We start from the raw sequence: 201,940 nt of genomic DNA on the forward strand, positions 1-201,940 counted from the left end.
TCAGCGTGTCGATGTCGAGCACGAGCACCAGGCCGATGATCACGAGCAGCAGTTGGGTCATGAAGTCGACCACCGCGAGCGCGATGTTCAGCCCGGCCGACTCCTTCACGCCTCGGACGTTGATCGCGGCGAGGATCGCGATGATCGCGGCACCCGCGATGATGTCGCCGGGAGCCGAGCGCAGCGGCTCCCAGAACAGCCCGCCGATGTAGTGCGGCACGAAGAACGCCGAGATGGCGACCGTGATGACGTAGTTGAGCATCTGGCCCCACGCGGCGAAGAAGGACCAGAACTCGTTGAACGCGTGGCGGGCGAACGACGACGATCCGCCGGCCTCGGGGTACATCGTCGTGGCCTCGGCGTAGGTCGCCGCCGTCCAGAAGAAGATGACCCCGGTGATGATGAAGACGATCGGGGTGAGCCCGAGCGCGAGCGCCGCGACGAGCCCGAGCGCGTAGTAGATCGATGAGCCGACGTTCCCGTAGGCCGTCGCGACCAGCGCGTTGACCCCCAGGACACGCTGCAGGCCCTGGAGCCGGCGTTGCGCCATAACCGCGGCGGGAGTCTACGCCGAGGTCGGTGTCGGGCTGGTCAGGACCGTGCGGGCGCCGTCAGGCCTCGAGCGCGAACTCGAGCGTGGCCTCGATCGTCACTTCGTTGGACAGCGTCAGGCCGCCGTCCGGCAGCTGCTCCTGCCAGTCCAGGCCGAAGTCGCGGCGGTCGAGCGTGACCGCCAGCTCGATCGTGACCTGCTCGTTGCCGGTCAGCAGATGCGAGCCGGGGACGCCGAGCCGGCCGGTCGCCTCTGCCGGCTGTACGTGCCCGTGGAGCGTGAGCTCGCCCGACACGGTGATGTCGCGCGAGCCGTCCGCGCCGCGCACCTCGCTGCCCACGAAGAGCACATCGGGGTACGTGGCCGCGTCGAGGAACTCCGCCGACAGCATCCGCTCGCGGATCTCAGGCTGGTTGAGGTCAAGGCTGTCGAGCGGCACGGAGATCTCGAGCGTCCCGGCGCCGACGTCGAGCGAGCCGTCGATCTCACGAAAGCCCGCGCGGTAGTCGCGTATGCCCAGATGGCGCACGCTGAACGTGACCGACGAGAAGCCACCGTCGACGTGCCATACACCGGAGCCCAGCTGTTCCTCGAGGAAGCTCATTCACCGAACCTAGACCAGGCCGTCACAAGACGGCTGAGCGAGGCCTCAGGCGTTATGCAACCAACGGGATGATGAGAATTGCCACGATGTTGGCGACCTTGATCATGGGATTGATCGCCGGGCCGGCGGTGTCCTTGTAAGGATCGCCCACGGTATCGCCGGTGACGCTGGCCTTGTGCGCCTCGCTGTGCTTGCCGCCGTGATGGCCTTCCTCGATGTATTTCTTGGCGTTGTCCCAGGCGCCGCCGCTGGAGGTCATGGAAATTCCGAGGAAAAGTCCGGTGACGATGCTGCCGACGAGGACGCCGCCGAGAATGGTCGGGCCGCCGTTGTGAATCATGGCCACGAGGATCACGACGAGGATCGGAAGCAGCGCGGGGACGATCATTTCCTTGAGCGCGGCCTTCGTGACGATATCAACGCAAGTCCCGTAGTCGGGGATGTCCTGACCTGTGAGGATGCCGGGCTTGGCTTTAATCTGGCGGCGAACTTCAGAGACCACGGCTCCGGCGGCGCGACCGACGGCGCTCATGCTAAATGCGGCGAAAAGATACGGCAGCAAGCCACCGATGAAGAGGCCGATGATAACTTTCGGGTCTTTTAGAGAGAACGCGAGAGCGGTGTCGAGCGCAGTTCCAGTGATATGGCGGACGGTTTCGAGGTGGTGTTTCAGGTCCACGTAATAGCTGCCGAAAAGAACGACCGCTGCCAGACCGGCGCTGGCGATGGCGTAGCCTTTGGTGACGGCCTTCATGGTGTTGCCGACGGCGTCGAGTTCATCGGTGACAACTCGCACAGAGGCGGGCATTTCGCTCATTGTGGCGACCCCGCCTGCGTTGTCCGTGATCGGCCCAAACGCGTCGAGTGAGATAATAATGCCAGCCATCGAGAGCATCGACATGACGGCGATGGCGATTCCGTAAAGTCCGCCGCAGGAATAGCTGAGCCAGATGGAAGTGCAAATCGCGAGCACAGGCAGCGCCGTGGCGTGCTGGCCCATGGCGAGACCTTCAATGATGTTCGTGGCGTGGCCCGTTTCCGAGGATTTGGCGATTTTCCGGACCGGGCTGTATTCGGTCGAGGTGTAGTAATTAGTGATCGCGACCGCGACGACGGTCATGGCGAGGCCGACGAGCGAGGCGAGATAAAGCTGGTTTGCGGAATAAAAAATCTGACCGCCGCCGAGGATGTCGTTGACGGTGAGGCCGTTGCGGAAGAGCGCGTGGGTTGTCGGATAAAACGCAGCCGCGCAGAGGACGCCGCTGAAGGCCACGCCGCCCATGAGGGCGCCGGCAGGTTTGAGCGAGGTCTTGTTCACGAAAAGAATCCCGAGAATCGAGGCGACGATCGCGATGCCGCCGAGCAGGAACGGGAACGCGACGGCTTCCACGCTTCCGGTGCCAGCCGAGGTGAGCGAGCCGACCAGAATCGCGCCGATCAGGCTCACCGCATATGTCTCAAATACGTCCGCCGCCATGCCTGCGCAATCACCGACGTTGTCGCCGACGTTGTCCGCGATGGTCGCCGGATTGCGAGGATCGTCTTCATCCAGATTCTGCTCGACCTTGCCTACGAGATCCGCGCCGACATCGGCAGCCTTCGTATAAATGCCGCCGCCGAGACGTGCGAAAACAGAAATCAACGACGCGCCCAAAGCCACGCCGACGAGGCTGGAAACGGCTTGTTCCGGGTGCCAGGCGTGCATCACCATCCAAAAACCGCCGACCGATAGCAATGCAAGTCCGACCACGAGCAGTCCGGTGACCGCGCCGCCGTTAAAGGCCACGCGCAGGGCGTTTTTCGAGCCGATCGTCGCCGCCTGCGCGGTGCGGACGTTGGAAATAACGGCGACTCGCATTCCGATGAAACCCGCCACCAGCGAGCAGCCCGCTCCGAGGATGAAACCGACAGCGGTGGGCAGGTCTTTCTTATAGGCGACGAGCAAAACGATGAGCACCGCGATGACCAGAATGGACCGCACCTGGCGTCCCAGATACGCCTTGGCTCCCTCTTCGATGGCTCCGGCGATCTGCCGCATCCGCTCGTTGCCAGGAGAGGCCCGAATAATGGTTTTGATTAAAAACAAAGCCACGAGCAGGCCAAAAATCGAACAAAGAATGGCAAACCAAACACTGACGCCAGCTAGAGAGACTGCAATTATGGGGGAAAACATAGATGAAATTTGGAGTGAGGAGGACGCACAGGTTATTCAACCTGACTCATCTGGCAACGGAAAAGACAATCGCTCCCATCCCGTCTCGAATCGGGTTACACCCCGGCCTGAAGCCCGGCGCATTCCCATCGTTCCGCGTTATCACCCAAAGCCACGGCGGTAAATCCACTCCATCTCCGCAGCATTCGGAGATAGACGCTCCAGTGGCGGTCTCTATACTGCCCATTTTTGAAGCATGGAGACGGATTACAAAGTTAAGCTCGAAGTATTTGAAGGTCCGCTCGACCTCCTGCTTTACCTCGTGAAACAGGATGAGATCGATATTTACGAGATCTCCATCGAGCGGATCACGAAGCAATATCTGACCTATCTCGACGCCTTCAAAATGCTCGATCTCGACGTGGCCGGGGAATTTCTCGTGATGGCGGCGAACCTGATTTACCTGAAAAGCCGCAGTCTCCTACCGGTCGCCGTGCAGCCGCCGGAGGACGATGCCGACGAGGAGGACCCGCGCTGGGATCTCATCCGCCAGCTCATCGAATACAAGAAATTCAAGGACGCCGCGACGCATCTCCAGCAGCGCGAGTTGTATCAGGAAAACCTCATCGCCCGCAGCCCGGAGACGCCGGATTTTGAAAAAGAATCCCCGCTCCTGACCAGCGAAGTCGGGATTTTCGATCTCATCAACGCCTTCCAGAAAATCCTCAAGCGGCTCGATAAACAGGAAGACCTGCGGGAGATTTTCGAGGAAAATTTCAGCGTTTCCGACAAGATCGGCCACATCCAGCGTGTTCTTTCACGGGGGAGTTCCATTCGATTCACCGAGCTGTTTGCCAATGCGGCGTCGCGCACCGAGGTGGTCGTCACCTTCCTCGCGTTGCTGGAGTTGATCCGCATGAAACGCCTGCGCGTTGTCCAGATCGATCCCTTTTCCGAGATCGAGATCCACGGAATTTCCTAGACGACCGCCGCCGGGAGCAAGGTCGCAATCTCGGCGATGACCGTGGCGTGATCGCGCACATCGTAATGGAACCCGCGAAAGCCGACTTCGCGCGCCGATTTGATGTTGGAAAGCAGGTCGTCGATGAAGCCTGTGTGCTCCGGGACGACGTTGAAACGCTTCGCCGCAAGCTGGAAAATCTCCGGGTCGGGCTTGGCCATGCCGACCTCGTGCGAATACACGCCATCCTCAAAATAATGGAAGATCGGATACGTCTCCAAGACGTGGTCGAGGTGAATCGCGCTGGTGTTCGAGAGCAGATAGAGCGGGAGCTTGCCGTGGAGCGACTCAACAAAATCCACCATCGGCTGGTTGATGGTAAAAATGTCTTCCCAGATGTCTGAAAAATCCTTGGGCGTGCCCCGGAAGCGAAGAGTTTTCACCACGCCCGTTTCAAAGGCCTCGCGGCTGATCGCGCCGGTTTCGCAGAGGTTTTTCAGCCGTTCCACCTCGGCCATGGCGGCCACGTCAAAGCCGTCGCTGAGGCTGTCCAGCTTCTCGTAAGCGACACGAAAGTCGAATTCGAGCAGCACGTTTCCAATATCAAAAATCAGGGCTTGGAGCATTACCAGTGATCGTGTAACGAAAGACCTCGCGTCTGTCGAGAGTTAGATGAAACCCAATTCACGCAGGCGCGGTTCGGCCAGCAAAATCGCCAGCGCCGCCGGTGCCGTGCGAAATCCGCCCTGTCGCGCCAGCCGGACCGCCTCGGCGGCAGAGACGAGTTCGATTTCGATCTTCTCCATCGGCTCGGGCTCTTTTTTCTTCTCCAACCGAACGCCGCGAGCCAGAAAATAATGGCACTCTTCGTCGCCCAGCGAGGGATTGGTGAAGGCCGCTCCGAGGGGCTCTAGTGCGGTGAAGGTCCCGCCTATTTCCTCGCTCAGTTCCTTGGCCGCCACTTCCTCCAGACTCAGCTCCGGCACATCGCTCGTCTTGCCGGCAGGCACCTCCTGACAATGCGCATCCACCGGGTAGCGATACTGGCGAATGGTCACGATCTGTCCGTCGTCGGTTAACGGGACGATCATCACCGCTGTGCCTTGCTCGACGTAGGCAAAAGTCTGCGACTCCGCCCCCGGGACTTGCAATCGATCTTCCCGCAGACGCAAAACTTCGTTTGCAAAAGGATACCGCGATTCCACCAGTTTCCAGCCGAGCTGGAGGCCTTGCGGATGCTCGTTTTTGGAAATGTCGGACGCGTCATTCATCTGCCTGTGAATCGCATCTGACTCGCCCCGCGGCGGTCGGTTTTAATCCCGGTCGAGCTGAGCCCGCACCACCTGGGCGAGCGCGGCGGAAAGATAGGGCTTCGGCAGGAAATTCACGCCCTCCTCGACGGGTTCGTCGGCGTCGAGCGTTTCCTTGTTGAAACCGCTTGTGTAGATGATTTTCAAGCCCGGTTTCTCCTTGCGGAAATGACGTGCCAGATCGCTGCCGCCGATGCCGCTTGGCATGACGACGTCGGTCAAAAGCAGGTCGATCTCCCCCTCGACAGACTTCCATTTCTCCATCGCTTCCTCGCCCGACTCGGCGGTGATGATCTCGTAGCCGTAACTTTCCAGAACGTTGCTGGCGAGCGCGAGCAGCGCGGGCTCGTCCTCGACGATGAGAATCTTCTCCGGGCCACCGGAAACTTTCGCCGTTTCCACGGGAGTTTCAGTCGGTTCATCGAGCCATTCCTGAGGCGTCGCAGGCAGGAAAATCCGGAAGGTAGCCCCCTGTCTCGGCTGGCTGGAGACTTCGATCCAGCCCCGATGTTGTTTGACCGCGCCCTGGACTTCGGCCAGACCGAGGCCGCGTTCCTTGCCGCCGCCTTTCGTGGAAAAGAACGGCTCGAAAATGCGGTTCGCGATCTCGGGTTCGATCCCGGTTCCCGTATCGGCCACGCTCAGGCAGACGAATTTGCCTTTGCGTCCGCCCGGATGTGCCGACAGCGTCTTCTCGTCGATCTCCAGCAAACGAGTGGAAATGACGAGTTGCCCGCCGGTTGGCATGGCGTCGGAGGCGTTCGCGGCGAGATTGGTAATGATCGACTCGACCATCGCCGGGTCGATCTGCACCGGCGGCAAACCGGGCGCGTAAGTCGTCTGCAAAGTGACCGTGTTTCCGACGATTCCCTGGACGAGTTTGGTCTGACTCGTGAGCACTTCGTTGAGGTCGAGCGTCTTCGGCTGCATGACCTGCTTCCGCGAAAACGTGAGCAGGTTCTGGGTCAAATCGGCCGCGCGCTCGGTGGCGGTGACGATTCGTTGCAAGTGCTCAGTCTCCTCTTTTTTGCCCTGAACGCGCAATTCGAGGAGCCCGGTGTAGCCCATGATGATGTTGAGCAGATTGTTCAGATCGTGCGCGATGCCGCCCGCGAGTTGGCCGACGGATTCCATGCGCTGGGCCTGGCGGAGCTGGTTTTCGAGGGTCAGGCGCTGTGTGATTTCAGTCGCATAGCAATGGACGACCTGCGCCTCTTTTACCGGGAAGAACGACCAGGAAATGGTGCGGCCGCGCAGGTTGATCTCGTGCTGCAAGGTGGTCTGGCCGGAGGCAATGCAGTTCTTGATAATCTCCTGCATATCGAGCGGGAGAATGGCTAGATCGCCCTCGCTGCCGAGGGAGCGGGCCAGTTCGCGGGCGGCTTCGTTGAAATAAATCAGGTTCGCCGACGAGGTGAACGACATGATGGGAAACGGGCAAAACTTCGGCAGCGTGGTCAGCTTGCGATTCTCCGTTTCCAGCGCGCGCGCCTCCGAGACGTCCTGCACGATCAGCATCAGCCCGGTCTGACTTCCATCGCTCTCAAAGTCGGGAAAACTGCGCACTTCCACGAGACGTTTGCGTCCGCTGGTGGCCACGATTTCGGCGTCCGCAATGCGCGGGACCGGCTCGGTCGGGGTAAAAAATTCGAGTCGCAGTCGATTCAGCGAGTCGGGCGTGAAAAACGAGTGATAGGTGTAACCCGCGAGATCGTCCGGGCGATCCATTTCGAGCAGTCGGCACATTTCGTGGTTGATCGTCGTCGTGTAACCGCCGGGACCGAGTTTCCAGACGCCGACGGGGATTTCGGCGATGATTTGGTTGCGCTGCTGCGCTTCCACATCGGGATTCACCGCCTGAGAAAACGACGTCGGCTGGCCTGTGTCCACCACGATGCAAGTCGCAAAAAGCACGATCAGCAGCACGACGAGCAGCAGGCCGAAGAGAAAAATGTCGCCGTCCGCGCTGCCGAAAGAACCTTTCAACAGCCAGCCGATGAACGCGCTCAGAATGCCGACGGCCAGGCAGCCGATGACAATGGGAATTTTTCTACCGCCGCGCAGTTTGCTCGTTCCAAAAAGCGGGAAGGCGAGTCCGAGAAACAGGCAAAAGCTGGCAAATGCCGGGAAAAGGTAGGGAAAAGAGGTCGGAGCCGCCAGAAGCCACATGCGTTTTGGTGTTTGGGAAAGCTGTTTATGGGCAAGAACCAGCGGCAGGTCAAATTTGTTTTCTCTGCGGGAAGTTTCCGACTCAAAATGTGCCGATGAAAAAAGTGGCAATCATCGGTGCCGGGCTCGCCGGCTTGAGCGCGGCGCAGCGGCTGCAAGCGAGCGGCTGCGAGGTGGTCGTGCTGGAGAAATCGCGCAGCCTCGGAGGACGCTGCGCCTCGCGTCTCTGGGAGGGAAATGTGGTCGATCACGGCGCGCAATATTTTACCATGCGAGTTCCATCGTTCTCAGAGGAAATGCATCGGCTCTGCGGCGACTCCATTCAAAGAATCGAAGCCCCGATAACGCTGGAACTCGGCTCCGTTTTGCCGGAACGCAGCCCGCGCTATTATCATGTGAAGGGGAATAATCACCTCGGACGCGCCCTCGGCGAGGGGCTCACCATTCGCAAGGAAACGACCGTCGAAGTCCTCGAAGCGGCGGGTGGAAAATGGCTCGTCGCCGGGGACGTTTACGATGCCGTGCTCGTCACCGCCCCGTGGCCGCAAGCGGCAAAATTACTCGGGACTTCCATTCCAATGGACACGTTTGCCCCGTGCCTAACCGCCCTTTTTTCCTACGCCATGCCGTGGACGGGCCGAAGCCCGGAAATCTACGCGCACTCGTGGGCGGGCGACGACCTCGCCTGGTCCGCCTGCGAAAACCACAAGTCGGGTCGCATTCAACCGGGGCAGGTCGTCTTCGTCGCTCAGGCGGGGCGCAGTTTCAGTGAAATCTGGCTGGAGGCCGATCCCGCCGAATGGGCCGCGACTCTGCGCAATGCCTTGGAACTCCGCTGGGGCCTCGATCCGGCGGCGTTTTCGGGGCAATTCACTCATCGCTGGCGATATGCGCGCTCCCTCGGGAAAATCGCCCAACCCGACTTGCCGCGTGGACTTTACGTGAGTGGCGACGCGTTTTCCGACTCAAGGGTGGAATCCGCCTGGCTGGCCGGAGCCAAGGTCGCTGATCGGATGCTCGCCTAACGGGAGCGTTCGCAAAGCCAGTCGAGGAGTTCGCCGGAGGTAGTAAATTCCCCCAGCTTGGCGCTCGATTTCTCATCGCGGAAGACCCTGGCAAGGGCGCCGACCAGCCGCAGATAATCTGCCGCCATCGAGGCGGGCACAGCCACGGCGATGATGTAGCGGACCTCGTTGCCCTGCACCTCCACCGGCGTGCGCAGACGGACAAAGGACATCTGGAGCTGGCTCACGAAATTGCCCCGCCCATGCGGCAGCATCAATCCCCCACCCACGCTGGTGCCGTTCTTTTTTTCGCGTTCCTCGACCGCCTCCGCAAAGGCCGTCCAGTCGAGCATCTGCGGGTCGTTCTTCAGCAACCCGACCGCTTTTTCCACCGCAGCGGCGGCGTCGGTCGCGTCCACATCGAGCGCGATATTCCGGGTGGTGAGAGCCTCTTCCAGGGTGATCATATTAATTTATACGTTGCTGCCGCTCCACTTCAGCTTCTGCCGCAGCACTTCGGAAAATGGCAGCTCGGGCAGCATGACCAGCGGGAGCGTGGCCACGGATTTGGTGATCGAGAGGCAGTCGCCCACCTCGACCGTAAACGCCTCATCGCCATCTACGCTCAGGCTTAGCCCCAAGTCGGGTTGCGTGGGTCTCACGGTGATCTGGCTGCGATTGGACACGACCACGGAGCGATTCGTGAGGACGTGCGGTGAAATGGGCGTGATCACAAACACGTCGCTCTGCGGCATGATGATCGGCCCGCCGGCGGCCAGCGAATAGGCGGTGGAGCCTGTGGGCGTGGCGACGATAAGGCCGTCGGCGTTATATTCGGTGAGGACTTCGGCGTCGATGGTCACGGAGACTTTCACCAGCTTGGACGAGACACCGCGACTGACGACGACATCGTTGAGGGCACGTTTGCAGAGGACTTCGACTCCGTTGCGCTCAACCGCCACGGCCAGCAAGGACCGGGGACTGATGACATACGTTTCCTCGACGAGGCTCTGGATGGCCCGGTCGTAGCCGCCCGCGCTCACGCAAGTGAGGAAACCGAGCGAGCCGAAATTGATCCCGAGCAGTGGCTTGAGGGTCGCCCCCATCGTCTTGCGCAGCGCCCGCAGAATGCTCCCGTCGCCGCCCAGCACCATGAAGATCTCGCTGCGTTCCATCAGCTCGGGGATATCCAAGCCGTCGTGCTGGTCGAGCAGGGCCGCAGTGTCTTTCTCCAGCAAATAGGGTAGCTTGTGCCGGGCAAACTCCGCCAGCACCGCCTCGACGAGCTGGCGCGCGCCGGGTTTCCCCACGTAAGCGGTCAGTCCAATCAGAGGGCAAGCCATGCGAGAAACTCCTGGTTGCCTGTCATGCCGGTGATCGGCGACGGGATGACGCCCCGCCATTGCAGCCGTCCGGCGCTCTCGACGAAGGTCTTGATGCGACTCACGGCCCGCTCGTGCAGCCGCGCATCGCGGACCACGCCGCCCGCGCCAATGTCATTCTTCTGCAACTCGAATTGCGGTTTGATGAGGGCGACGACCATGCCCGCAGGAGACAGCAAGTCCACGACGGCAGGCAAGATCAAAGTCAGCGAGATAAACGACACGTCGATGACGGCGAGCTGCATCTTCTCGGGGAAATCGGTCACCTCGGCCCGGCGCGCATTGTATTTCTCGTGGACGACGACACGCGGATCGGAGCGGATTTTCCAGTCGAGCTGGTCGTGACCCGAGTCGACGGCGTAGACCTTCGAGGCACCGCGCTGGAGCAGGCAATCGGTGAATCCGCCGGTGGACGCCCCCACATCGATGCAGACCCAGCCCGCCGGATTGATTTTAAAATGATCGAGCGCGCCCTCGAGTTTGAGTCCGCCGCGACCGACATATTTCTCGGCGGCCTGGACCTGGAGCGGACTGTCGCAGGCGATTTGCTCGCCGGGCTTGGAGAAAACGCGATCCCCGCTTCGCACCGCGCCCGCCATGATGGCCCGCTGGGCTTTTTCCCGCGAGGGGAAGAGCGCCCGCTCGACGAGGAGGAGGTCGAGCCGTTGCTTGGGGATTTTCATGCGGGCGCCAGTCTGACTAACCCCGCCAAAAGGGAAAACCAAATTCTCGGAGGGTCAATCGTCGTCGCGGACCATGATGACGATGATCAACTGGCCGTTTCCATAGAGCGGGCCGCGAATGAAGAGCGGGCTGCGCGGGCCGAGTTTGGCGACGGTCTGGACGAGTTCTTTTTTACCCTGATACAACTGCAACTCTACCCGGAAGTTGGAGTCGCTGGTGGGCTGGACGACGGAGCGGACGGAGAAGGTTTTCCCGGGAATGAGCCATTGCTCGGTGTCGTCGGAGATTTCGTGGGAGCTTTTCCCGAGAATCTCAAAGGAGTCGTAGCCGAAGACGTCGCCGAGGCGTTTCTGGTAGGGCACGAGGGCTTTCGGGAGGTCTTGAGGAGCGGTGCCGTTGCGTCCGAGGAGAACCGCGCCCCAGAGACGGAAGTCTCTGGCCTGGACCAGCGGACTGAGGAGCAGGAGGGCGAATAGGATGCAACTCCAATGGGACAGCCCGAATGGGGAGCGCACGCGTCTCGCCGGCAAGCCGACTGAGGGAAAAATGTCCGAGCTGGAGCTTGCCGTAGATCGAGCACCGGCAAGAAGGCCACGGCCACCGGGCGGGACGCCCGCTGGATGCACGCGAGACGCGTGCGCTCCCGGAGAATCGTCCTTGGGCGAGATGTTCGCCGTTGGGGACGTTTGCGAGTTGTCGTCAAATGGGATGTTACTGCGCATTTTCGGGGACGTAGTCGAGGCCGTCGAGCCAGACGACGGTCATGTCATCGGGTTGGGCGGCGTCGGTTTGGAAGGCGGTGGCGGAGATGTTCGGGTCGGCGCTGCGGGCGCTGATGACTTGTGCGATGTAGGCCGACTGACTGTGCGTTTCCGATTTCTTCGGGATGATGGCGACGAAGAGGACGAGTGCCGTGGCCAAGGACAGCCCGCCGAACCACGCGAGCCGGGGGAAGCTCCAGCCAGGACGGGCGGCGGGCTTTTTGTCGGCGGCCTTGAGTTTTTCCATGAGGCTGTGATTGAAGAAATCCGGGCTCTCCAAAGCGGGCGTGGGCAGGTGAACGCGGAAGAAGGTCTGAAAGAGTGCGGTGTCTTTCTTGGCGTCGAGGGTTTCGCCATGTTCGGCGAGTTCGCGCTCGAAGGCGGTCAGGTCATCGCCGGTGAGGCCATCATCGAGCCAGGCGGTGTAGCGTTCTTCAAAAGTTTTCATAGAGGTCCTTCAGTTGGCTCTGCATCTTTTTGCGGGCGTAAAAGAGGCGCGACATGACGGTGCCGATCTCGCAGCCGACGGCTTCGGCGATCTCGTGGTATTGCAGGCCCTCGATTTCTTTCATGACGAGGACGGCGCGGTGTTCGGCGGAAAGTTTCTCCATGGCCTGCTGGATGCGGACTCCGATTTCTTTCTGGCGGATGTTCTCATCGGGCGACGAGGTGCCGCCGGGAACGGTGCGGGCGCGAACGTCGATGCCCTGGAGTCCGGCCAGCGAGTCGTCGAACTCCGTCTCGACGCGGCCCTGTTTCTTGCGAATGGAGTCGATGGTGACGTTGCTAACGATCCGGTAAATCCAGGTGTAAAATGAGGAGTCGCCCCGGAAGCGATGGATGGATTTCCAGGCGCGCAGGAATGCATCCTGGGCGAGATCCCAGGCGTCTTGTTCGTTGCGGGTCATGTGGTAGGCCATGGCGTAAATGCGTTGTCGGTAGCGGGTGACGAGCTCGTTAAACGCAGATTGATCCCCGGCTTGGGAACGGCGCACCAGCTCGGGGTCATTGTTCGCCTCACTGGCGGCTGCGTCGGCTGAACCAGTCAACTCCGGTTTCGACGGGGCGGGTTCCGGTTTATTCACAGTGCGGGGAGAGAAAAAGAAAAAAGGAAGCGAAATGGGGCAGCGTGCCTCATGCCTCGTAGCGACGACGCCATTCGCGACGGATTTCGCCCATCTTGGAAATGATTCCGTCGCGCACCTGGAAGACGCGCTGGGCGAGAATCTGGCCGCGATGATCGTCGATCAGGGCGTGCTTTTGCAACTCCAGCAGCGCGTCGAGTGAGATCGTAATGGCGCGGAGGGCGCGCTTCAGGTAGGCGAGAGTCATGCCGATCTCGTCGAGGTCGTCGTCGTTCAGCGCGGCGGCGAGCTTGGCGCTGCCGATGGCGGAATGCGTGGCCATCTTGATGGCAACGGGGTGGTTTTGCAGCGCGGGGTTTTCGTCGAGCGCGATGCCAAGTTCGCCGCTCAGCTCGACGCAGGAGCGGTAAAGAGGGTCGCTCTCGAAGTTGCTGAAAGCCTCGGCATCGTTCTCAGACTCGGCTTCCTCTTCGCCGATGGTTTCCGCATCGAGAAAGAGTTCTGCCTCCTCGGTCCAGTCCTTGCCGTCCTCGTCCGTGAGATGGGTCCAGCCCATTTCCTTGGCGATGATCTGGTCGCGATTCGGGTCGTCGAGATACTTCTCGAGCAACTCCATGTAATGCTCGGTCTTGCGATCCTGATCCTGCATGAATCGCTCCCAATCATATTCATCCCAGATCTTTTCGGGGTCGTTGGGCTCGTCTGCGGGCATGGGAAAGTCTTATTTCAGATGGAGCGAAATGGCAAGATGACACTCCAACTCGGCTCAGGCCGGTTGCAAATCGCGTTCGTGCCGAAGTCGGAGTTGCCCGCAGGCGGCGTCGATGTCGTGCCCCTTTTCGCGTCGGATGGTGGCCTGGATTTTCCGAGCCTTCAGGATGTCGAGGAAAACGTCTTGCCGCTGCTCCGATGGGCGCACCCAAGGGAGGCCTTCGACGGTGTTATAGGGGATGAGATTCACCTTGGCGCTGAGACGTTTGGCGTGCTCGGCCAGGGCGTGCGCCTGGGCGTGGGTGTCGTTCAGCCGATCAATCAGGATGTATTCGAAGGTGATGAATTGTTTCTTTCTCGACTGCCAGTAGGCGCAGGCTTCGAGGAGTTCTTCGAGCGGGTATTTGCGGTTCACCGGCATAATCTGGGCGCGCACTTCGTCGGTCGCGCCGTGCAGGGAAATGGCGAGCCGGATTTGCAGCGGCAATTCGGCCAGAAGTCGAATCTGCGGGACGAGCCCACTCGTGGAAACGGTGATGTGCCGCGCGCCGAGTTCGATCCCCCAAGGGGCGTTGATGATTTCGAGGGCGCGAATGAGGTTGTCGAAGTTGGCGAGCGGTTCGCCCATGCCCATGAAGACAATGTTCTGAATGCGCTCCCCGCAGAGTTTCTCGGCTTGCAGGATCTGGTCCACGATCTCACTGGCATCCAAATGGCGGGTCCAGCCGTCGAGGCCGCTGGCGCAAAATTTGCAGCCGTAAGCGCAGCCAACCTGGCTGGAAACACAGAGTGTGCGGCGCGAGGACGTTTCGCCAAACTCGGCAGGCGTCGCTGGAATGAGGACGGACTCGATGAAGCGGCCGTCGTGCAGCCGGTAGAGGATTTTTTGTGTCGTGTCGTGCGAGCCAGTCTTGCGGGCGATGGGCAGTGCATCGTAGCGGAAGCTGGCGGCGAGTCGTTCGCGGAGGTTCACGGAAAGATTCAGCATGTCCGAGATGCTGGGAACACGCTTCGTATAGACCCAATCAAGGATTTGTTTGGCGCGAAAGGATGGTTCGCCGACGGAGGCCAGCCATTCCTGGAGCGTGCCCAAGGTCTGGGCTTTGAGATGAGGCAAAAGGGCGTTCATACGAAAAAGAGCGGAGTTAGAGCGAAATGAATATTCCTCAAAAAGACAACAGGCGCACCGACTTTCGCCGATGCGCCTGTTGAAAAGTTATCCGTAGGTTGGATTAGCGACGATCACGTCCGCCACCACCACCGCCGCTGCCGCCGCGATAGCCACCACCACCGCCACCGCCGCGGGATTCGTAGCCACCACCGCCGCCGCTGCCGCCGCTGCCGCCACGGTATCCACCGCCGCCGCCACTACCACCGCCGCTGCCGCCGCGGAATCCACCACCACCGCCGCCGCCGCCGAAGCTACGACCGCCGCCGCCAGCGCCGCCTTCAGTGCGGGGACGAGCTTCGTTTACGGTGAGGGCGCGTCCGTCGAGGGAGTAGCCGTTAAATTTTTCAGTTGCCGCTTCGGCTTCTGCGTCGGTTTCCATCGTGACGAAGGCAAAACCGCGGGATTTACCCGTGAACTTGTCCTGCATGAGGATGGCTTCCTTGACGTTGCCGGCTCCGGCAAACAGATCTTGCAGATCGACTTCGGTGGTATTGAAGGAAAGATTTCCTACAAAGAGTTTAGTACCCATATTCTTAATTTCTATTTACATGCAAACGCTCTGCTTCTTTCGTTCCCGACTATCGGGTTTCAAACCGTTCCTGGCTGAACCAGCGGACGTATTTACCAACTGCACTATCGCTTGACTGAACTCATCTATTCGTTCACCGAACAGTTAATTCAAGCTCTTTTTCACATCCGCCGCTTTTTGTTTGGAAAAACGACTTGACCATACCCGCGACCTACCCGATTAATCCTGCCCTTTCAAATCTTACCCACACGACTTTATGCCTAGAACTTGCAGCATCACAGGAGCCACCAGCGCACGCGGAAGCATCATTCACCGTCGCGGTATGGCCAAGAAAAAAGGCGGCGTCGGTCGTCACGTTACTAAAAACGTCGCCCGCACCTTTTACCCCAATCTTCAAAACAAGCGCGTCTGGGTTCCCGAGCTGAATAAATTCGTGCCTGTCCGCGTTTCGGCTCGTGGCTTGAAGACCATCACCAAGAACGGCGCCTTTGCCACTTTGAAAAAAGCCGGCCTGATTTAACTCCGCCTCGATTCCATTTTCTGGCGGCAACAGCGTGTAAGCGCAGTTGCCGCCTTTTTCTTTTCATTTAACTTCCATCCCACTCATGTCCGAAAAAATCATCCCTGTCACCATTCTCACCGGCTTCCTCGGCGCAGGCAAAACCACCCTGCTCAACTACATTCTGAAGGGCCAGAACGACTACAAATTTGCCATCATCGTCAACGAGATCGGCAAGATCGGCATCGATGGTCAGCTCGTGGAAAACCAAAAAGACGAGCTCCTCGAAATGAGCAACGGCTGCGTCTGCTGCACCGTCCGCAAAGACCTCGTTAAAGGCATCCAGAAGCTCCTCAAAAAAGGCGGGTTCGATTACATTCTCATCGAGACGACCGGCATCGCGGACCCGGGTCCGGTCGCGCAAACATTCACGAACATCCCCGCGTTGCAAAAATTTGTCCGCCTCGACTCGATCATCACCGTTGTGGACGCCGAGCAGATTTTCACTCAGATGAAAAACGAGGCCACGGCCCGCGAGCAAATCATCATGGCGGATTATCTTCTCCTCAACAAAGTCGATCTCGTCGATGAAGCCCAACTCGCCAAGGTTGAGGCCGAGTTTACCAAGCTCAATCCCGAGGCGCGCATCTTCCGCACCGACCATTCGCAGGTGAATCTCAAGGAACTCCTCGACATGCACGTCTTCGATCTCGACCAAAAACTGGCGATCGATCCGAAGTTTCAGGACGAACTTGAGACGCGCCACCATCACGACATCCATTCGCATTCGTTCGCCTTCGACCAGCCCTTCAACGTCGATCGGCTCCAGCAATGGATCGAAGACCTCTCCAAAACCGAGAAAGTTTATCGCTCCAAAGGCTTCCTCAGCCTCGCCGGGCATCCGAGGCGCGCTATTTTTCACGGGGTGAACAACCGCTTCAGCATCTTCTGGGACCGCCTCTGGGAAGCCAGCGAGAAACGCCAAAGCCAGCTCGTTTTCATCGGCCGTGATTTGGATGAAACTCGGATCAAAACCGGACTCGAAAAGTGCTTGGGATAAATTACGCGTTTCCTCTTGCGCCAGTGTGCGCCACAGTCCGTTTCATGAGATTTCTGAGTATTTTCTGCCTCCTCCTTCGGATTTGCAGCGCCCAAAGCTACGACTGGACCGGCGATGCTCTTCCCGGCGTTAAAATCAATACCGTTGCTTACAAGGGATGGATTCCAGCAAGCTCGGCGCCTCTCCACGGCACTTTGATTCTTATTCCGGGACGACACGGCGATGGTCGAGGGATGGCGACAGATCCCCGCTGGCAGGCTTTGGGAACGGCGACGGGTTTCGCCATTATTGGCTGCCAGTTTGCCAACGGCGAGCCGTTCCCCTACCAGAGCGATATCGGTGGAGAAGTCTCGCGCGCCATCAATATCGCCGTCCAACGCCTCGCCACCGACAGCCAGCATCCCGAGCTGGCGAATGGTCCCCTCGCCTTCTGGGGCACGTCGGCTGGGTCGAATGTTTCCGCGAATTATTGCGCCAAGTTTCCTGAGCGCGTGGCCGCTTTTGCGAGTTCCAAAGGCACTTTCGGCCCTGGTGGCAATCTTTCCGCTGCCACTCGCGAGATTCCGATGTTTTTCGCCTTGGGAGCCGGGGATAAATCGGAATGGACCACTCCCTCGCGTGCTAATATCGAAGCCGGCACCAAACTCCACGCTCCCTGGGCTCTCGCCTTTCACCAGAAGGAAGGGCATGAAGTCGGAAAAAGTCTGGACGTCGCCATTCCCTTTCTTCAAGCCGCCATCGAACAACGCCTGAATCCGCCCGCCGCAGCCTCTGTTTCTACCGCAGCCCAGCCTGTGTTTAAATCGCAACTCCCCAGTTTTTCCAAGCCAGCCGCAGCCCCTGCGTCAGCCACACAGAAGATCAAACTCTTCAAAATCAATCCACAAAACGGCTGGCTGGGCAACTTGGAGACGATGGATATTGCGCTCGCCAAAGATTTCAAGGGCAGCCGAGCCAGTGCTTTTTGGCTGCCAGATGAGGCCACCGCTCACGCCTGGCAGCAATATCTCCAGAGCGGCAAATAGTTTTATCTCGGAATGGTGGAAATGTTCGCTGCCTTGGCCTTGCCGTTCACCCAGGCTTTCACGTCGCGTTCCATGATGTCGAGGGGGACAGCTCCCATTTTCATGAGGAGATCGTGGTATTCCCGGAGGTCAAATTGGGGTCCCAGTGCCAGTGCGGCTTCGTCGCGGAGTTGGGTGATTTTTAGCTGGCCAATTTTGTAGGCGAGCGCCTGGCCGGGCATGGAAAGGTAGCGATCGACTTCGTTGGTGATGTCGAGTTCGCTGCGCGGGGTGTTGGCTTTGAAGTAGTCGATGGCTTTCTGGCGGTCCCACCCGAGGGCGTGCAGGCCGGTGTCGGTGACGAGCCGGACGGCGCGCCACATTTCGTAGCTGAGCTGCCCCATTTTATCATAGGGACTTTGATACAAATCCAAGTCGTATCCGAGCGTTTCGGCGTAGAGTCCCCAGCCTTCGACGAACGCCGTGTAACCGCCATAACGCCGGAAATTTGGCAGATCGGTCTGCTCCATGGCGAGTGAGATTTGAATGTGGTGGCCGGGGACGGCTTCGTGGAGGGTGAGCGGGATCATTTCCCAAGTGGCGCGGGTCTCGGGTTTGTAGAGGTTGACGAAGAATGTGCCCGCGCGGCTGCCGTCGGCGCTGCCCTCTCGATAATAGGCGGCGGTGGTGTCGGGCGCGGCAATGTCGGGGATGGGCTCGACTCCGTAAGGCAGGCGCGGGAGGGTGTGGAAGAGCTTGGGCAGCAGCGGGTCGATGCGTTTGGCGGTGGCGCGGTAGCGTTGGAGGAGTTCGTCGCCGGACTTGCAGAAGAATTGCGGGTCGGTGCGGAGGAATTTAAAGAATTCGTCGAGCGTGCCCTGGAAGCCGGCCTCGGTTTTCACTTTTTCCATTTCCGCGCGAATGCGGGCAACTTCGCCCAAGCCGAGTTCGTGGATTTTCTCAGGCGCCAAATCGGTGGTGGTCTCGCGGCGGACGAGGAAGGCGTAGATTTCCTTGCCGTTCTTGAGGTTGGCGAAGCCGGTTTTCTCCGGGCAGGCGGGAAGATATTCGTCCTGATAGAATTTTTTGAATTTCTTGAAGGCTGGAATCACCGACGCGCTGATCGCGTCCTCGGCGGCCCCGGCGAGCCGGGCTCGGTCGATGGGGGCGATGGCGTCGGGAAATTTGCGGAACGGCTGGTAAAACGGGCTGTCCTTGGGCGAGTCGGTGATCTGTTTGTCGATCTGCGGTCCGACCCGTTTCATGAGGATTTTAGGGAACAAAATGTTGCGTTGCATGCCGTCGCGCAGGAGGGCGGTGACCTGGGCGGCGTGCTCCGGGAAGGCCTGGAGCCGGGCAATCCAGGCTTCGTAGTCAGCGACGGTGGCGAAGGTCAGCGCGTCGGCGAGTTCGTTGTCGGTCTGGAGTCCGCCGCGCGGAGTGATCTGGAGGCATTGCAAACCGAGGAGAGATTCCTCGATGGCGAGGGACATTTCCTTATCGAAGAGGTCGAAGTTCAGCTTCTCGTTGGGCGGAAGTTTCTCGCGGTCGATGTCGGTGAGTTTTTTGAGGTAACTTTGATACTTCTCACGCCGGGCGTCGAAGTCGGCGAGGGCGAGTTTGTCCCATTCGGAAGCGTGGCGGCGGTCGCCGAGATAGGAGGCTTCGACGGGCGATTGCTCCATGCGAAAAGCCCAGGCTTCGTCGAAGAGCGCGTGCAAACTGTCGGTCGGAGTTGCATTCGATTGTGCGGAAACGGGCAGCAGCCAGCAGCCGGTGAGAAGCGCGAAACGGAGAAGAAAACGAGCGTTGAACACAGCGGAATGCTGGCCAGTTCAGAAAAAAGCGCAACTTTTCTAATGTAAAACTTGACACCGATACGGGAAATCCCCTACAAGCCCTGTCGCATGACCAAAGGGGACTCGCAGGGCACACTCGGTAATCACTATGGGCGCAGCCGGAATAACTGGCTCTCCACTCGACGAAAGATGTCTCCCAAGTGGTCGCGACCGGCTTTGAGTGCATTTAGTCTGGCCGTTTTTGCGGCCTTGCATCCGACTTTTTCCCAAGCCGCCGAGGAAGCCTGGCCAGAAACCACGCCGATGCCCACCGCGCGTCCAATCGAGGCTGCCGCACCGCTCGCGCCAGATGCCATCAACAATGCAGCCGCAGCCATCGACGTCGAGGAGCCGCCCGCGCCCGGCGAAGGTCCAGCAGCCACGAGTGAGATCGACACCATTGCCATCGGCAGCGGAGGCGCCCCGAATTTTTGGAAGCCGGAGATTCATGCGGGTGTGACGGCGAGCGTGGTCTTCGATGACAATATTTTCATCACCCACGAGAATGAGGTCTCGGATACGATTTTTGTGACTTCCGCCCGGATGACGCTGGCCTTTGGCAATGTGGAATCCTGGGCGTCGCGCTTCATCGACACCACAGCCCGCGCACTGGATGCAGAGGATGAGGGAACGGAAAATCTGATCGCGCTGACCTATGCGCCGACAGCCAGTTTCTTTGCGGACAATAATACCCTGAATTCCGTTGATCACGATGTGGCTGGCACGGTGCGCTGGACTTTCAATAAACTCAGAGTCGCCTTCGACGGCCGGTTTCAGACTCTGTCCGATCCCGATGAGGATTTGGGCCGCCGCGCGGATCGTCAGGTCACCAACCTTCATCTGACTGGCATCTATGATTGGAGCGAAAAAACGCGCGTCCAGTTGGAAGGCACCTGGGTCAACCGCGATTACAACGTGGGCAACGACTCCTCGCAGGCGGAGGCGAACGGTTATTTCCTCTTCGACGTGACACCGAAAACTACGATTGGCTTTGGCTTTGGTGCGGGCGAGCTGGAGCAGGATCAAAATCCGAACCAGACATACGAACGAGCCGTGGCCAGATTCCGCTATAACTCCTATTCCAAGCTGACGCTCAGTCTGGTGGGTGGTGTGGAGTTGCGGCAAACTGACGGCGGTGACGACGTCTCCACCGGGGTGTTTCAAGTGGACATTGGTTATACTCCGACGGACAGCACCGGATTTTTTCTGACAGCGTCGCGGCGCATCGAACCTTCTGCCAATGTCCTCACACAAGGTATCGAGCGGACTACGTTTGGGTTGATTTACAATCAGAGATTGCTGCAGAAACTCAGTCTGAGCACGAACTTGGAATACACGCTGGCCGATTATACGACCTCCGGTGCGGTTGCCAACGAAAGCCGCAGCGACGATCTCTGGAGATTTTCAATGACTCTCACCTTTGAGGTGACTCAGAACGGATTCGTCCGCCTCGGCTACGCCTATCGGGAAAATGATTCTTCTCGTGAGGTAGTTAGCTATAAGTCAAATCAAGTAATCTTGTCTGCCACAGTCCTTTTCTAAGGGGCAATGATTGTGTTCAATAAACACCAACCTGTAATCTCCTTCGATTTGACTGCTTTTTTTTTACCAGTCATTAACGGTGTGTGAGCCTTCTTTGGAGTTATTTTAGAGAATGATTACCGTCATTGACGGATTGGTCTAAATATTGCTGAGTGGTAGCGCTTGCAGCTACCTGCTCTTCTGAGAGTTTCCCCCCGGAAATAAGATTGCCGACAAACTTATATTCCATACCCATCGCTTATGCATCGTCCACTACCCAAACTTTTTAGCCGCCTCGTGGTGCTTGGCGCGTCACTCCTCATATTTCTGAGTCAGGCAGACGCCCAGACTGCGAAGAGTTCCACATCCGACTCCAAGTCCCCCGGGCTTTCCACGCCGCTCTCGCCGGAAGACATCATCCAAGTCGATGTTTTTCAAGAAGCCGATCTGCAAACCAAGGCCCGCATTTCTCAAGCTGGCACGATCACGTTTCCCTTGATCGGTGAGGTGAAGATCGCCGGGATGAGCCCCGAAAATGCGGCTCTACTGATTCGCAACCAACTAGCCAAGGATTACATCGTCAATCCACAGGTTACCGTCACCGTCACCGAATACGCCAAGCGCCGTTTCACCGTTCTAGGACAGGTGCAGAAGCCCGGCGCCTACGAAATGCCCGACCGCGACCAAGTGAGCCTGCTGCAAGCCATCGGCACAGCGGGTGGTTATACGCGCATCGCAGACGCAGGCGACATCCGGGTGAAGCGCACCATCGACGGCAAGGACACCATTTATAAATTGAACGCCAAAAACATCGCCAGCGGCAAGGATCCCAATGGATTCATCATTCAGAGCGGCGACATCATCACAGTGGGGGAAAGTGTATTTTAATTATGAGATCTGACGATTCCAACAACTTCGAAGATAGCAACGACGATTCTTCAGCCATCGACCTCTCGGGTCTGCTCCACACCCTGCGCCGCAAGTGGTGGATGATCTTGGGCAGCGTGCTCATCACTGTCGGCTTGGGCTGTCTTTACATCATTCGCACCCCCAAGACTTACGAGTCGGCGACCATAGTCCAGATCGAGCAATCCTCCACCAAGGTGATGAACAACATCCAGGATCTCAATGCGGAGGATTTGAAAACACAGGAAGTCCTCAAAACAATCGAGCAAAACTTGGTGGGCACCCAAGTTTTAATCAATCTGATCGACCGCTTGAAGCTGACTCCCGAGCAAATCGGGATGAAACCCCAGGCTGATGAACCTATCTCGCAACCCGAGTTTCTTGGAGCCCTCCAGAACGCTGTCAATGCAAAGCTGGTCCGAGGAACGCGGCTCATTACTGTCACAGCTCAAAACACCGACCCGCTGCTCGCCCAAAAGATGGCCGACGCACTGGTCGCCGAGTATATCCGGACGGACGCCGCGCAAAAGCTCGGTGTAGCTGGCGAGGCCAACAGCTTTTTGCTCGAGGAATCCGGACGCCTCAAGCAAGCTCTAACCGAGGCGGAGGAAGCCGCGCAAAATTTCAAAGACAGCCACCCCGGCGTGGCTTTGGACGACAGCCAAACCTTTATTGACTCGAAACTTCTCGCGCTCACACAAAGGGTCAACGACACACGCTCCCAGCGCATTGACTTAGAGTCTGATGCCACTCAGATCAAAAAGTTTAAGGACACCATGTCCGGCGAGGATCTCTATTATGCCTTGCTCGGTGTGAAAAGCATCAAGAACTCGCCCGCCGTCTTGCAGCTTCAACAGGCCATCGCCGAGGAAGAAGCCACCTTCGCCACCGTCAAACAGCGTTATTTGCCCAAGCATCCGAAGTATCTGGAAGGCCAGGGCCGCCTGGAAAAACTTCGCAGTTCCTTAAACCAAGCCATTTTGCAGGCGACTGACGCTCAAGCCACCGCCGTGGAGTCCGCCAGAGAATCGGAAAAAGCCTCGCTCCAGATCATGGAAGAGCAGAACAAAGTGAAGCTGGCCAACGACCGGCTCATGATTCCCTACAACAGCCTGTATCGGGAAGTCATGCGCAACCAAAACCTCTACGACGCAGTCCAGCAGCGGCTCAAGGAAACCGCCCTCACCACCGGTATGGACGATAATAAATTGCGCATCGTCACGCCGGCCTCCCTGCCCTACCAGCCAGTCAAACCAAAGTCCGCCCTGGTTATCGCCGGTGCCATCTTCGGAGGATTCCTCCTCGGCTTGTGCTTCTGCTTCGCCTTCTCCTTGGCTGACACCTCGCTGAAAACTCTTGATCAAGCGGAGACGGCGCTCGGCATCAATGCCGTGGGAGCCATTCCGCTCGGCAGCAAAGCTGAGGCAGAAAAACGAGGGCTCTCGGTGACGCTAACTCCCAACAGCGCGTTGGCAGAAGCGTTCCGAACCTTGCGAACTGCGATTAGCTTGCTGGGGTCGGAAAAGGATCTACGCAGCTTTCTTTTCACCAGCGGCGTGCCCGGCGAGGGAAAAAGTTTTTGTTCGGTAAACTATGCCATTTCTCTCGCTCAACTGGGTCGGAAAACCCTCCTTGTCGATGCCGATTTGCGACTGCCCGTTATCGAACCGCTCTTCTTTGAGGAAGCCAAGGAAAAAGGTTTGTCCGGCCTCCTCGAAGGCATCTACAAGCTGGAAGACTGCACTTATGCCACCAACATCCCCAACCTCTATGTTCTGCCCTCCGGGAAACGCGCCCAAAACCCGGCCGAGTTGCTGGCTAACAGCAGCGTCCCCGCTCTAGTCAAAAAAATCCTCGGGCAGTTTGATCGCGTGGTTTTTGACAGTGCTCCTGTGCATGCCGTAAGCGACACCCTTCTCATAGCCCAGCACGTCAACGTAGTCTGTCTCGTGGTCCATTCGGGTAAGACTCCGCTCAAAGTCGTGCAGCGCGCCATTCAGAAACTGTCTGATGCCAACGCTCGTCCGGCGGGATTCATCCTTAACCGCCTGCCTCAAAACAGCGGTGGCTACTACTATCATTATTCTGGCGGCACCTATGGCGACAAAGTCTATGGCGGCCCCGATGCCTACGCCTCCACTCCGACGGCTCGTCCAGAAACACCACGAAAGAAATCATCTGTAAAAAATACTCCGGCCCCCGCTGAGACTGCTCCCGTTGTCCCGGTTCCAGCACCCGTAGTCGATAACCCGGTGGCAGTCCATGCGGCCCCTGAAGAAATTCCATCCTCTGTTGAATCCTCCACACCGGAATCCGCATTTGTCGCCATCGAAGACTCGGAAGCTAATAACGCAAAGCCAGTTTCATCCAGTTCGCAGGAAACCTGAGCAGTTTTAGTTGTCACATCTACATACAATGAAAACTGCCCTTATTACCGGTATCACAGGCCAGGATGGTTCCTACCTCGCCGAGCAACTACTAGCCAAAGGCTACGAAGTTCACGGCATGATTCGTCGTTCCAGCAGCTTCAATACGGGCCGCATCGACCATCTCTATCGCGATCCAGAAATCATGGATCAGAAACTTTTTCTGCACCACGGCGACCTGACCGACTCCAGTAACCTCAACCGACTCCTGGAAAAAATCGGCCCCGATGAAATCTACAATCTTGGCGCACAAAGCCACGTTAAAGTCTCCTTCGATGTCCCTGAATACACTGGCGAAGTGGACGGCATGGGCACCTTGCGCTTTCTCGATGCCATCAAAGAAGTCGGCCTGAAAGACAAAGTTCGCTTTTATCAGGCGTCCACGAGTGAGCTTTACGGCTTGGTCCAGGAAGTTCCGCAGACGGAAAAAACTCCCTTCTACCCACGTTCTCCTTACGCTGTCGCCAAACTTTACGGCTACTGGATCATCGTTAATTACCGCGAAGCCTACGGCATCCACGCGTCCAACGGGATCCTCTTTAACCACGAGTCCCCGAGACGCGGAGAAACCTTCGTCACCCGCAAAATCACCCGCGCCGCTGGCCGGATTAAGGAAGGTTTGGAAGATTGCCTTGTTATGGGCAATATCGACTCCAAACGCGACTGGGGTTTTGCCCCCGAATACACGGACGCCATGTGGCGCATCCTCCAGCAGGAATCGCCAGACGACTATGTCTGCGCCACCAACGAAACCCATACCGTCCGCGAATTTATCGACCTCACTTTCAAACACCTCGGCATGGAACTTGAATTCAAAGGCTCCGGAGTGGAGGAAGTTGGCGTTGAGAAAGCCACTGGCAAAATCCGCCTCAAGATCGATCCCCGCTACTTCCGTCCAACTGAGGTGGAGTTGCTGATTGGCGATTACTCAAAATCCTACAAAGCCTTTGGCTGGGAGCCAACCACGAGGTTTGCCAAACTGGTGGAAATCATGGCCGACGCCGATTGGAAACTGGCTCAGCATGAGAAAGCCAGCAGACTGCCCTAACTCCACCACCGGGGCTGAGAGGAAGCGGGGACACATCACTATTTTTCCAAAATAAATGTTCACACTTCAGAGCCCCGGCGGCAGTGATTTATCCAAACTGATCCATCGTATCCGCCATCTGACCGCCCGTCATGGTGCGGGCTCCCTGGAGCAAATCTTGGTGGCGGTTTTGAACTTTGGCATTGTCATTGTCACCGGTCGTCTGCTCGCTCCTTCCTCGTTCGCGATTTTCGTCGTTATCATGTCCTCCCTAAGCTTGGCGTTTGGGTTGGTCAGCGCTGTCGTGAGCGCGCCGGTTTTGGTTCTTTACCGTAAACGCTATCACTCCGCCAAACGAAGTTACCTTGGCAAACTGGAACTCTTGAATGTGGGCGTGAGCGTGGCCGTGGGACTGGTTTGCTTGGCCATAGCATTTTGGGTGGAGCGACGTATTTCCAGCAGCGATCTGGTTTACTCCCTGCTCATGCTGACGGCTTGGTCCTCCTATGAATTGCGCCGGAAGATTGCCTACGCTTTGGGCGAGGCACCGGTATTGCTTCTTTGTTCCGCCCTTGTCCTGCTGTCAGCTGTGATCTCGCTGGGTGTCACAGTGTTTCTCGGCGTCGCTTCGGAAGGTGCAGTGCTTCTCTGTCTGGCACTCTCCTACCTTCTGGGAATTCTCTTTTTTAAATTGCTGACCCCGCGTTCCGATACGACATCCAAAGTTCCCTTCCAAGTTTTGCTGCGTGATCACTGGCGTTTCTCCCACTCCCTTTTCAGTGGGCTGCTGCTCTACTGGGTAGCTTCGCAGGGATATTTTCTGGTTGCTGCCCGGCTCTTGCCCGACGCAACGTTGGGTGGGGTGAGGACCGCTCAGAATATGGCGGGGCTGATAACCACAGCCTTGTTGATGTTTGAAAACCAAGCCACTCCCATGGCGGCAACGCTGGCCCACGAGGGCGGCGACGAAGCCGTGCGGTCTTGGGTTCGCCAGCTTTTCGACAAAGGAACCTGGCCTTTTCTGGCATTCGTCATCCTCGCTTCGTTGGGAGCATTTGGCCTGCACCACTTTCTCTATCTCAAAACCTATTCCCAGTTTTCCTGGCTCGCCTTTATTTTTGCCTTTCACCAGTTTCTGCTCGGCCTGAACCGGCCATATGCCGTGGGCTTGAAAGCCATCGAAAAAACGACTCCCATTTTTTGGGGACATTGTGCCGGTGCCGCGCTCATGGTGCTGGGCAGTTGGATTTTGATCACATATCTAGGGGCCCTCGGAGTGGCGATTGGCTTTGTGCTGTCCGCCTCCGCCCTGCTGCTGGTCCTGCATCTTAACTTTTGGAGGCTGACTCAATGAACCGCCCGTTGCGCATTACTATCGTCAACGCCTACTCCGTGCAAAACCGGGGCGATGCCGCCATCGTTTATGCGATGGTGCGTTTTGTCCGCAACTTGGCTCCAAACTGCCAGATCAGCATTCTCTCCTCGTTTGCGGAGGAAAATCGAGAATACTATCAAGCCTGCGGAGCAGAGTCACTGCCTGCCATTTTCGATATCGGAGGCAAGGGATCGCCCATCAAGAAATACTTGCGCTTCATGGGAGTTGCATTGCAATCGCTCCTGCAACCGCAGGGGAAAAAATTTGCACCAATCCGAGAGGCAGACTGGATCCTTGCAGCGGGCGGAGGCTACCTTTATTCGTCGCGCCGTGGGCCACTGGGTCTGGGCTTGCTGGGGAATTGCTTTCACATCTGGCTAGGCACTCGGTTTAAGAAACTCACCGTTTTATTTCCCCAGAGCGTGGGACCGCTTTTGCATGGGGCCGACCGGTGGCTGTGCAGGATCGCTTTGCGACGGCTAGCGCTGGTCTGTTGCCGGGAACGAGTCAGCTTGGAGCAGGCTTTGGAAATGAAAATCGGGAATGCCCGGCTCGTTCCGGACATCGCATTCCTGCTGGCGGATCACCAAGTGAGGAAGGCAACCTCGTTTTCCCCGAAAAAAATCGGTATTTCTGTGCTGGACTGGCGCTTCGCAAACCGGGCTGCTGATGAAGAAGCCATTGAATATTATCTCGAGAAAATCAAGCAAGTGGTCTGCGATTTTCATGCGGCAGACCCCGATGTGCAGGTCGAGATTTTTCCCCAAGTCACAGTTGGCAAAGGCTTGGGCGACCAATCTGTGTCGGCACGGCTCTGCGAGTTGATTGGCGCACCTTGGGCTCGTGTGACCAATCTGGATGACTGCGCCTACCCGGAAGCCATTATGGCCGAATATGCGCGCATGGACGTTTTCATTGGAAGCAGAATGCACTCGGCCATTCTGGCGATGTGCGCCGGCACCCCCACCGTTGCATTGGCCTATCAACCGAAAACACAGGGCACTTTCGAGGCGATTGGTCTGGGGCAGTTTAGTCTCGACATCACAGATTTTACCACACAGAGCCTCGCGGACGCGGTCAAATCAGCCGCCGGGCAAGGCGAGGAAATCCGAGGTGCCGTCCAAGCCGCCCAGCTGGAGATCAGTGAGAAACTGCGCGCACTCTTTCAAGAAAAAGTGATCGCATGATAGCACGCAGCCTTCTCATCATAACGGTTCTGGCCCTCGCGTCATTTGGACTGGCTCTCGCCTCGGTGTTTCAGTTGGGCGACCCTGCGTTTGAGGCAGTTCTGGCCATTTTCTTCTTCATTATCGCAGCTGTCATCTCAGTCTTCAGCTTGGAAACACGCCGAAATCGCGGCGATTTGTTTCACCCCTGCTATATCTTGCTGGGAGCGTCGTTTTTCCACTTTGTTGGGCCATCGATTTACAATTATCGCCAGGATTTTTATCCCACGCAGACCCTTGGCCCGTATTTGCTGGCTCACTTCGTGGTCATGCTGGGGTTGTTTTGTATTCTGGCCGGTTTTTTTCTCACACCCGTTCCCAAACGCTGGTCGGTCATTAGTTCAAACCGTTTCAAGTCGCCTGCTACTCGCCTTGTCTCCATGGTCGGTGTCGTTGCACTGCTCGCGGCGAGTCTGGGAGCCTCCCTGTATCTCATCAAGCAAGAAGGAGGGCTTGGTAATTACATGAGTCGTTTGGGGCTTCGGATGGAACTCTTCGAAGGTCAGGGTTTCTTGCTTTCCGTCACCTTGATCTCGATCAGCGCCGCGATTCTGTCCTATGTCCAGCTTTGCATCACTCCGACGCTCGTAATCCGGGTCTTGTTTGCCATCTCGCTGGTGGCGTCGGGATTTACGGCCATCCTCTCTGGAAGCCGGGCTAATCTGGTGGTCTTGATCTTGATTTTGCTGATCATCCGGCACCGGGTCGTCAAGCCCATCAAACTGCTGACAGGTGGCATCATCTTCGTCCTCCTCATCGTGGTGGTTTTCGGTTACATCGCATTGATTCGCCAAAAGACCGTCCAGTCTGATCTGGAGGACTCCGAGGGTGCGCGGGGAAAATTGTCCTTTGTCTATAACACCCTTTTTGGCAAAGGCACATTTGTGGAGTTGAACAGCGTGGCTAGAACTCTCGAAGGTGTGCCGGATGATCTGCCCTACCAGATGGGTGCCAGCTATCTCTCGGTGTTAACATTTCCTATTCCGAGGGCCATTCTTCCAGGAAAACTGGCCGGCACGAGCGAACTCTACACGCGCGTGTTGCGACCGGAAATTTGGGCGGCGGGTCGGGGTGACCGGGTGACTTTTTTTGGTGAGACAATCATTAACTTTGGGATTCTCGGGGTGGTCTTTGGCAGCACCCTTTTGGGGGCTCTCGCCCGGCAGGTATATGTCAGGTGCAACCGGCAGATCGACAATCCTTACCATTCGGCCTTTTACGCTTATTTCGTTCTCTGGTTGATGATCGTGATCCGAGGCGATACCGCCATCGCCACGTGGTCTGTCCTCCGCATCTCGCTTCCGGCACTTCTCCTTTACCAGATCATCGTCCGCCTCTCCGGGCGAAGCACTGGGGGCCAGGGCAAACTCAGGGAAACACAAACTGCACGGACATGAAAAGCGTGCTTTTTGTCGCATCTTTTCCACCTCCATTCACAGGGGAGGCGGTCTGCACCCGGCTTTATTATGCCCTGGCTGGGCGGCAATCCAAGGTGGATGCCGTGAATATCTCGCACGGTTCCGGGGTGCCACGCAAGACGGGCAGCTTTGCATGGAGCCGCTTTCGACAAATCTTTGGGAGTCATAGCGAGGTGCGAAAAAAAATCGCCGCGCAGCCCTACGACATCCTGTATTTCGTGCCTGGCGCGACGCCACTCGGGCAGATCAAGGACTGGCTGCTCCTTCTCCCGCTCTCGAAAAATCGCATCGGCGAAATCGTGGCACACATTCATAATGGCAACTTCGCGAAAGTTCTTCGCAGACCTTTGCTCGGCATGATTTCCCGACTGATCTTTCGCAGGATCGATCGCTTCATCCTCCTCAACCAGGCGGCAAGCCGGGAATTGTCTCCCTCTCTTCCCGGCCACAAACTTCATGTGGTTCCCAACACTATCGACGAGGCGATGCTTTTCACAGAGGAGGCTGTGGCATCCCGCATCGAAGAGCGGCTGGGCCGATCCGTCTGGCAGATTTATTACATCAGTAACATGATCCGGGAAAAAGGTTACCCGGAGCTTGCGGAGGCGGCTGCCATATTGGCCCGGACGCCGACCTTTTCTTTTCACCTCCATTACATTGGCGGATGGCCGGCTCATGCCAGCATCGAGGAATTCCGGCAAAAACTTCAGGAGCTAAAGCTTGAGAGCCACGTCACCATTCATGGTCCGATTCAGGATCGGGATATTTTGCGGACTCATCTGGAGAAGGCCGACATTCTGGCCCTGCCCACCTACTATCCGCGGGAGGCGCAGCCCATGTGCTTGCTGGAAGCAGCCAATGCGGGGGTTCCGCTCGTTAGCACCCGCCACGCGGGGATTCCAGAGATCGTCGAGGAAGGTTACAACGGATTTCTCGTCCAGCCGCGTGATCCCGCCTCTCTTGCGGAAGCCATCCGCAAAGTCTGTTCAGAGGGTGCCTGGCGCACCTTGGCTGAGAATTCCCGCCGGCTGTTTCTTGAGCGTTATTCTCCTGCCACCAATGCCGCTGCTTTTAGGAAGGGGCTTTATGGATTGGACTAGCTATGCTCTCCCCATCATCTCCGCGCCCTGTTTGGCGTGTTTTTTTTGCAGTCCCCTGTTAGCGGCAGGAGAAATAGTGGCACCGGCAGAATCGTCTAGTTTCATCATTCGTGTCGGACCCGAGGGGAGTGATCGCGCCGATGGGAGTACCGCCGACCCACTCCTCACCTTGGAGGCGGCGAAAGAAAAAATCCGCTCCCTTTTGTCCAGCGAACATCCTCCAGCACGGATAACGGTCAAACTCGAGCCTGGCGAATATCGATTGCAGACGCCTTTTATTTTGGAGGCCGACGTTTTGGGATCTGCCACACATTCCATCGAATGGATCGGGGATGAAACCCATCGCCCAGTCCTCACCGGCGGAGTTAGATTACAGGAATGGACGGCGGCGTCCGATGGCTACTGGCACTGCTCGGTACCTGGAGGGCTCCCCGTCCGGCAGCTCTATCAGCAGGATTGTTCACTCCCAAGAGCGGGTTACGCAAAACTTTCCAAAGCGCAATTATCCTGGAAAAAATTTCCTCTCCAGGAGACGGACACAGGCGAAATTCTGGTAAAAAACGTGTCCTTGGAAGGCGTGCGCCCCGAGGATCGCCTGGAACTGCTCTGGATGGACGACTTTCGCGCCCACTGGATACCTGTTGCCGTCATGCCCGGTGGGACCGGCCTTTTTCCTCAGCCGGGTCCAATCTCCATCGCCATTGGAAATAACAAAAGAAAAGCCGGACGGTTCAGCGCTGGCTCCCGACTGGAAAATGCCCTCGGCATGATCAGCCCTGGGGAATGGTATTTCTCCCCGGCACAGGCAGCCATTATTTATGCCCCCAAACCTGGGGAAAAAATCGAAACCTTCCGCCCCGAGATTCCTGTTTCAGCAGCGCTCCTCATCATTCAGGGCAATGGAACCCCGGCTCATCTCCGCATTTCCGGCATTCATTGGCGACTGGCGTCATGGGACGATCCGCAGCAGAGAGCGTTTGTTAGCAACCAATCCGGCGTGAGCTGGATCGCCTCCAATCGCCAGGCTCGGGATTATGACGCCTCGCACTCGGCACGGTATCTCCAGATCATTCCAGCGGCCATCCGCATCGAAAAAACCTCCGGCGTTCACTTTGAAAATAATGTCATTGATTGCGTCGGCGGGGTTGGCCTCTCCATCGGTGCCGGATGTTCCGACGCCCACATCGAGGGAAACGCTTTTCTCAATACCGGGGCCGATGCCATCACCGTCGGCTCACCCATCCATCCCGAGACCGACCCCTCCATGCCTCCATGCCGAGACATCCACATTTCGGATAATCTGATCCGCCGCACCGGCCATACTTTTCCCTCCACCGCGGCGATCACAGCTTATTACATGCAACAAAGCGTGATCGAACACAATGATCTGGCCGACCTGCCCTACACGGGCATTTCCATCGGCTGGGGCTGGAATCATCGGCCTGAATACAGTGGTTCTGGAGCCAATCGGGTCACAGGAAACCGTGTTGCCCGCTATATGTCGCAGGCGCGGGACGGAGGCGCCATCTACACCTTGGGGCCGCAGCCAGGATCGGTTTGCCAAGGCAACTACCTGCTCGATGGCCTGTCCACCGGAGTTTTCGGAGCCATCTACCACGACATGGGGAGCAGTGGCTGGCGGACGACTGAAAATGTCATTGAGAAAACCCATTCCTGGCTCGATCTGCACGAGGCTCGCCATATCATTGCCACGGGCAACTTCTCCGACCAGCCCCGCTGGGTGGATCATGGCATCGAGTGCGACGTTCGGGGCAATCTGCTGGAAGCCCGTTCCCAATGGCCTGCCCGTGCACGGGAAATAGTGGCAAACGCCGGTATCCGCCCGGAAAGAAAAACTTCCGCTCATATTTTTGCCAGTGATTCCTCCCCGACTCGATTCCAGTCCAACTAACAACTCACTTACACATCACATGCAAAACACTCATCCCAACATAGCCCTGGTCTGCGGATTCTGGGGCCAAAACATTGGCAACGCCTTTTTTAACATCGGAGGTAAATGGATTCTCGAACAGGTCTTTCCAGACAAACGGGTCGAATACATTCTCGACCAGCCGGGCTACCGCACTTTTCACAAGCAGCATACTGGCAACCCAAAAAATGATTTCGGTCTGCTGAAGCATCTCGATGTCGAATACATTGTCCTCCAAGGGCCGATGCTGACCACGAGTTTTCCGGCTCTTTGGGAGGAAACCTTCGCCGCTCTTACCGCGCGCGGAACCAAAATCATCCTACTGGGTGCCGCCATGTTTCGTTACAACGAGGAGGAAAAAGCCGTCAATCTGGCCTTCCTGAAAAAGTATCGTCCTGCCATCATCAGCACGCGCGACCACGAAACATGGGAAGTCTTTAAAGATTCTGCGGACTTTACACACTCCGGCATCGACAGCGCTTTCTTCATGACGGATTCCTATCAGCCGTTTAAGATCGCGGGGACGAGTTACATCACCATGAACTTCGATCGCTGGCCGGAGCCGAATGTCGTTTTGGACAAGCCCGATCCCTCCGCCGATCACAATTTCGATGCCCTCTCGCATCATTGGTCCCTCACCTTTCCCAAATTTCAATACAACATGGCCAGCAAGGACAAAATCAAGGCCTACCTCGGCGCCATGCTCGACTTTCGCAAGCTGCCCGCCACCCTCGCCGGTTACGACGTCGTCCGCCCCGAGCACCGCTTCAACCCGCACATCACCTGGAAGGTTTATCGCCAGCCCAACGCCGTCGCCTCCGACGAGCCGTGGACCTATTTCACGGTTTACGCGAATACCAACCTCACCATCAGTGACCGCGTCCATGCCTGTGTTGCCACCCTGGCCTATGGAAAACCGGCCATGCTATTCACCCCGTCTCCACGCTCCAACTTGTTCGCACGTCTGGGCCTCACGGACATTAAGAAAAAACCAGTCACGCTCGACCCGGAACTACTCCGCAAAAACAAGACCGAGGAACTGGATTTCCTGAAAAACGCCGCACGTCAACTCGGTTAAATAAGACGGATTCCCTTGGATGGGCCCACATGAAAATCCATCTCATCACCAACCTGTTTCATCCAGACGAACTGGCCGGAGCCTCGCTCTTTACCGACCTGGCCGTTTATCTGCATGCGCAGGGGCATGATGTTCGCGTCACCACCACCTTCCCCTACTATCCAGCCTGGAAACTGCGTCCGGAGGATGTCGGGGTAAGACTTCGCGAGGAAACTTTCCGGGGTTTTCCCCTGCGGCGGGTGCAGATGTTTGTGCCGGCTAAACCTACGGGCGGCAGTCGGGTTAAATCGGACTTGAGCTTTTTTTTCAGCCTGCTCCAGCGGGCCAGATTTCCAGGGTGGACACCTGAGGTCGTGCTCACCGCCTCTCCGATGTTTTCACAATGCCTCGTGCAGAACTTCCTCTACCCTGGAAAAAATATTCCCAAGCTCATCGTCGTGCAGGATTTCGTGGTGGATGCCGCGCTTGAACTGAAGATGCTCAATCTTCCCGGCTTGCCGTGGTTTCTCCTTGGCCTGGAAAACTGGGCCTTCAAATCCGCGCAAACCTTGTTCACGATCAGCCAGCCAATGCTGGAAAAACTCCAGGGCAAACTCAAGGGCAGCCGACGGTGCCTCCTGGTGCCGAATTGGATTCACCGCAGCTTGGAAGACGAAATCCAGCGTCAGCACCCGACTCCGGTGGTCCGCGAAAAAGCCACTCTTTTTTACTCTGGCAACCTCGGGATCAAGCAAGGGCTGCCATTTTTTATCGACTCCTTTAAAGACTGCTCCGGCCCTTGGAATCTGAAGGTGCATGGCGGCGGGGCCGAGTTGGAAACTCTGCTCACTCAGGTTGACGGGGTGGACTCCGTCACCCTCGGAGGAGTGCTGGATGAAGTGGACTACGTGCATTCCCTGCGCACTGCCACCGCCTGCCTCATCACCCAAAAACCCGGAGTGGGTGCCAATTTTCTCCCTAGCAAACTGCTACCCGCGCTGGCCACCGGCACTCCTATCTTGGCCGTCTGCGAAGCCGACAGCCCTCTCGGCAGGGAAGTCATCGAGGGGCAGTTTGGGGAGGTCATCAACCCGGCGGACACACCGGCTCTGGAGCAAACTCTCCGGCGCTGGCAGTCCGAGCCAGATCTCCTGGCCGCGATGGGGGCGAAAAGTCTCGCCCGCGGAAAGCTCTACAGCCGCGAGACAATCCTTCCGCAATACGAAAGCGAACTCCGCCGATTGGTGGAAAAAAACCGATAGCTGCCCCGATGGAAAGTATACGCACACAAGCCGCGAAAGGAGCGGGCTGGTCCGCAGCGGAAGGCATCGCCGGACAGGTTATCTCGTTCCTGCTTTTTCTGGCGCTGGCACGTCTTCTAACCCCGTCAGATTTTGGCGTGGTGGCGGTGGCCAACCTGTGCGTGATGATTATCCAGGCCTTTATTTACCAAGGACTCGGGCAGGCCATCATTCAGTTTGCCGATCTGGATGACCAATATCTGGACACTGTTTTTTGCATCAACCTCGCAGCAGGCATTTTCTTCTTTCTGCTGACCCTGCTGATGGCGCCGTGGGTCGGACATTGGTTTCAAACTCCCGGTCTGGCAGGGGTACTCTGCTGGCTTTCGCCCGTTTTTCTCATTTCGGGACTCACTGATGTGCAAAACAATTTGCTGGCCCGGAAAATGAATTTTCAAGCCCTCGCCCGGCGCACTTTGTTTTCCTATTTCGCGGGCGGCATCGTGGGCGTGGCCATGGCCCTGCGCGGTGGCGGAGTCTGGAGTCTGGTGGGGCAACAGCTAACCATAGCCGTAGTTAATCTCATCGTTCTCTGGACGGCCAGTGACTGGCGTCCGGGTTTTCAGTTCTGTCCCCGACGCGCCCGGCGCCTGCTCATTTTCGGTGTGAAGATCTTCTGGGTGGACCTGCTTGGTTTGATTAACAGGCGCTCGGACCAGCTTTTTATCGGCAAATTTTTTGGCCCGCTGACCACTGGTTTCTACGCTGTCGGATCGCGCGTCTCGATGCTTCTCTCTGAGATTCTCGCAAAATCCATCGCGAGAGTTAGTCTGAGCGCCTTGTCACGTCTGCAAAATCAGACGGCCCGGTTTGCCGATGCCTTGTGCGAAATCGTGGAAATGCAGGGCGTGCTCGTCTTTCCCATTGCCATCGGTCTGGCGGTGGTAGCGCCCGAAGTCATGCACATCTGCTTTGGTGCCAAATGGGCCGCCTCTGTCCCGATAATGCAGGCCCTGCTTCTGGCATGTCCGTTCGATGCCCTTTCCGGTGCCCACCATTCCGCGCTCGTCGCCCAAGGCAGACCCGGCTGGTCCTCCCTGCTTACCACTGCACATGCAGTACTTAATCTGATCTTCTTCGCAGTAGCCATCCACTGGGGCGCGGTGGCGGTGGCGCTGGCCTTTTCATTGCGTGCCATTCTCCTGTACCCCGTGGAATTGCTGGCCCTCCGCCATACCTTGCATTTCCCCATTCTTCGCTTTGGGAAACTAGTTTTTTTCCCCATCACGGCGACCTGTCTGATGGCTGGCTCGCTCATTCTGCTCCGCAAAGACCTGCTCTCCGCATGGCCGCCCGCGATCAATCTTCTGGTGTCCGTATGTCTGGGAGCCGCGATTTACATTTTTCTGATCATCGGTCTCAACCGGACACTCTTTCAGAAAATCCGTCAGCTTCTGCTTCGCCCCGTGGTCTTGGTATAGCCCTCTAGCCATGAAAATTTTGATCATCTCCAATATGTTTCCACCCCACATCATGGGTGGTGCGGAGATGGCGGCGCATTCCCTCGCCCTCTGGCTGGCAGAGCAGGGACATCGGATCCATGTGCTAACCTCCGCGCACGAGCGGAACCTAACTGGACTGCAAAATCTCTCCGAAAACCTGACCGTCGAGCGGCATTATTTTCCCAGCGTTTACCAAATCTACCGCGCCAGCGAACGCAACCCTCTGATGAAAGTCGTCTGGCATGCGCACGACCATTATCATCTCGCCTCCGAGCGCATCACCGCCGGGGTGATTGAGCGTTTTCAGCCCGACCTCATCAACACTCACAGCTTGCAAGGCATCGGCTACAACCTCCTGCGCTCCATCGCCAAAAGCGGGCTGCCCTGTGTCCAGACGCTCCACGATTTCGCGTTTCTCTGCATCAACGTGAACCGCTTCAAACACGGGCGCGAGTGCGACCGGCATCATCTTCCCTGCCAACTTTCCACCCTGCTCAAGCGCGCCTATCTCGAAAAAATCGAACGCCTCGCCTTCTGGTCTCCATCGCAGGCTTTGCTGGGTCCGCATCGTCCTCATTTGCCGGCACACGCGGAAGCGACCGCCATTCCATTGCCACTCCAGTTTGAGCAACCCGCCCTGCAGCCGCGCTCCACTTCCGGCCCGATCCGGCTGTTATACGTTGGCCAAGTCACTCCATGGAAAGGCGTGGGTTTTCTCCTCGAAGTCGTCAGCCAGCTCCCCAGCCAGATTCCATTTCAACTCGAAATCATCGGCGGAGGCAGCGACCTAACTCCGCTCATGGAAAAATACGGCAGCGATCCACGCATCCACTTTCGCGGCAAACTTCCCCCGGAAAAAGTCGGCGCCCACATGGCCCGCGCCGACCTCCTGCTTACTCCTTCGCTCTGGTTTGAAAATGCGCCGCTGGTCATTTCCCAGGCGATTCAGATCGGACTCCCCGTTTTCGCCAGCCGCATTGGCGGACTTCCTGAACTCGTCGAGGATGGCATCAGCGGAAGACTTCTAGCTGCCGGCGACTCCACCGCCTGGAGCGCCGCCTTGAGCGAAGTCCTGACTCATCCCGATCTGCTGGATCGCTGGCGGGCGGGGGCGATCACGTTGCAACCGCGCTTTTCGCAGAATGCCCTGGGCGAGCGCGTGCTCGAACTTTTTCGCCGGACGATTTCTCCGGTCGGTCAACCCGCTCTAGCCGCATGTTGAAGTCCACACCAGAATCCATGGCGCGCCTGCTCATTTTCAGCGGCTGGGCGGTGCTGCTCTTCTATTTCCCAAGCGGCTTGCTGCACTCCTGGATGGGTGCTTACGTTTATCTGCGCGACCTTTTGCTAGTCCTCCATCTCTTTGGATCGCTGGTTTATCTCGGAAAAAATGGGCAGCTTCATTCACTCCTTTCCAAGAGCTGGCTGCTCGGGCTCGTCCCTCTTTTTCTGCTCCCAGCGCTTTTCATCCCGGACATTCGGGTCGAGATGGGCGGTTACATTAAGTGGTCCTTCATCTGGCTGGATTGCATCGTCATCGGCCGACTGATCTCGCAGCATTTCTCTTGGAATCGCGCCGCGAAAATTCTCACCATCCTCACCGCGGTGACATTGCTGGCAGACTTGGGCACCGGTTTTTACGAATGGAAAAATAACGTGTTTGCCATCCCCATGCGCGGCCAGCTTTCCCCGATGGGCGTCGAGATGGGCAAGGATAGCACACTGAAAAATTTCAAGCGCATCAAAGGCTTGCAGCGCGACGTTTTCTCCTTTGCCAACCTCATGGGTATGGCCATCGTCGGCGGGATTTGCCTCTTGATCAGCGTGCCAAATGGCAATGTTAGAATCGCCGCTGGCATCTGGCTCTGCCTCTTTTCCTTCATGCTCTACAACTCCGGCGGGCGCTCCGCGTTCTTCGGCGTGGGCGCGGCAGGACTCGTCGGTGGCGGACTCCTTTTTTCTCCGGAAATCGTGCGCCGGCATCTCTCGAAAATCGCCCTCGTCTGGCTGGTCATCGGCCTGCTCATGAGTTTCATCGGTATCGGCGAATTCACCGAATGGTTTTCCTCGCACCTGATGAAAGGCTCCCACATCGGCGATCCCACCAGCGCCCACATGCGCGACGATAACTGGCAGGGCGTGCGCAGTGCCATCGCCAGCGTGCCCATTGTTCTCTTCACCGGCAGCCCGCTTGGCTCGATGATCGACTCCCAAGTCCAGCCCGTTTTTCATTGGGCCGACAACAACTACCTCTGGCTCCTCTACCATGGGAGTTTCATTAGTCTCGCCGGGCTCATCCTCTATTTTCGCAACGCCCTCGCGCGTCCCCTGCCCTCCAGCCGACTCTGGAGCAAGGACTGCCTCCTGCTCTTTCTCCTCTACGTCATGGGCGAGGCCATCGCGCGGGAGTCGCTCTCTTTTCTCGGCTGCATCCCGCTCTTCGTCGCCAGCGGTTACACCAATGGCATACGCGCCGTGAGTTCTCCGCGACTGGATAACACCGAGACTCTCACCTCGTCGCACCTTACTTCGCTGGTAGTCAATCGCCCCAGTCCAGTTTCATCGAAATCACGCCGCAAACGCTCCGACTCCGACTCCTTTGCGGACCGCGTCGCACGCCAATCCAAGCAAACTCCACCGCCCGACGCATGAGCCGATCCACGCGCCTCGACGACGACATCTGGCTGCCTCGGCTCATCATTTTGGGTTGGATCGTTATCTTTCTCAACCTGCCCAGCGGCCTGATGCATCACGTTCTCGGCGGCATGGTCTATCTGCGGGAAATCGTTTTCGCACTGCACCTCGGCCTGTCGCTCTGGTGGCTCGCCAAGCGCGGACAGCTCCAATGGATGCTGCAACATTCCTGGGTCATTCTCATTGTTCCCATCATGTTAGCACCGGCGGTGATGGACCCCGACTACCGCTTCGAGGCCTTGCGCACCTGCAAATGGTCCATCTACTGGATCGACTGGATCATCCTCGGCCACTTCTTGCGCCTGAACAAAAACTGGGGCACCTGGCTCCGGGTTTTTCTAGCACTCACTGCGTTTGAACTAGTAGTCGAGCTAGTAGCCGGACTCTGGGAATGGCACGTCGGCGACTACCTTTTCAAAAACGAATGGGGCGAGCGCACGGCTCTCGGCGTCTTCAAAGGCAACGACCAGGTCTTGGATAATCAAATGCGCATCCACGGGTTGCAGCGCGATGTATTTTCCTTTGCCAACCTCATGGCCATGTCGGCAGTTGGCGGCCTTGCGCTTTTCTCTCTCGCAAAAAATGCCATCCAGCGCATCGGCACTCTTCTCTGGACGCTCGCCTTCGGGAGTTTGGTTTTTATCTCCGGCGGACGCTCGGCGCTCTTCGGAGTCGCAGCGGCTGCGGCCTATACAGTCTTCTGCCTGATCCGTCCCACGCTGGCTAGGAAATATGCCGTGAGTTTCGTCGGCTTCTGCGTGATCGTGGCCTGTGTCCTCAGCATGACGGGCGTGGGCGGATTCACCGACATGGTGAGCGACAATGTGCTCGGCGGCTCACACGTGGGCGACTCCACCAGCGCTCACATGCGCGATGCCTTTTGGGTGCAAATGTGGGCCAGCTTCGCGCACAATCCCTTCATTCTTTTTCTCGGCGGACCATTCACCTCCATGTTAGATCGCAGCGTCGCCGTCATGTTTCACTGGGCAGACAACCAATTCCTCTGGAACCTCTATCACACCGGCATCGCGGGATTTGCCGGCGTGCTGCTCTACTTCTACAAAGTCATCGCGCCGGCTCCTAACAAAGACGATTGGATGGCGCGCCGTGCGCTCGTTTTCTTTCTAGCCTTTGTCATCGGCGAGGGAATCGCGCGCGAATCCATGACCTTCATCGGCTGCCTCCCGCTCTTCCTCCTCTGCGGCTATTACAACGGCAGTCAATGGTTGCAAAGTCACCCGCCGGCCTCCCGCTCGCGCTCCATGCGGCCATCCATCCTCGACCGCGTAAAACATTCCGCATGAAAGTGTTGCTCCGAATCCGTGGCGACGTGGACCAGTTTCCGGGCGGCGATTATGTCCAGCTTCTGGAAACCAAAGCTGCCCTCGAAAAACTAGGCGTCCACTGCACCGTCGCTCCTGGCTTGGAAAAAATCGCGGGCGAGTTCGATGTTGTTCACTTATTCAACACGACACGCGTCCACGAGACCTGGCTACAATTCCTCGCCGCTAAAGAGCAAAACCAACGCATAGTGCTTAGTCCGATCTGGCATTCGCTGGAAGACATGCGCCGCTTCTACCGTCACCTTTATCGGGTGCCGATGTTTCCGATTGTTAGCTATCTCGCGGCCAAGGAATTTTTCTACGCGCGCCGCTCCGGACTTCCCATTCACCCTGCTGCCACACTGCGCTTCGCCTCCATGCAGCGGCGACTCATCCAGGAATGCGACGCCATTCTTCCTAACTCGGAGACCGAACTCGAAGTCCTAACACGCGAATCTGGAGTCCAGCCCAAGGCGAGTTTCATTTCACCGCTGGGATTGAAACCGCGCACAGTGAAACCTAACTCGAATCGTCGCGACCTGATTTGCGCGGGCCGCATCGAACCCCGCAAGAACCAACTGAGCGTCGTCCGCGCTTTCAAAAAATTGCGCCGCGATGGACGCAAACTCCGCCTCTACGGCCAGCGCAACGAGTCGCACGCGAAGTATGTTAGACAAGTCCTCAACGAATGCGTCGAAGGCTGGGTCGAATACGGCGGGAGCATCCCGCAAGAGAATTTGCTCGCTGCCTGTGAGTCGAGTCAGGTCGCTATCTTGATGAGTTTCTTCGAGACATTTGGCCTCGCCGCCCTCGAAGGACTCTCCGCTGGCGCCATACTTTGCCTGAGCGACACCGCCTACAATCGCGGCATTTACGGCGACCGCGCGATTTACTCCGATCCCTATTCCGTGGATTCCATCGCCGAAGGTCTGGCCAAGGCCATTGATTTACCGTTGACCGATCATTCGTCCTTCCTCAAAACTTACACTTGGGAAAATGCCGCCAGAACCACTCTGCAAGCCTACCAGCATGTCGTCAGCCACTAACATCCTGTCGGTGCTGATCGTCACCTATCAGTCGCTCAACGAAATCGTTGGCTGTCTGGAATCCATCCCCTCCACGCTGAGCCAGGGCGCGGTGGAAGTCATATTAGTCGATAACGATTCCGGTGATGGCACTGCCGAGTTAGTCGAACAAAAATTCCGGCACGTCACCCTTATTCGCGCTGGTGGAAATCTCGGCTTCAGCCGTTCTAACAATCTTGCCTTTGCCCGCTCCACGGGCCAGGTGATCCTCTATCTAAACCCCGACACAATTGTTAACCCCGACGCTCTGGAGTCGTGTCTAACCCGGGTCATCAACGAGCCTAACCTCGGCATCATTTCTCCCAAACTCGTCCAGGGCGACGGCACGCTCGATCTCGCCTGCCGCCGCTCCATTCCCTCAATCTGGGACGGCTTCACCCGGGCGACTGGACTTGCGAAATTTTTTCCGAAAGTCCGGCTCTTCGCTGGATATAATCTCACCTACCTCCCCGACAACGAGACCTATCCCGTCGGTTGCGTGAACGGCGCCTTCATGATGGTTAGGAGAAACGTCCTCGATCAGATCGGTCTGCTCGACGAGCAGTTTTTCATGTATGGCGAGGACCTCGACCTCTGCTACCGCTGTCAGCAGGCAGGTTTCCAAGTGATCTACGATGGACGACACACCATCGTACATCTCAAGGGCCAGAGTTCCGCGAAGAATTACCGCGCCGCATCGCGTCAGATTTTCATAGCGACGGAGCAGTTCTACCAAAAGAACTTCAACCCGCGTAATTCGTATCTAACTCGACTGAAATATCGCAGCCTTTTTTTCCTCTGGCGCGCGCTGGCCAAGACGATCGCCGTCCTCATTGGCTATAAACGTTCCCGACCCTTATAGTCGGCTAACATCGGAGTTGCGGTCTAATGAAAAAGCCGCGCTTGGATTTTCCTAACAATCTCCACAAAGATTCCACCGCGTTTCCGCCAGGCGAGTTTGCGCTGTTTGTCCGCTGTTGTCTTCTCCTCGTTCCATGGAAACTCCGGCGAAAGCTTGGGATTTCCCTTGGGAGGAACCGCGAAGCCGAGAATGTAAGCCCGACGTGGATGGGTGGAATGATTCCACGTCGAATGATGCAGGGTGCGGCAGTGATGAATCGTGCATCCGCCTGCAGGCAACGGGCACGCAACCGCGGCGGCTTCGTCAAATTCACCCACACATTCCAGCGCGTGAACCGACGGATCATTGCCCGGCGAGCCATGTTTCAAGACCGGTTTGCGATGCGAGCCAGGGAGATATTCGAGGCAGCCGCTCGACTGATCCACGTCCTGCAGCGGCATCCAGATACTGATTTCCTGATAACCCGGCGGGTGGTTTCGGCGAAATGCCTCGTCCTGATGCCACGGGGTCGGCGCGCCGATCCTGGGCGGCTTCAAGATGGCGTGCTCGAACATGTATTTCGCGTCAGGCCCGAGTAACTGTTTGGCAATTTCCAGCGCGTTGGCCCGGAACTGAGTCTCCTTTAACTCGGGCGCAAAATACACGGGGTTGATGATTTGCGGGGATACCGGCGTCTGGTCGTCCTTGTCCTGACCAACCATGTCGAAATGTGCGCCTTGTTCCCGTCCGGCTTTTTCCGAGAAAAGGCGGTCGTAGATTCCAATCAGACTCGCTACTTCTTCCGGCGGACTGATTTGATCGAGGCAGAGATAACCGTTCTCTTGGAAGAAACGAATCTGCTCCTCCGTCAATAAGCCATGGTTAACATCTAACATCGCCTGAGAACTAGAGGATCGTCCCTCGGAAAGCAACCACATTTCTCCGGTTGGACTCGAGTCGGGTTTGAGCCGGTTGATCGCATCAGGTGCCTTGAAACCTGCCCCTAACCTCTTACACTTGTCCCATGTCCAACCGCCTCGCCTCCGAGCAGTCTCCCTACCTTCTCCAACACGCCAACAATCCCGTGGACTGGTTTCCCTGGGGACCGGAGGCTTTTGAGAAGGCCAGGGCGGAGAACAAACCCATCTTTCTCTCCATCGGCTACTCGACGTGTCACTGGTGTCATGTGATGGAACACGAGTCGTTTGAAAATGAGGCAACCGCGCGTTATCTCAACGAGCATTTTGTTAGCATCAAAGTGGACCGCGAGGAACGTCCCGATGTGGATCGCATCTACATGACCTTCGTTCAGTCAACCACCGGCAGCGGCGGCTGGCCGATGAGCGTCTGGCTTACACCGGAGTTAAAACCCTTTGTCGGCGGCACTTATTTTCCGCCGCAGGACAACTACGGACGCGCCGGTTTTTCCACCGTACTAGCTCGCATCGTCGAGGCATGGGAAACTAACCATGAGGCTGTGGTCGAGCAATCGCGGCAGATGACAGAAGCGATTCGAGGCGATGCGCAGAAAACCACGTCCACCGATCTAACCATGGAGCCCATTCGCAAAATCTATGACTACGCCGTGCGGATGTTTGACAAGGACTGGGGAGGCTTCGGCGGGGCACCCAAGTTTCCGCGCCCGGCGATGTTTAATATTCTCATCCGAATCTCTGCCAGCCAGCTTTTTACTAACATCGAGCAGACGATCACTCTGCGCATGATCCGCGAGACGCTTCGAGCCATGGCTCGCGGCGGGATGCACGATCACCTCGGAGGCGGGTTCCATCGTTATTCCGTGGACCGCTTCTGGCACGTGCCGCATTTTGAGAAAATGCTCTATGATCAGGCGCAGCTAGTCATCGCCTATCTGGAAAACTGGCAGCGCTCCAGCGGCGGGGAAAAAACATCCCGCGAGATCGCGACTAACATCCTGGAATATGTCCTGCACGATCTGCTCTCGCCGGAAGGCGGCTTCTACTCCGCCGAAGACGCCGACAGTCTGCCATCGGCTGGCAGCCCCAAGAAAATCGAGGGCGCGTTTTACGTTTGGAAAAAGAGCGAGATCGAAGCTTTGCTCGACGATGACGCGGAAATTTTCTCGCAGTTTTACGATGTATCCCCCGCTGGCAATGCCCGCGAAGGCAGCGATCCGCACGGGGAATTTGCAGGCGAGAATATTCTCTATCAAAAGAAGGGGCTGACCAGCATCGCCAAGGCGACCGGTCTGAATAAATCCGAGTTGGAGCAGCGTCTGGAACGCTCGCGCAAGCGTCTGCTGGAAGTCCGCAACCGCCGTCCACGACCGCATCGCGATGAGAAAGTTCTAACCTCGTGGAATGGGTTGATGATTTCCGCCTTTGCCCGCTGCGGCGCGGCGTTCGGCGAGCGGAGATATATTTCTGCCGCCACCACAGCCGCAGATTTCATTCTAACTCGAGTGCTAACCACTGACGGAAAACTGGCCCGCAGTTTCTGCAAAACCTCGTCCTTCATTCCGGCTTTCACTGATGATTACGCCTTCCTCATTCAAGGCTTGCTCGATCTCTACGAGGCAACTTTCGATTCACGATGGTTAGAACAGGCAGCGCAACTTCAGAGCGAGCAGGACGCCTTGTTCTATGACCAGGAAAACGGCGGCTATTTTTCCACTCGTGAAAGTGCCTCCGACATTATCGCCCGGCTGAAGGATGATTACGATGGAGCCGAACCCTCCGCGAATGCCATCGCCGCGACAAATTTGCTGCGCCTCGCCACGATCAAAAATGACGACACTTTGCGCAAGCAGGCCCTACTAACACTCCAGAGTCTCGCCCCTGCCATGACTCGCATGCCGCAGGCGGTGCCTCAGATATTAGTCGCACTCGAATCGGCGCTGATTCCTCCACAACAGTTAGTACTCGCGGGAAAACCAGGCACAAGGGATTTCGAGGCGCTGACACGGGAAATCTCCCGACGTTTTCTGCCGCATCTCTCGCTGGTTTTAGCGAAAGACTGTCCGCTGCCCATGCCGATGATCGACGGAAAAGCGACGGCTTTTCTTTGCGAAAACTTCGTCTGCCAGTTGCCAGTTATATCGCCCGCAGATCTAGCCCAGATGTTAGACGCGTGAGTTCGCCAGCGATTTCCAAAGCGTGACAAGCAGCATCATGGAAAGCGTGATGATCGCTCCAACGACTAACAATAGAATCGCCACCAAACCGATGACGAAAAGCCAGTCTGTTTTGGCTGCATTAGTGGTTACACCGGCGTGTTTCTGGTAAAGAGCGTAGTTGAGCTGGTTCGACTTAAACCAGACGGAGAAGACATCGCCCAGCACGGGAATTGTGCCGCCGACGGTGTTGATCAGGACGTTGAGCGCCATGCGAGTTAGAACGATACGTGGAAGTCCCGCCCGGGCTCCGCGCACAATCAGCAGCGCTGAAATGAGCGCGCCTGAAGTATCGCCCAAGCCGGGGATGAGCCCGATAATGGGGTCGAGTCCGAATCGGATGTTAGTCCCTGGGACGAGAAAGAAATTATCCATCAACTTCGCGATCAGCGCGAACAAGGGATCACCATTTCCCGACGGAACCTGGCTCGTTTTCTTTCCGCCGCGTGAGACGACTTCCACCTCGATGTAGTCAGGATCAGGCGGCATGTTAGCAGACTAACTCGCGACTGGGATTTCCTTCAGCATCTGTGAGTTCGTGGGGAACTTGCGCAGAAAACTGAGCAGACGCTCGACGGCCTCACCGGGACGATGACCCGCCAGACCGCGGCGAATGGTATTGATCTTCTCCAAGTCGTGCGGTGTTAGGAGCAATTCCTCGCGGCGTGTGCCGGATTTGAAAATATCCACGGCGGGATAGATGCGCTGCTCAGAAATTTTGCGGTCGAGTACTAGTTCCATGTTACCCGTTCCCTTGAATTCCTGGAAAATGACCTCATCCATCAGGCTGCCCGTTTCCACCAGGGCGGTGGCGACGATGGTGAGAGATCCGGCCTGCTCCGTGTTGCGGGCGGCGGCAAAAAGGCGGCGTGGAATTTCCATCGCGCGGGTGTCGAGTCCACCGCTGCCGGTGCGTCCGCCGCCGCTGGTAGCGTTGTTGAAGGCGCGCGCGACACGCGTGATGGAATCTAGCAAAATGAAGACGTCTTCCTCGGCCTCGACGAGCCGCTTGGCGCGCTCGATGGCGAGCTGACAGATGCGGGTGTGGCTCTTCAAATCACTGTCATTCGAGCTGGCCATGATCTCTGCGGTGGGAAAAGTGCGCCGCATTTCGGTGACTTCCTCCGGCCGCTCATCGACTAACAATATGATGAGTTTCATCGACGGATGATTCTTCAAAACGCCATCCGCAATGTGCTGGAGCAGGGTCGTTTTTCCCGTGCGCGGCGGGGCGACGATCAACCCGCGCTGGCCCTTGCCAATCGGCGAAATGAGGTCGATGACACGAGTCGTATAACGATCGGGCACGGTCTCCAGCTTAATGCGCTGGTCGGGGTTGATCGATGTTAGTTCCTCGAAAAGAGGGATGTCGATATAGCGTTCCGGGTCTTCGCCGTTGATCTCGGTGAGCTTGAAAAGTTGCGGCCCACGGCTGCCCCGGCGCGTTTCTCCTTTAATGAATTGACCGTCGCGCAAGAGGTAGCGGCGGATGACTTCAGGCGTGACAAAGATGTCGCTCGGCGACTGGACGTAGTTCTTGGAAGCCTCGCGGAGAAAGCCAAATCCCTTGGGAGATACTTCCACCAGACCCTCGGCGAAAACGGGCTCGTAAGGCCCGACCTGAACCTGCGCGGCTGAGTCGTCGTAGTTTTCGTAATCCTGATTCTCAGCACTTTGGCTCGAGTCGCTGGGGGTTAGATTGTTATGGGAGTCGCGGTTGTCCCGATTCTCCCGTGGCTCGCGGTTGTTGTTGTTCTGCTGGCGGTCGTGGCGTCCGCGTTGATTGCGCTGATCGCGATTGTCACGCTGGTCGCGGCGATTATTGAAACGTCCGTCGCGCTGGTTGCCCGACTGCTGCGGCTGGTTGGAATGTCCCCCGCCCTGCTGGCGATTTTGCTGGCCCCCACCATTCCCGGGATAAGGAGGATAAGAGGACTGCGTGCTAACATTTGGAGCCGGAGCGGCGTCGTTGTTGGGAGCCGAATAACGCTGGTAAGGAGGATAATGCGAAACGCGGATCACACCCTCGCCGCGGCCTTTTTCGACAATGGCGTCGGGTGGATTTTGCAACGCGGCCACGACGTTCGGTGCGGGAGCCGGGGTGATTTCTTTAACCGGTGCGGGAAGCGCTTGCGCCAAAGGCTCCGCAGTCGCGGCTGGCGAGGGGAGTTCCGGCTGCTCCGAAATTTTTGGAGCCTTCGCGGGTGATTTGCGGAGACGGGGCACTTTTGCGGGAGCCGCTTCCGGGGCGGGCATTTCGGCAGGCGAATCAACGGCAGCGCTGGCTTTGCGGCGAACCACTTTTTTCACCACGGGCGCGGCTCCTTCCGTCTCAGCAGTGGACTTGGTGACTCTTTTTTTCCGAGGTGCGGGCTCGGGCTGCAATCCGGGAAGGACGGGATCGTTGGTTTTGGGCATAGGTTATGAAAATGGGCGCGGGGCCAGCAGGCTTCCTGGGACCAGAGGGGCTGGCCGGGCAAATTGAGGATGTAGGGTGACTGGCACGCGTGGGCGTATGAAATGGATCCGGATGCGCTGCGCTGGTGTTAGGAGCGTGAATGCCTGCCTTCCGAGTGGAAGCAGTGGAAAATATCCAACCGACAACCGGACTTTGAGACACGCCGACGGGTTTGTCAACGGTCTGACTTAGATTTTGCTTAAAAAAACTCGTCTTCCAGCATCAAGCTGAGGCAGTGATAGATCGGCAGATGCAGTTCCTGGATCAGGTAAACGTCCTGCGCCGGAGCGATGATGGAGATTTCTGCCAAACCCGCGATTTTTCCACCGGTGCCCCCGGTGAGGGCGAGCGTTTTGAGTCCCATGGCCGTGGCGGTGGTCATGGCGTGGCAGACGTTGGCCGCATTTCCCGAGGTGCTGATGCCGACCAGGATGTCGCCGGGTTTCCCCAGGCCGAAAACGAGCTGGGCATAGCTGTAGGAATCATCGCAGTCGTTCGCAAAAGCCGTTCGCAACGCCGAAAAACCCGTGAGTGGAATCACCGGGAGCGAACCTTGCAGATTGCTGGCTAACTCGACTCCGAGCTTTTTCTGCCAGTCGTGGTCGAGCGGACGTTTGCTGAGAAACCCCTTGAGCAATTCCCCGGCCCAATGCTCGGCGTCGGAGGCGCTGCCGCCGTTTCCACAGATGAGGACTTTTCCACCAGATCGAAAGCAATCCCGCAGCAGGCAAAAAGCCGTCAGAATGGACGATTCGCAGGTCTTCAACGTCGGGGCGCGCAGAAACAAACTGGCCAGGTGCGGGCTCGTCGAAGGGTGATCGGACACAGGTGGAAGCATGGAGAAATCCCTCGGGGCGGCAAGAATTTTTCTTTGGCAAAGAGATGTGTTGTCGCGGGTGCTTTTTGTTAACGTCGCCCGGAAATGAATTGGGAAGCCCTCTTTTTAACCGCCAGACTGGCCGCCTGCACGGCAGTCTTGCTCGTGGTCATCGGACTGCCGCTGGCGTGGTGGCTAGCGCGAACTCGCTGGAGCGGACGCATTTATCTGGAAGCCGTGGTGGCCCTGCCGCTGGTCCTGCCGCCGACGGTGCTGGGTTTTTACATGCTGCTTTTTTTCGGTCCGCAAGGCGCGCCGGGACGTTGGATCGGAACCGTCTTTGGAACGCATCTGCCATTCACTTTTGCGGGATTGTTAGTCGCCTCGATCATCTACAGTCTGCCCTTTGCGGTGCAGCCATTTATTGCCGCGTTTCGCTTTGTGGATCAGGAACTTATCGATGCCGCCAGAGTGGATGGAGCCACTTCCTGGCAGGCGTTCTGGCGCATTACGATCCCGCTCGCATGGCCGGGATTGCTGGCCGGGTTCGTCCTCAGCTTTTCCCACACGGTCGGGGAATTTGGAGTGGCTTTAATGATTGGCGGAAACATCGCAGGGAAAACACGGACGATCTCGATGGCGATCTACGATCAAGTGCAGTCGCTCGATTATGGAAACGCCGCGCGCACCTCGCTGGCGCTGCTGGCGTTTTCTTTCATCGTGCTAACCATTACCTACGCGTTGCAACGCAACTCGGGCTGGCAGTTTTTCGCCAGACCCGGCAGACGTTAATTACTTGACCGTACTAGCCGTTCTCGGAGCCTTCGAAAGATTCACCAAGTCGTTGAGAATATTCAAAGTCTCGCTACGAACAGCATCCACGGTTGGTTCGCTCACATCGGCATCCTCGTCCTCGTCGATTTCGCCGTCTTTTTTCTTGGCCTTGTCCGTCTTGGTGGAGGCGAGATCGAGCACTGGCTTGTCCACATCGTCCAAGGTTAGTTCGTAAACTTTATCTGAGGCGGCTGGCATTTTCGCGCGAATTTCCGCACGGGTTTTCTTGCGAGCCTCGTCCTCAGCAATCAAGGCGCGTCGCGCTTTCTCATTCAGGGAAAGTTCGTTTTTCTGAATCTGCGAGCGAACACGAGTGATGTCTTCCGTGGCAAACTTGAACTCCTGATCGTGCACCACGCGATCACCGCTGCGATGCTTCAATTCATCGATAAACAAGTCGCGTTTGTTGTTGGCGAGATCGAGTTTCTTGGCGGGGATTTCGTCGTAGGGAAGTGGATTTTCCAAGGCGACTTCGCCGGCCTTCGGAGTGTCGTAAATCGACGGAAGCTGGATGTCGGAACTAACACCGCGCAACTGGGTCGAACCACCGGAGACACGGTAGAATTTCTGAATAGTGAGCTTGAGTGCGCCCGCGCCATCACCTTGCGAAAGCAGGGGCATGAAGTCGTTTAGATCTAACATGGTTTGCACCGTGCCTTTTCCAAAAGTGGAAGAATCGCCCACGATCACGGCGCGTCCATAATCCTGCAAGGCGGCCGCAAAAATCTCACTGGCCGATGCACTAAATTTGTTAGTTAGAACAATCAGCGGCCCTCCGTAAGAGACCTCGGGGTCCTTGTCTTCGAGAACGAATTTTCCGCCGTTCACCGTCTGATATTGCACGACTGGCCCCTCGGTAATGAAGAGCCCGGTGAGGTTCACCGCCTCTTCCAGCGAGCCGCCGCCATCCTTGCGCAAGTCTACCACGAGCCCGTCTATGTTTTCTTTTTGCAGACGCTTGATCAGCGCGGAAATATCGCGCGTTGTGCTGCGCGACGTCTTCGATTTTTTCGTCATGTCGGCGTAAAACGACGGGAGTGTGATCCAACCCAGGCGCTCCATTTTCCCGTTCGCATCAGGACGCTCCACGATCTCGGCTTTGGCAAATTTTTCCTTGAGCTGCACTTCGTCGCGCACGATTTCGATCATCTTGCGCTGCCCACTTTCATTGTTAGCAGGAATGATTTGTAGTCGAACCGTAGTCCCCTTTTTACCGCGAATTTTCTCCACAACCTTGTCGAGTTTCATATCGACGATATCGACGAGGGGATCCTTGTCCTGACCGACGGCCGAAATGCGGTCGCCAACCTTCAATCGTCCATCTTTATCCGCCGGTCCTCCCACGACTAACTCGGAAACTTTGGTGTAGCCTTCATCAGACTTCAACACCGCCCCGATGCCGACCAGGCTGAGTTTCATTTGAATGTTAAAGCTGTCCTGCTGCGACTTTCCGAAATACTCCGAGTGCGGGTCGTAGCTGGTCGCGAGCGAATTGAGAAACAACTCCGTCTGATCGTTGCGATCGCGCTCGTTGATGTTGCGCAGGATCTGGTCGTAGCGCCGGGTTACGGCCTTGACCGGCGGATTCACCGCGTCCTTGTTTAGCTTTTCGGAGAGCAACTCGTTTTCAATCCTCTTGTGCCAGAGCGCATCGGCCTCTTCCAGCGACTTCGGCCGCGGTAGTTCCTTGCGGTCCAGAGCCACGGTTTCGGCGCTCGTAAAATCAAACTTCTCATCCAGCGTTTTCTTCACCCAAGCCACGCGGTCAGCGACTCGCTTCTTGTATAGATCGTAAATCTCAAAGGCCGGCTCCACGTTTCCGAGGAGAATATCGTCGTCCAGTTGAGTTGCATATTTCTTGCGGAAATTGGCGACGTCGTCCTCGGTAAAAAAGAGTTTCGCGTAATCCAGATCCTCGATATAGCGGTCAAGCACCTTCGACGACATCGCGTCATCCAGCTTCGTTTGGGTGTATTGGCCTTGCTCGAGCAACTTGGCGACCGTCAGGGCGATCTGGCCGTTGTCGGGCTCGGAAGCGGCCTGGATGGTGGAAAGTGTGACCCCGCAAATGGCGGCAATCGTGGCGTATTTTGTAGCGGCTCGGAGTGAGATCATTGCTAATTTGGATCGTGACAGGTTTATCTAAGAATGCAATTGGCTATGCCGGTGCCTGAGGAGTCGTTCCGTGGGTAACCTGATACCAGCCTTTTTTTCTTATGCCAGACTTTGACTCATTTACCGGTGGAGTGTTCGATACGAATTGTTTTTATCTCGCGGCCCCCGAGGGAAATATCCTCATCGACGCCCCGGCGGGTGCGCTCGACTGGCTCCAGCGCAAGGGCTACCGCATCGATCTGCTCCTGCTCACGCACGGCCATGTGGACCACATTTTGGACACGGAGAAAATCCAGCGCACCTTCCAATGTCCAGTCGGCTATCATCGCGATGGCGAGGAAATGCTGAAAGACCCCACGTTTTTCAAGCGCTTCGGGTTCGGCCTCGAAGTGGAGCCGCTCACCGCCGGTGGATTTTTCATTAAGGAATCCGCGCCCGGCACTACCGAGAATTACCTCGGACGCCACTTTCAAGTCCTGCTCGTGCCGGGACATTGCCCGGGCAGCCTGTGTTTTTTTGAGCCGAGTTCCAATCAACTCTACGGTGGCGACGTCCTCTTTGCCGGAGCCGTTGGACGCTGGGACTTGCCCGGCGGCGACCGCGATTTGCTCCTGCGCGGCATTCAGGAAAAAATCCTCCCGCTCGGCGACAACGTGAAAGTATTCCCCGGTCACGGCCCGGTCACGACAGTCGGCCACGAGCGGAAAACGAATCCCTACATCTCGTAGCGCGCATCTGCTTCGGGAGCGCACGCGTTTGCCTCGGTGAGAAATACTGGCGAGGCGATCTGGCGGTTCTTCTCCTCGTTCCCAAGCTCCAGCTTGGGAACGCGATTGTCTTGGAAGCTCTTGCTTCCTGACTGTCAGCAGCGCAGTGGCTTCTAGATCAGACGAAGCAAGAGCTTCGAGAACAAGTGCGTTACCAAGCAAGAGCTTGGAAACGAGGGAATCCCTACGTGGCCTGATTAGCCCAGCGCCGCGCGGACTTTCGCCGCATTCAGCCCCTGCCCTACCATCGCCACGCCGATTTTTGCCGGATTCAACACCTGCGCCGCAGTCGCCCGCAACTCCTCCGCCGTCACCGCAGCGAGCCGCTGTTGCACCTCGCTCGGATCGATCGCGCGTCCGTAGGCGAGAATCGTTTCCCCCAGCCACATCATCTGGTGCGTCGTGCTTTCGAGGCACAATTCCGTGTGGCCGATGCTGTAATCCTTCGCTTGGCGCAGCTCGCGGGCGGAAATCTTTTTGTCCGCCAGCTTACGAAATTCCCGGCTCATCAGGCGCACGGCCTTGTCCACTTTTTCGGCGTCAAGCCCCACGCTGATGTTCAGCAATCCAGTGTCCTCCAGGCACATCGTTTCCGACTGAATGGAGTAGCACAGGCCGTGAGTTTCGCGCAGTTGCTGGAAGAGCCGGCTGCTCATGTTTTCGCCGAGGATCACGCTCAGGAGTTTGGTCGCGAAACGGCCCGGATCGCGGCGGCTGACGGAATGCGCGCCGAGAGCCAGATGCGATTGCTCGGTGTCGTCCTCGATGGCGCGAATCTCCGGCTTCCATTTGAGTCCCATCCATTTCTGGAAAGTGGGCAGCGGACCGGCTTTCAGCTTGGAAACGAGCGGTTGCAACGCCGCCAGCGCCTCGCCGTGGGTCACGTTTCCAGCGACGGCGATCAAAATCGTGGAGGCGTTATACATTTGCCGGACGAAGTTTTGCACCTTGCGCCGGCTGAAAGTCGCCAGCGTTTCCACCGAGCCAGTGAGCGGACGGCCCAGCGGATGTTTTGGCCACATCAGGTCGGTCAGCACCTCCTCGGCGTGCTGCGACGGCTGGTCTTTATACATCAAAATTTCCTCGCGAATGACCTCGCGCTCCCGCTCGATCTCATCGGACTCAAACCGCGAATTCAGCACCATATCCAGAAGTACATCCCCCAGCAGCGGCAAATATCTCGCCCCGGCCTTGGCGTAATAACAGGTGTGATCCTCGGTCGTAAAAGCGTTTACAAAACCGCCCACGCCCTCGACGGCCTCGGTGATTTGCCGCGCGCTGCGCTCCTTCGTTCCCTTAAAAAGCATGTGCTCGACGAAATGCGAAATGCCGCAATCCTCCGCAGCCTCATGACGCCCCCCCACGGCCACCCAGACGCCGACGGTGACCGATTTCATGTGCGGCATCGCGGCGGTAGCGATGCGGGCTCCGTTGGGCAGGGTTGTGACTTGGTAAATACCCTCGAGGACGGTCGGGGCGGGGGCTAACTTTCGACCTTTTCGTCCAACGAGAGGGAGGTGAGAGCCAGACGGGCCAGAGCGATGTCGCATGAATAAGTGATCTTGAAATTAGGGTCCTGCGCGGGAACTAACTTGACGCGATCTCCCTGTTTTGCAACCGCCGATACTTCGTCGGTAACGATGTCTCCAACAGCGAGGATCTTCTGGTAAGCGGCCCGAAGGCGTTCGGCCTGAAAGACTTGCGGCGTCTGCATCGCCCAAAGATGCGTGCGATCCACGGGCTCCTGGACGAAACCGTCGGCGTCGGTGCGCTTTAAGGTGTCGGTTACAGGAGTCGCCAGACTGGCGGCTCCGTGGGTTCGTGCGGCGGCGAGCACGGCCAGCAGATCGCGCGGTGACAGGAGCGGACGCGCGGCATCGTGGACTGCAATAAAATGGAACTCGGCTGCAACTTTTTCCAATCCGGCGGCGACGGAGAAATGACGCTCGGTGCCTCCCGGCAAAACGTGGGTCAGCTTCGGAAACTGAGTCGTTTCGGACTGGAACTCAGCGAGGTTTTTCTGCGAGGCAACGAGGACGATCTGGCCGATCTCCGGGCAGTCCTGCAACGTCCGCAAGCTGTGCCGATAGACCGGACTTCCATTCAAATCGGCGCGCAGTTTGTCGAAGCCCATCCGCTGGCTGCTTCCGCCGGCAACGACGATGGCGGCGGCGCTGGCCATGCGTTTAAGCGAGCGCTTTTTGCACCGCCTGGCTGAGCGTTTTGCCGTCCACGCGACCAGCGGCTTTGGCGGTGGCGACTTTCATCACGATGCCCATTTGCGTCTTGTTCGTCGCGCCCGTCTCGGCAATGGCATCGGCCACAATCGCATTCAACTCGCTCTCCGACAGCGCCTTGGGCAGATACGTGTTGAGGATTTCCATCTCGGCTTTTTCCTTCGCGGCAAGCTCGGGACGTCCGCCTTTTTCAAAACCCTCGACAGAGTCCTGGCGCTGTTTGACTTGCTTGCGAATCACCGCCATCGACTCGGGATCGTCGAGCTTGGCGTCGGCTCCGCCTTTTTCGATGGATGCATTTTTCAGCGCGGCCTTGAGCAGGCGGAGCACGGAAAGTTTGTCCGCCGCCTTGGCTCGCATGGCGTCTTTGATGTCGGAATCGATCTGGTCTTGGATGAGTATCATGGGAGTCGTTTGGGGAAATTATTGGGCCGCCGCCGTCTGCTGGCGAATGCGTTCTTTCTTGGTCTCGGCGTTCTCGCGAATGCGGGTGATTTCGTGATTCAACTGCCGTTGCAAACTGTCCACCTCGGCGAAGTTTCCACTGGCTTTTTCCTTCACGATCTCGCCTTGCAGGAAAAGCTCCTTCTCCGCCACTTTGGCCATCGCCTCGGACTCGATTTCGGCAATCGCGGATTTCTGCTCCTCAGTCAGGGTAACGGTCGGCGCGCTTTTTTGCAGACGCTCCATGGCAAGTTCGTAGGCGGATTTCATAAAATTAGGGGATGCTCGTGGCGGAGGGGGTGGGATTCGAACCCACGGAGCCTTGCGGCTCTCCAGTTTTCAAGACTGGCGCAATCGACCACTCTACCACCCCTCCTTTTCGGCAGCCGCAGACTAACGCACTTTCCATAAACGACAAGCCGCAAAACGGCGCGATTGCCCCAGCCACCAGGCGGTAATCAGCCCAAACCACGCACCGAAACAGACGTCGGAAAGGTGGTGCGCGTCGATCATCATCCGGCTCGCGGCCATGATCACCGGCGGCACGAGCCAGAGAAAGGAACCGGGCTTCCGGCGAAAGGCGAGCACTGTGAAAAAACCGAACGCCGTCGCCGTATGACCACTCGGAAACGAGCTGTATTTGTTCTGCCCAAGGAGCCATTTGCCATCGTGACGCAGCCCATACCAGCCGGGCTCGACTTTGATATTATTCGGCCGCGTCCGACCCGTGGTGAGTCGCAGCGTATTGGTAACCGCCCCAGCGATGCTCGAGGCGACGATCATCGTGACGACGAGCCGCAGCAGGCCGGACCGCTTTTTCCACCAGGCCCAGACGAGAAAGGGCAGCACGTAAAGCATCAGCCACGGCCAGTCGCCGTAGTCGGAGATGAGGCCCGCGAGGTTTTTCAGCGGCTTCGTCCGATGCTCCGCGATGAAACGAATCACGGCGTCATCGAGGAAAAAACTCACGCCGCATAGCACGCCAAAGAGCCCGAGAAACAGCACCTGCAACCGGCGGCGCTTCCGCAAACGCGCGGCCTGGTTTTGCATTTGAGTTTGATTCAAATGGGAATCCTCGGTAGGGCTGGACATTCCGCTTCTGTAGCAGAAAACCCCGAAACCGCCACGCATGACCTTACCGACCACCCCGAGCCTGCGGCATTACGCGTGGCTCTTTCTGACCGTGGCGCTCTTCCATTTTGCGGGCACGTGGAGCTTGCCGCTAATCGACCGCGACGAGCCGCGTTTCGCCGAGGCTTCGCGGGAAATGCTCCAGCGCCGGGACTACGTGGTGCCGTATTTTAACAACCAATATCGCTTCGACAAACCGCCGCTAACCTACTGGCTGCAGATCTCCGCCTACCGCCTTTTCGGCGACAACGAAGCCGCCGCGCGACTTCCATCGGTTTTGGCAGCGGCGGGAGTGGCCGTCATCTTGCTCGCGTGGGGAAGTCGAATGAAAGACGCCGCGCTGGGCTGGCGGGCGGCGATTATTTTCACCCTCAGCCTGCAAGTCGCGCTCCATGCCAGGGCCGCCGTGGCGGACATGCTGTTGGTCTTTTTCGTCACGCTCGCCGCCTGGGCCGGATGGGAAATGCGCAATGCGCTCAAAGTCCGCTGGTGGCTGATCGCTTTCGGCGCGCTGGCGCTGGGTTTCCTCGCCAAAGGCCCCATCGCCTGGCTCCCGCTCATCCCCATCGGAATGCAACTCCGCTCTAAAAAAGACGGGCTCGCGTTTGCCGCCGGGGTCGTCGCGATGCTCGGCCTCGTCGCGCTCTGGGGAATCCCCGCGCTGGAGCGAACCAACGGGCAATTTTTCAACGTCGGCATCGGCAAACACGTCGTGGGCCGTTCCGTCGCTACGATGGAAGGTCACGGCGCGAAAGGTCTGCTCGGCTATCTCGGGACGCTGCCGTTTTATTTCCTGACGGTCTTCGCGTCGTTCGCACCGTGGTCGTGGTTTCTGCCGCGCTTGGTCGGAAAATGGAGAACGCTTTGGGAGTCGGAGCATTATCTGGTGCTGCTGGTTGTGCTCTATTTCGGCGTCTTCACCTTGGTAAAAACCAAGCTCCCTCACTACACGTTGCCCGCGTTTCCCATCCTCGCCCTGCTCGTCGCCAGTCTGCTGACCACCCTGCAAGTCCGCAAGTTCGCCATTGGCATGGGCGCGTTTGTGCTCCTGCTCTCGCTGGTCGTTTTCCCATGGGCTGCGCGGCTTTTTCCGGCTCCCGCCTTCGCCGCCCAGAGCGCCGCTGTTCTTAAGCCGGAAATGGAGTTTGCCAGCATCGAATTTGTCGAGCCGAGTCTGGTCTGGTCCTTCCGCAAAACCGTCCGCGGCTTCCACTCGAAGGTTGATTCCCGCAAAGCCGCCCGCTGGATGTCGCAGCCCGGCGCGCGCTTTTACATTGGTCCCACGAATGAAGTCGCCGCCGCCTTTCCCGCTCCCGATCCCGGCTGGAAAATTTTCCATCACACCGGACGCAATTTCGCGAAGGGCGACCGCACCGATCTGACCATGCTCTTGAAGACGGATTGAGCCAGATTTGCCTCTAACTCCGCCCATTTTCCCGCTTCCCAAGGCGAGTCCGAGGTGTATCGTAAATCCATGCTCTCCAGCCGCATCCTCGCTGTTCTCCTCCTCACTTCCACCCTGCTCCGCGCCGATCTGGTCATCGTTCAAGACGTCGATGCCATGGGCCAGCAGGTTTCCATGACCCTGAAAACCAAGGGCACGATGATGCGCGTCGATCTTAATCCAAAGATGAGCATCCTCATCGACGGCGCGACCGGCGACATGAAAACCCTCATGCACGACCAGAAAATGTTCATGTCGATGAACATGGACGCCATGAAAGGCATGATGCCCGCCCCGAAGCCCGGCGCGACCGCCAAGCCCACTTTGAAGGCTCTCGGCAACAAGCAAAAAATCAGTGGCTACGACACCGAGGAATATCTCTACACCCAGGGCGACACCGTTTCCCACCTCTGGATTGCCAAGGATTACCCGCACTACGACGCCTTCGTCAAAGTCATGGAAACCCTCCGCAAAGGCCCCATCGGACAGATGAGCCCGCAGATGCAGATGGACATGACCCAACTTCCCGGGATGCCGCTGAAAACCATCGTGGACATGGGCGGCAAATCGGGCACCAGCGTCGTCAAATCGGTCGAGGAGAAAGATCTCGACCCATCGGATTTCGTCGCTCCAGCCGACTACAAATCGTTTGCCATGCCGACGATTCCCCCACCCAATCAATAACCCGCCTCATTGCCCATGAACACGCCGGAAGCTTCTCCCCCCGAGCCGCCTCCCTATAGCGATGTTCTGCCCATGGACCTGGTGCTGGCGTCCACTTCGCCGCGCCGGATCGAGTTGCTCTCGCACCTCGGCCACACCTTCCGCATCGTCCCGCCCGGAGTCGAGGAAAGCTCCGCTGGCCACCTCACGCCGCGCGAACTTTCCCTGCTCAACGCCAAGCGCAAGTCGCACGCCGTCGCCGCTTTTGAGCCGACTTCCATCGTTATCGGAGCCGACACCGTTGTCGCCATCGCAGGCGAAACCCTCGGCAAACCGGCCGACCTCGACGAGGCGCGCTCCATGATTCACAAACTCAGCGGACGCACCCATCAAGTCGTCACCAGCGTCTGGATCACACGCCTGCATCCGTTTCACATGGTCGCCTTCACCGAAGTCAGCGAAGTCACTTTCCGCTCACTCGACTCGCATTCGATTCTGGCTTACTTGGAAAAAATCGATCCGCTCGACAAAGCCGGTGCCTACGCCGCTCAGGAATATCGCGACGAAATCATCGAAAGCATCCAAGGCTCGCTCGACAACGTCATCGGACTCCCCGTCGAATCCGTCGCGCTGGCCCTTACGGAATTCTAAATGCCCAGCGTCCTGATCGTCGGCTGCGGCTACCTCGGGCGCGAAGTTGCGCGGCGTTTCTTCAAGTTGGGTTGGAACGTCACCGCCTGGACCAGCGCCCCGGAATCGGCCCAACGCGAGGGCGCGGCGGGTTTCCGCGTGTCGCCGGTGGACATCCGCGAATTGGACTGGATTCGGCGCATCGGCCAGCGCGACGGCCCCTACGATTGGGTCATCAACTGCGTCAGCTCCGGCGGCGGCGACTCGGAGCGTTATCGCGAAATCTACCTCAACGGCACCGCCAATCTCATTCGCGGACTTATCTTTGACCGCCTCCTTTTCACCAGCAGCACGTCGGTTTACGGCCAGACCGATGGAACTCCCGTCTCCGAGGATTCGCCCACGGCAATGACCACCGCCACCGGCCAGATCCTGCGCGACACCGAGGACATCGTCCTCGCTCGCGGCGGCATCGTCGCCCGGCTCGCGGGCATTTACGGACCCGATCGCGGCGCGATGTTACGCCGGTTTCTGGAAGGAAAATCCACCCTCGACGGCGACGGCAGCCGCTGGCTGAACACCATCCATCGCGACGACGCCGTGAGTGCATTGGAACTCCTCATCACCACGAACGCCGACTCCGGCCTCTACAACGTCGCCGACGATGGCGGCCTGACCCAGCTCGCCGCCTTCCAATTTCTCGCCGAAAAACTCCAGCGTCCCCTCCCTCCATCCGCCCCGCCCAATCTGGAGCGCAAACGCGGCTTCTCCAACAAACAAGTCCTCAACACCCACCTCCGCGCCCTCGGCTGGAGTCCGATGTTCCCCAGTTTTCTCGATGGACTCGAAGCTGACTTGAGCGAGCTCGTTATTTAGCCACTGCGGGAGCCATCGCGGCCTCGGCGGCGGGGAAATCGCGCAGGCTCACGGCCTCGGCAGTCGGGAAATCCTTCGGCACGGTCTCATCGACCGGACGCTTCGCCAGCCATTGCAAGGCCCGCACGAGGAGCGTCTGAAAGTCCGCCGCGCGCAGATCCACCGGGTCCGCCTCGTCGTGCCAGATATGACCGTAAGTCGAATTGAACACCCGGCCCTCGCCGTAGTTTACCACCCACTCGATGGGCCAGCGCTCGCCCGTTTTCGGATCCTCCGCCCACGAGAGAACCGTCAGATTTTCGGCCGGTCCACGGACATAGGTATAGACCTCGATGAGCGGCGTCTTCCATTGCGCTGGAAGTCCGGCGTGAATCGGATGCGTGCCGAGCTGATGTATCACCCGGTCCGTGCGCGCCCCGTGGCTGGTGCCATTTCCCTGGCCCGGCGGGATGCGCTCGATCGTGCCGTCGACCTGCACGCGGAGGGCGGTGCCGACTTCTTTTCCGCGCCAGCCGAGGCCAATCATCGAGTTGTAAGCGGGCCAGGTGGCGAAGGCGTTGTTGGCGGAATGGAGAATGAACAACCCGCCGCCGTCGTGCACGAAATGCTCCAGACCCTCACGAGCCGGGGCGGGCCACATCGGGCCGCGACCCCCGAGGTCGTTGCAGGTCTGGATGACGACATCATAGTTCTGAAAGGTCGGACACCACGCCGCCGTCGCCGCCGCCGGATCGAGCGGCACGGTGGACACAGTGAGCTCAAACCCGCCCGCGTTTTTAAGGACATCCGCCGTCAAGCGCGTGGTGCGCTGCCAGTCGTGATTCCCATATCCATCGACCAGCAGAACGCGGATCGGCGCCGCCGCTGCCGCCGTGGTGAATAGGATGGAACTCAAAAGCCAGACGCTTAGGAAATAGGGGAACACCCAGCGAAAGTAGCTAGGTCCGACTATGATTCAAGCATCTGCTCTGACCTTGAGTATCACGGCGTTGACATTGCCAGGGCAACCTCCTATTCCCTGCGGAACCCATGAGTCTCTCCCCAACATTTTCGAGTCCAGGTGGAATGCGGAGACGGTCCAGATGGAAGTGGAGTTTCGTGGTGCTATTGCTGTTGTCTCTGCTGGCTCAAAGCTCCCTCAAGGCGAGCCTCGTCTATGGCCCCGGCAGCTTCATTTTAAATGATGGCGACGTGTATTCCAACACTGGCAACTACATTGGCTCCTCATCGGGCTCCTATAATTACTCCAGTGGTAGTGTAACCGCGACTAACACAGTAATTAATCCAGGGTGGCTTGGTTTCCAAGGCACTTGGTCGAATCAGCCGCACACGCTTACTGTCTCTGGAGTCAATGGCACCGTCACGAAGTCGCCTGATCTCGCTATCTATGAATATAACACGACGGTGACGCTCACAGCGGTGTCCGATCCAGGTTACGCGTTCATCCGGTGGACGCAGGGTCCCGCTCATCTCACCTACACCTCCACCGGGGTGGGACCGAATGGCGTTTCGACCGTCGCTCACGACTATTGGACCGTCGGCGGGAACGTCGTGGGCACCTCCCCCACTCTGACGGTGACGACATGGGCGGATTTCGATCTCAGGGCCGAGTTTGCGCCGATCAGCCGGATCATTTCCCTCGACGGCAACGGGTTGGTCTGGGACCAGCAGGTGATCGGTGAATCGAGCCAGAAGATATTTAACATCAAGAACACTGGCAACTCGCCACTCACGATTACGGACATCGTTTACCCTGCGGGATTCAGCGGTGCCTGGTCCGGTTCGATTGCTCCCGGGGCGAGTCAGACCGTGACCGTCACCTTTGCGCCGACGGCAGCGGGCACCTATTCGGGCGACATCGAGATCCACTCCGATGCCACCAGCGGCAATAATACCCTCGCCATTACCGCCATCGGCGAAGTGGCCTACAAGCTCACCGGAAACAGCTCCTTTAGGGGTTTATGGGGGTTCACTTCTCTCGTTCAGTACACAGCGCCTACGGAGTGCCTGTATTGGACTGGCTCGGTTGTAAACGTGCAGGCTCTGCCGGTGACGGGCTATGTCTTTCACGATTGGACGGAGAATGGACATGTCGTGAGCACGTCGCCAACGTTTGCCCTCACGATTCAGGCCGCGCACACGATCCGGGCCAATTATGTTCACGCTTACTCCGGGATCCGGCTAACCGGCTCAAGGAGCTTCGGTAACCGGAAACTCCGTTCCGTGTCCGGGCACTCTTTGACTCTCTCCAACTCTGGTAACACTCCCATCCAGAGTACGGGCTTGCGCATCGCTAATCAAAGGGGAGCTACCCGGCAGATTTTCCAAGGCGATTGGTCGGGCTTGCTGCAACCCGGCGAATCTCACCGGATTGTCATTCGATTCCAGCCCAGCCGACGCATTGGTTATTTCTATCGCATTACCCCGCTGACGCCCGACACTGCGGCTTCTGTGGACGGATTGAGCATCACCGGCTCGGGGATTTAAGCCGAACGCGAGTCGAGTTAGACTCGGTTCAGGGCGCTGAGGATGGCTTGGATGCTGGCTAGTTCGATGTTGGTGTTTTCACCGGCACCCCATTTGGTCTGGCCGTTTTCCAGTTTGATCTGGATGTAGGCGATGGCGCTGCTGTCGCTGCCGCTGCTGAGGGCGTGCTCTTTGTAGTAGGCGACGGAGAAGGAGGGAACTCCGATCTTTTCCAGGGCATCGACGAAGGCGGCAATGGGGCCGTTGCCCTGGCCGACCAAGGAAACGAGGCCGCCGTCGCGCAGGACGCTGGCCCGGCATTGGTAGATGCCGCTGCTGCCGTCGGCGTGAAAGTGCTGCAACTCCCATGGGGTTTTGCGCTCGATGTATTCTTTCCAGAACATGCCGCGCAACTCGGCGGCGGTGACTTCGCGGCCGAGGGCATCCACGGCGTCGTTGGCGATGGGGCCGAACTCGCGCTGCATGTCTTTGGGGATTTCGATGCCGTATTCGGCCTCCAATAAGTATGCAACTCCGCCCTTGCCGCTCTGGCTGTTGACGCGGATGACTTCGCGGTATTCGCGCCCGATGTCGGCGGGGTCGATGGTCAAATACGGGACGTCCCAATGTTCCCGAGTCTCCGTTTCGCGCTCAGCGAGTCCCTTTTTAATGGCGTCTTGATGCGACCCGGAGAAGGCGGTGAAAACCAGCTCGCCGCCATACGGGTGACGCGGCGGAACGGTCATCCCGGTGGTGCGTTCGTAAACGGAGGTGAGCGCGGCCATGTCCGAGAAATCGAGTCCGGGATGGATGCCGTGCATGTAGAGATTCAGCGCGACGGTGACGATGTCGAGGTTGCCGGTGCGTTCGCCGTTGCCGAAAAGCGTGCCCTCGACGCGTTCGGCGCCGGCCAGCAAGGCGAGTTCGGTCGCAGCCACGCCGGTGCCCCGGTCGTTATGCGTGTGCAGGCTCAGCGTGACGGAATCGCGTCGGTGAATGTGGCGCGACATCCATTCGATCTGGTCGGCGTGAACGTTCGGCATGGCGACTTCGACCGTGTTCGGCAGGTTCAGGATCATCTTCTTTTCCGGCGTGGGCTGCCAGAGATCGATGACGGCGTTGGAGATTTCCAAGGCGAAATCGGGTTCTGTGAGCGAGAAAGACTCGGGCGAATATTGCAGGCGCACGCGAGTTCCAGTCAAACGTGGGAGGCGGTCGAGAATCCATTGCGCGCCTTGCAAGGCGATGGCTTTGATTTCCTCGCGAGATTTCCCAAAGACGACACGTCGCTGGGCGGGCGAGGTCGAGTTGTAGAGGTGAATGATGACGCTTTTCGCGCCGATCAACGACTCAACGGTGCGTTCGATGAGGTCTTCGCGGGCCTGCACAAGGCATTGAATGGTGACTTCGTCGGGGATGCGATTTTCCTCGATGAGGCGGCGGTTGAAGGCGAATTCGGTGTTCGATGCGCTGGGAAAGCCGACTTCGATTTCTTTGAAGCCGCATTTTACGAGGGCGTCAAAAAGCTCGAGCTTCTGGGAGACGTTCATCGGCACGGCGAGCGCCTGGTTGCCGTCGCGTAGATCGACGCTGCACCAGATCGGCGGCTGGGTAAGGGTGCGATCGGGCCATTGCCGGTCGGGCAAATGGACGGGCGGGTAAGGTCGGTATTGAGTGGACGGATCGGAGATCATAAGGACGGTGTGTTTTCTGCGAATGCTGGCAGGGCGTTCTCACAGGGAAACGCAGGATAAGAAAAACGACCGGACACCTCCAGCTAAAGTCCTCGGGCCGTCTGAGTTAAAGACGAATGGCTCCACCTAACTCGACTTTCATCGAGCTGTGGAGCTGGCTAAGGAGGAGCAGGAGTGCGGACACGAGGAGAGGATTGGCCGGGAGCTGCGAAGTGTCAAGGCGCGGGTTGCGTTTCGGCGATGCGATGGTAGTTTGGGTTCTCCAGAAATGGGGGCGTACTGGTCTCGACTTTTGATAGACGAGGTAAGTTGCATGCAGAGGATGATTCGTTGGCCTCTTAAAAAATCGAGTCAAAACAAATAAACGCAGAATCTAACGATCTCGCTCTCGCGGCCTAAAGTGCCGTGACGTTGGCCACACGACACCTGCTAGTGGGGCCAGCGACGACAGCAGGGTAGCTTGGGAACGGATTGACCGCGTTTCCCGGTGAAATATTTCGTGGTCGACCGCGTTAGGCAATGTGTCCGTTCATAGCCGAAGCGTCAGATTTTTGACGGAAGAAGCATGTGGTGATTTGCAGCGTTCGTTTTAAGGACAGGGGTTCGACTCCCCTCGCCTCCACCATTCTGATTATCAACGACTTACGATGAATTCCGTCGCAAGTAGGAACATAAGTGGGAACAAGTCCGCCGCCTTCCGTGTAAATCCGTGTGGGGGGCTATCTCGTTTCCTTTTCAACTAATTGCAATCTGTGGCATGAGTTTTCCCCACGGGCAGGAAAGTGCCTGCTGGATTCTAAACGCCGTAGTGATCAAGACGTTGATTTTCCCCGCCTCGATTTTTTGCACAGTGCGGATGTTCAAATCGGCAAGTTCCGCGAGCCGCTCTTGTGTAATCTTCCGCGCAGTTCGCTCGCGTCGCACGTTTGCGCCGAATTCCGAAATTTGGGCTGCAATATCGCGTTTAGGGAGCACGCCCCATTAAGCCGGGTAAAAAGGCATTGACGGGAACGGCGCAACAGGCCGTAAGATTGCACCTATGAAATGTTGCGCCCCTCGTGCCTTTGCCCTGCTTTTAGCGTATTTGGTTCCGCTTACTGCTGACGACATTACCACCCTTGCCGGCAAAGAATATAAGGGCGTCCGAATTAGTCGGACCGAACCCGATGGGATTGTCGTCGTCACGGATTCTGGAATTGAAAAATTACAGTTTGGATTACTCCCAGCGGACGTTCAGAAAAAATACGGTTATGATCCCGCAAAGGCAGCCAAATACCAAAAAGCAGTTTATGACGCCTACATCCAGCGCACGAGATTGGAAAACGAAGGGCCGTATGCGGGGACAAATCCTACAACGCAGAAAATAGAAGCGTCTTCATTAACGACTTCACAGGTCGAGGAGGCAAAAACGCGTCCAATTCTAAACGCTAAGGTATTGATGGGAGCTTACGACGAAAACGAACTCAATGCGGACGCGATTGTCAAAGGTAAAGTCGGGCGAATACGTGGCACCATTACCGACATAAGCCGCGATTTATTAGGAATTCCATACATCATGCTAGATGATTGCGTGCGTTGCGCTTTTGAAAAAGCCGACACTGAGAGATTGTCGAGTTTGAGCAAGGGGCAAAACGTTATCGTCATCGGTCAAATCGACGGAAAATCGCTGGGAATTGTCTCCGTTCGCAAATCCTTCATCGGACCATAGCGGCCCGGCCCGAATCTTTCGGACCATCTGACTAGCGGGCGCGTTCCCTTCAGAACCTGCTACTTGCATTGTCACTCAAAGGACCCTGTGAAATGAAAAGACACGACAATAAGTTTTTGGCTGTCTGACTAGCGAGCGCGTTCCCTTCAGAACCTGCTATGCGAAAAAAGACCCGAAAGGACCCAACGATTGCGAAGCTCAAATTGGAATATCATTATCGTCCTCTACGCAGTCTTCCGCGCATAGGCCTGTCCCGGTCACGCAATCCCTCAACACGCGAGTAAGGCTCTTCGTTAATGAAGTCCGGCGCGTCTTTTCTTTTTTAACAACCCACAGGAACAGTTGCCGGCATTCATCTGCGGAGTCGTAGGTGTCAATGGATTCAGCACATTCCCGCGTCCATATAGTGACAGGTAAAAATCCCAAGCCGGATCGCACTGCCACGTCATCCCACACTTCGATGATTAAGCGTTGCTTGTCTGTGTATTTATAAAGAGCCGCATTTTCCGGCAAATGATCGTGTAATCTTTTTTCTGTTTCTTCTTCCTGTTCTTTAAGAGGTTGCGACTCGACGGTGTTTTTCCGTGACGCATTCATAGATGCGCCATCGTGTCGTATCTGTAAGAGTGTGTAAGTCGATCTCATCTTGCGCCACCCGTCTTGAGTTGGACGGGAGTTTTTTTTAACATGGACCAGCCCCAATTCTTCTAGGCTACGAATGCACCGCTGTAATGTCCGAGGTGAAATCCCCGACAATTCTGCAAGCGCATCTTGAGTGATCTGAAAAGTTTCCGAACCCGAATCGCTTGCGGCCTCAGAAAGTCCGTCATAAAGGCTCAAAGTTGAAAGGTGATGTTTTTTTTCCACCTCGCTACGAATTCTCCTTCGTGCAAACTTATCTTGCCAACAAAAATGCCCGTCGCTGATCTTGCGGGGTCGCGCTAAATGGCTAGAATTCATCATCATTCGATAATTCCGGTGTCCCTTGCCGTCGAAGTTGGGGATGCCGGAGTTTTTATTTTCCCGTCAACGGGTAGGAATGGGATTTAGCGAAAACCTCATTGCTGGTTTCCGCAGTTTCGTTTGAATGGCTTCTCTGCCCCGCATAGTTCGGGGGTCCATTACTTGGCATCTCTCTCCATAGCGGCAGCCCGCTCACAATATGAGGACAAGCTGTCGAAACTAATGATACGGATTCCGCGCAGTGCGCCCCGCTTTTTCAGCGATGTGCTTTTGATTTCGCCGGACGAAATGAGTTCGTAAATCGAGCTTCGACAGATTCCGAACATGCGCACGGCTTCCGGCACGCGCATCCATTCGATTTTATTAGCTTGATGATTAGCCTCGTGACTGACGGCCCCGGTAGATGGTGGATTAACTTGCATATACCGGGACGTTCATCTGATTCGCCTGAATCAAACAGGAAGTCAGAAAAAACGTTACTTCCGATTTATCGGCTTCCTCCCACGGATGCCTTTACTAATTGGTAAATCCAGACGTTCGATGATGTCTGTTACACCTCGTATGCTAGGGATCAAATTTGCCGCGATGTCAGATTTCATCTTGCTATAGATGTCTGGCACTGTCGGGAGTTTCCCATGTTCGGTGCAAAAGCTCTCATAAGCCCTTAAAACGTTCACTTGATTAGGCGAATGAACCTCATCGGCTTTAAGATTTTTTAGAGCTTTATCTATCGCTGGCAATTCACCGGAAAGTGCCGCGTCTATCAGGTCGTTCCCGATAGCGGCTTTGTCTATTGCAAGCTGTTCCCGCCAATTTTCACCCATGCAAAATGCATATGCACTGTCAGACGACTGTTTTGCGTTACGCTCCCAGCCTAAGATGCGTCTTGCCAGCCTGAAAATTCGAGTATCACCGTTGTTCCCGTGATGCGCAGTAATCCAACGATGAACAAGTCTCGTTCGTAGTTCTCCTATGATCATGAATTCTTCGCGAGACTTTTCTTTCGGCATGAGCTTATTGGAGTTCCGGCAACGAATTAGCCGCCTTTTGTAAAGCCTCTCTACCGACATGCGTATAATGTGCGCTCATTTGCTCGCTGTCGTGCCCTACAAGCTCCATAACCGCCGCCTCAGGTATTCCGGCGTCTTTCATTAAAGAAACGGCTGTGTGTCGAATGCAATGAAAGCTCAGTCCCCCCGTGCTACTCCCACGACCCCTGCCTTCACCCTCGCCGGCAACTTTCCGGTGTGCTTTCTTTTCCCGCAGTCCCGCCTGTGCCAATAAATCGGCGAATTGATTCGATAGATGACCCGTTTTTCCCTGTTCCTTTACGATTGAAAATGCTTTGGGGTGCAAGGGTTCCGCCGGATCATCGGAAACGGAAACATTCTCAAGACGCTTCCGCAATGGCAGTGCAATCGGGAGAATCAGACTTTTCCCCGTCTTGCGTGTGATGACGCGAATCTCATCCCGCTGTAAATCGACATTCTGCCAAGTCAAACAAGCCAAGTCTCCCAGCCGTTGCCCGGTGTAGAGTCCGAAGAGAATCATGCTCTGCCATTCTTCGCCTGCCACTGATAACACCGCTTTCAACTCAGGAATGGTGAAAGGGCGTCTGCGAATAGTTGCCGCCTTTTTGGTCAGGCTTATAAACTCGCAAGGATCGTCTGAAATGAGTTTATCTCGACGTGCCGCCCGAAACACCATCTTGAGTCCCTTCAAGTCATGGTTGACCGTTTTTGGTGCAAGCGTTTTGGCTTGGAAGTTACGGAACCCCACCACGTCATCTGTAACGATTTCGGAAAGTTCTAAATCGGCTCTGCTTCCTAAGAAATTGATAAATTTGGAAATTGCCCCGCTGTAAAATGTCAGAGTGCCGGGAGAGACTTCCGGTTTTTTCCGTTCCAGCCATGAAGCTGAAAACTCCCGAAATGAAATGGAGGGCAAATCCTCACCCGTAATTTCTTTGTGAAGGGAGGTGATGACATCCCGCACCTTGCGAGATGTGCGTTTGTTATTTGCCGCTTCCTCAAATTCATCTGCCAGTTTTTGGGCGAGCTTGCGATTTGTTGTAGCTGTAGAGCGTTTCAGCCGTCTGCCTGTTCGATCCGTGAAGCAGGCAACAAAGTATTTGGAGGTGTTTCGCAGGGTGAGGCTCGCCACGTAGGAACAATAGTAGGAACATCCCGCAACGTCCAAGTAAATCCGTCTTTATGTATCTCACTGGCAAATAAACACTTATGAACGTCCTAAAACGCCATTTTGCAAAACAGGGGTTCGACTCCCCTCGCCTCCACCATTTCTTTCCCGCCTTACGCTTAGTGGCAATGCGAAACAGCTCTGAAAGGGAGGCTGTGTCGTTTACTTGACCTACCACGAACCAAAAATCTGGAGCCAGGTAATATTAGGCCGCTATGCAAGGTGGCATCTTATAGCGGAGCAGAGAATGCGTTGGGTTTCTTCGCTTCGGAAACAGTTTCTCGTGATTCCCACTGCCATCTGTAACGATGGATCCGCGAATCCCACCGAACCTCCGTAGCCATCGTGCCCAAAAGCTGAGGAATCTGGACCATAAATGGACCCCTCAAAGCCCAGTTGATAACCCATTCCCCAACTTTTCGGGTAATCTTCTGTCTCAGGATGTTGAAGGCGCTGCGGCCTCGTGGCTATCTTCACTCGTTCTGAGGACAAAAGCTCGACTCCATCGACTCCGCCAGGAAGTAACGCAGCATAATGCCGTGCTATCGAAAGGGCGTTCAATATTCCATTTGAAGCCGGTATGCATGCTTGCTGGACTTCTTTTCGGTTCATCATTGCGTGCAAGGGGCCAATCCAATCAGGAACTGCCTGGTAAAGTGTAGGAATCGAACTAACAGGCGTAGTGTCATCAGCCTCAAGACGAGCGACGCTGCGGGCGAGGCTTTCGGGTATGCCAACAAACATAGTCTCGATCCCCAGGGGAGCACAGATCTCATCATGGACCATTTGCGAGAATGGTCTCCCGTCCACGCGTCTCGCCACTTCGCCAAGTATCCAACCAAATGTCATCGCGTGATACTCGATTCTTGTGCCAGCTTTCCAGAGCGGTTCCAGTCGTGCGATCTCTGAACACATACGCTCCCACTGAACCAACTCTTCATAACCAATGCCAGCGGGCATCTGGGGAATCCCGGACGCATGGAACAAGACATCGCGAACCGTGATCTCGGCTTTACCATTTTGTGAAAATTCCGGCCAGACATCTGCAATGGGAGCGTCGTAGGAGAGCTGACCGCGTTCAGCCAGAAGATTAATGATCGTGGCAACAAGCCCTTTGGTTGTCGAGAAGACGGGAAACAATGTGTCAGCTGTGACAAGCTCACGAGTTTTGTCATTCGCTATCCCTGCCCATGCATTGACTACGAGTTCACCAGCCACATACACTGCCACCTGGATGCCCTTTTCTTTCTCCTCCGCAACAAACTGGTTGATAAGCTCCTGGATATTGGCCTGAAGAGAATACATGCGCTACCCATGTTAGTTACTCTTCAGATAAGCAACCCAAATGTTCACATGAAGCAATTCTATAAAGTGAATTACACGTGAACTGACACCGCCCATTCCTTCCGCCACAATTCACTTTATGCCCCCTCCGCGTAGCAGTAAACGTCTGCTCACATTATTCTTATTTTTCCCCGTTCTAGCCTCCTTACTTACCGCCTATTCGCAATGTGCGGAAGATACCACCTCCCAGCCCAATATTGCCATGGCAACAACCCGTATCCTTAAATGGAGAGATGACAAAAAAGCTGTCTTCCTCCTATGTTTTGATGATAGTGCCCCCAGTGCCGTCAAGCTTGTTGTCCCTGAACTAAAGAAGAGGAAGATTACAGGCACATTCTACATCAATCCGGGAAACGGCCCCTATAAAAGCCTAAAAAGCGATTGGGAAACCACGGTGCCCGGTCCCGGTATCGAATACGCCAACCATACCTTTACCCATGTCGGGGCAACAAGTGCCGTGCAACTCGACCAAGAACTCGCGCCCTGCAATGATGAAATCAACAAGTGCTATCCTGACCGGAATCCAAAGAGATTGATCTCATTCGGAAGGCCCGGCGGAGTGCCTTGGACAGTATCTCCCGCAGAAACCGAAGCTGCGCTAAAAAAATATTCCTTGATCGAACGCCCTCCATTCATCGGCTATCCATTTCAGATCAAGACACAGGAGCAAATGCTCTCTTATGTGGACAAAACACTCGCCAGCGGAGAAATGGAGCAACTCGTTTTTCATGGAGTAGGCGGCGATTGGTTGGTGACGCCGTTTGAAATGTTTACAAGTTTACTCGACAAATTAGAGGAACATAGTTCTGAACTGTGGCTAACCGATCCAATCTCGTGGCATCAATATCTGACTGAAAGAAAGTTGTCCGAAATCAAAATCCTCGGCTCAACTAGCAGCCAGATAAAGCTGCAACTCGTATCTGATTTCGACACAAATCTCTACGATCTGCCACTTAGTCTGTCCACGGCAGTTCCGAAGGCGTGGAAAAGCTGCTCGATCCAGCAAGGTTCACTCAAAGCGACTTATCCAGTGATAGATGGCCAAGTCTTTTACCAAGCGACACCGGGCAAAGGCGAAATTATAATCGAACCCGCTGGAGCTTGATAGCGGTGTCGAATCATAGACTCGATAAAAGTGAGATAGGCGATCTAGTCAACCGGCTAGAAGCTAACATTTATTTACCGGTAGCTGAATTCGAGATCACCGCCTGGAGAACCAAAGAGCCCGTATCTTTTCGGGAAAGGCAATTCGGAAAAGAATTAAGCCTGAAGCCTGGAGATTCATGGGGAAAAGAAATTTTCGATTGTGCGTGGTTCCGCTTCGTCGCCAAAATACCCCGCAGTTGTACCCGGCCGCTGGTCGCTCGCATCGATATCAATGGAGAATTATGCATTGTTGATGCCTGTGGCGTGCCCGTTAGAGGACTGACATGCGTCAAGTCAACTTTTGATCCCACTCTCGGATGTCCCGGGAAAACGATATTCAACATTCCCGAAGAATGGATTTCTGAAGATCGCATTGAACTCTGGGCGGAGGCGGGTTGGAATGACCTTTTCGGGGTATTAGTCGGTGAAGGCAGAATCGAGTTCGCAGAAGTTAGCTTTTGCCATCAAGACATTCGCTCCCTTTTCTATGACTTTCAGGTCATCGCTGATTTCATGGACGGCATCGATGTTGCGCATCCATTTTTCGAATTGTTTCATAGCACCATAGCTACGGCTGCCGCACAGCTTACTTCGATAAACACTGATTCGATCGCCCAAGCGGCCGATACTTTGCGCCCCCTTTTCCGACAGATTTCTCACAGCCCGCCACTCGAAATATCGGCAATCGGTCATTCCCATTTGGATTTAGCTTGGCTATGGCCAATACGCGAAACAATCCGCAAAGGAGCACGAACGTTTGCAACGGCACTATACAATATCCAACAAAGACCGGATTTCATCTTCGGATGCAGTCAGCCTCAGCTCTTTTTTTGGATGAAGGAGTATTATCCAGTGCTCTATGCCCAGATTAAAACGGCAGTCCAGTTAGGTAGAATAGAGCCACTTGGGACATTTTGGGTTGAGCCTGATTGTAATATTCCCAATGGCGAATCACTCGTCAGGCAAATTTTGTTAGGATCAAAGTTCTTCATGGATGAATTTGGCTTTGTACCCCGACATTGCTGGGAGCCAGATGTATTTGGCTATAATGGACAACTTCCACAGATTCTTAAAAAGAGCGGGCACGACTATTTCGTTACCCAGAAACTTTCATGGAATATAGTTAACCGTTTTCCGCACCATTCCTTTCAGTGGGTCGGCATAGATGGTACCAGCATCTTGGCGCATATGCTGCCGGAGGAAACCTATAACAGCCCTGCCGCTCCCAAATCATTGCGGAAGATCGCCACGGAATACGCACAAAAAGAAGTATCTAGACACGCGCTGATGGTTTATGGCATTGGAGACGGCGGAGGCGGACCAGATGCAGAACATTTTGAGCGACTCGATCGGGAAAGGCACTTGGCTGATCTTCCGAATGTCGTTCACCGGTCAGCCGCAGATTTCTTGTTGCTTTGGGCCAAGGATGCCAAAGAATTTCCTGTCTGGAATGGCGAACTGTATCTGGAGCGCCATCAGGGGACTTTCACTACTCAAGCTCTAACCAAGCGTAACAACCGTTTATGCGAAACAGCCCTACGCGAAGCTGAATTTGCCGCGACTCTGGGAGAAATTTATGTCGGACTACCCTATCCATCTGAGAGACTGGACGTAATCTGGAAAGAGGTATTACTCTATCAATTTCATGACATTCTCCCCGGCTCCTCTATTAGCCGCGTCTATCTGGAATCCAACGCTCGTTACAAAATACTATTGCAGGAACTAGAGGTAATTATTGAGAACCGATATGGGAGATTGGTCAATACCGGTGATAATTCTGGGAGTCCCATCGCATTCAATTCTCTATCTTGGGAACGCAAGGAATGGGTTAAATATAATCAAAACTGGTATTGGGCAGATGTTCCAGCGATGGGGTGGGCGAAACTTTCACAACCCGAAGCATTTCCGCCCACATCATTTTCGGAAAACACGATTGAGAATGATCATTTAAAAATCGCGTTCGCTGAAGACGGGTGCATTTGTTCCATATATTCAAAGTCGCTCGAATGGGAAGCTCTGGCCAAGAATGAAACTGGCAATCAATTCGTCGTGTTTAAAGATGACGGCGACGCCTGGGATTTCCCCATCAACTATGGAGAAAAGGATGTCTGCCTCTACCTGAAGCAGCCGCCCAGAAAATTGAGTTTGGTTAGATACCGCTCCTTTGTGGATGGTCCAAAAGTCATCATGGAGCAAGTCTATGTGTTCGGCGAGTCTCGACTCACCCAACAAATCTCCCTAACGCACGGCCGAGCGCAAGTGGACTTTGATACCGCCGTAGATTGGCAGAGCTCAAAATCGATGTTGAGAGTTCGCTTCCCACTTGCTGTAACAGCGGCAGAGGCGCGATTCGAGATTCCGTTCGGATCTATTTCCAGATCGACTCTTGAGGCCGACTCTATTGAGAAAGCGCAATTGGAAGTACCTGCACAACAATGGATCGGCCTTTCTTCAGAAGATTACGGCGCAGCACTGATTAACGACTGCAAATATGGCTTTCGAGTGAAAGGTCACACATTGGATATGAATCTTCTTCGCAGCGTTCCACATCCAGGAAAAGCACTTGTCGGTAAAGAGGGTTCTTCAGATCACGGAAATGTATATACGGACTTGGGCGCGCATGAATTTCGCTATTCATTTTTCCCTCATCGCGGCGTGGCAAGCGAGACTACGCTGACGGAGGCTGCACGAAAGCTGAATGTCCCGATAAGAATTGTCGCGAGCGGAAACACTCAATTTTCAAAAGCTACCAACCTCTTGCAATTGTCTAACCCCGCGATAGAAGTAATCAGTGTAAAGCGCGCGGAGCGTGGCGATGCTTGGGTTGTTCGCCTTATCAATGTAACTCCAATAATTCAAGACTTCTCCCTGTTTTCCAACACGTTCGCCAAAGAGATCGTGGAAACAGATCTGGTCGAAAATCCAATCTTTTACAACAGCGATGCCTCCAAGGATCTATTTCGGAAAATGCTTCCGTTTGAGATACGCACCTTTAGATATTCCAATGCCTGATGAGGTCTCAAGATGTCGGTAACTTGATTCGATAATGTGAATAATTCGGCGAGATACCAGTAGCATTCGTCCCTCACCTGCATAACAATCCAGTGATGAACTTATCCCCCGCTCATTCTCTTTTGAAATATTTGTCTCTTATAGCCGGCGTCGTGGCAATTGCGGTAACAGTGGCTAACGCTAAAGAGCTTCTTAAGGAGACTTTTGAAAATGCATCTGGCGGAGAAGAACTGGCACGTTCCTTAGATGCTTCGACCACCTGGATCTGTCGTGGATCGCGAGAAGGTATAGCGGTAACGACCGATCCCTCGGGTTTAAACCATGGGAAAGCAATGAACATAAAAAATGTGCTTTGCTATACAGATATTCCTGAGGCCGAGTTGCAAGTTGGGGATAGCCTGCATCTCACTTTCCGTTTCCGCTATCGCGGGACCGGCCAGGAAAATGCCTTTCCCCTCCGAGTGGGATTTGTTGGCAATGGATCGGGACAGGTCATGGACGGAAATTCTCCCGGTTACTGGTATCTTACGAATCCTAATGCAGCAAAAGGGAATGCCATGATTGCTTTTGAAGAGGGCACTGATGGCGCATTAGGCGGCGGGAGTGACATCGCCGCCTTAGGAAAGGTTGAGGAGGCGAGCCATTGCGGAACTCAAGTATCGAATTTTTCAATGACCGTATCGCGTGGACCGGAAGGTATCACCATTGAGTGCAAAGAAGGTGACGCGGAGTCTTTCTCTCGAGTGGATGCAGCGTCTAAAGTGACTCTATTCAATATACTGGCAATCAGTGTTATTGGATCAGAAGGTGACTTTGTAGTAGATGATATCGATCTAACACTCAAAAAGGCCGACAAGTAACAGAAAAGGACTGTGATATTGATCGCGGCCGAATCATTTTTTAATGATTATGGGCAAAGCTTTTTCTTTCTGAAGAGCCTCTTTCCAGGCAAAGAATTCGGGGAAGTATGGACAGAGGTTACGGGGACCATTTCCGTGGTTTTGCCCGTAATGATCTGAGGTAGGCATGATAATCAATTTTTTAGCCGTATTCATACTGTTGTAGGCGGCGATCACTCCTGCCGGTCGAGCTGCAATATCCAAAAGTGCTACTGCTACCAAGGCGGGACAGTGAATGCGGGATGCAAAATTGATTCCGTCGAAATAGCCAGCCGTCTCCTGGACTTTGGCAAAATCTTTTCCTTGTTGCGCATATTTGGCCATCCAGTATGGCCAAGCGACGCCGCGCGGAGGATTTGCCAATGGTGCGTAATTATCGCATCCAGCCGGAACCATTACCATAGCAACGCTGATCTTGGGAAAAAGACCCGCTACAGCCAGTGACTGCAGCCCACCTTGAGAAGTGCCCGTAACGATTAATGTTTTACCATCCCAATCGGCACGGGAAGCCAGGTATTCCGCTCCCCGGACACACCCAAGAAACATCCCGAGAAAATAGGACGTCTCACGATCCTCATTTCCGATGGCATAATAATTTTTCAAGCTCGTCTCTTTGAGATTTTTGTAGAAGCCTTCTGCTTCATCCACTGGCAAGTCGTGTGCACTAACATTGAGCACTATCCAGCCTGGTTTCGCCTGCGCGATAACCGAAGCTTTGTCCAAACCAAATACGCCCGCCGAATTAACCATTAACATGGCAGGATATTTTCCTGCTTTCGCCGGTTTTGCCAAAATGCCCCTTACGTGAGTTGATCGGATATTGTCCAAGGTCACCTTAAAACACTCCACCCCTTCTGCGTTTTTAATGTTATCCACCGCAACTGCCTCCAGAATCGGGTTTGCAGCCACTGCGTCTAATTCTTTTAACTTTGCCTTCCAGAAAATATCGAAATCATCGGGAGCTGACTTAGCGGGCTGGATTTCATCTGGAGCAATCACGGCTCCGCCCATTGCAATCGGCAGGAGCTTCGAAGAATCCATCGCATATATCTCTGTTAGTAGAGCACCAGGCTCCTCGCGGGATGCCGATATGACTGCGGGTCCACTGGATAAATCAATCGTTCCGCTTAGAACAATGCCAGCAGCATCTTTTTTGACCTTGTATGGTAATGCAGTTAATCCAGATCGATCCCCTTTCACATCAAATGTCCACGTCACTTTCTCATTCCGTGCATAAACACCGTCAGAGTGATCCTGCGAAACTGTAATTTCCGGATCGGCAGCTTGTAAAAAGCTACTGAACAAAATAGACGCGATCAGTAATACTCTGGATTTCATAGATGCTTTACGTCGCTCATGACAGGAAAAGTCGAAAACATAACTTCGTCTTCCGGTTCGACTCGCCAGTTACAGTTTATAAGTTCGAGTTTTGTCACACCAACGGACCAGAGCGGAGCAGTGCCTCCCTCAAATATCCCCATTGAAGCTCTAGCTGTCGGTCTAAGGTCGAGATTGCCTCCCCAAGATTCGAATAACTCGCCCTTGCGCAATAAGTAATCCACTCGGATTAATTTCACGTTGTCTATACCCCCTTCTTTCTCTGAGTATAATGTAAGAGCGTTCTCTCCGACTGCTTCAATGTCTTCAATCAAGATATCTCGTATCAAAAATCCCCCCTCCTCGCTCACATAGCTAACATTGGAAATATGAATTGGCTCGCCTCGTCCCCACCAGTTTCCATGAAACAGATGCGTTGATATTTTGCAGTTTTTTACAACGACGTCTTCCACGTTTGCCTGTCGCGCATAGATACCAATACCACGATTGCTCTGAGTGATTATTAAGTTCTCCAAAACGACATTCCGGACAGGATTCTCGCCGTATCCTACTCTCACAGCAGAGGAACGGCTGCGAAGATTGCAGTTCCGAACATGGATGTTTTCTGTCGTTCCTACTAATCCAGAAAGACCTAGTGCAATCTCCTTCTCGCCGCTGGCATTGCGAAAGCCTGTTATCGCGATGGCGTCGTCACCACAAATTATATCGCAGTTTTCGATAACGGAGTTTTTGCAAGTCGTCAGGTGAATGCCATCATTGTTAGGATGAGTTTCGTCATTATGAATTTTTAAATTGTCGACGACAACGCCATCACAATCCGCACAATGTATTGTCCAGTAAGCGGAGCCGGTAATCGTCAAATTCTCAATTCTTAAATTTTTGCAACGCCCAAAAACCAACATGTTTCCGGGACGGCTTTTAGGACTCATTGGACCTTGAGTAATATCACTCGATCCGTACTCGAGTCCGCGCTTTCCCTGTCTGGTCTCCGATAACAGAAAGTCTGAGGAAAATGGAATGCGCTTATCAGTGTGAAAGAAGGGGCCCGCATTTCCATCCAATTTCCCCTCGCCGGTGAGGAGAATATCATCAGCGTCCAGTGCATAGATCAAACCGTCGATGCATGAACCGACGATTCGATCTTCGAGGTTAGGGCTTCCAATCAGGCAGGCGCCTTTTTGAATATGTAATGTCGTGCTTCCGAATATTTGGAAAACACCTGTTAAAAAGCGCCCCTTGGGCACAAGAATGGTGCCTCCTCCGTTTCGAGCGCACTCTACCGCTGCTGCTTGAAGGGCAGCGGTGTTCATTGTAATCCCGTCACCTCTGGCGCCGAATGATGTAATATCAAATATCATAATCCCACCGGCACTGTGGCCTTGGATTGGGATGCAATATGTTCCAAGGTTTTGGCTTTTATACGCGCCCAGATTTCTGGTCCCAGATCATGACCGAAGTTGGGAAAGTTTTTTATGTCCTTGGGGCATTTCAAATTATTGTAATCTACATAGCTGCAGGTTGGCGGACAAATGACATCGATAAAACCTACTTCAAAATAGATGGGCGTTTTGACGCGCGTGGCAAAATTGGCAGAATCGAAATATCGCAGTGTTTCAATCACTTTAGGATCGGGTTTTCCATCAGGTAGAATAGGTGCCACTTTCGGCCATCCAGCAATTCTACCAAGCAAACCGCCCGAATGATCGCTCAGTCCAGGAACAGCTATAAAAGAGAATGTAACTCGCGGATCCAAGGCAGAAGCCATTAATCCCAAACCGCCTCCCTGACTTACTCCATTGATGATAAGGGTTTTTCCATCCCACTCTGGCTGGGATGTGAGATAATCGATCGCCCGTAACACTCTTAAATACACACCTAGGAAATAATAGGTTTCGCGTGAGTCACGTCCGCGAGTCCGATAATCTTTAAGCTCTCCTGAATCCAATCCGCCATAAAAGGCAGAGGGTTGTCCGTTTAGAATACCATGCGCGTTCATTTCGGCGACTAAAATCCCGTTCTTTGACCATCCGGCTACTCCGTCCAGATTGGCACTTCGCACTCCGGCTCCCGGGACGAAAAGAAGAGCAGGTAGACTCTTGGGCTTTGCTCCAATCGGCTTGCCAATATAGCCAGTGGAAGGCGCACCGATACAATCTGCACTAAACTCGAAGACCTCGACACCATCGCGGTGCGGTGGTAGCGGAACTGGTGTTGTTGTCGCTTTTAAGGGAACAGATGCTAGTTTTTTCTTTTGGTCAGCCCAAAATGAATCGAAGTCAGCGGGGACAGGCAGGCTCGGTTTGATTTCAGTAAGATCGAAACCTGCGGCAGCTAGAGCGGAGACAACCGTCTTCCCATTCTTGTAAGTAACTTTACATTGTAGGAAGCCGGGCTCTTCCAATGTCCCAGTAATGGATGCTTTTCCATTTTTTAGAGGAATCTGCCCCTGTTGACCGAGTGGTAAACCATCTTTTGTCAGCACCCAATCAACGACATCTTCGTTTGCAGGAAGTGAATTATGCTGGAGATCAATATTGAACGTAACTTGTTCCTTTTGATGATAGAGAGCCTCCGGGCGATCGGTATAAACTGAAATGATGTATTCAACTGGAACTTTTCCGTCCGACGAAGTCGCTGCGTGCAACGGAATGACCGCGGTGACAAAAAATAACCCAACAAGAAATCGTTTGATGGCTAGCATAAGAAAACGATTCAAAGCACTGGAGTTATCCTCATTGTTATCGTAGCTAATGCGGTCACGCTCTTAAGATCGATTCCCAGTCTTCTAACCTTTCCGGCCCGGGCCTGATCCTTTAGAATCTCATTTGTAACGGTGAAGGGTGCCCCGCCTGCTTCTATTTCTACTCTGGCCTTTTTGCCATTTTGAGAAACTATCCAGACCCCTGGCTTTTCTTCGGAAACTTCACCGTATGTGATGAGTGCAGTGCCAAATAGCTGGGGACTGCTAAATTTCCCCTGATCTGTGACTGAGACAGTCCCATTTCCTTCTCGTCCATAGACATAATGGCGGGTAAGCTGCGTCAACGACGGCACATTATAGGCCTTGGTTAGATCCAGAACTACGGAGTCCTCGACATCAGAGAAACTTTTCTTCGCAACGGTCGCATAGTATTGGGCGCCTTCTTTTTGAGTTTGTCCTGCAACCTTTGGAACTGAGTGTCCATAGGAATTAATCACCTGATTCTCATATCGGTGTGGTCCGAAAGTATTTCCGTTGTATGGGGTGCTACCTGGATCTACTAGCAATGGCTGCCCCGAGACCGTCACGACAAAGCTGCCAAGATCGTTGTGGCCGTGACTTGTGCCATTGTTTCCGCCTTTGAATGAAAAGCCCAAGCCCTCACGTCCTTCCGGCAACCTGCCTACCAGCACCTGACTTTCCTCGAACCAGTCACGAATGCGATGACCTTTCTCAGCAGGTGTTCCGTCGTTAACGAGAGAAGCTGCTGAGGAATCAAATGCCATGTTGATTCCGTACGCATAGAGAAATGCGCTGAAAGTTCCGTCCAAAGCCAAACTTTTAGGTGCCTGATCCCCCAGGCCATAACGGTGATCGATAATGTGGAAGAGCCACGTACTGGGTTCCTCCATAAAGATCGCATCCGAATACGCAGGATAGACGGCTGGAGCCATGGCAAACCGTCTAGGAAACTGGGCAATTAATTTAATGTTTTCTTTATCGTAAAGATTTACATGTCCCTTCGTTGCGGCCAGAACTGTTTCCGACAACATAATGTAGTGGCCGAACCCGTACTTCCAGTAGCCCATGCCCTCCGTGGAATATCCATCTGACGGAAAGCCTTTAATATAGAAGTCGGTGTATTTTTCGGCGTTGGCAATAATCTCAGCACGCTCTTCGACAGAATCGTCCAGAACCAGCGCAGCCCCCACTATTCCGCTATGAACCACAGCGTTCCAATTGTTGGGATTGTTTCGCCAGAACTCTGGAGGTGAAGTCTTGCCGCGCACTTGATCCAAAAATGGTTCTATGACGCGCTTCCTGACTTCTGCCACAACCTTCTCTCGTGTTCCGCTGGAGAGGCGTTCTCCCAGCATCGAGACCGCTGTTGATAGGTTCCACGCCGTCATGGCCGTGCCAAGATCATTCCATTTGATGAATTTAACGTGGCCGGAAAGAATCCAACTTGGCTCGGAGCAGATCGCATTGATCTCATTTTCTATCGGAGTAAGAAAGCGTCCTTTGTTTTCAATTCCTTCAGCCAACACAAAGTTAGCTAGCCGAAATCGTCGGCGAGTCACCATTTCATCAATCTTACGATCGCCTGTACTACCGGAAAGTGCGTAAGCTTCCTTGCTTACTTCAGGAATTGGTTCACCGAAAAATTTTTCAGCACGACTGATGAGTTGATCTTTTAATTTAACTTCTGCTCCAAGCGCATCCCAAGCTGCGCGATCGTTCAATGATGGCCCTACTCCCTTGGGAATGGGGTCGAGAAATGAGGCTATCTCTTTAACTCTCGCCGGATCAGCCGGTGGAAGGGTCACTGCCGCCAAAATAGAAGCGACTGATGGAATTGAAGAAGAGATGGTCGAGGCGATGGGAGTTACAGTGAAATCGTCAAAATCTGCTTCACAGACCCGCTTTGAATATGCATGAACGGCTAAAGTAAAACTGGCTGCTCCTGCAGGCGAGGTCGTCTCCTTGCTATACTGCGTCCAATCTTTGGCATCTTGCTTAACCTGAATGGCAAGTTCTGGAACCACCGGAATATTTTTTCCCTGAGCATCAAAAAACTGGATCCAAACACCGATTCCACTGGTGGTTAGACAGCGTGACCAGAAGCTAAATCGATAGGATTTTTCTGCCTCAATCGGGTTCTTTCCACTTTGAAACCATGAGCCAGGACCTTCAGTATCTTGCTTTACCCTCAGTCCATTACTTCCTTCATGAGCCGCCTCTTGTGAGACGACACTCAGGGAAGCGGCGGCATCCAGGGGCGAAGCGGTCCAACCTTCAGTCCCCTCCTCGAAGCTACCATTTTTGACGCTGACTTCTGTTTCTGCAGACGCTGTATTTAGTGAAAAGCAAACTGCTGTTAGCAGCGCTGATAATAAAAGGCTATATAGCCGCTTGGGGAGGTACATCCCCAAACCCTAGAGATGAACTCTTACCTAACAAATAATTTTCAGGTCTACTTATAGTATTGCCCGATTGATTATTTTATATTTGAACCGGGCCAACTACCTTGTTTCGCAAGGTCTCGCCCTCAACCCATGAGCCTTCAATTAGAATTTGAAAGCGTTGTGCGGGAACACCCCTCTGGTTGCCGTGGATCATATCCACCAGATAGTTGACTGCAGCGCGACCTAGTAGAGGGTAGTTTTGATAAATTCCAGCGATCGAACCGTCTGGCGTCACTAAATCGAGTGACGCGTATCCACATTCATTTAGATCAATTTCCAACTTCTTCATAAATTGCAAAACTGGCGCATGATGTGAAAGAATAACTTCTGGCAAGCACTCGTGATACCATTTCTCGAAGTCAGCCAATTCGTTTTGGGTATTTCCCTCTAGTGTCAGCATCCTAATGCGCTCTTCCGGCTTGAAGCGACGTTGTTCCGACCAGAACCCTGAAGAAAAGTTTCTATCTGTGCGCTCATCCGTGGAATGAGTTGTCACAAAGCCTATGCGACGATAACCATGCGCACGCAAAGCACGTACCGCCATGCACGCTGACCGATATTGGGCATTGGTAATGAGATGAAGTTTGGGCCGAGCCAGTGAAAAGCCGAAACACACCGCCGAAAAGCTATCCCATTCAAAGTTGATGTGCGACCGGTTAAAGGATTGCGGCGGAATCAACAATCCCTGGATATTCCGAACTCGCAGAATGCTGGCGAGTCTTGATTTTCCCAATCGACCAAGAGAAAAATCCTCCAATTCATAACCTATTTCAGCGCAGCGTGCTTCGGCTCCTTTGCGATATTCGAGGTTATTGGGGCTGACCTGCCCTTTTTTGACCACGGGACACATCCACGCAATTACCCCTTGATGGCGTGTGCGCTTCAATCGCTCACGATAAACTGTCAACGCAGACAACATGGGATCGGGGCAATAGCCCATTTCTGCGGCCATGGTTTGAATCCGCTCCCGAGTTGCTGGAGGCAGTCGCCGACTATCGCGAAGGGCCAATGAGACTGTGGTAATATGCACACCTGCGCGGTTGGCAATATCCTGTTGAGTAACGCGTCCAGAGGAGATCATGATTCTATATATAGCACGACTTTTGGAAAGATCAGTTCCTTTTCAACAACCGTCCTTCCAAAATTGGAGTAGAATCCGAAATGGATATTAGCAATTTCAGAGAGGAAATAACCCATCAACTGACTACTTTTAACATTGCGGAAAAATCCAAGACAATCCCTCTCAAGGCTGGGCAAACTGCCTCCCTTCCCACGGTCTTTGGACAAGGGCGCATCACCCAGTTGTGGATTACATTTCCCGGTTGGTTTTGGGAACATTGGGATCGAACTCGCCTCACTTCTCAATCTCTTTTGAAAACCCTCATCCTGCGAATTTATTGGGATGGTGAAGATGTGGCTGCGGTGGAGTGTCCGGTGGGTGATTTCTTTGGGAATGGACTCTGCGAAATTTCGAACTTCACCTCGCGCTATTTTGGTATGTCGAGTGGGGGCTTCTATTGCAAATTTCCGATGCCTTTTCGAAAAAGTTTTCGGATCGAGTTTGAAAACAAAGATGAACGGATCGACACCGACATTTTCGCAAATGTGCTTTATCAGATCACGCCGGAAGTCGTACCGGATGTCGGTTATTTTCACACGCAATTTCGAACCGGGAAAAATGCAGGACCTGATCCGGTTGAGATCTTTGAGATAACGGGGCGAGGACATTTTGTCGGATGCGTCCTTTCGGCTCAGGCAGAAGAAAAGCACTACCTAAGTTTTTTGGAAGCGCCGGAATACATTTCGATCGATGACGATTGGGATGTGCCGCGAATTATTGGGACAGGTCTGGAAGATTATTTTCTCGGTGGATGGTATTTTCGCGAAGGCATCTTTGCCGGAGAATTGCATGGCGTCACCTCCAAGGACGCTTTGAATTCGAGCGTCGCCATGTATCGAGCTCATGAAGACGATGCCATCCACTTTCAGAAACGTCTTCGTTTCCAGTTTGTGAATCCTTGGAATCCAGAGCGGCTCAAACCTTTCGCTTTTTCGGCTGCGGCATTTTGTTATCTCGATTCACCAGCCGGAAAAGGGCCAGAAATTCCTCACGTCACCGACTTGTTGTGTTGGTATCGAATCCGGGATACGGATCGATTGAGTGTGCCTTAGCGATTATCGTCGCAGAGGTTCGTTCTATCGTTAGGAATACCAATTGATTGACTTGCTTGTGGGTTGGTGAATTCTGGGCCGAACCTTTCTCCTTTCTGGTTCTCCCCCTAAAATGTCTCGAATCCCCTCCTCGATTCCTTTGCCTCCAGCAGAACCGCCTTCTCCTGCACAGCCGAAGGCTCCAAAAACTTGGAATGTTGGCACGCTTACCTACACCATGGCCGGTCTGGTTGCGGTGTTCGGCTGGCTTCTGTGCGGAGATTTTGCCTGGTCGATGCGGGATCGCTCAGTGGCACCGATGGCGCAATGGTATCTCAGTAACTTAAAAGTGCCGAATGTAGTCTTCGGCCTCTTACTAACCTCGTTTCCAGCTCTACTAGGCTTGATTCTTGGTCCGATCATCGCCGTGAAATCGGATCGGCACCGAGGGAAATTTGGCCGGCGAATTCCTTTCTTGTTAGTAACGACGCCATTTGCGGCTTTCGGCATGATCGGACTGGGCCTCACGCCTCTACTGGCGAATTGGTTGCACGGTTTGGGGGCGGCGGGAAGCCCGGTTGGCGGGTGGTTGCATCGTGCTATTGGCGACTCGACATCCGGCCTCTGGTTACTCTCGATGCTGGAGAACAAGATGGTCATATCAGTCGTGTGTTTTACCGTTTTTTGGACTGCATTTGAATTGGCAACGATCATCGGGCAATCGGTCTTTGGCGGCTTGATTAATGACGTGGTTCCGCCGGAATTGTTAGGCCGATTTTATGGATTGTTTCGCGCTGTGAATCTGCTTGATGGTGTCATTTTTAATTGGTGGATCATGGGAAAAGTGCCCACGCATTTTACCCTGATTTTGGTAATCATCGGAGTGTTCTACGGGACTGCGTTCATGTGGGTTTGCCTGAAAGTAAAAGAAGGCTCGTATCCTCCCCCAGAGCAACCTAAAACAATTTCTCGTGGACGGGCTGGCGAAGTCGCGGCGTATTTCAAAGAGAGCTTCAGCCAGCCCTATTACTTGTTTGTCTTCGTGATGTTAATGATGGGAACGCTGGCGTTTGTGCCCGTCAACGCTTTTGCCATCCCCTATGCGGGCAGCCTAGGTATGGACATGACGGCCTACGGTCACTGCCTCGCGGTGACTTTCGCGATCTCGTTTTCCCTGGCCTATCCCCTCGGGTGGCTGGCCGACCGGTTTCACCCTATGCGAGTTAGCATGGCCTCACTTGCGGGTTATTTCGTGGTGGCAGTGGCCGCAACCATTTGGGTGAAAACCCCGACGAGCTTTGCCATCGCTCTGGTAGCACATGGTGTTCTTTCTGGATGTTATTTCACCAGCTTCGCTTCGCTGGGACAACGCCTCTTTCCCCGGTCCAAGTTTGGGCAGTTCAGCTCGGCGGCAGGTTTATGCGCTTCCATGAGCATGATGGCCATCGGGCCGGCGATGGGTGCGGTGGTGGACCTGACCGGAAGAAACTATCGCTATACTTTTGTCTTTGGTGGCCTGCTGGCACTGGTGGCGTTGCTCGCCGCGTGGCAAGTCTATGTCCGTTTCTTACGTTTGGGTGGGCCACGAAACTACGTTGCGCCCGTCTGAGTCGCCTATCCTTCAATGTCAATACGCGTCACTTGTGGATCGCTCTATTGTTCACTATAAAATCCCTTGGAAAAACGAACTGCGCTTTTTGATCGATTAGAAAATCCACCATCATTCGGAACTGCTCGAAATTGTCATCCTTCCAACCGCCTGGGTGGCCTTGCATGACAAAATAATCCGTCCCGCGATTGTGGGCATAGGCCTCGAGAAATGCCTCGAAATCCGGCCTGGCTCGCGTCTCAATCGTGACCACTCCATTTCCTAGAACAATCTTGCCTGCGGGATTTTTCGGATCTCCGTAAAGCCAGACCGTGATGGTTGGTTCTTCCGTGAGCATCCGAACGGTGGCAGCATCAGTGATATTGAAAGGAGCCCCGAAGCTCGTGAATGCGAAACCCAGCTTTTTGCGGGCGATTTCGTTGGCACGGGAAAAATGATCCTTCTGACGCTCGTATGGTTGGCCCGAGAATTCGCGAATCATCTTTTCCCCGGCGGCGTGGTCCCATCCGTGGTTCCAGAACTCGATTCGTTTGGCAGCATTCTCTTCCTGAATCCATTGGATGAAGGCCGGTGAATCCGGTTCCAGCCCTTCCGCGATGATCCCTACGGAAATTTTTATGTTCTTTTCCTTCGCGAAATCCGCTACCCGGAGCCATTGCTGGCTGACAGTTCCGCCACTGGCAGGTTTCAGGTCGTCCAGTTTGAGCACGATTTTCGGCGGGGTCTTTCCGCGAGTGGGATCGCGCTGGATCTCCGCCTTTAACTCCTGAATGCGGGGCGAGTCCACGGGCAACGGGGAGACTGGACTAGAAGCCGGCATCTCGTCGATGGTTAGGTCGTCGAAATCCACCGCACTCCCGGGCGGGCCCGACATCGGCTTGATCCGCACGCCCAGGGTGTGGGCGTTTTCGGGAGCGACCGCAGCCAATTCACCCGGATTCCAATTCGCTCCACCGGTGGCCGCGGTGCGTGCTTTCTTACCAGCGGGCGCAACTGGCGGGGGAAGCGCGTTCCCGTGTTCGTCAAAGAAAACCATCTCGATGGAGGCGTTGGCGGGTTGTGCCCCCCCACCGCCGCTCCAATATTTCGCCAAATAGGATTTACCGGCAGCTACTTCAATTTTGGGGCTAATAATTTCGCCAGATGTCGGCTGGGAGGCGATTTTCAGCCGCAATCCGAATTCGCCCATCGAAGCAGCTTCTTTCAATACCTCAGCGGAGGCTGCCGGGATCACGTTTACGCCCCATCCCTCCAGGCCTTTTTCCAATCCTCCGTTCTCCATCGCCTGCGCCGACAGGCACATACCAACGAACAACATGGCAACTACTCGTGTGGGCAAAAAACGGATCATGGCTGATATGCGATCAAGCTATTTTGGAGTCTTTACCAACTCGACTTTAATGTCATCAAACAGCACGCAGCTCTTCGGCGTGTTTGCGACGCGCATGGCGATCAGATTAAACTTCGTGACTGACGATTTCGAGTCCGTCCGAACGATCTCCGCATCATCGTCAAACTGGAGATGAATTTCGATCGCAGCCTCAGTAGGCCGCATAACCTTTATCACGAGTCGATGAGGTTTCAGCCAATCATAACCGGGGACAAATGCTCCCCCGATGCCAACGCCATCATTGCCTCCACCGATGGCCGAGTCCGAATTCAATTCCAAGGAGATGCTGGATTTCCTATCCGCACCCGGTCCCGTGCTTAACCAGTATCCGGCCGTATCGCCTTTATCTGGGCTATCGTCCTTATTCTCGCAGATCCCTATTCGTAGAGGGGCGGGATAGAGTATTTCCTCGTCACGAGATCTAAAGCGCATCGAGAAAACGATGGAACTACCCACTTCCAGTGCTGTTTCGGGAATACGGGCAAACGCGAGACCATTTCCTACGGAGAGAACCTTCCCGCTGTTCAGTCCAGTGGGATCGGTGACGGTGCCGAGCAAGCTTCTGTTATCTGACGTCTCCCAGAATGTCTTCGATTCAATCGTCGATGTGTTTTGAGATTCGGCCGCCTTCTCGAAATCATCGCTGACGATGACTTGTCCCTGCGAGGAAACCATCGACGCAAAGATGCTGGATATCGCTAGTACCGCCACGCGAAAAAGAGGAAGTTTACCAAGATTGGTGGCGTTGTATTTCAGAGGATGGATGTTCATGGTTTATGTAGTTCGGTTGTGAAAGAGAAAATGGTGTGTTCTGTGGGTGCCACGACAAGTCGATCAATGAGCTTGGCCCTGAGCTTTTTTCTGTTGCTCAGCCACCGTATTATAGATCATATCCCCGATCATCGGCCAAAAATTGGGAGCCTCTCCCCCATGGCCATATTCAGGCGCGGTGATAAGTTTTTTCGGAGCTTTGATAGCGTTGTAAGCCGCAAACTGGCTGGTCGGCGGCGTTATAATATCATTGAACCCGATCCAGTATATCGTCTGAGCTTTGATGCGCGGTGCGAAGTTTACGCAGTCGAAATACCGGGCTACCCCCAGAACAATCGGATCTGGTTTGCCGGCAGCATCCAACGGAACGAGTTTGGGCCACCCGGCGATCCGGCCCGCCACCATGCCAGTGTGATCGCACATGCCGGGGATCATGGCCACCAAGAGGGAGACCCGTGGATCGAGCGCCGCTCCGGCAATAGCCTGTCCCCCACCCTGGCTGCCACCGTTTAGGACGAGAATTTTTCCATCCCACTCGGGCTGTGAGGTTAGAAAATCGAGTGCTCTCTTTACGCGAAGATACATGCCGAGGAAATAGCAGGTGTCGCGGGAGCTGCTGCCTTCTTTCCGGTAGTTTTTGAGTTCGCCGAGATCCAGCGCGGTGTAAAATTCTGCTGGTTGCCCGTTCGGAATGCCGTGCGCATTGATCGCCAGCGCAATCAGTCCCCGACCAGCCGGGCGGATGGCGGCGAGTTTATCGCTATTGCGAACACCGGCGCCGTCCACGTAGAGCATCGCTGGACAACTTCCCGGTTTGGCACCAATAGGCCGTGCGTAATAACCGGAGACAGGTTTGCCCAGGCAATCGACCTGCAAGTCAAATGTCTCCACTCCGGGACGGTCAGCAGGCGTTTCGACCGAAGTCATCTTAGGATTGAGCGGAATGGCGGCCAGTTCGGCTTTTTTCGCATTCCAGAATGCATCGAAATCGGCTGGCTCCGGCATACTAGGTTTGATTTCCGTAGGGTCGATGCCGGCAGATGCGGTGGCTTTCAAATCCTGTTTGCCATCGTTGAAGGAGACGTCACAGGTTAGAAAGCCGGGTTCGTCAAGGTTTGCCGTGACGATTGCTTTTCCAAATTTCAGCTTGGTCTTCCCCTCTTTGATTGGCGGCACGCCATCTTTGGTAATCTTCCAGGTGACTTCGCGCTCATCAGTGGGTTCTTTTCCTAACACTAGAATCTGAAATTCCACCTGCTCCCCGCGTTTATAAATCGCCGCCTCCCGATCTGGATAAACCGAAAGCGTGTAGTCGGAGACGATTTTCGGATTGGAAGCCGTGGTAGTGGCATGTGTCATCCCGCCCGGTAGAAGCGTGATGACCGCAACGGCAAATAGGGATAGAAGTGATGAGGGATATTTCATGGAAGCGAAGTGATAGTAGTGATGACGGTGGCTTGAGCGACGGGGTCCTTAAGATTGATCCCGATGCGATTCACTGTTCCAGCGCGGGTCTTGTCTTTGAGGAGCTCGGGAGTGACGGTAAAATCAGCGCCGCCAGCGTCTATTTTAGCACGTAGAGACTGGCCTTCTTGCGTGATGATCCAGACGCCGGGAGATTCTTCCCTAGCCACGCCATAAGTAATCAATGCCGTGCCGAAAGTAATTGGCCGGTCGGCGGTCATTTTATCGGTGATGGTGATCGAGCCAGCCTGACGATCGAAGTCCAGTTTGCGGGTGAGTTCGTTGAGAGCGAAGACGTTATAAGCGCCGCGAAGATTCAATGTGACGCTGTCCATGTTATCAGTGAAGGACGTGGCGACGACATGCGACGAAAAGGCGGGGCCGTTGCCCTGGATTTTGCCGTTGATGAGAGGCACTGAATGGCCATAGGAATTGATGGCCTTGTTCTCGTAACGCTGCGCGCCCATCGTTGATGCGTTGTAATCGGTAACGCCCGGATCAGCCAAGACTAGCTTGCCATTCACAGTGACGACAAATTGTCCAAGATCGGTATGGGAATGTGGGACGCCATTGTTGCCGCCCTTCATCGAAACACCTAGTGCAGGTGAAACGCCCGGAGCGGATCGAGAGACCAAGACCTGACTTTGATCAAACCACTCGTGGAGAGGGCGCTTTACAGGCGTAGCTGGCGAGGTCGGGCCGGCCTCGAAGCTCAGATTAACTCCCCAAGCATAGAGAAAATTAAAGAACGTGCTCTCCAGCGTAAGCGTGCGCGAGTTGCTCTGACCAATGCCAAAACGAGTGCTTAGTATTTCGTAGAGCCAGCTGATCGGAGGCTCGTAAAGTTGGCAGTCTCCGTAGGCCGGGTAGATGCCGGGGGCGACTTCGAAGCGCTGCGGAAATTCTGCAATTTTTCGAGCCACCGGATCTTTCAAAAAATCGAGCTTTCCACCGGTAGCAGCGCGGACTGTCTCAACCAGCAAAATGTAATGTCCGAACCCGTATTTCCAATAGCCCATCCCCTCGTGAGAATATCCGTCCGTCGGAAAACCAGCTAGATAGAACGGTAGTTCCTTCTCGCTTGCCGCAAGCACCTCCGCTCTTTCACGGGAAGAATCCACTACCGTGAGAGCCGAGCCGACGATCCCTGCATGGACGACGGCGTTCCAGTTGTTAGGATTCGTCCTCCACCAGTCGGCCTTCTTCGAGGGATCCCGCACTTGGGCCAGATACGGCATAATGACGCGAGCAATGATCTGTTCCTTCACCACCTTGCGCTGCGCTTCTGGCATTCGCTCTCCAAGCATGGAAAGGGCCGTGGAAACGCTCCAGGATGTCATCGCAGAACCCAGATCATTCTCACCAGTGAAACTTTGATGAGCGGGCATAATCCACGACCGTTCGCTACAGATCGTTTCGATTTCCTTGAGAATGGCGGGAATGAACTGACCTTTATTCTCCATCCCTTCCGCCAGCACAAATGTGGCTAACCTATTGCGCCGAATATCGAGAACGTTGTCTATTTTCCGGTCACGAGTTTTGATAGCCTCATCCCACTGCGCATCTGTTACCACAGGACTTGTCTGAGTTAACATCCAAACAGCCTTCTTGACTGTGGCGATCCGAAATTCTTCCTCTGCGGCAAGTTTGTCCCAAACAGCTCGATTATCGAACGATGGCGCGAAGCTTTTAGCTTCGCCAGGAAGCATCGCAGCTATCTCGTCCACCCGAGTTGACGGCTCGGCAGCGTTAGCTAATACAGCACCCAGCGCAAACATAGAGAAGAGGAGCCTCCGAACTTTTTTAAACGTGGGCAGATAAAAGATGGAAAACATAATGGTTAGCAGGGCCGCAAATCAGATTGGATGTTCCAGCGACGCTTGATAGACTCTCTCTTACTATCGATAAGCTAGATCAGAGCTAGAATGCAAAAGGTTGCTTTTTCAGTGGAAACTCGTCCGTTCGAAAGGGTGCGGCAGGCAAAGTGGCGGCGTTATAGAGATTTCCGATGGGGCTGTCGGCCCATAAATAACGTGCGGCAACTGGTTTGCTAATGTTAGTGGAGGAGACAATGACGGCCTCTCCATCAATTTTCGCATCTGCCGGAATCCACTTGTGATCATCTCCACAAATCACGAATCCTTCCAATTCGCTGTTTGGGCTGAGTCGAACGAGTGGCTTTGTTTCAGGTGACACGGAATTAGGTTTGTATGTTGCAGGAAGTGGTTTTGCCATCAGTCCTCCATTCACTTCGCTGAATTTCAGACGCAGCTTGTCACCTTCGACTATAAGAGAGTCGTAATGCGGACCGGAAAAAGCTATTGGCTTTCCATAGTCTTTGGCCAGGGCGATTCGGCCCAATCTTTCACCAGGATCTTTCTTGTTACGTGGGTGCAGATTCGCCTCCTCGCCGACGTCGATCAGCACCGCCATGCCTGTTTTTGGCAAAGCCAAGGCGCTAGTTTGTGCATCCCTTAAATCCGCCCAACAGCCTTTGGATGGATCACTGTCGCGTGGCTGGAAGTTCGGCAATTGACAGAAATAAAAAGGCAGTTCAGCTCCCCATTTTTCGCGATAATCTTCAATCATTGCCGTGATGCTAACGCGATAGTCATCCGGGCGATTCACGTTCGACTCGCCTTGATACCAAATGATGCCTTTAATGGTATCATGCAGCAACGGCGCAATCATCGCGTTGTAGTTGTAACAAGCCAGGGCAGGATTAGGCACGCCCGGTGGCTTTGGTAGTGTGGCCAGAGCTTCAGGAGAAAGCGCTGGCAGAGAATTTTCTACTTTGGCAAGCCAATCACCCTCCAATCGAACAGCCTGCCCAACACCATTGAACGAACAAGAAAGACCGTTCTCGCATCCGTTTTGATCGGACACTCCGGAAATTCGCAAAGCGATTACATTCTCCCCCTCTTTGATGACCTCGCCAGGAACGATAAATTTGTAGATTCCCAGCGCGGGCGGGTTCGCAGGACTAGTCTTAGCTATCTCAACGCCATTCCAATAAATGGTAACAAAATCGCGGACTGTTCCGAACGTAATATTGCCCGGCTTGCCAGCGCCAACAGCGGGAACATTGACGGTTTTCCTGGCCCAGATGGCCCCGGACGCGGAGAATCCGGACGCAGCCACCTTCCCGGGCAGTGCGAGCTTCTTCCAATCGTCTGTTGCCACTCCAGGTGCGGCGAATAATGCTGGATCGACGGCCTGATCCTCGCGTGAATACTTTGCGACCCAAGCCTGAAAGGCAGCGACATAGGCAGCCAATTTACCGGGATATTCGTTGAATGTTGCAAGGCGCCTCACTCGTCCGGCGTCCATCGCAGGGCGTTTCGCAAAAGCTTCGGAACTCATCCAGACTTCGATCGCACTACCCGGAATTGAGGAATGAATTAGACCTACGGGAACGGTGAGTTCCGTTTGAAGTTTCTTTCCAAAATAATAACCCACACCAGTGAAGTCACCTACTGTGGCAGGCGTCGCCAGTATCCAACTTCCCTTACAATCGTCCAATGGCGTAGGTGCACTGGCGATCTCAACCTTGAACTGCCGTAGAAATGAGTTGGTTAGCTTTATCTCCACAGGTGCATTGATATCTCCGCGAAGAGCATATTGCATGTTGGACTGCCCCGAACAAAGCCAGACCTCGCCGACAACGACATCAGGCACAACGATCTTGTTTTTCCCCTCAACGACAAGGTCAAAGGGACCTTGCGGAGATTGCGTCAGATCAACCTGCGTTTGCCAACGGCCACTGGCATCCGCAGTTGTCTCTGCTTTGATCTTCCCTAAGACAACATGAACAGCCTCGTTAGGAGCAGCCATCCCCCAAATGCGTGTTGCAGCGGATTTTTGTAAAACAGCATGCGCGGAAAGCAGTGAAGGTAAACTAACATCGGCTCGAAGCGGGAAAACCACAAATCCACCAATTAGTAACAATATTCCTACTAATGGACACTTCGCTAAAATATCAAACATGGCAAAGAATTTCAGATTTCAAAAGAATTTTCTGGCAATATTCACAGAACAGAAATCACCGGTTTAATTTAATGTCCTTAGAAAGCTGATCGCGGTAACCAACCTCTCTACGTATTTTTTGTAATGCCGTTTGAAGACGTTCAGGTAACACCAAAGTTTTGGGCGTCGCGTCTGGAAATGCATAAGCATAAACTGAATTACCTTCGCGAAAGGCAAGTGGTCGGTTAGTACTTACTTCCACCCAAGCCTCCCTTTTCACCCCTCCCTCCTTATCAAACAAATAGTGATAACTTGGACGCCCATCAAAATCGACCACGCCAATATAGTTTTCCTTTTTCAACCACTGGAAACCTGTAAATCCGGTAGGAACAGTCAGGTTAAATCTGTTCCAATCCGGTTCGACCATGGTAGCAATTAACTGCCCGTCATCGGCTTGGTTCATTAGAATTGTCCCCTCCACATACCAATACTGAGTCGTGTGTTTATCCGAAAAAGTAACCTCCTCTAATTTTAACCGGCCGGTTTGGGTGGTGCGAACTTTGATAATCATATTAGAACTGCCAACTATCCTAGGCTTCCCTTTTTTGAGCGCAGGCGTCTGAAGTTTAAATGACCATGTTGCATTGTCAGGCGTCAAAGCAACTAGCGGTGCCTTTGGCAAAGGCACGACTACTGACTCCGGCATCGGTTTAGTAAACGCATTAACTGTCACTAACAACAATACGAACAGAGTTGTTTTCATCTTCAATGCCTCTTTCTAAGATCATTCTCCACCTGTTTTCGGTAAGCGCTGTCCTTCTCACAAATATCCAGTGTTTTTTGGTAAGGAAGGGGCAGGATCAATGGTTCTACTGGTGGTTCATTGAATGTGTAACGATAAGGTGTGTTAGAAAATTTATACGCCAACGGCAGCTTGGTTTCCACGTCAATCCAAGCCTCGGTATTTCCATGCACGTAATGATAGTAAGGTCGTTTTTCTACTAAAACCACCTTGTCGTAATATTCGAGTTTTATCCATCCTGTGCCTGGAAAACCACGCGGAACACTGGGGCTGGGATCTTCGGTATCCAAGGGAATGCCACTTAAATCACTTGCTGCCACTTCTCCGTCATTTGATGGCCAAAGAAGTAATGTATCTGCATACCAATTTTCCACGGTCGTTCCGTCAGCCGCAGAAACTCGATCTCGTCTTAGTTTACCAGTTCTATTGGAATGAACTTTGGTGATTCGCTTATCCTGACGTGTGGTGGTGCCATCCTTCGGAGGAAGAAGTGGAGGAAGTTGCACGGTCACTGTCCAATCAGCTTTTTGCGGAACTGGGGCCACCAATGGCGGCGCGGGAGGTGGAATTTCCTCCAAGCTCTGTGCAGCTATGGACATGTTGGAAATTAACACAGCAATTAACGAGAATAATATATAACGCATATCAGAAAATTCTATTCCGAGACCGATTCCAGTTGTTGATCGATAACTTCTCCGGTGAAACGGTCTATGGCCACATGGAGCCAGAAGCGGCGCTCGCCCTCAACGACAAACTTGTCGGGCAGCAACGAGCTACTGGCTGTTACCCCGGAAGGATAGCGTCCCGCCTGAGCAATAACGTCAATTAGCAGATTCCATGTCCGAGTTTGTCCAACATCGGCTAATGCACGAATGATACTTTCGCGTTGAGGCTTGATCTGGTTATCCTCTGTGCCTGATATCGAAAGAGTCGGCAGTGCTGTAAACCTCGTATCTGCATCCGAAGGGGATCGAAAATTTTCCACAAAACTTGCCTTGTTGACAAGCGGTTTGGTGACGGTATTTGCGACTATCGCATCAGCAATAGTCTTCGAGTCAGCCGCTGAGATTGTCGCCTGTGGAAGGTCTGTTTTGATAGCGCCAGAGAGCACTGCACTGAGGACAGCAGCATTTCTGGTATTCAAGTTTACCCGCCCTGCTGATATTTTAGTATCGATATCGTTTACCGTAAACAGATCCAGCAACCCGGCGTCTGCGGTAGCTGGCGAAAACAGGTCCAGAGTACGCCAAGGGTAATCGCGGGCTACATAACCTAATTCGGCCACGTTCTTAAATAGGCGATTGAGGATCATCGGACGATCTTTCACCCGTGTCGTCGAAGTGGCATAGGGATCACCCGCCCAGTTGTTTGTTTTCGGAGGCACTGTATAAAGTCCACTATCAGCTATACGCTGGACTCCATCTGGATCCTTGTAGGCAGCATATGAAGCAGAATTATCTAAAGGCCCAGGATTAGCTGGAACCAGCGGTGGGGACGGGGGGGGCGGTGTGTTATTGCGACTTAATGAAGCAGGACTCCATTTTGTTCCAAAAAGCTTTTGCACCACCTGTGATCCAACGCGTCCTTTATCTTGAGAAGCCGAATCTGTTGCTGCTGACCAAAGCGAACTATTGAGGTAGTTCATGGATTCGGGTGCGGCAAAAGAAATTTGATTCTGGGTGTAATTAAAGCGAAGTGAGCGAGGGTCTGTCGTTTCCCAGAAATTTTTTCGATAGTAACCACCAGGCAATCCGGGAGGTGGTTCAATTGGTTGTATTCCGAATACTCCTGCAGCACTTTCAATATGTCCGGCATTGAATCCAGGTCCTTTGGCAAACCAAGTTGCGGCCTGATTATTGATACCCGCATGGTAGTTATAAGGGATCCATATTCCATTAGGATTTTGAAACTCCAACCAACAATTGAATGGGCTTGCTACATTGGTATTTACCGCAAACCAGAGATCTCCCCAGAAAACGGGACCTGGGCCTAATGGTGGGTCGAGAGGAAATAGGGATGGCTCCTCCACTCGCGCTGCGGCTTGTGTATCCGTAGGATCGAGGATGAAATCAGGGATCCTATATCCGGCATATCTTACACCTCCAATAGATGGTAATTCAGCCCACGTGAGACCCGCCGAAGTACTTGATCCAGGTGTTGGGCTCAGATCAGTCGGAAGCAATGCGTGCGGATCGGTAAAACCATTCACTCCGACTCCAGCAGCGGTGGAAAGATTAACGGTGGCATCCAAAGTTTTCACATAGCTGTATGGAAGAGGGGATGCGCTGAAAGGATTTCTCGCATAACCGGGAGTTTTTCTTCCGTAGTTATTAGCGACGGTGATGGATCCCTTTACCCTTAGCCGAATCGGTGGCCTGCTCGGTGCCGTTCCCGAAGGCGACTGATGAGGATTCCACAAGCCGAACATCAAATAACATTCCAGACTGGTCGGGGAATCGGCACCCGTCAGGCAATGAAACATATTCAGATATGGCAAATTCGCCACTCCACAAGCCTGCCAAGGCTGGCCGCTCTGGTCGAACTCAATGACAATGGGATAGCTGCTTGTTTGAGTTTGAGAAATGATCGATGCACCAATTCGAAAAATGTGAAGCGGCTGCGAAGCTTCCTGAATTGTATTATAGTTAAAAATAATTATTGCCGGCGATGCACCGAGGGAATAATTCGCTTCCATGGCGAGCGAACCTGATAAAATACCCGCTTGAAGAAGTTCGAAAAAATTAGGCTCGCGAACTGTTGCTTCTGCGGCAATATCGGAAATCTTTTTAATAGTGGATTGCTCGCTGGTGCCACTAGCACCAACATACTTCCATATTCCAGTCGGTGCATTCCACAATAGCCCAAAACAGGCTTGGATGTTCGCCGCAGTCCCACCATTCTGGGGACCGCTTGGTCCTATCCAATTTAGACGGCCAAGAGGAAAGCGACGGCTAATGAAAGGAGTCCCTGCGGCTACGTTGTAAGTATAAAGCGACCCGTCGTTATGATAGCTGGTAATTACCCCGGAGGCAGAGAACCTGATTCCCAGTAGGTTGCGATTGATCGAAGCGGGCTTGTCGGCGTCTGCCGCATAATCGATCGTGCTGCCGACCGGAGTTGTTGGCTTCCAGCTTGGTGCATTCAGCTCACGAGAAAAAGTACCGAGATACTGAAGGGCGGTTGCGCTGAATTGTGTCGAAATTCTATAATTGAGCAATTCTTGGCGGCTGAGGAATTTCTGGTCGGTGCGATTATTCCAAACGTTAGTACTGGCCCTTGTGAAGCCGGTTGCATCGGTGGTGACGGCCTTGAAATAATTGAGCGCGTTTGCCGGAGTCAAAGCGGTAAAACTCGCGAAGCTGCCCGTGGTCTGCATCGTCGCATAATTCCGCCAGCCGATGAGATCATCCACAGCACCCGGTGAAAGTCCTACTTTCGTAAGATCGGCATAGGAGAGAACTCCTTTTCCTCCATATTGTCCAACACTGGAAGGCGAAGGATATCCCGCTACATTGACATCGAGCAAGCCACCCTCGTCGTAGATGGCGTATGCATAGCGACCGACAACACTCGGGGTGGGAGCCGTGATAACTTGGGGGCCCTTGGTTGTCACAAACACCCAATCTGGCGCGGTGAACACTGTCACCGGTGTCGTTTGAGTGGGTGTCGCTCCTGCAACGCGTGGGATGAGATAATGCGAATTCCAGCGAGCTGGGCTGACGGACCTTCCATTGACGGAGGGATTGGTCGCTGAGTTGACGGCCGAAGCGTGACTCGACACTCCAGGGGCGGGCATAGTGGCTGTCGCACTGCTGATACGGATAAGATTTGGAATCGGATCGACACCACTTGCCAAGGGAGGATTTCCGCTGCGCATCGGCAGTATGTTAGCGACTACTGTCGGACTGTAAGTTGTCACATTGCCAATGGTAGTCGCCGTCGATCCGTTGACGATTTCCTGTTTGAGATCGCCCACGATGATGTCAGTGGCACTCTTGGCAAATGCCTCCACCTTGGTTTGATTGAAGCTGCTATTGGATAGCTGGCGATCCGTCATGGAACGTGAAAAATACGCCACGATCAATCCGGTCAGCAGAACGATAAATGCCAGGATAATAATCAAGGCGACGCCACTGGATTTCTTAAACTGGCTGTGCTTAAACTTTGACATTTTAGGGATTGGGGGAGTCGAGGTAGAAGTATCGACCGTAAATTCGGATCGCTGACGATGTTACCCGCGGAAGACTACTTGCGTTGATTGCCGACTGCCATTGGCTTTCGAGATCCCCTGGCTTCATGCTATTTTTGAAATCATTCATCTGACCAGCCAATGTGCTTAGCTGTGTATCAGTAACCAGAACTCGACTTTGTGAATCCAGCACGGCAATAACAACGCCTATTGCAGCGACATCCTGCAAGCCATTCACAGAAGTGTGATTCATGGGAAGGCGAGTATCCCATGGAGTATCACTCAAAATGGAAGGATTCGCTACATCCTGACCTTTTAGAACATAATAGTACTCGAATCGAAAAACTTGCGGCCCCGAAGTTTCGTAGTCTGGATCGCTATCCATGTTGGCCGCCTGCGGCCATGCTGGACTTGGGACAGTGGAGGGCATCGGACTGGGCAAAGGCGAGGGCAGTGGCGAGGCAATGGGTATTGGCAGAAATACAACTGGCACATCCGTGTTGGAAGCCGCGTTCCACAATAATCCCTTTCCTAAGCGCTCGATCCGATTGCTGCTCTTTTGAAGTCTATAAGCCACCAGAGACACTGGACTGGGTGATCCCGTGGAATAGCCGCTAACTTCGCTATAAAACGCAATCTGATCATTCCCGCCTGTCTGGCTATTACTGGAAGGCCGCCCTTTCATATAATAGTCTACATCACTTCGTCTAACCATGGAGCTGAAGTCGATGGCCATTCGGTCCAATAAAGCTCTGGCTTGGGCATCTGCGTCCATGTGCTTATTGCCCATTTTGGTGACGGCATTGGCACTATTAAAAAGCTGCAATATGAGGACGAGCAACAAAGTTAGCACTGCCATGGAAACAAGCAGTTCAACCAAGGTGAATGCACGGTTAGTCTTGGGAGGCATTCGGAAAACAGTTGGCTGGCGAAGTTTCAAACTCAATACGAGTTACCTAGTTACGATCCAAAGCAGTGAAAGTCTCCACGGATCCAGCAGCGTTAGCAATGGACGCACTGGCGGGCCACGCAACTCTTATGGCTGCCATGGCAGCTGTTTTGGGGCCGGAACCGCTCGGCGGCGCAAGAAATGAAATGGACACCAAGTATCGGCCCGTACTGGCGCTGGCTACTTTCTGGCGTTCACTATTGAAGTAGAGTGTATTGCTTCCTGCAACACCCGAAGCAGGGATATCAATGGCATACTGTTGAGAACTGACTGCGGTTCCACGAGGTAAGCTGGATGGAGTGGCTCTTAGATCGGAGATGACTGCTGATAAAATGCTATTAGCCGCCGTCTGTTCGATTGCCGCACGATTGCTATTTAAAGCGACGGGCAGCAATCCAAAAAGCGTAGTCAGACAAAAACCTGCCACTCCGAGTGCAAGGGTTACCTCGATCAGTGTAAATCCGACTTTCTGATATTTGGCGAAGGTATTCATCGTCTGTAGATTTTGGTATTGCCGGAGATACCCGTCAGTTGGATAACGGCGACGTTCTTAGTGGCTAGATCCGGCGCGTTGCCATGTGTCGGACGCAATCCTATTTCGGTAAGTGGGCGGAGGCTATATGTGCTATTGATACTAGCTTCTCCACGTGGATTAAACCGAATCGTCTTCCAAAAAGTATAGCCCTGGACAGTAAAAGGGTACTTTGTCGCGTTAGTGGAATGAGTGTCATCGCTATTGATTCGGTTTTGGTAATCAACGCTGTTGGCAGAACCATAAGTGTAAGGCAAATCGGGCCTTCCATCGAGAGTCACATTACTCCCTCCTGTTGGCGCGCCGACGTCAGTCATGTGCACCTTTTCGATTTTGGCTATTCTTCCAAGTTGACCAATCAAAGAGGGCGTCAGTGGGATGGGATTCGTTGATGTTGCGTTGGAGTCCTGGCAATTGGTGGTTCCGTCCTTGGAATAGACGACCGCAACCACTACACGGCCCTTCCCAGTATATGGCGGCTTGGTGTTGGTCGCCAAAAGCGCCCCGGCGTCTTCTTCGTAAAACCCGATCCAAGTGTATGTGCTATTTGCGATCGCATAACTGCGTGCACTCTCTATGGCACCGGAGATGTCATACGCAGCCTTGGTGACATCCCCTGCCCCTCGCATTGCATTAAAGGCTGGAACTGCCAGCGCAATCATGGTGATCATGATTGCCACCACCGCCAGCAACTCCACTAAAGTGAATGCACTAGCTTTGGATGATTCGCCAATCTCGAGAACCTGATCAGCAGGAGCCGACAGGAAAAACGTCGAATAAATCGCACTTCCGCGCTTTGGGAAGCGTCGCAATAGATTGGACGGTGGGTAATGCATGGTGGGGGGACACTGTTGTTAACATGTCTAACAACGCTACAATATTGTTCATTGTGCTCGCGTGTGCAAAGTGCGGAGTATTCTACTTATAGCACGAAACCTTACAGGCGGCGACAAATGTTTGCTTCATGCTAACCCCTCTAAAACCAAAAAAGACGGCTCGATAAGCCGCCTTTTTGGTTTGCGATTACTACGGCCTTAAACAGCCCTTCTTCTACGCTGCACGAACCACAACAAGCCCGCACCCATTCCGATCATTGCATAGGTGCCTGGCTCGGGCACTGCGGTGACAGCTAATACGCCGTTTGCATCTGTGAAGGTGTAATTCGCTGCTCCATCACTCCCGGTCCAAACGCCACCTGAGTTAGACAGAAAGGTTCCGCTCACAGCGACCGAGCTGAAATCGGTCGTATTGGAGAATGTTCCAGCTGTGAATAGATTGTAACTACCCGTCTGGGTTAGATTGTAACCTCCAAAACTGGTCAGGGTAAGAGTGCCACCATAGTTCAAGATGCCGCTGGTATTGATGACATCGAACGTTGTTCCAGCCGTAGTCCCACCAATTTCCAAGGTTGTCGCTGCTGTGCTGGCTAGAGTGAAGTTTCCGGTCACGTTAAGGGCTCCAGGGCTAAAGCCCGGTGCCACATTGCCCGTAGCCGTAATGGTTTTCCCGGCACCAATGATCATCGTTCCGCTTCCCGAGATGTTCGCCTCTGAAAAGCTCGCTTTTGCGGATACATCTAGAATGCCGGTTGTGCCACCACTAACACCCAGGATAAGTGTGTTGCTAATGGCGCCTGTGGCCCCCACGGCGAGCGTTCCGTTTTGAACACTGGTCGTTCCCGTATAAGTATTGGCCCCGGAGACATTCCAAGTGCCTGTGCCGGTCTTGAGCAAAGAGGTGACGTTGCTGCCGGAGCCGTTATTAATGGTGCCGCTAAGAGTGCCCGCCGCAGTGCCTGTTCCTGTCCCGGTCAAGGTCAGCGCCTGTGTGCCGCTGCTGCCCGACGCCGTCATGGCACCGCTGAACGTCACTCCGCCAGTTGAGGTGCCGGAGGCATCAAAGCCGCCGCCGTTGGTCGTCAGCGTATATTGGCGAATCGTGCTCACCGCCGTGGCCCCCGTGTATTGCAAAAGTCCCCCGTCTAATACCAAGTCTCCGGCGAAGGCGATCGTGCCGCCCCTGCCAAAGGAACTATTGGCGTTAGTCCCCGCAAAGGTTGTGGCATTGACGACGCCAGCCTTGATTGTGAATGGGCCTGAAAAACTATTGGCCGCAGTGAGGAACAAAGTTCCAGCTCCGGTTTTCGTTAAGCCAAAACCGCTGCCAGCAATGATTCCCGAGATCGTGGCGTCATTGCCGTTGGTATCAATCGTATTACCCGCGCCAATCAAGGTTACCCCTCGATTGGCGGAAAGACTGATGTTGTTTGCCCCGAATTGCAGCGTGCCTCCCGCCATGGTCAACTGGTCGGCCACCAGAGCCCCTGGAGTCGCTCCCAAGCTGGTTTCAGCCGCGATGTTGGTGATACCTTGGTTTAAATAGGTCTTGCCCGTGTAGGTGTTGGATGTGTTGGACAAAGTTAACAGTCCCGCACCGGATTTGACGAATGTGACTACATTCGCTCCGTTGTCAGCAATCGTCGAGCCGATGGTCAACCCATTGGCCGTGTTGTTCTGGAAAACCATTAAGGTTTTGTTGGTCGCGCCTGCAGTCAGTGTTCCGCCAGTGATGGTGGTTAGATTGTTGCCCACCGCTGGTGTCACCAAGACTCCTCCCTGCGTCAGGGTTAAGGAACCGCCAGTGGCGTCGATTGTGCGAGCGTTGGCGGTGTTGAAGCGTAATGTGGAAGCCGAAAGAGTCGTTCCTGCCACGTTGGTAACGACGTCAGTGTTTCCTGCGACTGTTGACCCTGTGCTGTTAGTATAAGTTGAAGTCGTCGTCGAGAGCCCTACGATGTTCAAATTAGATGAGTCCTTGGCAGCCCAATCATCGCCCCCGACCACGCCAACAACTCCGGCGGTGGTGGTAAACAAAGTATTTGCACTTCCGGTCGTAGTGCTCAAGACGCCCCCCGCGCCCAACGCCAGAGTGCTGCCCGCATTTCGCGTAAGTCCTGCCGCGACAATCTTGCCGGTGCTGCCACCGGTTCGATTGATGGCATTGGCACCCGCATTCAACGTCCAGTTATTGACAGTTTCTGTCGTACTTCCCCCATTCAGGTTGAGAATGACTGATCCACCGAGGGTAAGGTTGCCGCCGGTGGCCGTGCCGCTGATTTTAGTCCCGGCATTGCCGGTGTAGTCAAGGTTGACCGTCCCACTGTTAAAGGACGTAGTGCCGGTATAGGTATTTGCCCCAGCCATGGTGAGGATACCGGTGCTGGACCAGCCAAGCGAGGAAGTGCCCGCGCCGTTTTGGGCTGTTCCCAGAAACGAGACATTGCCGGCACCGTTAAAGGTTGTTCCGGTCCCAGTCGTTGTCGAGAGAGTCAGAGATGAGCCAAAGACCAGTGTATTGCCGGCACCATAAATCCCGACACCGGCGTTGCCCGCCGTGTTGGAGGCTGCGCCATCAAACCTAAAGGTCGATCCGGCGCCGAGAAGCAGATTATTAAAAACTCCGCTGTAGCTCAGCGTGCCCGCGCCGAAATTGATGTCGCCATTGCCGCCTGTGTCTCTTGCAGCACCAAAGATGGCCGTCGTAAGTACGATCGGAGCGTTATTCGTCTCTATTAGTGCACTTCCGGAGCCGTTGAGGACCGTCGCTGCTGAGAAGGATGCGCCGATGGTTAACGGTCCCGCCCCGAGAGCTGTCGTCGATCGGATATCCAACGTGCTATTACCAGCCACATACAATCCACCAGTGGCAGCCGTCTGGTTGCCGGAAATGACAAGATTACCAGTTGTGGTAACAAGTGAGCCATTTACACCATTTGTCGTCCCGACCGAGGTCAGGCCGGTGTAAGTATTTGTTCCACCGAATGTGACTACCGCCGTATTGGCAGTCGCATTACTAATCGTGACGCCGTTGGCTCCCGCACCGCCATTCGTAACTGCACCCGCGATGTTAATATTTCCGGTGCCAGAGAGCGTTGCCGTTGTGGTGGCCGCTCCGCTGTTAATCGTGAATGAACCCAAGGTGAGAGTGCCGCCCGCGCCATTGACAGTGGTCGTCTGGTTGGCATTGGAAGTATCCGTCAAGCCGTTGGTGATCGTTGTGCCACCTGCCGCTGAGACTGCGAATGTCGAGGAAGCGCTATTGGTCAGGCCACCCGTGTTATTGAAAGTCTGAAGGAAGTTACTGCTGTTCGTGATGCCAGCAGTCAGATTGAAAGTGTTGCCAGACTGGGTGTAGGCAGGTGCGGTCGCGGAAAAAGTGATGCCAGCAATGTTGAAACCACTATTTGTGAGAGTGTTCGTGAGCGAAGCGCCTTGAGTTCCGGCTGCGTTGAAAGTAATCGAATCGCCTGTAGCAAGGACTGTCCCGCCATTCCAGTTTGCATTGGTCACCCAATCTGGAGGGGGGGTATTTCCCACCCAGGTCCGCGCTGCCGACTGGGCCGAATGGCTGAGGAGGAGTGTGGCAATCGATCCAGCGAGGATGGAAGGGAAACGGGCGGTGGAGAATAAGTTTTTGCTCATAGGGGAAGTAAAGAGAATCACAGCGACTGTCTCATGCGACATGCCTCAATGCCACGGCGATTCGTCGGCAGATTGTCCTAGTTATAGAATTGCCCAACTCCTCGAAAAATTTGCGACTTCCGAATGGAACACGTTGTTGATCTAAAGGATCTCGGCCTTTCCCCAGCGGATTCCACGTTTGTTCCAACGGTATTAGTCCTTGGTCTGGCAGGACGAGGAGTTGTCCCAATGGGAAAAGCACTGGGAACGTTGGGACAAGTCGTTGGTGCGTCGGGACATGTCGTTGAAACGTCGGATCAAGAGCTGTTTCCGATGGAAAAGGCTCTTGAACCTGCGGGGGAAGTCATTGACCCGGCGGAACCCGCGCCGAGTCTGCTTCAGATTTCTCGATCTTTCATTGGGTCAGTTCCTCCACAGACCATATGCCAGAATCTCCAGGCTCGAACAAATGCTTCTCGATCACGATCAGGCCAAGGCGAAGTTGAAGCGCCGACTCATCGGAGTTTGAATCGATTCAGGCGACGCGAAGGAGCGTTTTCAATTGCTTGCGTTGAGTCCAGCCCACAGCCGCCAGTGTTAGTGTGCCTGCGACCCATGTGGAAGGTTCAGGGACGGGGACAACCTCGGTGGAAATGAAACTGGTGCCAGTGCCGATCTGAGTGCTGCCGGAATCGCTAAAGAACTGGATGTGATCCAATTCGCTTTGGGTCAACGTGCTGGTAGTGAAGATGAGCTGATCCGCTCCGCCTGCAGTAAGTATAGTACCGCTCCAGTTATAGATTTTCAGGATGGCGTTATCGTCCCAATTCCCGGTGAGCGCGCTGGCAAAAGTCAGAATATCCTTACTTCCACTGGTGCCGAGGGTGCCGAAGTCGATGATCGAGTTGGCACTGAGGGTGAGTGCCCCAACCGATTCATTCAGCCCGGCAACACCGATGGCGAGAGTGCCGCCCGACAAGGTGACGCCCGCCGAGTCTCCGATCTGGTTGCCCGTGTTGGCCAACAGTAGGGTGCCGCCGGAAATCGTCACACTGGTGGAGGTATTGATACGACCCGTGGAACCGGTGGTTAAGGTGCCCGCGCTGACCGTCGTTGCACCTGTGTAGGCGTTGGTCGCGCTAGTAAGGGCGAGCGTGCCGGTGCCGGCCTTGGTGATGCTGTTGGCGGTGGTGCCGTTAGAAATCGCGCCGCCAATTGTCAGCGTCGCCGAGCCATTAGTCGTGATCGTGCGGGTGGTTCCGGCAGTCGCGCCCAGGGAAGTCGCACCGGTGCCGAGATTCAAATTGTTCGCGCTGGTACCGCCCGCAGTGCTGAAGGCGAAATCGCCGTTGATCACGAGGGTGGGATTGCTCGTTTCGGTCAAAGCCCCGCCACTCGTGTTATTCAAGGTGCCGCTAGTGATATCCAGTTTGCTGCCGTTTGCGTTCACCAATGCCCCGGCGCTCTTCAGGTTCAGCGTTCCGCCGTTCAGAAAGACTTGCCAGTTTGACGAGCCTGTTCCGAGGGTAACCGTGTTATTGAGAGTCAGCGAGCCGCTGGTTACCGTCGCAGCGAGAGTCCGACTGTTATTGGAAGAAACGACGCCGTTGATCGTCAGGTCGTTGTTGGTGGTGCTCGCCACAGTGATGTTTGCGTATTGGTTGGACGCAGAATTACTCAACCCGCTCAAGATTACGTTTGCTCCGGTCAGATTAAAGGCAGTGGTATTTCCAAGGCCGAATCCGATGCTGCTGCTGAGCTGGAAAGCCGATGAGCCGAATTTCAGCGTGTCGCCGGTGGTGCTGGTGACATTGATGGTGGCATTGGTTGCGTTAGCATTGCCGGTCTGGCCATTCAGCGTGAGAGTGTGCCCATCCCCCGTCGGAGAGTTCAGGCTATTGACGAGGAAGTTATAGGTGCTCGTGCCAGAAAAAGCATTAAGACTCAAAGGCGTGAACGTGGTGTCCGCATCCGCCTTCAGGCTCATCGTCGCGCCACTGGTGAAGGTGATCGCCGAGCCAGTGCTCATCGCCGCCGCGCCGTTATACTGCACGGTGCCGGAAGAGATTGTCGTGCTGCCGGTCTGAGTGTTCGTACCAGCCAGCGTCAGGGTTCCGGTGCCTTGATATGTTAATGAACCGGACACGGTCGGGCCATTCTGGACGTTACCGAGGATACTGACGTTGGCGGTGCCGCCGATGGCGGTTCCTGAGTTGGCATTCGCACTCGACTGGACCGTGAAGGTTGAGCCGCCAAAAATCAGCGTATTGCCAGGGCCATTGATAGTTAAGCCCGCATTGCCGGCGGTATTGGTGAAGGCACCGTTAAATTTGAAGGTCGATCCTGTGCCAAGGAGGGTCTCGGTATAAACACCGCTCGTCGTGACCGCACCCGCGCCGAAGGTGATGTCGCCATTGCCACCCGTATTCGCCGCCGCGCCGAAGGTGCCATAGCCAAGAGTAATGGGAGTCGCGTTCGCAAGCGTCAGCGCAGCTCCGGTGCTGTTGAGAATCGTGGCACCGGTGGTGTTCTGGTTAGAGGCGCTAAGGGTAAGGGCGCCGCTGCCGAGGGCCGTGGTCGATAGCAAGTCGAGGATGCCGGCCGCCACGAATATGCCCGCCGTGCCAGCCGTGTTGTTGCCAGAGAGTGCGAGGGTGCCCGTGCCTGCCTTGGTCAAAGTAAAGCCACTAATGCTGCCGCCCAAGGTCAGAGTATTAGCGGTAACTGTAACGGTGCGGTTGGCGTTAAGAGTTACCGCGCCAGTGCCCAAGTCCAGGCTATTGGTTCCGGTGAAGGTAAAGTCGCCGTTCCAGCTTTGCGCGTTATTGGTACCCAGAGCGATTCCTGCTACCGAGGAGTTGATGGTGCCACCCGCAATTGTGAAGTTGCCTGTGCCGATGGCAGAGGAGGTGGTCGTACCCGTCGCTCCGTTGTCGATGTTCAACGTCCCTCCGTTCAAGGTCGTACCGCCACTGTAAATGTTCGCACCAGAGAGGGTGAGCACGCCAGCACTTGGTCCCCCGTATGTAACCGAACCCGCCGCGCCTCCGTTGGCGATGACTGCCGAGATGGTGGTGGCCCGTGTATTAGCCGTGATGACTAATTCGTTGTTGGAGCCGATGATGATGCCACCGGTCGAAGGCCCACCGGAAATGGTCAGCGTGCCAGCGCCAGCATTCATCAATCCATTGAGCGTGAGAGTATTTCCCGCCCCGATAGCCGTGGTCGTGTTCCCACCTGTAGAGTAGCGCAAGGTGTTGGCGGTCAGATTTGAAGACGTGGTGGCGGCCGCGCTGTATTCAAAGTTGCCCGTAGCGCTGGTGACGTTGGCCAAGGTTCCTGCCGTCGCCGTGGTTCCGGTGAGGCCAGTGATGTTAGTGGCCGCACCTGCGGTGGAACCAACCGCATACTTCAAGCTGGTGCCGGTGCCAAACGAAGCCCAAGGCCCGATGATGCTGTTGACGTTAGTGGATGTGGTGGTAATTGCACCAGTAGCGGTTCCGAAGTTGACTGCGGCACCGGCTACGGAGCGCCCAATCGCACCCAAGGTCAGAGTGTCGGTGCCAACAGTGTTGTTAACCGTCGATCCGCCCGAGTTTAATGTAAGTCCCGCGACCGTTTGTGAGTTAGTGCCCGCTTTGCTGTAAGAGAATGTGCCGCCGCCCATGGTGAGGGAACTGCTGGAACTCAGAGAGCCAGTCAACGTCAGTGTGCCCGCATTCACGGTCGTTGCGCCGGTATAGATGTTCGCGCCGGCCAAGGTAAGTGACGATGTACCGTTCTGAGTTACGCTCAAAACAGAGGTGCCCAGATTACCCGAAAGAGTTACCAGTCCTGTGCCCGTACCAACATTGCTAATGCTGATGTTGTTGCCGCTCGCGCCGATGTTACCATTAGCGGTAATAGTCCCACTGCTGTTCGCGCGGAAACTCAACGTGCTGTCTGCGGAAGCGGTAATGGTGCCGCCGAGGGTGATTGGCCCGGTGTTAGTAGCGCCAACGTCCGTGTTGGTCACCAGAACAAGGTTTGGATTGACAATGAGCGCGCCACTGCTGGAAGTAGAGATCACCGCTGTATTGGCATTTCCAAAGCCGTTGTTGGCCGCGCTGATTCCAGTGCCGTTCATCGTAAAGGCGTTTACACCACTCACAGCGATGGTCAGCGCGCCGGTGTTTGTCTGCTTGATGCCGCCCGTGATAATGTTCGTGTCGAGCGTCAGCGTGTCGAGCGGCAGAGTGGCCGTGGTAGTGTTATAGGTGAGGAAATCTCCAGCGATGCCAGTGTTCGACCAAGTGGCTGACGGGTTGGTGAAAGTCGCCGTGGTCCAGTTGTTCGTGGCTGCAGGGGTCAAAACATGGGTGGTATCAGCAGCCTCCGATGAATGACCAAGTGCGGCGGCAACGGCGAAAATCAATGCGGTTTTCGCGACAGGAGTGAAGCGATTGATGAGGGAAGCAGAGGATTTGAATTTCATAGAGGGATCAGGTCCGCAGAATCCCACCGACTGCGAAACACACAATGTAACTGTAATTCTAGTTATAGCACGCCAAGGACATTTATTGCGCCTCCGGTCCTATAATGAGAATCACGCGGACCTAGCCGAGAGCAGCAAGCGCAGCTACCAATGCCAGACAATGCATGCACGATTTTTTTCCGAAAAGAGTGCGACTCGTCCCACTACGATAAATTCATTTCGTTTACAGTGGGTAGTCGGACCTACACGGATACTTTGGCAAGCTGGAGTTTGATGTCTCGCCACGATAGTAAGCCTCGCGTGCTCGTCGCGATAACGGAAGAGCGCAGGCAGGGGTTTCTTCCCAACGATCTGCTGAACCGACTGAACGATCTGGTGGAGGATGTGCGCATGTACGATCCGGAATTGCGCTATGATAATTGGGAAAAAGAACTCGCCGACTATGAACCGGGAGTGATTGTTTCCGGTTGGGGAACACCTCGCATTCCCGTGTGGCCGCAGCCCAAGCTGGATTATGTCTGCCATCTAACAGGGGAGGTTCGGAATACGATTCCCAGGGAACTCATCGAGCGCGGTCTGATGGTGACCAATTGGGGGACTTCCATTAGTCGGACGGTTGCCGAATGCACTCTGATGCTGACCCTCTGCGCCTTGAGACGAGTGACGCAGTTTGCCCTCGGCATGCATGTGGAAAAGCAGTGGAAAACCACCGATTCGGCAGCCAGTCTGTTTGGACGACGCATCGGCATCCATGGCTTTGGAAATATCGCCAGGGAGTATGTCAAGCTGGCCAAACCCTTTGGCTGCTCCGTTTCCAGCTACGATCCGTATGTGAGTGACTCGGTTCTCCGCCAGCATGGAGTCCAGCGGTGCAACTCGCTCGAGGAGCTATTTTCCACTTCGCAGATTATCATCGAACTCGCAGCTAATACGGAGGAAACCCGTCGCAGTGTAACGGGCGAGCTTCTCCGAATGCTGCCTCCCGATGGCGTCTTTGTAAACACGGGCCGCTCCGCTGTGGTGGATACCGAGGCACTCGTTGAGATCGCTCGCGAAGGCAATCTGCAGGTGGCACTCGATGTTTTTGACGAGGAGCCATTGAGTGCGGATAATCCATTGCGAGGCTTGCATAATGTGACGCTTCTGCCGCACATCGCAGGCCCCACAACAGATCGTCTGCGCGATTGCGGAGAAGCTGCGGTCCGCAACATAACGAAGTATATCCACGGAGAACCTCTGGACGCGGTGATTACTCTGGATGTTTACGATCGGATCTCATAAACCCTGAGCCATGAATCCTAAGAATCGACTCCAACTCCCCTCTTTTTTGCAGTGAGCATCACTCCCTCTCCACGGCATATTAGTTTCCCAAATGACTTCGTTTGGGGTGTGGCTACCGCAGCAGCGCAAATCGAAGGAGCCGCATTCGAAGGTGGCAAGGGAGAATCGATCTGGGATCGCATGGCGAGGGTGCCGGGCAAGGTGCTCAATGGCGATACCCTAGATGTGGCCTGCGATCATTATCACCGCTATCCGGAAGATTTCGCAATGATGCGCCAGTTAGGTATCCAGCATTATCGCTTCTCGATTTCCTGGCCACGCATTTATCCGCAGGGAGACGGCGCGATCAATCAGGAGGGACTGGATTTCTACAATCGGCTGATTGATAGTTTGCTTGAGCATGGCATCACGCCGTGGGTAACGCTCTTTCACTGGGATTTACCGCAAGCATTGGAAGATCGCGGCGGTTGGCGCTCACGAATTGTTCCCGAGGCTTTCGCCGTTTATGCGGAAATGATCGTCAAGGCGCTGGGTGATCGGGTTAAAAACTGGATTACCTTGAATGAGATCCGGTGCTTCACACTCTTCGGGTATGGTGAAGGCTGGATGGCACCCGGCGTTTTTGAATCAGCTAAAGTGGTTAATCAAACCTATCATCACGCCTTACTCGCCCACGGATATGCCGTGAAAGCAGTTCGCAAATATGGCGGAACCGACGCTCGGGTAGGAATCACCGATAATCCTGATGTTCCGGTTCCTGTCACGGAAACTGCCACGGACATAGCCGCCGCCAAGGCTTGGTTTATCGAGAAGAATGCTCATATTCTGGAACCCATTTTTACAGGTCGATATTCGGACGAATATATTAAACGTTGCGGGGCTGACCGACCTGAAGTGGCTCTGGGCGATATGGAGTTGATCAGTCAATCGACGGATTTCCTTGGGCTGAATATTTATACCGGATGCTACATTCGCGCAGGAAACAACATGCCCTACGAGCAGATGGAATTCCCCGCGGATTATCCGTCCACGACGTGTCCCTGGTTAAAGGTCATGCCGCAGGTACTCTATTGGGGACCCCGACTCGCGTGTGAGTGTTATGGGGTTCAAGCTATTTACATTACTGAAAATGGATGCGGCTATGACGACGAACCTGTAGTCGCAGGTCAAGTGAACGACTTGCATCGTCGCGATCTGGTCCGGAACTATCTGTCTGAGCTACATCGAGCGATTCAGGACGGCGTGCCCATTCACGGCTACTTCCTCTGGTCGCTAATGGATAACTTCGAGTGGAAGGACGGCTATACCAGAAGGTTTGGGATTGTTCATAATGACTATTCCACGCAAAAACGCACTCCGAAATTAAGCGCTCTGTGGTATTCCAGCGTCATACGCGAGAACCGTTTGCTTTAAGCCGCCGCTCATAGCTAGGCGGTGAGTTCGGCCACTCTTACCACCATATCAATCCCGTAGTCGTAACCTTCGCAGTTGAGGGTTACTTTTCCATCGGAGCTTTGGCTGAAGATTCCCGGTGTACAATCATCCAGCCATCGAACGCTTTGAATGCCAACGGGTAGATAATCGATGATACGGGACGCGTTACTGTTTCCGTGTTTCACTACATGAGCATCCCCACGGCGTCCGAGATCATGCGCGAAATAAAAGAAACGTCCTTCGTCATGAAGAACAAAATCTTTTCCCTCGCATCTGGCGTCAAACGGTCGCGCATCGTAAATCAGATCGCCATGTGACTCGATCCATTTTCCAACTATTCTCAGTGCGGCGGCTTCATAAGCGGGAATGCCGCCCGTAGCGGTTGGCCCTATGTTAAGAAGATAGTTGGCACCGACTCTGCGGCAGGCGCAGAGATGCTGAATAATTGCCGCAGGACTCTTGAAGTTGTAATCGCGAGCGCCGATTCCCCAATGGCTGTTCATCGTTTCGCACATTTCCCCGGCGACATACTTAGACCAGCCGCGGCGATCCGGAGCAATGGGTAGTCCTTGTTCAAAGGTCGTGCTATCAATTTCCGGATGCCCTTTCGCACCTTGAGCATCCAAACCCGTATTGTTGATGATCATTGCCTCTGGCTGGAAACGGCGGATTATTTCAAAGAGACGGTCTTCCTTCCAATCCGCGTGCTCGCGTGACCAATTACCGTCAAACCAAAATCCACCGATCTCTCCGTAGTTTCGACATAGCACTTCCACAGACGCGTGGAGATAGTCGAGATAGTCATCGAACTTGGATTCACTGCAATTCGCCGAGCCCCATCTCCAATCCAGAGTGGTATGGTAGAGAAATGGAACAATATCCTCGGCGCGACACGCTTCCACGAACTCGGCGACGATGTCTCTTCCAGCCGGAGAATGCGGTGAATCGAAAGTGGAAAGTCCTCTTGTGTCGTAGAGAGAAAATCCGTCGTGATGTCGCGTGGTTAGAGTGATGTAGCGCATGCCGCTCTCTCGTGCCAAACGGGCAAATGCCCGGGCATCGAAATCCGCAGCCGTGAAATTTCCGGCAAGCTTCTCATAGTCGCTAACCGAGATACCTTTGTGATGTTGAATCCATTCTCCCTGACCTAGCTGTGAATAGAGTCCCCAATGAATGAAGAGTCCATAGCCGAGTCTTTCGAAGCGTGCCACGCGGTTAGACGGCTCCGGAATTTGCGGGGAGGCGAACATAACAGCTAGGAATTTCCGATCCGAATGACTTTGGGAGTAGCTAGATTCGCGGGCCAATCCAGCGTGGTTGGTATTCCTGGGTAAACGTCAAAGAAATTATCCGGCAAAGCGGTGTCACCTTCAAGATCAAGACATACCCGCCAGGCGAAGGTATCGCTTTCAAAAATAGCCTTTCCCTCGATTTGTCGAATACGAAGCTGACTCTCCGGCCATTTCATTTCCTTAAACAGCGGGAGAAAGAGAGTATCGCGAGCCACTTCAATGTCACCTTGTTTCAACAAAGCGTAGGCCACATGAGTCGTAGTGCCGAGAGAATCCCATTGAGCCGCATCGAATTCCGCAATGATCGTACTAGCGTTCTCCGGAAGATTTACAACCGAGGTTAGATTGAGTGGATAGCCTCCATCTAGCGCGAATAGACCACATCGGAGTTCCATTGATATTTCGGGGCCCTCATTGATTCCATAGATGCGAACAAAGTCGGATTCGCGCGTCACAACAACTGCGACAGGTGCATAAGCTCGTTTTACCGGCCAAAAGGCAGGTGTGCGGCGCAAATAATAATCCACAATGGTCCAGCTTCTCGTGGTCGGCCAAGTGTCATTATACATCCAAAATATCGCTGCCGAGCTGTCAAACATGCGCCGACGAAAATTCTTAACGTATTCACTCAACCCGATGCCCTGCAACAGTCCTCCCCAATAAACGTAATCTTCCACACTCATGGTATCGATGCTTTTACCCAGCCAAAACTCGAGCATTTCATCAGGATACGGTTTGCTGCCTCCCCAGAAGGAGACGCTGTTGTCATGCAGTTCCCATGCGAATGATCCCGGCTGATCCATGCCTGGCGGCAGGCAGGCCATTACCGTTTGAAGAGCGTTGGGGCCGAGGATGCCGCCTTCATTCGGAAAACGGCAAATCATCTCTCGATACTTACGGAAGTCGTTATCGGCAAAACCAATATTCCATGGATGTTGATCGCCACTTTCATCCGCATTGGGAGGAGCGCCATCTGGTGAAAAAGGGGAACTAGGCTGGTAGTAGCGTGTGCCATCCTCCTCGCGCAACAGGGAAGGCAACAACCGGTGAAATAGAACGTAATCCGGTGCCACAATTCCTTTTTCCCAACCCCATTCCAAGCCTCCCCATTCCATTTCGTTGTTTCCGCACCAGATGATCAGGCTCGGATGATGAGCCAGCCTTCTAATATGATGAATGGCTTCTTTTCTAACATCATTGTAAAAGGCTTCGTCGTATCCAGGATAACGATTGCAGGCGAAAATAAACTCCTGCCAAACCAGGATGCCGCGTTCATTGCAGAGGTCGTAAAATTCGTCGCTCTCGTATAGTCCCCCACCCCAGATGCGCAGGAAATTGCAGTTGGATTCCACCGCGCGATCGATCAAGGTCACATAGCGTTCGCGGTTGATTCGGTTAAAAATAATATCAGCCGGAACGAAATTTCCACCTTTGCAGAAGATCGGCTTTCCGTTGATTTCCACGATGAAATAATGGCCCTGCTCGGGATGCGGCTCCTGATTGATGCGGACGTGGCGGAATCCGATTCGACGGGAATCTACCCATTCATTTCCATCCCATGAAAGCTTGGCGTTCACCGTGTAAAGTGGCTGCGCTCCATGACCGATTGGCCACCAAAGTTCCGGTCGCTCCACGTCGATAACTGCTTCCAGTCGATTGGTTCCTGGCTTCACGACAAACTCGATGGTTTGAGTTAAATCCTTTTCAGGCAGGGAGACAGTCAGCGTTACTTTCGTTTCTATAAATCCCTCCACAATCAGCCTCGCTGTAACCGAGCCGCGTTCTAGTTGCGAATCTAGTTTGGCCAGTACGACCAAGGTTTCGATGCGAAGAGCAGAAGTGCGCTCAAGATAGACATTTCCATGAATACCTACATTCAGTAAACGTGGAGACCAGTCCCATCCGTGAGAACTCTGGACGATGCGCAGCCAGGGACGCTTCTGAGGAGCGGCATCCGGGACATGTTCCAGTCCTTTCGTTTGTTTGTCAGCAGCGTGGACCAGCCCGCTTTCGACGGTGACCACAAGGATGTTTTCTCCATCGATTAAATGATCGGTGACATCCAGTCGGCAGGGATAAAAATAGTTCGCGTGTCTGCCAACTTCCTTTCCATTGAGATAAATGACAGCCGCGAGTGCCAATCCCTCGAAAACCAGCCAGGCGCGCTCGCCCACTAATAGGCTGGAGCTTTGGAAAGATCGCCGATAGTGCCAAAACATTTCCTCGACCCATCGTGCGCTGAGGCATTCCAAACCCAAAGTTGGCTCTTTGATCAGCCCGAGACGAATGAGATCTTCGTGAATCTCGCCTGGCACTTGAGCGTCCCACGCCCGATCAAGCACGGCGTCTGGCTCGAACAAACGCGTGTGGCGATCACCTCGTTGGTTGTCATACCAGCGAACTTTCCAAGTTCCATTCAGATCAATACGTTCAGACATATAAGTTTCGCGCAGGGTGCTCTGTAAGGATTCGCGAAGCAAGGAAGCCCCGAATCATATTATAGAATGGAATCCGAGTTGCACTGCGCAAATAATGAGGCGAGCAACAGAGTCAATTTTCAGCGACCAATCCTCGGAGCGATCCCATTCCCAATACAAAAGACAGCATGTTTAAAGAACGACAACTAATGGTTTGGGAAGCTCCCGAACTGACCTCCCTCAACAAGCTCCCGCCGCGTGCAACGTTCACCCATTTTCCCAGTGCTGAGCAGGCGTTGAGCCACGCGCCGATGCAATCTCCGTGGATTTTATCCTTAAATGGTGAATGGCAATTTCGGTGTGAGTCCAATCCTGATGACGCTTTTCGATTGATAGAAAATCTTGCCACGGACAGTGCCGATTGGGGGACTATCCAAGTGCCCGGAAACTTGGAAATGCAGGGCCATGGCCGTCCTCACTATACCAATGTGCAGATGCCGTTTCGGGAGGAGCCGCCCCATGTTCCGGCCGTTAACCCGACCGGTGTTTACCGCAAGGTGTTTACCGCACCCGCAGAGTGGGCAAACCAGCGAGTTGTGATTCACTTCGGCGGAGCGACCAGCGTTCTGGCCGTCTATCTCAACGGCTTGGCAGTGGGGTTAAGTAAAGACTCCTGCCTTCCCGCAGAGTTCGATCTAACTCCGCTCATCCGAATTGGTCAGGAAAACGAACTGATTGCCTGTGTGATTAAATGGTCGGACGCTTCCTTCATCGAGGATCAAGACCAATGGTGGCTTTCCGGGTTGCATCGCGAAGTATTTCTTTTCACCACACCGCTGACGTTCATTTCCGAGATTTACGCCCGCCCAGAATTGAGCGCGGATCTTGGCACGGCCACACTGTCGCTGGACGTTCAACTTGGCTATGCAGAAGGCTTACATGAGAACGCGATTGTGGAACTTCAGTTACTCGATCCTCAAGGGCGGCCCGTTTTCAAAACTGCCGTCCAAAAGAACGTCTCGAGCCAACGCGAACAGTTGAGTCACAATCGATTCCTGGCGAGTTTCTCGGAGGAAATCCCGGTTGAAAACCTTCAACTATGGTCGCATGAAACTCCCGCTCTTTACACCGCTCTCATTAGCCTGAATTCGCCGCATGGTGCTGAATACACCGTAACTCGACTGGGATTTCGTCGCATCGAAATCGTTGGCCGGGATTTGTTAGTTAATGGGCGGCGCATTCTCATCAAAGGCGTCAATCGCCATGACCATCATCCGGACTTTGGCAAGGCGGTCCCGTATGAGACGCTCATTCAGGATGTGACGCTGATGAAGCAGTTTAACTTCAATGCCGTCCGCACGTCGCATTACCCGAACGACCCTCGCTGGCTAGATCTTTGTGACGAATACGGTTTGTACGTCATCGACGAGGCAAATATCGAGTCACACGATTTCCATAACGAACTTTGCAACAATCCTCGCTACACCACGGCTTGGCTCGACCGCGTGATGCGCATGGCCATTCGCGACAAAAATCATTCGTCCATCATTGCGTGGTCGCTGGGAAATGAATCAGGCCACGGCACGAACCACGACGCCTGTGCAGGCTGGTTGCGAGCGTACGACCCCAGTCGTTTGATTCATTATGAAGGTGGGATTTCGGGGCAAAGCAAAGTGAGCTGGCAGGATGGCGCCGCCGTCAGCGATCTGATTTGTCCCATGTATTCTAACATTACCGAGCTGTCGGATTGGAGTGATCTCGTCACGAAATACTGGCGTCCGGCGACGACTCCCTGGATGGATGATGCCACGCAAAAAGCACTTCAGATCCAAATGGAAGTCCACCGCAAAGGCTGCGACCGCGGCTCCGGCTCTCGCGTCCCGCTGCATCCATTGGCCCGGCCGGTGATTCTTTGCGAATACTCGCACGCCATGGGCAACTCCAATGGCTCGTTATCCGACTACTTTCATCTCTTCAAAACCAAACCAGGCATCCAAGGCGGCTTCATCTGGGAATGGCTCGATCATGGCTTGCGCATGAAAACTGCAGATGGCCGCGAATACATGGCTTATGGCGGTGATTTCGGCGATGTGCCGAATGACGCCAACTTCGTCTGCGATGGGCTCGTCTCTGCCGACCGCGTCCCGCATCCTGCCATGTGGGAATTCAAACATCTGGCGCAACCGGTCTCGGTTGAAACCGTCGAAGGCCACTCCGATCGCATCCGTGTTATAAATGATCACGACTTTATTTGTCTTTCTCATCTGCGGGGAGAATGGACGCTTCTCATCGATGGAGTTTCTAACAAGACGGGCACACTTCCAGAGCTGGCGCTGGCTCCGGGAGAAACGAAGGAGATTCCACTCGCGCTCGGCGAGTTACCAGCCGGGTCCGAAGCCCATCTAACGGTGCGTTGGACGACCGTCCGCGACAATACCTACGCGAAACAAGGACACGAAGTCGCATCGACCCAACTCGTGCTCGCCACTCCGCCAAAGGCTGTCCAGTATGCCCCAGCCCAGAATGCGACCGGGTCCGTTCTCGCCGAGGAAATACTTGGCGGCCTGCGTCTCACCATCGGAAAAACAGTAGTCACATTCGACTCTGCCTCCACGATGCTTTCATCGATTCGGGTGAATGGAGTGGAATTGTTGGCACGCGGTCCGTTGGTCGAACTGAACCGCGCCGCCACGGACAACGACGGCTTAAAACTTTGGAGTGGCCAAGATTACAAACCGTTGGGCCGCTGGCAAAAACTTGGGCTCATCACACAGCCGCTCCAGCATCGACCTGGAAGATTCGAATGGAAGTCGAATCAAGACGGCTCTGTGACGGTCACCTTATCTCATACGGCATCCGGCCGTAACCAATGGACGGACTGTGAGCACACGCATGGTTACACCTTGCACCCGGATGGCAGATTGGTTGTGGAAAACGAAATCACTTTCGGTGAAGCCGATATGACGGATTTGCCGCGCGTGGGAATCCGGCTGGATCTCGTTTCCGGTTACGAAAAGCTTTCCTATTTTGGTCGTGGCCCGACCGAGAACTACAGCGACCGAAAAGCGGGGAGCTTCGTAGCTTGCAACCAGACGACGGTGTCTGCGGAATACGTTGATTACGTCATGCCGCAGGAGCACGGACATCATACCGACGTGCGCTGGCTGGAGCTAGGCAGCAGCCACGATTTACCATCGCTGCACTTCAAGGCAGATCCACTCTTTGATTTTAACGCCAGTCATCTCACTGCTGAGGATCTCTATGTCGCCAAGCACACGACGGAGCTGCAACCTCGTGCGGAAACCATTCTATATCTGGATGCCGCGCACCGCGGCCTCGGCACCGCCAGTTGTGGCCCAGATGTCTTGGATACCTATCGCGTAACTGCGACTTCCTATACTTTGCGTTACACTCTGAATGGCCTCTGACATCAAGCAAAGGCTGCAACTCATTCCAGGAACCGCAGCTCAGGTTGTGTGGCGGTTTTTGATGTAGCAGACGAGCTTGTCTGGGTCGGCTTTTGTGGCCCACACCATGCGGAGAAAATCGGCGGGATGCAGGCCGTTTGTCTTGAAGAATTTCCGGTCGCCACCGCAGCAATACATGATCTCCGGCGGCAGCGCGCCTTCCAGAAATGCCTGTGCTTTTGGGATGATTCGCGGGAGCCATTCGATGCCGGCGTAAACCTCGTCCTTCGAGGGCAGATCGGTTTCCAGGATCGGAGTTACACTCCAATGGCGGTGCATCTCGTGCAGGAAATAATCGCGCCGCGCGGCCACCATCAAGAGCACGGTGTCCCAGTCTGGCTCGCCCCGTCCGACCCAATCCTCGGCGTAGTCGTAGAGGTGAATCGGGCGCAATCCAATGGAGGCTAGATAGGTGGTCTCGTCGTCGTTGAAGTAGGTGTCGGCCCCACGAACACCGCTGCGGTATTTGCCGACGGCGATGTCGTAGAGAGAGTGAAGTTGCTGGGTCCAGCGATTGAGTTCCATGGTTGTGTGTTTACGTTTGAGGCTGCGCGGCGGCTGCTATTTTTCGTCGAGGTAAGTGCCGATGGCCTCCAAAAATGGCGGGAGAACGGTCTCCGCTTTCACCGGGCCGACTCCTTTGATTCGCAGCGCAGCTTCCACGGTGCGCGGCTTCAGGCGCGAGAATGCCTCCAGCACGACATCGCCGAAAACGATGTAAGCCGGGACATTTTTCTCGGCCGCCAAATCGGATCGAACTCGCTTCAGGCTGGCCAGCAAATCGTGATCCACTGGGATGGCCAACGCGCCGCTCGGTTCGCCGACGGCAAGTTCCATCGTCTCGGGCCAGCGCAAGGTGTAACCGCGCTCGCCGCGCATCACTTTGTTGCCAAACGCGGTGAGCGTCATCAGCGGATACGGGCCGCCGGTGGCGAGAACGAGTCCGCTTTCCTGCAGACTGCGAAAGAGTTCGTTCAGGTAAGCCGCTCCGTGCGAACGCAGCAATCCGTGAGTCGAAAGCCGGTCCAGGCCAGCGGCCAAAATTTCCCGCGAACGGCTCCCGAGCAGCGTCTGAACGATGCGGCCCTTGCCGAAACGCGCCTGCCATTCGCCGCCGACATTGGCGCTCATTCTAGCCACGCCGCTGAGGGCTTTTTGGACGAGAATCGCCTCAAACTCCGTTGGCGCGCGCTCCCCGGCGCGGGTGTCGTCGGTGCAAATATCGCAGTTTCCACAACGCGTCGCGCCCTCGTCGCCGAAGTATTCGAGAATCATTTCCTGACGGCAACGGCGTCCGTAGGCGAGATCGACCATGGATTTCAGCTTCTCGCGGTCGCGGCGTTCCTTCTCGCGGAGCGGCTCGAAATCAATCTTGAGTTCCTTGGAACTCCGCTCGCGCTGGAGGACTTTGGTTCCCCTCACCCGCTGGCCGGGGACATCGAAACGGTCAATCGCCCCCGCCCGATCCAGGATCGAAAGCGCTGAGCCGACGGACATTTCATTCACGTCCTGGCCGACCGCCTCGGCGATGTCGCGAATGGATTTCAACACCACGCCATCCGGGTCAGATAAGGATCGAAGTCGCTCGTAAAGGTCGAGGATCAACTCCTTCGACGGATTGCTGCCTTCGATGAAAAAATCCTGCACGCGCGTGTCGGCGAAGTTGAAAAACAGCTCGCAAACCGCCGGCTCGCCGTCGCGCCCGGCGCGTCCGGCCTCCTGATAATAGGCCTCGACACTCCCCGGAATCTCGAAGTGCGCCACGAAGCGAATGTCGGAGCGGTCGATGCCCATTCCGAAGGCGTTTGTGGCCACGGCAATGTCGGCGTTGCCATCGACAAATTGATTTTGCGCCTCCGTCCGCGCTTCGTCACTGAGGCCGCCGTGATAGACCACGAGTTTGACTTTTTTCTCCTTGAGCACTTCGGCGACGGCCTCGACGCGTTTGCGGGTGGCGCAATAGATCACGCCCGTTTTGTGCTCGGCGATGAGGGCATTCAGCCGCTCATATTTCTGCGACTCGCCCGTGGTGTGGGTGATCGCGAAACGCAGATTCGGACGCGCAAAGCCGGCGACAAATTCCACCGGGTTTTCCAGTCCGAGCCTTTGCAAAATATCCACGCGCACCACCGGGGTTGCGGTCGCGGTGAACGCCGCCGCCTGCGGATGTCCGAGTTCTTTGAGGACGCTGCCGAGCCGAAAATAATCGGGCCGGAAATCGTGACCCCACATGGACAAACAATGCGCCTCATCTACCGCGAAGAGCGCGATTTTGATGCCTACCAGCGTCCGCATAAAGGCCTGACTCCGAAAACGTTCCGGCGCGATATAGACCAATTTATAGCGTCCCTCCTCCATCCCACGCATCACCTCGCGCTGACCTTCGAGCGAGAGCGACGAGTTGATCAAAGCCGCCGGAATCCCTTTGTCCGCGAGGCCATCGACCTGGTCTTTCATCAGCGCGATCAGCGGCGAAACAACAATCGTCACGCCCTCCAGCAGCATGGCCGGGAGTTGAAAACAAAGCGACTTGCCGCCGCCCGTCGGCATGACGGTTAGAACGTCTTTGCCATCGAGAATCGCCTGCACGACCGACTCCTGGGCATCGAGAAATTCCCGAAAACCGAAGTATTTTTCCAAAGCAGCGCGCGCATCCACAGGGCGCACACTGTTGGGCAAACGCCCGGCCATCGCAAGGACTTTGCCCGTCTATTTCCCGCCTTTGAGAGGACCGCAGACCGGAGTTCCAGCGTTATCTAACATATGAAACTTCTCAACAAACACGTCGCCATTCTCGCCGCCGATGGATTTGAACAATCCGAACTCCAAGGTCCCAAGGAAGCCCTCGAACTGGCAGGAGCCACGGTCAGCATCGTCTCGCCCGCAGGCCGCACCATCCAAGCCATGAAACACGCCGACAAAGGCGATGTCTTCGACGTCGATCTGCCGCTCGACCACGCGAAACCGGAGGACTTCGACGCCCTCATGCTCCCCGGCGGATTGATGAATCCCGACACGCTGCGGACCAACGAGGACGCGCTCCAGTTCGTGCGCCATTTCGCCGAGGCGGGCAAACCCATCGGTGCGATCTGTCACGCGCCGTGGATCCTGATCAATGCCGGACTCGTCGCAGGCCGCCGCCTCACCTCGTGGGAAGCAATTTCCAGAGACGTGGAAAACGCTGGCGGCCTCTGGGAAAACAGCGAAGTCGTCTGCGACAACGGCCTCGTGACCAGCCGCAAACCCGCCGACATTCCTGCCTTCTCCGACAAGTTGATCGAAGAAATCGCCGAGGGCCGTCACTCCGGCATGGCGGCAGCCGCCACTGTCACCGCTGATTACGACAAAAACTCCGCGTAGTTGCGAGAGCGGGGTAATCCGTGTAACCGGTCGTGCCCTGCGCGTAGAACGTCTGCGGCTGTGGCTCGTTGAGCGGGGCATTTTCCGCGAAACGCCGGGGAAGGTCGGGGTTCGCAATGAAGAGCTGGCCCCAGGCGACGGCGTCGGCTGTGCCCGCCTCGATTGCAGCTTCGGCGGATTCCTTGGTGAAAACCTGGTTCGCAATGAAGGTGCCGCCAAATTTCTTCTTCAGCTCCGGCCCGAGTTCGCTTCCATCGTAAGCTTCCCGCGAGCAGATGAACGCGATCTTCCGTTTGCCTAATTCCGTCGCCACATACCCAAAGGTCGCCGCTGGATTTTCGTCCGCGATCCCCTGCGTGCCGCCCTTGGGCGCGAGATGCATCCCGACGCGATCCGCGCCCCAGACGTCGATGACCTGATCCGTGACGTCCAGCATGAGGCGCGCTCGGTTTTCCACCGGACCTCCATAGATATCAGTGCGGAGATTGGTGCCCGTTTGCAGAAATTGATCGAGCAAATACCCGTTCGCGCCGTGGATTTCCACTCCGTCGAAGTCGGCCCGCAGCGCATTCTCCGCCCCGCGCCGATAGGCCGCCACGATCCCCGGGATTTCGTCCAACTCCAGCGCGCGCGGCGTCACATATTCCTTCATGGGCCGGATCTGGCTCACATGGCCCTCGGGCTTGACCGCACTCGGCGCGACCGGCAGCTCGCCATTCAAATACGAGGGGTCCGACACGCGACCGACATGCCAGAGCTGGAGAAAAATCCTCCCGCCTACTTCGTGGACCGCCGTGGTGATTTTTCTCCAACCCGCCACCTGCTCACCGCTCCAAATGCCCGGCGTATCGGGGTAGCCGACGCCCATCGGATCGACGCTGGTGGCCTCGGAAATGATGAGACCCGCCGTGGCGCGCTGGCGGTAATACTCGGCCATGAGGTCGTTGGGCACGCGTCCGTCGCTGGCCCGGCAGCGCGTGAGCGGGGCCATGATGATGCGATTGGGCAGGGTAAGCGATCCGAGTTGCAGTGGCGTGTGGAGAATGGACATAGTTCGGTGATTCTCGAACTTACAGGTCTATTGTCAACTGCTTTCCAGCCGCTGAGGTCGGTGCCATCGCGGACTAATGCTAAAAAAGAAAGCCCGCCGGTGATGGCGGGCTTCTTTTTAACGTTAGGGCTGAGTCGAATGAAACTCGACTTAGGATTTTGGCTTTTGCTTGGCCTTCTCCATGGTGCCGCCGTGGTGCATCGGGCAACTCATGTTGTGGCAATCCTTGGCGCTTTTGGCGTGGCATTCCGCTTTGTGGGCGGAACATTCAGCCTTGTGCATGGGGCATTGTTTCGACGTGGCGCAACCGGTGAAGGCGAGGCCAAGCATGGACAGGATCAGGAGGGATGTTTTCATATTGGTTATCCAACTCCCAAAAGCGTCTGTCGTCAATGGTGGGCGTGCCGTAGGTCAGTCGGTGACGGCGGCGGGTTTCTTTGCTAACGTCGCGGGCATGGACACGATTTTGATCACGGGCGCGAATCGCGGCATCGGGCTCGCCCTCACCGAGGAATGCCTGAAACTCGGCCACTCCGTCATTGCCACGGCGCGCGATCTCTCGAAGGCGACGGAACTCGCGGCGTTGCAGGAAAAATTTCCCAATCGACTTGCATTGCACTCGCTGGAGGTGACTTCCGAGGCATCGGTCGCGAAGCTCGCGGCGGAAGTTTCCAAGGTCGATGTGTTGGTGAACAACGCCGCGGTTTTTCCGGAGGACGGCGAGGAAACGGTGGATCGCTGGCAGATGACGCATCTCACGGAGGCGTTTGAGACGAATGTGGTGGGCGTAGCGCGAGTGACCCAGGCTATGCTCGGGCCGTTGCGGAAATCGGCGGCACCGAGGGTGGTGAATATATCGTCCACTGCGGGGTCGATCTCGGGGAAGCACTCCCATTTTTATTACGCCTATTCGACCTCGAAGGCCGCGCTGAACATGCTGACGCGGGCGATGGCATTCGACTTAAAGTCACATGGCATCACGGTCGTCGCGGTGAATCCGGGCTGGGTGCAAACGGAAATGGGCGGGGCGGATGCGACGCTCACGACGGAGGAATCGGCCGCTGCGCTGGCGAAATTGCTGGGGAAATTGACGTTGCAGGACGCCGCCAGTTTCCTCGAACGCGATGGCGCGCCGTGCCGCTATGCCTGGTAAAAAAGAACGGAGTTGGAGTGCAATCGGGCTGGTTGTTAGCGCGGTGTTGCTGGCGGGCGCGTGCGTTTTCCTCGCGTTGCAACCGCGACCACCAAAGGGAAATCCCGATCCGCGTTTCTGGCCGGTGGATGCGGTGACTCTGGCCACGCTGCCGCTGGCGACGCGGTTCGACATGCCGCTGGGCAGCGAACACGGCGCGCTGGTTTACAATGCACAGCCGTTCACGGAAAACCGCCATCTGGGCGACGACCTCAATGGTATTGGCGGCGAAAACACCGACTTCGGGGACCCGGTTTACGCAATTGCCAATGGGCGCGTGATCTACACTGGCTGGCCCGCCGATGGCTGGGGAAATCTCATTCTCGTGATGCACGCCTACGAGGAAAATGGCCGGCGGCGCTACGTGCAATCGTGTTACGCCCACCTGAATACGATGGAAGTCCACCCCGGCGAACTCGTCCGGCGCGGCCAGAAAATCGCGACGGTGGGGACAGCGGGCGGGCATTATCTGGCGCATCTGCATTTCGAGTTGCGTGAGTTTATGACTCCCTTCATCGGCCCCGGCTACCGGGCAGACGCACGGGGCTGGCTCGATCCCTCGGAGTTTGTGCGCCAGCATCGCGGTGCGGCGGAATCGGACTTGCGGACGGAGCCGACGATCGGTCCCTGAAAAAAAAGACCAGAGAGCTACGGCAAAGAGAAGCTGGCTACCGTTGCTGCCTTCCGGCCCTGGCGGGGTTTGCCGGTTCGCAGTCCATAGTCCCTGGCAGCGGCAAAGTAGGGAGGAAAGCCGCGCAGGCAACTGTTTTTTAGAAAAAATCGAGCGTTGTAGGTTGTCACCAAAAAAAAACATCGCTTATGATCTGTTTCTGCTAGAAAACATCCCGCTTCACTGATACTTACATTCATTCCCTACCCAGACATCCATGCCTAAGATTCTTCTCATTCTCTCTGTCGTTTTCATGCTCGGTTCCGCCGTGCTCGGTTTCCTTAACAAAGGCAAACTAGACACCGCCGCAGCTGGAGAGGCCACCGCTAAAAACTCCATCGCCGCAGCCACTGCGGAAGCGGACAAAGCGAAGAAAGCCGCCAAGGACACCAGCGAAAAACTCACCGCCGAAACCGCCAAGGTCGCCGACATGGAGCAGAAAGTCTCAACAGCGGAGGCTCAAGGTGCCAAGTCCGCCGCTGACGTGACCAACCTCACGGCCCAGCTCACCGACAAAACCGCCGCCCTCGACGCCGCAAATGCGGAGATGGAAAAACTCAAGGCCGCTCCTCCAGCTCCAACGCCTGAAGCGCCCGTTCCTGACAACGCCGCCCAAGTCGCCGAGCTGACCGCACAAATCGAGGCACTCAAGAGCGAAAAACAAATCATCGGCGACAAACTCGTGTCCGCCGAAGCCAAAACCAAGGAACTCAACGAGGTGGTTTCCAAGACCAAGAACGCCGTTATGACCAAAGGGCTCGAAGGCCAGGTCATCGCCGTCAACCAAGCCTGGGGCTTTGTCGTTCTCAACCTCGGCATGCACAGTGGTGCCGTGGCCAACGCCGAAATGGTTGTCATGCGTGACGGCGACCGCGTGGGCAAAGTCAAAATCACCTCCGTCGAGCCTTCCAATTCGATCGCCGACATTGTTGCCTCCAGCGTTCCCAACGGCCAGCGCGTGCTGCCAGGCGACCGCGTGATTTACGGCGGCAACTAACCGATTCTTATGATTCAGCGCACGGCATTTTTCCTTCTCATTGCAGGCACGGCGACGCTCTTCAGCTCCTGTGCCACCCAGGAAAAGCCCGTTGCGCAAACGCCCGCTTTTGGCGAGCCAACCAGCACGATTCCGTGGAATCAGCCCCAGAAATGGGAAGGCGGCGGCGCTGGCTTCAATGCCATGCGCGGCAACGAAGAGAATTAAGAAACGCCTGCAGATAGCGATGGAACTCGCTTGAAAAGCGGTTCGCTGCGGGAAAATTTCACCCGTCATGTCAGGTCGCATTCTCATCATTCGTGGGGGCGCGATTGGTGATTTCCTCCTCACGCTTCCAGCGATTGGGCTGATCCGGCAGAACCTGCCGAAGACCCGGATCGAAGTCCTCGGTTACCCATCGATCACCCGCCTCGCGCTCAGTCCGAAGTATGCGGACGCGGTGCATTCCATCGAATACGCCCCGCTCGCCGGATTCTTCAGCCGCCGTCTACAGCTTGATCCGGAAATGGTGACTTTCTTTGCCAGTTTCCAACAAGTCATCAGCTATCTCTACGACCCGGATGAGATTTTTGCGCAAAACCTGCGCACTGCCGGAGTCAAAAACCTCCTCACCGGTCCCGGCAAACTGAGCGACGACGCCCACGCAGTGCAACAACTTGCGCGTCCGCTGGAAAAAATGGCGTTCTTTCTGGAGGAACCCACGGCCGAGTTCAATCCGACTCAGACCGATTTGGCGGCGGCAGCGGCGATTCTGCCCGCGCAGCCGTTCATCGCGCTGCACCCCGGCAGCGGGGGCAAAAGGAAAATCTGGCCTCTGGAAAACTGGCGGAAACTCATCGCCTTCCTGCTGGAACACCAGCAGTCCATTCTCCTCGTCGGCGGCGAGGCGGATGACGAAAACATCGCCGTTTTACGATCTGAGTTCCATTTGCCTCTGGCCGATCATTTGCCGCTGCGAACGCTCGGGGCGGTGCTCTCGCAGAGTCAGCTTTTTCTCGGACACGACAGCGGGATTTCGCATCTGGCCGCCGCCGCAGGCGCGCGCTGCCTGCTTCTGTTTGGCCCGACCGACCCGGAAATCTGGGCGCCACTGAATCCGAAGGTGGAAATTATCACCTCGCCTGACGCGACGATGGAAGCCATCGCCTTCGATGCGGTCGCCGAGCAGGTCAAAGTCCTCCTCGCGAGCTAAAGCTGCTCGACTGAATAACCTTCGCTGCGGAGTTGGCGGACGATGCCGCTGCGACCGACCAAATGGCCGCTGCCAACGATGATGAGGACGTTTCCCTTGCCGCCAATCGTCCGCCGAATCGCGGGCATCCAGGCGTTGTTGCGGTCGTCGAAGATGGATTTGTAAAAGCCTTTTTCGTCCTTCGTCGAGTGGTTGATCAACGCATCGAGCGCGGCGGTGTCGCCAGTCTGCCAGGCATGAATCATCTGCCCAAACCAGACGCCGGTGAACGGCAGCGAGCCTAGCGTCGAGCGCAAATAACGATCCGCCTCGACATCGGAAAACTGCCGGAACGGCGCGGTCTGCGCCTGGACTTTTTCGAGTCCGCCGGTGGGTTTGCCGCGCTTCTGAGCGAGCTTGAAAAAATGAAAGTCGAGCCCGCGCTCGCTGTCGTAGCCGTTGCGTTCGAGGTAGAGACTCATCATCAGATCCGAGACGAGCCAGGGCCGCATCGGCTCCAATTTTTCGAGGGGAATCCCGAAATACGGTAGCAATGTTTTCAGCATCGTCAGCGTTTCGAGGCTGAGGTGCTGGCTGAGTTTTTCGCCCTTCGGATAGAGACCGTCTTTGAAGGAGTCGGCCATGGCGTTGTCGTGCTTTTCGTCGCCGAGCGCGATTTCAAAGATGACGCGCTGCGAGTCGTTGAAGGCATGGCAAAGCGCTGGTTTCAGAGGGTAAACGGACTTGGGCAGCACATGGATTGAGCCCATCAGATAGACCGTGTTGGTCGGCGATTGCACGCGCCAGAGGGTGCTTTTTCCCGTGGGCTGCGGGGCGAGGCTGCTGCAGCCGCCACTAAGGAAAAGGACGGCGAGGCCGAGAAAGGAGAGGAGTCGGTTTTTCAGAGTCGAGTTAGATTTCACCGGCAAAACGGTGCTGGCGCAATACGAGTTCGATCGCTGTCTGGATAATGATTCGCTGGGCGCGAATGCGGCGGTCGAGGGAAAATTCAGAGGGCGTTTCGATGGTGAAGCAGGTGTCCACTTTGCCACGGGCGAGAAAGATGGACTCGGGGCCATCGGGCATTTTTCGGCGGGTGACATTGCGATGAAGGTAACCCGGCTGGGTAAACTGGCGACCATCTATCCTACGTCGCGGGTCGCGTGGAAGGATGTGCCGGGCTGCGGCCAAAAGCTGCGGGCTGAGTGGAGTCAGGGCGGAATTTAGCTCGTAAATGTAGATCCCCTGCCCGTCGTAATCCTCGTGGAGAGCGAGCGATAAAATGTAACGCTGACCGGTGATCACGTCGTGCAGCGCCTTGAAAATCGGCAGGCTGGCGTCGTGAAACTGGCGGTTGAGATCGATCCCGCTGGCGTCGGAGCGGCGGTTGTGGGTCAGCCCCCAAGGGTTCAGACACGGGAAAATAGTGAAACGCGCGTGGCGAAACATTTTGGGATTTTTCTGCGCCCACGCCAGCGTGCCCTCGGTGCCGCCCGGTTCGTCGCCGTGAATGCCAGCCGAGAGGTAAATCGACGGCGCGTCCTTCGCGGGACGCCGCGTTTGCAGGACGTAGAGGGGAAATCCATCGTGCTCGGCAAACTGGGTCATCGTCAGGCCCGAGCTTCGCGCGACGGCCCGCCAGCGACGGAGGAGCGTCGGGTAATGATGCGCGAAATGCTGCGGGAGCTGTTTCATTTTGCCGAAAGCGCGGCCAGCAGTTTGTCGTGAATGCCGTCGAACCCGCCATTGCTGAAAACGACAATCACGTCGCCGGGCCGCGTCTGCGGAACGAGATGCGCGACGATGCTGTCGGCGTCGGGCAAATAATACGCCGGAATGTGGCGCGACTGAAGGTCCTCGACGACTTTCTCCGGGTGAAGCCGGTCGGCGGCGGGAAGCTGTTCGAGCCGGGCGACTTGGGAAAGATAAACGCCATCCGCTCCGGCAAATGCCTCGGGCAGCGCGTCCTGAAAAACGGCGCGGCGAGTCGTGTTCGACCGCGGCTCGAAGATGGCCCAGAGTCGAGTTCCAACATATTGATGGCGCAGGCCGGCGATGGCTTGTTTGATGGCAGTCGGATGGTGCCCGAAGTCGTCCACGACTTTGACGCCATTCACTTCGCCGCGCACTTCCTGACGGCGTTTCACCCCGGTGAAGCAGGCGAGTGCCCCGGCGATGACTTCCACAGAAATGCCGTAGCGATGCGCCGCGCTGATCGCCATGGCGGCGTTGCGGACGTTGTATTCGCCAATCAAGGGCAGATGAAATTGATGTCCGAGCAAGGTGAATTGCGAACCCTCCGGCGTGTAACTGACCGCATGAATCGGAATGTCGGCGTCGTCCGCAAACCCGACTCGCAGGAGTGGCGCGGGACAGGTCGATGCGGCTTCGAGGGAATTGACGTCGTCGGCATTGACCAGCACGACGCCATTTTTCGGAACGATATTGAGCAGCCGCCGGAAGCTGAGTTGAATGGAACTCAAATCGTCGAAGATGTCGGCGTGATCGAACTCGATGTTGTTTACGATGACGAGTTCGGGCAGGTAATGGACAAACTTGGAGCGTTTGTCGAAAAACGCGGTGTCGTATTCGTCGCCTTCGATGATGAAATGTTCCGATGGCGCGAGCCGGGCCGACTGGGGCAGGTTCTTCGGAATGCCACCGATCATGTAACCGGGGGCGAGTCCCGCCGACTCGAAAATCCAGGCGAGCAAGGTCGTGGTGGTGGTTTTTCCGTGGGTGCCGGTGACGACGAGGTTCGTGCGGCCACGGAGGAAGAATTCCTTGAGCGTTTCCGGCAGCGAGAGGTAGTAAAGTTTCCGGTTGAGAACTTCCTCGAGTTCGATGTTTCCCCGGCTAATGGCGTTGCCGACAACGATGAGATCGGCGTTTGTGGGGATGTTTTCGGGGTGAAAGCCGGACTTCAAGGCGATTCCGCGCGCTTCCAGATAGGTGGACATCGGCGGGTAAACATTGGCGTCGGAGCCGGTGACGCAGTAGCCCTGCTCTTGCAGCGCGGCAGCGACCGATCCCATCGCGGTGCCGCAAATGCCGATGAAGTGGATGTTTTTTATTGGTTGATGCATGGAGAAAATGGACGACCAGCGGACCGGACGTTGCTCGATATTCAATAGGCCGCCCGGCTTGTCGAGGAGAAGCTTGCTCGCAGAAGGTTCCAATCGTTGAAAAATCCTGGCTCGAAAAGACCGTTTTCCGCTTGACCCCTTCTCTTTACAAGGCATCATACCGCCGACTTTTGGGTCTTTGAGGCCAATGAACTCTCTATCAGTGACATGCATCTAAATACGGGCACAATTCTATGGACTTTCTGCTACTTATCCGTGCTCCTTGGGCTGTCCGCCTATGGGTTGCACCGATATTCCATCATCTTTCTCTTCCTGAAATATCGGAAGCAGGAACCGCGTCCGCTGCGCCAATTTGAGTCGCTGCCGGTGGTGACGGTGCAACTGCCGATCTATAACGAATATTACGTGGTTGAGCGCCTGCTCGAATCCGTTGCGCAGTTGGATTACCCGAAGGAATTACTGCAAATCCAGGTGCTGGACGACTCCACCGACGAAACGGTGGAACTCACCCAAAGCCGCGTGAGTGCGATGCAACTCGACGGCTGGGACATCGCCGTCGTGCGCCGGGAAAACCGGATCGGCTTCAAGGCCGGGGCGCTGGAGGAAGGGCTGAAAACGGCCAAGGGCGATTACATTTTCATCTTAGACGCCGACTTCGTGCCGCTCCCGGACATGCTCCAGAAATCGATCCATTTCTTCACCGATCCTAAGATCGGGATGATCCAGACGCGCTGGGGTCACATCAACCGCACCTATTCGCTGCTGACACGGGTGCAGGCGATGTTTCTGGACGGGCATTTGCTTCTGGAACAAACCGCGCGCTGCCGCAGCGGACGTTTCTTTAATTTCAATGGGACTGCCGGCATCTGGCGGAAAAGCTGCATTACCGAGGCCGGCGGCTGGCAGCACGACACGCTGACCGAGGATTTGGACCTCAGCTACCGCGCGCAGATGAAAGGCTGGAAATTTGTCTTCCTGAAAGACGTGGTCACACCCGCCGAGTTGCCCGTGGACATGAACGGCTTCAAGTCGCAGCAGCATCGCTGGACCAAGGGCAGCGTGCAGACCTGCAAAAAAATCCTCCCGCTCCTCTGGCGCAGCCAGCTTCCGCTCGTCATAAAGTTGGAAGCCACCGCGCACCTAACCTCGAACTTCGCCTACCTGCTGCTGGCTGCACTCTGCGTTTTGCTTCATCCGGCATCCAGCGTGCAGATCAATGGCTGGTGGCATCTGCTCATCATCGACATTCCGATTTTCCTCTCGGCATCGGGCTCCGTGGCGCTCTTTTATCTCTGCGCCCAGATTCATCTGCATCCGAAAACTTGGTTGCGCGAAATGCTTCTCCTTCCGCTTCTGCTCGCCCTCGGTATCGGCATGTCGCTGAACAACGCCAAAGCCGTCCTCGAGGCGATCTTCAACCAGGAATCCGGGTTTGAGCGCACTCCGAAATACGGCATTGAGAAAAATGGCCAGCGCTGGAATACCGCGCGTTACATCCCGATCAAGACCCTCCTGCCGATCATCGAACTCGTGTTTGCCGGCTATTTCACCTGGTTTCTCTGGGAAGCCGTCCAGCGCCGGCAGTTCCTGAACGTCCCATTTTTGCTCCTTTTCCAAGTGGGTTTCAGTTACGTGGCACTCAACTCCCTCCTGCAATGGATGCCACGTTTCACCTTTGGGAAACGTTCCCCGGTTGCGCCTTTACCGGCGTAAACGATTGGAAAAATCACGATTCCTGAGACACAGATCAGGAATCATAGCTGCTTTAAGTGTGTGTGTTATGCAGGGAATCAGAATCCTATTCATCGTTTTACTGAGTGCTGTCGCCGTCCAGGCGCAGGCTTTTTTCGCTCCGGTTCGCGAAGCCATCATCAGTGTGCCCGACCAGAAGCTGGTCGTGATGGAAGGCACCAAAAAAATTGCCAGTTTCCCTGTTTCCACGTCGAAGTTTGGCATCGGCGACCGTCACAATAGCTGGTCCACGCCGCTCGGGTCTCTGCGGGTCGCGCAAAAGATTGGCGATCACATTCCGCCCGGAGCCGTCTTTCGCCGCCGCCAGCCCACGGGGGAAATTTTACAGCCCAATGCGCCAGGCCGTGATCCGATTGTAACTCGAATCCTGTGGCTTACCGGCAACGAAACCGGCAATCGGAACGCCTACGAACGCTGCATTTACATCCACGGCACGACCGAGGAAAAGATGATTGGCAAGCCAGCCAGCTTTGGCTGCATCCGGATGAAATCGAGCGATGTCATCGTCCTGTTCGACATGCTTTCGGTCGGTTCCCAAGTGACCATCGTCAATGAAAACGTCCGCAAAGCGCTTAACAGTTTTGCCTTGGCCAAGCTTCAGCCCATGCAAATGGGAGCGGTGTCGATTACCGCTCCCAAGTAGCATTGGATTGGAAGTCGAAGCTTAGGCAGCGAGACTGGCACCGGTCGTGTCGTTCAACACTTCGCGGAGAGCGCCGGAGAGTTTGCGAACGGCCAAGTCGAGCCGGGTCTTGATCGTGCCGAGCGGGATTTGCATCTTCTGGGCGATCTCGCGCTGGCTCATGCCTTGCAGGTAAGCCCATTCCACAGCCTTGCGCTGGGCTTCGGGCAACTTGGACATGAGGTTCGAGAGTAAACGCTGCATCTCGGCGGATTCGATATCGGCCTCGATACGAGTATGCGTCCAAGAGGCGGGTTGCTTTTCCATGTCGTTTTCGAGGCGATCCTCGGCGCGTTGACGGCACTGGAACTTGCGAAGGCGATCAATCGCGCGGCGGCGGGCGATGGTCATCAACCAGCCTATGACTTTCCCTTTGGCCTCAGAGTAGCGGTCAGCTGACGTCCAGAGATCGACGAAAATTTCCTGAACGACGTCCTCGGCGATGAATTCATCGTGCAGCACGCGGGCCACCTGGGTTTTCAGCATGGAAGCGTAGCGGCGGTGCATTTCCTCAAAGGCACCGGTGTCTTGGTCAACCACAGAGCGCATGAGTTGTTCGTCGGACATTTCGTTAAAGGCGACGGGAGAGATGGAATCGAATGTGTAGAGCATATTGGTTGTCTGTAAGTGGTTTAAGCGGGACAAGTTCTCTTTAGCAGTCGAGGTGCCATGGGCGTTTACGGGGCAGAAGCGTCAAAAGCGGCGCTTTTTGTGTATTGCAAACGTGTCCATGTGTAGCGCATGAATACAATCGGACTCCACCCTGAGGGCCTCATATCCCGACACTCTGGGCCTCCCCGTGCCTGCGAGAGCCATTCACATTGACCTTCCCCGGTCCAGCCGCGATAGTGCGCTCCCTTTTTTCGCTCTCACAATGTCCACCGCCAACACCCGTAATTTCTGCATCATTGCCCATATCGACCACGGCAAAACCACCCTCTCCGACCGCCTCTTGGAGCACACCGGCACCATCCAGGTCCGCGAGCAGCAGGACCAAATGCTCGACGCCATGGACCTCGAACGCGAGCGCGGCATCACCATCAAGTCGCATCCCGTCACGATGCAATACAAGGCGAAGTCCGGCGAAATCTACAAACTCAACCTCATGGACACGCCCGGGCACGTCGACTTCGCCTACGAAGTCTCCCGCTCCCTCGCCGCCTGCGAAGGCGCCCTCCTCATCGTGGACGCCGCCCAAGGCGTCGAAGCCCAGACCGTCGCCAACGTCCACCTCGCGATGAAACAGGGCCTCACCCTCATCCCCGTCATCAACAAGATCGACCTCCCGAACGCCGACCTCCCCACCGTCAAAAAGCAACTCGAAGAAATCCTCGCCATCCCCGGCGAAGAAGCCATCCCCGCCAGCGCCAAAGCCGGCATCGGCATCGACGACATTCTCGAGGCCGTCATCGCCCGCATCCCCCCGCCCGTCGATACCCCCAACGAAAAACTCCGCGCCCTCGTCTTCGACTCCACCTTCGACACCTACCGCGGCGTCGTCGTTTACGTCCGCGTCGTCGATGGCTCCATCTCCGCTGGTGACAACATCAAAACGATGGCCACCAACAAAAGCTACGACGTCAAAGAAGTCGGCATCTTCCGCCCCAGCAACCCCAAAATGTCCGTCCAGCCGCGCCTCGGCCCAGGCGACGTCGGCTACGTCATCGCCAACGTCAAAGACCCCGCCGAAATCAAAGTCGGCGACACCCTCACCAACGGACGCCTCCCCTCCCTCATCCCCCTGCCCGGCTTCCAGATCGTCCACCCCATGGTCTTCTCCGGCATCTACCCCATCAACACCGCCGACTTCGAAGCCCTCAAAATCGCCATGGGCAAACTCCAACTCAACGACTCCGCCTTCAACTTCATGCCCGAAAGCTCCGTCGCGCTCGGATTCGGCTTCCGCTGCGGCTTCCTCGGCCTCCTCCACATGGAAATCATCCAGGAACGCCTCCGCCGCGAGTACGACATGGACATCATCGCCACCTACCCCAGCGTCATCTACGAAGTCCTCCGCACCAACGGCGAAGTCCTCCTCGTCGACAACCCCGAGCACCTCCCGGATTTCAGCGTCATCGAAGAAATCCGCGAACCCATCGTGCAGGCCTTCATCATGGTCCCCAACGAATACATCTCGCCGTTAATGCAGCTCATCCTCGAAAAACGCGGCGTCCTCGAACACACCGAAAGCCTCGATACAAGGCGCGTCATGTTAACCTGCTCCCTGCCCCTCAACGAAATCGTCGTCGACTTCAACGACAAAATAAAATCCATCACCCGCGGCTACGGCAGCATGGACTACGAACACGCCGGCTACCGCGCCGACAAACTCGTCAAACTCGACATGCTAGTGAATGGCGAGCCCATCGACGCCTTCAGCAGCATCGTCCACCGCGAAAAAGCCGAATCCCGCGGCCGCCAGCTCGCCGCCAAACTCAAAGAAGTCATCCCCACGCAACTCTACCAAGTCAGCATCCAGGCCACCATCGGCGGCAAAATCGTCGCCCGCGAAAACGTCAGCGCCATGCGCAAAAACGTCATCGCCAAATGCTATGGCGGCGACATCACCCGCAAACGCAAACTGTTAGAAAAACAAAAAGAAGGCAAAAAGCGGATGAAGAGCTTCGGCACCGTCAACATCCCCCAAGAAGCCTTCATCGAAGTCCTGAAGTCGAACTAACTTAAATGGTATCTACCAAAGAAACTAACATGCAATTATTGAGCAAGGTCATGGTTGCCTTGCTGTTAGTTGTCATGCCGATTCGGGCCGATACCATTGATATTTCCGGAACCGGCTATCAATTTGAATACGATTCGAAAGTTTGGAATATGCTGCCAAAAAGCACGGAAGGTTTATGGTCATTCTCAGACCACCTGCTCTATCTTGATGGCGGTGTAGTGCTTGGCTCTGGAAGTTCCGACGGGGTCACCGCCGAGCAGTCAGCTAACGACATGGCCGAGGTCATGGGTGATGGTTATGGACAGGTAAAAGAAGATAAATCTATCTCTGGTCTGAAAACATTTCGGGCTTCCCGAAAGAAGGACAAAAAAGAAATAATACTTTGTTGTTTGGTGGATAAGCACTCCTCTCTTTTCATCTTTATAGAAGGTGATGCTGTCAGCCTAACGTTACGAAAATCCACAGTTCGTGCTTTTCTGAGCGGGTTGAGTAAGAAAAAGTAATTGACTCCCTCGTTCCCAAACTCCGTTTGGGCACGCACTTGTCCCGGCAACTGCGTTGCCTCCCCATTCGACTCTAACTCCCATGAAAATCCTCCCTCTCATCGGCGCAGCGCTCCTCCTCGGGCTCAGCGGCTCCCTACGGGCCGTCGATTTCAGTTCCACAACCTTCAACGGCAAACGCATCACCGTCTGCCAGGTCGATCTCCGAAAGGGAAACCTCCGACTCTTCCTGCGCGACGAAACAGGCGCGACCTTCAAGCGATTCGACAAGCTGGCGTCTTGGCTCGCAGCCCGTGGCGAAAAGCTCATCTTCGCCATGAACGGCGGGATGTATCATGGCAACTTCGCCCCCGTCGGACTCTTCATCTCCGAAGGCAAAACCCTCGAGGCACTCAACCTCTCGGACGCCCCAGGGAACTTTTTCCTCAAGCCCAATGGCGTCTTCCTCATTTCCAAGAGCGGCGCGAAAATCGTCGAATCCTCCGAGTTCCCGGCCAACGGCAAAGGCGTCCTGCTCGCCACCCAATCCGGTCCCCTCCTCGTCCAACACGGCAGACTCCACTCCGCCTTCCAGTCCGGCTCGACCTCGTGCCTCTTCCGCAATGGCGTCGGCATCGTCAATGCCAACACCGTCGTCTTCGCCATCAGCGAGGAACCCATCAACTTCGACGAATTCGCCCGAGGCTTCCGCGATACATTGCACTGTCAGGACGCCCTTTTTCTCGACGGCACCATCTCCAGCCTCTACTCCCCAGAACTTAAACGCAGTGATTTCCGCATGGACCTCGGCCCCATCCTCGGCATCACCGAACCATCGCGTTAAAATACCCCTCTTTCCCAAACTCCAGTTTGGGAACGCCCTTGTCCCGGCAACTCCGTTGCCTCCCCATTCGCGCATCCATCAGATGGAAACGGAGTCCGAATTGCTTATAAGCTGAACGCGGAACGTCTTTTGGCGGGTCGGGAACGTCTTTTTCCATCTTAGGAACGTCTCCCGGCGGGGAGGGAACGTCCCGGTGGACCTGCGGAACGTCTTTCGGCCCCTCGGGAACGTCCCGGCGCGCTGCCGGAACGTTGTTCGGCCCACTGGGAACGTCCGCGATGGGCCAGGGAATGTCTCCCGCCACTGATGGAACGTCTTTTTTTGTATTCGGAACGTCTTTTTACTCCCAAAAATACATTCCCTCGGCTACAAGCCCTCATCCACACGCACAGTAGACAGATAACCATCTAACTCGGATCAGAAAAAAAACTCATGGAATACTATCAAGCCTATCAGACTCGCGCCACGCAGACGGTCGCCGTCATCAATCAATACATTTCCACGCTCACCGTCGGTGGGTTTACCGTCACCGACCTGTCGAACCAATCCACCGCCCTCGATGCGCTGGCCCAGACTCGCGACAACGCCCTCGCCGATTACGACCTGGCCAACAATGCGGAAAATCAGGGCTTCCTGCTCATCTCCGGGCTTACCCTTTCGCTGCCGCAGTCGGCTGAGGGCGAACTCAGCGACAACATCGAAGCCGAGTCCCCGCTTCTCGATCTGCTCTCCTCGGCCTACGCCATCAAACCGCGCACCACGGCTCTCGCCCTCGACCGCGGCAAGAAAGTCGTCGCCGCCCTCACCAAGATCAACGCCTACCTCGCCGCTCTTCCAACCCCACGCGCTCCCATCACCAGCGGAGGCAAAGGCATGGCCGACCTCAGCGCCGCCATGACGGCTCAACCCCAGCTCGAACAAATCGTGGAAGACCGCGCCGCCGACGTCACTGAAGCCCGTTCCACCCTGCGCAACGCCGCCGTCGCCGTGGACCGTCTGAATAAACGCTTTTACAGCAAGCTCCAGAGCGAAGCGCGCTCCAATCCAGCCCTCGCCGACGCCCTCGGGCAGATCGTTACCGAAGGCTCGAACCTGCCCGGCACCCTCGGCATCCGCTCCCTCCTGCAAGGCGGCACGGATAATTTGCACATCCTCCTTTCCTACGAAAACGCATCCTACGATGGCACCGCCACGAGCACCGTGGAATGGCAGATCGTCGGCACGGATCAGGATTTCGCCCACAGCGTGGCCGCTGATCCGAGTGGCAATGCCCTGGGGCCATTCGTCGCCGGCCAGACGGTGAAACTGCGCACTCGCGTCTCCAACGCCAACGGCACCACGACCGGCAGCGTGCGGACGTTGACCCTCGTCGCGGCGTGACCCGTTGCGCGCACCACAGCCGAGCTATCCCGGGACCAGCGCAGATGAGGCTGTTTTTTCCATGAACGAAACTTCCTCAGCTTTCACCGGCATCCCGCTTTCCCGGCTGGGGGTGGAGGCGTCGCCATCGGGAGTCGGCCCCCGCCGTGTCGTCTCGCCGGTGGAATGGGTGGTGGCCGGGATTATTTTACTCGTTACGCTTTTCCTCATTTTCCCGGAGGTGCGGGGGATGGCGACGATGTCGCTCTACAATGATGAGATTTACACGGTGCAGAAGTTTAGCTCCAAAGGGCCGCGACAGGTGCTGACGGATTATCGCGCTCCGAATAATCACATGTTCTATAACTTGGTGAACTCGGTTACGCGCGGGTCTCGCTCCTGTCTGCCGGGGCGGGCGCGGCTATTTTCGTTCCTGTCGGTGGCTGCCATGGTGGTTTTGGTGGGCCGTTATTTTGTGCAGCAGGGTCGTCCGGTACTGGGGGCGCTGCTGCTCTTCTGGCTTTTTGCCAATCTGACCTATCTGGATGTGATCCTGCAGGCGCGCGGCTACGGTTTCCTGGCGCTGGGGGCGTCGCTTTGCTGCATGGGCACGCTCCGTTATTTCCAGCGGCAGGCCACGCGCGACATTGTGTTGGTGGCAACGGCGGTCTGGCTGGCGACGTGGAGTGTGCCGTCGTTTATTTTCTTTGGCGGGCCGCTTCTGCTGCTGGTGACGGGGGTGAGCCGCGACAAACGCTGGCTGTTCGCCGGAATGATCTGTCTGGTGCTGATCGTGTGTTCGTATTGGGCGGTGCATGTGCAGCTTTTGCACAATGCCGACAATTATGGCGATGAATGGGGCGAGGCGTTTAAGAGTTGGGAAGGGCTCCACTCTTTTCTGAACAAGTATCTGCTCTTCGGCTGGTTCTGGCACTATTCGTGGGTGACGTTTCTGCTCTTCGCCGCGTTGATCGCTGGGGCTCAGGCATTGCGGCGGTCCGAAGGAACGGATCTCGCCTCGCTGCTGATCGGGGCCGCTGTGCTGGTGACGTTTCTGATTTGCCTCAAACTCCGCACGCCGAGTCTGAAGTCGATGTCGTTTATCGTGGTGCCGCTCGCGTTTGTGGCGATGCAGATTCTCCACCGGCTGGTATATCGGGAGGAGGCCGTGCTGGGGCCGCTGATCGCCCATGGCGCCATGGTGATCGGGGTGATCGCGCTGAGTTGGACGATCTGGAGAGGCTTTACCTACGTGCCGATCGAGAACTGGCTGGGCACGGCGCGGAAGATCCAGTCGGAGTTTCCCAAGCAGACGGGCGTTTTGGCTCCGTTCCGTCCTGAACACCTTCGGGCTTATCTGAAGTCGTCCGATTATCCGAAGGTGACGACATTTAACCGCGAGTCCTTTCTGCGCGGAGAATTGGTGGTGGTGGATTCCTCATTTCGCGACCGCGATAATTGGGATGTAAAGGTGCTGCCGAAAGGCTTCCGGACATTCGTAATTCCGCAGCAGCGTGGCGGTTACCAACGGATCTACTATTACAGATAAGGGCTCTGCAACTCCCCTCAGAAAAAGACTTGGCGCACTCGGTTTCTCCAGTCGATGCTACGCGCCTCCATGTTCTTCGCTCCCAAATACGTCAAGCAGGCTCACGAAATCGTTAAAAACGTCACCCGCCTGCTCCATTACAAGCGCGACATTCTTTCCCCGGCGGATCATGCGCGGCTGACGGCCAAAAACCGGGAGTTGCAAGCGGCGGCGCGGGCACGGGATCGCGCGAAAGTGGACCAGATCACGATGGAACTCGACTCGGAAATCGGCAAAGTCGTCCCGACCCCCTCGAACCAGGCGATCCGGGAGAATTGCGAGACGTTTCTCGTGGCCATCGTCATCGCGCTGGGCATCCGGGCGTATTTTCTCCAGCCCTTTAAGATTCCCACCGGCTCCATGCAGCCCACACTCAACGGCGTCATCGGCAAACCGCTCGCCGGCCCGCTCCCCGCCCTGCCGCAACGCATCTGGGAAACCGTCTGGAACGGGCGGAGTTACGTCGATGTCACGTCGGATCTCGACGACACGGTGGTGCAACTCCAGTCGGTGCCGTTTCTCTGGTTTTCCACGTCGAGTGTGATCGTGATGGAGAGCGGGCGGACGTATAAAGTGGGGTGTCCGCCGCAAAACTTGATCACAGATTTTGGCATTCACGCCGGCAAAGAGGTAAAGGCGGGCCAGCCGTTCGTCCACGGCGTCGTCCAGACCGGCGACCAGGTTTTCGTGGATAAATTCACCTATCATTTCCGCGCGCCGAAACGGGCCGATGTCTTCGTTTTCACCACGGATGGCATCCGGGGAATCATGGATGACCCGCGCAGCGGCGGGTTGACGCAGTTTTACATCAAGCGCCTCGGGGCGCAGCCGGGCGACAACGTGAGGATCGACGCGCCAAATCTTTTCATCAACGGCCAGATCGCCAGCGAGTGGCCGTTGCAACGCGTGATGTCGGCGCAGAATGGCTATCGCGGTTACGGAAACATCGGGCCGCTTTTGCTGCGTCATGCGGATGAGACGTTCGATGTGCCGCCGCGCAGCTATCTCGCCCTCGGCGACAATAGCTACAATTCGAGTGACAGTCGATTCTGGGGCCCGGTGCCGGAGCAAAACGTGGTGGGCCGTGGGCTGTTTGTGTATTGGCCGTTTGGCCAGCACTTCGGGCTGATTCGGTAGTCTTCCGGGAGCGCACGCGTCCCGCGTGTTCCAGCGGACGTCCCGTCCGATGGCGAAACCGGCCCTTTCGCGAGACGCAAAAGGGAACACGCGAACCGCATGCGCTCCCGAAAGCCGTTCTAGCTAGACTCCAGCATCCACTGGATGGCTTTGTCGGCTAGCTTGTCGAAGGCGATCACGGCCTGCACGAGGTGTTCTTCCTTGGTGTCCTCGATTTTATTGTGACTGATCCCGTGCAGGCTCTGGACGAACATCATCACGGTCGGAATGCCCGCTCGGGAAACTTCCGCCGCGTCGTGCAATGGCCCCGATGGCATCCGATGGGAGACGCCCGCCGTTTCCTTGATCGCCTCGTCGCAGAGTGCAATGAGACTCGGATGAAACGGCATCGGCGCGATCTGCCAGAGGCGTTCCCAGTGGACTGTGACTCCGCCCTCTTTGGCAAAGCGTTCGCTTGCCGCCTGAGCCTCGGCCAGCATCGCGGCGAGCGCGGGCGCATCGAGGTGGCGCTGGTCGAGGGTGATCCGGCACGTTTCCACGACGCTGGTGACGATCCCCGGCTGCGTCGTGCAACTCCCGATCGTGCAGACGCCGCCATGTTTCTCCGCGATCCGATAAATCTCCGGGCTCATCTGCGCCGCCGCCAGAAACGCGTCGCGCCGACGGTTCATCGGAGTGGAACCCGAATGCGCCGCCTGTCCGTGAAAGGTGATCGCGTGCCGCTCGACGCCAAACGTCCCGAGCACAGCGCCGAGCGGCAGATCGAGGTCGAGGAGCACCGGGCCTTGCTCGATGTGGAGTTCGAGATAAGCGGCGGCGTTTTTGAGCTCGCGGCCCGATTCCTTCACCTTTTCAAAATCAATCCCGTGCCGCGCAATCGCTTCCGGCAGCGGAGTTCCATCCTTATCGACGAGGCCGCGGGCTTCATTCATATCGAGCGATCCAGAGCAGGCGGAGGAGCCGAAAAGACTTTTCCCAAAGCGTGCGCCCTCTTCATCCGCCCAATCTACCAGGCGCACCGTGACGGGAAGCGCGTCACCATATTCGGCATGGAGCCGCCGCAAAATCTCCACGCCGGCGAGGACATTCAGGCAACCATCGAGCCAGCCGCCATTCGGCACGGAGTCGATGTGACCGCCGATGAGCAGCGTCTTTTCCGACGCGCCGCGCAGGGTGCTCCAGAGATTGCCGGCCTCATCCTGATGCAACTCGACTGGCAGCCTGGCGAGTTTTTCCCGGAGAAACTGCCGCGCCGCGCTCCACACCGGAGTGAAGGCCACACGCTGGGCTCCATTTTCATCGCCGGTGAGCGCCCGAAGTTCTTGGAGTTCGGCAATCGTGCGCTGCGGATTCACCGGGCTTTTCATGGCACCAATGCTGCTACATGAGAGGGAAAACTCAACCAATATTTATTTAAATACAATATCGACGAACAGTTGGTTAGGAGCCAGTCTGTGAGAACAACAAACATGTTAACCCAGGCTGGAAATGGCAGTAAAAGCGGCGCGCTGAAAACCGATGTCTGCATCATCGGCAGCGGCCCGGCTGGAATAACGATTGCCCGCGAACTCGCCCGCACGGGTCAGCGCATTTTCATCGTCGAATCGGGCGCGGAAACGGACACGCCGCCCGCCTCGGAACTGAATCGCGGCACGGTGGATTCGCCGCAGGGTTACCCTGCTAATGTTTTGCAAGAGGGACGTCGACGGCAGATGGGCGGCTCGGCCAATCTGTGGAATCACGAGCCGCGCGGGCAGAAGGATAAATTCATCCGCTGCGTGCCGCTCGACGCGGTCGATTTCGAGGAACGCGACTGGGTGCCGAACAGCGGCTGGCCATTTTCCAGAGCCGAGTTGGATCCGTATTACGAGCGGGCGCAGCGGGCGTTCGGCATTGGGGCGTTTGATTATTCGTCGAAGGCCTGGCAGGGCAGCGACCCGGCGGCGCAGGCGCTGGAGTTGGGTGGAATGGAGAGCTCGGTCTCGCAGTTTGGGTTGCCGCGCCACTTTTTGCAGGACGCTTTTGCGGAACTTGGCCAGGCGAAAAACGTCCGCTTCTTTCTGCAAACCAACCTGCTCAGTCTGGAGCGGGAAGCGACTTCGGGCCGGATCATTTCCGCAGAAGTATCGGACTCGACTGGCAGCCAGTTTCGGATCCAGGCGGATACGTTTGTCCTTGCAGCGGGCGGACTCGAAAACCCGCGCATCCTGCTGCTGAACGACGCGGCGCAGGCGGGTGGTCTAGGCAACCAGAACGACATGGTGGGCCGCTGTTTCATGGATCATCCGTCGATCACGCTCGGCACATTGCTCCCGCACTCGGCTGCACTTTTTGACCACGCCTGCTTCTACGATCAGCGCGTGGTCAATGGCCAGCCGGTGATGGGAAAACTCCAGCTTCGCTCCGACGTGATGCGTCGGGAGAAGCTGCTCAATCTCTACTCCGTGCTCGTGCCGCGCTTCCGCGACCTGCATTCCAATCTGCCGTTCATCCTCAAGGAATTGCTCATCAAAGGGCCGCAGTTTCTCTCGCGTCAGCGGCACTTGAACGATTGCCATCACACTCCCGATCAGCATCCCGAGGCGGCGTTGCCGATTCGTCAGCGGCTGCTCGAAGGTTATTTTTCCGAGTGCTACTGCGGCTGGTCGCAACTCGGAAACAAGGCGAAGCGGTTCGGCGATTTCCGCGTGCGCGCATTGGTCGAGCTGGCACCGGACCGCGACAATCGCGTGATGCTCGGCGAGGAGACGGATCGTTTCGGCCAGCCGAAAATGAAGGTCGTCTGGCGCTGGAACGAACTCGACTTGCGCAGCATTCGACGCACCCAGGAAATCTTTCGAGACGAGCTGGCGGCCATCGGGAAATTCACGCCCGTCGAGGAAGGGACGCCGGATTTTCCCCGTTCCTTTTACAGCACGCACCACTTCATGGGCACCACGCGGATGCACGACGATCCGAGTCAGGGCGTGGTCGATGCGCATTGCCAGTTGCATGGGACAAAGAATCTTTTCATCGCCGGCAGCTCGGTGTTTCCGACCGGCGGCTGCGCGAACCCGACGCTCACCTTGGTCGCGCTGGCCATTCGTCTGTCGGATCATTTGAAATCCAGAACGGCAGCGATTTCGGTGAAGCCGGGTTTGAGCGAAGTCATCCCGGTCACGGCCGTTTCCTGAGTTGAAGTCGACTCGTTAGACCGCTGGCTTTTGCGCTGCCAGAACCTGCGGCAGAAACTCGCCACCGGCGGGCACGAGCGTGATGTCGGCCTTGCTCGCCACGAGACGCTCCACTTCCAGCACATCGAAGAGCACTTCGGCCACCCGTTTATCCTGGGAGATTTGCTCCAGCGCGCCGCCGACGATTTGCGGGCGCAATGCCGCGGCCTTGGCAAACTCGATCGCCGCCTGACGTTCCGCCGTGCTGGTGATCACGCTCACTTGGTTGGCTCCGTCCTGCTTGATCGCCGAGGTGACCTGACGCAGGCGGTTGACGACTTTGCTTTCGATCTGCTTGATCATCTCGAAGTCGCGGAAATGGACTTTGCGGATATAAACCGAACCCAGCTTGTAGCCCCATTCCTGCGAGGACGCGGTCACTTCCTCACGGACGGTCAGGCTCATTTGGTGGCGGTTTTCCAGCATGTCGCCGAGTTTCATATTGCTCAGGCAACGCACCGTCGCACTGCTGACATTGGCAGCGAGAGAGCCGCGCGGATTGGCGTTGCGGAACAGATAAGCCACCGGGTCGCTGACGAACATTTCATACCAGATTCCGATGCCCATCGGGGCGCCTTCCTCGGAGTTCACCGGCTGGCTGCGCAGATACGCCTGGTCGAGACGCAGGTCGAGGACGTGACATTTCCCCAGCCAATGCACGATGAGCGCGGCGGGTCCGAGCTTGAAAAGCAGGATATGAAATCCCGGCTCGTCGAGGATACCGATGACCTTGCCAAAGAGCACGTAAACGTGGGCGCGGCGCTCCTCGATAATGACGTAACCGCCGAGCAAACGCAGCACGGCCAGAAACATCGGCATGGCGATGAACATGCCAAAGAAGGCGACTGCCATCGCAATCAGAAAATAAGAAAAACTATTCACGTTCGACCTCCAGGATGGCGCGTTTGGCGTTGTCAAACAGTCGCAGGCGCACGCTGCGGCGGTAGGATTCGAGGGCGTTTTTGCCTTTGGCTTTCAATTCCTGAAGCTGGTTGGCGAGCGCCAGAAGCGGCTCCAACTCGGCTTGCACTTTGAGCGTCTCGATTTCCACGGCGCGCTTCGAGAGGACGATCTTCTGGTCCGCCGAAGCGTGCGCGAGACTGATGTCGGAGGAAACGTGGTTGTGCGCGGTGTTGATCGCGGCCAGAGCCGACTCGACCTCCGGCGGTGGGTCGATGCCGGTGATGAGCGACGCCTCCAGTTGAATGCCGTAACGCGCCGCCGACGTGCCGCATTCCTGCTCCATGCGGTCGTTGAGATCGCGCAGGTTCTTGCGCAAGTCATTAATGGAAACCCCGGCGATGCTGAGGGTGTTGGCGGGGTTGGCCTCCTCGACGATGACGATGGGCGGCGCCTCGAAATTTGCGATGCGCTCGCGGAGAACGCTGATGAAATAACCCATCACGTGGATGATCGGATTGCGCACGGCGAAGAGGTAGGCGTAGAGGTTGCGCTCGTCGGCTTTGTAGCGAATCTGGCCGGTGAGCCCGGTGTTCAGTTGATCCTTCGTCACCGCATCCAAGATGGTGCCGTTCTGGTTCGCCTCAGGCGTTTCCAAGTCGTAGGCCATGCTGATCGTCTGCGTGGCGATGGGCACTTTATAGACGCGCTCCCACGGCCATTTGAAATACGGACCGCCGGGCGGGATGACGCGGAGTTGCGGGTAATTGTAGCGCTCGCGTTCCTCGGCATTGAGCCCCGCCGCCATCGGATCGCTCCCGGTAAAACCACCGAGCCGCTGGGCGCGACCGAAGCTGGTTTTCACCGCCCGCTCGCCTTGGTTGACGGTGTAAATGCCCGCCGCCAGATAGCGCACGAGAAACCAAAGAACGAAACCAAAGAAGAGTCCGGCAGGTATCATGATGTGCGAGTAGTAGGACGATGCGGATGGCATTCCAAGCACCTTTTTTCACCGGAAAGATCATTGACCCTTCGCACTGTCACTGGTTGGTTGCGGGGATGTTGCGCTCGATCGGAAATGCCCTCGCCTTGCTGGCGCTCATTTTCATTTGCGGGCTGCACCTGGCCGTTTTGCAGGGTGTGGCCTCGATGCGGATGGTGGTGAATTATTCCAAGTCCGCCACTTTTTCCGAGGGCCTTATTAAAGCGCTGGACGGCGAACATCCCTGCGCGATGTGTCTGAAGATTCGCAAAACCCAGGGCGACGAGAACAAGAAGTCTGAGGCCATCGGCTACTCGCAAAAGAAATCCGAGGCCGCCATTCTCCTCACTTCGGCCCAGGTTCCAGTTCCATTGGTATCGCAGTCGGACTACGCCGGTTTCGTAGAGAAAATGGGCAGCCGCACGCTCAAACCGGCATTACGCCCACCGCGAAACGCGGACGTCTAACCATTCCGTTCTGCTTTCCCAGCATCGCTGCCGTGCAGTGATGTTAGTGCCCGCTCATTCTGCGGGTGCGCCGTGCTTTGGCACATCCACATCTAACTCCTTTTTTTAATTATGAAACTTTCTCTATTCCTCACATTCATTCTTCTCAATGCCTCCACCCAAGCCTGCGACCTTTGCGGGTGCTACATCTCCACTCTGCGAGCGGCCAGATCCACCGACCACGGCTTTCAGGCCAGCGTCGCGGAGCAATTCACCCATTTCGGCTCCATTCGGATCGACGGCCATGAAGTCGCGGACCCGAGCGGTCAATATCTGGATAGCTCCATCACGCAGCTCGTCGTTGGCCAAAGCTTTTTGCGGAACCGGCTCCTGCTCCAGACGAATCTCCCCACCATTTACCGCGACTATAAACGCCCCGACGGCGACGGCGTCGAGCGCGGTCACGAATCTGGTTTTGGCGACGCCTCGCTCCTCGCCAGCTACGAGGTTTTTCGCCATGCCTCTCAGAACGACAATCCGGAAGAACCGACCCATCAATTCCTCTTCACCACGCGCTTAAATGGCGGCATCAAATTTCCCACGGGCGACGCCCATCGCCTGAGCGAAGAATTTGCCGAGGGTCATGAGGCTGAGCACGCCGATGACGCCGAGCATTCGCACGAGGCGGCCAGCGGCATCCACGGCCACGATCTCGCGCTCGGCACCGGCTCTTACGACGCGCTTTTTGGAGGGGAAATTTACGCACGCATGGACCGGTTTTTCTTCGAAGCCGATGCGCAATTTACCCTGCGCGGCGATGGCCGGTATTCCTATCATTACGCCAACGATCTCACCTGGAGCTGCGGGTGGGGAGGTTATTTGCTAGAGCGTCGGGACGCCTCGATCACTCTACAGGCCGTCGTTTCTGGAGAGTATAAAGACACCGATCGTTTCCAAGGCCGCGTGGCCGAGGACACCGGCATCACGGCGGTGTATCTGGGGCCTAAAATTGTGGCTAGCTACAAACGCGTCACAGCCGAGTTAGGTTTCGATCTGCCGGTGCTGCTCGACAACACCGCCTTGCAAATCGTCCCCGCCTACCGCCTGCGCGCGGCGGTTAGTTTCCATTTTTAGATCTCCCCGACGCGGATGCAGGCGGCGAGTTGATGCGACACGTATTGGATCAACGGCGGCACGCGGCCTTTGCAGGGCTCGATGGCGTAGGGACAACGCGGATGAAACGGGCAGCCGGCGGGCGGATGGATCAACGATGGCGGATCGCCACTGACGATGATCCGCTGGCGCAGTCGTTCGCGGTCGGGATCGGGAATCGGGATCGCGCTGACGAGGGCGCGCGTGTAGGGATGGAGCGGTTTTTCGACGACTTGCACGACAGGTCCTATCTCGACGATGCGCCCGGAATACATCACGGCGATGCGGTCGCTGATGTGTTTCACGACGGACAAATCGTGCGAGATAAAGATCAAAGTCAGCCCCATTTCGCGGGTGAGCTGGGCGAGCAAATTGAGGATTTGTGCCTGGATGGAAACGTCGAGCGCGGAGACGGGTTCGTCGGCGACGATGAGCTGCGGCTTCACCGCCAGGGCGCGGGCGATGGCGATGCGCTGGCGCTGGCCGCCGCTGAATTCGTGCGGGTATTTATTCATCGCGCTGGCGGGCAAACCGACCTTCGCCATCAGCTCTCGCACCGCTGGTTCTAACTTCGCGCGCGGGATGCGCTCATGGGCGGTCATGGCCTCGGCGAGCGTGTCACGGACGGTCATGCGCGGGTTGAGCGTGGCGTAGGGGTCCTGAAAGATCATCTGGAACTTCGCCCGCTCCCGGCGCAACCGGCTGCCGGAGAGTTTCCCTAGGTTTTCGCCGCCGAGAACCACTGTGCCGTCGGTCGCGCGGAGGAGTTGAATAATCGTGCGCCCGAGGGTGGATTTGCCGCAGCCCGATTCACCGACGAGACCGAGAACCTCGCCTTTTTGCAGGGTGATATTGACCCCATCGACGGCTTTGACCGCGCCGGTTTGGCGTTTGAAGAAGAGTCCGCTCTCGACTGGAAAATGCATTTTCAGGTCGCGGACTTCGAGGAGCGTTTCGGGTTTTTTCGCCATAACGATCTAACTCAACTGGATTTCGCCCTGCTGCACGCGCAGGCAGGCGCTGCCCTGGCCGGGCCGGGTTTCGAGCAATTGCACAGGCGTCTCCCGGCATTTCTCCAGGACAAATTCGCAGCGCGGCGCAAACGGACAACCGGGCAGCGGCTGGGTGAGACTCGGCGGCGCGCCGGGGATGGTGAATAGCTCTTTTCCCTTCGGCTGAAGCGCGGGGATGGATTTTTGCAGGGCGCGATTATACGGGTGCTGCGGCTGGTAAAAAATGTCGCGCACGGAGCCGGTTTCGACGATCCGCCCGGCATACATCACGAGCACGCGGTCGCAGAAATTGGAGACGATGCCGAGGTCGTGCGTGACGAAGATCACGGCCATGCCCTTGCGCTTTTGCAGGGCGCGAATGAGTTCGAGAATTTGCGCCTGCACGGTGACGTCGAGCGCGGTGGTCGGTTCGTCGGCAATGAGCAATTCGGGCTGGGTGATCAGCGCCATGGCGATCATCACGCGCTGCCGCATCCCGCCGGAAAATTGGTGCGGATAGAAGCGAATGCGTTTCGCCGCGTCCTGGATGCCGACTTCCTCCAGCGCGGCGATGCCCCGGCCGACGGCGGTTTTGCGGTCGATTTTTTCGTGGATGAGGAGTGGCTCGATGAGTTGATCCTCGACCCGCAAATAGGGGTTGAGCGAGGTCATCGGGTCCTGGAAAATCATCGAGATGCGCTTGCCGCGAATCGACTGCAACTCCGCCCTCGACGCGTGCAGCAGGTCAGTGTCGTAAAAAAGCGCGCTGCCGTTTTCGATGCGGCCGGGCGGTTGCGGAATCAGGCCCATCAGCGAGTAGCAGGTGACGGATTTGCCGGAGCCGGATTCACCGACGATGCCGAGAGTTTCGCCGGGTTCGAGCGAAAATGAAACGTCGCTCACCGCCCGCACGATGCCCGCGCGCGTGTGAAAATGAGTCGTGAGATGGCGAACGTCGAGCAGTGGCATTGTTAGTCTTTGGAGGCTCGCGGGTCGAGGGCGTCGCGCAGGCCGTCGCCGAAGAAGTTCAGGCTGAAAAGCGTGAGCGAAAAGAAAATGGCCGGGAAAGCTAGTTGCCACGGGTATTCCTCAATGGCTGACGCTCCCTCTTGAATGAGTACGCCCCAAGAGCTACGCGGCGGCTGAATGCCGAGCCCGAGAAAGCTCAGGACGCCCTCCAAAAGCATGACGCTCGGGATGGTGAGCGTGGCGTAAACGATGACTGTGCCCATGACGTTGGGGATCAGGTGGCGGAATATGATGCGGTGCTTGGGGATTCCCAATGCGATGGCGGCCTCGATGAATTCCTGCTGGCGCAAACCGAGCACTTGGCCACGAATGATGCGGGCCATGGTGAGCCATTCGACCGCGCCGATGGCGACGAAAAGGAGGACGAAGTTTTTCCCAAAGAAGACCATCAGGAGCACGACAAAAATGGCGAATGGCATGGCATACATGATCTCGACGAAGCGCATCATGACGGCGTCGAGTTTGCCGCCGAAATAGCCGGAGATGGTGCCATAGAGCACGCCGATGGTCAGCGAAACGGCGGTCGCACAGAGGCCGACTAACATCGATACCTGGCCGCCTTTCAGCACACGAACGAAGAGGTCTCGGCCCAAATTATCAGTTCCCATCCAATGCGCGGCGCTGGGAGCTTGCGCGGCGATCTGGAGATTTTGATCGGACTCGCGATAGGGAATAATCAGCGGCCCGAGCACGCAAACGAGCGCGATGAGCAGGACGGTGATGCCGCCGAAGACAGCGAGTTTGTTTTTGAACAAACGATGCCGCGCGTCGCTCCAGAGCGAAGTGCCGGGTTCTGCGATTTCGGGTTCGATCACCATGTTAGTCGAAGCGCAGCCGGGGGTTGAGGAGGACTTGGAGAACGTCCACGACCAAGTTGAGTAAGATAATAATCGAGGCGTAGAAAAGCACGGTGCCGAGGACCATGGTGTAGTCGCGGTTGAAGGCGGAGAGAATGAAATAGCGGCCGAGTCCGGGGACATTGAAGATGGTTTCGACAACGAAAGAACCGGTGATTTCCGCCGCAATGGCTGGCCCAAGATACGAGATGACCGGCAGCAATCCGCCGCGCAGGGCGTGATGAAACAGCACCCGCAACTCCGACGCTCCCTTGGCTCGGGCGGTGCGGATGAAATCCTGATTCATGACATCGAGCATGCCGCCGCGAGTGAGGCGCGCGATGTAGGCGGCGGTGAAAAAACCAAGCGTGATCGCCGGCAAAACGCGGTCGCGCCACGAGAACCAGCCCGAGGCGTCGAACCACTCCAGGCGAATGCCGAAGGTCAGCGCGAGGACGGGTCCGAGGACAAAGGTCGGAATGCAAATGCCCAGCATCGCGATGCTCATTGGCAGATAATCGAGCCACGAGTTAGGTTTCAATGCAGCCAAAATTCCAGCGGGCAAACCGATGGCGAGCGCGATCAGCATGGCCCAGAAACCGAGTTCCGCCGACACAGGAAACGAATCGCCGATCAGTTCGGACACCGTGCGGTTGGCGTATTTGTAAGACGGCCCGAGATCACCATGGACAGCCTTCCAGAGGTAGTTGCCATATTGTTTCCAGAGCGGTTGATCGAGACCGTATTGCGCGTTCAGATTCCGCAAAACTTCGGGAGTCACCTTGCGCTCCTTGCTGAACGGGCCGCCTGGCGCGGCGTGCACCATGAAGAAAGTCATGGTCGCGATGATCAGCAAAACCGGGATCGCCTGCAGCGCGCGAATGGTTAGAAAACGAAACATGTTAGTGGCTGGCCTCCGGTTTTCCAAACCAGACATATTTGTAAGGATGATGGTCCAGAATATTCGGATACCAACCCTGGACTTCCGGCCTAATCAAGTAAACACGCGTGTACCAATAGACCGGCAAAATCGGCGCCTCGGCCATCAGCAGCGCCTCCATTTTTTGGAAGATGGAGATGCGATCCGCCGGAATCGAGGTGTTCTGCAATTTCGCATAGAGTGCGTTGTATTCCGGGTTGTCCCAGCCGGTATGATTGTTGCCGCCGCCCTTCACCCACATGTCTAAGAAATTCTGCGGATCAGCGTAATCTCCGATCCAGGCGGCGCGGCAAATCTGGTAATTTTCCGTGTCCTGCGCGTCAAGATACACCTTCCACTCGAGGTTGGTGAGTCCAATGTCGATGTGCAGATTGTTCCTCCACATTTCCTGAATCGCCTCGGCAATCGTGCGATGACTTTCGAGGGTATTAAACATCAAGTCGAGTTTGGGAAAACCCTTTCCATCGGGATAACCGGCCTCGGCGAGAAGCTGCCGAGCCTTCGCAAAGTCCGTGGGAATTTTCGCCTCCGCCGTGTAGTTTGCCGTGCCCGGAGGTGTGTAACTATCCGCTGGCAACTGGCCGCCGCGCGTGATTTTTTCGACGATCATTTTCCGGTCAATTGACATGGCGAGTGCGAGTCGAACCTTCGGATTATCCAGCGGCGGCTTGCGTGTGTTCACCCGGAAAAAATACGTGCCGAGATACGGCTCCTGCCGCAGCAAGTCGGGCCGGTTTTCGCGATACCAAGGGATTTTGGAGAGCGGCAGTTCGTTCGTTTTGTGAAGTTGCCCGGCACGAAACGCGCGTTCCTCGGTGTTGGAACTTTCGATGGGATAGAAGACGATCTCGTTGAGTTTCACCGTTTTCGCGTCCCAGTAATTCCGGCTTTTTACGCAGCGGATGATCGACTGCTGCTTCCATTCCTGGAGGGTGAAGGCGCCGTTCGTCACGCAGTTTCCAGCCTTCGTCCAAAAGGCCGCCTTGCGAGCCAGTCCGCCGAATTTTTTCACCGTCGGAATGTGCACCGGATACCACGAGGCGTGATTCATCACGGAGAGGAAAAATGGCGTGGCGGTGGTGAGGGTGATTTCAAACGTCAGCGGATCGACGACCCGATAGCCGACCTGGCTGAAGTCCTTGATTTTTCCCGTCGCGTAAGCCTCCGCGTTCTTCGTGAAAAAATGCATGTAGATATAATCGGAACCCAGCTCGGGAGTTAGAATCCGATGGTAGGAATCGTAGAAATCCTGCGCCGTGACCGGGTCGCCGTTGGACCATTTGGCGTCCTTCCGCAGATGAAAGGTATAGACCAGACCATCGGGCGAAATGTCCCAGCTTTCCGCGACTCCAGGAACCGGATGCAAGTCGTGCGGGTCCTCAGAAACGAGCCCTTCGTAGATGGCTAAAAAAATACTATGCTCGCTGACTCCAGTCGCGGTTTGCGGATCAAGATCCTCGGGTTCGACTCCATTGTTAATGAGCAAAATCCCCTGCTCCTGCGCAAGGACGGTTTTCTTTTCCTTATGACAACCCAGGCCACCTAACATCAGCGAAAACGCCAGGACCACCGAAGCGATTCTGCGGGATGAAGAGCAGTCCGACATCCGCATTATTTCTTGATTCCGATGGTCTCCAGAAAGGGCTGGATGGACCGTGGACGTCCGAGAAATTTCTCGATGGAAATGTTCACATCGCGCGCGTCGCCCTGCGCGTAGATTTCATTGCGCATCCGCATTCCAGCGTCCTTGTCGAGGAAACCGCCGGGAGATTTTTCAAACACGGTCGCCATGTCGGCCGCAATCGCATCGGCCCATGCGTAGCCGTAGTAGCCTCCATCGTAGCCGTTTAGATGGCCGAAACTCGCGACCATCGCGGTGCTGGGATCTACCCGCAGAAAGGTGTCGTCCAGTATCTTGTTAGAAATGGCGACGACATCGAGTTTTTCACCCGGCGCATGAGGTCCGTGCAGGACGAGATCGGTGATGCCGAAGGAGAGTTGCCGGCGATAGGTCGTGCCCGCTAGCGCGTATTTTGCGAGCTTCATTTTCTTGAGAATGTCCGCTGGCATCTTTTTCTTCGTCTTGTAATCGGCCGCAAACTGATCGAGCACGGCCTTGTCCCAGACCCAGTTTTCCAGCATCTGCGACGGTGCCTCGACGAAATCCTGCGGAACGCTAGTACCGCTGAAGCGAACGTATTTGGCCTGGGTTAGAATCGTATGCATCGCGTGGCCAAACTCATGGAAAAGCGTCTCGACCTCGTCATGCGACAGGAGCGAGGGCGCGTCTTTTCTCGGCGGCGGAAAGTTGCAGCAAAGCGCCGCAGTCGGACGCTGATACGTGCCGTCGGGCAGCAGTTTTCCCTCAATCAAGCCGAACTGCGCGAAGTGGTTGTATTTCCCCTCGCGCGGAAACATGTCGAGATAGAACAAGCCGAGCGGCGCGGTCGTTTTCGCGTCGCTCACATAGTAAAGCTGCACGCCGTTGGTCCACGAATAATCGAGCGCGACAGCTTCGATCTTGATCCCGAAGATGCGCTGATAGGTGGCAAACATTCCATCGAGAACCTTCTGATACGGGAAAAAACTGCGCAGGACTTCTGTGTCCACTTGGAATTTTTGCTTCTTCAACTGCTCCGCGCAAAAACGCCAGTCCCAGATGTTCACATCGGGAGTTTCACTGTTCTTGTCGGCGGCCTTGATCGCCTTAAACTCCGCCAGTTCCTCATCGTACTTGGGTTGGAGGCCAACCTTCAAATCCTCCAAAAACTTCAACGCCGTGGCGCCGTTTTTCGCCATGCGCTGCTCGGTCTGATAGTCGTCCCAGGATTTGTAGCCGAGTTCCAATGCAATCTCGGAACGGAGTTCGACCATCCGCTGGATCAACGCGATGTTTTTGTCGCGCGCGCGATTGTCGCGAGCGATGTAAACCTTCTTGCGCGACGATTCTTTCACGCAATTTTCCAGAACTCCCAAGGCTTGAAATGTGACATTCGTGTCGATGGTGTATTCGTCGTCACCCGTTTTCACCCCCGACGTTTCCAACACGCTGTCGGGCACGCCTTCGAGTTCGGCCTTGGTAAATTTCACCGGCACCGCGGCGTTGGCGATATTGGTATCGAAGTCCGTTCCGACCGAGGAAAGCTCCTTACGCAGCGCCTCGACACGCTGGCGTTTTTCCGGAGGCAGGGCGAGTCCGGCTCGTTTGTAGCCGAGGAGCGTGTCCTTGATTAGGTGCTGATCCTCGTCATCTCCCTTCGGTTTCGTGTCAGCAAATGCCTGGAGAATTTTGTAAACGTCCTCGCGATAATCCGTGCTCACGTCCCAATCTTCGAATTTCTTGATCGCCGCCGTCGCCGCCTCGCGCATCTTCGCATCGGGGCTGGTTTCCTTGATCCAGACGATGCGATTGGAAACAGAGTGCGCTTCAAATCCGATCATGTCCATCTCCTGAAACGTGTTCGCGAAGGTCGCTTCCTCGGGCTTGAGCGCGGCCACGGCGTCGAGCCTTTTGTTGGCCAGGGCGATGACTTTATCGACGGCGAGATTCACCTGCTGCGACGTTTTTTCCCATTTCGGCAGCGCCAGAACGGTCTTGAACTGGGCCGCGCTGAGTTGCAGATCTTCGAGCTTTCTCATGGGCGGTGTGGGCGAGGGCGAGGCCGCGTTTCCTAACATCGTGAGCAGCCCGATGGAAGCCGCAGTCAGCAAAATGGATTTCCTCATAAAATAAGCCGCGGCAGTCTGGGTTCGACCGTGAAGTGTCCCTTGTTTCCCTCAGCCCAAAGCTAAGCCGGACGGGCCGCTTTTTTGCCAAACGCCCGGATCTTGTCGCGCAATTCGGCGGCGCGCTCGTAGGCTTCCAACGCGATGGCTTTTTCCATTTCGCGCTGCATGGTTTCCAGTCGCGTAACGGGTTTTTTCTTGCCTATTTCCTCGGCCCATTCGTCGAGAAATCCGATCTCTGGACTCTTCGTCGCGAGTTCCGCAGGATCGACGTCCTCCAGCACCTCGGCGATGGCAGCGCGGCCCTTGGCGATCTCTTTGAGTGCGCCCGTGAAGTCTTTTTTCTCCAGACGAATAGCCGCCTTGGCGCGCGTGTTCATCATCAGGACATACGGGCGAAATTGCTCGAATGACCAGCGGATGTCCTCGTTGTCGGTGCAGCGCGAGACGAAGGTAAAGAGCTCAAGATTCCGCTGCGTATCGCGGATGACGTTGGCGAAATCGTTGATCTGAAAAAAGCTGATGTAGCGATGATAGTATTGGATGCCCTCCTGCTGTAGCTCGCCGCATTCCTCGGGCGTGAGGCTGTAAGTCTTGCCCTTGGCCTCAATGCGTTTTGCCTTCTTTAGATGCCATGCCAGGAGCGACTCGGAATTGTGCGGACGGCGTCCGTCGGGGCGTCCGTTGACTTCCATTTGAATCAGACCCAGATCGATGCGGAGCTGGAGCTTTTCCTTTTGGTCGTTGCCGACGATTTTGCGAACCTTGATGTGACCCGGCTCGTGTGGCCAATCCTCCAATAAGTTGTCGAGATCGTTATTCACCGATCAACTATCGAAAGCAGCGGCGGGTTTGTCAACGAGCAGGAATCAACGCCGCCCGTTTCAGAGGCGAGTTCCATCGTTATCTTTTAACGACGCACTCGTCGCAATTCGCCGGGAGTTGCTTGAAAAAATCGTTGCCCTTGTCATCGACCAGGATGAAGGCGGGGAAATCCTCGACTTCGATCTTCCAGATGGCTTCCATGCCGAGCTCGGGATATTCCAAAACCTCGACGTGTTTGATATTATTCTGAGCAAGAATGGCCGCCGGTCCGCCGATGCTGCCGAGATAGAAGCCGCCGTGTTTTTTACACGCGTCCGTCACGGCCTGGCTGCGGTTGCCCTTGGCCAGCATGATGAGCGAGCCGCCGAGGCACTGGAAAAGATCGACATAGCTGTCCATGCGCCCAGCGGTGGTCGGCCCGAATGATCCGGATGGAAGTCCCGCCGGAGTTTTCGCCGGGCCGGCGTAGTAGATGGGATGGTTTTTCAGGTAATCGGGAATTCCGAGACCGGCATCGATGCGCTCTTTGAGTTTGGCGTGGGCGATGTCGCGGCCGACGATGATCGTGCCATTGAGCGAGAGCCGCGTGGCGACGGGATGTTTCGTGAGTTCGGCTAGAATCTGCGCCATCGGCTGTGCCAGATCGATGCGAACGACCGGGCCTTCGGACGGAAGCTGATCCTGCGCGGGAATGAAGCGTCCGGGGTGATGCTCCAGTTTCTCGATCCAGACGCCGTCGCGGTTGATTTTTGCCTTAATGTTGCGATCTGCGGAACAGGAAACGCCCATGCCGACGGGACACGACGCGCCGTGACGCGGCAGGCGAATAATCCGCAAGTCCAATGCAAAATATTTCCCGCCAAACTGCGCGCCGATGCCGAGATTCTGCGCGGCGGTGAGCATGCGGGCTTCCAAGGCCACGTCTCGAAAGGCCTGGCCGAGATCGTTGCCAGAAGTGGGCAGATGATCGAGATATTTGGCAGAGGCGAGTTTGACTGTTTTCAGGCAGGCTTCGGCGCTCGTGCCGCCGATGACGAAGGCGATGTGATACGGCGGGCACGCAGCGGTGCCGAGGGATTTCATTTTCTCGATGAGAAATTTCTCGAGCGAAGCCGGGTTCAGCAGCGCCTTGGTTTCTTGAAAGAGAGCCGTTTTGTTGGCCGAGCCGCCGCCTTTTGCTACGAAGAGGAAACTGTATTCGCTGCCGCCCGTGGCGTAGAGATCGATCTGCGCGGGGAGATTGGTGCCGCTGTTTTTTTCGTTGAACATGTCGAGCGGCACGGTCTGCGAGTAGCGGAGGTTTTCGCTCGTGTAAGCCTCGTAAACGCCCCGGCTGATCGCTTCGCTGTCGTCGCCGCCAGTCCAGACGTGCTGGCCTTTTTTTCCAATGATCGTCGCCGTGCCGGTGTCCTGACAAAATGGCAAAATACCCCGCGCGGAGACCTCGGCATTACGCAAAAGAGTCAGCGCGACGTAGCGGTCATTCGGAGTTGCATCGGGATCATCGAGAATGGCGGCGACTTGCTGCAAATGCTTCGTTCGCAAATAAAACGAACAATCGCGGATCGCCGCCCGCGCTAGAGTCGTCAGCACCGCTGGATCGACCCGCAGGATTTCCTCATTTCCGAAGGACTCCACGGTCACGCCGTCGCGGGTCAACAAGGCGTATTCAGTAGTGTCGGCGCTGAGGGGAAAGGGCGCTTGGTAACGAAAGTCGGGCATAGTGGAGTGTATTCTGTCGCAACTGCGGCGGACGACAACCGGAAGTTGATACGAATGCAACTCGTCTGCTGGCTTGCCAGAACGCGGGCAGTCATGTTCATTCTCAGTTTCCCAGACATGAAATTTCTCCCATTCGCCTTTCTCGCTGTCTCCCTCAGCATCCCTCTTCACGCGCAGACTCCCCCTGCGGCGCCAGCTAACGTGATTACAAATGGAGGGTTCGAGCGCTTCTCGGGTCAGGACAATCTCTGGGATGGCGTGGATAGCACCGGTTATCTGGGAACTTTTCGCGACAGCGTCGATGCGATTGCGGAGAGCGGTTTCCGTTCAATGGCGATGCCCGTCTCGGTGAGTGCGGGCGACATGAACGGCGATGGCCTGATCGATATCGTTACGGCGTCGACGCCTGGTTACTATCAAGTTTATTTTAACAGCGGCTCAAAGACCTCTCCGACTTTCACAAATTCGGAGATGATTCCGATCTATTTAACGCTGCCAGAATCCAAAGTGCGCCGGGCACCACACATCAATCTCAACGACTGGAGCGGGCGCGGCCAGCTCGACCTGATGATGGGCGATTACGACGGAGAACTTTATTTTCTCCAGAATATCGGAACACGGTCGGTGCCGGATTTTCGCCACCCAGCGGATCTTTCGAAAATCAAGGTGCCCACGACGAAAAGCGGCCAGCTGTGGGGCAACCTATTCTCGCCGGCTGCATTCGACTTTAATAAAGATGGGAAACCGGACATCGCGCTCGGCGAGGGCAGTTATTCGGCCAACTCCATCCATCTCCTGATCAATCAAGGCTCGGGCAGCGTCCCGAAATTCGATGAGGCGAATCGTTTCTATCTGGCCTACGGCGATGGCCGCGAGCATCTCACGCCCGCCGTGGTGGATTACAATGGGGACGGCGAAATGGATATCATTTCCTCAGATCGCGAGGGCAAGGTCGGCATCTATCTCAACCCTGGTCCGCTCTGGAAACCCGGCGGCGAGTTTAAATTTGCCAGTTTCATCAAATTCGGCGCATCCGAAATTCTGGGCGGCTTGGTCACCGTTTGCACTGCGGATATGAATGGCGACGGGCTGTTCGATATTTTGATCGGCAAATCCAACGGACGCATTGCGCTGGCCATGAATGTCGGCACGAAAACGGAGCCGAAGTTCAGCGTCCCGGTCGAAATCAAAGGCACTGATATCTGGGGCCGCAACATCCATCCGCCGAGCGGCTGGCAATCCGACGTGGGGTTTTGGAGAGGAAACTTTTATGCGGCGGCGAGCTGCTTCTCTGAGGCAGACGAACCCAAGATTGAGCCGCCAGAGGGGAAGTCCTGCCTAAAGATTAGTTATTTCCCCTCTCCGAATAAAGTTCTCAAAGTCCCCGCGTTGATTACTCCGGGAAATCCGACTTTTCAGGATCTCTTCATCGCGCATTTCAACAACGAATTCGACAAACTGCCCGGCAATGTCTTTCTGTTGCGCAAAGATCTGCCCAACTTAAAAGTCGGCACAGCTTACACGCTTTCCTTCAAGAGTAAGGGCGTGAGCGCGTCCGCAGTGAAATGGAGTGTCGGCTGGCGCGGCTACAAAAAACTGGCCGAGGAAAAGGTTGAGGCGGGCGAGCGAGGCAGCGCCAACGTCAAAAAATTTGAGGCTATTGAGGACAAGGACACTGGTGCCGCCGTGAATGTCGGCTCCGCTTGGACGGCCAGCACTAAGACGTTTACCATCGAGAAATTTGCCAACAAGGATCTGGCTGACCTCACGACTGCATCGGCCCTAATTGAGTTCCGCGGCACTCTGACTCCAAACGTGGGTGCTTTCTACCTCGACGACGTCCAACTCGTGGAGAAAAAATGATACGCTGATTGCCATCGAAGTCGCACCACGACTTCAATGGCAATGAAAGTCAGCTCTCTACGAACTGACGAAGGCCTCCGTCCTTAAAACGGGATATCGTCGTCCGCCGGGTCCAGATCAGGATCGGTCGGACGCGGGCGCGCGGGAGGCGGAGCCGATGGGCGAGGGCTGCTGCTGCGTGGCGAACCACCACGTGGGCCATCGGAATACTCCTCGCCACCGCCACCTTCGCTGCCACCTTGGCGGCTGCCAAGGAATTGAAAATTCTCGCCTTGGACCCGCAGTTTGCTGCGTTTCTGGCCCGTCTGCTTGTCGTCCCAAGTGTCGAGTTGCAGTCGACCCTCGATGTAGAGCGGTTTTCCCTTGGTGCAATACTGCTTGATGACTTCCGCCTGTTTTCCCCAGAAGGTAACGTCCACAAAGGTCGTTTCCTCCCGTTTTTCCCCAGAGTCGGTGGTGTAAGATCGATTGATGGCCAGCCCCAATTCTGCAATCGCATTGCCTTTCGGCGTGTATTTAACCTCGGGATCTCGCGTGAGATTTCCGATGAGCATGACCTTGTTCAGATTAGCCATTGGAGAACGATCTGTACTTATTCAGCGGCGGGAACGCGGCGCGGCGTGCGCACCGGAGCGACCACCGGCTTGAGCGGAAGCTTTTGGTAATGCTGACGATAAACGTCGGCATCGAGCTTGAACTTGGCGCGCAGTTTGCCAGGCAAAGTCGGCTCTCCAGCGAAAATGAAATTCACGAAATAACCCGAGTCGAGATCGCCCGCAGCGTAACTGAATTGCTTGCGCTCCATGCGCTGCACTTGCTCGATCGTGCCGCCTTCGCGTTTGATCTCGCCCTCGAGGCGCTCAATGGTTTCTTTGACGGTGTCGTCCTTGCCTTTGGTGTTGAGGACGAGGAGTCCTTCGTAACGGTTTTTCATAAATTAGGGTGTCTGGTTGTAAAGGTTCATAGCCGTTTCCAGGCCGGAAGAGCACGCAGTCTCCACTGCTTCGGCAGCGCGGTCAAGCACTGGCTCGATTTTCTCACGGTCAGACGTGGAAAACGGAGATAAAACATGGTCCGCAAGGTCGCGCTCGTCTGATTTCGCCCCGACTCCGATGCGCAGGCGGGGAAATGCGTCGGTCTGAAAATGCGCGATGAGCGATTTCAAGCCATTGTGGCCGCCTGCGGAGCCGGATTGGCGCAGGCGCAGCCGGCCGACTTCCAATGCAATGTCATCGACCACGGCCAGACATTGCGCGGGTTCCAATTTGTAAAAACGCGCGACCTGCCCGGCGGATTGACCGCTCAAATTCATGTAAGTCAGCGGCTTGAGAAAGATCAAACCCGACTCAGTCGCGACTTCGGCTTGAAACTGCCGGTTCGCCTGCCAGCGAAGATTTTTCCCCGCCAGCAATCGATCCAAGACCTCGAACCCGACATTGTGGCGGGTTCCAGCGTATTGGCGGCCCGGATTTCCCAGGCCGATGATGAGGCGGATTGGAGACGAGGCTTCGGGCATAAAAAAAATCGCTGTCAGCGGTGAGACTGACAGCGATTTTGAAAGGAGTTTGAGCGAACTGTAAATTACTTCTTCGCAGGAGCGGCGGCAGCAGCAGGCGCGTCAGCCGGTTTTTTCTCCTTGAGCACTTCCGGCGCAGCGGCTGCGGCGGCGACAGGTTCCTCAGCGACCAAAGCCTCGGCCACGGCAAAGACAGTCAAATCGCCGTCGAGCGTGGTGACGACACCCGCTGGAAGAACGATGTCGCGGACGTGAATCGAGTCGCCGACATTCAAAGCGGAAACGTCCACCTGAATGGATTCGGGCAGATCTTTCGGCAAACATTCGAGTTCGATTTCGTGCAGGTTTTGCGAGAGCAAACCACCGAAATTCTTCACGCCATTGGACTCGCCGACAGGCTCCACAGGAACGCTCGCGGTGAGGGTCTCGGTCGCGGAAACAGCCTGGAAATCCACGTGCAAAACGTGGCGGCCAACTGGGTGATGCTGAATCTCATGGATCAGCGCGAGGCGGCTGACTTTGTTTGGGCCGTCGCTGATTTCGAGATCGACGAGAATGTTTTCGCTGGAGGCGTGGGCCATCAGGGCATTCAGGTCGCGAGTGGCGATCTGGAGGTTTTGCGGGGCGTTTTTATCACCGTAAATGACGGCGGGAACGAATCCGGCGGCCTTGACTTTTTTAACGGCATTGCGACCGGAAACGGTGCGGTTTTGGGCGGCGAGTTTGAGTTGTTGGGACATGACTTTATGGGTTGTGAGTTAAATGGCGTGAATGCGGAAAAGCGAGCTGACGGATTCGTCGTCGTGAATGCGTTTGATGCCTTCGCCGAGGAGTTCGGCGATGCAGACGACGGAGATTTTCACTTCATCGGTCAGCTTTACCGGAACGCTGTTCGTCGTGAATAATTCCTCAATCTCGGAGTTTTTCAACCGCTGATATGCCATCTCATTAAGGACGGCGTGGGAGACGGCGGCGTAAATCCGGCGCGCACCGTTCTTCTTCAGGAGCTTCGCGGCGCTGGTCAGCGTGCCGGCGGTCTCGGTTAAATCATCGATCAAAAGCACGTCGCGTCCGTCCACTTCGCCGATGACGTAAAGGGCGTCGATCTCCGTCGCGCTCTTGCGGCGTTTCGCGACAATGGCGAGGCCGGTGTTCAAGGCTTGCGAGTAGGCAGAGGCCATTTTGATGCCGCCCACGTCTGGGGAAACGACCACACAATCCTTCGGAAGTCGCTCCTGCAAAGTCTTGATCATAGCGGGCGACGCATACAAGTGGTCCACCGGAATATCGAAAAAACCCTGCACTTGCTGCGCGTGGAGATCCATCGTCAGCACGCGGTTGACTCCGGCAGCGACGAGCAGATTCGCCACGAGTTTGGCCGTAATCGGCACGCGCGGCTGATCCTTGCGATCCTGCCGCGCATAGCCAAAAAATGGAATCACCGCTGTGATCCGGTCCGCACTCGCCCGGCGCGCCGCATCGACCATGATGAGGAGTTCCATCAAATTTTGGTTCGTCGGCGGGCAGGTCGGCTGAACGATGAAAATGTCGCGTCCGCGAATGTTCTCGTTGAACTTCACAAACGTCTCGCCGTCGGGAAAACTGCTCACCGTCGCGTCGCCCAGCGGCACGCCCACGGCAGCGGCGATCCGCTCGGCCAATTCACGATGGGCTGAGCCGGTAAAAATTTTGAGTTCGCGCGAGGCAGACATGGTTTGGCGGGACGCGAATACTAGGTGGCTTTTGTGGAAAAGCAACCACTCTGTTTCAGTCCTGCGCCCAATCGCGGATCAACGAGATCACGCGCCGGACCGCCGCCTCGCTGAGTTGGGGATGCAGCGGCAGGCTGAGAACCTCCGCCGCGGCCCGCTCGGTCTCGGGCAGACCACCCGCCGCCAGCGCGATGCGACCGGCATACGCGGGCTGCAAATGAACCGGCACCGGATATAAGACCGCCGTGGGAATGCCGTGCTCCTCCAGATATTGACCTAACTCGGTTCGGCGCTCGGCTCGCACCACGTATTGATGAAAGACCGGTTCGGCCTCCGCTGCGACCGAGGGCAGTTGCAGTCGAGTTCCATTTAACTCAGCCATGTAAATCTCCGCCAGCCGGCAACGCCGGGCATTTCCTGCGTCCAATCGCGCCGCCTTCACCCGCAGGATTGCCGCCTGCAACTCATCGAGTCGGCTGTTTCCGCCGGCATTTTCGCTGATGTAACGCCGCTCCCAGCCATATTGCCGGAGACTGCGCAGGCGTTGCGCGACGTCCGGGGAATTCGTCGCCACGGCCCCGCCGTCGCCGATCGCGCCGAGATTTTTCGTTGGGTAAAAACTAAACGTCGCCACATCGCCCCACGTCCCGACCTTGCGGCCCTGCCACTTCGCGCCGTGCGCTTGCGAGCAATCCTCGATCAACTTTAACTCGTGAGCCCGCGCCAGTTTCTCCAGCGCCGCCATGTCGCACGGATGCCCGTAAAGATGCACCGGGAGCAGCGCTTTTACCCGGCGATCCGTGCGCAGGACCGACTCGACTTGCATCGCATTCATCGTGAACGTCCCCGGCTCGATATCGACCAGCAGCGGGATCGCCCCGACCCATTCGATGGCCGCCACCGTGGCCACGGCGGTGTGGGAAACCGTGATCACCACGTCGCCCGGACCGATCCCGCACGCCTTCAACGCCAGCACCAGCGCATCCGTGCCGCTGGCCACGCCCACCGTTTCCCGGACACCGAGCCAGGCCGAAAATTCCCCCTCAAACGCCGTCACCTCCGGGCCGAGAATGTAGCGTCCGCTCATCAAGACGCGCTCGATGGCGGCGTCGATGGCAGGTTTGTCCGCCAGATATTCGGCCAGCGGCTGCGGTGGAAATAACGAATCCGTCGTCACAGATAATGCCCCAGGTTTTCCTCATAATACGCCAGCGTCCGCACCAGCGTTTCTCGCAGGAAAATGCGCGGCTCCCAGCCGAGTTCCATTTTTATGCGACTGAAATCCGCGTGATAATCCCCGATGTCGATCCGCCGCCGTTCTTCGGGAAATGGGCGCACGGTCCGACTGCCACTGCCATGGACGTCGATCAGAAGTTCGGCCAGTTCCCCGAGCCGAATCGTGCATGGACCGCCTAGATTATAGACCTGCCCGACCGCCTCTGGCTGTGCCGCCAGCAACATCGCATCGACCGCATCCTCCACATCGGTAAAGTCCCGCACCTGGCCGCCATTCCAGACATCGATCGGCTGGCCTTCCAGCAATTGCCGCATCCAGACCCCGAGAAACGTCTGCCGCGCATCCCGGATTCTCATGCCGGGTCCGATCGTATTTGTCAGGCGTAACACCGTGCAGGGCAGCCCGTGGACCTCGTTGTAGAGCAGGTGATAATTCTCCGCCGCCATCTTGTGAATGCCATTGATGTCTACCGGCTGCAGCGGGTGTTTTTCATCCACCGGCAGATAGTGCGGACGCCCATAAATCTGCCGCGTGCTGGCAAAAACCACTCGCGCCCGACTGCCCGACTTTCGGCAGGCCTCCAGCAGCGCGAGTTGCGCGGCGCAATTGTAAGCCAGGTCCGCCGCCGGATTCTCCATGGAATCGAGGTGGCTCGTCTGCCCGGCCAGATTGAAAATGAAATCCTGCCCTGCCACGAGCGGAGTCAGGTTCGTATCACGCAGATCCACCTCGTGAATGCGGACGCGGTCGCGGTAATCGGCCACATTCCGCCAGTGGCCGCCCTGCTCGGGGACGAGACAATCGAGCAGTTCCACCCGCGCTCCCGCCGCCGCGAGACGACGTCCCAAGTTCGACCCGATGAACCCCAGCCCGCCGGTGATCAGGATCGCTCGATCTCGGAAAAAGCCGTCCGCAAGGGACGCTGGCTGGGGGATTTCGGACACCGGCACATAGAAACGACGCGCCGGAATCTTGTCCATCCTTTCGCGCAAACTTTTCGCGTCCAGAGTTCGATGCAACTCGAATCATTTTCCATGAGAAAAACTTTTGCCTTCGCTGGTCTCGACGCCACCTCGCCGCTCGTCCCCTATTCCTTTGACCGTCGCGATCCGCTGCCGACCGATGTCCAGATCGACATCCTGTTTTGCGGCGTCTGCCATTCCGATCTGCACACCGTGCGCGGCGAATGGGGCGGGACGATGTACCCCTGCGTGCCGGGTCACGAAATCGTCGGGCGCGTCTCCGCCATTGGCAGCGAAGTCAGCAAATTTGCTGTCGGCGACATCGCGGCGGTCGGCTGCATGGTGGACTCCTGCGGCAGTTGCGCCAACTGCCAGCGCGATCTCGAGCAATTCTGTGAAAAAGGGGCCACGTTTACCTACAACGCCCCGGATAAACACACCCAAGGCGTGACCTACGGCGGCTATTCCAACGCCATAGTGGTCGATGAGGCGTTCACCCTGAAAGTGCCCGCCAGTCTCGATCTCGCGGCCACCGCTCCGCTGCTTTGCGCGGGCATCACGACGTATTCGCCGCTGCGCCGCTGGAAAGTCGGGCCGGGGCAGAAAGTGGGCATCGTCGGCCTCGGCGGGCTTGGTCACATGGCGGTGAAATTCGCCGCTGCCTTTGACGCGCACGTCGTTCTTTTCACCACCTCGCCGGGCAAAACCGAGGACGCGCTGCGGCTCGGCGCGCACGAAGTCGTCGTCTCCAAGAACGCCTCCGAAATGCGCAAGCACACGGGCAGCTTCGACTTCATTCTCGACGCCGTCTCCGCGCCGCACGACCTCAATACCTATCTCTCCCTCCTGAAACTCGACGGCACGATGGTCATGGTCGGAGTGCCCGCCGAGCCGCTGCCGGTGAATGTTTTCAGCCTCATCATGCCCCGAAAACAACTGGCCGGCTCCCTGATTGGCGGCATCGCCGAGACTCAGGAAATGCTGGATTTCTGTGGCGAGCACAACATTACCTGCGACATCGAAATGATCCGCATGGACGAGATCAACACCGCCTACGAGCGCCTCCTGAAGAGCGATGTGAAATACCGCTTCGTAATCGACATGGCGACCCTCAAGGAGGCGTAACGTTCTTTCTGCTCGACCCCACCGGGCAGCCGATTCTTAACTGCCCACCATGCTGAACTTCATCTGGCTCGGGCTCCTTCTCATCGCCGTGATTCTGGGCGGACTCACCGGGTCGCTCGACGCCGTGACCATCGCAGCATTCGACGCCTGCAAAAACGCCGTTCTCAATCTCGCTCTGCCCCTCATCGGCTTGATGGCTCTCTGGCTGGGCATGATGCGTCTCGCCGAACGCGCCGGGCTCATCCAGCTCCTCGCCCGCGCCCTGCGCCCGCTTATGACCCGCCTCTTCCCCGATGTGCCGCCCGAGCACCCGGCGATGGGCGCGATGCTGCTCAACATGGGCGCCAACATGCTTGGCCTCGGAAACGCCGCCACTCCTATGGGACTCAAAGCCATGGGCCACCTCGAGCGCTTGAATAAGACTCCCGGCACCGCTTCCAACGCCATGTGCACCTTTCTCGCCATCAATACGAGTTCCATTCAACTCATCCCCGCCACCACCGTCGCCTACCTCGCCGCTGCCAAATCCGCTGATCCCACCTGGATCATCGGCCCAGCCTTTCTCGCCACCGTCTGCGCCGCCACCTCGGGCATTATCGCCGTCAAACTCCTCGAAAAACTCCCTGTCTTCCGCAACCGCGCCGCCACCGTCGGCATCTCTGATTCCATTGAAACTCCGCTCACCGAGGAAACACCCGCCGCCCCGTCTCCGCTCGTCTCCTGGGCATGGCTGCCGCTCGCCGTTTACTTCGGCCTCTTCGCCTGGTTTGCCTGGATGCTCATCGGCCACGCGCAAACCATCGACCTTAAAAGCACCGTCCTCGCCGTCGTCCGCGCCATCTCCACCCTCGCCGTGCCGTTCCTGTTCTCCTTTTTCCCGCTTTACGCCGCCCTACGCCGCATCCCCGTCTATGAGGAATTCATCGAGGGCGCCAAAGAGGGCTTCGCCGTCGCTACCCGCATCATCCCCTACCTCGTCGCCATCCTGAGTTCCATCGGAATGGTCCGGGCCGCCTTCGCCGCCAGCGCGCATCTCGATTGGTTTGCCCACGGAATGGGGGCGCTCTCCCGGTTTCTGGCCTTCATCGGAGTGCCCGGCGACCTCCTGCCGCTCATCCTCCTGCGTCCCCTCAGCGGCAGCGGCGCGAGCGGCGTCTTCAACGAAATCATCCGCAACCCCGCCCTCGGCGGCCCCGACAGCCTGATCTCGCGCATGGCGGGCTGCATCATGGGCAGCACGGAGACCACGTTTTACGTCATCGCCGTTTACTTCGGCAGCGTGGCCATCCGCAGAACGAGGCACGCCATCCCCGCCGGCCTCATCGCCGACCTCACCGGCGTCATCGCCAGCATCACCATCTGTCGGCTAATGTTTTCCTGAAGCCGCTGCGAGGCGAAAACAAGACTACGCACCGCAAGGTTACGGGCAATGGCATACGAAATTAAGCACCACAGGAGCGAGCCCATTAGTGAGCGGACTCTGTGTCCGGCTCGGCCTCGTGCATATTGCGCAGGAGTCGGCGGGCGATGGATGGACTGAAAACCATCAGCGGATGAAAGAGTTTCCAACGGGTCTCATTCGCGGCCACGTCCCAATGCGAGCTGCTCGACGGTAGGATGATGAGGTCGAACGGCGTGTAAATCGAGAGTGGGTGCATTCCATTGAAAGTCGGATCGTGCGTAGCCAGGTCTCGGAGAAACGGGCTGTGCGGCCGCATTTCCAGGACGCCGGGCTGGCGATTGATGTAGGCAAATAGCGTCCCGTGATGTGGCGCGCTGAGCGTGGCGTAACTGATTACCCGTTCGCGCACCGGAAAATGAGCCACCCAATAACGCGAAATCAGCCCGCCCATGCTGAAGCCGACGATGTGCAGTGGACGACGGCTGCCGAAGTGCGCGACGACTTCCGCATCGAGAAATGCGGCGGCGTCTTCCAGTCGCATCGCTCCATTGCAAGGCGTCACCGACGGGCAAAACGTCTCGTAACCGGCGCGTTGAAACTGGTGCGCGAGCCATTTCATCTTGTCGCCCGAATCGTAAATGCCGTGGACCAAAACGACAGCGGGCTTCGCGGGATCGGCCTTCGGTGGAGCCGGGGAAAGGCTCACGAGCAGCGCGGCCAGCCAGTTGGTGGGGTTGAAGTTCAAAATGGCGTGACGATGGCGGTCCAGTTGCGTTCGCCAAACTCGGAGAGCAATTTCTCGCGGACGCTTTCCGCGGCAGCCAGATCGCGGGTCAGTGCAAACATGGTCGAGCCGGAGCCGGACATCAGCGCGCCGAGTGTTTCCGGCTGGGCGAGGAGAAATTGTTTCACGAGGGCGAGCAGGAGATATTTCTCAAAGACGGGACGCTCAAGGTCGTTGGCCAGTGTCCCAAACGGCGTCGATTGGACTTCCATCGGGATGCCGGGGAGCGGCTGGCTGGCGGCGAGATTTTGGTAAGCCCAAGGCGTGGGGACGCCAAAAGGCGGCTTGAAGAGAATGATATGGAACTCGCCCGGCGGCGGAATGGGACGCACGATTTCCCCGCGACCCTCGCACCAGGCGGCGGACCGATGGAGAAAAAATGGGACGTCGGACCCGAGAGTCGCGGCCAGCGTTTCCAACTCGGGAAACGCGAGCGGAGTTTCAGTGCAATCATTGAGCGCGAGCAAGGTCGTCGCCGCGTCACTGCTCCCGCCGCCGAGCCCGGCGCTGTGCGGGATGTTTTTCTCCAGGTGAATCGCGACATTGGGCAGCGTGCCGTGGCCAAAAAGACGCGCGGCGCGGACGACGAGGTTGCGGTCGTCGGTGGGAATCGTCGGATCGGAACAGGTGAAGGAGAAATTTTCAGCGGAGGTGCAGTCGATTGTGTCCGTCAGCGAGATCGGTAAAAAGAGGCTGCGCAAATCGTGAAATCCATCGGGGCGACGCCCGAGAATTTCGAGAGAGAGATTGATTTTTGCAGGCGCAAGTCGCTTCATGGGGCGATGCATTCTTCCGCAAACCCATCGTCGGCAAAAGATAAAATCATCGTCGCACTCGACCTGCCCGACGAAGCCTCGGCGCTGCGGACGGTGGAGCAATTGACCGGCGAAGTGGGGCTTTTCAAAGTCGGCCTGCAGCTTTTCACCGCGTGCGGACCGTCGATTGTGCGGCAGATCCGTGCGCTGGGCGGCGGGGTGTTTCTCGATCTCAAGTTTCACGACATCCCGAACACGGTGCGTCACGCCGTCGAGTCCGCCATGGCACTGGATGTGCAAATGCTGACCGTCCATGCCGGTGGCGGGCGCGAAATGCTGGAAGCGGCAGCGACAGGCGCGGCAGGGTCGAGTTGCTTCGTGCTCGGCGTGACGGTGCTGACGAGTTCCAACGAGCGGACTTTGAGCGAAATGGGGGTCCAGCGCAGTGTGCCGGACCAAGTCGCCGCCCTGGGGAAAATCGCCGCCGAATCGGGTTTGAGCGGACTCGTCGCCAGCGCCCACGAGATCGGGCTTTTGCGCGGCTGTATTCCCAGTGGAATGAAACTCGTGATCCCCGGCATTCGCCCCGCTGGAGCCGATGTGCAGGATCAAAAACGCGTGATGACGCCGCTCGAAGCCGTCACCGCCGGGGCCGATTATCTGGTGATCGGGCGTCCCATTTTAGGAGCGGAAAATCCAGTCAACGCCGCCCGGGAAATCGCGGCGAGCCTTTCAGTTGAAGAATCCAACAAAAACCAATAAACCTTTCGCCTCATGAAACTCTCCCCCCTTTTTCTCGCACTCATCCTTTGCAATCCTGCAATTCTCCCGGCTCAGCCAGTCCCTCAATCGAGTGCAACTCCGGTCATTTCACCCACTCCCAAGCCTACGCCACTTCCGCGGACGCCGGAATCGGCCGTCACTCCCGCAGTCAAAGACCCTAATCGGCACGTGGAATTTCTCGACCGCAAGCAGCGCGGCCCGATCGATCTGCTTTTTCTAGGCGATTCCATTACTGATTTCTGGCCTCGTCGCGGCGAAACCACCTGGCTAAAATTTGCCGCGTGGAATCCGGCTGATTTCGGTATCAGCGCCGATCGCACCGAACACGTTCTTTGGCGGATCACCAACGGAGAACTCGATGGCATTCAGCCTAAAGTCACCGTCATTATGATCGGCACCAACAATGTCGGCCAATGCCCGGATGAGAAACCGGAATGGGCAGCGGAGGGAGTGAAAAAGATCGTCGCGACTGTTCACGAAAAGCTGCCGGCGACGAAAGTTTTGCTTCTGGCGGTATTCCCACGCGACATCAAAGGCAGTCGGCTGCGCGAGGCCGTTGCGCAGATCAACCAATCGCTGGTCAGTTTGGATGACGGAAAACAGACGCGTTTTCTGGACATAGGCAGTCAATTTCTCGACGCCCAAGGCGAAATTCCGAGCGACGTTATGCCCGATAAATTGCATCCCAACGCCAAAGGTTACGAAATTTGGTATGGTGCGATGCAGCCGCTCCTAAGTGAGATGATGGCTGAAAAATAGTCCGGTTGTGGCTATGGGCGAAATCTAACTGATATGCATTTCGGGTTGTTCGGGAATCTCGAACAACTCGATGCCCGCATTGGTTTCGCCGAAGTATTTCAGGGTCCAGGCGGAGGGAAATAAGACGACGGGAAGGCCGCTGGCGTCGGTGGCGAGTTTGACGCCAGTGGGGAGTTTCAGTTGAGTTAGATCGGTATCTGGGCTGAGCCAGCGGGCGATGCTCCAGGTGGCGGTTTCGAGACGCGATTCGGCGCCGTATTCGGTTTCGAGGCGATATTGCACGACTTCGAATTGTAACGGGCCGACTGCGGCGAGGAGCGGGACTTTGATGACGGAGTCGTTCAGATGAAAGACTTGGATGACGCCTTCCTGGAGGAGCTGTTCGAGACCTTGACGGAATTGTTTGTATTTGCCGGTGTTCGGATTTTGCAAAAACGCAAAGCACTCGGGAGGAAATCGCGGGATTTCGTGATAAACCACGCCCGGTTCCTCGGTGAGCGTGTCGCCAATGCCGAATTCGGAGTAGCCGACCAGGCCCAGAATGTCGCCAGCGTAAGCGGTGTCGATGGTTTCGCGTTCCTGAGCGAAGAGTTTGTGCGAGTTTGAAAGGCGGACTTTTTTCCCCGTGCGCTCGTGGATGACGGACATGTCGCGAGTGAATTTGCCGGAGCAAACGCGCAAAAACGCGATGCGGTCGCGGTGGCGCGGGTCCATGTTGGCCTGGATTTTGAAGATGAAGCCGGTGAAATTGGGCGAGTCGGTAGGGACGTATTCCCCGTGGCTGATGCGAGGTCCGGGAGGAGTGGATTCGGCCAAAAAGGCGTCGAGCATGAGCTGGACGCCGAAGTTGTTCATGGCGCTGCCAAAGAAAACGGGGGTTTGTTTGCCGTTGAGAACGCGGTTGTGATCGTAATCTTCTCCCGCGCCTTCGAGCATTTCGAGTTCCTCACGAACGCGCTCATAAACGTCGGGGTCGAGTTTTTCGGCGACGATGGGGTCGTCGATTCCGGCGATGGAAACCGGGGCGCGGTAGGCTCCATGAGGCGTTTTCTCGAAAAGATGGACTTCCCGTTTCTGGCGGTCGTAAACACCCTTGAACTGCACACCTTCGCCGAGCGGCCAGTTGATCGGATACGCGCCGATGCCGAGAACGCTTTCGAGTTCGTCCAAGAGGTCGAGCGGCGGACGCGACGGGCGGTCCAGCTTGTTCATGAAGGTGAAAATCGGAACGCCACGGCGGCGGCAAACCTCAAAAAGCTTTCGGGTTTGCGCTTGAATGCCCTTGCCCGCGTCGATGACCATGACGACGGCATCGACGGCGGTAAGGACGCGGTAGGTGTCCTCGGAGAAATCGTGGTGGCCAGGTGTGTCGAGGAGATTGACCGCATAACCGTTGTACTCGAATTGCAAAACGGTCGAGCTGATGCTGATGCCGCGTTTGCGTTCGAGTTCCATCCAGTCGGAGGTGGCGGCGCGCTGATTTTTCCGCGAAGTGACCGAACCCGCCAGTTGCACCGCGCCGCCATAGAGGAGAAGTTTCTCGGTGAGTGTGGTCTTGCCTGCATCCGGGTGCGAGATGATCGCAAACGTGCGGCGGCGATTGATTTCGGAAAGCATCGGAGTAAGAGCGGATTCAAAGAAAAAGGACGCCGCCGGCGGGCCGGGGACGTCCTTTCATTCGAGCGGAAAGCTCTGTGATTAAGCCATCAGAAGAACCGACCGGCTGCGCTTGATCTCGCGGGTAATTTTACGATGGAAATGCGCGGGCATACCAGTGAGGCGGCGGGGAAGGATTTTGCCACTTTCGGTGACGAATTTCTTCAGAATATCGGGGTTCTTGTAATCGATCGCGTCGATGGTGATGTCCATCCGGCGGCGGGGCATGATGCGGTTCGCACGGCGGAAATTGGAGCGGCGTTGAGCGGTTTTAGGCTGCATAAGAATGAAAGTCGAAGCGGTTACTTAGTTTCGCGATGAAGCGTGTGGCGGCGGAGGAAGGGATTGTATTTCTTCTTCTCCAGACGCGTCGGAGTGTTGGGGCTCTTTTTGTTACGTGTGGACATGTAACGGGAAGCGGGTTTGCCCTCAGCTTTTGCTTCGGTGCATTCGAGAGTGATGATGTCTTGGGCCATGGTGGACGTGGGTTATACGCTAATTATTCTTTGGTATCAACCGGGGATTCTTCTTCCTCGGTTTCGTTGCCATCCTCATCGGTGAGGCCAAACAAAGATGTCACTGACTGGCGGACGCGGGTCATCTTGCTCTGCTTCTCCAGAATCGCCTGGCACTCGACTGTGTAACGGGTGAAAGGGATGGCTTCGAGGCGAACGTGAGGGATTGGTTTGTTCGACATCTCGCAGATGCCATAAGTATCCGACTCGATTCTACGGAGCGCTTCCTCGATTTCATTGAGCGAATCCTGCTCGCTGGAAAGCAAGCTGAGGGCGAAATCGCGATCGTAAGCGTCGCTGCCGGCGTCGGCCTGGTGCATTCCAAAAGCGGAGGCTTCGCTGCCCTCGGCACGAGCGCGAAGGTTATCCTTGGCGACACCCATCATGGAATCAACCATCGCATCGCGCAGGGCGACGAGGCGGGCCTTTTGCTTCTTCAAAAAGGGCGAGAGACCCGCATCGGGATCCGGCTTTTCACCCGGGAGAATGGTCACGGATTCGTCTACTTCAAAGACCTCGTGTTCTGACGAATTGGATGGTTTGTCGTTCTTGGTTTTGGGCATAGAGCAGGGATTTATTTGGCCAAGCCGGATTTGGGGAGCGGGTATTTAATGGCTATTCACAGGCTGTGCAAGTGGAAAAAGGGGTTTTCTTATGTTTGCACTAGCATGTGCTTTGCCCACGGGTTACCTAGTCACGAATCTTATGGCTAAACCAGTTGTCGAAGTCCAACCCCGGGCAGTCATTCCGACCAATGGCGGGAGCGCTGTTTTTCTGGGAAACCAATTCAAAAATTTCGTCATCTACGTCGATAACGGCGTGGGTCAGGCCATTACCATGTTCATGCGGCAGACGGCCAAGGCGCGCCCCCTCACCCACGACCTGATGGCTCACATATTGACCTCACTCGGAGCCAAGGTGGAGCGGGTCATCATCAACGACCTGCAAGAAGGCACGTATTTCGCCCGGCTCATCCTCAGCGCCGAGAACGAGCTGCACGAGCGCAAGATCGTGGAAATCGACGCCCGGCCCAGTGATTGCATCGCGCTCGCCGTCCAGCAAAACGCTCCCATTTACGTCGTGCAAGACGTCTGGAGTCAGGTCGAGGACATGAGCGAGGTCCTGGAAAAAATGGCCCAGGGCGACCACTCTTCCGAAGACGATCCAACGGCGGAGGAATAGCCGGGTTTTCGCCAACTCGCTGCGCTTTGGCAAATCCCATGTTGGGTGAGATTCGTAGCTTGATTTGCAGTTTAAACGACGAAACACTGACGCCCTTGAAATTGGAAGATCCGGCTTTGGGAAATACGAAAATGGGAGTGCCAGAGACCGCCGGAGTCGCTGACACTGCCGGCGTTTCCACGCGGAATCCCGCCCTGCCGTTCTTCACCGCACGCAAAGCCGGAGAAATCCGCAATCTCGAGGAGCGGATGGACGCGACTTTGAGAGAAATGGGAGTGAGCTTCGACTTCGTGCGGGGCGAGCACGCCGAGACGCCTTGGGTCTGCGACATCTTGCCGCACATTTTCACCGACGACGACTGGCAGACGATAGGCAACGGATTTCGCCAGCGGTTGCGGGCGTTTGAAATGTTTCTGCACGACGTTTACGGCAAAAAAGAAATCCTCCGCTCCGGCATGTTGCCGCTGCAAGCCGTCCTCGGCAGCCCCCATTATCAACGCGTCTGCCCCAGCCTGCATCCGGCCGAGGGTGCGTATTTGCATCTCGCCGGGCTCGCCGTTACCCGCGACGCCAGTGGGCGGCTGGTGGCGAAAAACCACTACTTCAGCCACGCCTCGGGCGTCGCCTACATGATGCAAAACCGGCGCGTGCTGGCCCGTGTCGTGCCGGAGATTTTCCGCGATTTCCCGGTGACTTCCATTGCGAACACGCCGCTCGACATCCTGGAAAAACTCCGCGCCATGACGCCGGAAACGCACGACCCGACGGTGGTTCTGCTCTCGCCCGGCACCACCAGCGCGGTCTATTCCGAGCACAGCTTTCTCGCCCGGCGCATGGGTATTCCGCTCGTGCAGGGTGGCGACCTGCTCGTGCTCGACGATTGCGTTTATCTAAAGACCGTCTCCGGCCTCGAAAAAGTCGAAACGATCTACACCCGTGTCGCCGACGCCTGGCTCGATCCGATGGTTTTCCGCCGCGACTCGCGACTCGGCGTGCCGGGTCTCGTCCATTGCATTCGCAAAGGCACCGTGGCGCTCGTCAATGGCATTGGAAGTCAGCTCGCCGACGACCGCAGCCTGCTGAATTTCTCCGCGAAAATCATCCGCTTCTATCTCGGCGAAATACCCGTGCTCCCCAGCCTGCCGACCTACTGGCTGGGCGACGCCGACCAGCGGGAAATGGTCCTTTCCGAAGCCGAAAAATACCGCATCCGCCCGCTCACCGGCGAACGCATTCTTGGTCATCCGCTCGGCCTCGTCCCGACTGAGGAACAGCTCGCCGCCATTAAATTGGAAGTCCGCAAGCACCCGCACACGTTCGTTGCCCAAGTCGGCGGCGATGGCGAGCTCGCGCCCTGTTTTAGTAATGGAAAACTGAACGAGCGCTTGCAGGATCACATCGTTTTCGCACTTCGCCGTGGCTCGTCCTACGAGATTTTTCCAGGCGCGCTCACCCGCGTCGCCCCGCCGGGCAGCCAGCTCACCGCCTCGTTTTTCGGCAGCGGCAGTAAGGATTCCTGGGTCTCCGCCCGCGCCGGCGGCGAGGAATCGGGCAATCCGCCACAGATTAGTACTAACGAATATCTGCCGCCCGCGCGCCAGGTCACCAGCCGCGTCGCCGACGGCTTCTATTGGATGGGCCGTTACCTCGAGCGCGCCCTCAGCATGGCCTACATGATCCAAGTCGTGGAAACATTGGAACTCGAGGAACTCACCTCCGCCGAGCGCAAACTGTATCGCCCGATGTGGAACCGCATCCTACCGCCGCTCGAAGCCGCCGCCGGCACCACCGGGCGGCGCAGCATCGCGAGCGCCTCGGAGCGTTATCGCCTGATGCTCGACCCAGGAGTTCCGGGGACCGTCATCGGCACCTTGCGCCGGGCTCTTTCCAACGCCGAATCGCTTCAGGAAAGTCTCTCGCCCGAGGCCTGGGGCACGCTGGTTAAAATCCAGGAACTGACGGAGAAGATTAAGTTCACACTCGACCAGGAGGACGCCGCCTTTGCCCGCACCACGCGCCGCGTCGCCGACTTGATTGTGAATCTCATTCCGCAATTTTTCGCCATCGCCCAAGGCTCCATGCTCGCCGACAACGGCTGGAATTTCTGTGAACTCGGCCAAATGCTGGAACGAGCCGTGGTCACCGCCAACGCCATCGTTTCCATCGAGGCATCGCTCACCACGCAATCCACCAACGGCCCGCGCCACTCGAATGAGATCGAGCTCTCCGCGTTTCTTCGATTGCTGGGAAGCCGCGACGCCTACCGCCGCGTCTATCAAATGCGCACCGCCCCGGCGCAGGTCCTGGAGATTCTCTGGAAAAACCCCGAGATGCCGCGCTCGGTTACGCGCTGTCTAAAGAAATGCGCTCATCTCTTGCGCGAATCCATGGGGTCCAATTCCCAGTATCCGGCCCATGTTCTAACATCGGTCGAGGAACTGATTTTCCGTATCCAGCACATTCATTGGCAGGAGTTTTTCGTCACCACACAGGAGGATGAGTCGGGCATTTCAGCTCCAATGCAATCACCGCCGTCGCTGCCGCCGAAAAAACTCTCGGAACTCCTCAACGCCCTCCTCCGCCAGACGGCTAACATTCACAACGTCATCGCGGATAGTTTCCTCAATCACCAGGCGATCATTTCCCAGCGGGAACAATTGCTCTTCACGAGCTTTCGCTAACATGTTTTTCGACATCACGCACAGCACCGATTACGCCTACGCCACGCCCGCAGCGGAAGCGTATCTGGAGGCGCGGCTCACTCCTCCTAACCATTCCGGCCAGCGCGTGGTTCGCCACAAGATTAGCATCAATCCCGACACGCCGACTTCGCAATATGTGGACTTCTGCGGCAACACCGTGGACTTCCTTTCCCTGCCCTACCGGCATAAGCGGCTCACCATTACCAACCAAGTCGTTGTCGAGACGACTCCGCGGCTTTTGCCCGACGATATTCTCTCGGCCAGCGTGCAGGAGGCGAAGCAGATTTTGGGCTCGTCCGTCACGGATATTTACGACTATCTGCAACCCACCGAGACCGTGAAAATCGGACGCGAGGCGCATCAATGGTCGCGCCGTTATCTCCCCGGAAATGCCACCCTCCGCACGGGTCTGGAAAGCCTGAACAAAGCCATCTTCGAGACCTTTGAATATCGCAAAGGCAGCACGGATAATTCGACTCCGCTCAACACCGTCTGGCGCGACCGCAAAGGCGTCTGCCAGGACTTTGCGCACATCATGCTAGCCATTCTGCGCACGGCCGGTTTTCCCGCCCGCTACGTCTGCGGCTACATCGACGCCAATCCGGTCACACCCGATGGCAAACGCCTAGTCGGCGCCCTCGCCACCCACGCTTGGGTGGAGGTGTTATTGCCCGGCCGCGTCTGGGTTGCACTCGATCCTACTAACAATAAATGGTGCGGGGAACGTCACATCACCGTCTCCTTCGGACGCGACTTTCGCGACGCCACTCCGCTGCGCGGAACCTTCAAGGGAACCGGCGCACAAAACATGCGGGTAAAAGTCCTCGTCCGCGAAGTCAGCCCGGCCCGTGCGGCAAAAATCTAACATGCGCCTCCGCATTCACAGCCATACACGCTACGAATACGAAAAAGCGGCCAGTTTTTCCCCGCATCTCGTGCGCCTCTTTCCGCGACAGGAGAGTTTCATCCATATCCTGGAAACAAGATTCACAACGCTCGATGGCGCGGTCGTCAACCATCGCCGCGACCTCTTCGACAACCAGATCGCGCGTTGTTTTTTCCCGGAGAAGGCGAGCGTGCTCGACTTCGATGTTAGTCTCGACTTGATGTTAGAAGAACGCAGCGCCTTCGACTTCCTGATCGATGGACATGCCACGCGATTTCCCTTCACCTACAAGCCGGAGGAACAGCACGTCCTCGCTCCCTATCTCATTCAGCCGGACGCAGAAAAAGTCGAGGCTGGCGACTTCTGGAAACTGGAGAAAGACATCCCGACCCTCGACGCGTTATTGGAACTCAACAGTGCACTTTTTTCCAACCTCAGCTACGAGCGCCGCGAGGAGGGTCAGGCCCGCCTCCCGTCGGAAACGCTCAATCTGCGTATCGGTGCCTGCCGCGATTTTTCCCGTCTCGCCGCCTCGCTTTTGCGCAGCGCCGGCGTCGCCGTGCGGCTCGTCAGTGGCTATGTCGCCGAGTTTGGCAAAGCCGAGGAAGACCGACGCGCCGAGGGCAGCCTGCACGCCTGGATCGAGGCCTACATTCCCGGCGCGGGCTGGCTCGGAATGGACCCCACCAACGGCGTCCTCTGCGATCACCATTTCATTCCCGCCGCGGTCGGGTTGCATCCCGATGACATCTCGCCGACGGCGGGGAGCTACTACGGCAACGAGTTCATTTCCGCCGAGCTCACCTCTCTACTAACCATCGATCCCATCGAATGATTCCTAACACTCTTCTAGCACCGGCCAAAAAGGTCGAGGCGCTCCTCAATAAAAAGAAAGTCCGACTTACGCAAGGCGGCGAGCCGACTTTGGTTCCTATCAGTCCCGAGGGGCCGGAATGGTCCATCACCGCTGTCGGCCCGACCAAGCTGCGCTACGCCTACGAGTTTGCCAATGAAATGGTTAGGACCGTCGCTCCGGGCAGCGTGGTTTTTTATTCACCCGGCAAATCTTATCCCGGTGAAACCAATCCGCGCTGGGTGCTGAACATGCTCACCTTGAAGAGCGGAAAGCCGCTCCTGGATCTAGCCTTCTCCAGCGAGCCAGTGACCCAGGCGGGTTACAAACGGTTCCGCGAACAACTTCTCATTCAACTCAAACTCAAAGCTAGCTGGATCAAAGGTCTGCCCGCCGAATCCAGCGTCTGGATTCTCCCGCTCGATCACGACAAGAAGTTTGTCTCTGCTGACTGGAAGAAGAAATCCATGACGCTTCTTCAGCTCGACGCACCGGCGGGATTGCGATTGCCGCTGAATGAAGTTCCAGCCGACTTGAGCCGGCGCGCACTCACAGTCGAGTTGCAGGACAATGCGCTCGCGATTTTCTTTCCGCCGCTCTTGCAAAAGCCGTTTCTGGAACTGCTGAAAATCATTCAAGACATTCTAGCTTCGCTGAAAATTTCCAATGTTAGATTCCAGGGTTACGTCCCATCCGACGACGCCGACATCTGGTCAAAGCTAGGAGTCGCCTCCGACCCGGGCGTGCTGGAGATTAACATTCCGCCCTGCGAGACATGGACGGAATACGCCAAGTGGATGACCGCCATCGAGAATTGCGGCAATGCGACTGGACTGCGCGCGATGAAGGTTTCTGGCGAAGTCGAAATCGGCACTGGCGGCGGCAATCACATTTGCTTTGGCGGCCCGTCCGTTGAGCAAAATGCCTTCTTCAAAAATCCCGGCTGGGTGACATCGATATTGCGTTTCTGGCAGCATCACCCGAGCCTTTCCTATCTATTTACCGGGGCGTATGTCGGATCGAGTTCGCAGGCTCCAAGGACCGATGAATCCGCCCGCAGTCTCTACGATCTGGAGATGGCTTATCAATATCTGGAGTCTCTGAAACGCGGAGATCATCGGCAGATCATCAACGAAACCCTTCGCCACTTGCATATCGACGGCTCGGGAAACACGCATCGGAGTGAGATTAGTTTCGACAAATTCTGGAATGTTAGTTTTCCCGGCGGCGCGCATGGAATTCTGGAGTTCCGAGCCATCGAGACGTTGCCTAGTGCGGAATGGACTTCGGCGGTTGCGCTGCTCTGGCGCGCGCTCGCAGCGGCGTTGCTAACCAAGCCATTTCATCAGCCGTTGAAAGACTTAAATGCTCATCTGCAGGATCGTTTCTTTCTTCCCAGCTTTCTCTGGGACGACCTCATGGAGGTGCTCGCCTTTCTTGCCAAACAAGGCATTCATCTTCCCGTGGAAACTTTCCGCGCGATCTGGGAATGGCGGTTTCCCGTATTGTTAGAAACGCAGCTTGGCTCAGCTAACATCACGATCCGCAAGGCGCTAGAAAGCTGGCCGCTCCTCTGCGAGCAACCGCTCGAAGGCGGGAGTACCAGTCGATTCGTCGATACTAGCATCGAGCGGCTGGAGATCACCACAACCGCGCCGGTGGGCATCCAGTTTCAGGGCCGCAAACTGCCGCTGGAAACATTTCCCTCTAACTTGCATGGAGCCGGACTGCGCTTCCGCAAGACAGCGCTCTACCCGAGCCTGCACCCTGGCATTCCACCGCAACTCCCATTGGAAGTGACCTTCAGCAAGGGCAGCAGAAAACTCTCCTATCAGTTGCAAGCCGGGCAATTCAAATTCGCCGGTCCCTTTCCGAAAGCGATCTCCAAGCCAGGCCCGGAATGCCGCCGCTCGGCTCCTAACAATCTCACTTACGATCTCCGCTTGCCGTGAACTTGAATTTTCATTCGCTAGCTCCATTGACAAATTATTTCATCTCTGGCTAACTTCGGCTCGGCAATGGATTTCTGCCTCCTGAGTAATCGGGAAACCGCACGGTAACCAGTCCGCGCTGATGATTCCTACTTTCCCAAGTAGAATCATGCACTCATCTCAAACTCACATTCTTCAGCGCGGCGTTGCGGCGGTTCGCGACTTGATAAACCAAGCTTGGCGTTATCTGCGTGTTTCGCTGCATTGGTTGCTCTTGATTCTCCCGATGGCGATGATCGTGGGTTCGGCGGTGGCGTTTTTTCTTTGGAGTCTGGATCGGGTGACCTGGCTGCGTTTCCAGAATCCGTGGCTGCTTTTTTATCTGCCCGTGGCCGGGTTCGCCGTGGGCCTGATTTACCATTATTTCGGGCGGTCTGCGGAAGGGGGAAACAATCTCATCATGGATCGAATCCATCAGCCGGGCGGCGGCGTGCCCCGACGCATGGCTCCTCTGATCTTGTTCGGAACGCTGGTCACGCACCTTTTTGGCGGCTCAGCGGGTCGCGAGGGAACGGCGATCCAGATGGGCGGCAGCATCGCGAGCGCGTTTGGTCGCTGGTTGCGATGCGACTCGGATCAAGTCCGCATCGTTCTCATGGCAGGGATAGCCGCCGGGTTTGGGGCGGTCTTTGGCACTCCACTGGCCGGAGCCGTCTTCGCGCTGGAGGTGCTGATGATCGGCCGGATTCAATACGAGGCGCTGATTCCCTGTTTTATCGCCGCCATCGTGGGCGACTGGACGTGCCATGCGTGGGGTATTCATCACACGCAATACACGATCGGTTTTGCGCCGGTCGGAGGGTCAGCAGGCTCCTATTTCCAGCTCGATCCTTGGCTGCTGGGAAAAGTGATTCTGGCTTCGGCTGCATTCGGGCTGGCGGGCACGTTTTTCGCGGAGCTTTCCCATAAACTGAGCGCGGTTTTTAAGAAATGGATTCCTTACGCTCCCCTGCGACCGGCGGTGGGGGGCGTTTTGGTGATCGGGTTGTTTTATTGGTCGGGAACAGCGGATTATCTGGGGCTCGGCGTGTGGTCGCTCGATCCGAAGGCGATCACCATTCCCTCGTTTTTCACCTCGCCCGAGATTCATCCCTGGAGCTGGTTGTGGAAGATCGTCTTTACGGCCATCACCCTCAGCGCGGGCTTCAAAGGAGGGGAAGTCACCCCGCTTTTCTTCATCGGGGCGGCATTGGGAAATGCGCTCGCCGGACTGCTCGGTGCGCCGCCCGATCTTTTTGCCGGGCTGGGTTTCGTGGCCATTTTCGCGGGAGCAACCAATACTCCGCTCGCCTGCACCCTCATGGGCATCGAGCTTTTTGGAGCCACGCATGGCGTCTATCTGGCCACCGCCTGCTTTCTCGCCTACCTCTTTAGCGGACACTCCAGCATTTATTTATCGCAACGCATCGCCGTGCCGAAAATGGGCCAGGCTTTTCTGCCACCGGAGACCACCATGCGGCAGGTCCGCGAAATGAGAACTCCCGCTTTCGACGACTTCACCGCCACTCTTTCCACCATCGATTCACCCAAAAACACCATGCCCACCCACAAAGTCATCCCGCGCGAACTCGGCCTCATCCGCATCTACCTCAAGCCCTCCGATAAACGCGCCCAGCCCGGCATTCGCGGCTTCCTCGCCGCGCGCCCGCTCTACCGCGAACTCGTCGATGCCGCCAAACGCGACGGCATTATGAACGCCCATGCGCATCATACTCACTACGGATACAGTCGGCACGGCAAAATCCGCGGCAACGACCCCGAAATGGGCAACCCCGAACTCACCATGTGCATCGAACTCATCGGCGAAAAAACTCAGTTGGAACATTTCTGCGCCACCCACGGCGAATTGCTCCAGGATAAAGTCATCATCTACAAACACATCGAGCACTGGGACCTGCACGGCACCCAGGTGGAGCCTCGCGACGCCCTGCCCGAAGAATTGGAATCCGACTCCCTCTAGTTTTTCCCGGTTCCCATTGCCATCATGCTGAAAACCTACCTTGCCGTCATGCTGGGCGGAGCCCTCGGCACTGGATTGCGCCTGGCGCTTTCCACCTGGCTGGCGAATCGCTACGGCGAAACGTTTCCCATTGGCACGCTCGTGGTGAATATCTCCGGGTGCTTTCTCATCGGTGTTTTTGCTGCCCTGACCGGATCCGACGGACCCCTCCTCACCTCGCCGCTCGTTCGCATCTTCGTCATGATCGGCATACTCGGCGGCTTCACCACTTTTTCGTCATTCAGTCTGCAAACCCTCAGCCTGTGGCAGGATGGCGAATGGTTGCGCGGCGGTTTGAACGCCCTCTTTTCCCTCGCCTTCTGCTTGATCGCCGTCTGGCTCGGCCAAGTGACCGCCAACCTCCTCACCCATCGCTAACCCATGAACTCCACACTCCCCACCGATTCCACCCTGCTTCGCATCTTCATCGGCGACGCCGACCGCTACGAACACCGCCCGCTTTACGAAGCCATCGTGCTCAAAGCCCGCGAAATGCACATGGCCGGGGCCACCGTGCTCAAAAGCCCCATGGGTTTCGGCAAAACCAGCCACCTGCACACAGGTAAAATCCTCGACCTCTCCACCGATCTCCCGCTAGTGATCGAAATCGTCGATGTCCCGGAAAAAATCGCCGCCTTCCTGCCCGTGCTCGACAAAATGATGGATGGCGGCCTCGTCACGCTGGAGAAAGTGCAGGTCATCCAATATCGGTCGCATCAGAGGGAAAAATAACGCATTCTCCTCCGCATGAATTGGTTTACCTGGGCCTTGCTCTCCGCACTTTTTGCTGGGCTCACCGCCGTTCTGGCCAAAGTGGGCGTCGCCGACATCGATTCCAATCTCGCGACCGCCATCCGCACCACCATCATCCTCGTCATCACTTGGACGATAGCCGCGTTCACACTGAAAAGTGGCGACCTCTCCGCCATCCAACGCCGCACCTGGGTTTTCCTGTTTCTCTCGGCCTGCGCTACGGGACTTTCCTGGCTCTGCTACTTTCGCGCCCTGCAACTTGGCGAAGTCTCCCAAGTCGCCCCCATCGATAAACTGGGCGTCGTCATCGCCATCGGCATCTCACTCGTCTTCCTCGGCGAAAAACTCAGCCTCCGCGAAGGTTGCGGAGCCGGTTTCATCGTTTTCGGCGCACTCCTACTCGCCTGGAAATAGGTTGGCGTGCCTGCGCCATGTTGCCGTAGTTTCTGCCCATGTTTTCCAAGCCCGCCTCTGAAGAGCAAGTTCGCGAACAGCTCAAGTCCATCAAATACCCCGGTTTTTCCCGCGACATCGTCTCTTTTGGCATCGTCCGCGAAGTCACTCTCGATGGGAAGGACGTCACTATTAAGATGGCACTCGCCACCAACGACCCGGCCATTCCGCAGAAAATAAAAGACGACACCGAGACGGCGATCCGGGCGCTTTCTGGAGTGAGCAAAGTCAAAGTCGTCATCGACATTTCCGCTCCGCCGACTGCCAGCGCCACGGGCACGACCGCCATTTCGGGCATCAAACACGTCATCGCCATCGCCAGCGGCAAGGGCGGCGTGGGCAAATCCACCGTGGCCTCGAATCTGGCCGCGGCGCTCGCTTTGCAAGGAGCCAGCGTGGGCCTTTGCGACTGCGATATGTATGGGCCGAGCATGGCGATCATGTTTGGCGCACGCGAACGACCCGCTGCGACGGACGAAAATCAAATCATTCCGCTGGAGCGTTACGGCATCAAACTGATGTCGATGGGTTTCCTCCTCGACGACGATTCACCGGCGATTCTGCGCGGGCCGATGGTGACGCGTTACACCCAGCAATTTCTGCGTCAGGTGGAATGGGGCGAGCTGGATTTCCTGATTCTCGATCTGCCGCCGGGCACGGGCGACATCCAACTCACCATCGTGCAAACTGTGGCGCTGGCCGGCGCGGTGATCGTCACCACGCCGCAGGAAGTCGCGCTGATCGATGCGCGGAAGGCGGCGACGATGTTCCAAAAAGTGAACGTCCCGATCCTCGGTCTTGTGGAAAACATGAGTTATTTCCAGTCGCCCAGCGACGGCAAGCGCTACGATATCTTTGGCACTGGCGGCGGGCGGCGCGAGGCGGCGCGGCTCGGCGTGCCGTTTCTCGCGGAGATTCCCATCGATATTTCCACGCGCGAGGCGGGCGACCGCGGGCAGCCGATCGTGTTGAGCGAACCGCAAAATCCGGCGTCGCTGGCCTTCAGCGATGTCGCCGGGCAGTTGCACCGGTTGTTCTGAGAGGTTGCCGCGCCTGCATTTCCTGAATAAGGTGCCTGCATGAGCACCCAATACACGCTGCGAACCGTTCCCGACGCGATTGACCAAGCCCTTCGCCAACGCGCCAGCAAGGAAGCCCGCAGCCTCAATGCCGTAGCCGTGGAGGCTTTGAGACGAGGGCTGGAATTGGATGAAACTGAATACACCGATCTCGACGCCTTGGTAGGCAGTTGGCAGGAAGATCCTGCCTTCGATGAGGCCGTGGCCGACTTTGAGCGCGTGGACGAGGAAGCCTGGCAATGAATCTCGCGCTGGACACCAACGCCTACAGCGACTTTATGCGGGGCGTGGCGGAACGCGTCTCCCAAGTGCGCCAAGCGCGGAGACTTTCCCTGCCTTTGATCGTGCTGGGCGAATTGCGAGCGGGTTTTGCAGCGGGCAATCAAGAATCAACCAACTCGGCCAATCTCCAACGCTTTCTCAATAGTCCCCGCGTCTCGATTCTGCTGCCCGACGAAAACACCACGCATCATTACGCCCAGCTCTATCTGCAGCTCCGCAAAAAATCCGTCTCCATTCCCACGAACGATCTGTGGATCGCGGCCCTCGTCCTCCAGCACAATCTCGTTCTCTGCACCTCCGACGCCCACTTTGCCCATCTGCCGCAGGTGCCGTGCTGCTAGCCTGGCCGGTCCTGCGTTCGGCGGCTGGGCGGTGCATTTTTTAACCCCGGCGGATTTGTCTTCGTGTATATTGCCCGTCCGCGTTGTCATTTTTGGCGAGCGGAGTTCCATTCCTATCACCCTGTGGCCACCTCCATTTCCGACCTCCGACTCACCACCCGTCAGCAGCACAACCTCGTTCAGCTTCGCAATAAAATCCCCAAACTGCGTCAGCAACGCGGGCGGGAATTGTATCAGAGCGGGGCGAATCTTTCCCTCAAACGCAGCGATAATCACCTGCCCGGCTCGATGGGTTACGTGGCCATCGTGCGCGACATGGTGCGGCGCGAGGTCTTCATCGAGTTTCTGGGAAATGAGGTCAACGCGGACTGCGATTGCGAGGACGGCACGCTTTGCAAACACTGTTACTGCGCCATTCAATCGCTCCTCGCCAAGGCCAGCATCGAGGATCGCGCGGCGGATCGTCCGGCGAAGGAATTGATTGCGGCGCTGGAATCCGTCCACGCGCGGAGGCTGACGGCGGTCGAGTTGGATTACATTGAGCGGATCGAGACGGCTTACGCCAATGCGAGCAACAAAACGGAGCTGACGGTTTACGATCTGCGCGGACTCCTGCCCGGCGCTTTTGGCGGCGGCGCGACTCGCGTCGAACTCTGGCCCGAGCCGCCGGCGTCGCTGGTCGAGTTCTGGCATTATGTGGCTTACGCGATCACGTCTAAAAAGGGATCGTATCCGCCGTTTCTCGATCTGGTGACCGATCCGGGCTTGATCGCCGACAAGGTTCGCGGCTGGTTGCGGCAAAAAGAAATCACGTCCTGGACCGAGACTTTTTCCCGCATGGCGGCGGACGACACGGCGCAACGGGTCCGCACACTCGACCTGCGGATTCATATCGAAGTCGATTCGTTTTCGCTCGAGTCGCGGCTCGATGGTTTGTCGGAATTCATCCCGGTGAAAACGAAGGCGATCCGGCAGTTGCAGGCTGATCTGGACGAGGGAATTCTCCATCTCACGCCCGAGGCGACCGTGCTCTGGCCGCGATTCGCTCCGTTGCTGGCGAACGACGCTTTTACCTGGCGCGAGCCCGGCCCGGTCGCGGCGCTGGAGGACATGCTGCGGATGCCGTTCATTCGACCGCAACTCGTGGCCCTCGACGGCGCGCCAATGGAGTTTCCGGCGGAGCCATTGCGTTGGTCGATCCAGGAAAACGAGGACGACTACGATCTCCGTCTGGTGACGCATGAAGGTCAGCCGCCTCTGCGGATTCTGGCGCGATTCCCCGGGCGTCCGGCGTTGTATCTGACCGCGCGCCAGGTTTACGAGGGCCCGCTCATCAGCCCCGATTTCACCTCGGCGGATTCGTTGCGCGTGCCCGGCGAGGCGCTGGAAACCGTCTCAGGCATCCAGACTTTGCTCAAACTCGACGCGCCGCTCCCGACGAAAATCAGCCACCGTGTTCGGCGCATTCCCCTTCATCTCCGGCTCATCGCGGAACTCCACAAGGACCGCAGCAGCAAGAAGGAAAACGACCCGGAATACCTCCATCTCGCAGTGCATTCGGCGGATCAGGCCGGACGCGAGTTTAGCGAATACCTCGGCGGCGGCTGGTCCAATTTCATTGGAAAAAACAGACCGGAGTTGCAGTCGAATGACGAGTTTCTGGAAGTTCTCGACCCGCGCACCCTGCCGAATCCGGCTCCGATTCTGGACGCGCTGCCAGTTTCCTACGACGAGGACGCCGAGGTCTGGTGCTGCCGGATTACGCGCAAATTTCCCGAGCAATTTTCCAATTGGCTGCAAAATCTCCCGCCGACGATCGCACTGGATCTGGATGTGACTCTGGCCAGTTTCCGCGAACGTCCGCTAACGGCGAAGTTCGACTTGGAGATTCTGGAAGCGGGCGTGGACTGGTTTGACTTGCGTTCGACTCTCAAAATCGAGGACACCGATCTCACTCGCGACGAAATCACGCTGCTCCTGAAAGCCGGGGGCGAATACGTCCGCCTCGGCACCAAAGGCTGGCGCAAACTGGCCTTTGAGCTTTCGCCGGAAGATGATGCGGCACTGGCTCAAATCGGCCTTAGCGCGGCCGATCTCAACGGCGAACCGCAGCGGATGCACGTGCTCCAACTCGCTGGCGGCAGCAAATCACGCAGCCTGCTGCCCGACGATACTCTGGCTCGGCTTGCCGAGCGCGCGGCGGAGCTGAAAACGGCCGTGAATCCGCCGGTTCCAGCGACGATCAAAGCGACGCTGCGCCCGTATCAGTTGGAGGGTTATCACTTCCTTTCCTATCTCGCGGCCAACACCTTCGGCGGCATCCTGGCCGACGACATGGGCCTCGGAAAAACGCTCCAGACCCTTGTCTGGCTCGCCTCTTTGCGCGAAGACGAGATGCTCGCCACCCGCGCCAGCCTGGTCGTTTGCCCGAAGTCGGTCACCGACAACTGGTTGAGCGAGGCTGAACATTTTTATCCGTCGCTCAAAGTCGGCGTCTGGCGCGAGAAGGATGCAACTCGACTCAGCGCCTTTCTCAAAAATCACGACCTCGTCGTCCTCAATTACTCGCAACTCCGCAGCCACGAAGTCGCCCTCGCAAAAGTCGAATGGCTCACCGTTATTCTCGACGAAGGGCAGTTTATCAAAAATCCCACGTCGCAAACCGCCCAGGCGGCGCGCAACCTCGTCGCCGATCATCGCCTCATTCTCACCGGCACGCCGATTGAGAACAAACTCCTCGATCTCTGGAGTCTAATGTCGTTTGCCATGCCCGGCATCCTCGGCACGCAGGGACGATTTCAGGTTCTCTTTAATGAGAAAAAAGACGCGCTTGCCACGCGGCGACTCGCGGCACGGGTGCGTCCATTCCTCTTGCGGCGCTCCAAAAAAGAAGTTGCCACCGATCTGCCCGACCGCATCGAGGAGGATCTGCATTGCGAAATGGAAGGCGACCAGTTGCATCGTTATCGGGCCGAACTCAAGATCGCCCGGCAGCGCCTGCTCAAGATCAACACCAGCAAGCAGCTCGACAAAGAGCGCTTCAACATCCTCACCTCGCTTCTCCGCCTCCGGCAGATTTGCGCCCACCCCGGACTGGCCGATCCCGAGCTTTCCAACGCCGAAAGCGCGAAACAGGAGGCGCTCTTCGACTTGCTCGAACCGCTCATTGAGGAAGGACATAAGGTTCTCGTTTTCAGTCAGTTCGTTTCGATGTTGGAACGCCTCCAAACCGAGATCACGCGTCGCGAATGGAAGAGCTACTACCTCGCTGGCGACACCGAGGACCGCGGCACTCTCGTGAAAAACTTCCAGGCCGACCCCGGCAGCGCGGTCTTCCTGATTTCGCTAAGAGCGGGCGGCTTTGGCTTGAATCTAACGTCGGCGAGTTACGTTGTTCTCTACGACCCGTGGTGGAATCCAGCGGTGGAAAACCAAGCCATCGACCGCACCCATCGCATCGGCCAGAAAAATACGGTGAACGCCTACCGCCTGATCACCAAGGACAGCATCGAGGAAAAAATTAGAGCGCTTCAAAAGAGCAAAGGCGCGCTGGCGCAGGATATTCTCGGAGAAGAAAACTTCGTCAAGAGCCTCACGCTGGACGACTTCCAATATCTCTTCGCCGATAGCACGGAAAGTTAGAGGCATCGTTGCGAAGTTGTTCGCAAAATAGCTCGATATAAATTCGGGCGAGGCTCGGAACCTGCTAGGTAATGTTAGGACTCGATTTAACATTATGACTTATTCCCCCCGCCGTTACTCACTCGTTCTCGCCGCAGCCGTCATGGCCGCCATCCATCCCGGAGCACAAGCCGTTGCTCCCGATCTCGGCGCGGCCAGCAGTTTTGCCGTTCTGGGCGGCTCCACGGTTACCAACACGGGTGTGACTAACATCACTGGCGATCTCGGCGTCAGTCCCGGCTCGGCAGTCACAGGATTCCCTCCCGGCGTCGTCACCGGCACCATCTATGCCAACGTGGCACCGGCCATTCAGGCCCATGCCGATACCATCACCGCCTACAACACTCTCACTGGCGAAACTGCCAACACCATCCTCACGGGTCAGGACTTGGGCGGTTTGACCCTCACTCCCGGCACCTATTTCTTTGCCACCTCGGCTCAACTCACCGGCACCCTCACCCTCGATCCGCAGGGCGATCCGAACGCGAAATTTCACTTTCAAATCGGCAGCACGCTGACCACGGCCAGCGCCTCCTCGGTTATCGTCTCTGGTGGCGGCTCCCTGGCCGACATTTTCTGGCAGGTCGGCAGTTCCGCAATCCTTGGCTCAAGCACCGCTTTTGAAGGAAATATTCTGGCTCAGACTAGCATTACACTCAACACCGGGGCTGGCATCGTTGCGGGACGCGCCCTCGCCATCGACGGCGCTGTCACTCTCGATACTAACAACATTTCCTTCCTCGTCCCGCCGAACTTCGGCACCTTCTGGAAAGGAGCCAACGGCAATCTCTGGTCGCAGAACAACTGGTCGAGCGATGCCACTGGTGTGGATGATCTCCATCTCCCGATCACTGGAGCCAACGTCGTTTTCTCCGTCACCGGCGTGACTCCTGTTAACCAAAACACAGTGCTCGATTTCGACGCTAACATCGACAGTCTTACGATTAACGATCCTGCCGCAGTCACCATTTCCGGTTCCAATACTCTTACCATCGCCGGCACCGGCGCGGTCACTGGAATCACCGTCAACTCGGGCGCAGGTCTGGCCACCATCGCGACTAACATCGTTCTCGCCGGAGCCTCCGATAACATCGCGGTGAACAACGCCGCCGGTCTGCTCATCAGCGGCAATATAGGCGGCGCGATTGGACTCACCAAATCCGGCACCGGAAAGCTCACTGTCACCGGTGCTAATAGCTACACAGGGGCTACAGTCATCTCCGGCGGCACTCTCCAGGTCGGCGATGGCACCATCGTTCGCGCGGCCCTGCCAGCAGCTTCCGCCGTCACCGTGGCTGCGCCCGGCACGCTGGCCATCAATCTAACCGACGGCAAAATTTTTTCTAACACCGTCGCCAACAGCGGCGTGGTCACCACGATTGCGGAGGGTACTAACACGCTCTCCGGCGTCATCAGCGGCACCGGCTCCTTTCATCAGAATGGAACTGGCATCACGATCCTCAGCGGCCAAAACACGTTCACCGGACTTACTCGTGTTAGCCAGGGAACCCTCTTCGTTGACGGCGCCGTCGGCGGCAGCAGCCGGGTCGATCACGGCACTCTCGGCGGCAGCGGCAGCATTGCGGGAAATGTAACCGCCCTGAACGACTCGAAAGTCAGCGCCGGCACACCAACCAATCCAGCGGGCACCCTGCGCGTCGGCGGAAACTATCAACAAGGCCCCGGCACCACTTACACGGCCTCACTGACGGGCCCCAATACTAACAATCTTCTAGCTATCAATGGCCGCGCACGACTGAATGGCACGCTGCATGTGAATTATATCGACGGCTTCAACGCTTCTCCCGGCGAGGAATTCACCGTTCTAACCTCACGCGGCGGTGTGGCCGGTCGCTTCAGTGAATTTGACGACAGCCATGCTACCGATTCCCTGCTAACATTGGGCGTCTTCTATCGTTCCAACTCGGTCCTGCTCAAGTTCACCCAGGGCTCCTTCCTTCTTCCTGAAGGCCTGACTCCTAACCAAATCGCCATCGCCACGGCCCTCGACAAACTCGCTGGCGATGATTCGACTTCCAGGCTAATCGCGGCCCTCGACCGGCTGCCGATCGATCAACTTCCCGGCGCTTACGACCGGCTCAGTCCAGTGGAATTTGCCGCCATTTTCGATAGCGGATTCGCCATTGCCAGGGAACAATCGGGTTTCATCGAGCGCCGCCTGGAAGATGTGCGCGACAACTCCAGAACTGAAGAAACCACCACTCAACCCGCGCAAGCTGAGAGCGATGGCAAGACGGTTTTCGATGACAAAGACGGCAAGCACATGATCGCGCCCGAAGGCAAAAATGTTCGCACGCGCGAAGTCGCCAACCTCGCACCCGAACGCCGCTGGGGCTTCTATCTCAATGGCGGCGCGGAATTCGTGAACATCGACAGCACCTCCCGCGCGGCCGGCTCCGACTTCAATGTTGGTAGCGCCAACCTCGGCGCTGATTACCTCCTAACCAATCACGTCGTCATCGGTGCGACGGTCGGTTATTCTCATGTTAGTTCCGACGGCAGCAACGGAGGCGAAGTCACTGGCGACGGCGCCAATGGCAATCTCTATGCGAGCTGGTTCGACCACGGTTTCTATGTTAACGGCATCGTCGGCGGCGGTCTTACTTCCTACGACACCGAGCGCAGGACGATCGGCGGCACGGCTCGCGGCGACACCGATGGCAGCTACTACACGGCGCTCATCGGCACCGGCTACGAACACCACATCGGCGGGCTGACTTTCGGTCCCATCGCCGCGTTGCAATACACCACTGTGAGTCTCGATGGATTCACCGAAACCGGTTCCCTCGCCCCCTTGCGCATCAGCGACCAGACCGAAAATTCCCTGCAGTCCCGCCTCGGTCTGCGCGCCTCCTATGCGTGGAAAGTGGGTGGGGTTGTCATCACTCCCGAAGTGCGCGCCCAGTGGCAGCATGAATTCCAGGACACCAGCCGCGGCATCACCGCCGGGTTTACGAAGGACTCGTCCTTCACCGTTCGCGGCCCGGAAATCGGACGCGACAGCCTCCTCCTCGACGCCGGAGCCTCGGTCCAATGGTGCCCACGCGTCTCCACCTACGCCTACTACACCGGCAACCTTGGCGCGACTAACTACAGCTCGCACTCGGTGAACGTCGGCGTGCGGGTGAGTTTCTAACCAAACGCTTCCTAACTAAAACGCCTGCCGGGTCCAAGCCTGCGCAGGCGTTTTTGTTTTGGAACACAGCTAATTTCTAGCGTCGCGCATCGCCTGCTGGATTTCCTTTGGGGCCTTCTCCAGCAGATCGTTGTGAGTGCCGCCGGCGACTTCCATATAAGTTGCAGTCGAACCTAACTCCCGCGCCAGGGTTCGGCCCATGATCGCGGGAATCGCCTCGTCGTCAGAGCCGTGAAAAATCCAGACGTGACCGCCGCGTTTTTGGAGTCCGGTGAGACGGGCGCGATTGTCGTAACGATGCCGCACCAGCCAGCCGAGCGGCGCACGGACCACGATGGAAGTCATCTCCATCGCACTCGTGAAAGGCGCGAGCAGAACGGCCCGGCGCAGGTGAAATTCCTCCACTCCCAGCAAGGCCGCCGCTGCTCCCAGCGAATGTCCAAACACAATCCCGCGAGTCCCGATCTCGGCCATCGGGAAACCGGTCGCGCGCGCCGCCACTGGGACGGCTTGCCGAATGTTTTCCTGAATCGCAGGCGGATTCGGAGTGCCGGGCGAGACGCCGTAACCCGGATAATCAACGAAGAGAAACGCGTCCTGCGACAGCCCGGAATAGTCCTGCAAGTCGGCCAGGCTGAGCGCCTCGCTGGCGTTTCCGGCGCAAACGATCCAGAGGCGCTCGGGCACGCGCTGGCCGGCTGCAGGCAGGAGCCAGGCGGTTTCGCGGCCGTGAGTCGTCTCGTACTCGACTCGTTTTCCACCAGATTGGAGAAACGCCGAAACGGTGGCCTCCGACGTGTGCCGCGGGAAATAAATCATCCGGCTCTGGAAGAAAAAGAGATACGCCAGCAGCAGCATCACCACGACAATGACGATGCGCAGGAGGGATTTTGTGAGCTGCAGAAACATGGCGAACGATGGCACTTTTCCGACGAAAGAAAAGAAACGCGCTTGTCTCAGGGCGGGCAGACTTTAACCTGTCCGCCTACGACATGGAGACTCTCGCCGCACCGCCAACCGCCGCCCATTCCACCCTCAACTCCGCCGCCGAATGGCCGCCGCTCGACACCTTTGCCCGGCGTCATATCGGACCCGATGAGGCGAGTCAGGCTGCGATGCTCGAAGCGGTCGGGGCCGAGTCGCTCGATGCCTTGATCGACCAAGTCGTGCCGGGAAAAATCCGCCTGCGCAGAGCCTTGCAACTCCCGACCGCGCTCGGGGAATCGGCGTCGCTGGCGGAGTTGAAATCCATCGCCTCTCGCAACCAAGTCTGGAAATCCTACCTCGGCACCGGCTATTCCGATTGCCTCACACCGCCTGTCATCCAGCGGAACATCCTCGAAAATCCGGGCTGGTACACCGCTTACACGCCGTATCAGGCCGAGATCTCGCAAGGCCGCATGGAGGCGTTGCTGAATTTCCAGACGATGATCATCGACCTCACCGGACTGGAAATTGCCAATGCCTCGCTGCTCGACGAGGGAACCGCCGCCGCCGAGGCGATGCACCTTTGCCAGTCGGTGAAAAACGACGCGACTTCCGACGTCATCTTCGTCTCCGAGAGTTGCCATCCGCAGACCATAGCCGTCGTCCAAACCCGCGCGCTGCCGCTCGGCATCGAGGTCATCGTCGGCGACCATCGGGAGTTTGATTTCACTGCGAAGCCCTTCGCCGTGCTCGTGCAATATCCGGCCACCAACGGCGCGATCTACGACTACGAAAACTTCGCCGCGCAGGCTCACGCCGCCGGGGCACTGGTGATTTGCGCCGCCGATTTGCTCGCGCTCACCCTGTTGAAACCGCCGGGCGAGTTTGGCGCGGATGTGGCCGTCGGCAGCTCGCAACGCTTCGGAGTACCGCTCGGTTTCGGCGGTCCGCACGCGGCTTACATGGCGACGCGCGACGCCTATAAACGCTCGCTGCCCGGACGCCTCATCGGAGTTTCAGTCGATTCCAACGGCAACCCCGCGATGCGACTTACCCTGCAAACCCGCGAGCAGCATATTCGCCGCGATAAGGCGACTTCCAACATCTGCACCGCCCAGGTTTTGCTCGCCGTCATCGCCTCGACCTACGCCGTCTATCACGGGGCCGAGGGCTTGCGCGACATTGCAAAACGCGTGCACGGTCTCACCAACCAGCTCGCCGAAGCCCTCCTCTTTCGCGGCTGGAAACTGGCCCATTCGTCTTACTTCGACACCATCGTCATCGAGGCTGGCGACGAGCAGGCGGCTATCGTCAGCCGCGCAGTCGAGTTCCATATCAATCTGCGCCAGTTTCCCAATGGCAACCTCGGCATTTCCCTCGACGAAACGACCACCGGCGAGGACATCGCGCTTCTCATTTCGATCTTCGGCGAGCACGGCGGAGAACCCACCGCGGAGAACGAGGGCCTGCCGGAAAACCTGCGCCGCACCTCCCCATTTCTCACGCATCCCGTCTTTAACACGCACCACTCCGAGACCGAACTCCTCCGCTACTTGAAGCGCCTGGAAAACCGCGATCTCTCGCTCACCACCTCGATGATCGCCCTCGGTTCCTGCACCATGAAACTCAACGCCACGGCGGAAATGTTCCCCGTCACCTGGCCCGAGTTTGGGCGGATTCATCCGCACGCGCCGCGCGAGCAAGTCGCCGGTTACCTCGAAATGTTCGATCAGCTAGAAAGCTGGCTCGCCGAGATCACCGGGTTCGCCGCCGTCTCCTTGCAACCCAACTCCGGCGCGCAGGGCGAATACGCCGGGCTCCTCACCATTCGCCAATACCACCTCTCGCGCGGCGACGCGGGCCGCACGGTCTGCCTCATTCCCACCTCCGCCCACGGCACAAACCCCGCGAGCGCCGTCATGGCTGGGTTCAAAGTCGTCCCCGTCGCCTGCGACGCCCACGGCAACGTCAACCTCGACGATCTCACGGCCAAAGCCGAGTTGCATTCCGCTCAGCTCGGCGCGCTCATGATCACCTACCCTTCGACGCACGGCGTTTTTGAGGAAGGCATCATCGGCATCTGCGAACTCATCCACCGTCACGGCGGCCAGGTTTACATGGACGGCGCCAACATGAACGCCCAAGTCGGCGTCTGCCGCCCCGGCGATTTCGGAGCCGACGTCTGCCACCTGAATTTGCACAAAACCTTCTGCATCCCCCACGGTGGCGGCGGCCCCGGAGTCGGCCCCATCGGAGTTGCAGCGCATTTGGCGGCGTTCCTTCCTAATAACGAACTAGCCGTCTCCGCCGCGACTTGGGGCAGCGCCAGCATCCTCGTCATTTCCTGGATGTACATCCGCATGATGGGCCCCGACGGCCTCACCTCGGCCACGAAACACGCCATCCTCAACGCCAACTACATCTCCATGCGACTCGACGCGTTTTTCCCCACGCTCTATCGCGGCCGCAACGACCGGGTCGCGCACGAATGCATCCTCGACGTGCGCGGGTTCAAGGCACGCACCGGGATCGAAGTCGAGGACGTGGCGAAACGTCTCATCGACTACGGATTTCACGCGCCCACCATGTCGTGGCCCGTCGCCGGCACCCTCATGGTCGAGCCCACCGAGAGCGAATCGAAGGAAGAACTCGACCGTTTTTGCGACGCCATGATTTCCATCTGGCACGAAATCCAACAGGTGGAATGTGGCCTGCTCGACCGCAAAAATAACGTCCTCAAAAACGCCCCGCACACTGCGCAATGCCTCCTCTCCGAGAAATGGGACCGTCCCTACAGCCGCGAATCCGCCGCCTACCCGACACCCGCCACGCGCGAGAGCAAATTCTGGCCGCACGTCGGCCGCGTGGACAACGTCTATGGCGACCGCAACCTCATCTGCTCGTGTCTCCCGATGGATAGTTACTGAAACCGACGTGTCCCTCCGGGCATCTGATTCGTCCGTCCTGACATCTACTTTACTCTCGTTACTAAGCTCCGGCTTGGTAACGCGCTTGTTCCCGAAGCTCCAGCTTCGTGTGGACTCGTTGGCTAACACGGCAAATAATGTCTATGAAGCTGGAGCTTCAAAAACAATCGCGTTCCCAAACTGGAGCTTGGAAACGAGGGTAGAACGAATGCCGAGGGTGGTTATTAGAACAAACTCGGTTGTTCCGGGGCGGGGGCGTCTTTGGCTAGGAGTGCTAACAATCCCGCCTCGTCTAACACAGTGACTCCTAACTCTCCAGCTTTGGTTAGTTTACTGCCGGCGTCTTCTCCGGCGACTAGGTAGTTGGTTTTTTTGCTCACACTGCCGCTGGATTTGCCTCCGGCGGTTCGGATCATTTCTTCGAAGACTTCGCGGGGCTGGCTGAGGGCGCCGGTGAGGACGAAGGTTTTGCCGATGATCGGGTGGTCGGCGGCGGCGATGGCGGGCGGGAGCGGGTGGTAGTTGTCGGATTGCGGATTGATTTTCAGTTCCCCCAAATGCTGGAGCATGGCCTGGCCGCTTTCGCTGGCGAAGAAGTCGAGGATTTCTCCGGCGGCGACCTGGCCGACTTCCTGCGCGATCTGGTGCGGGGCTAGGATGGGGTTGTCTTCCTTGCGTTTGCCTTTGGGCAGTGAGCGGAGTTCCATCAATATGGGCGAGGTGGCGAGCTCGGCGAAATTGCGGTGCAGGCGGGCGAGTTCGCGGGCGGCGGATTCGCCGACTTCGGGGATGCCGATGGCGAAGATCCAGCGGGAAAGCGGCATGGTGCGCGCGCGGTCGAGGGCGGCGAGGAGTTTCGCGCCGTTTTTCGGACCGAAGACGCGGGGTTCGTCGGCAGTGCCGAGGTTGAGCGTGCCAAGGGTGTCGAGATCGAGCTTGAAGAGGTCTAGCGGGTTGCGGACGAGGCCGCGTTCGACCAATTTGTCGGCCACGATGTCGCCGACGCCTTCGATGTCGAGCATTTTGCGGGCAGCGAAATGTTTCAACTTGGTGGAGGTCTGCGCCGGGCAATCGAAGCTAAAACAACGCCAGGCGACGAAGCCCTCTTCGCGGGCGATGGGTCCGCCGCAGGACGGGCATCGGTGGCCGATGCTGGCGGCGAGATCGTAGGGCTGGGCGTCGGCGGGACGTTTGGCGAGGACGACTTCGACGACGGCGGGGATGACTTCGCCGGCTTTCTCGATGATGACGGTGTCGCCGATGCGGATGTCTTTGCGCTGGATTTCCTCTTCGTTGTGCAGGGTGGCGCGGGCGACGCGGCTGCCGCTGACGACGATGGGCTCCAGATGCGCGACGGGGGTGAGGACGCCGGTGCGGCCGACTTGGATTTGAATGTCGAGGAGCCGGGTCTCGGCGCGTTCGGCGGCGTATTTGAAGGCCATGGCCCAGCGCGGGGCTTTGCTGGTGAAGCCGAGCCGTACGCGTTGCTCGAAGTTGTCCACTTTGATGACTGCGCCGTCGGTATCGTAGGGGAAGGTTTTGCGAACGCTGTCGAGCTCGCGAATGGCGGCCAGCATCGTTTCCGGCGAGTCGGCGGTACGTTTCCAATTGGAGACGGGCAATCCCCAGGCGGCGATCCGCTCCAGCGCGTCGGAATGTGATTCGAGTTCCATTCCATTCACCGCGCCGGTGCCGTAGAGGAGAACGGCGAGTCCGCGCTGGCGCACGAGTTCGGGGTCGAGCTGCTTGAGCGAGCCGGCGGCGGTGTTGCGCGGGTTGGCGTAGAGCGGTTTGCCGAGTTTTTCCTGGGAGAAATTAAGCTGGCGAAACGCCTCGTGCGGCAGATAGACCTCGCCGCGAATCTCGATCAACTCGGGGGCCGATTCGAGTTCCATCGGAATGGACGGAATCGTGGCGATGTTGCGCGTGACATCGTCCCCGACCCGGCCATCGCCCCGCGTGGCGGCGACCTCGAGTTTTCCATGTCGGTAGATGAGCGTGATGGCGACCCCATCAACTTTCGGCTCGATGACGACGGGGATGTTTTCGCCGGGCAGCAAACGCTGCATGCGCTGGTAAAATTCGATGGCCTCCGTTTCCGAATAGGTGTTGTCGAGGCTGAGCATGGGCGCGAGGTGCTCGAACTGCCGGAAACCCTCCAGCGCCTTGCCGCCGACCTTGCGAGTTGGGGAGGTATCGGAGGCGAGATCGGGGAATTCTTTTTCGAGATCGGCCAGTTCGCGCAGCAGGGCGTCGAACTCCTGATCGCTGATCGCCGACTGCGCCTCCTCGTAGTAGAGGCGGTTATATTCCTCGATCTGGCTACGGAGTTGTCGGATTCGGGCCTGAGCTTCGAGCGGAGTTGCCATGGAACCAGCAGTAAACAAAAGCCGCACACGATCCGCCAACCATATCCGCGATCCAATCGTAGAAATCCGCCCCCGACCGGCCCGGCGTGAAGAGCTGGTGCAATTCATCGCTGGCCCCGAAGAGCCCGATGCCGACCGCCGACGCCGCAAACAGCCAGATGCCGCGCAAACGGCTGGTCTGTCGTAGGGCGATCCCTAGAAATATGCCGCCGACAGAGTATGCGAGCGCATGGACCAGTTTATCCTGCGCGAGCAACTCCGAGGGCATCACTTCCAGATCGGTCGAAGTGAGCGACGACAAATAGAAAATCACCAGCGCCCAGCCGACGAAGGCGCTCCAGGCTTTGAACGGAGTGATGCGGATGAAAGAAGAGAAGCGCGACACAGGAATACGGTGGTTTCGCGGAGTGAATCAGACTGCGCCCACGATGGAAACGGGAAATCGCAGGAGCCGAAGTGTCGCTTTTTGCACAGCCGGAGCAGAGATCACATGCGGGCTGGCGTCTTTTGGGCGAAACGCCGCGGGTTCGAGTTTAAGCTCATTGCATTTTCCCTCCTCTTCCCCAGTAAATGAATCATCACCGTGATGTGGCATGGCGGGTGCTAAGATGCAGTCGTCCTCATTTTGGGTGGGACAAATCAAAGAACAGCCCGGTTGCAGGGAATTTTTGAGACAGCTCTTGGGGGGGAGCTTCTCAATAGGGCGCAACCGGGCTGATTCTATTTCAAGGCAGGTTGTTTTTGACTGTTAACGAGGGCACAGAGCGATAAGCTGCGCCGTCCATGCCAGCCATGCCTTCCCTGATTGTTTCCCTGCACGACGTGTCGCCGCAGACCTTCGCCGCGAGCCGGGAAATCCTGAGTGATTTGGATCAAGCTGGCATCAGCAAAGTCTCGCTCCTCGTCATTCCCAACCATCATCATCGCGGGCATTTCTTGCAGGACGCGGCCTTTTGCGAGTGGCTGCAAGCCATGGAAAAGCAGGGTCACGAAATTGTGACGCACGGCTACTTTCATCAGCGCGAGCGAACTGCTAGGGAATCCACCCGCGACAAAATGATCACCCGCTTTTACACGGCCGACGAAGGCGAGTTTTACGACATCAGCGAGACCGTGGCTTTGGAAAAAATGCGGCAGGCACAGGACGAGTTTGGCACTCTGGAAATCCACCCGGTCGGCTTCATCGCGCCCGCCTGGCTGCTGAGCGCGGACGCGGAAAAGGCCGCGCGCACCGCCGGCTTCCGCTACACCACGACCTTGCAGGAAATCCGCAATCTAACCAAGGCCACGGCACACCATTCGCAGTCGCTGGTTTACAGTGTTAGAAGCGGCTGGCGGCGAATCGTCAGCCTGGGTTGGAATCGCTTCTTGATGGCACGTTTGCAAGATAACCCTGTCACTCGACTCGGCATTCATCCGCCGGATTGGAAATATGCTAACATCCGCCGCGAAATCCTGCGGCTCGCCTCGCATCTCGCCTCGCGGCGCGAAGTGTCCACCTATGCGGAATGGACGGCCCGATGACTTCCCGGGTTGATCTTCACATTCATTCGAAATACTCCGACCGCTCTGCCGAGTGGTTGTTTCGGCGGCTGAACTTCCCCGACTCGTATTCCGCTCCACGGGAGTTGTATGCGAAGCTGAAGGAACGCGGGATGGACTTTGTCACCATCACCGATCACAACCGCATCGACGGCTGTCTGGAAATCGCCGATCTGCCCGGCACTTTCATCAGCGAGGAAGTCACCACCTACTTCCCGGAAGACCGTTGCAAGGTGCATGTTCTAGTCTGGGGAATCACCGAAAAGCAGCACGGCGAAATTAGCGAAGTCCGCGACAACTTGTTCGACTTCCATCGCTATCTAACTCGCGAAAAGATCGTCCATTCCGTGGCGCATCCGCTTTATCGGATCAACGACAAGCTGGAAACGAGTCACATACGAATCTTGCTCGAGTTGTTCACGCATTTCGAAGGCATCAACGGACTGCGCAGCGGCTTGCTCAGCTCGACCATTCAGCATGTGCTGGGAGCGAGTAAAATTCTCACTGGCGGCTCCGACGATCACGGCGGCATCTACCCCGCGAGAGCCTGGACGGAAACGAATCACGTGCAGACGGCTGCGGAGTTTCTGGAGCTGGTAAGAACTGGCGCGTGCCGTGCGCAAGGTGAGGCTGGAACTCCGCTCATTTTATCACACAGCCTCTACAACACGGCCTATCAGTTTGCGAAGGACAAGTTCTCCTCGCAGATGAATCCGAATGCGCGGTTTATCGAGAAGGCTTTCTCTCGGTTCATGGAAGGGCAGGATCCAACTCGCTTCACTCTGGGCGAGAAGTTGAACTTCCTCGCGCAGGGCGTGCTTTCCGGGAAGATTTTCGAACTCGCCAAGCCGGGAAATGTCTCGCTCTGGAAAGAGTATTCCGACTACTTCGGCGGCAACGATTTGCGCAAGGAACTAGCCCTTGTCACCAAGGACGTGGCCGAGCCAGAACGGCGCGCGTTTCTGATTTCTAACTTGTTCGCGAACCAGCTGGCGTTCCGGTTTTTTCTGAAGTTTGTTAAGCAGATTTCCTCCGGGAACTTTGTCGAGAGCGTGCAGAGCCTCACCGGCATGATTCCGATGCTACTCGCATTGAGCCCCTACTGGTATGCGTTCCGCAGCCAGTCCCCTTCCCGCGAATGGTTGCGCGAAGTGAGCCAGCAACTCAGCGGGAGTATTCCGAATACTCTCAAGAACAACAAGCGTGCGTGGTTTACCGACACGCTGGAAGACGTGAATGGCGTGGCGAACACCATTCGCAGAATGACCGCTGCGGGCGTCGCAGCGGGAGCGGATTTGTTAGTCGTCACCAGCCGCTCGGAGATCACGATTACGGATATTCCGATCAAGAACTTCGCGCCGATTGGGGAGTTTGAACTGCCCGAGTACGAGCTGCAGAAACTCAGCTTCCCGCCGATTCTGCACATGCTGGATTTTATTCAGCGCGAAGGCTTTACCGAGCTGATTATTAGCACGCCGGGTCCGATTGGCATCACCGCGCTCATCGCCGGAAAAATGTTAGGACTGCGCATCAGCGGCATCTATCACACCGACTTTCCGCAATACATTCGCATCCTCACCGATGACAGTTTTTTGGAGAGCCTGGCCTGGAGTTACATGCAATGGTTCTACTCGCAGTTCGACGTAATCCTGGTGAACAGCGAACACTATCGCAAAGCCTGGATCGAGCGCGGAATCGAGCCTCATAAGCTGCAAATCATGCCGCGCGGCTTAGACACAGTGCTCTTTAACCCGACTCACCGCGAGTCAAACTTCTGGGCCAAACACGGCAAACGCGACGAGGAAATCGGCCTGCTCTATGTCGGCCGCGTCTCACGCGAGAAGGACCTCGAAGTGTTAGTTAAGGCCTGCGACATTTTATCAAGGCAATCGGTCGCGTTCCGTCCGCTGATCGTCGGCGACGGACCGTTTCTGGAGGAATTGAAGAAGCTCCTGCCGACGGGTTGTTTCACCGGCTATCTCGCCGGCATCGAACTCGCCCGCGCATACGCCTCGGCAGACATCTTCGTCTTCCCGAGCACCACGGACACGTTTGGAAATGTAATCATCGAAGCCCAGGCAGCGGGCTTGCCGTGCGTCGTTTCCGACACCGGCGGCCCGATGGAATTGATCACGCATGGCGAGGACGGCTTCATCACGAAATCGCTCGATGCACACGATTTCGCGGCAGCGATGGAGCAACTGATGGTGAACCCCGAGTTGCGCCAAACAATGTCAGCCCGCTCGCGGACCCGTGTCGAGAAACGCGACTGGAGCGAAGCCTTCGCCAAGTTCTGGGCCATGTCGCCAGAGTAAGTCGAATCTGTTGCAAGCGCGATGCGCGTTTTACCTGAAGTGGGCCACCAAGGTTCGTGCGCGGGTCGCCGTAAATTTATAATAGGCACTTCTGCTGACGATTCGATTGTTCTCCGTCCAGTTGACAAACTTTTTTCCTGACTTGGGAATAGCTTTAACCGTCACCACTTTACCTGTGGCATAGGTTCCTGAACCATAAGCTTTTCCCTTGCTAGAAGGACTAGGCAGTGCCCGGAGAGAAAGTGTCGGTGTCGGTGTCGGTGTCGGTGTCGGTGTCGGTGTCGGTGTCGGTGTCGGTGTCGGTGTCGGTGTCGGTGTCGGTGTCGGTGTCGGTGTCGGTGT

At 56.4% G+C, this 201,940-nt stretch carries 167 protein-coding genes, 1 tRNA gene, 2 other RNA genes and 1 riboswitch; of the genes, 79 read left to right on the forward strand and 91 right to left on the reverse strand.

Annotated features, from left to right (window positions below):
- The 3 genes from ABIT76_09240 to ABIT76_09250 all read right to left on the reverse strand — a co-directional run.
- A partial coding sequence (locus ABIT76_09240; protein ID MEO7933328.1) for an amino acid permease occupies positions 1 to 550 on the reverse strand: 550 nt, incomplete at its 3' end.
- A 61-nt stretch (positions 551 to 611) separates the two neighbouring features.
- Positions 612 to 1,157, reverse strand: a complete 546-nt coding sequence (locus ABIT76_09245) for a YceI family protein (GenBank protein MEO7933329.1) — start codon at positions 1,155 to 1,157, stop codon at positions 612 to 614.
- A gap of 52 nt (positions 1,158 to 1,209) precedes the next feature.
- A complete protein-coding gene (locus ABIT76_09250; GenBank protein ID MEO7933330.1) occupies positions 1,210 to 3,330 on the reverse strand; it encodes a sodium-translocating pyrophosphatase in 2,121 nt (706 codons plus the stop codon).
- Between the two features lie 235 nt (positions 3,331 to 3,565).
- Here ABIT76_09250 and ABIT76_09255 point away from each other — a divergent pair, with 235 nt between their 5' ends.
- Positions 3,566 to 4,291 carry a segregation/condensation protein A gene (locus ABIT76_09255; GenBank protein MEO7933331.1) on the forward strand — a complete coding sequence of 242 codons (726 nt, stop codon included), beginning with the start codon at positions 3,566 to 3,568 and terminating at the stop codon, positions 4,289 to 4,291.
- Here the strand turns inward: ABIT76_09255 and ABIT76_09260 are convergent.
- The 3 genes from ABIT76_09260 to ABIT76_09270 are packed head-to-tail and all read right to left on the reverse strand — an operon-like array spanning position 4,288 to position 7,749.
- Entirely contained in the window at positions 4,288 to 4,896 is a 609-nt protein-coding gene (locus ABIT76_09260; GenBank protein ID MEO7933332.1) for an HAD family phosphatase, read from the reverse strand. The genes ABIT76_09255 and ABIT76_09260 overlap by 4 nt on opposite strands.
- A 42-nt stretch (positions 4,897 to 4,938) precedes the next feature.
- Positions 4,939 to 5,541, reverse strand: coding sequence for an NUDIX hydrolase (locus ABIT76_09265; protein MEO7933333.1), 603 nt, complete (start codon positions 5,539 to 5,541; stop codon positions 4,939 to 4,941).
- Between the two features lie 42 nt (positions 5,542 to 5,583).
- Positions 5,584 to 7,749 (reverse strand): ATP-binding protein, encoded by a 2,166-nt coding sequence (locus ABIT76_09270; GenBank protein ID MEO7933334.1) that lies wholly within the window; start codon positions 7,747 to 7,749, stop codon positions 5,584 to 5,586.
- A gap of 95 nt (positions 7,750 to 7,844) precedes the next feature.
- Here ABIT76_09270 and ABIT76_09275 point away from each other — a divergent pair, with 95 nt between their 5' ends.
- Positions 7,845 to 8,774, forward strand: coding sequence for an FAD-dependent oxidoreductase (locus ABIT76_09275; GenBank protein MEO7933335.1), 930 nt, complete (start codon positions 7,845 to 7,847; stop codon positions 8,772 to 8,774).
- Here the strand turns inward: ABIT76_09275 and ABIT76_09280 are convergent.
- The 9 genes from ABIT76_09280 to ABIT76_09320 all read right to left on the reverse strand — a co-directional run bounded on the left by ABIT76_09280 (position 8,771) and on the right by ABIT76_09320 (position 15,076).
- Complete coding sequence (locus ABIT76_09280) at positions 8,771 to 9,220, reverse strand: PTS sugar transporter subunit IIA (GenBank protein MEO7933336.1); 450 nt, start codon at positions 9,218 to 9,220, stop codon at positions 8,771 to 8,773. The genes ABIT76_09275 and ABIT76_09280 overlap by 4 nt on opposite strands.
- 6 nt (positions 9,221 to 9,226) lie before the next feature.
- The gene (locus ABIT76_09285; protein MEO7933337.1) at positions 9,227 to 10,096 is read right to left on the reverse strand and encodes an NAD(+)/NADH kinase; all 870 of its coding nucleotides are present in this window, start codon (positions 10,094 to 10,096) and stop codon (positions 9,227 to 9,229) included.
- A complete protein-coding gene (locus ABIT76_09290; GenBank protein ID MEO7933338.1) occupies positions 10,081 to 10,818 on the reverse strand; it encodes a TlyA family RNA methyltransferase in 738 nt (245 codons plus the stop codon). Before ABIT76_09290 ends, ABIT76_09285 begins: the two co-directional genes overlap by 16 nt.
- 54 nt (positions 10,819 to 10,872) lie before the next feature.
- Complete coding sequence (locus ABIT76_09295) at positions 10,873 to 11,334, reverse strand: hypothetical protein (GenBank protein MEO7933339.1); 462 nt, start codon at positions 11,332 to 11,334, stop codon at positions 10,873 to 10,875.
- A 196-nt stretch (positions 11,335 to 11,530) separates the two neighbouring features.
- Entirely contained in the window at positions 11,531 to 12,028 is a 498-nt protein-coding gene (locus ABIT76_09300; GenBank protein MEO7933340.1) for a hypothetical protein, read from the reverse strand.
- Positions 12,015 to 12,665, reverse strand: coding sequence for a sigma-70 family RNA polymerase sigma factor (locus ABIT76_09305; protein MEO7933341.1), 651 nt, complete (start codon positions 12,663 to 12,665; stop codon positions 12,015 to 12,017). The genes ABIT76_09300 and ABIT76_09305 overlap by 14 nt, the downstream gene beginning before the upstream one ends.
- A 49-nt stretch (positions 12,666 to 12,714) precedes the next feature.
- A complete protein-coding gene (locus ABIT76_09310; protein ID MEO7933342.1) occupies positions 12,715 to 13,377 on the reverse strand; it encodes a hypothetical protein in 663 nt (220 codons plus the stop codon).
- Between the two features lie 54 nt (positions 13,378 to 13,431).
- A complete protein-coding gene (gene rlmN / locus ABIT76_09315) occupies positions 13,432 to 14,505 on the reverse strand; it encodes a 23S rRNA (adenine(2503)-C(2))-methyltransferase RlmN (protein MEO7933343.1) in 1,074 nt (357 codons plus the stop codon).
- Positions 14,506 to 14,608: 103 nt separating this feature from the next.
- Positions 14,609 to 15,076, reverse strand: a complete 468-nt coding sequence (locus ABIT76_09320) for an RNA-binding protein (GenBank protein ID MEO7933344.1) — start codon at positions 15,074 to 15,076, stop codon at positions 14,609 to 14,611.
- 256 nt (positions 15,077 to 15,332) lie between these two features.
- Between ABIT76_09320 and rpmB the strand changes: the two genes are divergently transcribed.
- The 3 genes from rpmB (at position 15,333) to ABIT76_09335 (ending at position 17,660) form a co-directional block, all read left to right on the forward strand.
- Positions 15,333 to 15,596 (forward strand): 50S ribosomal protein L28, encoded by a 264-nt coding sequence (gene rpmB, locus ABIT76_09325; GenBank protein ID MEO7933345.1) that lies wholly within the window; start codon positions 15,333 to 15,335, stop codon positions 15,594 to 15,596.
- Between the two features lie 85 nt (positions 15,597 to 15,681).
- A complete protein-coding gene (locus ABIT76_09330; protein MEO7933346.1) occupies positions 15,682 to 16,635 on the forward strand; it encodes a GTP-binding protein in 954 nt (317 codons plus the stop codon).
- A 44-nt stretch (positions 16,636 to 16,679) separates the two neighbouring features.
- Entirely contained in the window at positions 16,680 to 17,660 is a 981-nt protein-coding gene (locus tag ABIT76_09335) for a hypothetical protein (protein MEO7933347.1), read from the forward strand.
- A 2-nt stretch (positions 17,661 to 17,662) separates the two neighbouring features.
- On the opposite strand, the gene ABIT76_09340 is transcribed toward ABIT76_09335, so the two are convergent.
- On the reverse strand, positions 17,663 to 19,456 hold the full coding sequence (locus ABIT76_09340) for a DUF885 domain-containing protein (GenBank protein ID MEO7933348.1): 1,794 nt from the start codon (positions 19,454 to 19,456) through the stop codon (positions 17,663 to 17,665).
- Between the two features lie 90 nt (positions 19,457 to 19,546).
- Here ABIT76_09340 and ABIT76_09345 point away from each other — a divergent pair, with 90 nt between their 5' ends.
- The 17 genes from ABIT76_09345 to ABIT76_09425 all read left to right on the forward strand — a co-directional run bounded on the left by ABIT76_09345 (position 19,547) and on the right by ABIT76_09425 (position 42,148).
- A complete protein-coding gene (locus ABIT76_09345; GenBank protein ID MEO7933349.1) occupies positions 19,547 to 21,019 on the forward strand; it encodes an outer membrane beta-barrel protein in 1,473 nt (490 codons plus the stop codon).
- A 240-nt stretch (positions 21,020 to 21,259) separates the two neighbouring features.
- Entirely contained in the window at positions 21,260 to 21,886 is a 627-nt protein-coding gene (locus tag ABIT76_09350; GenBank protein MEO7933350.1) for a polysaccharide biosynthesis/export family protein, read from the forward strand.
- Between the two features lie 2 nt (positions 21,887 to 21,888).
- The gene (locus ABIT76_09355; GenBank protein MEO7933351.1) at positions 21,889 to 24,291 is read left to right on the forward strand and encodes a polysaccharide biosynthesis tyrosine autokinase; all 2,403 of its coding nucleotides are present in this window, start codon (positions 21,889 to 21,891) and stop codon (positions 24,289 to 24,291) included.
- Between the two features lie 28 nt (positions 24,292 to 24,319).
- Entirely contained in the window at positions 24,320 to 25,378 is a 1,059-nt protein-coding gene (gene gmd / locus ABIT76_09360; GenBank protein MEO7933352.1) for a GDP-mannose 4,6-dehydratase, read from the forward strand.
- Positions 25,379 to 25,433: 55 nt separating this feature from the next.
- On the forward strand, positions 25,434 to 26,711 hold the full coding sequence (locus ABIT76_09365; protein MEO7933353.1) for a hypothetical protein: 1,278 nt from the start codon (positions 25,434 to 25,436) through the stop codon (positions 26,709 to 26,711).
- The gene (locus ABIT76_09370) at positions 26,708 to 27,919 is read left to right on the forward strand and encodes a polysaccharide pyruvyl transferase family protein (protein MEO7933354.1); all 1,212 of its coding nucleotides are present in this window, start codon (positions 26,708 to 26,710) and stop codon (positions 27,917 to 27,919) included. The genes ABIT76_09365 and ABIT76_09370 overlap by 4 nt, the downstream gene beginning before the upstream one ends.
- Positions 27,916 to 29,355, forward strand: a complete 1,440-nt coding sequence (locus ABIT76_09375) for an O-antigen polymerase (GenBank protein ID MEO7933355.1) — start codon at positions 27,916 to 27,918, stop codon at positions 29,353 to 29,355. The genes ABIT76_09370 and ABIT76_09375 overlap by 4 nt, the downstream gene beginning before the upstream one ends.
- Positions 29,352 to 30,476, forward strand: coding sequence for a glycosyltransferase family 4 protein (locus ABIT76_09380; GenBank protein MEO7933356.1), 1,125 nt, complete (start codon positions 29,352 to 29,354; stop codon positions 30,474 to 30,476). The genes ABIT76_09375 and ABIT76_09380 overlap by 4 nt, the downstream gene beginning before the upstream one ends.
- Before the next feature lie 76 nt (positions 30,477 to 30,552).
- Positions 30,553 to 32,388, forward strand: coding sequence for a right-handed parallel beta-helix repeat-containing protein (locus tag ABIT76_09385; GenBank protein MEO7933357.1), 1,836 nt, complete (start codon positions 30,553 to 30,555; stop codon positions 32,386 to 32,388).
- Between the two features lie 19 nt (positions 32,389 to 32,407).
- A complete protein-coding gene (locus ABIT76_09390; GenBank protein MEO7933358.1) occupies positions 32,408 to 33,484 on the forward strand; it encodes a polysaccharide pyruvyl transferase family protein in 1,077 nt (358 codons plus the stop codon).
- A 29-nt stretch (positions 33,485 to 33,513) separates the two neighbouring features.
- On the forward strand, positions 33,514 to 34,725 hold the full coding sequence (locus ABIT76_09395; protein ID MEO7933359.1) for a glycosyltransferase family 4 protein: 1,212 nt from the start codon (positions 33,514 to 33,516) through the stop codon (positions 34,723 to 34,725).
- Positions 34,726 to 34,733: 8 nt separating this feature from the next.
- Positions 34,734 to 36,185, forward strand: coding sequence for a lipopolysaccharide biosynthesis protein (locus tag ABIT76_09400; protein ID MEO7933360.1), 1,452 nt, complete (start codon positions 34,734 to 34,736; stop codon positions 36,183 to 36,185).
- A gap of 34 nt (positions 36,186 to 36,219) precedes the next feature.
- Positions 36,220 to 37,428 carry a glycosyltransferase family 4 protein gene (locus ABIT76_09405; protein MEO7933361.1) on the forward strand — a complete coding sequence of 403 codons (1,209 nt, stop codon included), beginning with the start codon at positions 36,220 to 36,222 and terminating at the stop codon, positions 37,426 to 37,428.
- Positions 37,422 to 38,858 (forward strand): hypothetical protein, encoded by a 1,437-nt coding sequence (locus ABIT76_09410; GenBank protein ID MEO7933362.1) that lies wholly within the window; start codon positions 37,422 to 37,424, stop codon positions 38,856 to 38,858. Before ABIT76_09405 ends, ABIT76_09410 begins: the two co-directional genes overlap by 7 nt.
- A complete protein-coding gene (locus tag ABIT76_09415; GenBank protein ID MEO7933363.1) occupies positions 38,855 to 40,204 on the forward strand; it encodes a hypothetical protein in 1,350 nt (449 codons plus the stop codon). Before ABIT76_09410 ends, ABIT76_09415 begins: the two co-directional genes overlap by 4 nt.
- Positions 40,201 to 41,268 carry a glycosyltransferase gene (locus ABIT76_09420; protein MEO7933364.1) on the forward strand — a complete coding sequence of 356 codons (1,068 nt, stop codon included), beginning with the start codon at positions 40,201 to 40,203 and terminating at the stop codon, positions 41,266 to 41,268. The genes ABIT76_09415 and ABIT76_09420 overlap by 4 nt, the downstream gene beginning before the upstream one ends.
- Positions 41,252 to 42,148: a glycosyltransferase family 2 protein gene (locus ABIT76_09425; GenBank protein ID MEO7933365.1), complete on the forward strand. Its 897-nt coding sequence runs from the start codon at positions 41,252 to 41,254 to the stop codon at positions 42,146 to 42,148. Before ABIT76_09420 ends, ABIT76_09425 begins: the two co-directional genes overlap by 17 nt.
- A gap of 23 nt (positions 42,149 to 42,171) precedes the next feature.
- Here ABIT76_09425 and ABIT76_09430 read toward each other — a convergent pair whose 3' ends face one another.
- A complete protein-coding gene (locus ABIT76_09430; protein MEO7933366.1) occupies positions 42,172 to 43,023 on the reverse strand; it encodes a phytanoyl-CoA dioxygenase family protein in 852 nt (283 codons plus the stop codon).
- Positions 43,024 to 43,151: 128 nt separating this feature from the next.
- Between ABIT76_09430 and ABIT76_09435 the strand changes: the two genes are divergently transcribed.
- A complete protein-coding gene (locus tag ABIT76_09435; GenBank protein MEO7933367.1) occupies positions 43,152 to 45,239 on the forward strand; it encodes a thioredoxin domain-containing protein in 2,088 nt (695 codons plus the stop codon).
- Here ABIT76_09435 and ABIT76_09440 read toward each other — a convergent pair.
- From ABIT76_09440 to ABIT76_09450, 3 genes are all read right to left on the reverse strand, one after another.
- Entirely contained in the window at positions 45,228 to 45,767 is a 540-nt protein-coding gene (locus ABIT76_09440) for a DUF4112 domain-containing protein (GenBank protein MEO7933368.1), read from the reverse strand. The two genes, ABIT76_09435 and ABIT76_09440, sit on opposite strands and share 12 nt — an antisense overlap.
- A gap of 9 nt (positions 45,768 to 45,776) precedes the next feature.
- On the reverse strand, positions 45,777 to 47,696 hold the full coding sequence (rho, locus tag ABIT76_09445; GenBank protein MEO7933369.1) for a transcription termination factor Rho: 1,920 nt from the start codon (positions 47,694 to 47,696) through the stop codon (positions 45,777 to 45,779).
- A gap of 239 nt (positions 47,697 to 47,935) precedes the next feature.
- A complete protein-coding gene (locus ABIT76_09450; GenBank protein ID MEO7933370.1) occupies positions 47,936 to 48,562 on the reverse strand; it encodes an SIS domain-containing protein in 627 nt (208 codons plus the stop codon).
- Between the two features lie 96 nt (positions 48,563 to 48,658).
- On the opposite strand from ABIT76_09450, the gene modB reads away from it, so the two are divergent.
- Positions 48,659 to 49,345, forward strand: a complete 687-nt coding sequence (modB, locus tag ABIT76_09455; GenBank protein ID MEO7933371.1) for a molybdate ABC transporter permease subunit — start codon at positions 48,659 to 48,661, stop codon at positions 49,343 to 49,345.
- Here the strand turns inward: modB and ABIT76_09460 are convergent, their stop codons facing one another.
- Positions 49,346 to 51,502 carry a carboxy terminal-processing peptidase gene (locus tag ABIT76_09460; GenBank protein ID MEO7933372.1) on the reverse strand — a complete coding sequence of 719 codons (2,157 nt, stop codon included), beginning with the start codon at positions 51,500 to 51,502 and terminating at the stop codon, positions 49,346 to 49,348.
- A gap of 101 nt (positions 51,503 to 51,603) precedes the next feature.
- Between ABIT76_09460 and ABIT76_09465 the strand changes: the two genes are divergently transcribed.
- A complete protein-coding gene (locus tag ABIT76_09465) occupies positions 51,604 to 52,230 on the forward strand; it encodes an MBL fold metallo-hydrolase (protein MEO7933373.1) in 627 nt (208 codons plus the stop codon).
- 236 nt (positions 52,231 to 52,466) lie between these two features.
- On the opposite strand, the gene ABIT76_09470 is transcribed toward ABIT76_09465, so the two are convergent.
- The 6 genes from ABIT76_09470 to ABIT76_09495 form a co-directional block, all read right to left on the reverse strand.
- Entirely contained in the window at positions 52,467 to 53,819 is a 1,353-nt protein-coding gene (locus tag ABIT76_09470; GenBank protein MEO7933374.1) for a pitrilysin family protein, read from the reverse strand.
- Positions 53,753 to 54,451: a 2-C-methyl-D-erythritol 4-phosphate cytidylyltransferase gene (gene ispD / locus ABIT76_09475; protein ID MEO7933375.1), complete on the reverse strand. Its 699-nt coding sequence runs from the start codon at positions 54,449 to 54,451 to the stop codon at positions 53,753 to 53,755. Before ispD ends, ABIT76_09470 begins: the two co-directional genes overlap by 67 nt.
- A gap of 4 nt (positions 54,452 to 54,455) precedes the next feature.
- Positions 54,456 to 54,911 (reverse strand): GatB/YqeY domain-containing protein, encoded by a 456-nt coding sequence (locus tag ABIT76_09480; protein ID MEO7933376.1) that lies wholly within the window; start codon positions 54,909 to 54,911, stop codon positions 54,456 to 54,458.
- 18 nt (positions 54,912 to 54,929) lie between these two features.
- Positions 54,930 to 55,220 (reverse strand): hypothetical protein, encoded by a 291-nt coding sequence (locus ABIT76_09485; GenBank protein ID MEO7933377.1) that lies wholly within the window; start codon positions 55,218 to 55,220, stop codon positions 54,930 to 54,932.
- Between the two features lie 18 nt (positions 55,221 to 55,238).
- Positions 55,239 to 55,326 (reverse strand) — tRNA-Ser (locus ABIT76_09490).
- Between the two features lie 17 nt (positions 55,327 to 55,343).
- Entirely contained in the window at positions 55,344 to 56,042 is a 699-nt protein-coding gene (locus ABIT76_09495) for a phosphatase PAP2 family protein (GenBank protein ID MEO7933378.1), read from the reverse strand.
- Positions 56,043 to 56,079: 37 nt separating this feature from the next.
- Here ABIT76_09495 and ABIT76_09500 point away from each other — a divergent pair, with 37 nt between their 5' ends.
- The 4 genes from ABIT76_09500 (at position 56,080) to ABIT76_09515 (ending at position 59,694) form a co-directional block, all read left to right on the forward strand.
- Positions 56,080 to 57,486: a glycosyltransferase family 39 protein gene (locus ABIT76_09500; GenBank protein MEO7933379.1), complete on the forward strand. Its 1,407-nt coding sequence runs from the start codon at positions 56,080 to 56,082 to the stop codon at positions 57,484 to 57,486.
- A 69-nt stretch (positions 57,487 to 57,555) separates the two neighbouring features.
- Complete coding sequence (locus ABIT76_09505) at positions 57,556 to 58,209, forward strand: DUF4412 domain-containing protein (protein ID MEO7933380.1); 654 nt, start codon at positions 57,556 to 57,558, stop codon at positions 58,207 to 58,209.
- A gap of 15 nt (positions 58,210 to 58,224) precedes the next feature.
- Positions 58,225 to 58,839, forward strand: coding sequence for a Maf family protein (locus ABIT76_09510; protein ID MEO7933381.1), 615 nt, complete (start codon positions 58,225 to 58,227; stop codon positions 58,837 to 58,839).
- Complete coding sequence (locus ABIT76_09515) at positions 58,840 to 59,694, forward strand: NAD-dependent epimerase/dehydratase family protein (protein ID MEO7933382.1); 855 nt, start codon at positions 58,840 to 58,842, stop codon at positions 59,692 to 59,694.
- Here the strand turns inward: ABIT76_09515 and ABIT76_09520 are convergent.
- The gene (locus ABIT76_09520) at positions 59,687 to 60,619 is read right to left on the reverse strand and encodes a ThuA domain-containing protein (protein ID MEO7933383.1); all 933 of its coding nucleotides are present in this window, start codon (positions 60,617 to 60,619) and stop codon (positions 59,687 to 59,689) included. The two genes, ABIT76_09515 and ABIT76_09520, sit on opposite strands and share 8 nt — an antisense overlap.
- A 182-nt stretch (positions 60,620 to 60,801) precedes the next feature.
- Between ABIT76_09520 and ABIT76_09525 the strand changes: the two genes are divergently transcribed.
- Positions 60,802 to 62,181, forward strand: a complete 1,380-nt coding sequence (locus ABIT76_09525) for a choice-of-anchor D domain-containing protein (GenBank protein ID MEO7933384.1) — start codon at positions 60,802 to 60,804, stop codon at positions 62,179 to 62,181.
- Positions 62,182 to 62,198: 17 nt separating this feature from the next.
- Here the strand turns inward: ABIT76_09525 and leuA are convergent, their stop codons facing one another.
- Positions 62,199 to 63,854 (reverse strand): 2-isopropylmalate synthase, encoded by a 1,656-nt coding sequence (gene leuA / locus ABIT76_09530; protein ID MEO7933385.1) that lies wholly within the window; start codon positions 63,852 to 63,854, stop codon positions 62,199 to 62,201.
- A gap of 270 nt (positions 63,855 to 64,124) precedes the next feature.
- Here leuA and ssrA point away from each other — a divergent pair.
- Positions 64,125 to 64,479: a transfer-messenger RNA gene (ssrA, locus tag ABIT76_09535) on the forward strand.
- Positions 64,480 to 64,589: 110 nt separating this feature from the next.
- Here the strand turns inward: ssrA and ABIT76_09540 are convergent.
- Positions 64,590 to 64,829 carry a helix-turn-helix transcriptional regulator gene (locus ABIT76_09540; GenBank protein MEO7933386.1) on the reverse strand — a complete coding sequence of 80 codons (240 nt, stop codon included), beginning with the start codon at positions 64,827 to 64,829 and terminating at the stop codon, positions 64,590 to 64,592.
- Positions 64,830 to 64,893: 64 nt separating this feature from the next.
- Here ABIT76_09540 and ABIT76_09545 point away from each other — a divergent pair, with 64 nt between their 5' ends.
- Positions 64,894 to 65,562, forward strand: a complete 669-nt coding sequence (locus ABIT76_09545; protein ID MEO7933387.1) for a hypothetical protein — start codon at positions 64,894 to 64,896, stop codon at positions 65,560 to 65,562.
- Positions 65,563 to 65,760: 198 nt separating this feature from the next.
- On the opposite strand, the gene ABIT76_09550 is transcribed toward ABIT76_09545, so the two are convergent.
- The 5 genes from ABIT76_09550 to ABIT76_09570 all read right to left on the reverse strand — a co-directional run bounded on the left by ABIT76_09550 (position 65,761) and on the right by ABIT76_09570 (position 70,029).
- A complete protein-coding gene (locus tag ABIT76_09550; protein MEO7933388.1) occupies positions 65,761 to 66,528 on the reverse strand; it encodes a winged helix-turn-helix transcriptional regulator in 768 nt (255 codons plus the stop codon).
- A gap of 155 nt (positions 66,529 to 66,683) precedes the next feature.
- Positions 66,684 to 66,947, reverse strand: coding sequence for a helix-turn-helix domain-containing protein (locus tag ABIT76_09555; protein ID MEO7933389.1), 264 nt, complete (start codon positions 66,945 to 66,947; stop codon positions 66,684 to 66,686).
- Positions 66,948 to 67,001: 54 nt separating this feature from the next.
- Positions 67,002 to 67,535, reverse strand: coding sequence for a hypothetical protein (locus ABIT76_09560; GenBank protein ID MEO7933390.1), 534 nt, complete (start codon positions 67,533 to 67,535; stop codon positions 67,002 to 67,004).
- Positions 67,536 to 67,539: 4 nt separating this feature from the next.
- A complete protein-coding gene (locus ABIT76_09565; protein ID MEO7933391.1) occupies positions 67,540 to 68,688 on the reverse strand; it encodes a site-specific integrase in 1,149 nt (382 codons plus the stop codon).
- Positions 68,689 to 68,937: 249 nt separating this feature from the next.
- Positions 68,938 to 70,029 carry a serine hydrolase domain-containing protein gene (locus tag ABIT76_09570; protein MEO7933392.1) on the reverse strand — a complete coding sequence of 364 codons (1,092 nt, stop codon included), beginning with the start codon at positions 70,027 to 70,029 and terminating at the stop codon, positions 68,938 to 68,940.
- Positions 70,030 to 70,147: 118 nt separating this feature from the next.
- On the opposite strand from ABIT76_09570, the gene ABIT76_09575 reads away from it, so the two are divergent.
- From ABIT76_09575 to ABIT76_09585, 3 genes are all read left to right on the forward strand, one after another.
- A complete protein-coding gene (locus ABIT76_09575) occupies positions 70,148 to 71,173 on the forward strand; it encodes a polysaccharide deacetylase family protein (GenBank protein ID MEO7933393.1) in 1,026 nt (341 codons plus the stop codon).
- Positions 71,174 to 71,178: 5 nt separating this feature from the next.
- Complete coding sequence (locus ABIT76_09580) at positions 71,179 to 74,226, forward strand: glycoside hydrolase family 38 C-terminal domain-containing protein (protein MEO7933394.1); 3,048 nt, start codon at positions 71,179 to 71,181, stop codon at positions 74,224 to 74,226.
- Between the two features lie 95 nt (positions 74,227 to 74,321).
- Positions 74,322 to 75,086: a hypothetical protein gene (locus tag ABIT76_09585; protein ID MEO7933395.1), complete on the forward strand. Its 765-nt coding sequence runs from the start codon at positions 74,322 to 74,324 to the stop codon at positions 75,084 to 75,086.
- Between the two features lie 33 nt (positions 75,087 to 75,119).
- On the opposite strand, the gene ABIT76_09590 is transcribed toward ABIT76_09585, so the two are convergent.
- The 5 genes from ABIT76_09590 to ABIT76_09610 form a co-directional block, all read right to left on the reverse strand.
- The gene (locus tag ABIT76_09590; GenBank protein MEO7933396.1) at positions 75,120 to 76,463 is read right to left on the reverse strand and encodes an acetylxylan esterase; all 1,344 of its coding nucleotides are present in this window, start codon (positions 76,461 to 76,463) and stop codon (positions 75,120 to 75,122) included.
- The gene (locus ABIT76_09595; protein ID MEO7933397.1) at positions 76,460 to 77,821 is read right to left on the reverse strand and encodes a glycosyl hydrolase family 28 protein; all 1,362 of its coding nucleotides are present in this window, start codon (positions 77,819 to 77,821) and stop codon (positions 76,460 to 76,462) included. The genes ABIT76_09590 and ABIT76_09595 overlap by 4 nt, the downstream gene beginning before the upstream one ends.
- Positions 77,818 to 79,164: an acetylxylan esterase gene (locus tag ABIT76_09600; GenBank protein MEO7933398.1), complete on the reverse strand. Its 1,347-nt coding sequence runs from the start codon at positions 79,162 to 79,164 to the stop codon at positions 77,818 to 77,820. Before ABIT76_09600 ends, ABIT76_09595 begins: the two co-directional genes overlap by 4 nt.
- A gap of 11 nt (positions 79,165 to 79,175) precedes the next feature.
- Positions 79,176 to 81,590: a carbohydrate binding domain-containing protein gene (locus ABIT76_09605; protein MEO7933399.1), complete on the reverse strand. Its 2,415-nt coding sequence runs from the start codon at positions 81,588 to 81,590 to the stop codon at positions 79,176 to 79,178.
- A gap of 76 nt (positions 81,591 to 81,666) precedes the next feature.
- On the reverse strand, positions 81,667 to 82,710 hold the full coding sequence (locus tag ABIT76_09610) for a LacI family DNA-binding transcriptional regulator (protein MEO7933400.1): 1,044 nt from the start codon (positions 82,708 to 82,710) through the stop codon (positions 81,667 to 81,669).
- Positions 82,711 to 82,790: 80 nt separating this feature from the next.
- On the opposite strand from ABIT76_09610, the gene ABIT76_09615 reads away from it, so the two are divergent.
- Both ABIT76_09615 and ABIT76_09620 read left to right on the forward strand, forming a co-directional pair.
- Complete coding sequence (locus tag ABIT76_09615) at positions 82,791 to 83,801, forward strand: glycoside hydrolase family 172 protein (protein MEO7933401.1); 1,011 nt, start codon at positions 82,791 to 82,793, stop codon at positions 83,799 to 83,801.
- A gap of 112 nt (positions 83,802 to 83,913) precedes the next feature.
- Positions 83,914 to 85,389 carry an MFS transporter gene (locus ABIT76_09620; GenBank protein MEO7933402.1) on the forward strand — a complete coding sequence of 492 codons (1,476 nt, stop codon included), beginning with the start codon at positions 83,914 to 83,916 and terminating at the stop codon, positions 85,387 to 85,389.
- Between the two features lie 28 nt (positions 85,390 to 85,417).
- On the opposite strand, the gene ABIT76_09625 is transcribed toward ABIT76_09620, so the two are convergent.
- The 13 genes from ABIT76_09625 to ABIT76_09685 all read right to left on the reverse strand — a co-directional run bounded on the left by ABIT76_09625 (position 85,418) and on the right by ABIT76_09685 (position 108,386).
- Positions 85,418 to 86,707 carry a DUF2334 domain-containing protein gene (locus ABIT76_09625; GenBank protein ID MEO7933403.1) on the reverse strand — a complete coding sequence of 430 codons (1,290 nt, stop codon included), beginning with the start codon at positions 86,705 to 86,707 and terminating at the stop codon, positions 85,418 to 85,420.
- Between the two features lie 51 nt (positions 86,708 to 86,758).
- Positions 86,759 to 87,550, reverse strand: coding sequence for a hypothetical protein (locus tag ABIT76_09630; protein MEO7933404.1), 792 nt, complete (start codon positions 87,548 to 87,550; stop codon positions 86,759 to 86,761).
- A gap of 63 nt (positions 87,551 to 87,613) precedes the next feature.
- Complete coding sequence (locus ABIT76_09635; GenBank protein ID MEO7933405.1) at positions 87,614 to 88,975, reverse strand: acetylxylan esterase; 1,362 nt, start codon at positions 88,973 to 88,975, stop codon at positions 87,614 to 87,616.
- Complete coding sequence (locus ABIT76_09640; protein ID MEO7933406.1) at positions 88,972 to 90,849, reverse strand: hypothetical protein; 1,878 nt, start codon at positions 90,847 to 90,849, stop codon at positions 88,972 to 88,974. The genes ABIT76_09635 and ABIT76_09640 overlap by 4 nt, the downstream gene beginning before the upstream one ends.
- A gap of 85 nt (positions 90,850 to 90,934) precedes the next feature.
- Positions 90,935 to 93,001, reverse strand: coding sequence for a sialate O-acetylesterase (locus ABIT76_09645; protein MEO7933407.1), 2,067 nt, complete (start codon positions 92,999 to 93,001; stop codon positions 90,935 to 90,937).
- A gap of 55 nt (positions 93,002 to 93,056) precedes the next feature.
- The gene (locus ABIT76_09650) at positions 93,057 to 93,743 is read right to left on the reverse strand and encodes a hypothetical protein (protein MEO7933408.1); all 687 of its coding nucleotides are present in this window, start codon (positions 93,741 to 93,743) and stop codon (positions 93,057 to 93,059) included.
- Between the two features lie 2 nt (positions 93,744 to 93,745).
- Positions 93,746 to 94,381, reverse strand: coding sequence for a hypothetical protein (locus ABIT76_09655; protein ID MEO7933409.1), 636 nt, complete (start codon positions 94,379 to 94,381; stop codon positions 93,746 to 93,748).
- Between the two features lie 56 nt (positions 94,382 to 94,437).
- The gene (locus ABIT76_09660; GenBank protein ID MEO7933410.1) at positions 94,438 to 97,953 is read right to left on the reverse strand and encodes a hypothetical protein; all 3,516 of its coding nucleotides are present in this window, start codon (positions 97,951 to 97,953) and stop codon (positions 94,438 to 94,440) included.
- A 1-nt stretch (position 97,954) separates the two neighbouring features.
- Positions 97,955 to 98,911, reverse strand: a complete 957-nt coding sequence (locus tag ABIT76_09665) for a prepilin-type N-terminal cleavage/methylation domain-containing protein (GenBank protein ID MEO7933411.1) — start codon at positions 98,909 to 98,911, stop codon at positions 97,955 to 97,957.
- 16 nt (positions 98,912 to 98,927) lie between these two features.
- Positions 98,928 to 99,413 carry a hypothetical protein gene (locus ABIT76_09670; GenBank protein MEO7933412.1) on the reverse strand — a complete coding sequence of 162 codons (486 nt, stop codon included), beginning with the start codon at positions 99,411 to 99,413 and terminating at the stop codon, positions 98,928 to 98,930.
- Positions 99,410 to 100,288, reverse strand: coding sequence for a hypothetical protein (locus ABIT76_09675; GenBank protein ID MEO7933413.1), 879 nt, complete (start codon positions 100,286 to 100,288; stop codon positions 99,410 to 99,412). Before ABIT76_09675 ends, ABIT76_09670 begins: the two co-directional genes overlap by 4 nt.
- 198 nt (positions 100,289 to 100,486) lie before the next feature.
- Positions 100,487 to 103,933 (reverse strand): autotransporter-associated beta strand repeat-containing protein, encoded by a 3,447-nt coding sequence (locus ABIT76_09680; GenBank protein MEO7933414.1) that lies wholly within the window; start codon positions 103,931 to 103,933, stop codon positions 100,487 to 100,489.
- 514 nt (positions 103,934 to 104,447) lie between these two features.
- A complete protein-coding gene (locus ABIT76_09685) occupies positions 104,448 to 108,386 on the reverse strand; it encodes an autotransporter-associated beta strand repeat-containing protein (GenBank protein MEO7933415.1) in 3,939 nt (1,312 codons plus the stop codon).
- Positions 108,387 to 108,659: 273 nt separating this feature from the next.
- On the opposite strand from ABIT76_09685, the gene ABIT76_09690 reads away from it, so the two are divergent.
- Entirely contained in the window at positions 108,660 to 109,667 is a 1,008-nt protein-coding gene (locus ABIT76_09690) for a hydroxyacid dehydrogenase (GenBank protein MEO7933416.1), read from the forward strand.
- Positions 109,668 to 109,718: 51 nt separating this feature from the next.
- Entirely contained in the window at positions 109,719 to 111,080 is a 1,362-nt protein-coding gene (locus ABIT76_09695) for a GH1 family beta-glucosidase (GenBank protein MEO7933417.1), read from the forward strand.
- 14 nt (positions 111,081 to 111,094) lie between these two features.
- Here ABIT76_09695 and ABIT76_09700 read toward each other — a convergent pair whose 3' ends face one another.
- Positions 111,095 to 112,351, reverse strand: coding sequence for an alpha-L-fucosidase (locus tag ABIT76_09700; GenBank protein MEO7933418.1), 1,257 nt, complete (start codon positions 112,349 to 112,351; stop codon positions 111,095 to 111,097).
- Between the two features lie 5 nt (positions 112,352 to 112,356).
- Complete coding sequence (locus ABIT76_09705) at positions 112,357 to 114,873, reverse strand: sugar-binding domain-containing protein (GenBank protein ID MEO7933419.1); 2,517 nt, start codon at positions 114,871 to 114,873, stop codon at positions 112,357 to 112,359.
- A gap of 146 nt (positions 114,874 to 115,019) precedes the next feature.
- On the opposite strand from ABIT76_09705, the gene ABIT76_09710 reads away from it, so the two are divergent.
- Positions 115,020 to 118,238 carry a glycoside hydrolase family 2 TIM barrel-domain containing protein gene (locus ABIT76_09710; protein ID MEO7933420.1) on the forward strand — a complete coding sequence of 1,073 codons (3,219 nt, stop codon included), beginning with the start codon at positions 115,020 to 115,022 and terminating at the stop codon, positions 118,236 to 118,238.
- 39 nt (positions 118,239 to 118,277) lie between these two features.
- Here ABIT76_09710 and ABIT76_09715 read toward each other — a convergent pair whose 3' ends face one another.
- Together ABIT76_09715 and ABIT76_09720 are read right to left on the reverse strand one after the other, a co-directional pair.
- Entirely contained in the window at positions 118,278 to 118,802 is a 525-nt protein-coding gene (locus ABIT76_09715) for a DUF5069 domain-containing protein (protein MEO7933421.1), read from the reverse strand.
- Between the two features lie 36 nt (positions 118,803 to 118,838).
- Positions 118,839 to 120,968, reverse strand: a complete 2,130-nt coding sequence (locus tag ABIT76_09720; protein ID MEO7933422.1) for an ATP-dependent DNA helicase RecQ — start codon at positions 120,966 to 120,968, stop codon at positions 118,839 to 118,841.
- Positions 120,969 to 121,040: 72 nt separating this feature from the next.
- Between ABIT76_09720 and ABIT76_09725 the strand changes: the two genes are divergently transcribed.
- Entirely contained in the window at positions 121,041 to 121,637 is a 597-nt protein-coding gene (locus ABIT76_09725) for a type 1 glutamine amidotransferase domain-containing protein (GenBank protein ID MEO7933423.1), read from the forward strand.
- On the opposite strand, the gene ABIT76_09730 is transcribed toward ABIT76_09725, so the two are convergent.
- The gene (locus ABIT76_09730) at positions 121,606 to 122,688 is read right to left on the reverse strand and encodes an alkene reductase (protein MEO7933424.1); all 1,083 of its coding nucleotides are present in this window, start codon (positions 122,686 to 122,688) and stop codon (positions 121,606 to 121,608) included. The two genes, ABIT76_09725 and ABIT76_09730, sit on opposite strands and share 32 nt — an antisense overlap.
- 150 nt (positions 122,689 to 122,838) lie before the next feature.
- Positions 122,839 to 123,045, reverse strand: coding sequence for a hypothetical protein (locus tag ABIT76_09735; GenBank protein MEO7933425.1), 207 nt, complete (start codon positions 123,043 to 123,045; stop codon positions 122,839 to 122,841).
- 97 nt (positions 123,046 to 123,142) lie between these two features.
- Here ABIT76_09735 and ABIT76_09740 point away from each other — a divergent pair, with 97 nt between their 5' ends.
- Entirely contained in the window at positions 123,143 to 123,841 is a 699-nt protein-coding gene (locus ABIT76_09740; protein ID MEO7933426.1) for an SDR family oxidoreductase, read from the forward strand.
- Positions 123,831 to 124,511, forward strand: coding sequence for a M23 family metallopeptidase (locus ABIT76_09745; GenBank protein ID MEO7933427.1), 681 nt, complete (start codon positions 123,831 to 123,833; stop codon positions 124,509 to 124,511). The genes ABIT76_09740 and ABIT76_09745 overlap by 11 nt, the downstream gene beginning before the upstream one ends.
- 4 nt (positions 124,512 to 124,515) lie before the next feature.
- Here the strand turns inward: ABIT76_09745 and ffs are convergent.
- Positions 124,516 to 124,610: signal recognition particle sRNA small type (ffs, locus tag ABIT76_09750), an RNA gene on the reverse strand.
- Positions 124,611 to 124,767: 157 nt separating this feature from the next.
- On the opposite strand from ffs, the gene ABIT76_09755 reads away from it, so the two are divergent.
- The 3 genes from ABIT76_09755 (at position 124,768) to ABIT76_09765 (ending at position 126,739) form a co-directional block, all read left to right on the forward strand.
- Positions 124,768 to 125,547 carry a hypothetical protein gene (locus ABIT76_09755; protein ID MEO7933428.1) on the forward strand — a complete coding sequence of 260 codons (780 nt, stop codon included), beginning with the start codon at positions 124,768 to 124,770 and terminating at the stop codon, positions 125,545 to 125,547.
- A 9-nt stretch (positions 125,548 to 125,556) separates the two neighbouring features.
- Positions 125,557 to 125,754: a hypothetical protein gene (locus ABIT76_09760; GenBank protein ID MEO7933429.1), complete on the forward strand. Its 198-nt coding sequence runs from the start codon at positions 125,557 to 125,559 to the stop codon at positions 125,752 to 125,754.
- Between the two features lie 67 nt (positions 125,755 to 125,821).
- Complete coding sequence (locus ABIT76_09765; GenBank protein ID MEO7933430.1) at positions 125,822 to 126,739, forward strand: glycosyltransferase family 9 protein; 918 nt, start codon at positions 125,822 to 125,824, stop codon at positions 126,737 to 126,739.
- Here ABIT76_09765 and ABIT76_09770 read toward each other — a convergent pair.
- From ABIT76_09770 to mpl, 3 genes are read right to left on the reverse strand one after another with little or no spacing between them, the layout of a single operon-like run.
- Entirely contained in the window at positions 126,736 to 127,641 is a 906-nt protein-coding gene (locus ABIT76_09770) for a TraB/GumN family protein (protein ID MEO7933431.1), read from the reverse strand. The genes ABIT76_09765 and ABIT76_09770 overlap by 4 nt on opposite strands.
- Entirely contained in the window at positions 127,631 to 128,413 is a 783-nt protein-coding gene (locus tag ABIT76_09775) for a M14 family metallocarboxypeptidase (protein ID MEO7933432.1), read from the reverse strand. Before ABIT76_09775 ends, ABIT76_09770 begins: the two co-directional genes overlap by 11 nt.
- Positions 128,410 to 129,897: a UDP-N-acetylmuramate:L-alanyl-gamma-D-glutamyl-meso-diaminopimelate ligase gene (mpl, locus tag ABIT76_09780; GenBank protein ID MEO7933433.1), complete on the reverse strand. Its 1,488-nt coding sequence runs from the start codon at positions 129,895 to 129,897 to the stop codon at positions 128,410 to 128,412. Before mpl ends, ABIT76_09775 begins: the two co-directional genes overlap by 4 nt.
- A gap of 162 nt (positions 129,898 to 130,059) precedes the next feature.
- On the opposite strand from mpl, the gene ABIT76_09785 reads away from it, so the two are divergent.
- Together ABIT76_09785 and ABIT76_09790 are read left to right on the forward strand one after the other, a co-directional pair.
- Positions 130,060 to 131,517, forward strand: a complete 1,458-nt coding sequence (locus ABIT76_09785; protein MEO7933434.1) for a cellulose synthase family protein — start codon at positions 130,060 to 130,062, stop codon at positions 131,515 to 131,517.
- 67 nt (positions 131,518 to 131,584) lie between these two features.
- Positions 131,585 to 132,199 (forward strand): L,D-transpeptidase, encoded by a 615-nt coding sequence (locus ABIT76_09790; GenBank protein ID MEO7933435.1) that lies wholly within the window; start codon positions 131,585 to 131,587, stop codon positions 132,197 to 132,199.
- A 21-nt stretch (positions 132,200 to 132,220) separates the two neighbouring features.
- On the opposite strand, the gene ABIT76_09795 is transcribed toward ABIT76_09790, so the two are convergent.
- Entirely contained in the window at positions 132,221 to 132,850 is a 630-nt protein-coding gene (locus ABIT76_09795) for a sigma-70 family RNA polymerase sigma factor (protein MEO7933436.1), read from the reverse strand.
- A 262-nt stretch (positions 132,851 to 133,112) separates the two neighbouring features.
- Here ABIT76_09795 and lepA point away from each other — a divergent pair, with 262 nt between their 5' ends.
- From lepA to lepB, 6 genes are all read left to right on the forward strand, one after another.
- Positions 133,113 to 134,918, forward strand: a complete 1,806-nt coding sequence (gene lepA, locus ABIT76_09800; GenBank protein MEO7933437.1) for a translation elongation factor 4 — start codon at positions 133,113 to 133,115, stop codon at positions 134,916 to 134,918.
- A gap of 29 nt (positions 134,919 to 134,947) precedes the next feature.
- The gene (locus ABIT76_09805; GenBank protein ID MEO7933438.1) at positions 134,948 to 135,421 is read left to right on the forward strand and encodes a hypothetical protein; all 474 of its coding nucleotides are present in this window, start codon (positions 134,948 to 134,950) and stop codon (positions 135,419 to 135,421) included.
- A gap of 82 nt (positions 135,422 to 135,503) precedes the next feature.
- Positions 135,504 to 136,244, forward strand: coding sequence for a phosphodiester glycosidase family protein (locus tag ABIT76_09810; protein MEO7933439.1), 741 nt, complete (start codon positions 135,504 to 135,506; stop codon positions 136,242 to 136,244).
- A gap of 432 nt (positions 136,245 to 136,676) precedes the next feature.
- Positions 136,677 to 137,624 carry a hypothetical protein gene (locus ABIT76_09815; GenBank protein ID MEO7933440.1) on the forward strand — a complete coding sequence of 316 codons (948 nt, stop codon included), beginning with the start codon at positions 136,677 to 136,679 and terminating at the stop codon, positions 137,622 to 137,624.
- 61 nt (positions 137,625 to 137,685) lie between these two features.
- The gene (locus tag ABIT76_09820; GenBank protein ID MEO7933441.1) at positions 137,686 to 139,152 is read left to right on the forward strand and encodes a hypothetical protein; all 1,467 of its coding nucleotides are present in this window, start codon (positions 137,686 to 137,688) and stop codon (positions 139,150 to 139,152) included.
- A 54-nt stretch (positions 139,153 to 139,206) separates the two neighbouring features.
- On the forward strand, positions 139,207 to 140,328 hold the full coding sequence (gene lepB / locus ABIT76_09825; protein ID MEO7933442.1) for a signal peptidase I: 1,122 nt from the start codon (positions 139,207 to 139,209) through the stop codon (positions 140,326 to 140,328).
- 119 nt (positions 140,329 to 140,447) lie between these two features.
- On the opposite strand, the gene ABIT76_09830 is transcribed toward lepB, so the two are convergent.
- Entirely contained in the window at positions 140,448 to 141,695 is a 1,248-nt protein-coding gene (locus tag ABIT76_09830) for a hydantoinase/carbamoylase family amidase (GenBank protein ID MEO7933443.1), read from the reverse strand.
- A 102-nt stretch (positions 141,696 to 141,797) separates the two neighbouring features.
- Between ABIT76_09830 and ABIT76_09835 the strand changes: the two genes are divergently transcribed.
- Complete coding sequence (locus tag ABIT76_09835; protein MEO7933444.1) at positions 141,798 to 143,501, forward strand: GMC family oxidoreductase; 1,704 nt, start codon at positions 141,798 to 141,800, stop codon at positions 143,499 to 143,501.
- A 15-nt stretch (positions 143,502 to 143,516) separates the two neighbouring features.
- Here ABIT76_09835 and ABIT76_09840 read toward each other — a convergent pair whose 3' ends face one another.
- Both ABIT76_09840 and ABIT76_09845 read right to left on the reverse strand, forming a co-directional pair.
- Complete coding sequence (locus tag ABIT76_09840; GenBank protein ID MEO7933445.1) at positions 143,517 to 144,392, reverse strand: SPFH domain-containing protein; 876 nt, start codon at positions 144,390 to 144,392, stop codon at positions 143,517 to 143,519.
- A 22-nt stretch (positions 144,393 to 144,414) separates the two neighbouring features.
- Complete coding sequence (locus ABIT76_09845) at positions 144,415 to 145,434, reverse strand: SPFH domain-containing protein (GenBank protein MEO7933446.1); 1,020 nt, start codon at positions 145,432 to 145,434, stop codon at positions 144,415 to 144,417.
- Between the two features lie 65 nt (positions 145,435 to 145,499).
- On the opposite strand from ABIT76_09845, the gene ABIT76_09850 reads away from it, so the two are divergent.
- Together ABIT76_09850 and ABIT76_09855 are read left to right on the forward strand one after the other, a co-directional pair.
- The gene (locus tag ABIT76_09850; protein ID MEO7933447.1) at positions 145,500 to 145,889 is read left to right on the forward strand and encodes a hypothetical protein; all 390 of its coding nucleotides are present in this window, start codon (positions 145,500 to 145,502) and stop codon (positions 145,887 to 145,889) included.
- A 111-nt stretch (positions 145,890 to 146,000) separates the two neighbouring features.
- Positions 146,001 to 147,002 carry a hypothetical protein gene (locus ABIT76_09855; GenBank protein MEO7933448.1) on the forward strand — a complete coding sequence of 334 codons (1,002 nt, stop codon included), beginning with the start codon at positions 146,001 to 146,003 and terminating at the stop codon, positions 147,000 to 147,002.
- Here ABIT76_09855 and ABIT76_09860 read toward each other — a convergent pair.
- From ABIT76_09860 to ABIT76_09895, 8 genes are all read right to left on the reverse strand, one after another.
- Positions 146,999 to 147,991 carry an oligopeptide/dipeptide ABC transporter ATP-binding protein gene (locus tag ABIT76_09860; GenBank protein ID MEO7933449.1) on the reverse strand — a complete coding sequence of 331 codons (993 nt, stop codon included), beginning with the start codon at positions 147,989 to 147,991 and terminating at the stop codon, positions 146,999 to 147,001. The genes ABIT76_09855 and ABIT76_09860 overlap by 4 nt on opposite strands.
- Before the next feature lie 6 nt (positions 147,992 to 147,997).
- Positions 147,998 to 148,981 (reverse strand): ABC transporter ATP-binding protein, encoded by a 984-nt coding sequence (locus tag ABIT76_09865; protein MEO7933450.1) that lies wholly within the window; start codon positions 148,979 to 148,981, stop codon positions 147,998 to 148,000.
- Positions 148,982 to 148,983: 2 nt separating this feature from the next.
- Positions 148,984 to 149,859, reverse strand: coding sequence for an ABC transporter permease subunit (locus tag ABIT76_09870; GenBank protein MEO7933451.1), 876 nt, complete (start codon positions 149,857 to 149,859; stop codon positions 148,984 to 148,986).
- A gap of 1 nt (position 149,860) precedes the next feature.
- The gene (locus ABIT76_09875; GenBank protein MEO7933452.1) at positions 149,861 to 150,778 is read right to left on the reverse strand and encodes an ABC transporter permease; all 918 of its coding nucleotides are present in this window, start codon (positions 150,776 to 150,778) and stop codon (positions 149,861 to 149,863) included.
- A 1-nt stretch (position 150,779) separates the two neighbouring features.
- The gene (locus ABIT76_09880; GenBank protein MEO7933453.1) at positions 150,780 to 152,387 is read right to left on the reverse strand and encodes a peptide ABC transporter substrate-binding protein; all 1,608 of its coding nucleotides are present in this window, start codon (positions 152,385 to 152,387) and stop codon (positions 150,780 to 150,782) included.
- Positions 152,388 to 152,428: 41 nt separating this feature from the next.
- Complete coding sequence (locus ABIT76_09885) at positions 152,429 to 154,543, reverse strand: M3 family metallopeptidase (GenBank protein ID MEO7933454.1); 2,115 nt, start codon at positions 154,541 to 154,543, stop codon at positions 152,429 to 152,431.
- Positions 154,544 to 154,605: 62 nt separating this feature from the next.
- Complete coding sequence (locus ABIT76_09890; protein MEO7933455.1) at positions 154,606 to 155,367, reverse strand: UvrB/UvrC motif-containing protein; 762 nt, start codon at positions 155,365 to 155,367, stop codon at positions 154,606 to 154,608.
- Positions 155,368 to 155,446: 79 nt separating this feature from the next.
- Positions 155,447 to 157,090: a fumarate hydratase gene (locus ABIT76_09895; protein MEO7933456.1), complete on the reverse strand. Its 1,644-nt coding sequence runs from the start codon at positions 157,088 to 157,090 to the stop codon at positions 155,447 to 155,449.
- 117 nt (positions 157,091 to 157,207) lie between these two features.
- Here ABIT76_09895 and ABIT76_09900 point away from each other — a divergent pair, with 117 nt between their 5' ends.
- Positions 157,208 to 158,953 carry a VCBS repeat-containing protein gene (locus ABIT76_09900; protein MEO7933457.1) on the forward strand — a complete coding sequence of 582 codons (1,746 nt, stop codon included), beginning with the start codon at positions 157,208 to 157,210 and terminating at the stop codon, positions 158,951 to 158,953.
- A gap of 83 nt (positions 158,954 to 159,036) precedes the next feature.
- On the opposite strand, the gene ssb is transcribed toward ABIT76_09900, so the two are convergent.
- The 7 genes from ssb to ABIT76_09935 all read right to left on the reverse strand — a co-directional run bounded on the left by ssb (position 159,037) and on the right by ABIT76_09935 (position 164,398).
- Positions 159,037 to 159,528 carry a single-stranded DNA-binding protein gene (gene ssb, locus ABIT76_09905; GenBank protein MEO7933458.1) on the reverse strand — a complete coding sequence of 164 codons (492 nt, stop codon included), beginning with the start codon at positions 159,526 to 159,528 and terminating at the stop codon, positions 159,037 to 159,039.
- Positions 159,529 to 159,545: 17 nt separating this feature from the next.
- Positions 159,546 to 159,887 (reverse strand): 30S ribosomal protein S6, encoded by a 342-nt coding sequence (locus ABIT76_09910; GenBank protein MEO7933459.1) that lies wholly within the window; start codon positions 159,885 to 159,887, stop codon positions 159,546 to 159,548.
- A gap of 3 nt (positions 159,888 to 159,890) precedes the next feature.
- A complete protein-coding gene (pth, locus tag ABIT76_09915; GenBank protein ID MEO7933460.1) occupies positions 159,891 to 160,469 on the reverse strand; it encodes an aminoacyl-tRNA hydrolase in 579 nt (192 codons plus the stop codon).
- A 65-nt stretch (positions 160,470 to 160,534) separates the two neighbouring features.
- Positions 160,535 to 161,209 (reverse strand): 50S ribosomal protein L25, encoded by a 675-nt coding sequence (locus ABIT76_09920; GenBank protein MEO7933461.1) that lies wholly within the window; start codon positions 161,207 to 161,209, stop codon positions 160,535 to 160,537.
- A gap of 18 nt (positions 161,210 to 161,227) precedes the next feature.
- The gene (locus tag ABIT76_09925) at positions 161,228 to 162,181 is read right to left on the reverse strand and encodes a ribose-phosphate pyrophosphokinase (protein ID MEO7933462.1); all 954 of its coding nucleotides are present in this window, start codon (positions 162,179 to 162,181) and stop codon (positions 161,228 to 161,230) included.
- A gap of 55 nt (positions 162,182 to 162,236) precedes the next feature.
- Positions 162,237 to 163,358 carry a DegT/DnrJ/EryC1/StrS family aminotransferase gene (locus ABIT76_09930; GenBank protein MEO7933463.1) on the reverse strand — a complete coding sequence of 374 codons (1,122 nt, stop codon included), beginning with the start codon at positions 163,356 to 163,358 and terminating at the stop codon, positions 162,237 to 162,239.
- Positions 163,355 to 164,398, reverse strand: a complete 1,044-nt coding sequence (locus tag ABIT76_09935) for an NAD-dependent epimerase/dehydratase family protein (GenBank protein ID MEO7933464.1) — start codon at positions 164,396 to 164,398, stop codon at positions 163,355 to 163,357. Before ABIT76_09935 ends, ABIT76_09930 begins: the two co-directional genes overlap by 4 nt.
- 54 nt (positions 164,399 to 164,452) lie before the next feature.
- Here ABIT76_09935 and ABIT76_09940 point away from each other — a divergent pair, with 54 nt between their 5' ends.
- Together ABIT76_09940 and ABIT76_09945 are read left to right on the forward strand one after the other, a co-directional pair.
- On the forward strand, positions 164,453 to 165,505 hold the full coding sequence (locus ABIT76_09940; GenBank protein MEO7933465.1) for an NAD(P)-dependent alcohol dehydrogenase: 1,053 nt from the start codon (positions 164,453 to 164,455) through the stop codon (positions 165,503 to 165,505).
- Between the two features lie 49 nt (positions 165,506 to 165,554).
- Entirely contained in the window at positions 165,555 to 166,886 is a 1,332-nt protein-coding gene (locus ABIT76_09945) for a nucleoside recognition domain-containing protein (GenBank protein ID MEO7933466.1), read from the forward strand.
- Between the two features lie 85 nt (positions 166,887 to 166,971).
- On the opposite strand, the gene ABIT76_09950 is transcribed toward ABIT76_09945, so the two are convergent.
- Both ABIT76_09950 and ispE read right to left on the reverse strand, forming a co-directional pair.
- Positions 166,972 to 167,652 (reverse strand): alpha/beta fold hydrolase, encoded by a 681-nt coding sequence (locus tag ABIT76_09950; protein MEO7933467.1) that lies wholly within the window; start codon positions 167,650 to 167,652, stop codon positions 166,972 to 166,974.
- Positions 167,649 to 168,467: a 4-(cytidine 5'-diphospho)-2-C-methyl-D-erythritol kinase gene (gene ispE / locus ABIT76_09955; protein MEO7933468.1), complete on the reverse strand. Its 819-nt coding sequence runs from the start codon at positions 168,465 to 168,467 to the stop codon at positions 167,649 to 167,651. The genes ABIT76_09950 and ispE overlap by 4 nt, the downstream gene beginning before the upstream one ends.
- A 6-nt stretch (positions 168,468 to 168,473) precedes the next feature.
- On the opposite strand from ispE, the gene pyrF reads away from it, so the two are divergent.
- Both pyrF and ABIT76_09965 read left to right on the forward strand, forming a co-directional pair.
- Complete coding sequence (gene pyrF / locus ABIT76_09960; GenBank protein ID MEO7933469.1) at positions 168,474 to 169,208, forward strand: orotidine-5'-phosphate decarboxylase; 735 nt, start codon at positions 168,474 to 168,476, stop codon at positions 169,206 to 169,208.
- 12 nt (positions 169,209 to 169,220) lie between these two features.
- The gene (locus tag ABIT76_09965) at positions 169,221 to 169,988 is read left to right on the forward strand and encodes a GDSL-type esterase/lipase family protein (GenBank protein ID MEO7933470.1); all 768 of its coding nucleotides are present in this window, start codon (positions 169,221 to 169,223) and stop codon (positions 169,986 to 169,988) included.
- Between the two features lie 24 nt (positions 169,989 to 170,012).
- Here ABIT76_09965 and ABIT76_09970 read toward each other — a convergent pair whose 3' ends face one another.
- The 4 genes from ABIT76_09970 to ABIT76_09985 all read right to left on the reverse strand — a co-directional run bounded on the left by ABIT76_09970 (position 170,013) and on the right by ABIT76_09985 (position 172,722).
- Entirely contained in the window at positions 170,013 to 171,605 is a 1,593-nt protein-coding gene (locus ABIT76_09970; GenBank protein MEO7933471.1) for a peptide chain release factor 3, read from the reverse strand.
- A gap of 81 nt (positions 171,606 to 171,686) precedes the next feature.
- A complete protein-coding gene (gene rpsR / locus ABIT76_09975) occupies positions 171,687 to 171,926 on the reverse strand; it encodes a 30S ribosomal protein S18 (GenBank protein ID MEO7933472.1) in 240 nt (79 codons plus the stop codon).
- Positions 171,927 to 171,946: 20 nt separating this feature from the next.
- Positions 171,947 to 172,120: a 50S ribosomal protein L33 gene (gene rpmG, locus ABIT76_09980; GenBank protein MEO7933473.1), complete on the reverse strand. Its 174-nt coding sequence runs from the start codon at positions 172,118 to 172,120 to the stop codon at positions 171,947 to 171,949.
- 23 nt (positions 172,121 to 172,143) lie between these two features.
- Entirely contained in the window at positions 172,144 to 172,722 is a 579-nt protein-coding gene (locus tag ABIT76_09985; protein MEO7933474.1) for a TraR/DksA C4-type zinc finger protein, read from the reverse strand.
- A gap of 142 nt (positions 172,723 to 172,864) precedes the next feature.
- On the opposite strand from ABIT76_09985, the gene ABIT76_09990 reads away from it, so the two are divergent.
- The 14 genes from ABIT76_09990 (at position 172,865) to ABIT76_10055 (ending at position 191,518) form a co-directional block, all read left to right on the forward strand.
- Positions 172,865 to 173,341, forward strand: coding sequence for a bifunctional nuclease family protein (locus ABIT76_09990; GenBank protein MEO7933475.1), 477 nt, complete (start codon positions 172,865 to 172,867; stop codon positions 173,339 to 173,341).
- Between the two features lie 95 nt (positions 173,342 to 173,436).
- Positions 173,437 to 176,022 carry a circularly permuted type 2 ATP-grasp protein gene (locus tag ABIT76_09995; GenBank protein ID MEO7933476.1) on the forward strand — a complete coding sequence of 862 codons (2,586 nt, stop codon included), beginning with the start codon at positions 173,437 to 173,439 and terminating at the stop codon, positions 176,020 to 176,022.
- Between the two features lies 1 nt (position 176,023).
- Positions 176,024 to 176,908 (forward strand): transglutaminase family protein, encoded by an 885-nt coding sequence (locus ABIT76_10000; protein MEO7933477.1) that lies wholly within the window; start codon positions 176,024 to 176,026, stop codon positions 176,906 to 176,908.
- Between the two features lies 1 nt (position 176,909).
- Positions 176,910 to 177,764: a transglutaminase family protein gene (locus ABIT76_10005; GenBank protein ID MEO7933478.1), complete on the forward strand. Its 855-nt coding sequence runs from the start codon at positions 176,910 to 176,912 to the stop codon at positions 177,762 to 177,764.
- On the forward strand, positions 177,761 to 179,734 hold the full coding sequence (locus ABIT76_10010; GenBank protein ID MEO7933479.1) for a transglutaminase family protein: 1,974 nt from the start codon (positions 177,761 to 177,763) through the stop codon (positions 179,732 to 179,734). The genes ABIT76_10005 and ABIT76_10010 overlap by 4 nt, the downstream gene beginning before the upstream one ends.
- A gap of 53 nt (positions 179,735 to 179,787) precedes the next feature.
- Positions 179,788 to 179,872: riboswitch (Fluoride riboswitch) on the forward strand.
- Positions 179,873 to 179,882: 10 nt separating this feature from the next.
- Positions 179,883 to 181,733: a DUF190 domain-containing protein gene (locus tag ABIT76_10015; GenBank protein ID MEO7933480.1), complete on the forward strand. Its 1,851-nt coding sequence runs from the start codon at positions 179,883 to 179,885 to the stop codon at positions 181,731 to 181,733.
- A 24-nt stretch (positions 181,734 to 181,757) separates the two neighbouring features.
- Positions 181,758 to 182,150: a fluoride efflux transporter CrcB gene (gene crcB / locus ABIT76_10020; GenBank protein ID MEO7933481.1), complete on the forward strand. Its 393-nt coding sequence runs from the start codon at positions 181,758 to 181,760 to the stop codon at positions 182,148 to 182,150.
- A 3-nt stretch (positions 182,151 to 182,153) separates the two neighbouring features.
- On the forward strand, positions 182,154 to 182,504 hold the full coding sequence (locus ABIT76_10025; protein MEO7933482.1) for a DUF190 domain-containing protein: 351 nt from the start codon (positions 182,154 to 182,156) through the stop codon (positions 182,502 to 182,504).
- Positions 182,505 to 182,519: 15 nt separating this feature from the next.
- Positions 182,520 to 182,939 carry an EamA family transporter gene (locus ABIT76_10030; GenBank protein MEO7933483.1) on the forward strand — a complete coding sequence of 140 codons (420 nt, stop codon included), beginning with the start codon at positions 182,520 to 182,522 and terminating at the stop codon, positions 182,937 to 182,939.
- Positions 182,940 to 182,977: 38 nt separating this feature from the next.
- Positions 182,978 to 184,018, forward strand: a complete 1,041-nt coding sequence (locus ABIT76_10035; GenBank protein ID MEO7933484.1) for an Mrp/NBP35 family ATP-binding protein — start codon at positions 182,978 to 182,980, stop codon at positions 184,016 to 184,018.
- A gap of 39 nt (positions 184,019 to 184,057) precedes the next feature.
- Positions 184,058 to 184,300: a hypothetical protein gene (locus ABIT76_10040; GenBank protein ID MEO7933485.1), complete on the forward strand. Its 243-nt coding sequence runs from the start codon at positions 184,058 to 184,060 to the stop codon at positions 184,298 to 184,300.
- Positions 184,297 to 184,680, forward strand: coding sequence for a type II toxin-antitoxin system VapC family toxin (locus ABIT76_10045; GenBank protein MEO7933486.1), 384 nt, complete (start codon positions 184,297 to 184,299; stop codon positions 184,678 to 184,680). Before ABIT76_10040 ends, ABIT76_10045 begins: the two co-directional genes overlap by 4 nt.
- A 123-nt stretch (positions 184,681 to 184,803) precedes the next feature.
- Complete coding sequence (locus ABIT76_10050) at positions 184,804 to 188,322, forward strand: DEAD/DEAH box helicase (GenBank protein ID MEO7933487.1); 3,519 nt, start codon at positions 184,804 to 184,806, stop codon at positions 188,320 to 188,322.
- Positions 188,323 to 188,416: 94 nt separating this feature from the next.
- Positions 188,417 to 191,518 carry an autotransporter domain-containing protein gene (locus ABIT76_10055; protein ID MEO7933488.1) on the forward strand — a complete coding sequence of 1,034 codons (3,102 nt, stop codon included), beginning with the start codon at positions 188,417 to 188,419 and terminating at the stop codon, positions 191,516 to 191,518.
- 69 nt (positions 191,519 to 191,587) lie between these two features.
- Here the strand turns inward: ABIT76_10055 and ABIT76_10060 are convergent, their stop codons facing one another.
- A complete protein-coding gene (locus ABIT76_10060; protein MEO7933489.1) occupies positions 191,588 to 192,427 on the reverse strand; it encodes an alpha/beta fold hydrolase in 840 nt (279 codons plus the stop codon).
- A gap of 83 nt (positions 192,428 to 192,510) precedes the next feature.
- Here ABIT76_10060 and gcvP point away from each other — a divergent pair, with 83 nt between their 5' ends.
- Positions 192,511 to 195,372, forward strand: coding sequence for an aminomethyl-transferring glycine dehydrogenase (gcvP, locus tag ABIT76_10065; GenBank protein MEO7933490.1), 2,862 nt, complete (start codon positions 192,511 to 192,513; stop codon positions 195,370 to 195,372).
- Between the two features lie 224 nt (positions 195,373 to 195,596).
- Here the strand turns inward: gcvP and ligA are convergent, their stop codons facing one another.
- Both ligA and ABIT76_10075 read right to left on the reverse strand, forming a co-directional pair.
- The gene (ligA, locus tag ABIT76_10070) at positions 195,597 to 197,741 is read right to left on the reverse strand and encodes an NAD-dependent DNA ligase LigA (protein MEO7933491.1); all 2,145 of its coding nucleotides are present in this window, start codon (positions 197,739 to 197,741) and stop codon (positions 195,597 to 195,599) included.
- Complete coding sequence (locus ABIT76_10075) at positions 197,695 to 198,126, reverse strand: VanZ family protein (GenBank protein ID MEO7933492.1); 432 nt, start codon at positions 198,124 to 198,126, stop codon at positions 197,695 to 197,697. The genes ligA and ABIT76_10075 overlap by 47 nt, the downstream gene beginning before the upstream one ends.
- A 407-nt stretch (positions 198,127 to 198,533) precedes the next feature.
- Between ABIT76_10075 and ABIT76_10080 the strand changes: the two genes are divergently transcribed.
- Both ABIT76_10080 and ABIT76_10085 read left to right on the forward strand, forming a co-directional pair.
- Positions 198,534 to 199,265: a polysaccharide deacetylase family protein gene (locus ABIT76_10080; protein MEO7933493.1), complete on the forward strand. Its 732-nt coding sequence runs from the start codon at positions 198,534 to 198,536 to the stop codon at positions 199,263 to 199,265.
- Positions 199,262 to 201,598: a glycosyltransferase gene (locus ABIT76_10085; protein ID MEO7933494.1), complete on the forward strand. Its 2,337-nt coding sequence runs from the start codon at positions 199,262 to 199,264 to the stop codon at positions 201,596 to 201,598. Before ABIT76_10080 ends, ABIT76_10085 begins: the two co-directional genes overlap by 4 nt.
- Positions 201,599 to 201,940: the final 342 nt, after the last annotated feature.

The sequence above is a fragment of the Chthoniobacterales bacterium genome, from assembly GCA_039930045.1.
Lineage (GTDB): Bacteria > Verrucomicrobiota > Verrucomicrobiia > Chthoniobacterales > DASVRZ01 > DASVRZ01.

Bases quoted from the DNA above. Each gene is read 5' to 3' on its own strand.
- ABIT76_09245 (MEO7933329.1), bottom strand. From the start codon at position 1,157: ATGAGCTTCCTCGAGGAACAGCTGGGCTCCGGTGTATGGCACGTCGAC.
- ABIT76_09250 (MEO7933330.1), bottom strand. From the start codon at position 3,330: ATGTTTTCCCCCATAATTGCAGTCTCTCTAGCTGGCGTCAGTGTTTGG.
- ABIT76_09255 (MEO7933331.1), top strand. From the start codon at position 3,566: ATGGAGACGGATTACAAAGTTAAGCTCGAAGTATTTGAAGGTCCGCTC.
- ABIT76_09260 (MEO7933332.1), bottom strand. From the start codon at position 4,896: ATGCTCCAAGCCCTGATTTTTGATATTGGAAACGTGCTGCTCGAATTC.
- ABIT76_09265 (MEO7933333.1), bottom strand. From the start codon at position 5,541: ATGAATGACGCGTCCGACATTTCCAAAAACGAGCATCCGCAAGGCCTC.
- ABIT76_09270 (MEO7933334.1), bottom strand. From the start codon at position 7,749: ATGTGGCTTCTGGCGGCTCCGACCTCTTTTCCCTACCTTTTCCCGGCA.
- ABIT76_09275 (MEO7933335.1), top strand. From the start codon at position 7,845: ATGAAAAAAGTGGCAATCATCGGTGCCGGGCTCGCCGGCTTGAGCGCG.
- ABIT76_09280 (MEO7933336.1), bottom strand. From the start codon at position 9,220: ATGATCACCCTGGAAGAGGCTCTCACCACCCGGAATATCGCGCTCGAT.
- ABIT76_09285 (MEO7933337.1), bottom strand. From the start codon at position 10,096: ATGGCTTGCCCTCTGATTGGACTGACCGCTTACGTGGGGAAACCCGGC.
- ABIT76_09290 (MEO7933338.1), bottom strand. From the start codon at position 10,818: ATGAAAATCCCCAAGCAACGGCTCGACCTCCTCCTCGTCGAGCGGGCG.
- ABIT76_09300 (MEO7933340.1), bottom strand. From the start codon at position 12,028: ATGAAAACTTTTGAAGAACGCTACACCGCCTGGCTCGATGATGGCCTC.
- ABIT76_09310 (MEO7933342.1), bottom strand. From the start codon at position 13,377: ATGCCCGCAGACGAGCCCAACGACCCCGAAAAGATCTGGGATGAATAT.
- rlmN (MEO7933343.1), bottom strand. From the start codon at position 14,505: ATGAACGCCCTTTTGCCTCATCTCAAAGCCCAGACCTTGGGCACGCTC.
- ABIT76_09320 (MEO7933344.1), bottom strand. From the start codon at position 15,076: ATGGGTACTAAACTCTTTGTAGGAAATCTTTCCTTCAATACCACCGAA.
- rpmB (MEO7933345.1), top strand. From the start codon at position 15,333: ATGCCTAGAACTTGCAGCATCACAGGAGCCACCAGCGCACGCGGAAGC.
- ABIT76_09330 (MEO7933346.1), top strand. From the start codon at position 15,682: ATGTCCGAAAAAATCATCCCTGTCACCATTCTCACCGGCTTCCTCGGC.
- ABIT76_09335 (MEO7933347.1), top strand. From the start codon at position 16,680: ATGAGATTTCTGAGTATTTTCTGCCTCCTCCTTCGGATTTGCAGCGCC.
- ABIT76_09345 (MEO7933349.1), top strand. From the start codon at position 19,547: ATGACCAAAGGGGACTCGCAGGGCACACTCGGTAATCACTATGGGCGC.
- ABIT76_09350 (MEO7933350.1), top strand. From the start codon at position 21,260: ATGCATCGTCCACTACCCAAACTTTTTAGCCGCCTCGTGGTGCTTGGC.
- ABIT76_09355 (MEO7933351.1), top strand. From the start codon at position 21,889: ATGAGATCTGACGATTCCAACAACTTCGAAGATAGCAACGACGATTCT.
- gmd (MEO7933352.1), top strand. From the start codon at position 24,320: ATGAAAACTGCCCTTATTACCGGTATCACAGGCCAGGATGGTTCCTAC.
- ABIT76_09365 (MEO7933353.1), top strand. From the start codon at position 25,434: ATGTTCACACTTCAGAGCCCCGGCGGCAGTGATTTATCCAAACTGATC.
- ABIT76_09370 (MEO7933354.1), top strand. From the start codon at position 26,708: ATGAACCGCCCGTTGCGCATTACTATCGTCAACGCCTACTCCGTGCAA.
- ABIT76_09375 (MEO7933355.1), top strand. From the start codon at position 27,916: ATGATAGCACGCAGCCTTCTCATCATAACGGTTCTGGCCCTCGCGTCA.
- ABIT76_09380 (MEO7933356.1), top strand. From the start codon at position 29,352: ATGAAAAGCGTGCTTTTTGTCGCATCTTTTCCACCTCCATTCACAGGG.
- ABIT76_09390 (MEO7933358.1), top strand. From the start codon at position 32,408: ATGCAAAACACTCATCCCAACATAGCCCTGGTCTGCGGATTCTGGGGC.
- ABIT76_09395 (MEO7933359.1), top strand. From the start codon at position 33,514: ATGAAAATCCATCTCATCACCAACCTGTTTCATCCAGACGAACTGGCC.
- ABIT76_09400 (MEO7933360.1), top strand. From the start codon at position 34,734: ATGGAAAGTATACGCACACAAGCCGCGAAAGGAGCGGGCTGGTCCGCA.
- ABIT76_09405 (MEO7933361.1), top strand. From the start codon at position 36,220: ATGTTTCCACCCCACATCATGGGTGGTGCGGAGATGGCGGCGCATTCC.
- ABIT76_09410 (MEO7933362.1), top strand. From the start codon at position 37,422: ATGTTGAAGTCCACACCAGAATCCATGGCGCGCCTGCTCATTTTCAGC.
- ABIT76_09415 (MEO7933363.1), top strand. From the start codon at position 38,855: ATGAGCCGATCCACGCGCCTCGACGACGACATCTGGCTGCCTCGGCTC.
- ABIT76_09420 (MEO7933364.1), top strand. From the start codon at position 40,201: ATGAAAGTGTTGCTCCGAATCCGTGGCGACGTGGACCAGTTTCCGGGC.
- ABIT76_09425 (MEO7933365.1), top strand. From the start codon at position 41,252: ATGTCGTCAGCCACTAACATCCTGTCGGTGCTGATCGTCACCTATCAG.
- ABIT76_09430 (MEO7933366.1), bottom strand. From the start codon at position 43,023: ATGTTAGATGTTAACCATGGCTTATTGACGGAGGAGCAGATTCGTTTC.
- ABIT76_09435 (MEO7933367.1), top strand. From the start codon at position 43,152: ATGTCCAACCGCCTCGCCTCCGAGCAGTCTCCCTACCTTCTCCAACAC.
- ABIT76_09440 (MEO7933368.1), bottom strand. From the start codon at position 45,767: ATGCCGCCTGATCCTGACTACATCGAGGTGGAAGTCGTCTCACGCGGC.
- rho (MEO7933369.1), bottom strand. From the start codon at position 47,696: ATGCCCAAAACCAACGATCCCGTCCTTCCCGGATTGCAGCCCGAGCCC.
- modB (MEO7933371.1), top strand. From the start codon at position 48,659: ATGAATTGGGAAGCCCTCTTTTTAACCGCCAGACTGGCCGCCTGCACG.
- ABIT76_09460 (MEO7933372.1), bottom strand. From the start codon at position 51,502: ATGATCTCACTCCGAGCCGCTACAAAATACGCCACGATTGCCGCCATT.
- ABIT76_09465 (MEO7933373.1), top strand. From the start codon at position 51,604: ATGCCAGACTTTGACTCATTTACCGGTGGAGTGTTCGATACGAATTGT.
- ABIT76_09470 (MEO7933374.1), bottom strand. From the start codon at position 53,819: ATGCGACATCGCTCTGGCCCGTCTGGCTCTCACCTCCCTCTCGTTGGA.
- ispD (MEO7933375.1), bottom strand. From the start codon at position 54,451: ATGGCCAGCGCCGCCGCCATCGTCGTTGCCGGCGGAAGCAGCCAGCGG.
- ABIT76_09480 (MEO7933376.1), bottom strand. From the start codon at position 54,911: ATGATACTCATCCAAGACCAGATCGATTCCGACATCAAAGACGCCATG.
- ABIT76_09485 (MEO7933377.1), bottom strand. From the start codon at position 55,220: ATGAAATCCGCCTACGAACTTGCCATGGAGCGTCTGCAAAAAAGCGCG.
- ABIT76_09495 (MEO7933378.1), bottom strand. From the start codon at position 56,042: ATGTCCAGCCCTACCGAGGATTCCCATTTGAATCAAACTCAAATGCAA.
- ABIT76_09500 (MEO7933379.1), top strand. From the start codon at position 56,080: ATGACCTTACCGACCACCCCGAGCCTGCGGCATTACGCGTGGCTCTTT.
- ABIT76_09505 (MEO7933380.1), top strand. From the start codon at position 57,556: ATGCTCTCCAGCCGCATCCTCGCTGTTCTCCTCCTCACTTCCACCCTG.
- ABIT76_09510 (MEO7933381.1), top strand. From the start codon at position 58,225: ATGAACACGCCGGAAGCTTCTCCCCCCGAGCCGCCTCCCTATAGCGAT.
- ABIT76_09515 (MEO7933382.1), top strand. From the start codon at position 58,840: ATGCCCAGCGTCCTGATCGTCGGCTGCGGCTACCTCGGGCGCGAAGTT.
- leuA (MEO7933385.1), bottom strand. From the start codon at position 63,854: ATGATCTCCGATCCGTCCACTCAATACCGACCTTACCCGCCCGTCCAT.
- ABIT76_09545 (MEO7933387.1), top strand. From the start codon at position 64,894: ATGAAATGTTGCGCCCCTCGTGCCTTTGCCCTGCTTTTAGCGTATTTG.
- ABIT76_09550 (MEO7933388.1), bottom strand. From the start codon at position 66,528: ATGATGATGAATTCTAGCCATTTAGCGCGACCCCGCAAGATCAGCGAC.
- ABIT76_09555 (MEO7933389.1), bottom strand. From the start codon at position 66,947: ATGCAAGTTAATCCACCATCTACCGGGGCCGTCAGTCACGAGGCTAAT.
- ABIT76_09560 (MEO7933390.1), bottom strand. From the start codon at position 67,535: ATGCCGAAAGAAAAGTCTCGCGAAGAATTCATGATCATAGGAGAACTA.
- ABIT76_09570 (MEO7933392.1), bottom strand. From the start codon at position 70,029: ATGTATTCTCTTCAGGCCAATATCCAGGAGCTTATCAACCAGTTTGTT.
- ABIT76_09575 (MEO7933393.1), top strand. From the start codon at position 70,148: ATGCCCCCTCCGCGTAGCAGTAAACGTCTGCTCACATTATTCTTATTT.
- ABIT76_09585 (MEO7933395.1), top strand. From the start codon at position 74,322: ATGAACTTATCCCCCGCTCATTCTCTTTTGAAATATTTGTCTCTTATA.
- ABIT76_09590 (MEO7933396.1), bottom strand. From the start codon at position 76,463: ATGAAATCCAGAGTATTACTGATCGCGTCTATTTTGTTCAGTAGCTTT.
- ABIT76_09595 (MEO7933397.1), bottom strand. From the start codon at position 77,821: ATGATATTTGATATTACATCATTCGGCGCCAGAGGTGACGGGATTACA.
- ABIT76_09600 (MEO7933398.1), bottom strand. From the start codon at position 79,164: ATGCTAGCCATCAAACGATTTCTTGTTGGGTTATTTTTTGTCACCGCG.
- ABIT76_09605 (MEO7933399.1), bottom strand. From the start codon at position 81,590: ATGTACCTCCCCAAGCGGCTATATAGCCTTTTATTATCAGCGCTGCTA.
- ABIT76_09610 (MEO7933400.1), bottom strand. From the start codon at position 82,710: ATGATCTCCTCTGGACGCGTTACTCAACAGGATATTGCCAACCGCGCA.
- ABIT76_09615 (MEO7933401.1), top strand. From the start codon at position 82,791: ATGGATATTAGCAATTTCAGAGAGGAAATAACCCATCAACTGACTACT.
- ABIT76_09620 (MEO7933402.1), top strand. From the start codon at position 83,914: ATGTCTCGAATCCCCTCCTCGATTCCTTTGCCTCCAGCAGAACCGCCT.
- ABIT76_09625 (MEO7933403.1), bottom strand. From the start codon at position 86,707: ATGTTGTTCGTTGGTATGTGCCTGTCGGCGCAGGCGATGGAGAACGGA.
- ABIT76_09630 (MEO7933404.1), bottom strand. From the start codon at position 87,550: ATGAACATCCATCCTCTGAAATACAACGCCACCAATCTTGGTAAACTT.
- ABIT76_09635 (MEO7933405.1), bottom strand. From the start codon at position 88,975: ATGAAATATCCCTCATCACTTCTATCCCTATTTGCCGTTGCGGTCATC.
- ABIT76_09640 (MEO7933406.1), bottom strand. From the start codon at position 90,849: ATGTTTTCCATCTTTTATCTGCCCACGTTTAAAAAAGTTCGGAGGCTC.
- ABIT76_09645 (MEO7933407.1), bottom strand. From the start codon at position 93,001: ATGTTTGATATTTTAGCGAAGTGTCCATTAGTAGGAATATTGTTACTA.
- ABIT76_09650 (MEO7933408.1), bottom strand. From the start codon at position 93,743: ATGAAAACAACTCTGTTCGTATTGTTGTTAGTGACAGTTAATGCGTTT.
- ABIT76_09655 (MEO7933409.1), bottom strand. From the start codon at position 94,381: ATGTCCATAGCTGCACAGAGCTTGGAGGAAATTCCACCTCCCGCGCCG.
- ABIT76_09660 (MEO7933410.1), bottom strand. From the start codon at position 97,953: ATGTCAAAGTTTAAGCACAGCCAGTTTAAGAAATCCAGTGGCGTCGCC.
- ABIT76_09670 (MEO7933412.1), bottom strand. From the start codon at position 99,413: ATGAATACCTTCGCCAAATATCAGAAAGTCGGATTTACACTGATCGAG.
- ABIT76_09675 (MEO7933413.1), bottom strand. From the start codon at position 100,288: ATGCATTACCCACCGTCCAATCTATTGCGACGCTTCCCAAAGCGCGGA.
- ABIT76_09680 (MEO7933414.1), bottom strand. From the start codon at position 103,933: ATGAGCAAAAACTTATTCTCCACCGCCCGTTTCCCTTCCATCCTCGCT.
- ABIT76_09685 (MEO7933415.1), bottom strand. From the start codon at position 108,386: ATGAAATTCAAATCCTCTGCTTCCCTCATCAATCGCTTCACTCCTGTC.
- ABIT76_09690 (MEO7933416.1), top strand. From the start codon at position 108,660: ATGTCTCGCCACGATAGTAAGCCTCGCGTGCTCGTCGCGATAACGGAA.
- ABIT76_09700 (MEO7933418.1), bottom strand. From the start codon at position 112,351: ATGTTCGCCTCCCCGCAAATTCCGGAGCCGTCTAACCGCGTGGCACGC.
- ABIT76_09710 (MEO7933420.1), top strand. From the start codon at position 115,020: ATGGTTTGGGAAGCTCCCGAACTGACCTCCCTCAACAAGCTCCCGCCG.
- ABIT76_09715 (MEO7933421.1), bottom strand. From the start codon at position 118,802: ATGGAACTCAATCGCTGGACCCAGCAACTTCACTCTCTCTACGACATC.
- ABIT76_09720 (MEO7933422.1), bottom strand. From the start codon at position 120,968: ATGGCCGGGCGTTTGCCCAACAGTGTGCGCCCTGTGGATGCGCGCGCT.
- ABIT76_09725 (MEO7933423.1), top strand. From the start codon at position 121,041: ATGAAACTTCTCAACAAACACGTCGCCATTCTCGCCGCCGATGGATTT.
- ABIT76_09730 (MEO7933424.1), bottom strand. From the start codon at position 122,688: ATGTCCATTCTCCACACGCCACTGCAACTCGGATCGCTTACCCTGCCC.
- ABIT76_09735 (MEO7933425.1), bottom strand. From the start codon at position 123,045: ATGAAAACATCCCTCCTGATCCTGTCCATGCTTGGCCTCGCCTTCACC.
- ABIT76_09740 (MEO7933426.1), top strand. From the start codon at position 123,143: ATGGACACGATTTTGATCACGGGCGCGAATCGCGGCATCGGGCTCGCC.
- ABIT76_09745 (MEO7933427.1), top strand. From the start codon at position 123,831: ATGCCTGGTAAAAAAGAACGGAGTTGGAGTGCAATCGGGCTGGTTGTT.
- ABIT76_09755 (MEO7933428.1), top strand. From the start codon at position 124,768: ATGCCTAAGATTCTTCTCATTCTCTCTGTCGTTTTCATGCTCGGTTCC.
- ABIT76_09760 (MEO7933429.1), top strand. From the start codon at position 125,557: ATGATTCAGCGCACGGCATTTTTCCTTCTCATTGCAGGCACGGCGACG.
- ABIT76_09765 (MEO7933430.1), top strand. From the start codon at position 125,822: ATGTCAGGTCGCATTCTCATCATTCGTGGGGGCGCGATTGGTGATTTC.
- ABIT76_09775 (MEO7933432.1), bottom strand. From the start codon at position 128,413: ATGAAACAGCTCCCGCAGCATTTCGCGCATCATTACCCGACGCTCCTC.
- ABIT76_09790 (MEO7933435.1), top strand. From the start codon at position 131,585: ATGCAGGGAATCAGAATCCTATTCATCGTTTTACTGAGTGCTGTCGCC.
- ABIT76_09795 (MEO7933436.1), bottom strand. From the start codon at position 132,850: ATGCTCTACACATTCGATTCCATCTCTCCCGTCGCCTTTAACGAAATG.
- lepA (MEO7933437.1), top strand. From the start codon at position 133,113: ATGTCCACCGCCAACACCCGTAATTTCTGCATCATTGCCCATATCGAC.
- ABIT76_09805 (MEO7933438.1), top strand. From the start codon at position 134,948: ATGCAATTATTGAGCAAGGTCATGGTTGCCTTGCTGTTAGTTGTCATG.
- ABIT76_09810 (MEO7933439.1), top strand. From the start codon at position 135,504: ATGAAAATCCTCCCTCTCATCGGCGCAGCGCTCCTCCTCGGGCTCAGC.
- ABIT76_09815 (MEO7933440.1), top strand. From the start codon at position 136,677: ATGGAATACTATCAAGCCTATCAGACTCGCGCCACGCAGACGGTCGCC.
- ABIT76_09820 (MEO7933441.1), top strand. From the start codon at position 137,686: ATGAACGAAACTTCCTCAGCTTTCACCGGCATCCCGCTTTCCCGGCTG.
- lepB (MEO7933442.1), top strand. From the start codon at position 139,207: ATGCTACGCGCCTCCATGTTCTTCGCTCCCAAATACGTCAAGCAGGCT.
- ABIT76_09830 (MEO7933443.1), bottom strand. From the start codon at position 141,695: ATGAAAAGCCCGGTGAATCCGCAGCGCACGATTGCCGAACTCCAAGAA.
- ABIT76_09835 (MEO7933444.1), top strand. From the start codon at position 141,798: ATGTTAACCCAGGCTGGAAATGGCAGTAAAAGCGGCGCGCTGAAAACC.
- ABIT76_09840 (MEO7933445.1), bottom strand. From the start codon at position 144,392: ATGGCAGTCGCCTTCTTTGGCATGTTCATCGCCATGCCGATGTTTCTG.
- ABIT76_09845 (MEO7933446.1), bottom strand. From the start codon at position 145,434: ATGCCATCCGCATCGTCCTACTACTCGCACATCATGATACCTGCCGGA.
- ABIT76_09850 (MEO7933447.1), top strand. From the start codon at position 145,500: ATGTTGCGCTCGATCGGAAATGCCCTCGCCTTGCTGGCGCTCATTTTC.
- ABIT76_09855 (MEO7933448.1), top strand. From the start codon at position 146,001: ATGAAACTTTCTCTATTCCTCACATTCATTCTTCTCAATGCCTCCACC.
- ABIT76_09860 (MEO7933449.1), bottom strand. From the start codon at position 147,991: ATGGCGAAAAAACCCGAAACGCTCCTCGAAGTCCGCGACCTGAAAATG.
- ABIT76_09865 (MEO7933450.1), bottom strand. From the start codon at position 148,981: ATGCCACTGCTCGACGTTCGCCATCTCACGACTCATTTTCACACGCGC.
- ABIT76_09870 (MEO7933451.1), bottom strand. From the start codon at position 149,859: ATGGTGATCGAACCCGAAATCGCAGAACCCGGCACTTCGCTCTGGAGC.
- ABIT76_09875 (MEO7933452.1), bottom strand. From the start codon at position 150,778: ATGTTTCGTTTTCTAACCATTCGCGCGCTGCAGGCGATCCCGGTTTTG.
- ABIT76_09885 (MEO7933454.1), bottom strand. From the start codon at position 154,543: ATGAGGAAATCCATTTTGCTGACTGCGGCTTCCATCGGGCTGCTCACG.
- ABIT76_09895 (MEO7933456.1), bottom strand. From the start codon at position 157,090: ATGCCCGACTTTCGTTACCAAGCGCCCTTTCCCCTCAGCGCCGACACT.
- ABIT76_09900 (MEO7933457.1), top strand. From the start codon at position 157,208: ATGAAATTTCTCCCATTCGCCTTTCTCGCTGTCTCCCTCAGCATCCCT.
- ssb (MEO7933458.1), bottom strand. From the start codon at position 159,528: ATGGCTAATCTGAACAAGGTCATGCTCATCGGAAATCTCACGCGAGAT.
- ABIT76_09910 (MEO7933459.1), bottom strand. From the start codon at position 159,887: ATGAAAAACCGTTACGAAGGACTCCTCGTCCTCAACACCAAAGGCAAG.
- pth (MEO7933460.1), bottom strand. From the start codon at position 160,469: ATGCCCGAAGCCTCGTCTCCAATCCGCCTCATCATCGGCCTGGGAAAT.
- ABIT76_09920 (MEO7933461.1), bottom strand. From the start codon at position 161,209: ATGTCCCAACAACTCAAACTCGCCGCCCAAAACCGCACCGTTTCCGGT.
- ABIT76_09925 (MEO7933462.1), bottom strand. From the start codon at position 162,181: ATGTCTGCCTCGCGCGAACTCAAAATTTTTACCGGCTCAGCCCATCGT.
- ABIT76_09935 (MEO7933464.1), bottom strand. From the start codon at position 164,398: ATGGACAAGATTCCGGCGCGTCGTTTCTATGTGCCGGTGTCCGAAATC.
- ABIT76_09940 (MEO7933465.1), top strand. From the start codon at position 164,453: ATGAGAAAAACTTTTGCCTTCGCTGGTCTCGACGCCACCTCGCCGCTC.
- ABIT76_09945 (MEO7933466.1), top strand. From the start codon at position 165,555: ATGCTGAACTTCATCTGGCTCGGGCTCCTTCTCATCGCCGTGATTCTG.
- ispE (MEO7933468.1), bottom strand. From the start codon at position 168,467: ATGAAGCGACTTGCGCCTGCAAAAATCAATCTCTCTCTCGAAATTCTC.
- pyrF (MEO7933469.1), top strand. From the start codon at position 168,474: ATGCATTCTTCCGCAAACCCATCGTCGGCAAAAGATAAAATCATCGTC.
- ABIT76_09965 (MEO7933470.1), top strand. From the start codon at position 169,221: ATGAAACTCTCCCCCCTTTTTCTCGCACTCATCCTTTGCAATCCTGCA.
- ABIT76_09970 (MEO7933471.1), bottom strand. From the start codon at position 171,605: ATGCTTTCCGAAATCAATCGCCGCCGCACGTTTGCGATCATCTCGCAC.
- rpsR (MEO7933472.1), bottom strand. From the start codon at position 171,926: ATGCAGCCTAAAACCGCTCAACGCCGCTCCAATTTCCGCCGTGCGAAC.
- rpmG (MEO7933473.1), bottom strand. From the start codon at position 172,120: ATGGCCCAAGACATCATCACTCTCGAATGCACCGAAGCAAAAGCTGAG.
- ABIT76_09985 (MEO7933474.1), bottom strand. From the start codon at position 172,722: ATGCCCAAAACCAAGAACGACAAACCATCCAATTCGTCAGAACACGAG.
- ABIT76_09990 (MEO7933475.1), top strand. From the start codon at position 172,865: ATGGCTAAACCAGTTGTCGAAGTCCAACCCCGGGCAGTCATTCCGACC.
- ABIT76_10000 (MEO7933477.1), top strand. From the start codon at position 176,024: ATGTTTTTCGACATCACGCACAGCACCGATTACGCCTACGCCACGCCC.
- ABIT76_10005 (MEO7933478.1), top strand. From the start codon at position 176,910: ATGCGCCTCCGCATTCACAGCCATACACGCTACGAATACGAAAAAGCG.
- ABIT76_10010 (MEO7933479.1), top strand. From the start codon at position 177,761: ATGATTCCTAACACTCTTCTAGCACCGGCCAAAAAGGTCGAGGCGCTC.
- ABIT76_10015 (MEO7933480.1), top strand. From the start codon at position 179,883: ATGCACTCATCTCAAACTCACATTCTTCAGCGCGGCGTTGCGGCGGTT.
- crcB (MEO7933481.1), top strand. From the start codon at position 181,758: ATGCTGAAAACCTACCTTGCCGTCATGCTGGGCGGAGCCCTCGGCACT.
- ABIT76_10025 (MEO7933482.1), top strand. From the start codon at position 182,154: ATGAACTCCACACTCCCCACCGATTCCACCCTGCTTCGCATCTTCATC.
- ABIT76_10030 (MEO7933483.1), top strand. From the start codon at position 182,520: ATGAATTGGTTTACCTGGGCCTTGCTCTCCGCACTTTTTGCTGGGCTC.
- ABIT76_10035 (MEO7933484.1), top strand. From the start codon at position 182,978: ATGTTTTCCAAGCCCGCCTCTGAAGAGCAAGTTCGCGAACAGCTCAAG.
- ABIT76_10040 (MEO7933485.1), top strand. From the start codon at position 184,058: ATGAGCACCCAATACACGCTGCGAACCGTTCCCGACGCGATTGACCAA.
- ABIT76_10045 (MEO7933486.1), top strand. From the start codon at position 184,297: ATGAATCTCGCGCTGGACACCAACGCCTACAGCGACTTTATGCGGGGC.
- ABIT76_10055 (MEO7933488.1), top strand. From the start codon at position 188,417: ATGACTTATTCCCCCCGCCGTTACTCACTCGTTCTCGCCGCAGCCGTC.
- ABIT76_10060 (MEO7933489.1), bottom strand. From the start codon at position 192,427: ATGTTTCTGCAGCTCACAAAATCCCTCCTGCGCATCGTCATTGTCGTG.
- gcvP (MEO7933490.1), top strand. From the start codon at position 192,511: ATGGAGACTCTCGCCGCACCGCCAACCGCCGCCCATTCCACCCTCAAC.
- ligA (MEO7933491.1), bottom strand. From the start codon at position 197,741: ATGGCAACTCCGCTCGAAGCTCAGGCCCGAATCCGACAACTCCGTAGC.
- ABIT76_10080 (MEO7933493.1), top strand. From the start codon at position 198,534: ATGCCTTCCCTGATTGTTTCCCTGCACGACGTGTCGCCGCAGACCTTC.
- ABIT76_10085 (MEO7933494.1), top strand. From the start codon at position 199,262: ATGACTTCCCGGGTTGATCTTCACATTCATTCGAAATACTCCGACCGC.